166 protein-coding genes, 2 tRNA genes and 1 pseudogene are annotated in these 179,837 nt (G+C 66.1%); 113 read left to right on the top strand and 56 right to left on the bottom strand.

The genetic code is table 11. The annotated features are described in order from the left end of the window. Positions 1 to 432: 432 nt before the first annotated feature. The 5 genes from E3T40_RS07855 to E3T40_RS07835 form a co-directional block, all read right to left on the bottom strand. A complete protein-coding gene (locus E3T40_RS07855; RefSeq protein ID WP_134400869.1) occupies positions 433 to 1,503 on the bottom strand; it encodes a glycosidase in 1,071 nt (356 codons plus the stop codon). 2 nt (positions 1,504 to 1,505) lie between these two features. Beyond that, a complete protein-coding gene (locus E3T40_RS07850; protein WP_104099316.1) occupies positions 1,506 to 2,339 on the bottom strand; it encodes a carbohydrate ABC transporter permease in 834 nt (277 codons plus the stop codon). Beyond that, a complete protein-coding gene (locus tag E3T40_RS07845; RefSeq protein WP_134543071.1) occupies positions 2,336 to 3,292 on the bottom strand; it encodes a carbohydrate ABC transporter permease in 957 nt (318 codons plus the stop codon). Before E3T40_RS07845 ends, E3T40_RS07850 begins: the two co-directional genes overlap by 4 nt. Positions 3,293 to 3,295: 3 nt before the next feature. After that, complete coding sequence (locus tag E3T40_RS07840; RefSeq protein ID WP_104171345.1) at positions 3,296 to 4,582, bottom strand: extracellular solute-binding protein; 1,287 nt, start codon at positions 4,580 to 4,582, stop codon at positions 3,296 to 3,298. An 80-nt stretch (positions 4,583 to 4,662) separates the two neighbouring features. After that, on the bottom strand, positions 4,663 to 5,751 hold the full coding sequence (locus E3T40_RS07835) for a LacI family DNA-binding transcriptional regulator (RefSeq protein ID WP_241981708.1): 1,089 nt from the start codon (positions 5,749 to 5,751) through the stop codon (positions 4,663 to 4,665). A 146-nt stretch (positions 5,752 to 5,897) separates the two neighbouring features. Here E3T40_RS07835 and E3T40_RS07830 point away from each other — a divergent pair, with 146 nt between their 5' ends. Beyond that, positions 5,898 to 7,337: a lipase maturation factor family protein gene (locus E3T40_RS07830; protein WP_134543069.1), complete on the top strand. Its 1,440-nt coding sequence runs from the start codon at positions 5,898 to 5,900 to the stop codon at positions 7,335 to 7,337. Next, positions 7,330 to 7,677: an NAD(P)-binding protein gene (locus tag E3T40_RS17310; protein ID WP_104171290.1), complete on the top strand. Its 348-nt coding sequence runs from the start codon at positions 7,330 to 7,332 to the stop codon at positions 7,675 to 7,677. Before E3T40_RS07830 ends, E3T40_RS17310 begins: the two co-directional genes overlap by 8 nt. A gap of 63 nt (positions 7,678 to 7,740) precedes the next feature. On the opposite strand, the gene E3T40_RS07820 is transcribed toward E3T40_RS17310, so the two are convergent. From E3T40_RS07820 to idi, 8 genes are read right to left on the bottom strand one after another with little or no spacing between them, the layout of a single operon-like run. Next, positions 7,741 to 8,142 carry an RNA-binding S4 domain-containing protein gene (locus tag E3T40_RS07820; RefSeq protein WP_134543068.1) on the bottom strand — a complete coding sequence of 134 codons (402 nt, stop codon included), beginning with the start codon at positions 8,140 to 8,142 and terminating at the stop codon, positions 7,741 to 7,743. A gap of 40 nt (positions 8,143 to 8,182) precedes the next feature. After that, positions 8,183 to 9,085 (bottom strand): prenyltransferase, encoded by a 903-nt coding sequence (locus tag E3T40_RS07815; protein ID WP_134543067.1) that lies wholly within the window; start codon positions 9,083 to 9,085, stop codon positions 8,183 to 8,185. Further along, positions 9,078 to 9,386 (bottom strand): lycopene cyclase domain-containing protein, encoded by a 309-nt coding sequence (locus E3T40_RS07810; protein WP_134543066.1) that lies wholly within the window; start codon positions 9,384 to 9,386, stop codon positions 9,078 to 9,080. The genes E3T40_RS07815 and E3T40_RS07810 overlap by 8 nt, the downstream gene beginning before the upstream one ends. Continuing rightward, entirely contained in the window at positions 9,383 to 9,733 is a 351-nt protein-coding gene (locus E3T40_RS07805; RefSeq protein WP_134543065.1) for a lycopene cyclase domain-containing protein, read from the bottom strand. Before E3T40_RS07805 ends, E3T40_RS07810 begins: the two co-directional genes overlap by 4 nt. Before the next feature lie 30 nt (positions 9,734 to 9,763). Next, positions 9,764 to 11,368: a phytoene desaturase family protein gene (crtI, locus tag E3T40_RS07800; RefSeq protein WP_134543064.1), complete on the bottom strand. Its 1,605-nt coding sequence runs from the start codon at positions 11,366 to 11,368 to the stop codon at positions 9,764 to 9,766. Next, a complete protein-coding gene (locus tag E3T40_RS07795; RefSeq protein WP_104171286.1) occupies positions 11,365 to 12,258 on the bottom strand; it encodes a squalene/phytoene synthase family protein in 894 nt (297 codons plus the stop codon). Before E3T40_RS07795 ends, crtI begins: the two co-directional genes overlap by 4 nt. After that, a complete protein-coding gene (locus E3T40_RS07790; RefSeq protein ID WP_134543063.1) occupies positions 12,255 to 13,298 on the bottom strand; it encodes a polyprenyl synthetase family protein in 1,044 nt (347 codons plus the stop codon). The genes E3T40_RS07795 and E3T40_RS07790 overlap by 4 nt, the downstream gene beginning before the upstream one ends. After that, positions 13,291 to 13,830, bottom strand: coding sequence for an isopentenyl-diphosphate Delta-isomerase (gene idi / locus E3T40_RS07785; protein ID WP_134543062.1), 540 nt, complete (start codon positions 13,828 to 13,830; stop codon positions 13,291 to 13,293). Before idi ends, E3T40_RS07790 begins: the two co-directional genes overlap by 8 nt. Positions 13,831 to 13,987: 157 nt before the next feature. Between idi and E3T40_RS07780 the strand changes: the two genes are divergently transcribed. After that, entirely contained in the window at positions 13,988 to 14,515 is a 528-nt protein-coding gene (locus E3T40_RS07780; protein ID WP_104171284.1) for an adenine phosphoribosyltransferase, read from the top strand. 158 nt (positions 14,516 to 14,673) lie between these two features. Then, positions 14,674 to 15,120: an NUDIX hydrolase gene (locus E3T40_RS07775; protein WP_104194808.1), complete on the top strand. Its 447-nt coding sequence runs from the start codon at positions 14,674 to 14,676 to the stop codon at positions 15,118 to 15,120. A gap of 13 nt (positions 15,121 to 15,133) precedes the next feature. Here the strand turns inward: E3T40_RS07775 and E3T40_RS07770 are convergent, their stop codons facing one another. Continuing rightward, positions 15,134 to 17,632 carry an ATP-dependent DNA ligase gene (locus tag E3T40_RS07770; RefSeq protein ID WP_134543061.1) on the bottom strand — a complete coding sequence of 833 codons (2,499 nt, stop codon included), beginning with the start codon at positions 17,630 to 17,632 and terminating at the stop codon, positions 15,134 to 15,136. Positions 17,633 to 17,700: 68 nt separating this feature from the next. Here E3T40_RS07770 and E3T40_RS07765 point away from each other — a divergent pair, with 68 nt between their 5' ends. The 5 genes from E3T40_RS07765 (at position 17,701) to E3T40_RS07745 (ending at position 21,093) form a co-directional block, all read left to right on the top strand. After that, on the top strand, positions 17,701 to 18,564 hold the full coding sequence (locus E3T40_RS07765) for a Ku protein (RefSeq protein WP_104171281.1): 864 nt from the start codon (positions 17,701 to 17,703) through the stop codon (positions 18,562 to 18,564). 47 nt (positions 18,565 to 18,611) lie between these two features. Then, positions 18,612 to 19,265 carry a CDP-alcohol phosphatidyltransferase family protein gene (locus E3T40_RS07760; RefSeq protein WP_255408694.1) on the top strand — a complete coding sequence of 218 codons (654 nt, stop codon included), beginning with the start codon at positions 18,612 to 18,614 and terminating at the stop codon, positions 19,263 to 19,265. 49 nt (positions 19,266 to 19,314) lie between these two features. Beyond that, positions 19,315 to 19,728, top strand: a complete 414-nt coding sequence (locus tag E3T40_RS07755; protein WP_104099541.1) for an FHA domain-containing protein — start codon at positions 19,315 to 19,317, stop codon at positions 19,726 to 19,728. Then, a complete protein-coding gene (locus E3T40_RS07750; RefSeq protein ID WP_104171280.1) occupies positions 19,728 to 20,426 on the top strand; it encodes a MerR family transcriptional regulator in 699 nt (232 codons plus the stop codon). The genes E3T40_RS07755 and E3T40_RS07750 overlap by 1 nt, the downstream gene beginning before the upstream one ends. A gap of 115 nt (positions 20,427 to 20,541) precedes the next feature. Beyond that, positions 20,542 to 21,093 (top strand): MerR family transcriptional regulator, encoded by a 552-nt coding sequence (locus E3T40_RS07745; RefSeq protein WP_104099539.1) that lies wholly within the window; start codon positions 20,542 to 20,544, stop codon positions 21,091 to 21,093. An 87-nt stretch (positions 21,094 to 21,180) separates the two neighbouring features. Here the strand turns inward: E3T40_RS07745 and E3T40_RS07740 are convergent, their stop codons facing one another. Next, a complete protein-coding gene (locus tag E3T40_RS07740; RefSeq protein ID WP_104099538.1) occupies positions 21,181 to 21,987 on the bottom strand; it encodes a ParA family protein in 807 nt (268 codons plus the stop codon). A 77-nt stretch (positions 21,988 to 22,064) separates the two neighbouring features. Here E3T40_RS07740 and E3T40_RS07735 point away from each other — a divergent pair, with 77 nt between their 5' ends. The 3 genes from E3T40_RS07735 to def (E3T40_RS07725) are packed head-to-tail and all read left to right on the top strand — an operon-like array spanning position 22,065 to position 27,299. Further along, entirely contained in the window at positions 22,065 to 25,469 is a 3,405-nt protein-coding gene (locus E3T40_RS07735) for a pyruvate carboxylase (RefSeq protein ID WP_134543060.1), read from the top strand. A gap of 36 nt (positions 25,470 to 25,505) precedes the next feature. Further along, on the top strand, positions 25,506 to 26,759 hold the full coding sequence (locus tag E3T40_RS07730) for a MinD/ParA family protein (RefSeq protein WP_241981707.1): 1,254 nt from the start codon (positions 25,506 to 25,508) through the stop codon (positions 26,757 to 26,759). 48 nt (positions 26,760 to 26,807) lie between these two features. Next, complete coding sequence (def, locus tag E3T40_RS07725) at positions 26,808 to 27,299, top strand: peptide deformylase (RefSeq protein WP_104171278.1); 492 nt, start codon at positions 26,808 to 26,810, stop codon at positions 27,297 to 27,299. A 251-nt stretch (positions 27,300 to 27,550) separates the two neighbouring features. On the opposite strand, the gene E3T40_RS07720 is transcribed toward def (E3T40_RS07725), so the two are convergent. Continuing rightward, positions 27,551 to 29,383 (bottom strand): long-chain fatty acid--CoA ligase, encoded by a 1,833-nt coding sequence (locus E3T40_RS07720; RefSeq protein ID WP_104171277.1) that lies wholly within the window; start codon positions 29,381 to 29,383, stop codon positions 27,551 to 27,553. Between the two features lie 175 nt (positions 29,384 to 29,558). On the opposite strand from E3T40_RS07720, the gene E3T40_RS07715 reads away from it, so the two are divergent. From E3T40_RS07715 to E3T40_RS07705, 3 genes are all read left to right on the top strand, one after another. Beyond that, a complete protein-coding gene (locus E3T40_RS07715) occupies positions 29,559 to 30,506 on the top strand; it encodes an ROK family glucokinase (protein WP_134543059.1) in 948 nt (315 codons plus the stop codon). Between the two features lie 27 nt (positions 30,507 to 30,533). Continuing rightward, the gene (locus tag E3T40_RS07710; RefSeq protein ID WP_104099533.1) at positions 30,534 to 31,223 is read left to right on the top strand and encodes a 1-acyl-sn-glycerol-3-phosphate acyltransferase; all 690 of its coding nucleotides are present in this window, start codon (positions 30,534 to 30,536) and stop codon (positions 31,221 to 31,223) included. A 94-nt stretch (positions 31,224 to 31,317) separates the two neighbouring features. Then, the gene (locus E3T40_RS07705; RefSeq protein WP_369828376.1) at positions 31,318 to 32,688 is read left to right on the top strand and encodes a class II 3-deoxy-7-phosphoheptulonate synthase; all 1,371 of its coding nucleotides are present in this window, start codon (positions 31,318 to 31,320) and stop codon (positions 32,686 to 32,688) included. A gap of 75 nt (positions 32,689 to 32,763) precedes the next feature. On the opposite strand, the gene pknB is transcribed toward E3T40_RS07705, so the two are convergent. Further along, entirely contained in the window at positions 32,764 to 34,689 is a 1,926-nt protein-coding gene (gene pknB / locus E3T40_RS07700; RefSeq protein ID WP_370287895.1) for a Stk1 family PASTA domain-containing Ser/Thr kinase, read from the bottom strand. Positions 34,690 to 34,802: 113 nt separating this feature from the next. Then, a complete protein-coding gene (locus E3T40_RS07695) occupies positions 34,803 to 36,071 on the bottom strand; it encodes a LysM peptidoglycan-binding domain-containing protein (protein WP_241981706.1) in 1,269 nt (422 codons plus the stop codon). Positions 36,072 to 36,261: 190 nt separating this feature from the next. Here E3T40_RS07695 and E3T40_RS07690 point away from each other — a divergent pair, with 190 nt between their 5' ends. Beyond that, positions 36,262 to 36,606 carry an Rv2175c family DNA-binding protein gene (locus E3T40_RS07690; protein ID WP_134543057.1) on the top strand — a complete coding sequence of 115 codons (345 nt, stop codon included), beginning with the start codon at positions 36,262 to 36,264 and terminating at the stop codon, positions 36,604 to 36,606. Positions 36,607 to 36,619: 13 nt separating this feature from the next. On the opposite strand, the gene E3T40_RS07685 is transcribed toward E3T40_RS07690, so the two are convergent. Next, on the bottom strand, positions 36,620 to 37,741 hold the full coding sequence (locus tag E3T40_RS07685) for a polyprenyl synthetase family protein (protein WP_134543056.1): 1,122 nt from the start codon (positions 37,739 to 37,741) through the stop codon (positions 36,620 to 36,622). Between the two features lie 72 nt (positions 37,742 to 37,813). On the opposite strand from E3T40_RS07685, the gene E3T40_RS07680 reads away from it, so the two are divergent. The 21 genes from E3T40_RS07680 to dnaE all read left to right on the top strand — a co-directional run bounded on the left by E3T40_RS07680 (position 37,814) and on the right by dnaE (position 61,628). Further along, the gene (locus E3T40_RS07680) at positions 37,814 to 38,197 is read left to right on the top strand and encodes a DUF3040 domain-containing protein (protein ID WP_104194799.1); all 384 of its coding nucleotides are present in this window, start codon (positions 37,814 to 37,816) and stop codon (positions 38,195 to 38,197) included. Between the two features lie 264 nt (positions 38,198 to 38,461). Continuing rightward, positions 38,462 to 38,893, top strand: a complete 432-nt coding sequence (gene mraZ / locus E3T40_RS07675; RefSeq protein ID WP_134543055.1) for a division/cell wall cluster transcriptional repressor MraZ — start codon at positions 38,462 to 38,464, stop codon at positions 38,891 to 38,893. A 96-nt stretch (positions 38,894 to 38,989) separates the two neighbouring features. Beyond that, positions 38,990 to 39,943 carry a 16S rRNA (cytosine(1402)-N(4))-methyltransferase RsmH gene (rsmH, locus tag E3T40_RS07670; protein WP_134543054.1) on the top strand — a complete coding sequence of 318 codons (954 nt, stop codon included), beginning with the start codon at positions 38,990 to 38,992 and terminating at the stop codon, positions 39,941 to 39,943. Next, positions 39,940 to 40,542: a hypothetical protein gene (locus tag E3T40_RS07665; protein ID WP_134543053.1), complete on the top strand. Its 603-nt coding sequence runs from the start codon at positions 39,940 to 39,942 to the stop codon at positions 40,540 to 40,542. The genes rsmH and E3T40_RS07665 overlap by 4 nt, the downstream gene beginning before the upstream one ends. A 106-nt stretch (positions 40,543 to 40,648) precedes the next feature. After that, the gene (locus E3T40_RS07660) at positions 40,649 to 42,427 is read left to right on the top strand and encodes a penicillin-binding protein 2 (RefSeq protein ID WP_241981704.1); all 1,779 of its coding nucleotides are present in this window, start codon (positions 40,649 to 40,651) and stop codon (positions 42,425 to 42,427) included. A 13-nt stretch (positions 42,428 to 42,440) separates the two neighbouring features. Beyond that, a complete protein-coding gene (locus tag E3T40_RS07655) occupies positions 42,441 to 43,985 on the top strand; it encodes a Mur ligase family protein (protein ID WP_134543052.1) in 1,545 nt (514 codons plus the stop codon). Next, positions 43,986 to 45,398: a UDP-N-acetylmuramoyl-tripeptide--D-alanyl-D-alanine ligase gene (gene murF, locus E3T40_RS07650; RefSeq protein ID WP_134543051.1), complete on the top strand. Its 1,413-nt coding sequence runs from the start codon at positions 43,986 to 43,988 to the stop codon at positions 45,396 to 45,398. It abuts the gene before it with no gap. Further along, positions 45,395 to 46,486 (top strand): phospho-N-acetylmuramoyl-pentapeptide-transferase, encoded by a 1,092-nt coding sequence (mraY, locus tag E3T40_RS07645; RefSeq protein ID WP_104194853.1) that lies wholly within the window; start codon positions 45,395 to 45,397, stop codon positions 46,484 to 46,486. The genes murF and mraY overlap by 4 nt, the downstream gene beginning before the upstream one ends. Beyond that, positions 46,486 to 48,042, top strand: coding sequence for a UDP-N-acetylmuramoyl-L-alanine--D-glutamate ligase (gene murD, locus E3T40_RS07640; protein ID WP_370287893.1), 1,557 nt, complete (start codon positions 46,486 to 46,488; stop codon positions 48,040 to 48,042). The genes mraY and murD overlap by 1 nt, the downstream gene beginning before the upstream one ends. Further along, positions 48,011 to 49,252, top strand: a complete 1,242-nt coding sequence (gene ftsW, locus E3T40_RS07635) for a putative lipid II flippase FtsW (protein ID WP_134543049.1) — start codon at positions 48,011 to 48,013, stop codon at positions 49,250 to 49,252. Before murD ends, ftsW begins: the two co-directional genes overlap by 32 nt. Further along, the gene (locus E3T40_RS07630) at positions 49,249 to 50,319 is read left to right on the top strand and encodes a glycosyltransferase (RefSeq protein WP_104194792.1); all 1,071 of its coding nucleotides are present in this window, start codon (positions 49,249 to 49,251) and stop codon (positions 50,317 to 50,319) included. The genes ftsW and E3T40_RS07630 overlap by 4 nt, the downstream gene beginning before the upstream one ends. An 87-nt stretch (positions 50,320 to 50,406) precedes the next feature. Next, complete coding sequence (murC, locus tag E3T40_RS07625) at positions 50,407 to 51,804, top strand: UDP-N-acetylmuramate--L-alanine ligase (protein WP_134543048.1); 1,398 nt, start codon at positions 50,407 to 50,409, stop codon at positions 51,802 to 51,804. A 13-nt stretch (positions 51,805 to 51,817) separates the two neighbouring features. Further along, positions 51,818 to 52,867, top strand: a complete 1,050-nt coding sequence (locus E3T40_RS07620) for an FtsQ-type POTRA domain-containing protein (RefSeq protein ID WP_134543047.1) — start codon at positions 51,818 to 51,820, stop codon at positions 52,865 to 52,867. Between the two features lie 141 nt (positions 52,868 to 53,008). Further along, the gene (ftsZ, locus tag E3T40_RS07615; protein ID WP_104171261.1) at positions 53,009 to 54,193 is read left to right on the top strand and encodes a cell division protein FtsZ; all 1,185 of its coding nucleotides are present in this window, start codon (positions 53,009 to 53,011) and stop codon (positions 54,191 to 54,193) included. Positions 54,194 to 54,227: 34 nt separating this feature from the next. Then, entirely contained in the window at positions 54,228 to 54,923 is a 696-nt protein-coding gene (locus E3T40_RS07610) for a YggS family pyridoxal phosphate-dependent enzyme (RefSeq protein ID WP_104194790.1), read from the top strand. Between the two features lie 35 nt (positions 54,924 to 54,958). Next, positions 54,959 to 55,525 carry a cell division protein SepF gene (locus tag E3T40_RS07605; RefSeq protein ID WP_104194789.1) on the top strand — a complete coding sequence of 189 codons (567 nt, stop codon included), beginning with the start codon at positions 54,959 to 54,961 and terminating at the stop codon, positions 55,523 to 55,525. A gap of 8 nt (positions 55,526 to 55,533) precedes the next feature. Next, entirely contained in the window at positions 55,534 to 55,830 is a 297-nt protein-coding gene (locus E3T40_RS07600) for a YggT family protein (protein WP_104194788.1), read from the top strand. A 144-nt stretch (positions 55,831 to 55,974) separates the two neighbouring features. After that, the gene (locus E3T40_RS07595; RefSeq protein WP_104099513.1) at positions 55,975 to 56,577 is read left to right on the top strand and encodes a DivIVA domain-containing protein; all 603 of its coding nucleotides are present in this window, start codon (positions 55,975 to 55,977) and stop codon (positions 56,575 to 56,577) included. Further along, a complete protein-coding gene (gene lspA / locus E3T40_RS07590) occupies positions 56,567 to 57,124 on the top strand; it encodes a signal peptidase II (protein WP_369828375.1) in 558 nt (185 codons plus the stop codon). Before E3T40_RS07595 ends, lspA begins: the two co-directional genes overlap by 11 nt. Positions 57,125 to 57,132: 8 nt before the next feature. Beyond that, a complete protein-coding gene (locus tag E3T40_RS07585; RefSeq protein WP_104099511.1) occupies positions 57,133 to 58,053 on the top strand; it encodes an RluA family pseudouridine synthase in 921 nt (306 codons plus the stop codon). A gap of 107 nt (positions 58,054 to 58,160) precedes the next feature. Then, positions 58,161 to 61,628 carry a DNA polymerase III subunit alpha gene (dnaE, locus tag E3T40_RS07580; RefSeq protein WP_104194852.1) on the top strand — a complete coding sequence of 1,156 codons (3,468 nt, stop codon included), beginning with the start codon at positions 58,161 to 58,163 and terminating at the stop codon, positions 61,626 to 61,628. Positions 61,629 to 61,859: 231 nt separating this feature from the next. Here dnaE and E3T40_RS07575 read toward each other — a convergent pair whose 3' ends face one another. Further along, on the bottom strand, positions 61,860 to 64,259 hold the full coding sequence (locus E3T40_RS07575) for an excinuclease ABC subunit UvrA (RefSeq protein ID WP_134543046.1): 2,400 nt from the start codon (positions 64,257 to 64,259) through the stop codon (positions 61,860 to 61,862). Positions 64,260 to 64,569: 310 nt separating this feature from the next. Between E3T40_RS07575 and E3T40_RS07570 the strand changes: the two genes are divergently transcribed. After that, positions 64,570 to 65,352: a 1-acyl-sn-glycerol-3-phosphate acyltransferase gene (locus tag E3T40_RS07570; RefSeq protein WP_104171256.1), complete on the top strand. Its 783-nt coding sequence runs from the start codon at positions 64,570 to 64,572 to the stop codon at positions 65,350 to 65,352. Here E3T40_RS07570 and E3T40_RS07565 read toward each other — a convergent pair. Further along, positions 65,349 to 65,891 carry a flavin reductase family protein gene (locus tag E3T40_RS07565; RefSeq protein ID WP_104194784.1) on the bottom strand — a complete coding sequence of 181 codons (543 nt, stop codon included), beginning with the start codon at positions 65,889 to 65,891 and terminating at the stop codon, positions 65,349 to 65,351. The genes E3T40_RS07570 and E3T40_RS07565 overlap by 4 nt on opposite strands. A 72-nt stretch (positions 65,892 to 65,963) precedes the next feature. Here E3T40_RS07565 and hisD point away from each other — a divergent pair, with 72 nt between their 5' ends. The 3 genes from hisD to E3T40_RS07550 are packed head-to-tail and all read left to right on the top strand — an operon-like array spanning position 65,964 to position 68,854. Next, positions 65,964 to 67,277 carry a histidinol dehydrogenase gene (hisD, locus tag E3T40_RS07560; protein ID WP_104194783.1) on the top strand — a complete coding sequence of 438 codons (1,314 nt, stop codon included), beginning with the start codon at positions 65,964 to 65,966 and terminating at the stop codon, positions 67,275 to 67,277. A gap of 12 nt (positions 67,278 to 67,289) precedes the next feature. Beyond that, positions 67,290 to 67,808 carry a transcriptional regulator NrdR gene (gene nrdR, locus E3T40_RS07555; protein ID WP_104171253.1) on the top strand — a complete coding sequence of 173 codons (519 nt, stop codon included), beginning with the start codon at positions 67,290 to 67,292 and terminating at the stop codon, positions 67,806 to 67,808. Positions 67,809 to 67,816: 8 nt separating this feature from the next. Beyond that, entirely contained in the window at positions 67,817 to 68,854 is a 1,038-nt protein-coding gene (locus tag E3T40_RS07550; protein WP_104171252.1) for a quinone-dependent dihydroorotate dehydrogenase, read from the top strand. Between the two features lie 42 nt (positions 68,855 to 68,896). On the opposite strand, the gene E3T40_RS07545 is transcribed toward E3T40_RS07550, so the two are convergent. Further along, positions 68,897 to 69,925, bottom strand: coding sequence for an App1 family protein (locus E3T40_RS07545; RefSeq protein ID WP_233194124.1), 1,029 nt, complete (start codon positions 69,923 to 69,925; stop codon positions 68,897 to 68,899). 204 nt (positions 69,926 to 70,129) lie between these two features. Here E3T40_RS07545 and E3T40_RS07540 point away from each other — a divergent pair, with 204 nt between their 5' ends. The 5 genes from E3T40_RS07540 to E3T40_RS07520 all read left to right on the top strand — a co-directional run bounded on the left by E3T40_RS07540 (position 70,130) and on the right by E3T40_RS07520 (position 74,084). Further along, a complete protein-coding gene (locus E3T40_RS07540; RefSeq protein ID WP_104171251.1) occupies positions 70,130 to 70,783 on the top strand; it encodes a TetR/AcrR family transcriptional regulator in 654 nt (217 codons plus the stop codon). Between the two features lie 100 nt (positions 70,784 to 70,883). Further along, positions 70,884 to 71,738, top strand: coding sequence for an ABC transporter ATP-binding protein (locus tag E3T40_RS07535; RefSeq protein WP_104171250.1), 855 nt, complete (start codon positions 70,884 to 70,886; stop codon positions 71,736 to 71,738). After that, positions 71,735 to 72,421 carry an ABC transporter permease gene (locus E3T40_RS07530; RefSeq protein ID WP_104171249.1) on the top strand — a complete coding sequence of 229 codons (687 nt, stop codon included), beginning with the start codon at positions 71,735 to 71,737 and terminating at the stop codon, positions 72,419 to 72,421. The genes E3T40_RS07535 and E3T40_RS07530 overlap by 4 nt, the downstream gene beginning before the upstream one ends. Continuing rightward, positions 72,418 to 73,158, top strand: a complete 741-nt coding sequence (locus E3T40_RS07525; RefSeq protein ID WP_104171248.1) for an ABC transporter permease — start codon at positions 72,418 to 72,420, stop codon at positions 73,156 to 73,158. The genes E3T40_RS07530 and E3T40_RS07525 overlap by 4 nt, the downstream gene beginning before the upstream one ends. Further along, complete coding sequence (locus E3T40_RS07520) at positions 73,158 to 74,084, top strand: ABC transporter substrate-binding protein (RefSeq protein WP_104171247.1); 927 nt, start codon at positions 73,158 to 73,160, stop codon at positions 74,082 to 74,084. The genes E3T40_RS07525 and E3T40_RS07520 overlap by 1 nt, the downstream gene beginning before the upstream one ends. Before the next feature lie 250 nt (positions 74,085 to 74,334). Here the strand turns inward: E3T40_RS07520 and E3T40_RS07510 are convergent, their stop codons facing one another. Both E3T40_RS07510 and E3T40_RS07505 read right to left on the bottom strand, forming a co-directional pair. Next, positions 74,335 to 75,273 carry a M56 family metallopeptidase gene (locus tag E3T40_RS07510; protein ID WP_158252097.1) on the bottom strand — a complete coding sequence of 313 codons (939 nt, stop codon included), beginning with the start codon at positions 75,271 to 75,273 and terminating at the stop codon, positions 74,335 to 74,337. A 61-nt stretch (positions 75,274 to 75,334) separates the two neighbouring features. Then, positions 75,335 to 75,721 (bottom strand): BlaI/MecI/CopY family transcriptional regulator, encoded by a 387-nt coding sequence (locus tag E3T40_RS07505; protein ID WP_104169207.1) that lies wholly within the window; start codon positions 75,719 to 75,721, stop codon positions 75,335 to 75,337. A 96-nt stretch (positions 75,722 to 75,817) separates the two neighbouring features. On the opposite strand from E3T40_RS07505, the gene E3T40_RS07500 reads away from it, so the two are divergent. The 4 genes from E3T40_RS07500 to cydC are packed head-to-tail and all read left to right on the top strand — an operon-like array spanning position 75,818 to position 81,676. Further along, on the top strand, positions 75,818 to 77,230 hold the full coding sequence (locus E3T40_RS07500; protein ID WP_104169208.1) for a cytochrome ubiquinol oxidase subunit I: 1,413 nt from the start codon (positions 75,818 to 75,820) through the stop codon (positions 77,228 to 77,230). Between the two features lie 9 nt (positions 77,231 to 77,239). Continuing rightward, on the top strand, positions 77,240 to 78,256 hold the full coding sequence (gene cydB, locus E3T40_RS07495; protein WP_104169213.1) for a cytochrome d ubiquinol oxidase subunit II: 1,017 nt from the start codon (positions 77,240 to 77,242) through the stop codon (positions 78,254 to 78,256). Positions 78,257 to 78,261: 5 nt separating this feature from the next. Then, on the top strand, positions 78,262 to 79,926 hold the full coding sequence (gene cydD / locus E3T40_RS07490; protein ID WP_104169209.1) for a thiol reductant ABC exporter subunit CydD: 1,665 nt from the start codon (positions 78,262 to 78,264) through the stop codon (positions 79,924 to 79,926). After that, on the top strand, positions 79,919 to 81,676 hold the full coding sequence (gene cydC, locus E3T40_RS07485) for a thiol reductant ABC exporter subunit CydC (RefSeq protein WP_134543045.1): 1,758 nt from the start codon (positions 79,919 to 79,921) through the stop codon (positions 81,674 to 81,676). Before cydD ends, cydC begins: the two co-directional genes overlap by 8 nt. Before the next feature lie 41 nt (positions 81,677 to 81,717). Here cydC and E3T40_RS07480 read toward each other — a convergent pair whose 3' ends face one another. After that, on the bottom strand, positions 81,718 to 82,374 hold the full coding sequence (locus E3T40_RS07480; protein WP_134543044.1) for a DedA family protein: 657 nt from the start codon (positions 82,372 to 82,374) through the stop codon (positions 81,718 to 81,720). 136 nt (positions 82,375 to 82,510) lie between these two features. Between E3T40_RS07480 and E3T40_RS07475 the strand changes: the two genes are divergently transcribed. The 6 genes from E3T40_RS07475 to holA all read left to right on the top strand — a co-directional run bounded on the left by E3T40_RS07475 (position 82,511) and on the right by holA (position 93,179). Continuing rightward, positions 82,511 to 84,022: a M20/M25/M40 family metallo-hydrolase gene (locus tag E3T40_RS07475; RefSeq protein ID WP_104169212.1), complete on the top strand. Its 1,512-nt coding sequence runs from the start codon at positions 82,511 to 82,513 to the stop codon at positions 84,020 to 84,022. Positions 84,023 to 84,308: 286 nt separating this feature from the next. Continuing rightward, on the top strand, positions 84,309 to 85,805 hold the full coding sequence (locus tag E3T40_RS07470) for an anthranilate synthase component I family protein (protein WP_134543043.1): 1,497 nt from the start codon (positions 84,309 to 84,311) through the stop codon (positions 85,803 to 85,805). A 78-nt stretch (positions 85,806 to 85,883) separates the two neighbouring features. After that, positions 85,884 to 88,466, top strand: coding sequence for a leucine--tRNA ligase (gene leuS, locus E3T40_RS07465; protein ID WP_104194774.1), 2,583 nt, complete (start codon positions 85,884 to 85,886; stop codon positions 88,464 to 88,466). Between the two features lie 100 nt (positions 88,467 to 88,566). After that, positions 88,567 to 89,286 carry a helix-hairpin-helix domain-containing protein gene (locus E3T40_RS07460; RefSeq protein ID WP_104194773.1) on the top strand — a complete coding sequence of 240 codons (720 nt, stop codon included), beginning with the start codon at positions 88,567 to 88,569 and terminating at the stop codon, positions 89,284 to 89,286. A gap of 351 nt (positions 89,287 to 89,637) precedes the next feature. Further along, positions 89,638 to 92,094, top strand: a complete 2,457-nt coding sequence (locus E3T40_RS07455) for a ComEC/Rec2 family competence protein (RefSeq protein WP_134543042.1) — start codon at positions 89,638 to 89,640, stop codon at positions 92,092 to 92,094. Positions 92,095 to 92,135: 41 nt separating this feature from the next. Next, positions 92,136 to 93,179: a DNA polymerase III subunit delta gene (gene holA, locus E3T40_RS07450; protein WP_241981703.1), complete on the top strand. Its 1,044-nt coding sequence runs from the start codon at positions 92,136 to 92,138 to the stop codon at positions 93,177 to 93,179. A 356-nt stretch (positions 93,180 to 93,535) separates the two neighbouring features. On the opposite strand, the gene rpsT is transcribed toward holA, so the two are convergent. After that, complete coding sequence (rpsT, locus tag E3T40_RS07445) at positions 93,536 to 93,799, bottom strand: 30S ribosomal protein S20 (protein WP_104100003.1); 264 nt, start codon at positions 93,797 to 93,799, stop codon at positions 93,536 to 93,538. Positions 93,800 to 93,917: 118 nt separating this feature from the next. After that, entirely contained in the window at positions 93,918 to 94,664 is a 747-nt protein-coding gene (locus tag E3T40_RS07440) for an alpha/beta fold hydrolase (RefSeq protein ID WP_134543040.1), read from the bottom strand. Between the two features lie 582 nt (positions 94,665 to 95,246). Between E3T40_RS07440 and lepA the strand changes: the two genes are divergently transcribed. The 3 genes from lepA to hemW are packed head-to-tail and all read left to right on the top strand — an operon-like array spanning position 95,247 to position 98,977. Further along, positions 95,247 to 97,094: a translation elongation factor 4 gene (gene lepA / locus E3T40_RS07435; RefSeq protein WP_134543039.1), complete on the top strand. Its 1,848-nt coding sequence runs from the start codon at positions 95,247 to 95,249 to the stop codon at positions 97,092 to 97,094. 4 nt (positions 97,095 to 97,098) lie between these two features. Next, complete coding sequence (locus E3T40_RS07430; protein ID WP_104169678.1) at positions 97,099 to 97,746, top strand: DUF1990 family protein; 648 nt, start codon at positions 97,099 to 97,101, stop codon at positions 97,744 to 97,746. A gap of 4 nt (positions 97,747 to 97,750) precedes the next feature. Then, positions 97,751 to 98,977, top strand: coding sequence for a radical SAM family heme chaperone HemW (gene hemW / locus E3T40_RS07425; protein ID WP_134543038.1), 1,227 nt, complete (start codon positions 97,751 to 97,753; stop codon positions 98,975 to 98,977). 2 nt (positions 98,978 to 98,979) lie between these two features. Here hemW and E3T40_RS07420 read toward each other — a convergent pair whose 3' ends face one another. Both E3T40_RS07420 and E3T40_RS07415 read right to left on the bottom strand, forming a co-directional pair. After that, complete coding sequence (locus E3T40_RS07420; RefSeq protein ID WP_233194123.1) at positions 98,980 to 99,357, bottom strand: DUF4870 domain-containing protein; 378 nt, start codon at positions 99,355 to 99,357, stop codon at positions 98,980 to 98,982. Between the two features lie 36 nt (positions 99,358 to 99,393). After that, positions 99,394 to 99,840, bottom strand: a complete 447-nt coding sequence (locus E3T40_RS07415; protein WP_104169704.1) for a DUF4870 domain-containing protein — start codon at positions 99,838 to 99,840, stop codon at positions 99,394 to 99,396. A 167-nt stretch (positions 99,841 to 100,007) separates the two neighbouring features. On the opposite strand from E3T40_RS07415, the gene hrcA reads away from it, so the two are divergent. The 9 genes from hrcA to leuA all read left to right on the top strand — a co-directional run bounded on the left by hrcA (position 100,008) and on the right by leuA (position 109,196). Beyond that, positions 100,008 to 101,045: a heat-inducible transcriptional repressor HrcA gene (hrcA, locus tag E3T40_RS07410; RefSeq protein ID WP_104169705.1), complete on the top strand. Its 1,038-nt coding sequence runs from the start codon at positions 100,008 to 100,010 to the stop codon at positions 101,043 to 101,045. A 66-nt stretch (positions 101,046 to 101,111) separates the two neighbouring features. Continuing rightward, on the top strand, positions 101,112 to 102,230 hold the full coding sequence (gene dnaJ / locus E3T40_RS07405; RefSeq protein ID WP_104169680.1) for a molecular chaperone DnaJ: 1,119 nt from the start codon (positions 101,112 to 101,114) through the stop codon (positions 102,228 to 102,230). A 6-nt stretch (positions 102,231 to 102,236) separates the two neighbouring features. Next, positions 102,237 to 102,977 carry a 16S rRNA (uracil(1498)-N(3))-methyltransferase gene (locus E3T40_RS07400; protein WP_104169681.1) on the top strand — a complete coding sequence of 247 codons (741 nt, stop codon included), beginning with the start codon at positions 102,237 to 102,239 and terminating at the stop codon, positions 102,975 to 102,977. 22 nt (positions 102,978 to 102,999) lie between these two features. Then, positions 103,000 to 103,377 (top strand): HIT domain-containing protein, encoded by a 378-nt coding sequence (locus E3T40_RS07395; protein ID WP_104169682.1) that lies wholly within the window; start codon positions 103,000 to 103,002, stop codon positions 103,375 to 103,377. Positions 103,378 to 103,426: 49 nt separating this feature from the next. Further along, the gene (locus E3T40_RS07390; RefSeq protein WP_104194851.1) at positions 103,427 to 104,443 is read left to right on the top strand and encodes a PhoH family protein; all 1,017 of its coding nucleotides are present in this window, start codon (positions 103,427 to 103,429) and stop codon (positions 104,441 to 104,443) included. Beyond that, positions 104,440 to 104,907: an rRNA maturation RNase YbeY gene (gene ybeY / locus E3T40_RS07385; protein WP_104169683.1), complete on the top strand. Its 468-nt coding sequence runs from the start codon at positions 104,440 to 104,442 to the stop codon at positions 104,905 to 104,907. The genes E3T40_RS07390 and ybeY overlap by 4 nt, the downstream gene beginning before the upstream one ends. Further along, the gene (locus tag E3T40_RS07380; RefSeq protein ID WP_104169684.1) at positions 104,904 to 106,220 is read left to right on the top strand and encodes a hemolysin family protein; all 1,317 of its coding nucleotides are present in this window, start codon (positions 104,904 to 104,906) and stop codon (positions 106,218 to 106,220) included. The genes ybeY and E3T40_RS07380 overlap by 4 nt, the downstream gene beginning before the upstream one ends. Then, positions 106,213 to 107,115 (top strand): GTPase Era, encoded by a 903-nt coding sequence (gene era / locus E3T40_RS07375; RefSeq protein ID WP_104099992.1) that lies wholly within the window; start codon positions 106,213 to 106,215, stop codon positions 107,113 to 107,115. Before E3T40_RS07380 ends, era begins: the two co-directional genes overlap by 8 nt. 308 nt (positions 107,116 to 107,423) lie before the next feature. Continuing rightward, positions 107,424 to 109,196 (top strand): 2-isopropylmalate synthase, encoded by a 1,773-nt coding sequence (gene leuA, locus E3T40_RS07370; RefSeq protein WP_134543037.1) that lies wholly within the window; start codon positions 107,424 to 107,426, stop codon positions 109,194 to 109,196. A gap of 134 nt (positions 109,197 to 109,330) precedes the next feature. Here the strand turns inward: leuA and E3T40_RS07365 are convergent, their stop codons facing one another. Beyond that, complete coding sequence (locus tag E3T40_RS07365; protein ID WP_174843655.1) at positions 109,331 to 110,071, bottom strand: hypothetical protein; 741 nt, start codon at positions 110,069 to 110,071, stop codon at positions 109,331 to 109,333. Positions 110,072 to 110,181: 110 nt separating this feature from the next. Then, positions 110,182 to 110,880 (bottom strand): trimeric intracellular cation channel family protein, encoded by a 699-nt coding sequence (locus E3T40_RS07360; RefSeq protein ID WP_233194007.1) that lies wholly within the window; start codon positions 110,878 to 110,880, stop codon positions 110,182 to 110,184. A gap of 78 nt (positions 110,881 to 110,958) precedes the next feature. Here E3T40_RS07360 and recO point away from each other — a divergent pair, with 78 nt between their 5' ends. From recO to E3T40_RS07290, 15 genes are all read left to right on the top strand, one after another. Continuing rightward, a complete protein-coding gene (gene recO / locus E3T40_RS07355; RefSeq protein ID WP_104099989.1) occupies positions 110,959 to 111,681 on the top strand; it encodes a DNA repair protein RecO in 723 nt (240 codons plus the stop codon). Beyond that, a complete protein-coding gene (locus E3T40_RS07350; RefSeq protein ID WP_104194227.1) occupies positions 111,678 to 112,508 on the top strand; it encodes an isoprenyl transferase in 831 nt (276 codons plus the stop codon). Before recO ends, E3T40_RS07350 begins: the two co-directional genes overlap by 4 nt. 40 nt (positions 112,509 to 112,548) lie before the next feature. Continuing rightward, entirely contained in the window at positions 112,549 to 113,208 is a 660-nt protein-coding gene (locus E3T40_RS07345; protein WP_104169687.1) for a DsbA family protein, read from the top strand. Further along, entirely contained in the window at positions 113,205 to 113,330 is a 126-nt protein-coding gene (locus E3T40_RS17305) for a hypothetical protein (protein WP_255408566.1), read from the top strand. The genes E3T40_RS07345 and E3T40_RS17305 overlap by 4 nt, the downstream gene beginning before the upstream one ends. A gap of 45 nt (positions 113,331 to 113,375) precedes the next feature. After that, positions 113,376 to 114,548: a tRNA dihydrouridine synthase DusB gene (dusB, locus tag E3T40_RS07340; protein ID WP_104169688.1), complete on the top strand. Its 1,173-nt coding sequence runs from the start codon at positions 113,376 to 113,378 to the stop codon at positions 114,546 to 114,548. Beyond that, positions 114,541 to 115,791 (top strand): deoxyguanosinetriphosphate triphosphohydrolase, encoded by a 1,251-nt coding sequence (locus tag E3T40_RS07335; protein WP_174843654.1) that lies wholly within the window; start codon positions 114,541 to 114,543, stop codon positions 115,789 to 115,791. The genes dusB and E3T40_RS07335 overlap by 8 nt, the downstream gene beginning before the upstream one ends. A 94-nt stretch (positions 115,792 to 115,885) precedes the next feature. Then, complete coding sequence (gene dnaG / locus E3T40_RS07330; protein ID WP_104169690.1) at positions 115,886 to 117,748, top strand: DNA primase; 1,863 nt, start codon at positions 115,886 to 115,888, stop codon at positions 117,746 to 117,748. Between the two features lie 166 nt (positions 117,749 to 117,914). Further along, complete coding sequence (locus tag E3T40_RS07325; RefSeq protein WP_104169691.1) at positions 117,915 to 119,552, top strand: ABC transporter substrate-binding protein; 1,638 nt, start codon at positions 117,915 to 117,917, stop codon at positions 119,550 to 119,552. A gap of 110 nt (positions 119,553 to 119,662) precedes the next feature. Further along, the gene (locus E3T40_RS07320; protein WP_134543036.1) at positions 119,663 to 120,751 is read left to right on the top strand and encodes an ABC transporter permease; all 1,089 of its coding nucleotides are present in this window, start codon (positions 119,663 to 119,665) and stop codon (positions 120,749 to 120,751) included. A gap of 1 nt (position 120,752) precedes the next feature. Beyond that, positions 120,753 to 121,829: an ABC transporter permease gene (locus E3T40_RS07315; protein WP_104169692.1), complete on the top strand. Its 1,077-nt coding sequence runs from the start codon at positions 120,753 to 120,755 to the stop codon at positions 121,827 to 121,829. Further along, entirely contained in the window at positions 121,826 to 123,514 is a 1,689-nt protein-coding gene (locus tag E3T40_RS07310) for an ABC transporter ATP-binding protein (RefSeq protein ID WP_104169693.1), read from the top strand. The genes E3T40_RS07315 and E3T40_RS07310 overlap by 4 nt, the downstream gene beginning before the upstream one ends. 4 nt (positions 123,515 to 123,518) lie before the next feature. Further along, positions 123,519 to 124,430, top strand: a complete 912-nt coding sequence (locus E3T40_RS07305; RefSeq protein WP_104194229.1) for an ATP-binding cassette domain-containing protein — start codon at positions 123,519 to 123,521, stop codon at positions 124,428 to 124,430. After that, positions 124,414 to 125,421 (top strand): D-isomer specific 2-hydroxyacid dehydrogenase family protein, encoded by a 1,008-nt coding sequence (locus E3T40_RS07300; RefSeq protein ID WP_104169695.1) that lies wholly within the window; start codon positions 124,414 to 124,416, stop codon positions 125,419 to 125,421. The genes E3T40_RS07305 and E3T40_RS07300 overlap by 17 nt, the downstream gene beginning before the upstream one ends. Before the next feature lie 64 nt (positions 125,422 to 125,485). Next, positions 125,486 to 125,558: transfer RNA gene (locus E3T40_RS07295), tRNA-Asn, on the top strand. A gap of 88 nt (positions 125,559 to 125,646) precedes the next feature. After that, positions 125,647 to 126,525 carry a sensor histidine kinase gene (locus tag E3T40_RS07290; RefSeq protein ID WP_134543035.1) on the top strand — a complete coding sequence of 293 codons (879 nt, stop codon included), beginning with the start codon at positions 125,647 to 125,649 and terminating at the stop codon, positions 126,523 to 126,525. 40 nt (positions 126,526 to 126,565) lie between these two features. Here the strand turns inward: E3T40_RS07290 and def (E3T40_RS07285) are convergent, their stop codons facing one another. Beyond that, entirely contained in the window at positions 126,566 to 127,132 is a 567-nt protein-coding gene (def, locus tag E3T40_RS07285) for a peptide deformylase (RefSeq protein ID WP_104169697.1), read from the bottom strand. Positions 127,133 to 127,173: 41 nt separating this feature from the next. Between def (E3T40_RS07285) and E3T40_RS07280 the strand changes: the two genes are divergently transcribed. From E3T40_RS07280 to E3T40_RS07265, 4 genes are all read left to right on the top strand, one after another. Further along, complete coding sequence (locus E3T40_RS07280) at positions 127,174 to 128,088, top strand: DMT family transporter (protein ID WP_104169698.1); 915 nt, start codon at positions 127,174 to 127,176, stop codon at positions 128,086 to 128,088. Positions 128,089 to 128,271: 183 nt separating this feature from the next. Next, entirely contained in the window at positions 128,272 to 129,516 is a 1,245-nt protein-coding gene (locus E3T40_RS07275; protein WP_370287891.1) for a glycosyltransferase, read from the top strand. A 99-nt stretch (positions 129,517 to 129,615) separates the two neighbouring features. Then, positions 129,616 to 129,689: transfer RNA gene (locus E3T40_RS07270), tRNA-Ile, on the top strand. Between the two features lie 629 nt (positions 129,690 to 130,318). Next, on the top strand, positions 130,319 to 133,591 hold the full coding sequence (locus E3T40_RS07265; protein ID WP_134543033.1) for a hypothetical protein: 3,273 nt from the start codon (positions 130,319 to 130,321) through the stop codon (positions 133,589 to 133,591). Between the two features lie 216 nt (positions 133,592 to 133,807). Here E3T40_RS07265 and E3T40_RS07260 read toward each other — a convergent pair whose 3' ends face one another. Next, positions 133,808 to 134,308, bottom strand: a complete 501-nt coding sequence (locus E3T40_RS07260) for a hypothetical protein (RefSeq protein ID WP_134543032.1) — start codon at positions 134,306 to 134,308, stop codon at positions 133,808 to 133,810. Positions 134,309 to 134,367: 59 nt separating this feature from the next. Between E3T40_RS07260 and E3T40_RS07255 the strand changes: the two genes are divergently transcribed. From E3T40_RS07255 to E3T40_RS07240, 4 genes are all read left to right on the top strand, one after another. Continuing rightward, positions 134,368 to 135,162, top strand: a complete 795-nt coding sequence (locus E3T40_RS07255) for a hypothetical protein (RefSeq protein ID WP_134543031.1) — start codon at positions 134,368 to 134,370, stop codon at positions 135,160 to 135,162. Between the two features lie 67 nt (positions 135,163 to 135,229). Beyond that, positions 135,230 to 135,562, top strand: a complete 333-nt coding sequence (locus tag E3T40_RS07250; RefSeq protein WP_134543030.1) for a hypothetical protein — start codon at positions 135,230 to 135,232, stop codon at positions 135,560 to 135,562. Positions 135,563 to 135,858: 296 nt separating this feature from the next. Beyond that, positions 135,859 to 136,119: a hypothetical protein gene (locus tag E3T40_RS07245; protein WP_134543029.1), complete on the top strand. Its 261-nt coding sequence runs from the start codon at positions 135,859 to 135,861 to the stop codon at positions 136,117 to 136,119. A 780-nt stretch (positions 136,120 to 136,899) separates the two neighbouring features. Continuing rightward, the gene (locus E3T40_RS07240; RefSeq protein ID WP_134543028.1) at positions 136,900 to 137,241 is read left to right on the top strand and encodes a hypothetical protein; all 342 of its coding nucleotides are present in this window, start codon (positions 136,900 to 136,902) and stop codon (positions 137,239 to 137,241) included. A 41-nt stretch (positions 137,242 to 137,282) separates the two neighbouring features. Here E3T40_RS07240 and E3T40_RS07235 read toward each other — a convergent pair whose 3' ends face one another. Both E3T40_RS07235 and E3T40_RS07230 read right to left on the bottom strand, forming a co-directional pair. Next, positions 137,283 to 137,771 carry a GNAT family N-acetyltransferase gene (locus E3T40_RS07235; protein ID WP_134543027.1) on the bottom strand — a complete coding sequence of 163 codons (489 nt, stop codon included), beginning with the start codon at positions 137,769 to 137,771 and terminating at the stop codon, positions 137,283 to 137,285. 224 nt (positions 137,772 to 137,995) lie between these two features. Continuing rightward, positions 137,996 to 139,417 carry a HEPN domain-containing protein gene (locus tag E3T40_RS07230; protein ID WP_134543026.1) on the bottom strand — a complete coding sequence of 474 codons (1,422 nt, stop codon included), beginning with the start codon at positions 139,415 to 139,417 and terminating at the stop codon, positions 137,996 to 137,998. Positions 139,418 to 139,546: 129 nt separating this feature from the next. On the opposite strand from E3T40_RS07230, the gene E3T40_RS07225 reads away from it, so the two are divergent. Then, on the top strand, positions 139,547 to 140,122 hold the full coding sequence (locus tag E3T40_RS07225) for a hypothetical protein (RefSeq protein WP_134543025.1): 576 nt from the start codon (positions 139,547 to 139,549) through the stop codon (positions 140,120 to 140,122). Between the two features lie 257 nt (positions 140,123 to 140,379). Here the strand turns inward: E3T40_RS07225 and E3T40_RS07220 are convergent, their stop codons facing one another. From E3T40_RS07220 to E3T40_RS07195, 6 genes are all read right to left on the bottom strand, one after another. After that, positions 140,380 to 141,354, bottom strand: coding sequence for an NAD-dependent epimerase/dehydratase family protein (locus tag E3T40_RS07220; protein WP_134543024.1), 975 nt, complete (start codon positions 141,352 to 141,354; stop codon positions 140,380 to 140,382). 249 nt (positions 141,355 to 141,603) lie between these two features. Next, complete coding sequence (locus tag E3T40_RS07215; RefSeq protein WP_134543023.1) at positions 141,604 to 142,617, bottom strand: CoA transferase; 1,014 nt, start codon at positions 142,615 to 142,617, stop codon at positions 141,604 to 141,606. Between the two features lie 2 nt (positions 142,618 to 142,619). Continuing rightward, positions 142,620 to 143,009, bottom strand: a complete 390-nt coding sequence (locus tag E3T40_RS07210; protein ID WP_134543022.1) for a hypothetical protein — start codon at positions 143,007 to 143,009, stop codon at positions 142,620 to 142,622. Positions 143,010 to 143,269: 260 nt separating this feature from the next. Beyond that, complete coding sequence (locus E3T40_RS07205) at positions 143,270 to 143,620, bottom strand: GntR family transcriptional regulator (RefSeq protein ID WP_134543021.1); 351 nt, start codon at positions 143,618 to 143,620, stop codon at positions 143,270 to 143,272. Between the two features lies 1 nt (position 143,621). Then, complete coding sequence (locus E3T40_RS07200; RefSeq protein WP_134543020.1) at positions 143,622 to 144,425, bottom strand: hypothetical protein; 804 nt, start codon at positions 144,423 to 144,425, stop codon at positions 143,622 to 143,624. Positions 144,426 to 144,611: 186 nt separating this feature from the next. Beyond that, positions 144,612 to 145,139, bottom strand: coding sequence for a hypothetical protein (locus E3T40_RS07195; RefSeq protein WP_134543019.1), 528 nt, complete (start codon positions 145,137 to 145,139; stop codon positions 144,612 to 144,614). Positions 145,140 to 145,310: 171 nt separating this feature from the next. Between E3T40_RS07195 and E3T40_RS07190 the strand changes: the two genes are divergently transcribed. The 14 genes and pseudogenes from E3T40_RS07190 (at position 145,311) to E3T40_RS07125 (ending at position 155,947) form a co-directional block, all read left to right on the top strand. Then, positions 145,311 to 145,643: a hypothetical protein gene (locus E3T40_RS07190; protein ID WP_134543018.1), complete on the top strand. Its 333-nt coding sequence runs from the start codon at positions 145,311 to 145,313 to the stop codon at positions 145,641 to 145,643. Positions 145,644 to 145,827: 184 nt separating this feature from the next. Beyond that, positions 145,828 to 146,196 carry a PadR family transcriptional regulator gene (locus tag E3T40_RS07185; RefSeq protein ID WP_134543017.1) on the top strand — a complete coding sequence of 123 codons (369 nt, stop codon included), beginning with the start codon at positions 145,828 to 145,830 and terminating at the stop codon, positions 146,194 to 146,196. Then, a complete protein-coding gene (locus tag E3T40_RS07180) occupies positions 146,193 to 146,939 on the top strand; it encodes a hypothetical protein (RefSeq protein WP_134543016.1) in 747 nt (248 codons plus the stop codon). Before E3T40_RS07185 ends, E3T40_RS07180 begins: the two co-directional genes overlap by 4 nt. Then, on the top strand, positions 146,936 to 147,490 hold the full coding sequence (locus tag E3T40_RS07175) for a hypothetical protein (RefSeq protein WP_134543015.1): 555 nt from the start codon (positions 146,936 to 146,938) through the stop codon (positions 147,488 to 147,490). Before E3T40_RS07180 ends, E3T40_RS07175 begins: the two co-directional genes overlap by 4 nt. Before the next feature lie 462 nt (positions 147,491 to 147,952). Next, positions 147,953 to 149,017 carry an LCP family protein gene (locus E3T40_RS07170; protein WP_241981701.1) on the top strand — a complete coding sequence of 355 codons (1,065 nt, stop codon included), beginning with the start codon at positions 147,953 to 147,955 and terminating at the stop codon, positions 149,015 to 149,017. 451 nt (positions 149,018 to 149,468) lie between these two features. Continuing rightward, positions 149,469 to 149,855 (top strand): ATP-binding protein, encoded by a 387-nt coding sequence (locus E3T40_RS07165; RefSeq protein WP_166786601.1) that lies wholly within the window; start codon positions 149,469 to 149,471, stop codon positions 149,853 to 149,855. Next, the gene (locus tag E3T40_RS07160) at positions 149,792 to 150,610 is read left to right on the top strand and encodes an ATP-binding protein (protein ID WP_206750356.1); all 819 of its coding nucleotides are present in this window, start codon (positions 149,792 to 149,794) and stop codon (positions 150,608 to 150,610) included. The genes E3T40_RS07165 and E3T40_RS07160 overlap by 64 nt, the downstream gene beginning before the upstream one ends. Before the next feature lie 408 nt (positions 150,611 to 151,018). Next, positions 151,019 to 151,537: a hypothetical protein gene (locus tag E3T40_RS07155; RefSeq protein WP_134543011.1), complete on the top strand. Its 519-nt coding sequence runs from the start codon at positions 151,019 to 151,021 to the stop codon at positions 151,535 to 151,537. 134 nt (positions 151,538 to 151,671) lie between these two features. Then, on the top strand, positions 151,672 to 152,508 hold the full coding sequence (locus E3T40_RS07150) for a type IV secretory system conjugative DNA transfer family protein (RefSeq protein ID WP_134543010.1): 837 nt from the start codon (positions 151,672 to 151,674) through the stop codon (positions 152,506 to 152,508). Between the two features lie 18 nt (positions 152,509 to 152,526). Then, positions 152,527 to 153,312, top strand: a pseudogene (locus tag E3T40_RS07145) (type IV secretory system conjugative DNA transfer family protein); the annotation flags it as partial. Beyond that, positions 153,305 to 153,712 (top strand): DUF4913 domain-containing protein, encoded by a 408-nt coding sequence (locus E3T40_RS07140; RefSeq protein ID WP_134543008.1) that lies wholly within the window; start codon positions 153,305 to 153,307, stop codon positions 153,710 to 153,712. The pseudogene E3T40_RS07145 and the gene E3T40_RS07140, both read left to right, overlap by 8 nt. 187 nt (positions 153,713 to 153,899) lie before the next feature. After that, complete coding sequence (locus E3T40_RS07135; protein WP_134543007.1) at positions 153,900 to 154,370, top strand: hypothetical protein; 471 nt, start codon at positions 153,900 to 153,902, stop codon at positions 154,368 to 154,370. Next, the gene (locus E3T40_RS07130; protein WP_134543006.1) at positions 154,360 to 154,689 is read left to right on the top strand and encodes a transcriptional regulator; all 330 of its coding nucleotides are present in this window, start codon (positions 154,360 to 154,362) and stop codon (positions 154,687 to 154,689) included. The genes E3T40_RS07135 and E3T40_RS07130 overlap by 11 nt, the downstream gene beginning before the upstream one ends. Before the next feature lie 475 nt (positions 154,690 to 155,164). Further along, positions 155,165 to 155,947 carry an SDR family NAD(P)-dependent oxidoreductase gene (locus E3T40_RS07125; RefSeq protein ID WP_134543005.1) on the top strand — a complete coding sequence of 261 codons (783 nt, stop codon included), beginning with the start codon at positions 155,165 to 155,167 and terminating at the stop codon, positions 155,945 to 155,947. A 654-nt stretch (positions 155,948 to 156,601) separates the two neighbouring features. On the opposite strand, the gene E3T40_RS07120 is transcribed toward E3T40_RS07125, so the two are convergent. After that, the gene (locus E3T40_RS07120; RefSeq protein ID WP_134543004.1) at positions 156,602 to 156,883 is read right to left on the bottom strand and encodes a PHP domain-containing protein; all 282 of its coding nucleotides are present in this window, start codon (positions 156,881 to 156,883) and stop codon (positions 156,602 to 156,604) included. Positions 156,884 to 157,217: 334 nt separating this feature from the next. Further along, entirely contained in the window at positions 157,218 to 157,796 is a 579-nt protein-coding gene (locus E3T40_RS07115; protein WP_134543003.1) for a TetR/AcrR family transcriptional regulator, read from the bottom strand. A 725-nt stretch (positions 157,797 to 158,521) separates the two neighbouring features. Here E3T40_RS07115 and E3T40_RS07110 point away from each other — a divergent pair. Beyond that, complete coding sequence (locus tag E3T40_RS07110; protein WP_134543002.1) at positions 158,522 to 159,208, top strand: ASCH domain-containing protein; 687 nt, start codon at positions 158,522 to 158,524, stop codon at positions 159,206 to 159,208. Positions 159,209 to 159,519: 311 nt separating this feature from the next. Continuing rightward, complete coding sequence (locus E3T40_RS07105; RefSeq protein ID WP_134543001.1) at positions 159,520 to 162,009, top strand: AAA family ATPase; 2,490 nt, start codon at positions 159,520 to 159,522, stop codon at positions 162,007 to 162,009. Here E3T40_RS07105 and E3T40_RS07100 read toward each other — a convergent pair. From E3T40_RS07100 to E3T40_RS07075, 6 genes are all read right to left on the bottom strand, one after another. Beyond that, a complete protein-coding gene (locus tag E3T40_RS07100; RefSeq protein ID WP_134543000.1) occupies positions 161,987 to 162,589 on the bottom strand; it encodes a class I SAM-dependent methyltransferase in 603 nt (200 codons plus the stop codon). The genes E3T40_RS07105 and E3T40_RS07100 overlap by 23 nt on opposite strands. Positions 162,590 to 162,674: 85 nt before the next feature. Further along, on the bottom strand, positions 162,675 to 163,196 hold the full coding sequence (locus E3T40_RS07095; RefSeq protein WP_134542999.1) for a GNAT family N-acetyltransferase: 522 nt from the start codon (positions 163,194 to 163,196) through the stop codon (positions 162,675 to 162,677). Positions 163,197 to 163,398: 202 nt separating this feature from the next. After that, entirely contained in the window at positions 163,399 to 164,169 is a 771-nt protein-coding gene (locus E3T40_RS16990) for a GNAT family N-acetyltransferase (protein WP_134542998.1), read from the bottom strand. Positions 164,170 to 164,289: 120 nt separating this feature from the next. Next, entirely contained in the window at positions 164,290 to 164,949 is a 660-nt protein-coding gene (locus E3T40_RS07085; protein ID WP_134542997.1) for a GNAT family N-acetyltransferase, read from the bottom strand. A 1,372-nt stretch (positions 164,950 to 166,321) separates the two neighbouring features. Further along, positions 166,322 to 166,813: a GNAT family N-acetyltransferase gene (locus tag E3T40_RS07080; RefSeq protein ID WP_134542996.1), complete on the bottom strand. Its 492-nt coding sequence runs from the start codon at positions 166,811 to 166,813 to the stop codon at positions 166,322 to 166,324. Positions 166,814 to 166,887: 74 nt separating this feature from the next. Continuing rightward, entirely contained in the window at positions 166,888 to 167,415 is a 528-nt protein-coding gene (locus E3T40_RS07075; RefSeq protein ID WP_198411953.1) for a VOC family protein, read from the bottom strand. A gap of 120 nt (positions 167,416 to 167,535) precedes the next feature. Between E3T40_RS07075 and E3T40_RS07070 the strand changes: the two genes are divergently transcribed. Next, a complete protein-coding gene (locus E3T40_RS07070; protein WP_134542995.1) occupies positions 167,536 to 168,141 on the top strand; it encodes a GNAT family N-acetyltransferase in 606 nt (201 codons plus the stop codon). Positions 168,142 to 168,317: 176 nt separating this feature from the next. Here the strand turns inward: E3T40_RS07070 and E3T40_RS07065 are convergent, their stop codons facing one another. From E3T40_RS07065 to E3T40_RS07050, 4 genes are all read right to left on the bottom strand, one after another. Next, positions 168,318 to 169,535 (bottom strand): MFS transporter, encoded by a 1,218-nt coding sequence (locus E3T40_RS07065; RefSeq protein ID WP_134542994.1) that lies wholly within the window; start codon positions 169,533 to 169,535, stop codon positions 168,318 to 168,320. Continuing rightward, complete coding sequence (locus tag E3T40_RS07060; protein WP_134542993.1) at positions 169,532 to 170,077, bottom strand: helix-turn-helix domain-containing protein; 546 nt, start codon at positions 170,075 to 170,077, stop codon at positions 169,532 to 169,534. The genes E3T40_RS07065 and E3T40_RS07060 overlap by 4 nt, the downstream gene beginning before the upstream one ends. Before the next feature lie 497 nt (positions 170,078 to 170,574). Then, complete coding sequence (gene katG, locus E3T40_RS07055; RefSeq protein WP_134542992.1) at positions 170,575 to 172,887, bottom strand: catalase/peroxidase HPI; 2,313 nt, start codon at positions 172,885 to 172,887, stop codon at positions 170,575 to 170,577. 422 nt (positions 172,888 to 173,309) lie between these two features. Beyond that, complete coding sequence (locus tag E3T40_RS07050; protein ID WP_134542991.1) at positions 173,310 to 173,906, bottom strand: hypothetical protein; 597 nt, start codon at positions 173,904 to 173,906, stop codon at positions 173,310 to 173,312. A 182-nt stretch (positions 173,907 to 174,088) separates the two neighbouring features. Between E3T40_RS07050 and E3T40_RS07045 the strand changes: the two genes are divergently transcribed. From E3T40_RS07045 to E3T40_RS07030, 4 genes are all read left to right on the top strand, one after another. Further along, positions 174,089 to 174,517: a GNAT family N-acetyltransferase gene (locus E3T40_RS07045; protein WP_134542990.1), complete on the top strand. Its 429-nt coding sequence runs from the start codon at positions 174,089 to 174,091 to the stop codon at positions 174,515 to 174,517. A 133-nt stretch (positions 174,518 to 174,650) separates the two neighbouring features. After that, positions 174,651 to 175,154, top strand: coding sequence for a GNAT family N-acetyltransferase (locus tag E3T40_RS07040; protein WP_134542989.1), 504 nt, complete (start codon positions 174,651 to 174,653; stop codon positions 175,152 to 175,154). A 404-nt stretch (positions 175,155 to 175,558) separates the two neighbouring features. Beyond that, entirely contained in the window at positions 175,559 to 175,867 is a 309-nt protein-coding gene (locus E3T40_RS07035) for a hypothetical protein (RefSeq protein WP_134542988.1), read from the top strand. Positions 175,868 to 176,203: 336 nt separating this feature from the next. Then, positions 176,204 to 176,671: a hypothetical protein gene (locus tag E3T40_RS07030; protein WP_134542987.1), complete on the top strand. Its 468-nt coding sequence runs from the start codon at positions 176,204 to 176,206 to the stop codon at positions 176,669 to 176,671. A gap of 224 nt (positions 176,672 to 176,895) precedes the next feature. Here the strand turns inward: E3T40_RS07030 and E3T40_RS07025 are convergent, their stop codons facing one another. The 3 genes from E3T40_RS07025 to E3T40_RS07015 all read right to left on the bottom strand — a co-directional run bounded on the left by E3T40_RS07025 (position 176,896) and on the right by E3T40_RS07015 (position 179,583). Then, on the bottom strand, positions 176,896 to 177,444 hold the full coding sequence (locus tag E3T40_RS07025; RefSeq protein WP_166786599.1) for a suppressor of fused domain protein: 549 nt from the start codon (positions 177,442 to 177,444) through the stop codon (positions 176,896 to 176,898). A gap of 379 nt (positions 177,445 to 177,823) precedes the next feature. Further along, positions 177,824 to 179,041 (bottom strand): MFS transporter, encoded by a 1,218-nt coding sequence (locus E3T40_RS07020; RefSeq protein ID WP_134542985.1) that lies wholly within the window; start codon positions 179,039 to 179,041, stop codon positions 177,824 to 177,826. Continuing rightward, a complete protein-coding gene (locus E3T40_RS07015) occupies positions 179,038 to 179,583 on the bottom strand; it encodes a helix-turn-helix domain-containing protein (RefSeq protein WP_134542984.1) in 546 nt (181 codons plus the stop codon). The genes E3T40_RS07020 and E3T40_RS07015 overlap by 4 nt, the downstream gene beginning before the upstream one ends. Positions 179,584 to 179,837 lie beyond the last annotated feature (254 nt).

The following is a 179,837-nucleotide window of genomic DNA, read 5'->3' as shown; positions in this document are numbered from 1 at the left end:
GCGCAGGCGATCCGCTTCTGGCCGGCCAAAGCCTCGGCGTCGGGAAGAGCCGCGAGGTCGGCGCTCGAGGAGCCCAGCAGGGCGACAGCGTCGGCCGCCCGCCTGAGGTCATCCGCGAGGTTCGTCATGTTATGAGGATACCTTAAGGAGCACACGTAGTCGAGTGTCACTCACCTTCTGTAAATGCGAGTTTCGTATCTTTGTTCAGGCGCGCGGCTGTTTGGCCGCGCGGCGCCACCGATGATCGTTTGCAGCGTCAGCGGTGAGCCTGCTTCCAGACCCTGCGCCACGAAAGCCGAAGGCGGCCTCCCGGGGATGAGCCCCGGCGAGACCGCCACCAACCGACAAGCGCTCAAGCGCTCAAGCGCTCAAGCGCTCAAGCGCTCAAGCGCTCAAGCGCTCAAGCGCTCAAGCGCACCAGCACCTGAGCCCCTACGAGCCCACGCGATCCAGGCGCGCCACGCCGATCTTCGAGTCGGCCATGCCGTAGAACACGAACAGCTGCCCCGCGATCTCCTCGATCGCGGTCGGAAACACCACGTTCGGCACGATGCCGCTGATCTCATCGGGCGTCTCCGCCTTGAGCAGCGGCTCCGACGTGCGCTTCAGCACGATGGTCGGGTCGTCCGCGTCGAGAATCATCGCTCCGGCCGAGTAGTTCACCTTCTGCTGCTGCGAGAACGCGCCGTCGATGGTTCCGGTGACGCCGTGGTGCATCAGCAGCCAGCCCTCCGGCACCCGCAACGGGGCAGGGCCGCCGCCGATCTTCAGCTCTTCGAACGCGAACTCCGGCCCGGCCAGGAAACGGTGGCCGCTCCAGAAGGTGAGCTTCGTGATGTCGGCGAGCACATCCGCGACCGGCAGATAGCTGATCCAGATGCTCTGCCGGGTGTCGGTGACGCCGGCGGGAACACGGATGCCCTCACCCGGCTTGACCTCGCCCAGATCCCACATCGGGCGGTGCAGCACGGCGAAGCACTCGACTCCATTCGGGCCGGCGACCGGCTCCGGGAAGAACACGGTGTCCTTGTTGTGGAACAGGTTCAGGTCCATGTCCAGCGTGTCGTCGAAGGCGAACAGCGCCGGACCGAGCCGGCGCCACTCGCGCAGGTCCGAGGACACGGCCACGGCCGTGCGCGGGCCGAGGGGGCCGTAGGCGACGTAGGTCATCACGTGTAGGCCGAGCCGGGGAACGAAGGTGATCCTGGGATCTTCCACTCCGGCGTTGTTCGCGCCGCGCTCCCAGCCGCGGTCCGGTGCAAGAACGACACCCTCGCGTTCGACGCCCGTGGGTACGCCGTCGGTGATGATGACCTTTGCGAGTCCGACGCGGGAGACGTTTCCGGTGGCGACCAGTCGGGGGAGCAGATACAGAGTTCCGTCGGCAGAGTGCCCCGTGCCGGGGTTCAGCACCCCCTCGGCCTCGAGGTCGTTGCCCGCTTCGGGCGTCATGATGACGCCCATTCGGGTCAGGGTGTAGGGGAATTCAGTGGGGTTGGGCATTTCTAACCTTTCACGCCGGAGCCGATATTGTTCGACACGAAGTGCCGTTGGAAGAGGAGGAACAGGATCACAGCAGGGGCGGCCAGGACGCAGGCCCCGGCGAGAACCGCCCCGAACGGGTTCGCCGCTGTGGCGGCGATATTGCTCAGGTAGTTGGCGAGTGACACGGCGAGAGGCTGGAGGGACGCTTCCTTGGTGATCAGGAACGGCCAGAGGAATTCGTTCCACGGTCCGATGAAGGTCAGCAGCACGACGGTCAGCAGGGCCGGCCGCACCAGAGGCAGGGCGATCCGCCGCAGGATCCGCAGTTCGCCGGCGCCGTCGATGCGGGCGGCATCGAACAGATCCTTCGGAATCTGCAGGAAGTACTGCCGGAAGATGATCACGGCAGTCGAGTTGATGGCGAACGGCAGGATCATGCCCAGATAGTTGTCGGCCAGTCCGTAGTCCCGGGCGATCATCACGTAGAGCGGGATCATCAGCAGCTGGAACGGCACGACCTGCACGAGCAGTGCGAGAGCGAAGGTGACACCGCGTCCGCGCCACTGCAGCTGGGCGAGGGCATAGCCCACTAGAACACCGAAAACCACGGTGAAGAGAATGACGCCACCCGTGAAGATCCCCGAGTTGAGCAGCCCCTGCAGCAGGTTGATCCGGCTGTTGATGTCACCGTAGTTGTCGAGCGTCAGGTTGGCGGGGTTCGGGAACGCGCCGGCGACAGTCGGGTCCGGTTCCTTCTGGAGCGAGCCGATGACCATGTAGTAGAAGGGGAACAGGAACACAAGCGCCCCGACCGTGAGCACCACACCCCGCAGGATGTTCTGCCCGCGGCTCATGATTCGTCACCGCCTGCAAGCTTGCGCTGGATGAACGCGAGGATGAGAACTCCGATCACGAGGATGACGCCGATCGCGGCCGCCGTGTCGGGCGACCCCTGTTCGATCCCGCGCTGGTACATCATCAGCACGGGTGACGAGGATGCCCCGTTCGGGCCGCCGCCGCCGGTGAGCAGGTACGGCTCCGTGAAGAGGTTGGCGCCGGTGACCGTCGAGAGCAGCAGCACGAGCACAGTCGCCGGGCGTACGCCCGGCACGGTGACCGAGAAGAAACTTCGGATCCTGCCCGCGCCATCCGTTGAAGCAGCCTCGTACAGTTCCTCCGACACGTTCTGCAGGGCGGCCAGGTAGAGCAGAATGAAGAATCCGAGGCCCTTCCAGGTCACGAAGATCGCGATGGTGGGCATGGCCCAGTCCTCGTTGATCAGCCACGCCGGATCGGGCGCGAGCGGCCCGAGAATCTGGTTCACGAGGCCGTTGCCGCTGAACAGGAAGATCCAGACGCCGACGACGGCGACGCTCGCGGTCACATAGGGCACGTAGTAGGCAACGCGCAGGAAGGTGCGGAACCGCACGGCCTTGTTCAGGGCGGTGGCGAGCATGAGCGAGAGGATGACCGTCAACGGCACGTTGATCAGCAGGAAGACTCCCACGTTGCCGAAGGAACGGATGATGGCCGGGTCGGCCAGCACTTCCCGAAAATTGTCCAGGCCGACGAATGGCCGGTCCACATCGGCGCCGGGTGCTGCGAAGAAGTAGTCGTGAAACGACATCCAGAAGGCGAAGACCAGCGGGTAGGCGAAGACGGCCAGAACGAAGATGAGGTAGGGGGCGCTGAGCAGGAGCCCGAATGGGTTCTTGCCCAGAAGGGGGTGTTTGCGCCGGCGGGGGCCCCCGCCGGGAGGAGTTGCGCTCCTCCCGGCGACGGTCCGACTCGCGGTTGACTGGGACATCCGTTACGGCTTGGAGATCAGGGTTTTGATCTTCTCGGCGGCGGAGTCGAGGGCGGCGGGGATCTCACCCTCGCCGGTGATGACCGACTTCGTGTACGCGTCGCGGAAGGCCTGCCAGGCGGCGACCGAGCTGGAGACGTTGGGAACCTCGACCATGCGGGATGCCTGGTCGCCGAACTGCTCGTAGGCCGGGTTGGCCGCGAAGTACTCCGGATACACCGTTGGGAGGTCCTCGCGGAGCGGCATCTGGCCGGTCAGCTCGAGAAGCTGTCCGTCCTGGTCCTCGCTGGTGGCGAATTTCAGCACATCCCAGGCGGTGGCCTGGTTCTCGCAGGCCGTGAACATTCCGACGTTCTTCGCGTCACTGAACGTGTAGGTTTCCTCGGCCGGAGTGCCCTCGCTGGTGGGAACGGGAACCGCACCCCAGTTCACGGCGTCCTTGTACACCGACACGGCCCACGGGCCGACGATGGACATCGCGGCCTGGCCATCGGCGAACGAGTCGCCCTGGTACTGCTCTTTGCCGGCGAGACCCTCGGCGTACAGGGTCTTCCAGAACTCCGCGACCTTCGCGCCGTCCTCGTCGTTGAAGGTGGCCTCACCGTCTTCGATCAACTGCGTGCCACCGGTTTCGGCGGCGTAGAGCGGGTAGAAGTCGAACCAGCTCTGGAAGAACTGGCTGGTCGGGGCCGGGTAGATGGCGTTCGGCGCGGCGCCGCTCTCGACGAGGGTGCGCGAGGTGGCGAGGAATTCGTCGTAAGTGGCCAACTGGGGGTTCTCGGCGTCGAGTCCGGCGGCGGTGAACATGTCCTTGTTGTAGAAGATCATGACGGGGTTGGACTTCCACGGCATCTGGAAGTACTTCGCGTCGGCGCCCTGGTACTGCTCGGCCGTGTCGCCGCTGCGTGCCTCGATGTAGGCGGCGCCGTCCTCGAAGCTGGAGAGGTCGACGAGACCACCCTGCTTCTCGAACTGCGGCACCGCGACCGGGGCCGTGTTGAATACGAGGCAGGGGGCGTTGCCGGCCGTGATGGCGGCACCGATGACCTCCTCGCTGCTCTTACCGGCCGGGATTTCCTGCGCCTTCACCTTTTCGTCCGGGTTCTCGGCGTTCCAGGCCTCCACCATCTGCTTGCCCCAGGCGATCTCGGTTTCGTTGTTCGAGTACCAGATCGTGATCGGCCCGCGGTTGGTGGCCGCGTCACCCGTCGTCCCCCCGGACGCGCAAGCGCTTAGTGCCAAGGCCACTGTGGCGGATGCCGCCGTAACGGTGAGAATCCGCCTGGCCATTCCATTGCTGTGCATGTGGTGCTCCATTTCTCAAAACCCGCAGCAGCCTTGCTGCGGTAAACATGTGTCAGCGCTGTGGGTCAGCCGTGGGGCGGGGCGGTCGACCCGCGCACCACGAGCCGGGCCGCCGGGAGGTCCACGTCGTCCGCCGAGCCGTTCTCCATCAGGGCCAAAAGCGTGCTCGCCGCCGCGCGGCCCCACGCCATCGGTGCTGCGCTGACGGTGGTCAGGGGCGGGTACACGTAACGGCAGAAGTCGATGTCGTCGTAGCCCGTGATCGAGAGGTCGTCGGGGACCCGCACGCCCAGCTCGTGCGCCATGCCGAGACCGGCGATGGCCATCGGGTCGTTGGCATAGACGATCGCAGTCGGGGGCGTGTCCTGGGTCAGGAGGCGCCGAGTGGCATCTGACCCGGCGCCCACGGAGAAATCGGTCTCGACGGTCTGCCCCTCCGGCAGGCCCGCCTCGCGCAGGGCGGCGGCGAAGGCCGCGCGCCGGCGGCTGCCGTGCAGCAGCGTCGAGCTGCCCGCGACGTGCGCGATGCGGCGGTGGCCGAGGGTGGCGAGGTGAGCGACGGATGCCATCACACCAGGTGTGTCGTCCACGGTCACCGCAGGGAAGGGGCTGGGCCCGTCGGGGCGTCCGAGCGTGACCGCCGGCAGACCAAGCTCGGCGAGGAGCGGGATGCGCGGGTCGCCGTGGCGGAGGTCGCTGAGAAAGACCCCGTCGACGCGCCCGTCGGCCACGAGTGAGCGGTAGGTCTTCAACTCGGTCTCCTCGTCGGGAACGACGCTGAGCACGAGGGCGCGACCCTCCGGGGCAAGGATGCTCTCGACGCCCGCGATGAAGGAGGGGAAGAACGGGTCGGAGGCAAGCACGTCCGGGTTGCGGGCGATCACGAGGCCGAGCGCGTAGGACCGCTGCGTGGAGAGCGACCGGGCGCGGAGGGACGGCTTCCAGCCCAGCTCCTTGGCGACGTGAAGGATGCGCACCCGGGTCTCGGGGGCGACGCCGGGCCGGTTGTTGAGGGCGAAGGAGACGAGGCCCTTGCTGACGCCGGCCCGCTTGGCGACCACCTCGATGGTGACCTTTGGGGGGTTCGCGACCGACTTCGCGGCGGACTGAGCGGTGGGCTTCACGGTGGTGGTGGCACGAATATTCGCAGGCACGTTTCTGGGCCTCCTCATTGACAGCCGACCCAACCTGAACCGGTTTAGAAAGGCTATAGCGGTTTAGTTCCCCCCGTCAAGGGGGCGGCTCCGATTACAGCCGGTCCGATTGAACCCAGGCCGGGGAAGGCCTAGATTGTGCTCAAATGGACTGGTTCGGGGCCGGAGAATACGAGATCGCGCGGCAGGTGCTGCAGCGCGGGGTGGCTGCCTGCTACCTGATCGCCTTCGTTTCGGCCGTCAACCAATTCCCCGCGCTGCTCGGCGACCATGGCCTGCTCCCGGTGGCCCGTTTTGTGGCCCGCGTGAGGTTCAGCGAGTCGCCGAGTATTTTCCACTGGCATTACTCCGACCGGATGCTGCGTTCCCTCGCCTGGTCCGGCGCCGCCGTGGCGGCCACGCTCGTGGCCGGCCTGCCGCAGCTCGGGCCGCCCTGGCTGCCGATGGTCGCTTTCCTCCTGCTCTTCGTGGGCTACCTGTCGATCGTCAACGTCGGCCAATCCTTCTACTCGTTCGGCTGGGAGAGTCTGCTGCTGGAGGGCGGTTTCGTGGTGGCCTTCCTCGGCTCCGAGCAGGTGGCCCCTCCGCTCTTCGTGATCCTGTTCTGCCGCTGGCTGCTCTTCCGGCTGGAATTCGGCGCCGGCCTGATTAAGATCCGCGGCGGCCGGGAGTGGCGAGACCTGACCGCCCTCTATTACCACCATGAAACGCAGCCGATGCCGAACCCGCTCAGTTGGTTCGCACACCACCTGCCCCCGTGGTTCCACCGCGGGGAGGTGATCGGCAACCACTTCGCGCAGTTGGTCGTGCCGTTCTTCCTCTTTGCGCCCCAGCCCGTCGCATCCGTCGCGGCCCTGATCGTGATCCTGAGCCAGTTCTGGCTGGTGCTCACCGGCAACTTCGCCTGGCTGAACTGGATCACCATCGTGCTGGCCTTCTCTGCCGTCGACGACGCCACGCTGCGTGCGGTGCTGCCGTGGCTGCCGGCCGGGGAGGCCGCACCGGATGGCCCGCTCTGGTTCGTGATCGTGGTCAGCCTGGCCACCGCCCTGCTCCTGGTGCTCAGCTACTGGCCGCTTCGCAACCTGGTCGCCCGCCGGCAACTGATGAATGCGAGCTTCAACCGGTACCACCTGGTGAACGCCTACGGTGCGTTCGGCACGGTCACCCGGCAGCGCCACGAGGTGGTCGTCGAGGGCAGCGACGCCGCCGACCCGACCGACGAGACGGGCTGGCGCGCTTACGAGTTCCGCGGCAAGCCCGGCGACCCCGAGCACCGGCCCCGCCAGTTCGCGCCGTACCACCTGCGCCTGGACTGGCTGATGTGGTTCCTGGCGCTCGGCGACCCGGGCACCCGCTGGTTCGAGATGTTCCTGGCCCGCCTCCTCGAGGGCGACCGACCCACGCTGCGGATGGTGCGGGTCAACCCGTTCCCGCAGGCCCCGCCCCGCTACGTGCGCGCCCGGGTCTACCGCTACCGCTACTCCACTCCGGACGAACGCCGAGAGACCCGAGACTGGTGGGTGCGCTCGGAGGTCGGCCTGCTCGTGGCCCCCATCACCCTGGCCTGGAGGTCCCGTGCCTGACGTCGACGTGGTTGGAGCCGGGCCCAACGGGCCGGAGGCGGCGCTCGTCCTGGCCCGGACCGGGCTGAGCGTGCACGTCACCGAGCGGGAGAGCCGGCCCGGCGGCGCCCAGCGCACGGAGAAGCTGAGCATCGTCGACGGCATCCGGGAAGACGCCGGTTCCTTGGCTCTACCTCTGCTTGGCCTCCACCCCGCCGGGCCCGGCCGTGCGCGGCATGAACGGCAGGTAGGCCGCCACCCTGGCCGCGCCCGTCTGGCTGCGATTCCACCGTCGTTTCGGCGGAGAGCCAGAACGAGGGGTGAATGTCCGAACCGCACCGCCCGGCTGCACGGGCGGTGATGTGGCACATCCTGCGACACGCGAGCTCGGCCGGGCCTGACCCACGACTGAGCCGGGACGCTGCTACTCGTCGTCGGGGCCCGGCGGCAGCACCTCGGGCGCCCGAAGCTTGTCGATCTCGCGGCGTTCGCGCTTGGTGGGACGGCCGGCGCCGCGGTCCCGCATCGGGAGGAGCGCCACCTCCTCGCGCGGGGGCGGCGGGGGAGTCTGGTCGACGAAGCACTCCGCCGCGACTGGCGCGCTGACCCGTTTGACCATGATCTTCGACACGACCAGGATGCGGTCGAAACCGCTGATGCGCACCCGCACCTCGTCGCCGATCCGCACGGTCTGCGCGGACTTGGCCCGCTCGCCGTTCACCTTGACGTGACCGGCTCGGCAGGCGGCCGTGGCCTGGGAACGGGTCTTGAACATCCGCACGGCCCAGGCCCAGCTGTCGACACGGGCGGTGGTCAGAGGCTCCATCCCTCGACTCTACGGCCCGCAGGCCCGAACCGCCCGCACCCTAGAAGGGCCCGAGCTTCACCCAGGCGATCAGCAGCATGGTCACCAGGAATCCGGTCAGGAAGTTGAGCCAGAGAAAACGCGTCCAGCCGGCGTTCGCGGTCTCGGACCGCTCGTCCGACACCGACCGGAACGGCCAGGCCGCCAGAATGTAGGGCACCGCGAGCACCGAGGCCAGCAGCCCGGGCCAGCCGGTCACAAGCATGAGCAGCCCGGCCAGGGCCCAGAATGCGATCGCGAGGCGCACGGTCCGCGCGGCGCCGAGCGCGGTCGCGACCGAGGCGATGCCGCCTTCCCGGTCGGGCACGACGTCCTGTACGGCGCCGAAAGCGTGGCTGGCCATGCCCCAGAGGAAGAACGCGGCGAGCAGGGCAACCAGGCCGGGCGTCGCGACGGCGCCGGCCACCACGAGACCGTAGACGGCGGGGCTGACGAAGTGGGTGCTCGAGGTGATCGAGTCCACGATCGGGCGCTCCTTGAACCGTAGTCCCGGAACGGAGTACGCGGCCACCGCGAACAGGCTCACGGCCAGAATGAACCATGACCACGGATGCTCCGCGCCGGCCAAGACGAGCATCGCCACCAGCATGGGCACAGCCGTCACGATCCCGGAGACGAGCACCGTGCGGTGAAGGACCGGGTCCAGCATGGCTCCCTCGACGCCGCCCTTGCGCGGGTTGCGCAGGTCGGACTCGTAGTCGAAGACGTCGTTGATTCCGTACATCAGCAGGTTGTACGGAATGAGGAAGAAGAGGGTGCCCACCAGCAGCAGGGCGTCCACCCGGCCGGTCGTCACCACATACGCGGCGGCAAACGGGAACGCCGTGTTGATCCAGCTCAGCGGACGCGACGAGAGCAGCACCTGCCGGGTCTTCCAGAGCGGCGGGGTGCGAGTCTCAGTCATTCGGTTTTCTTTCCAGCAGGGCCCAGAGCGCGGGCAGCAGGAGCGCTGCCGCAACGGGATAGGCGAAGTCTTCGATCGGGGCCAGGCCGATCCGCAATCCGAAGATGCGGCTGGGATCGTAGTCGACCAGTCCGACCCCGATCATAATGCTGTCGAAAACGGCCGTGAGCACGAGCACGGTGGCCACGGCGATCCCGGCGGCACGGATCCTGTGCCGGGAGAGCCGGCCGCGGCGCACGGCCGCGAGGAACACAGCCGTGGCGAGCAGAAGGAAGACGGTGTTCAGGAGCAGGTAGGTCACCCGTCGCTCCCCTCGTCGACGCCGGCCCGTTCGGCCCGGGAGGCGAGCAGCAGGCGCGCCCCCTGCACGGCGTTCATGGTGAGGTAGCAGAGGAAGGTGAGGAAGAAGAACTCCTCCACGGGCAGCTCCGGGGCCAGCTGCAGACCGGTCATCAGGGTCGTCTCGCCCCGGTAGAAGATGCCCAGGCCGATTCCGAAGAGGTCCCAGACGAGGAAGTACACCAGCCCGGCGCCGAGCACGATGGCCGCTCGCACCGGGTTCCGCCAGAAGAACAGCCGGAAGCGACGGTCGAACAGCACCATTGCCCCCAGGCTGAGAAGCAGGGTCAGCAGATACGCGAACGTCACAGCACTACCGGATTCACTGTGCTGCCGAAGTCACTGGGCTTCCGGCAGCGGCGCCCGCACGGAGTTCGGCAGCGGTTCCGGGAGCGGTCCCGTGCTCGTGTCCGAGTTGATCCGCTTGAGGAGAATTTCAGCGCTGATCAAGCACATCGGAAGTCCGATGCCCGGGATGGTGGTGCCGCCGGCGTAGAACAGACCGTCGACCTTCGCGGAGGCGTTGGAGCCGCGCAGGAATGCGCTCTGCCGCAGGGTGTGCGCCGGGCCGAGGGCCCCGCCGCGCCAGGAGTTGAGGTCGTCGGCGAAGTCGCCAGGTCCCACCGTGCGGCGCACCACGATCCGCTCCGCCAGGTCGGGAATGCCGGCCCAGTCGCTGAGCTGTCTGACGGTGTCATCCGCGATCTTCTCGATCGCGGCCGAGCCTTGGCCGTTGATCCCGCCGTGGCCGAGGCCCGGGTCGGCGGGGATCGGCACCAGCAGGAACATGTTCGTGTAGCCCTCAGGGGCGACTCCCGGGTCGGTGGCACTGGGCATACAGGCGTAGAAGGAGGCCGGCGAGGGCACGCTGGTCTTCTTGCCGAAGATACGGCCGAAGTTCTCGGCCCAGTCCCTGGTGAAGAACAGACTGTGATGTTTCAGCTCGGGCAGGTCTCCCTTGATGCCGAGCATCACGAGCACGGCGCCCGGACCGGAGACGCGCTTCTGCCACCAGCGCTCGGGGTAGGTCTGCGCGGATGCCGGCAGCAGCTCGGTCTCCGTGTGGTGCAGGTCGGCGGCCGAGACGACCGTGTCGGCGTCGAGGGTGACACTGGTGCCGTCGCCCGTGCGATAGCTGACCCCGGCGACGGCGGTCGCGGCGCCCGGGGTGGTGTGGATCGCCGTCACGGTCGCCTCGGTGATCACGGTCACGCCCTGCGCTCTCGCGATGTCGGCGATGCTGTCGATCAGCCGAGTGAACCCACCCTGCGGATAGAGCACGCCGTCGGCCATGTCGAGGTGGCTCATCAGGTGGTACATCGACGGGGTCTGGTCGGGCGAGGAGCCGAGAAACACGGCCGGGTAGCCGAGGATCTGGCGCAAACGGTGGTCCTTCACATAGCCGGCCACGAATTTGTCCAGCGGCTGCAGCAGCAGTCGGGCCAACCGACCGAGCCGCTTCAGGACATCCGGAACCAGCAGGGGTGTGAAGGAGGCGAAGCTTGTATACAGGAACCGTTTGACTGCCATGTCATATGTCTCTTTGGCCGAGACGAGGTAGCGGTCGAGGGCCGCGCCCGCACCGGGTTCGAGGCTTTCGAACAGACGGATGTTGTCGGCCCGCTCGGCCGCGATGTCCACCGGCTCCGTCGTGCCCTCGAAGAAGACCCGGTAGCCCGGGTCGAGGCGGGTCAGGTCGAGCTGTTCCGCGGAGGATGTGCCGAACAGCCGGTAGAAGTGGTCGAACACCTGCGGCATCAGGTACCAGGACGGCCCGGTCTCGAACCGGAAGCCGTCGACGTCCCAGAAGCCGGCCCGGCCGCCGAGGGTGGCCTGCGCCTCGAGCAGGGTGACCTGGTGGCCGTCCCGGGCCAGCAGCGCGGCGCTGGCCAGTCCGGCGATGCCGCCGCCGATGACAACGGTGTGCCTGATCGGTGCGCTCATCGCTTCCACGCTCCCGGTCCGAACGACGCGGTGAGTGCAATCATGATTTTCTCCGGATCCGGCACCCGTACCCGGGCGCTCATCAGTTCTCGCGCGGGGGTGACTCGCAGCTTCGCCGACAAGCGGGCGAAAAGGTGGTGTGCAGCGGTGACCGCGCGGCGGCTCCCCACCGGGAGCATGGGCAACACGCGGGCCGCCGCGTCGAGGTCGGCGTCCATGTCGTCGAGGAGTTCGTTCTTCTGTGTTTCGGTCATGGTCAGCAGGTTCACACCGGGAAAGTAGTTGCGGCCGAGGGCGTCCCGGTCGGCGGCGAGGTCGCGCAGGAAGTTGACCTTCTGGAAGGCCGCGCCGAGGCTCCGGGCACCGGCCTCGAGAACCTGGAGCTCATCGGTCGTGCACCGCGTGTCCTGCACGAAGCAGCGCAGACACATCAGCCCGATCACCTCGGCCGAACCGTAGATGTACTCGGCCACTCCGGCCGCGTCGAACGGCAACGGGTCGAGGTCCCGGCGCATCGAGGCGAAGAAGGGTGTGGTCAGGCTGGTGTCGATTCCGGCTTCCCGGGCGGTCGCCGCGAAGGCGTGCACGACCAGATTGGTGCTGAAGCCCGACCCCATCGCCTGGCTGGTCTCCCGTTCGAGCGCGTCCAGCAGGTCGCGCTGGCCGTCCACGTTCACGCCGGCCTGGCTTGCGGCGCCGTCCACGATCTCATCGGCGACCCGGACCAGGGCGTAGATGGTGCGCACCTGGCTGCGCACGCGCGGCTCGAGGAGACGGGCCGCGAGGCCGAACGAGGTGGAATAGTGGCCGATGACCGTGGCGGAGCTGGCCCGGGCCGCGGCGTTGTACTTCGCGATGCCGGTGTGGTCGTCGGGGCTGTCACGTTTCATCGGCTGCGATTCACGGCGGTGCCTGCCAGGGTGGTGAGCAGCTCGCGCAGGGGCGCCGGTACGGCGGCCGTATCGAGCGCGGCCACGGCGCGGGTGCAGTGGTCGGTGGCCAGCTCATCCGTTGCCTGCAGGGCGCCGCAGTCACGAAGCAGGCCGCGCACGGTGTCCGCTTCCGCCTCGGTGAGGTCGGCCTTGCCGATGAAGGGGGCGATCTCTGGCCAGCCGTGGGTGGTGCCCGCGTGGGCGATCAGGGTCGTCTGCTTGCCTTCCCGCAGGTCGGTGAGCACGCTTTTGCCGGTCTTCTCCGGGTTGCCGAAGACCCCGAGGACGTCGTCGGTCAGCTGGAAGGCCACGCCGATCAGGCGGCCGTAGGCGCCGAGCACGTCGATCGCCTCGGCCGAGCCGCCGGCCAGGATGGCGCCGGCCTGCAGGGGAGCCTCGAACGAGTAGACCGCCGTCTTCTGCTCCAGGGTGGAGATGACCTGGGCCACCGTGAGCGGATGCTTCGACGCGGCGTTGGTGACGTCCGCCAGTTCCCCGGCAGCGGAGACGAACACCGCTCGATCGAGCAGGTCGAGCAGGCGGCCGCGCAGTTCGAGCTCGACCGGCAGCATCGCGAGGGCGCGGTGGGCCTCGCTCAGCGCCAGGTCGCCGGCTAGGATCGCGGCCGTCGCGGCCCACGCCCCGGCCTGGTCGCCGGCTCCGTGGGCGAGGGCGCGCTCGGTGAACTGCCCGGCGATGTTGGCCACGCCGCGGCGGGCGAGGTCGTGGTCGATCACGTCGTCGTGGATCACGAAGGCCGTGTGCAACAGTTCGAAGCTGACCGCGACCGGAGTGGCCAGGGTGAGGTCGGTGCCGCCGAGGCCGGTGAACGCGGCCAGCACCAGTGCGGGGCGCACACGCTTGCCGCCGCTGCTGGCCTGCTCAAGAGAGTCCCAGAGCGCGACATAGTGTTCGCCGTAGTCGCTGGCGCGCAGGCGGGCGGCAGCGAAAAAACGCTGCAACTCCGTCCCTACCCCGAGCGTCTGGATTTCATGCATCGAAACTGGTCAATTCCTGGAGCTGCAGCCCCAACCAGGGGCTGAACGCCCACGGGGCGTCCCGCACCGAGCGCTGCAGGGCGGCCGGCTCCACCCAGGCAAATTCCATGACCTCGTCCGGGTTGGGTACGGGTTCGCCGGTGGCGCGGGCCAGGTAGACGGGGCAGATCTCGTTCTCGACGATGCCGCTGCTGTCGACGGCGCGGTAGCGGAAGTCAGGCAGGGTGACCGTCAGGTTCGCAATCGAGAGTCCGAGCTCGAACAGCGCGCGCCGCTCGATGGCAGCGGGAAATTCCTCGCCCGGGAGCGGATGGCCGCAAAAGGAGTTGGTCCAGACGCCCGGCCAGGTCCTCTTCGACAGGGCGCGTCGGGTAACGAGAACCTCGCCGGTCGGATTGAGCACATGGCAGGAGAAAGCGAGGTGGAGCGCGGTGTCCGTGTCGTGCACACTGAGCTTCGGGGCCGTGCCGATTTCGCGGCCGGACTCGTCCAGCAGGACCACGAGTTCTTCGAGCACTTCGACCGGCCGCATTAGCCATCCCTTCGGGTGATTCAGTCAAGATACCGGAAAAAATACCTAATCTGATTAGCTAAATTCGAGGCTAGCACGGGGCCCTGTCCGAACCGTCCATTGCGGGGCGTCGGGAGGCCCGCACGGCATCCGTCGGCCGCACGCTTAAACTCGTGGGGTGCCCACCCCCGCTGCAGACCATGTCAACGCCCTTCTCGCCTCGTACCAGGATTTCCCGCAAGTGGGCATCCTCTTCCGCGACCTCAACCCGGTGTTCGCCGACGCCGCCGCTTTTCGAGCGCTGATCGACGAGCTCGCCGGCCGGTTCCAGGGTGAATTCGACGCGGTGGCCGGCATTGAGGCCCGCGGCTTCCTGCTGGCCGCGGCGATCGGCTACGCGGCGGATGTCGCCGTGCTCGTCGTGCGCAAAGGCGGCAAGCTCCCCGGATCGGTGCTGAGCGAGGAGTACGACCTCGAGTACGGCTCGGCCTGCCTCGAGCTCGAGATCGGCCAGCTCGCGCCGGGTGCCCGCGTGCTGGTCGTCGACGACGTGCTGGCCACCGGCGGCACGATCGCCGCGACCGCCCGGCTCATCGAGCGCGCCGGCTACCGCCTGACCGGCGTCGGCGTCGTGCTGGAGCTGACCGAACTGGTCGGCCGAACGCGCCTCGGCGACGCTCCTGTGCACGCCATCGTCGCCCTCTAGCCCGCTCAGGTACCCACCCGGCGCGGCTCGCTCGTCGTGGCGCACCCTCTGGAAGCGGGCGCACGTTCTACCGTGCGCCACCATCCATAGCCTGCGCCGCGAGTCGAACGCGACTCAACACGGTGCGTATTCACGGGACCGTGGCGCATGCTTGACCCATGAGCACAAACGGTGACGGGTGGGTGTACGGGCCCGACGGCCGCAAGTTTTGGGGTCTTTTCGGGGCGGCCGGCCTGCTCGTGCACCACGAGGAGCTGGGGGTGCTGCTGCAGCACCGCGCGCTTTGGAGCCACCAGGGTGACACCTGGGGGCTGCCCGGCGGGGCGCGCCACGAACACGAGAGTGCGCTCGAGGCGGCTCTGCGGGAGGCCCGCGAAGAGGCTGGCGTGCCCCCGGAGCTGGTCTCCGTGCAGTTCAGCTCCGTGCTCGACCTCGGTTTCTGGTCGTACACGACGGTCGTGGTGCGAGCCACGGAGCGCTTCGAACCCGTGATCAGCGACCAGGAGAGCATCGCGCTGCGCTGGGTACCGCGCCACCAGGTCGACGCGCTGCCGCTGCATCCGGGCTTCGCCACCAGCTGGCCGGCCCTGCTCGCCCGCCTCTGAACCCGCACCGCCATTAAACCCGCACCACCTCGCCCGGTGACTTGTCCGGCCGCCAGCCGCGCCAGACCGGGTGGCGCAGTCGCCCCGTGCCGGTCCATTCGGAGAATTCCACCTCGCCCACCAGCACCGGGCGCACCCACCGCGCATCGCGGGCGCCGGCGGGCGGGATGCCGGTGAAGGGGTTGTCCACCGCAGCGATGGCATCCAGTCGCGCCCGCAGGTCCTCGAGGTCTGCGTCCCGGAACCCGGTGCCGACCCGGCCGATATAGGTCAGCGTGTCTCCGTCCGGAATCCCCAGCAAGAGGGAACCCACGGTGTCGGCTCGGCGCCCGTTGCCCGGTCGCCACCCGCCGATCACCGCCTCCTGGGTGCGATGGTGCTTGATCTTGATCCACGATCGGGACCGCCGACCGGCCTCGTAGCTCCCGTCCCGGGTCTTGGCGACGATCCCCTCGAAGCCGAGCTCGCTGCTGGTCGCCACGGCCTGGGCGGAGTCGCCCGTGAAGACCGGCGGCACCTGCACCGCACCGGACCCGGTGACAATCTCCTCGAGCACGCGGCGCCGGGCCGTGTACGTCAGGTTGAGCAGCGGCTCCCCGTCACGTTCGAGCACGTCGAAAGCCAGAAACCGCACCGGGGTGGATGCCTCGGCCGCTTCGATCTGTCGGCGACCGGTCAGGCCCAGCCGCGTCTGCAGCAGCCCGAAGTTCGGCCGCCCGCCCGCGTCCATCGCGACGATCTCCCCGTCGAGCACCGCAAAGTCGGCCGAAACCGCTCCCGGCAACGCGCGCACCAGCTCGGGATACAGGTGCGTGATGTCGTTGCCGTTCCGGGTGAACAAGCGCACGTCCGGGCCTAGGCCGGCGGCTCCGAGATAGGCGAGCGCACGGATGCCGTCCCACTTCATTTCGTAGGTCCACTCGTCGTCCTCGGACAGGTCGGCGATGGAACCGGGCGTGGCCAGCATGGGCCCGTACCGTGTGCGGCGTGCGGACCGGCCGCCCGTTTTGGCCGTCGCGCCCGCCCCGGTGCCCACGTCCCCGGCTCGCCGGGCCGGCCGTGTCTTCATCAGGTGGATCAGCCAGTTCCGGTCGGCCACGTCCGTGCCCTTCGTGCGGATCAGGGCAAAGCGCCGCGTGCCACCGAGCCTGCCGCCCGGTTCGCCGTGCAGCACGGCGATCACCTCGTCATCCCGCCACTTCTCCAGCTCGTAGCTGCCGTGGTCCCAGATGCTCATGGTGCCGGCCCCGTATTCGCCGGCCGGGATATCACCCTCGAACGTGGCGTATTCGAGCGGATGGTCCTCGGTGCGCACGGCGAGCCGATTCTTCGCCGGATCGGTCGGCACCCCGCGCGGCAACGCCCACGACGTCAGCACCCCGTCGTGCTCGAGCCGAAAGTCGTAGTGCAGGTTGCGGGCGTGGTGCTCCTGAATGACGAATGACCGACCCGCGGATGCGTCCGGCGCACCGGTCGGCATCGGCTCCGAGGTGCGGGAAGCGTCTCGTTTGCCGAGGTAGACGGCCAGCGCACCGGCTCCCGCCCCGGCGCCTTTACCGGTCTCGTCACCGGCACCACCGGCATCCGTGGTGCCCCGGCCGGAATGTGCCTCGAGCAGCGCGGCCAGCGGGTCCCCGCTACGCTGCACCCGGTGCATCGCCTGCTTGTAGTCGATCTGTGCGAGCCCGGGGGAGGCCAGTTCCCGCCAGGTGCGCGGCATGGCCACCATCGGATGCAGCGTTCCGCGCAACGAAAAGGGAGTGATGGTCGTCTTGTGGACGCTGTTCTGGCTCCAGTCCACGAACACCCGCCCCGGTCGAAGAGCCTTCTTCATATCGCTGACGATGAGGTCCGGATGGTCGGCTTCGAGCGCGCGGGCCAGCTCGTGTGCGACCTGGGAGACCTGGTCCGAGGTGTGCGTGAGGTCCAGCGGTGCGTAGAGGTGGATGCCCTTCGACCCGCTGGTGACCGGCAGCGGGTCCAGGCCCATGTCCCGCAGGATGGCCCGGGCCAGACGGGCGACCTCCGCGCACTCGTCGAGGGTGACCCCGTCGCCGGGATCCAGGTCGATCACCAGTCGGTCCGGGTTGCGCGGGCGTCCACCCCGGCCGAACTGCCACTGCGGAACGTGGATCTCCAGCGCCGAGATCTGGGCGAGCCAGGTCAGCGTGGCGAGGTCGTTGACCAGCGGGTACTCGCTCACGTGGTTCGAATGCTGGATCGACCGGCGTTTCACCCAGCTCGGCGTCGCCTGGTCCAGGTTCTTCTGGAAGAACACGTGTCCGGGTGCGTCCCGGGTGCCCACACCGTGTACCCACCTCTTCCGGGTCGCCGGGCGATTCGCGGTGTGCGGGATCATCACGTCGGCGATGAACGCGTAGTAGCCGAGAACGTCGGCCTTCGTGGTCCCCGACTCCGAGTAGAGCACCTTGTCGAGATGCGTGAGTGTGATCCGGTGTCCGCCGACGGTGACGACCTGGCGGGAGTCGGGGGAGGGCGGCCGCTCGTTCATGGCTCCAGCATGCTCTCGCGGCCACAGCGTGCCTAGCCCTCTCGGCGCACCGGGTGTGTACTGAAGTGATGAGATCGATCTGGAAGGGCGCGATCACCTTCGGGCTGGTCAATGTGCCCGTCAAGGTTTACAGCGCCACCGAAGACCACGACGTCGCCCTGCACCAGGTGCACGACGCCGATGGCGGGCGCATCCGTTACCAGCGCCGGTGCGAGCGCTGCGGACGGGTCGTCGACTATGCGCACATCGACAAAGCCTGGGACAGCGGCGACAAGACGGTTGTCATCACCGACGAGGATCTGCGCACGCTGCCGGCCGAGAGAAGCCGCGAGATCGAGGTCGTCGAGTTCGTGCCGAGCGACCAGCTCGACCCGATCATGTTCGAGCGCAGCTATTTTCTCGAACCCTCCGGCTCACCCAAGGCCTACGTTCTACTGCGGCGTGCGCTCGACGCCACCGACCGCACCGCGATCGTGCGGTTCGCGCTGCGGCAGAAGACCCGACTCGGTGCCCTCCGGGTCCGCGGGGACGTGCTGCTGCTGCAGTCGCTGCTGTGGGGCGACGAGGTGCGGGCCGTTGAATTCCCGATGCTCCAGGAGTCGGTGCGCATCTCCGCCCAGGAGCTTGAGCTCTCGGCCGCACTGGTCGACTCCTTCGCCGCCGAGTTCTCGCCGCAGGATTTCCGGGACGACTACCAGGACCAGCTCCGCGAACTGCTCGAGGCGAAGCTCGCCGCGGGCGAAGCCGTCGACACCGAGCTCACCTTCGGCCGCGAACCCCGGGAAGGCGAGGAAGGCGGGGGAGAGGTGCTCGACCTGATGGAGGCCCTTCGCCGCAGCGTGGAGCGCAGCCGCGGCCAGGCGAAGCCGGACGCGTCGGATAAATCCGAGAAACGCGCCGATAAGGGGCGAAAACGGGTGTCGGGAAACTGACGAGGCCGCATTCCGGTTCGGCCGCCGCGTCGGTAGACTCGGTGATTGTGACAGGGGCAGAGGGAACCGGCGTCAGCTCAAAGGTGATCACCCTGCCCAATCTGCTCAGCATGCTGCGCCTTGCGCTGGTGCCGGTCTTTCTGGTCGTGTTGGTACGGGGAGAGGATGCCTGGGCGCTCCTGGTGCTGATGGTCGCCAGCCTCACCGATTTCCTCGACGGCTACCTGGCCCGGAGGTTCGGCCAGATCACGCGGCTCGGCCAGCTGCTCGACCCGGCCGCCGACCGGCTGTACATCTTCGCCGCCCTCCTCGGACTGGCCTGGCGCGACCTGGTGCCCTGGTGGATCGTCCTGGTCATCGTGGGACGGGACGTGTTCCTGCTCGGACTCGGCGTCATCCTCGCGAATTACGGATTCGGGCCTCTGCCCGTTCACCAGCTCGGCAAGGTCGCCACCTTCTGCCTCTTCTACGCCCTGCCGATGATCATGCTGGGAGAGGCCTTCCCCATGGTGTCCTGGTGGTCGCTCCCGGTGGGCTGGGCCTTTGGCATCTGGGGAGCGTTTCTTTACTGGTGGGCAGGCATAATCTACGCCGTCGAGACCGTCCGGGTGATTCGCATTCCGCGGGCAATTCAGCCCGTTCCATCCGATACGCTGGAGGACCAGGAGGTGTACGGTGAACGATTCCAAAAAGACGAATGAGCCCCAGCGCAAGGCCGCGCCCGATAACTATTCCAATACCGACACGACGATGACGTTCGGGCAGGAATTCGCGGCCCAGCTGGCATCGCTCGACGGTGACGTCACGGCCGAAGAACAGGAAGCCATCGCGGCTCTGCCCTCCGGCTCGGCGCTGCTCGTCGTCCGGCGCGGCCCGAACGCCGGCGCTCGTTTTCTGTTGGATGCGGACGTGACCACTGTGGGCCGTCACCCCAATGCGGACATCTTCCTCGACGACGTCACGGTATCTCGTCGGCACGCGGAGTTCCTGCGCCACGAATCCAAGTTCGAGGTGAAAGACCTGGTGTCCCTCAACGGCACGTATTTCGACGGGGTCCGCATCGACACCGCGCTGTTGCACGACGGCGCCGAAGTCCAGGTCGGTAAGTTCCGGCTGACGTTCTACGCCTCGCGGCACGACCTCAAGCTTCAGGCGAGCGAGTAGTGCCCGCGTCCGCAGCCCAGGCCAGAGCGCCGGGCGCGACGTCACTGCTCAGCATCGGACAGGTGCTTGCCCGGCTCACGCCGGAATTTCCGGAACTGACCCCGTCCAAACTTCGGTTTCTGGAGGAACAGAGACTGGTCGCGCCGGCGCGCACGGAGTCTGGCTACCGCAAATTCTGCGCCGGTGACCTGGACCGGCTGCGCCTGGTCCTCTCCATGCAGCGCGATCACTACCTCCCCCTCAAGGTCATCCGGGGCTACCTGGCCGACCTCGACGCGGGCCTCTCGCCTACCCTGCCCGGCGGGGTGACGCCGGGACCGTCGATGCTGTCGACCGCCCGCCGGCTGGACCGCGACGAACTGCTGCGCGAAGCAGGGGCCTCCGCGATGCTGCTGCACGACGCCGTTTCCGCATCGATCATCCTGCCGGCCGACTTCTACGGCGACGACGCGCTCAGCGTGCTGCGGGCCCTGGTCGAACTGCAGCGCAGCGGAATCGAGCCCCGTCACCTGCGCGGATTCCGCGGCGCGGCCGAACGCGAGCTCGGGCTGATCGAGAGTGCCCTCGTGCCGCTCTCCCGCCGTAAAGACGCATCGAGCCGGGCTAAGGCCGCCGAAATGGCGGTCGAGATCGCCGGCCAGCTCGAAGTGATCCGCGGCAGTCTGATCCGTTCTGCCCTGGGGCGCCTGACCAAGTAGTCGAGTCCGACACGCCAATTTACTCGACCGGATGTCGTTGATCAGGACGGTCCCCCTCGGTAGCGTGGATGCAGCGATCATCCGTATCGCAGACCCACCTCCGAGAGGCCATCGTATGAGCGAGCTGAATCAGCGTGACGATGCCTCGCGCTACGGACTCGGCCTTCTCTTCACCGACGGAATGCCCGAGCTCGACGACAACCTCGGCTACCGTGGCGCCGTGGCGGCCCGGGCCGCCGGAATCAGCTACCGTCAGCTCGACTACTGGGCCCGCACCGACCTGGTCCAGCCCACCGTGCGCGGTGCTGCCGGCTCGGGTTCCCAGCGTCTCTACGGCTTCCGGGACATCCTGGTTCTGAAACTGGTCAAGCGGCTCCTCGACACCGGCATCTCCCTGCAGCAGATCCGCACCGCGGTGAACCAACTGCGCGAGTCGGGGGTCAGCGACCTCGCCCAGACCACCTTGATGAGCGACGGCGCCAGCGTCTACCTGTGCACCTCCGACGACGAGGTCATCGACCTCGTCAGCCGCGGTCAGGGCGTGTTCGGCATCGCCGTGGGCAAGGTGCTGCGCGAGGTCGAGACGAGCCTGGTCGAACTGGAGACCCTTCCGATCGACCCGTCGGACGAGCTGTCCCTTCGCCGGGGCAGCCGCAAAGTCTCTTAGCGGAGCGTTCACACGCAGTCGACACGATCGGCTGACGCTGTGCGGCTGACACTATCCGGTCAACGTTGTCCAGTGAACGTTCCCTGGCTAGTGCTGTTCCGCGTACTCGCCGATGCGGGCCGTGCGCAGCACGCGTTCGAGCAACTGATCGAAGTAGCGCGCCATTTCCTGGGCGCTGTCGCCGGGCCAGGTGTGCAGCGGCTTCGCGGCGCCCTGCGCCTGCTGAAGCGAGGTGCGTTCCGGCAGTTGCGGGCTGAGTACGAGCGGGCCGAACATGTCGCGGAGTTCCTTGATCCGGAACTGGTGCTCGAGAGACGCCACGCGGGCACGGTTGACGATGATACCGAGCGGCTGCAGACGAGGGCTGAGTCCGCGGCGGATCTCTTCGATCGCGCGCAGCGCCCGGTCGGCCGCGGCCACGGAGAATAGGCCGGGTTCGGTGACCACGGCAACGCGGTCGCTGGCCGCCCACGCGGTGCGGGTAAGGGCGTTCAGCGACGGAGCACAGTCGATCAGAACCAGGTCGTAGTCCTTTTCGACCGTGGAGAGTGCCTCTTCGAGCTTCCAGATGTCGCGGATGCTCGGGTGCGGCCCGTCGAAATTAATGGCCGACGGGCTGCCGATCATCACGTCGATGGTGCCGGGGCGGCCGCGCGTCCAGCCGCTGGGAACGATGGCGGCGCGAACGATCTTCTCCTTAGGAGAGGCGAGCACATCGGCGATGTTGAGGTGGCCGGTGACCTCGATGTCCATTCCGGTTGACACATCCGACTGCGGATCAATGTCCACCACCAGGGTTCGCACGCCGCGGGCGAAGGCAGCAGACGCCAGACCCAGGGTAACCGTGGTCTTGCCTACTCCTCCCTTGAGGGAGCTAACGCTTAGTACGTGCACAAGTAGATACGTTACCTTCACTAGTCTTGGAGAACCTAACCGTCAGCTGTGCGCGACGTCACGCTTGAAAGGTCTGCATGTTTACGAAAATTCTTGTTGCCAACCGCGGGGAAATCGCGATCCGGGCTTTTCGGGCGGCTTATGAGCTGGGTGCCAAAACCGTGGCGGTGTTCCCCTTCGAGGACCGCAATTCGCTGCACCGCCTGAAGGCCGACGAGGCGTACCAGATCGGCGAACCGGGACACCCGGTGCGCGCCTATCTCACGGTGAGCGAGATCATCCGGGTGGCCAGGGAGAGCGGCGCCGACGCCATCTACCCCGGTTACGGCTTCCTTTCGGAGAACCCCGAGCTGGCCCTCGCGGCCCGCCAGGCCGGCATCACCTTCATCGGCCCGGGCGAGCACGTGCTCGAGATGGCCGGCAACAAGGTTACCGCGAAGGAGCACGCCATCGCGGCGGGCGTTCCGGTGCTGGGGTCCAGCGCGCCCTCACGCGACGTCGACGAGCTGCTCGCCGCGGCCGACGATATCGGGTTCCCGATCTTCGCCAAGGCCGTCGCCGGCGGCGGCGGCCGCGGCATGCGCCGGGTGGCTCAGCTGAGCGATCTCCGCGGCTCCCTTGAGGAAGCCATGCGCGAGGCCAACAGCGCGTTCGGCGACCCGACCATGTTCCTCGAGCAGGCCGTACTGCGGCCTCGTCACATCGAGGTCCAGATCCTGGCCGATGCGTCCGGCGAGACCGTGCACCTGTTCGAACGCGACTGCTCCGTGCAGCGCCGCCATCAGAAAGTCATCGAGATCGCTCCGGCGCCGAACCTCTCCGACGAGATCCGCCAGCGTCTGTACGCCGATGCGGTCGCCTTCGCCCGCTCGATCGGCTACGTGAACGCGGGCACGGTCGAGTTCCTGCTCGACACGGTCGGCGAACGCGCCGGCCAGCACGTGTTCATCGAGATGAATCCGCGCATCCAGGTCGAGCACACCGTGACCGAAGAGGTGACGGATGTCGACCTCGTGCAGTCCCAGATCCGCATCGCCGCGGGCCAGACGCTCCGTGAGCTCGAACTCACGCAGGACAAGATCGTGTTGCGCGGGGCGGCCCTGCAGTGCCGCATCACCACCGAGGACCCGACCATGGGATTCCGCCCGGACACGGGCAAGATCACCACCTATCGCTCGCCCGGCGGCGCCGGCATCCGGCTCGACGGCGGCACAATCAACCCCGGTGCCCAGATCAGCCCGCACTTCGACTCGATGCTCGCCAAGCTCACCTGCCGGGGCCGGGACTTCCCGTCCGCCGTGACCCGATCCAAGCGCGCCCTGGCCGAGTTCCGTATCCGTGGCGTGTCCACGAACATCTCGTTCCTGCAGGCCGTGCTCGACGACCCGGACTTCGCGTCCGGCAACCTGAGCACCTCCTTCATCGACGAGCGCCCGGAGCTGCTGCGCGGCCGCGCCTCCAAGGACCGCGGCACGAAGATCTTGAATTGGCTCGCCGACGTGACCGTCAACAAGCCCAACGGGGTGCCGCTGACCCTGCTGAACCCGGCCGAGAAGCTGCCGAAGCTCGATCTGTCCGAACCGGCTCCGGCCGGCTCCCGCCAACGGCTCCAGCTGCTCGGCCCGGCCGGCTTCGCCGCGGACCTGCGAGCCCAGACCGCCCTGGCCGTGACGGACACCACTTTCCGCGACGCCCACCAATCACTGTTGGCAACCCGGGTGCGCACCCGCGACCTCGTCGCCGTGGCCCCGTATGTGGCCCGGATGACCCCGGAGTTGCTGTCGATCGAGGCCTGGGGCGGCGCCACCTATGACGTGGCGCTGCGCTTCCTCGGCGAAGACCCCTGGGAACGACTGGCGTCGCTGCGAGAGGCCCTGCCGAACATCAACGTGCAGATGCTGCTTCGCGGCCGCAACACGGTCGGCTACACTCCGTACCCGACCGAGGTGACCGATGCGTTCGTGCGCGAGGCCGCCAAGACAGGCGTCGACATCTTCCGCATCTTCGACGCCCTCAACGACGTCTCGCAGATGCGCCCGGCCATCGACGCCGTGCTGGCGACGGGCTCCTCCATTGCCGAGGTCGCGCTCTGTTACACGGGCGATTTGCTCGACCCGGCCGAGACGCTTTACACCCTGGACTACTACCTCCGGCTCGCGGAGCAGATCGTGGAGTCCGGCGCGCACATCCTCGCGATCAAGGACATGGCCGGCCTGCTGCGCCCCGCCGCGGCCGAGAAGCTCGTCACCGCCCTGCGGTCACGCTTCGACCTCCCGGTGCACGTGCACACGCACGACACTCCGGGCGGCCAGCTCGCCACGCTGCTCGCGGCCAGCCGCGCCGGCGCCGACGCGGTCGACGTGGCCAGCGCCCCGATGGCCGGCACCACCAGCCAGCCGTCGGCGTCGTCCCTCGTTGCCGCGCTCGTCCACACCGAACGCGACACCGGCATATCCTTACAGGCCGTCTGCGACCTCGAGCCGTACTGGGAAGATGTACGCCGGGTCTACCATCCCTTCGAATCCGGTCTGCGCGCGCCCACCGGCCGCGTCTACAAGCACGAGATCCCCGGCGGCCAGCTGTCCAACCTGCGTACGCAAGCGGTCGCGCTCGGCCTCGCCGACGACTTCGAACTGATCGAGGATATGTACGCCGCGGCCAACGACATCCTCGGCCGGGTGCCGAAGGTGACGCCGTCCTCCAAGGTGGTCGGCGACCTCGCCCTCTACCTCGCCGCCGTGCGTGCCGACCCGGCCGACTTCGCTGAGAACCCGGGCAATTACGACGTGCCCGACTCCGTGATCGGCTTCATGGCGGGGGAGCTGGGCGACCTGCCCGGCGGCTGGCCCGAGCCCTTCCGTAGCAAGGTTCTCGCCGGGCGCAACGTCCGCGTCGGAATCACCGAGCTCACCCAGGAGGAACGCGCGGCCTTGGGCAGCGACGGCCTCACCTGCCGGGCGATGCTGAACCAGCTGCTCTTCCCGGCGCCCACGCGCCAATTCGAGCAGATCCGGGAACTCTTCGGTGACCTGTCCGTGCTCGACACGGTGGACTACCTCAACGGTCTTCAGCAGGGCGTTGAGCACGCGGTCGAGATCGACAAGGGCGTGCGCCTCTACGTCGGGCTCGAGGCCATCGGCGAGGCCGATGACAAGGGTATGCGCACCGTCATGACCACGCTTAACGGACAGCTCCGACCCGTGTTCGTGCGGGACCGCAACATCACGGTCAGCATCAAGGTCGCCGAAAAAGCGGATGCCAACCGGCCGGGCCAGATCGCCGCGCCGTTCTCCGGGGTGGTCACCCTCCAGGTCGAGGAGGGCGACACCGTCGAGGCCGGGCAGGCCGTCGCCTCGATCGAGGCCATGAAAATGGAGGCCGCGATCACCTCGCCCATCGCGGGAAACATCGAACGGGTGGCCGTGCCGCGAACCCAGCAGGTCGACGCGGGCGATCTGCTGGTGGTGGTGCGTCCACGCTAGGCTTGGTGCGATCTATCGACGAAGGGACTGATCTTTTTGTCAGATAAGCGCACAGGCGCCGAGGCGTCCGGTCCGGACGCCTCCATCGAGCCTCTCGCCGAGCCGGGAGACGAGTACCATAGCGAACTACCGCCGCACACGATCGTGAACCTGGCGGCGGCCCTGCCGGAGAACCTGAAACGCCCGGCTACGCACACGATCGAGGTCAGCACCCCGGCCGTGGCGCGCACCGATCGGTTGTCCGCAGCCGTCGCGGGGGCGGTCCGCGCCCTCTCCGGTCCGGCCGTGAGCGACGCCGTTCCGCACACCCGCCGGGAGAGTCTGCGCCCCGCCGGCGGATCGGCGCCCGAGACCGCCGCCATGCTCACGCCCGATCGGCTGCTGGCCGTCAACCGTCGCACCAAACCGCCGCCCCGCGGAGCCTGGAACAGTTTCGTCTACTCGGCGACCCTGCATCTGGTGAACCTCGGCGACTCGGCCACGGTGCGCGCCTCCAAACAACTCGACGAGCGCATCCGCAAGGATTTCGAGGGCGGCACCCGCTTCGTTCCGATCCTCACCCGCAAGGGCGGGGTCGGCAAGACGACCGTCACCGCACTGATCGGCATGGCGCTGGCCGATGCCCGCGAAGACCGCATCATCGCCGTCGACGCGAACCCCGACCGGGGCACCCTCTCCGAGCGGGTCACGAAACAGACCCGGTCCACCGTGCGCGACCTGGTCACGAAGGCCGCGTCGATCGGCGGCTATACCGATTTCTCGTCGCTGGTCTCCCGCGACGCGACCCGGCTCGACATCCTCGCATCCGACACCGACCCGCTCCTCTCCGAGGCCTTCGACGAGAACGACTACAACGTCGTCGCCGACCTGGCGGCGCGGTACTACTCGATCATGCTCACGGACTGCGGCACCGGAATCGTGCACTCCGTCATGCGTGCCACGCTGCAGCGGGCCGATTCGATCGTCATCGTCTCCGGGGGCAGCATCGACGAGGCCCGGCTGGCGTCCGAAACGTTGACCTGGTTGGAAGCCAACGGCTACGGCGACCTGGTTCGCAACGCGGTCGTCGCGCTCAACACGGCGACACAGGGCACGAATCTGGTGAAGCTGGAAGAGATCGAATCGCATTTCCGCTCTCGGGTGCGGGAGATCGTGCGCATCCCCTGGGACCCGCAGCTCGCCGCGGGCAGCATCATCTCCTTCGACGATCTGAAGCCCATCACCCGGCTCGCGGCCCGCACCCTCGCGGCCGTCGTCGTGGAGGGTCTGCCGGCCGACCGCGGCGTCTAAACCGATCCGGTACCCCCGTACCCCCGCATCCATGACTTGGAGTCACCTTTGCCCGAGCGCCAGATCCGTCTCTTCGGAGATCCCGTCCTCAAAACCGTCTCCGACCCGATCGGCACGATCGACACCCGGGTGCGGAGCCTGATCGAGGACCTGGTCGACAGCGTGCGACTGCCCGGCCGGGCCGGCGTCGCGGCCTCCCAGATCGGCGTGAATCTGCGCGCATTCAGTTTTAACGTCGATGGCGAGATCGGGTACATCCTCAACCCGGTCCTCGTGGAGGTCTCGGGGGAGCCCGAGCTCGTCGACGAGGGCTGCCTGTCGGTGCCGGGCCTCTGGTATCCCACGAAGCGGTACCCGTTCGCCCGGGTGACCGGCATCGACCTCGACGGCACGGCGGTCGAACTCTCCGGATCCGGGATCATGGCCCAGGCCCTGCAGCACGAGACCGACCACCTCGACGGTTTGCTCTACCTGGACCGCCTCGACAAGGAGAACCGGCGGGCCGCCATGAAAGAGGTCCGCGAGTCGAGCTGGTTCTGACCCCAGTCGTTCGGGTCCGAGGCCCTAAAGGGCCTCCGCCCCACAGGAATTCGACGGAGATTTTGCCGGAAACGCCCCCAAACGTGCAGAAACGGCAGTTCTATGGCAGAATCTCCGTCGAATTGGTTCGACGCCGGGCACGGCGCTGGGGCTCCCTTATCTACTGGTTCCGACCCAGGCGGCCGGACGACGCGAAACAGGTCCCGTCGCCACTGTGACGACGGGACCTGTTTCGGTCGTCGCGGGGAGTGCTAGCTGCTGACCGGGTTCGTCCCGGTCACCGGGGCGCCCAGGTACATCGCCTCGATCTGATCGGCGTAGTCCCGCAGGATGATGTCCCGTTTGATGCTCAGCTTCGGGGTCAGGTACCCGGCGGCTTCGGTCAGTTCGGTCGTCAGCACCGTGAACTTGCGGATCGACTCCGCCCGTGACACGTGGTCGTTGGCGTGGTCGATGGCGCGCTGCACCTCGGCGAGAACCTTCGCGTTGACGGATGCCTCGGCCAGCGTCATTCCCGCGTCCTCGCCGTTGTTGTTCAACCAGACCGCGAGCATGTCGGGGTCGAGCGTGACCAGGGCGGCGATGAACGGCTTGCGATCGCCGACGACGACCACCTGGCCGATCAGCGGGTTGGACCGGATCGGGTCTTCCAGCGCCGCCGGGGCGACGTTCTTGCCGCCGGCCGTGACGATGATCTCCTTCTTGCGCCCGGTGATGGTGAGGAAGCCGTCGCTGTCCATGGCGCCGATGTCACCGGTGCGGAGCCATCCGTCGTGGAAGGTGGCCGCGGTGGCCACGGGATTCTTCCAGTACTCCGTGAAGACGTTGACGCCTTTGACCTCGATTTCGCCGTCGTCCAGGACGCGCACCGAGACGCCGGGAAGCGGTGGGCCTACGGTGCCGATCTTGAACTTGGTGGCCAGACCCACAGTGGTCGGCGCGGTTGTCTCGGTGAGGCCGTAGCCCTCCAGGATCTTGATGCCGAGGCTGTGGTAGAAGTGACCCAGGTGCATGCCGAGTGGAGCCGAACCGGAGACGGCGTACTTCACGTTGCCACCCATGGCCGCGCGCAGCTTGCTGTAGACCAGACGGTCGAAGAGCGTGAACTTGAGCTTGAGCATCAGCGGAACGCTCTTGCCCTGATCGACCAGCATCGAGTGGTCGACGGCAACCTGGGCGGCCGTCTCGAAGATCTTGCCTCGGCCGGCGGTCAGCGCCTTCTGCTCGGCGGAGTTGTAGACCTTCTCGAACACCCGCGGCACTGCGAGCAGGAAAGTGGGCTTGAAGGTGCCGAGCGATTCGAGCAGCTTCCGGGTATCGGGCTGGTGACCGACGCGCACACCGGCGTGCACGCAGAGAACCGAGATGAACCGGGCGAAAACGTGCGCGGTGGTGATGAACAGCAGCGTGGAAGCGCCGTTCGCGTCGGTGAGCACCTCTTTCAGCGCCACCGCCGAGTTGCGCGACGTCTCGACGAAGTTGGAGTGGGTGAGCACGCAGCCCTTGGGACGGCCGGTGGAACCCGAGGTGTAGATCAGGGTGGCGATGTCCGAACCCACGGCCAGCGAGCGACGCCGCTCGATTTCGGCATCCGGCACGTCGACCCCGGAGGCCGCGAGCTTGTCGAGGTCACCGAGGTCGATCTGCCAGACCTTCTGCACGCTGCCGAGCTCGGGGTGCACCTCGTCGAAGCGGGAAAAGTGCTCGGCGGTCTCGACGATCACCGCCGCGGCGTCGGAGTCGCCCAGGATCCACTGGATCTGGATGGGGGAGCTGGTCTCGTAAACGGGGACCAGCACGGCACCGGCGAACCAGGTGGCGAAGTCGATCAGCGTCCACTCATACCGGGTCTTGCACATCAAGCCGATTTTGTCTCCGGGCTGGATTCCTGCCGTGACGAGCCCCTTGGCCAGCGCGACGACCTGGGCATGAAACTCCGTGGTGGTGACGGGGGACCAGGCTCCGTTTCTCGGCAGTGAGAACAACACGGAGTCGGGCGTCCCCTTGAGGCGTTCGACCAGGAGATCGGTGACATTGGCTTGTGGGTCTGCGGGAACGATGGCGGGCAGATCGTACTGTTTCACGGTAACTCCTCTGGTACCGGGCGGGCGATTTGCCCCACTCTATCCACGTCACTTCGTGGAAGCAGCCGTTTCGCCTGGCCGTGTCTTGGTTCACTACACTCTAGGGGGACGCACCGGCTTCGTTGTCTCGCCTCGCAGAGCGCCCCACTTTATCCATCGACGAAAGAAGTCCGCTGTGCACGCCATTGGTATCGACATCGGCGGCACCAAAATCGCCGCGGCCCTGGTCGACGAATCCGGAACGATCATCCGCTCGGATCGACGCCCGACCACCGCGAGCGATCCTCGCGGGATCGAAGACGCCGTCGTCGACATGATCACGGAGCTCTCGGAGAGCGAGGAGGTCGTCGCCGCCGGGATCGCCGCGGCCGGCTTCATCGACGCCGCCCAGTCCACCGTTTACTACGGGCCCAACGTCAACTGGCGCCACGAGCCGCTTCGGGCCACTCTCGAGGCGCGGCTCGACCTGCCCATCCTGATCGAGAACGACGCGAACGCCGCGGGCTGGGCGGAATTCACCTTCGGCGCCGGCCGGGGCTACACCGACATGGTCACCCTCACCATCGGCACCGGCGTGGGCGGAGCTATCGTCGCCGACAACCGTCTCTTCCGCGGTGGCTTCGGCTGTGCCGCCGAGCTCGGGCATCTGCGCGTGGTGCCCGGCGGTCGCCTCTGCGGCTGCGGCGCCCACGGCTGCATCGAACAGTACGGTTCGGGTCGCGCCCTGCTTCGAATTGCCACCGAGCTGGCGGATGCCGGCGGAATCGGCCTCGGCCTCGCGACCGCCCGTGAGCGCAAGGGCAAGCTGACCGGCAAAGAGGTCGGCCGGCTGATCCAGGACGGTGACAACGGCGCCCTGGCCGCCCTGAGGCAGTTGGGCGGCTCGCTCGGGCAGGCCTGCGCAAGTCTGGCGGCCGTACTTGACCCGCAGATCTTCGTCTTCGGCGGGGGCGTCGCCGCTGCCGGTGAACTGCTGCTCGAGCCCATCCGCGCCGCCTACCTCGAAAATCTGCCGGCCAGGGGCTTCCACCCGGAGGCCGAATTCGCCATCGCGCAGCTCGTCAACGACGCCGGTGTCGTCGGTGCGGCCGACCTGGCGCGGAAACACGTTTTCGCGCAGTAGGATTTCCGCGTTACCGAGGGAGCAACGATGTTCTACTGGCTCATGAAAAACATTGTCATCGGCCCTCTGCTGCTGGCTATCTTCCGGCCCTGGGTGGTCGGGCTCGAAAACATCCCCAAAGAGGGCGGTGTGATCCTGGCGAGCAATCACCTGTCCTTCATCGACTCGGTGTTCCTGCCGCTGGTCGTGCCGCGTCGCGTCGTCTTCCTCGCCAAGAGCGAGTACTTCACGGGCAAGGGGCTCAAGGGCTGGGCGACACGCCAGTTCTTCAAGGCCACCGGCCAGCTGCCGATCGACCGGTCGGGTGGCAAGGCATCCGAGGATTCCCTCAACACCGGCCTGCGCGTCCTGGGTGCCGGCGGCGTGCTCGGCATCTACCCTGAGGGCACCCGCAGTCCCGACGCGAAGATGTACCGGGGCCGCACCGGCGTGGCGCGGATGGTGCTCGAGGCCGAGGTCCCGGTCATCCCCGTGGCCATGATCGACACTGAGAAGGCCATGCCGACGGGCACCCGTATCCCGAAGGTGCGCCGGATCGGCATCGTGATCGGCGAACCCCTCGACTTCAGCCGCTTCGATGGCATGGAGGGCGACCGGTTTGTGCTCCGGTCCGTGACCGACGAGCTGATGTACGAGCTGCAGGCCCTCAGCCGGCAGGAGTATGTGGACGTCTACGCGACCAGCGTGAAAGAAAAGCGGGCCAGCCTGACCCGATAGAATCAGACGGTTGCCCAGGGGCCGACAGACCCCGACCCGATAGCCCGGCCCGCAATATTATTCTTGCCGGACCAGACAAAAAAGGAATAGTCCCGTGGTAGACCCCACCGAACCAGTCGTGCTCGCAGATCGATCTGTGGTTGCCGGCCTGGACTATTGGCGCACCCTCCCGATCAAGCAGCAGCCGACCTGGCCCGACGCGGATGCGGTTGCCGCGGCATCTGCCGAACTGTCCACGCAGCCGCCGCTCGTCTTCGCCGGCGAGGTCGACATTCTACGGAACCGGCTCGCCGAGGCCGCCAGCGGCCATGCCTTCCTGCTGCAGGGCGGGGACTGCGCCGAGACCTTCAGCGGCGCCACCGCGGAGCAGATCCGCAACCGGGTCAAGACCGTGCTGCAGATGGCCGTCGTGTTGACGTACGGCGCGTCGATGCCCGTGATCAAGATGGGCCGGATGGCCGGCCAGTTCGCCAAGCCACGCTCCAGCGATTTCGAGACCCGGGGTGGCGTCACCCTGCCGGCTTACCGCGGCGATATCGTCAATGGCTACGATTTCACACCCGAATCGCGCGAGGCCGACCCGGCCCGCCTGGTCAAGGGCTACCACACCGCCGCCTCCACCCTCAACCTGATCCGTGCCTTCACGCAGGGCGGTTTCGCCGACCTGCGCCAGGTGCACAGCTGGAACCAGGGCTTCGCCGCCAACCCGGCCAACCAGCGCTACGAGAAGGTGGCCAAGGAGATCGACCGCGCGATCAAGTTCATGATCGCGTGCGGCGCCGACTTTGAAGCCATGCGTCGGACGGAGTTCTACACCAGCCACGAGGGTCTGCTGATGGACTACGAGCGTCCGATGACCCGGATCGATTCCCGCACGGGCACGCCGTACAACACGTCCGCGCACTTCATCTGGATCGGGGAGCGCACCCGTGACCTTGATGGTGCGCACGTCGACTTCCTCTCCCGGGTGCGCAACCCGATCGGGGTCAAGCTTGGCCCGAGCACGTCAACCGACGACATGCTGCGCCTGGTCGACAAGCTCGACCCGAACCGCGAACCCGGTCGTCTCACGTTCATCACCCGGATGGGTGCGGGCAAGGTGCGCAGCGCCCTGCCGCCGCTGCTGGAGGCGATCAAGGCCAGTGAGGCCAAGCCGCTCTGGGTCACCGACCCGATGCACGGCAACGGTGTGACCACGCCCACCGGGTACAAGACCCGTCGTTTCGACGACGTCGTCGACGAGGTGCGCGGCTTCTTCGAGGCGCACCGCAGCGTCGGCACACACCCGGGCGGCGTTCACGTCGAACTTACCGGCGACGACGTCACGGAGTGCCTGGGTGGTTCCGAGCACATCGACGAGGCCGCGCTGGCGACCCGCTACGAGTCGCTCTGCGACCCGCGCCTGAATCACATGCAGTCGCTCGAGCTCGCCTTCCTGGTTGCCGAGGAGCTTGCCGCTCGCTAACCCGTCCCCGCGGCCCCGGGTGCCCGCTCCGGCATGGGAACCGCCGGGTACGGCCGGCCCGGCCGTGACGGCTGTCTAGCCGAATGGGTTCGTCGGCTTGAGGGTGATGGTGCTGTTCTTGGGCGCGTCGGCGCCGGCTTCGGGATTCGTCGATGCGACGCTCAGGAGCGGTGCGATGGCATCCGCGCCGAGATTGTAGCTCAGCTTGAATCCCAGGTCGGTGAGCACCTGCTTGCCCTCGTTCCACGGGAGGCCGACGATGTTGGGCACCGTGACGGGTGCCGGGCCGAGGGAGGTGGTGAGAGCATAGGTGTCGCCGGTGCGCACGGAACCCTCGTTCACGGGGGCCGCGCTCACGACGTCTCCCTCGGCGATCGACTCACTGTAGACCTCGTCGCCGGGGGTGACGAGCAGCCCCTTCTCCGCCAGGATCGCGGTGGCGTCCTTGACGGATTCGCCGGACACGTCCGGTACGGGGCCGAGTGAGAGAACCAGATTGACGTTCATGCCCACGAAGTAGTCCCCACCCTGGGAGACGTCCCCGGCGTCGGTTTCGCGGCTCGCGGAGATGACCAGGCCCGATTCCACCGTGTCGTCGAAGAGGGAATCGGTCGCCCCGATGCCTGCCTTCAGCTCCGTGACGGCGGAGGTCGCAGCATCGGCCGTCAATCCCGCCAGCACGGGCAGAACGATCGGCTGCGGGCCCTGGGATACACGCAGCGTCACCGTGCTGCCCTTCGCCACGCGGGTGCCTGAATCCGGGTTGGTGCTGGAGACGAGGCCGGCGGGGATGGTGCCGCTGAACTCGGTGCCGAGCGCCGCCTCCAGCCCGAGCCCGGTGAGCTGGGCGGTCGCGTCGTCGGGGGACACCGAGACGAGGGCGGGAATCGGGACCTCCGAGCCGGGGCCGTTGCCGAAGAACCAGCCGGTTCCGCCGGCAAGGGCTGCCAGCATGAGCACCAGCGCGAAGAGCCAGAAGCCGCGGAACTTGCGTGTGCGGGCCTTGTCGGCCAGGAGAATGGTGGTGGCGGGTGCCGAGGCAGAAGCCGCCGTGGCCACGCCGGCCACCGCCGGGGCGAGCGGGGCACCGCCGAGGATCTGGGTGTCCGCGTCGGCCACCGCTGCGGTCACGCCGCCGGGCAGCACCATGGTCGCGGATTGTCCGGTCGCCGGGGGAGCCGGGCGCACGAGCTTGTCGAGGTCGAGCAGCTGATCGAGCATGACACGTGCGTCCCGGGGGCGCTGCTCCGGGTCGCGGGCGGTGGCCCAGAGCACCAGTTCGTCGAGCTCGTGCGGAATCGCGGGTATCCGCGCGCTTGGCATGGGCACGGTGTCGTTCGCGTGCTGGTAGGCGATCTGCATGGGCGCTTCGCCGACATAGGGCTGCTCGCCGGTAAGCATCTCGTAGGTCATGATGCCGAGCGCGTAGATGTCGCTGCGGGCATCCGCGATGCCCCGCGTGACGAGTTCGGGGGAGAGGTAGGCGATCGTGCCGAGCAGGGCCTGCCCGGTGGCCGTGTTGTTGTTGACGGCCCGGGCGAGTCCGAAGTCGCCGATCTTGATGCGGCCGTCGTCGGCCAGGAGAACATTCTCCGGCTTGAGATCGCGATGCACGATTCCCGCTTTGTGCGCGGCGGCGAGGCCCGAGAGCACCGCCTCGAGGATGTCCATCGTCTGCTCACTGGTGAGCCGGCCGTAGTCCTTGAGCAGGTCGCGCAGAGTGATGCCGGGCAGGTATTCCATGACCAGATAGGCCATATCGGCATCCTGGCCCTGGTCGTAGACGTTGACCACGTTCGGGTGCGCGAGCCGGGCGGCCGAGCGGGCCTCCTGCACGAACCGGGCCTTGAACGTGTTGTCGTCGGCGAGGTGCCCGTGCATGATCTTGATGGCGACCCGGCGTTCGAGGCGCAGGTCGGTCGCGAGGTACACGGTGGCCATGCCACCGCGGGCGATCCGGGAGCGCACCTGATAGCGGCCGTCTATCAGACGGCCGACCATGGGATCGGCAGGGGTATCGCTCACTAGTCGAGTCTAGGGATTGCGAAGCCGTTCCTTGTGCCGGAACACTCGCAAGTCAGGGTTTTCAAGCCTGAGCGGATGCGAGCTGCAGGTCAGCCGAGATCGGCCAGCCAGGCCCGGGCCGATGTTTCCCACTTCGCGTAGTGGTTCGGGTGAGCCGAGATCTGCACGGTCTGCGCGGCCTCGGTCACGGTCATCGACTCCCAGCCGGGGATGTCGAGCAGTCCGCGCGTGATGCCGGGGTTGGGGTTCACGGGGCCGCCGAAGAAGGCGAGGCTGGCCCGCTCCGGGTCGAGCACCTGCTCGGGGGTTCCCCAGCCGAAACTGGGGCGTTGCTGGAAGAGGCCGAGGGAGTCGCGGTCGCCGTACTGCACGTTGCGCAGCCCGGATTCCTGGGCCGCGGCGGCCAGGGCGATCACGATTGCGGAGTCGCCGGCACCCGCGCGGCGACCGCTCGCGATAATGATTTCGGCGTGCCGGCGCATGTCCTCGCTGAGCGGCGTGACCTCGCCTGGCGCTGCAGACGGCGCAGGGGCGGCCTCCTCGATGAGGATCGCCGATTCCATCGCCGGCGCCGCGGGAACGGAGCCGGACGGGATCGACAGAACCTGGCCGGGGTAGATGATGCTGGACCAGCCGAGGCCGTTGGCGTCGAGCACGGATTGCACCGAGACACCCGCCGCGGCCGCGAGGGCTCCGATGGTCTCGCCGGCGGCGATCGTGTGCGTGCCGGAAGCATTCAGCGGGGCGACGGCTGCGGCCGGCGCGGCCGAGACCGGCGCGGCACCGTCGCCCGGCGGCAGCACCACGGCCTGCCCGGGGAAGATGATGCTGCTCGCGTCGAGCCCGTTCACGCGGAGCAGGGCCTCGAGGGAGAGCCCGTGCGCGGCGGCAACGCCGGAAAGCGTGTCCCCGCTCTGGATCAGGTACCGCGAGATCTCGGCGGCGACGGGCGCCGGAGCCGGAGCGGACGGCTGCGCCAGGCCGGCCAGGGTCAGCATCTGGCCCGGAAAGATCACCGCGGACCAGCCAAGGCCGTTGAGGGCGAGCACGGATGCGGTGGAGAGACCGAATCGTCCGGCCACGTTGCTCACGGTGTCGCCTTCGACGACCTGGTACTGGGTCGGCGCCGCGACGGCGGCGATACTCTGCCGACCTGCGTCGGCGGGCACCGCGGTCGGCAGGATGCTCTTGCTCTTGAGCGGCTTCTTCGCGATGGTGGCGGCATCCGCCGGCGACGCCAGGTTCAGGCTGATCGCGATCGTGCTGATCAGCACGAGCGGGACGGTGACCAGGACGCCCAGACCCCGTCGTTCGGTGGCGTGCCGGTGGCGGCCCTCGCCGGGCGTCGAAGAATTCACGTTGCTGGTGCTGCTGGCTGGACTGTTCCTGCTGGCTGGTGCCGACATTCCGCTCCCGTCGATTGCGTGCGACAGCGGTGCTGGCACAGTATTGCCCAGTCAATCAGGTTGGCCCCCATTCTGGGCATCAACACGCGCGTTTGCGCCATGAGAGTTTGTCCGCCCCGTCGAATCATGGGAGGCTTGATGAGTGACCGAATCGTTCTCAGATCAAGAGTGGCTGTCCATCGCCGACCTCATCCGGGTGCTCGGCGTCAGCCAGAGCCGCGTGCGTCAGCTGATCGACGACAAGCAGCTGCTCGCCATGCGCCGTGACAACGGCCCCTTGCAGGTTCCCGCCGCGTTCATCAGGGACGGCGCCCCGCTGCCTGAGCTGCGCGGCACGCTGATCGTGCTCTCCGACGACGGCTTCAGTGACGAGCAGGCGATGCGCTGGCTCCTTGAGGTCGACGGCAGCCTCGGCGTTCCCCCGGTCCAGGCACTGCTTGCCGGCCGTAAGGCCGAAGTGCGCCGGGTCGCCCAGGCGCTCGCCTGACTTTTCAGCGCTCCTAAAACGCGCGGCGGGTCACTGTCTCGGCCAGCTCCATCAGCCGCGTCGTGACCGCGCCGCTGATCGGTGATCCCTTGAGCGCTGCGAGGGCCTCGGCGACGTTCGAGTCGATGAGCGCCTCGATCCGCTCGACGGCGCCGCTGTCGACGATGGCGCGCTGCAACATCCCGATCTGTGCTTCCGTCAGCAGCGGGTCGCCGAGGAGCTCGTCCAGGTTCTCGCGGGCCGTGTCCGTCAGGTTCTCGCGCGCCAGAGCGACCAGTACAGTGCGTTTGCCCTCGCGGAGGTCGTCGCCGCTCGGTTTGCCGGTGACGGAGGCGTCGCCGAACACCCCGAGCAGGTCGTCCCGAAGTTGGAATGCGATGCCGAGCGGCAGTCCGAAGGCACGCAGGGCGTCGAGGTGGTCCGGGCCGGCGCCGGCCAGGGCTGCGCCGATCACGAGCGGCGCCTGCACGCTGTACTTGGCCGACTTGAAGACGATGACCCGCAGCGCCCGGTCGAAGAGTTCCGATTCGGGCTGGGTGAACCAGGCGCGTTCTTCGAGGATGTCGAGGTACTGGCCCACGGTGACCTCCGTGCGCATCCGGTTGAATTCTATCCGTGCCCGGACCGCGACCGACGCGTCGGTGGCTGCCGCGAGCCCCTCGTCGAGCAGCTCATCGCTCCAGCCCAGCAGGAGGTCGCCGAGAAGGATTCCGGCGGCCCGGCCGAACGCGACCTGGCTGCCTGCCCATCCGCTTTGGCCGTGCATGCCCTCGAAGAGTTTGTGGGCGGAGGCCGCGCCGCGCCGGGTATCCGAATTATCGATGATGTCGTCGTGGACGAGTGCTGCCGCATGGAAGATTTCCAGGGCCGCCGCCGCGGAGATGACCGGCACCAGCGCGGTCAGGGCGTGGTCGGAATCCCTGTTCGCACCAGTGGATCCGCCTGTGCCGACGCTCTGCCAGCCCCAGTAGCAGAACAGCGCCCGGAAGCGTTTGCCACCGCTGAGAAACTGCCGTGAGAACTCCACCAGCGGCGTGAGATCGGGGCTGATGGTTGTCACAATTGGTAAACGAGTTTCGAGGAATTCGTCGATGCGAGAATGAACCAGATCGATCAGATGATTGCTTTGCGCCACTTGCCTAGCCTAGCCATCACGGCGGGGTTAGACTCGGTGAGGCACAGCGCGATCCTAAATAGGAGGAATGAGATGCCGCTTTCGGAACAAGAGCAGCGACTCCTCGAAGAGATGGAGCGCGGCCTTTACCACAATGACGCCGACTTCGTGGCGACCGTCGGTGGCAGCAGCCTCCGGCCCGACTACCGCTCGATTTCCATCGGGGTTCTGGCCGCGGTTGCCGGCATCGGTGCTCTCATCGCCGGCGTGGCCATCCAGCAGCTCTGGCTCGGCGTCCTCGGCTTCATCATCATGTTTGCCGGGGTGTTGTTCGCGACCACGCCCAGCAAGTCCGCCCGGCGGATGTCCGCAGCCGCTCCGCGCTCCCGTCCGAACCAGCAGCAGCGGTCGTCTCAGCGCGGTTTCATGGATCGCATGAACGAACGCTGGGATCGTCGCCAGGACGGCCAGCAGTAACCTCCTCACCACCGCTCGACTGCACTTCCGCTCCACCGCACCTCGCAGACAGGGCCGATCATCCGATCGGCCCTTTTTTTGTGCCCGAAAACGGCGCGAAATGAATCCCGGCGTTGGATTTCCCTCCACTCTGCTTTTCCCCGTGTTCATGCGGATCAGTAGGGAAAATGTCTCCAATATTTGCGCGTTTATTCTGTTTGGTGGATCGAAGTGGAGTAAAGTGGAGCAAGATCTGGACCGTGACCGGATGAGAGGGGGAGATGAATGTTCTTTGGCACGTACGCCCCCAAGCTCGACGAAAAAGGCCGCATCATCCTTCCCGCAAAATTCCGGGACGAGCTGTCTCCCGGGATCGTCATGACCCGAGGCCAGGAGAACTGCCTCTACGTGTTCACGAGCCGGGAGTTCGAGGCGTACTACGCGAAGATCTCCCAGGCGCCGCTCACGGACCAGAGCGGGCGCTCCTTCAGTCGCATGATGTTCTCCGGCGCGAGCGCAGAGCAGCCCGACAAACAGAACCGGGTGACCATCCCCGCGAACCTGCGCGCCTGGGCCGGGCTCGACCGGGACCTCACCGTGATCGGCGCCGGCAACCGGGTCGAGATCTGGGACACCGCCGCCTGGGACGCGTACCTCTCCGAACAGGAAGAACCATTCGCCAACATCACGGAGGAGGTGATTCCGGGACTCATCTAGCTCCTGACGCCTGACTCCCAGCCGTTCTGCCTGACACACTTCCCCGGTGGCAGAGACGAATGGATGGGGATCAGGAATCAGGAACCACCCGGGACTATGGCCATCAACGACATCCACACCCCAGTTCTGCTCGACCGCTGCGTCGAGCTGCTCGCACCGGCACTGGAACGACCCGGCGCCGTGCTCGTCGACGCCACTCTCGGCATGGGCGGGCACGCCGAGGCGTTCCTGCAGCGATTCCCCGGGCTCGTCCTGGTCGGACTCGACCGGGATCTCGACGCCCTCGCGATCGCCGAGGAGCGGCTGAAGCCGTTCCGCGACCGGGTTCACCTCGTGCACACCGTCTACGACGGTATTCAGGACGCGCTGGCCGGCCTCGGCATCCGCGAGGTGTCCGGCGTGCTCTTCGACCTCGGCGTGTCCTCGCTCCAGCTCGACCGGGTCGAGCGTGGTTTCTCCTATTCCAAGGACGCGCCGCTGGACATGCGCATGGACAACACCAGCGACCTGACGGCCGAGCGCATCGTGGCCACGTACAGCGAGCAGGAGCTGCGCCGGATCTTCCACGAGTACGGCGAGGAGAGGCTGGCGGCACGCTACGCCAAGGCCATCGTCGAGGCCAGGGAGACCACCCCGTTCGTGCGGTCGGCCCAGCTGGTCTCCGTGATCACCGCCGTCACACCGGTCGTCGTTCAGCGCGCCGGACACCCCGCGAAGCGGGTCTTCCAGGCGCTGCGCATCGAGGTCAACCAGGAACTCGCCGTGCTCGAGCGCGCCATTCCCGCAGCGCTCGATTCGGTCGCGGTCGGTGGGCGCATCGTCGTCATGGCCTACCAGTCCCTCGAGGACCGGATCGTGAAGAAGACCCTGGCGAAGGCATCCGGCTCCACCGCCCCTGCCGGATTGCCGATCGAACTTCCCGAACACAAACCACTGTTCAAGCTTGTGATCCGAGGGGCCGAATTGGCCTCGGACGAAGAAAAGGCGAGAAACCCGCGCGCAACGCCGGTTCGCCTTCGCGCCGCCGAGCGACTGAGGAGAGCCGCATGAGTGACAACCTCGCACGCGCACCACGACCCAACTGGGAGAGCACCGCCGACACCGTTTCGGTGCCGGAGCCTCGCCACATCGAGATCGTCTCGCCGCGCAGCCAGCGTCACGCGCGTCCGAAGATCGTCTACGCCCTCTCGGCCGTCACCGGCGTGGCCGCCATCGTGCTCGCCCAGCTGCTGCTGAGCGTCGGGATCTCCCAGTCCGCCTACGAGGTGTCCCGGCTGCAGGCCAGCCAGGTCGAACTCGGGCGCACGGCGGAGAGCGTCACCGAGGACCTCGTGCGGGTCTCGTCCCCGCAGAGCCTGGCCGCGAACGCGGAAGCACTCGGCATGGTCAGCAACTCCAACCCGGTGTACCTCCGCCTGTCCGACGCCGCCGTTCTCGGCGCGCCCGCCTCCGCCAGCGGAAGCTCGCCCGGTACGGCGAGTCTGGTGCCCAACTCGCTCCTCGCCGGCGTACCTTTGGTCACGGAACTGCCGCAGAACACCGGTCAGGGAGCCAGCCTCGGCGGTTCACCGGCCGAGGTCCCCGCGGCGGTCGCCCCGGTTGCCCCGGCAGCCGAACCCAACGCTCTGCCGACGCCCACGACCCGCTAGCCCGCCCCGGTTCGCCCGTCTCGCGAGGGACGTCCCGCCCGCCTCCCGTTAGTTTCGTTCCCAGAACGCGCCCAACCCGCGGCTCCGGCCGCAGTCAGGAATCGCAGTGGCGAGCAGCTCCCGGTCCAGCAGGCGGCGCAGTGCCGCGACGATCCTGATCCTGTTCGTGTTCGTGGCCGTATTCGTGGTCAGGCTCGTCGACATCCAGGTCGTGCGCGCCGAGACGCTCAGCGCCGACTCGCTGGGCAACCGGTCGGTCGAGCAGCCCGTCTACGGAGCCCGCGGAGACATCGTCGACACGAACGGGGTCGTCCTGGCCGGCACGGTCATGCGGTATGACATCACCCTGTCTCCGCGGAACGCCGCGGAATTCGACCGCACCACCGACGATGGGGCCGTGACCGTGACGGTCGCGCAGGCGGCCGCGGAGGTGGGCGCCCTCACCGGGCAGACCGGCGACGAGATCCTCCAGATCATCTCCGGCTCCCTGGCCGCCGACAAGGACTCCGACTACGCCGTCGTCGTGCGGGCCGTGGACGTCTCGGTGTTCCGGGCTATCGACCAGCTCGACATCCCGTGGATGTACGCCGAGAAGAACCCGGGCCGGGTCTACCCGGACGGCGCCGTGGCCGGCAACCTGGTCGGATTCGTCTCCTCCGGGGGAGAGGCTCAGGCCGGCATCGAGCTCGGGCAGGACGCCTGCCTCGCGAGCACCAACGGCACGGAGACCTATGAGAAGGGAGCGGATGGCGTGCGCCTGCCCCAGAGCACCGTCACCACGGTCCGGGCCAAGGACGGCGGCGACGTCGTCACGACCATCGACTCCGACCTGCAGTGGTTCGTGCAGCAGGCGCTGGCCGAACAGGCCGTCGCCACAGGCGCGGCCTGGGGCAACGTGGTGGTGCAGGAGGTGAAGACCGGGAAGCTCGTCGCGGTCGCCGACTACCCGTCGGTCGACCCCAACAACGTCAACGGCACCCCCGACGCCGAGGACCGCGGCTCCCGGGCCTTCACCGCCCCCTTCGAGCCCGGTTCTACGTACAAGGCGCTGACCACGGCATCCGTTCTCGACGCGGGGGCCGCCACCCCGCTGAGCCGGGTCGTCGCGCCCTACCGGTACCTGCCTCCCAACGGTGCCAACGTGAACGATAGCTCCAACCACGCCGACCTGAACCTCACCCTCACGGGCGTGATGATCGAGTCTTCGAACACGGGCATGTCGAAGTTCGGCGAGTTGATCAGTGACCAGCAGCGCTACGAATATATGAGTAAGTTCGGTGTGGGCTCGGCCTCGGAGTCCGGTTTCCTCGCCGAGGAATCCGGCACCCTGCGCCCCTTCGAAGATTGGGACAACCAGACCAAGTACGCGACCATGTTCGGTCAGGGGCTCACCACCACGGCCATCCAGGTCTCCAGCATCTACCAGACCCTGGCCAACAACGGCGTGCGGATGCCCGTGCAGCTGGTCGCAGGCTGCCGCCACGCTGACGGCAGCATGACCGACGTGCCCGAAGCGGTCGGCACCCCGGTCGTGTCGGCCGCCGCCGCCCGGGAGACCGCAGACATCCTCGAGATGGTCTACCAGAAGGCCTGGCTGGCCAAGACGTGGGAGATTCCGGGCTACCGGGTGGGCGCGAAGACCGGGACGGCGCAGATGCCCGATGGTCGGGGTGGGTACACCAAGGGGTACCTGGTGTCGGTCTCCGGCTTCGCTCCGGGCGACGATCCGCAGTATGTCGTTTCGGTCAGCCTCGCCGACCCTGTTAAACTGAACTCTTCCGCGGCATCTGCTCCGATCTTTCAAGAGGTCATGAGTCAGGTGCTGAAGAAGTACCGGGCAGTCCCCTCGGGCGCCACCGCGCCTGCCCTTCCCGGTACCTGGTAAGAAAGCGAGCCCCGTGACCGAATTGGCACCCTCGGCTCTCCGTCCTCAGCATCCGGTCCCCAGATCGTTGTCGGGACTGGTCGATGAATTCGAACTGTATGTGCACGGCGATGTCGATGGCCTCGAGGTCACCGGCGTGAGCCTGAGCTCCCGAACCGTTCAGCCCGGAGACCTCTATGTCGGCGTTCCCGGGCGCGCGAGTCATGGCGCGACCTACGCCGCCGGCGCCCGCGAGTCCGGTGCGGTCGCGATTTTGACCGATGAGGCCGGGGCGGTGCTGGCCGCCGACAGCGGCCTGCCGATCCTGGTGACCCCGGACGCGCGCGCCGCGCTCGGTGCCGTCGCCGCCTGGATCTACCGCACCGACGCCAATCCGGCCACGCTCTTCTCCGTCACCGGCACCAACGGCAAGACCAGCGTGGTCTACCTCCTCTTCGCCCTGCTCAACCAGCTGGGCGTCGTGGCCGGCCTCACTTCGACGGCCGAGCGCCGCATCGGCGACCTCGCCGTGGTGAGCTCGCTGACGACCCCGGAGGCAACCGAGCTGCACGCCCTCCTCTCCCGCATGCGAGAGGCCGAGGTGCGCGCCGTTGCGATCGAGGTGTCCGCCCAGGCGCTGACCCGCCACCGCGTGGACGGGCTCGTCTTCGACGTCGCCGGGTTCACGAATCTGAGTCACGACCACCTCGACGACTACGCGGGCCTCGACGAGTACTTCCAGGCCAAACTCGAGCTGTTCCAGCCCGACCGCTCCCGGCGGGGCGTCATCACGGTCGACTCCGACTGGGGCCGCCGCATCGTCGACGAGTGCCGCATCCCCGCCACCACCCTGAGCAGCAACCCGGACGTCGCCGCCGACTGGCACATGTCCATCGTCTCCGAGAGCGCGCTGTACACCGAGTTCCTGCTCGAGGGCCCCGAAGGGCGCCGCCTGCAGACCCGGGTTCCCCTGGTCGGCTGGTTCATGGCCGCCAACGCCGCCCTGGCCATCCTGATGCTGGTCGAATCCGGCTACGACCTCGAGGCGATCGCCCATTCCCTCGATCGTGACGGCGGAATCGACGTCTACATCCCCGGGCGCGCCGAGCGCATCTCCGGGGACACGGGACCGCTCGTCTACATCGACTACGGGCACAGCCCGGACGCGTTCCTGAACACCCTCGCCGCCATCCGTAAGTTCACTCCCGGCCGACTGATCATGGTCTTCGGCGCCGACGGCGACCGCGACACCACGAAACGGGCGGACATGGGGGCGATCGCTGCCCGCGGGGCGGATGTCGTCGTGATCACCGACTTCCACCCTCGGTTCGAGGACCCCGCGGCCATTCGTGCCACTCTGCTCGCTGCCGCACGGGAGGCCGTGCCCGGCGGAGAGTTCCATGAGGTGCCCGACCCTCGGACGGCGTTCCGGACGGCGCTGTCCCTAGCGAAAGAAGGCGACGCGATCTTGTATGCGGGACCCGGCCATGAAAATTACCACGAGGTTGCCGGCGTGAAGATTCCGTACTCCGCCCGGGACGATTCCCGCCAGGCGCTGCGCGATGCGGGGTGGCTGTAGATGATCGCCCTGACCCTGGGCCAGATCGCCTTGGCCGTCGACGGCACGCTCCACCTGGACGGAACCTCTCGGAGCATCGACTCCGTGACCGACGGAATGGTGCACACCGACTCGCGCGACACCGTTCCCGGCTCCATCTTCGTGGCCAAGCCCGGTGCGGTGACTGACGGCCACCTCTTCGCCCCGGCCGCCGTCGAACGCGGCGCCACCCTGCTGATCGTCGAACGACACCTTGATCTCCCCGTGGCGCAGATCGTCGTGCCGGACGCCGTGCTCGCCCTCGGCGCCCTCGCCACCGACGTCGTGGCCCGCGTGCGGGAAGCCGGCAACCTCAAGATCGTCGCCGTCACCGGATCCAACGGCAAGACCACGACGAAGAACCTGCTCCGCGCCGTGCTCGAGCGCGTCGGCCCGACCGTCGCGGCCCGCGCATCTTTCAACAACGAGGTCGGCGCGCCGCTGACCATGCTCGAACTGACCCGTGACACCCGTTTCCTGGTGGCGGAGATGGGCGCGAGCGGCGTCGGAGAGATCGCCCGGCTCATCCGGATGGCCCGTCCCGACATCGGGATCGTGCTCAAGGTCGGCCTCGCCCACGCCGGCGAATTCGGAGGCATCGAAGCCACGGTCCGCGCGAAGACCGAAATGGTCACCGAGCTGCTGGCGACGGATGTCGCCGTGCTGAATACCGACGACCCGCGCGTCGCCGGTATGGCCGCCTCCACCCGGGCCCGGATCGTCTGGTTCGGCCAGTACGGCGACGAGGGAGTGCGCGCGACCGCGGTGCACGCCTCCGCGTCCGGAACGACGTTCACGCTGCACCTGGCCTCGGGCCAGTCCCGCCCGGTGGCGTTCCAGGTGCTCGGCGAACACCATGTCATGAACGCTCTGGCCGCCGCCGCCGCCGCCGAGATCCTGGGGGTCCCGATCGACGACATCGTCTCCGCCCTCGAATCCGTTCAGACCGCCGAACGTTGGCGCATGCAGGTCATGGGCGGCCGGGACGGGGTGACCGTCATCAACGACGCCTACAACGCCAGCCCGGACTCCATGACGGCGGCGCTCAAGACCCTCGCCCAGATCGGTGTTCCCGGCCGGCGCACCATCGCGGTTCTCGGCGAGATGAGCGAGCTGGGCGAACTGGCTGGTGAGGAGCACGACCGCGTCGGGCTGCTCGCCGTGCGCCTCAACATCTCCCAGCTCATCGTGGTCGGGCGCGGCGCGCGGCGCATGCACATCAGCACCATCAACGAGGGATCCTGGGACGGGGAGTCGGCCTTCGTCGAGAATGCCGACGAGGCCTTCGACCTGCTCTGCGCCACGGTGCAACCGGGGGACACCGTGCTGGTGAAATCCTCCAATTCCGCCGGCCTGAGATTTTTGGGCGACCGTCTGGGAGAGTGGTTCTCGTGAGAGCACTTTTGATGGCCGGAGCCTTCTCCCTCGTCTTCACCCTGTCGCTGACGCCGCTGTTCATCCGGCTGTTCAAGAAGCTGGGCTGGGGACAGTTCATCCGCGACGACGGCCCGCAGAGCCACCACGCCAAGCGCGGCACGGCCACCATGGGTGGCATCATCATCATCCTCGGCGCCGTGGTCAGCTATTTCTCGGCGATGTGGCTGACCGGGTCCCCGGTCACGGCGTCGCCGCTGCTGGTGCTGTTCATGATGGTGGGCCTCGGCATGGTCGGCTTCGTCGACGACTTCCTGAAAACGCGCAACCAGCGCAGCCTCGGGCTCGGCGGCTGGGCCAAGATCACCGGCCAGGTTCTCGTGGCCGGCACGTTCGCCATCCTGGCCATCCAGTTTCCGAACGCCAACGGTGTCACGCCGGCGTCGACTAAGATCTCGTTCCTGCGAGATCTGCCGCTGGACTTCATGCAATTGGGCAGCATCATCGGCATCTCCCTGTTCGTGCTGTGGATCTGTCTGATCGTGACGGCCACGTCCAACGGCGTCAACGTCACCGACGGCCTCGACGGGCTCGCCACCGGGTCGTCGATCCTGTCGATCGGCGCGTTCATCGTGATCGGCTTCTGGCAGTCCAACCAGGCCCGCTTCGGGGGAGCGGACATCGCCGACCTCTACCGCGCCTACGACGTTCGGGACCCGCTCGACCTGGCCATCGTCTCCGCGGCCATCGTCGGCGGCCTGATCGGCTTCCTCTGGTGGAACACCTCGCCGGCCAAGATCTTCCTGGGCGACACCGGTTCGCTCGGCATCGGCGGCGCCCTCGCCGCCCTGGCCATCCTGAGCCGCACCGAACTGCTGCTCGTGCTGATCGGCGGCCTGTTCGTGATCGAGGCCGGATCGGTGATCGTGCAGCGCGCCTACTTCAAGGTGACCCGCGGCCAGCGCATCTTCCTGATGAGCCCCATCCATCACCACTTCGAGCTCAAGGGCTGGGCCGAGGTCACCGTGGTGGTGCGTTTCTGGATCATCGGCGGGCTGTTCGTGGCCGCCGGCGTCGGCACCTTCTACCTCGAATGGCTGGCCAGCTAGTGGCTGGTCGCCACGCCGATGAGGCCGGGTCCGCTGGGGCTGACGCCCCGCGCCTCGACGGGTTGACCAGCTGGCACTCCGACTGGTCCGGCCTCCGTGTCGCCGTGCTCGGTCTGGGCGTCACCGGCTTCGCAGCCGCCGACACCCTCGTTGAACTGGGCGCGGATGTGCTCGTCGTGGCGGGGGACGCCCCTGCCGACACCATCCGCCTGCTCGACGTGATCGGGGCGGGACTGGTGCGGGCCGCGCCGGGCGTCGTTCCGCATGAACTGACCCGGCACCGGCCGGAGGTTCTGATCGCCTCGCCCGGCTACCACCCCGACCACGTTCTGCTGCTCTGGGCCGCTCGGGCCCGGGTACCGGTCTGGGGAGACATCGAGCTGGCCTGGCGCCTGCGGGACAAGGTCGGGCCCGCGGCCGAGTGGATCCTCGTCACCGGCACCAACGGCAAGACCACCACCGTGCAGCTGACGGCCACCATGCTCGCCGCCGCCGGCCTGCGCGTCGCACCCTGCGGCAACATCGGTGTGCCCGTCCTCGACGCCGTGCGCGACCCGCAGGGCTGGGACGTGCTCGTGGTCGAACTCTCCAGCTACCAGCTTCACCACCTGCCCCGCACCGGTCCCGGCGCCCTCGTGCCGTTCTCCAGCGTCTGCCTCAACATCGCCGACGACCACCTCGACTGGCACGGTTCGGCCGAAGCGTACCGCGATGCGAAAGCCACTGTCTACGCCAATACCCAGGTGGCCTGCGTCTACAACAAGGCGGATGCCGCGACCATCCGCATGGTCGAGGACGCCGACGTGCAGGAGGGTGCCCGGGCCATCGGCTTCGGCCTCGGCGCCCCCGGGCCCAGCGACTTCGGCATCGTCGAGGGCATCCTCTGCGACCGCGCGTTCCACGAGGACCGGTTCGAGACCGCCATCGAGATCACCACCGCGCCGGAACTCCGGGCCCGCGGGCTCAGCGCGCCGCACCTGCTCGCTGACATCCTCGCTGCCAGCGCTCTGGCCCGGTCCTTCGGCGTCGCGCCCGGCGTCATCCACGACGCCCTGGAGGGTTTCCGCCTCGACGCGCACCGGATCGAGATCGTTGCCGAGTTTGCCGGCATCCGCTGGATCGACGACTCGAAGGCCACCAACCCGCATGCGGCGGATGCTTCGCTCACCGCTTTCGAGACCGTCGTCTGGCTGGTCGGCGGCCTGCTCAAGGACGTCGACGTCGATGACCTGGTAGCCCGGCACGTCGGCCGCCTGCGCGGGGCCGTGATCATCGGAGCCGACCGCTCCGTGTTACGGGACGCATTCGCGCGACACGCGCCGGAGCTGCCGGTGTTCGAGATCGACGCCGACGACACTGGTCAGGTGATGCCCGGGGCGGTCCGCCTCGCGGCCGGTCTCGCAGAAACCGGCGACGTCGTGCTGCTGGCCCCGGCCGCGGCGTCTATGGACCAGTTCACCGACTACGCCCAGCGGGGCCGGTTGTTCGCAGAAGCCGTGCGGGAGCACCTGGGAGGTGAGGCGGATGAAGACTCCGCCTCGAACCCCGGCGCCTAGGCAGGCCGCGCCCGTCGCCTCCACCCGAATTCATTTCGGCCGGGTGTTCAAGGCCGAGTCCGCGAGCTATTTCCTGCTGCTCGGCACGACCCTGTTCCTCGTCGTGTTCGGCCTGGTCATGGTGCTGTCGTCTTCCTCGGTCGACTCCTACCTGGAGAACACCGGCTTCTTCGGCACCGTCCTGCGCCAGGGGGGATTCGCGCTGATCGGCGTTCCGGTGATGCTGATGATCAGCCACCTGCCGCTGAAGTTCTGGCGGCGTGTGGCCTGGCCGATGCTCATCGTCGCCTGTCTCCTGCAATGCCTGGTCGTGTTCACGCCGCTGGGCGTCGAGGTGGCCGGCAACACCAACTGGCTGTCGGTCGGCGGAGTCCAGTTCCAGCCCTCCGAGGCGATCAAACTCGCCCTCGTCGTCTGGCTGGGCATGATCCTGTCGCAGAAGGAGAAACGGCTCGACGACTGGCGCCACGTGTACATTCCGGTCTTCGGCGTGGGCGGCGGCGCCGTGCTGCTCGTGCTCATCGGCGGTGACCTCGGAACCGTCCTGATCATGGCCGGTATCCTCTTCGGAGCCCTGTTCTTCGCCGGCGTGCGACTGCGCCTCCTGGCAGTGCCTCTCGGCGCCGGGGTCGTGCTCGCGGTTCTGATGGCGTTGACGAGCACGAACCGGATGACCCGCATCCTGAGCTTCATGGGAGCCGGCTGCGAAGAGCTCGACGGCCCCATCTCGGCACCCTGCTGGCAGCCGCTGCACGGCACCTGGGCACTCGCTAACGGCGGGATCTTCGGCGTCGGGCTCGGCAATTCCAAGGCCAAGTGGTCCTGGCTGCCCGCGGCCGACAACGACTACATCTTCGCCATCGTCGGCGAGGAACTCGGACTGATCGGGGCCATCGTCGTCCTATTCATGTTCATCCTGCTGGCCTTCGCGTTCCTGCGCATCATGCGCACCGGCACGAGCCTGCAGGCCCGCGTGTCGACGGCCGCCGTGCTCGTCTGGCTGATCGGCCAGGCCTTCGTCAACATCGGCGTGGTCCTGGGCGTGTTCCCGGTGCTGGGTGTTCCGCTCCCGCTGGTGTCCGCCGGCGGCACCGCCCTGCTCACGACCCTCGGCGCGATCGGCATCGTGCTCTCATTCACCCGGGGCGACCACGCGGAGCCGCCACGACGCGCCGCCATGTCAACCGACACGTCAGGAGCCCGACAGTGACCACCTATCTGCTGGCCGGGGGCGGAACCGCCGGCCACGTGAACCCGTTGCTGGCCGTCGCCGACACCATCATGAGCCGGGAACCGGATGCGACAGTCATCGTTCTCGGCACCAGGGAGGGCCTCGAGGCCCGCCTGGTGCCGGCCCGCGGCTACGAGCTCGTCTTCGTTCCCCGACTGCCTTTCCCACGCCGGCCGAACCGACAGGCCCTCTCTTTTTTGCCACGGCTGAACCGGGCCATTGGCGACGTGGCCGATCTGATCCGGTTCCGCACGGTCGACGTCGTCGTCGGGTTCGGCGGCTACGTATCGACCCCGGCCTACTTCGCGGCACGCCGGGCGGGGGTGCCGATCGTCATCCACGAGGCCAATTTTCGGGCCGGGCTGGCCAACCGGCTCGGCGCCTGCTTCACCCGCCACGTCGCGGTGGCCTTTCCCGGCACCCGGATCCGCCACCCGCACGTCGTCGGGATGCCGCTGCGACCCGAGATCGCCGAGCTTGACCGGGCTCAGGCGCGCCCGGAGGCCTTGGCGCTCTTCGTCCTCGACGCCGACCGCCCCACCCTGCTGGTCACCGGCGGATCCCTGGGCGCTCGGCGCCTGAACAACACCATCGCTTCCTCGGCTCCCGGTCTGATCAAGGCCGGCTGGCAGGTGCTGCACATCACCGGTGAGAAGTCGGAGGTGACAGACCCAGGTCTGCACCACTACCGCCTGATCTCCTACTGCGACCGGATGGACCTGGCGCTGTCCGCGGCGGACTTCGCGGTGTCCCGGGCCGGCGCCGGAACCGTGTGCGAACTCAGCGCTCTCGGCATCCCGGCCGTCTACGTGCCGTACCCCGTCGGCAACGGCGAGCAGCGCTTCAACGCGGCGGACGTCGTGCGCGCCGGCGGCGGGATCCTCGTCGACGATGCGGACTTCGTGCCGAACTGGGTGCAGCACGAGCTCGTTCCCGTGCTCACCGACCGGGAGCGCGTGCGCCGGATGGGCGTCGCGGCGGCATCCGTCGGGGGACTCGACGGCTCGGCGCGAATGACCGACTTCATCCACGCCGCCCTCGCCTGATCACAGCGGCTAACGTTGTTCAAGCACCAGAACACCAGCACCGAACGCACACCAGCATTCGTCTCCGACTGAGAAGAGCCAGCAACCGTGATCAAGCCCGACCTGAACCTCACCATTCCCCGTGACCTCGGCACGGTGCATTTTGTGGGCATCGGCGGCTCCGGGATGAGCGGGATCGCACGGCTGTTCCTCGCCGCCGGGCATACCGTGACCGGCTCGGATGTGCGCGAGTCCGACAACGTGCTCGCCCTGCGCGAGCTGGGAGCCCACATCGCGATCGGCCACGCCGCTCAGAATGTCGGCGAAGCCGACAGCCTCGTCGTCACGGGGGCACTCTGGCAGGACAACCCGGAATACGTGCTGGCGAACGAACGCGGTCTCCCCGTGCTGCACCGCTCCCAGGCGCTTGCCTGGCTGATCGAGAAGCACCGCCTCGTCGCCGTCGCGGGCGCCCACGGCAAGACCACCTCGACCGGCATGATCGTGACCGGCCTGCTCGGCCTGGGCACGCATCCCAGCTTCGTCAATGGCGGTGTGATCGAATCGCTCGGCGTGTCGGCCGGCGCGGGCACCGACGACCTCTTCGTGGTCGAAGCCGACGAGTCGGACGGCTCGTTCCTGCTCTACAACACGGCCGTCGCCCTGGTCACCAACGTCGACCCTGACCACCTCGACCACTACGGTTCGCTCGAGGCCTTCGAGGCCGCGTTCGTCGAATTCGCACAGAACGCGACCGAGTTCGTGGTCATCTCCTCCGACGACGCCGGCGCGGTCAGCGTGACGGGCAAGCTCGCCGGCAAACGGGTCATCACCTTCGGCGAGGACGCCGCGGCCGACGTGCGCGTGCACTCGGTCGTCACCGACGGACCGGTGCGTTTCGGCGTGGCCTGGGCCGGAAGCGATTACTTCGCCACCCTCCGAATCCCAGGTCGGCACAACGCCATCAACGCCGCCGGCGCCTTCGCGGTGCTCGTCGGCCTCGGTTTCGCCCCGGAGGCGTCCCTGGCCGCCATCTCGGATTTTGGCGGCACCGAGCGCCGCTTCGAATTGCACGGCACCGTGGGTGGGGTCAGCGTCTACGACGACTACGCCCACCACCCCACCGAGGTGGCCGCGGCGCTGTCCGCCGCCCGCACGGTGGTCGGCGGCGGCCGGATCATCGCCGTGCATCAGCCGCACCTCTACAGCCGCACTCGGCTGTTCGCCCAGGAATTCGCCCAGACGCTTGAGGAGAAGGCGGACCAGACCGTCGTCCTCGGCGTGTACGGCGCCCGGGAAGACCCGGAGCCCGGCGTGACCGGCGCCCTCGTTTCCGAACGGTTCACGGATGCCGGCAAGGTCGTCTACGTGCCCGACTGGCAGGAGGCCGCCGACTACGTCGCCTCGATCGCCCGGGACGGCGACTTCGTCGTCACCCTCGGCTGCGGCGACGTCTACCGGATCGTTCCCCAGCTGCTCGCCTCGCTCACGCAGGCGCGCGGATGACCCGCCGACGATCATGAAGCGGCCCGAGGGCTACGACCGCCCGCCGGCAGGCGCTGAGCGGGCCGCCGGGCCGAAGACGACCGCCGCGAAGAGCGCCGGGGCGAAGCCTGCCGCAGCGAAGACAGCCCGTCCCAAGCCGGGAGGACGCCAGTCGAGCGGTCACAGCGACTACACGAACACCGAGCCGATCACGCTTCCCGCCGCCGACCCGATCGCACCCGTGTCCCGGCTGCTGGCGCCGGACTCTTCCCCTTCGTCCGCGCCCGCACCCACGGAGCCCCGCGACTCTGCGCTGACTCCGGCCGGGGCCAGACGCAAGCTCCGGGCCGCCCGTCGTGCCCGCAAACTCTATGAACGGGAGGAGGTGCGCCGCTTCACCTGGCGCTCCCGTCGGCGGCGCAACGTCTGGCTGGCGGCGCTCGGCACCCTGGCCGCGCTCGTCGCCTTCGTGCTCGTCGGCACCTTCTCGCCTCTGATGGCGCTTCACACCATTGAGGTCGTCGGGGCGAACCGGGTGCCCGCCGAGAAGATCCGATCGGCCCTCGACGACCAGTTGGGCACGCCGTTGCCGCTCGTGGACTTCGACGCGGTGAAAAAGGAGCTGTCCGCCTTCACCCTGATCCAGAGCTACGTCACCGAGAGCCGTCCGCCGAACACCCTTGTCGTGCGCGTCGTCGAGCGGGAGCCCGTCGGCGCCCTCGTGACCGAGTCCGGGTTCGACCTGGTCGACGCGGCCGGGGTAGTGATCCAGAGCAGCGCGGAGCGCCCCGCCGGGTACGCCACGATCGATGCGCGGGCCGGGGTCGGCAGTGCCGGCTTCCGGGCGGCGGCTGCCGTGATCGCGGCCCTGCCGGCAGACATCCGTTCCACCCTCGACACCGTCACCGCCGCCACCACGGACGACGTCACCCTCACGCTCGTGGGCGGCGCGCGCGTTGTGTGGGGGAGTGCGGAGAAGTCGGACTTCAAGGCGGTCGTGCTCGCGGCCCTGATCGTGAGCCACCCGGTCGGCAGCGTCGGCGAGTACGACGTGTCCTCCCCGGATAGCGCCGTTCTCCGCTGAGATGTTGGTTGGATCTTCGCGACACGCGGGCGCGCCTCCCCGAGCCTGTTCGGCTGGCGCATAACTTTCTAAGCAGGAATTGCATACTCAGCATAACTTTAAACTTCGACAAGAGGTTTAGGGTTCCACCGGAGGCCGGACGTGTCAACAACAAATCAGAACTACCTCGCAGTCATCAAGGTTGTTGGAATCGGTGGCGGCGGTGTCAACGCCGTCAACCGCATGATCGAGCTTGGCCTCCGCGGAGTCGAGTTCATCGCCATCAACACGGATGCCCAGGCGCTGCTGATGAGCGACGCCGACGTCAAACTCGACGTGGGCCGCGATCTCACCCGCGGCCTGGGCGCCGGCGCCGACCCTGAGGTCGGCCGCCGCGCCGCCGAGGATCACGCCGAAGAAATCGAAGAGGCTCTGGCCGGCGCGGACATGGTCTTCGTCACGGCCGGCGAGGGTGGTGGAACGGGCACCGGCGGTGCGCCGGTCGTCGCCCGCATCGCCAAGTCCATCGGCGCGCTCACCATCGGTGTCGTCACCAAACCCTTCGGCTTCGAGGGCAAGCGCCGCCAGGCTCAGGCCGAGGCCGGCGTCGCCTCCCTCAAGAACGAGGTCGACACCCTCATCGTCGTGCCGAACGACCGCCTGCTGGAGATCAGCGACCGCGGAATCAGCATGCTCGAGGCCTTCGCCACGGCTGACCAGGTGCTCCTGGCCGGCGTGCAGGGCATCACCGACCTGATCACCACCCCCGGTCTGATCAACCTCGACTTCGCCGACGTCAAGTCGGTCATGCAGGGTGCCGGCTCCGCGCTGATGGGTATCGGCTCGTCCCGCGGCGCGGACCGAGCCATCAAGGCGGCCGAACTCGCCGTTGCGTCCCCGCTGCTCGAGGCCTCGATCGACGGCGCCCATGGCGTGCTGCTCTCGATCCAGGGTGGCTCCAACCTCGGAATTTTCGAGATCAACGACGCCGCTCGCCTCGTGCAGGAAGCCGTGCACCCGGAAGCCAACATCATCTTCGGTGCCGTCATCGACGACACCCTGGGTGACGAGGTGCGGGTCACCGTCATCGCTGCCGGATTCGACGGCGGTGAGCCCGGTGCCAAGGCGGTCGAGGTGCGCCGCGCAGACCTGGTCGCCGCCGGTGTCGCGGTCGGCGCGGGTGTGGGCACGGCGGGCGCTGCGGCGGCCGGCGCGACCGACTCGGCTCCCTACACGGATGCCGCGGCCTCGTCGGTCTGGTCCGGCGTCGAGCCCGGTGCGGCAGTGGCCGACCCGGCCTTCGAGGAAGACCCGGACGACCTGGACATCCCGGACTTCCTCAAGTAGTGCCGCAGGCAGCGAGAGTGCCGATGGCAACCAGATGAGTGAGTCGGTCAGGCCCGGGGCCGGTGGCCTCGCGGAACGGTTGACCGCCGTTCAGGGTGGGATCGTCGCCGCGGCTGCCGCCGCCGGGCGCGACCCGGCGGAGCTCACGACGATCGTCGTGACCAAGTTCCAGCCTGTCTCGCTCCTCCAGGAACTTGCCGCCCTCGGCGTGCGCAACTTCGGGGAAAGCCGCCACCAGGAAGCCCAGGCCAAGGCCGCCGAGCTCCTCCAGCTCGACCTCACCTGGCATTTCGTGGGCCAAGTGCAGGGGAAGAAGGCCCGGCAGGTGCGGGCCTACGCCGACGTCATCCACTCCGTGGATCGAGCATCACTGGTCGATGCATTGGCGTCGGAGGATTCGGTCGTCGACTGCTTCGTGCAGGTGAACCTCACGGATGACCCGTCTCGCGGAGGAGTCGCTCCGGGGGAGCTGCCCAAGCTCGTAGAGCACGTGCTCTCCACGGCCGGGCTGCGGCTGATCGGGCTGATGGCGGTGGCCCCGCTCGGTGCCGAACCGCGCCCATCCTTCGCCCGGGTTCGCGAACTGGGCGAGCAGATTCAGCAGTTCGCGCCGAACGCGAAATCCTTGTCCATGGGCATGTCCCAGGACTACGCGGAGGCGATCATCGAAGGGGCGACACACCTTCGAATTGGCACAGCAATCACCGGGAATCGCCCGGTATCCGGTTAATCTGGACAAGAAGAATCACCAACACGGAGGTCGAGATGTCCAACCCGCTCAAGAAAACCATGGTTTACCTGGGTCTGGCAGACGAGGAACTCGAGTACGAGGCGCCCGCTGCTGCGCCCGCATCGACGGCCACTCACTCGACGGCGACCGGCGCTGCGGCATCGAAGTCCGCTGCTCCCCACTCCGCCCCGAATACCTCGCACGCCGCGTCGTCCGCGTCGTCGTCACACACCGCCGGCGCATCCGCCTCGGCCGGTCGCGCATCGGTGACACCGCTGCGCAAGACCTCCGCTCCGAAGAATGTGGCTGCCTCAGACATGAATGAAATCCTCACCGTCCACCCGCGTCAGTATAAGGACGCTCAGGTGATCGCGGAGTCCTTCCGCGATGGAATCCCGGTCATCATCAACCTGTCTCAGATGAGCGACGCCGATGCGCGCCGCCTGATCGACTTTGCCAGCGGACTGTCCCAGGGTCTGTACGGGAAGATCGAGCGCGTCACGGCGAAGGTCTTCCTGCTTTCCCCGTCCCACGTTGTCGTGTCCGGCGACAATGCCGCGGAGGACTCCGATGCCGAGACGTCCTTCTTCGCGCAGTCGTAGTTACCGCCGTGTTTGTCGTCAGCCTGATCGGTGCGATCGCCTACTACGCCCTCTTGCTCTACTTCTTCGTGATGTGGGGTCGGTTCATCATCGACCTCGTACGCAGTGTCAACCGGTCCTGGCGGCCGCAAGGCCCCCTGCTCGTCGTGATCGAGTTGGCCTATTCCCTGACCGACCCGCCGATCAAGTTCTTCCGCCGGCTCCTGCCGCCGCTTCGGGTCGGCCCGATCGCCTTCGACTTCGGCTGGAGCATCACCATGCTCTGCGTCATCGTCGGCATGTCGATCACCGGGCTCATGCGCTGACCGATACCTCGCGCCCCGGACTGGGCATGTATTCTTGTCCGACGGCGTGCCGGGCTGACGCGGTCCGACTACGCGTCGGACCTTGATAGCGTTGGTTGAACGCAAACACAATGTTCGCAACTCTAGTTTTAAGGGTGGAAAGCCATGGCGCTAACTCCGGAAGATGTAGTCAACAAGCGGTTCCAGTCGACTAAGTTCCGCGAAGGATACGATCAAGACGAGGTCGATGACTTCCTCGACGAGGTCGTCGTTGAACTTCGCCGACTGACTGCGGAGAACGAGGAGCTCAAGGCTCGCGTCAGCTCTGGCGGCGCAGCGGAGGTCGCACCGGCGCCCGAGGCCGTCGCTGAGCCCGTCGTGGCTCCCGCCGTCGTGGCCGCACCGGTTGTCGCCGGGCCCATCGACGAGACCGCCGGCACGACCAACCTTCTCCAGCTGGCTCGTCGCCTGCACGAGGAGCATGTCAAGGAGGGTGCCGAGAAGCGCGATGCACTTATCGCCGAAGGCCACGCCACCGCAGCCCGTCTCGTTGCCGAGGCCGAAGCCAAGCAGCGCGCGCAACTCAGCATCCTCGACCAGGAGCGCTCCGTCCTCGAGACCAAGATCGACGATCTGCGCACCTTCGAGCGCGAGTACCGCCAGAAGCTGAAGAGCTACATCGAGACCCAGCTGCGCGACCTCGACGCCACGTCGCCGGTCGAGTCGAGCAACGCTTCGAAGTCGAGCTTCCAGAGCTTTGGCGCCTAAGGTTCGAACGAAGAAGCGCCCCGGTGCGTTGATCCTCCTGGCCGTCGTAGCCCTGGGGATTTACGCTCTGGATCAGATCAGTAAGTACCTCATCGTCAGCAGACTGACCGAGGGTGACATCGTCCGGGTTCTAGGAGACGTGCTGCAAATGCACTTCGTCCGGAACCCGGGCGCTGCCTTTTCCCTGGCAGCCGGCATGACGTGGATCTTCTCGATCATCGCCGTGGCCGTGGTGGTGCTCATCGTCTGGTTCGCCGGGCGCATCCGCTCTTTGGCCTGGTCTGTCGTCTTCGGGCTCCTGCTCGGCGGCGTGCTCGGCAACCTGACCGACCGGCTGCTGAGGGAGCCGTCCTTCGGCCTCGGTCACGTGATCGACTTCATTTCCACGCCCTGGCTGATCCCCGCCATCTACAACGTGGCGGACATGGCGATCGTGTCGAGCATGATCATCTTCATGTACCTGACCATTCGCGGAATCGGCGTCGACGGTCGCCGCACCGGCGCCTCGGACCCGTCCGAATCCACCCCCACCCAGATAGCATCCTGATTCTCGCCATGGAAACACGCTCCCTTCCTCTTCCGGACGGACTCGCCGGAGTCCGCGTCGACGCCGGCATCGCCAAGCTCTTTGGCTTCTCGCGCAGCTTCGCGGCCGAAGTCTGCGAGGCCGGCGGAGTCACGTTGGACGGGGTCGTGGCCGGTAAATCCGACCGGTTGCACGGCGGTGCGTGGCTGGAGGTGTCCTGGCAGCCCAAGGAGGCCCTGGCGATCGTGCCCATCCCAGTGCCGGATCTCACGATCGTGCATGACGACGAGAGCATCGTGGTCATCAACAAGCCGTCCGGGGTTGCCGCGCATCCGAGTGTGGGCTGGACCGGTCCCACCGTGGTCGGCGCGCTCTCCGCGGCCGGCTACCGCATCGCCACCTCCGGGGCCAGCGAGCGGGCAGGGATCGTGCACCGCCTCGACGTGGGTACCAGCGGTCTGATGGTCGTCGCCAAGTCGGAGACCGCGTACACGGCGCTCAAGCGCGCCTTCCACGACCGCGAGGTCGAGAAGATCTACCACTCCGTCGTTCAGGGCCACCCCGATCCGAGCACGGGCACGATCGACGCGCCGATCGGGCGCCACCCGCGGTCGGACTGGAAGTTCGCGGTCATCGCCGGCGGCAAGGATTCCGTCACGCACTACGAGACGCTCGAGGCCTTCCCCTCGGCGTCACTGGTGGAGGTGCACCTGGAGACGGGGCGCACACATCAGATCCGGGTGCACATGGCCGCCCAGCGACATCCGTGCGTGGGTGACGCCATGTACGGCGCGGATCCCTCGATCACGGCGCGCCTCGGCCTGACCCGCCAGTGGCTGCACGCCAAGCAGCTGGCGTTCCACCACCCGGACACTCGGGAGTGGGTCACCTTCACCACCGACTACCCGGCCGACCTCGCGCACGCCCTCGACGTGCTGCGCGACGCCTGACGCGTAGCGCCCAATCCCAACACCTCGGAGCCGTTTTGTCCTCTCAGAATAAGCCGGGTGGATCGACAGATTCCTTCGTGCACCTGCACGTGCATAGCGAGTACTCGATGCTCGACGGCGCGGCGCGGGTCAAACCGCTGATCAACGCGGCCGTCGAGCAGGGAATGCCGGCGGTCGCCATCACCGACCACGGCAACGTGTTCGGTGCGTTCGATTTCTGGCGAACCGCGACCGAGGCCGGCATCAAGCCGATCATCGGCACCGAGGCGTACATCACCCCCGGAACCAACCGGCGGGACAAGACCCGGGTGCGCTGGGGCACCAGCGGTCAGAACCGTGACGACGTCGGTGGCGCCGGTTCGTACACGCACATGACGCTGCTCTCGGAGACTACGGCCGGTATGCACAATCTGTTCCGGCTGTCGTCCAAGGCCAGCCTGGAGGGGTACTACTTCAAGCCCCGGATGGACCGGGAACTGCTCGCCGAGTTCTCGGACGGGCTGATCGGCACGACCGGGTGCGTGGGCGGCGAAGTGCAGACCCGCCTGCGCCTCGGCCAGTACGACGAGGCGAAGAAGGCGGCCGGGGAATTCCAGGACATCTTCGGCAAGGAGAACTTCTTCTGCGAGATCATGGACCACGGCATCGACATCGAGCGCCGCACCATGACCGACCTGCTTAAACTCGCCGGCGAACTCAAACTGCCGCTCGTGGCCAGCAACGACCTGCACTACACCCACGCCCACGACGCGACCGCCCATGCGGCCCTGCTCTGCGTGCAGTCGGCCTCGACCCTCGACGACCCGAACCGCTTCAAGTTCGACTCGAACGAGTTCTACCTGAAGACCGCCGCGCAGATGCGGCATCTCTTCCGCGAGCACCCGGAATCCTGCGACAACACGCTGCTGATCGCCGAACGCTGCCAGGTGGAGTTCAACACTAAGGCCAACTACATGCCCCGGTTCCCCTGCCCGGAGGGGGAGAACGAGGAGAGCTGGTTCGTCAAGGAGAACGAGATCGGGCTGGCCAAGCGCTACCCGAACGGCATCCCGGACGATGTGCGCAAACGAGCCGACTACGAGATCGGCATCATCATCCAGATGGGCTTCCCCGGCTACTTCCTCGTCGTGGCCGACTTCATCATGTGGGCCAGACAGCAGGGCATCCGGGTAGGTCCCGGCCGTGGGTCGGGCGCCGGTTCGATGGTCGCCTACGCCATGGGCATCACCGACCTGGACCCGCTCGTGCACGGGCTGATCTTCGAGCGGTTCCTGAACCCTGACCGCGTCTCCATGCCCGACTTCGACGTGGACTTCGACGAGCGCCGCCGCGGCGAGGTCATCCACTACGTGACCGAGAAGTACGGCGAGGAGCGCGTCGCCCAGATCGTCACCTACGGCACGATCAAGGCCAAGCAGGCCCTCAAGGATGCGTCCCGGGTGCTCGGCTTCCCCTTCGGTATGGGAGACAAGCTCACCAAGGCCATGCCGCCGGCGATCATGGGCAAGGACGTGCCCCTGACCGGCATGTTCGACAAGGACCACGCGCGCTACCGCGAGGCCGCCGATTTCCGCGCCGTGATCGAGTCCGACCCCGAGGCCCGCACCGTCTTCGACACCGCCCTCGGCCTGGAGAACCTCAAGCGTCAGTGGGGCGTGCACGCCGCCGGGGTGATCATGAGCTCCGACCCGCTGATCGACATCATCCCGATCATGAAGCGTGAAGCGGATGGCCAGGTCGTCACCCAATTCGACTACCCGGCCTCTGAGGCCCTCGGCCTGATCAAGATGGACTTCCTGGGATTGCGCAACCTCACCATCATCGACGACACCCTCGACAACATCGCCGTGAACCGCGGGCACCGGCCCGTACTCGAAGAGTTGGGGCTCGAAGATCCGGCCGCCTACGAACTGCTCGCCCGTGGCGATACCCTCGGGGTGTTCCAACTCGACGGCGGGCCCATGCGGTCGCTGCTGCGCCTGATGAAACCCGACAATTTCGAAGACATCTCGGCCGTCATCGCGCTGTACCGGCCCGGCCCCATGGGTGCCAACTCACACACCAACTACGCGCTGCGGAAGACCGGCCAGCAGGAGATCATCCCGATCCACCCGGAGCTCGAGGAGGCGCTGGCCGACGTCATCGGCACCACCTACGGCCTGATCGTGTACCAGGAGCAGGTCATGTCGATCGCGCAGAAGCTGGCCGGGTTCTCCCTCGGCCAGGCCGATCTGCTGCGCCGCGCGATGGGCAAGAAGAAGAAGTCGGAGCTGGACAAGCAGTTCGAGGGCTTCTCCGGCGGCATGGTCGCCAACGGCTACTCCATGGAGGCGGTGAAAACCGTCTGGGACATTTTGCTGCCGTTCTCCGATTACGCATTCAACAAGGCGCACTCGGCCGCCTACGGGGTGCTCTCGTACTGGACCGCGTACCTCAAGGCGAAGTACCCGGCCGAGTACATGGCCGCGCTGCTGACCAGCGTCGGCGACTCCCGCGACAAGCTCGCGCTGTACCTGAACGAGTGCCGCCGGATGGGCATCCAGGTTCTGCCGCCCGACGTGAATGAATCGATCGGGTACTTCGCGGCCGTGGGCACGGACATCCGTTTCGGGCTCGGCGCGGTGCGCAACGTGGGATTCAACGTGGTCGACGCGATCCGCGCCGCCCGCACCGAGAAGGGCGCGTTCGAATCGTTCCACGACTTCCTGCGCAAGGTGCCGATCCCGGTGGCGAACAAGCGCACGGTCGAGTCCTTGATCAAGGCCGGCGCATTCGACTCGCTCGGCGCGACCCGCCGGGCCATGTTCGAGATCCACGAAGCCGCGGTCGAATCCGCCGTCAAGATCAAGCGCGACGAGCAGCACGGCATGGTCGGCTTCGACTTCGACAGCCTCTTCGACGACCCGCAAGAGAGCGAGCAGGTTCCCGACCGTCCCGAATGGAGCAAGAAGGAGAAGCTCGCGCTCGAACGCGACATGCTCGGGCTCTACGTCTCCGACCATCCGCTGGCCGGGCTCGAGCTCCCGCTGGCCAAGCACGCCAGCACGACCATCGTGGACCTGGTGGGATCGGAGCAGACGCAGGATGCCGACACCGTCACCATCGCCGGGCTGATCACCAGTGTGCAGCACCGGATCGCGAAGAAGTCGGGCAACCAATACGGCATCATCCAGGTCGAGGATTTCGGTGGGGAGATCGCCGTGATGTTCATGGGCAAGGCCTATCAGGAGTTCTCGTCCGACCTGGTCAGCGACTCCGTCGTGGTCGTGCGGGGCCGGGTGAGCCTGCGCGACGATGGCATGAACTTGCACGCGTACAGCATTTTCGCGCCCGAACTCGGCTTGGCCTCGGACACCGGCACGCTGACCGTCACGCTGGCGGAATCCCGGGCCACGACCGACACCGTGACGGCGCTGGGCGAAGTCATCACCCGCCACATCGGCAGCTCCGAGGTGCGGATCAAGCTGGTGAAGGGCCATACGGCGCGAGTGTTCGAGCTGCCCCATCATGTGAAGATCAGCGCCGACCTGTTCGGGGAGCTCAAGAGCCTGCTCGGGCCGAACTGCCTGACCTAAAAGAGCGAGACCTAGCCGACCGCTGGTGTCGCCCTCGGCAAGTCAGAGCTGACGGCACGCCGTGGACGCTGTTCCTCACCGGTGACGCGAAGTGCCCGGTGTTGAACCAATTCGACGGAGATTCTCGTGTGAAACCGCTTTCGCGGGGTGGAATGGGGCCGATTCGGCCAGAATCTCCGTCGAATTCGTCCGGGACAGACCTGACTGGCAGCACCGTGAGGTGCGCTGCCGTCAGGCTCTGCCGACGTAGGCCGCGAGGTGCTGGCCGGTGAGGGTGGAGCGGTCGGCGACCAGGTCGGCCGGTGAGCCCTCGAAGACGATCCGGCCGCCGTCGTGACCGGCGCCGGGTCCGAGGTCGATGATCCAGTCGGCATGAGCCATCACGGCCTGGTGATGCTCGACGACGATGACCGACTTGCCGGAGTCCACGATTCGGTCGAGCAGGCCGAGCAGCTGCTCGACGTCGGCGAGGTGGAGTCCGGTGGTCGGCTCGTCGAGCACGTAGACGCCGCCCTGCTCAGCCAGGTGGGTGGCCAGCTTGAGCCGCTGGCGCTCGCCCCCCGAGAGCGTCGTGAGCGGCTGGCCGAGGCTGAGATAGCCGAGCCCAACGTCGGCAAGCCCGCCCAGGATGGCGTGGGCGGCCGGCGTGCGCGCCGCACCGGCGCCGAAGAACTCCCGGGCCGCGGTCACCGACATCGCGAGCACCTCACTGATATCGCGGCCGCCGAGGCGGTACTCCAGCACGGATGCCTCGAACCGCTTCCCCGCGCAGACCTCGCAGGTGGTGGCGACGCCCGCCATCATGGCCAGGTCGGTGTAGACGACGCCGGCACCGTTGCAGTTGGGGCAGGCACCCTCGGAGTTGGAGCTGAACAGCGCGGGCTTCACGCCGTTGGCCTTCGCGAAGGCCTTTCGGATCGGGTCGAGCATTCCCGTGTACGTCGCCGGATTGCTTCTGCGGGAACCGCGGATGCCGCCCTGATCGATGGACACCACGCCGGCGCCGGCGGGGATCGACCCGTGCACGAGCGAGCTCTTTCCGGAGCCCGCGACCCCCGTCAGCACGACGAGCACGCCGAGGGGGATATCCACGTCCACATCCTTCAGGTTGTTCTTCGTCGCGCCGCGAATCTCCAGCGTGCCCGTGGGGGTGCGCACCGCGGGCTTGAGTGCCGCGCGATAGTCGAAGTGGCGGCCGGTGAGGGTGCCGCTGGTGCGGAGACCCTCCACGGTGCCCTCGAAGCAGACGGTGCCGCCCGCCGCACCGGCGCCTGGTCCGAGATCGACGACGTGGTCGGCGATCACGATCGTCTCCGGCTTATGCTCCACGACGAGCACCGTGTTGCCCTTGTCCCGCAGCTGCAGCAGCAGTGTGTTCATGCGCTCGATGTCATGGGGATGGAGCCCGATGGTGGGCTCGTCGAAGACGTAGGTGACGTCGGTGAGTGACGAGCCCAGGTGCCGGATCATCTTGGTGCGCTGGGCCTCCCCGCCTGACAAAGTACCGGCCGGCCGGTCGAGCGACAGGTAACCCAACCCGATCTCCACGAACGAGTCGAGGATCTGGCGCAACGCCTGCGTGAGCGGGGCCACCGACGGCTCACTCTGGCCGCGAACCCACCCGGCCAGGTCGCTGATCTGCCAGGAACAAGCGTCGGCGACGCTCACTCCGGAGATCTTCGACGAGCGAGCCGCCTCGCTGAGGCGGGTGCCGCCGCACTCGGGGCAGGTGGCGAACGTGACCGCACGCTCCACGAACGCGCGGATATGCGGCTGCAAAGCGGCGACATCCTTGGTCAGGAACGACTTCTGAATCTGCGGGATGAGGCCCTGATACGTCAGGTTGATCCCGTCGACCTTGATCTTGGTCGGCTCCTTGTAGAGCAGGTCGTCCAGTTCCTTCGTGCTGTACCGATGAATTGGCTTGTCCGGGTCGAACCAGCCGCAGCCGCGGAAGATGCGGCCGTACCAGCCGTCCATGGTGTAGCCCGGGATCGTGAGCGCGCCCTCGTTGAGCGACTTGGAATCGACGTATAGCGCGGAACGATCGATGTCGTTGACGGTGCCCATGCCCTCGCAGCGCGGGCACATGCCGCCGGTGATGCTGAAGCTGCGCCGCTCCTTCACGGTCTTCCCGCCGCGCTCGAGCGTGACCGCCCCGGCCCCACTGATCGAGGCGACGTTGAACGAGAACGCCTGGGGCGATCCGATGTGGGGCTGACCGAGCCGGCTGAAGAGGATGCGCAGCAGCGCGTTGGCGTCGGTGGCGGTCCCGACCGTGGAACGGGAGTTGGCCCTCATTCGCTCCTGGTCGACGATGATGGCCGTGGTCAGACCATCCAACACGTCCACCTCGGGGCGCGCCAGGTCCGGCATGAATCCCTGCACAAACGCACTGTAGGTCTCGTTGATCAGCCGCTGCGACTCGGCGGCGATCGTGCCGAACACCAGTGAGCTCTTGCCCGAGCCGGAAACGCCGGTGAACACCGTCAGCCGCCGCTTCGGGATGTCGAGGCTGACATCCCTGAGGTTGTTCACGCGCGCGCCCCGCACCCGGATCCGGTCGTGGCTGTCGGCCACGTGCGGCGCGGGCATGCTCGTGCTCGCGGCGCTGCTCAGGTCAGTGCTCATCGTGTCTCCCTCTGGTGGCCGGGCCGCCCACGTGGTCTCGGTGGTCGTCGCCTGGTCGAGTCAACCAGCTTCAAGGCCGGTTGCTGCGGTTCCGCCGTGGATGATTCCAGTGTCAGTGCGGTCGAGGCTGTGTGCAAGCTCCATAACCGACGACACAGACGGGGGTGGAAGTTCGCGGCGCAGGTTCTGGAGCCGGGCGAGCGTTAGAACGTGCGCCCACGTCCACGGGGTGCGCCGCGAGTGCGAGCCGGGTCCCGAAAGGCTCGTGGGACGGACGCGGAAACCCGCACGCAGGTCGTAGCCTTGAGGTATGAGCACAGGCACTCGGGAACCTCTGTACACCACGGCGATTCTGGCCGGGCGGGCCGTGTTCGGCCTGCTGCGGCTCAAGCCATCCGTGACCGGTCTGAAGAATCTTCCGGACACCGGGGGGGCGGTGCTGGCGATCACCCACTTCGGCTACATGGACTTCGCCCTGGTCGAGTGGATGCTGTGGCACAAGAACCGACGTCACATCCGTTTCATGGCCAAGAAGGGCGCGTTCGACCAGAAGCTCGTGGGCGTGCTGCTGCGCGGCATGCGTCATATCTCGGTCGACATGAAGGCAGGGGCGGAGGCTTACGGCCAAGCCGTGACCGCGCTGCGGGCGGGCGAACTGCTCGGCGTGTTCCCGGAAGGCGGCGTGAACGCCTCCTTCACCGTACGCGAGTTGAAGTCGGGTGCCATCCGGATGGCCGCCGAGGCCGGGGTCCCCGTGATCCCGATCGCGGTCTGGGGCGGGCACCGCGTGCTCACGAAGAACCACAAGCCGGCCCTGCGCGAGGTGTTCGACGTGCCCATCCGCTTCGCCGTCGGCGAGCCGTTCACGGTCGCGGCGGGGGAGGGCACGCAGCCGATGACGCTGGCACTCCACGACACACTGCAGGGTCTCGTCGACAAACTGCAGAAAGCCTATCCGGTGGACGGCGCCGGCCAGTGGTGGCAGCCGCGGCACCTGGGTGGCACCGCGCCCACACCGGAGGAGGCCGCCGTTGCCGAGGCCGAGCGGCGCCGGCGTCGCGACGAGGCCGGCGCAGCCCCGTCCAGAGGCTAGGCAGGGGCGCCGGGCACGCGGTAGGTGCGCTCGTAGTACAGCAGGGCCTCGTCGTTCTCGCCCATGCCGCCTTCCTCGATCTTCACGACCACGACGGCGCTGTTGTGCACCAGTGTGCGTTCGATGATTCGCCCGACCATCCACGAGGTGACGCCCTTCAGCACGGGCAGGCCGTGGGGTCCGGGCTGCCAGTGGTCGCCGACGAAGCGCTGGTTCGCGGGACCCGACATCACCTCGGCGACGGCACGATTGTGCGCCCCGAGGATGTGGATGACGACCCGGTCGCTCTCGGCGATCGCCGGCCAGGTGCTGGCTGACCGGGCCATGTTGAAGGTGGCCAGCGGCGGAACCGACGACAGCGACGCCAGCGAGGTGGCGGTGAATCCCACCGGGGCGCCGTCCGGGTGCAGCGCGGTGATCACCGCGACACCGGCGGCGTGACGCCGGAAGGAATGTTTGAAGGCGGCCAGGTCCAGCGGTGCATTGGGATCTTCGGCCAGCGGTACGGTGGCGGGCTGGGGTACTTCGGTGTCGCTCATGTGACTGAATCAATCTCCTCGCCATTGAGCCTATTCCCGGTGCACGGGAGTTGATGGCTAGGCTGGAACGCGATGATCCAGACTATTGACCTCCGAGGGACCCGGCCCACTCCGGCGGAATTGCTTGCAGCCGTCCCGCGTGCGCTCACCGACGTGACCGCGGCCAGCGACGTCGCAGCCGAATTAATCGACGATGTGCGGGCCAGAGGCGAGGATGCCCTCCGCGACCAGGCGGAACGCCTCGACCGGGTGCGTCCGTCCCATGTGCGGGTTCCCGCGTCCCACGTCACCGAGGCACTGGCCGGGCTCGACCCGACGGTGCGCACGGCCATCGAGGAGACCATCCGTCGCGTGCGCATCGCCAGCGCGGCCCAAGTGCCGCCGCAGGTGACCACCACGATCGCCGACGGCGCCACCATCACGCAGCGCTGGCAGCCGATCAACCGGGTCGGCCTGTACGTTCCCGGCGGCAAGGCCGTCTACCCGTCGAGCGTCGTGATGAACGTGGTTCCGGCTCAGATCGCCGGCGTCTCCTCGATCGCGCTGGCGTCGCCGCCGCAGAGCGACTTCGACGGACGCGTGCACCCCACCATCCTCGCCGTGGCGAGCCTGCTCGGCATCGACGAAATCTACGCCATGGGCGGGGCCGGCGCGGTCGGCGCCTTCGCCTACGGCGTTCCGGGGCTCGGCCTGGACCCGGTGCAGCTCGTCACCGGCCCCGGCAACGTCTATGTGGCCGCCGCCAAGCGGCTCGTGCGCGGGGTGACCGGCATCGACTCCGAGGCCGGCCCTACCGACATTCTGGTCATCGCGGATGAGACCGCCGACCCCCGCATCGTCGCGGCCGACCTGGTCAGCCAGGCCGAGCACGACGAGCTGGCCGCCGCCATGCTGGTCACCGATTCGGCTGAGCTCGCCGACGCCGTCGCTCTGCACCTGGTCGACCTGATGCAGAGCACGACCCACAGCATCCGTGTCACCGCGTCCCTGAACGGGCGCCAGTCGGGGATCGTGCTCGTGGACGACCTCAACGCCGCGGCCGCGTTCAGCAACGCGTTCGGTCCCGAGCACCTCGAGATCCAGACGAGCGACCCGGATACCGTGCTCGCGCTGATCGAGAACGCCGGCGCCATCTTCCTCGGCCCTCATTCGCCCGTGAGCCTCGGCGACTACGTGGCCGGCTCGAACCACGTGCTGCCGACGGGAGGCCAGGCCCGGTTCTCCTCCGGACTCGGCGCATACACCTTCCTGAGGCCCCAGCAGGTCGTCACGTACAGCCGGGAGGCACTGCGCGAGGTCGCGGACCACATCGCGGCCCTGTCCACGGCGGAGGCGCTGCCCGCGCACGGCGACGCCGTCACGGCCCGTTTCACGACGGCGCTGTAAGCTGGCCGCACGATGTTCTGCCCGTTCTGCCGCCACCCGGACTCCCGAGTCATCGACTCGCGCACGAGCGACGACGGACTTTCCATTCGCCGACGTCGACAATGCCCCGAATGCGGCCGGAGGTTCAGCACCACCGAGACCGCCAGCCTGAACATCGTCAAGCGCAGCGGGGTCGTCGAGCCGTTCAGCCGCGACAAGATCGTGGCCGGCGTGCGCAAGGCCTGCCAAGGTCGTCCGGTAACGGATTCCGACCTGGCCATGCTTGCCCAGCGGGTGGAGGAGACCATCCGGCAGACCGGCGCGTCGCAGGTGAAGGCGAACGAGGTCGGCCTCGCGATCCTGCCGCCGCTGCGCGAACTTGATGAGGTGGCCTATCTCCGCTTCGCGAGTGTCTACCAGGCATTCGATTCGCTCGAGGATTTCGAGACCGCGATCGCCCGGCTGCGCACCGAACACGGCTCCCGCACCGAACACGGCTCCCGCCCCGAGCAGGGCAGCGCCGCGGGCGCCGCACACCCGTCCGAGTCGTAGGCGGCACCGTGTACCCGCTGATCTTCTCGCTGTTCCTGACCCGCCTCGACCCCGAACGAGCCCACCACCTCGCCTTCACCGTGATCCGGGCGCTGCCCGCGTTCGGTGTCGGCCGGGTCGTGCACCGCTTCACGCGCCCGCGTACCGACCTCGGTGTCCAAACCCTGGGTCTGCGATTCCAGTCGCCGTTCGGCGTGGCCGCCGGCTTCGACAAAGACGGTGAAGCCGTGCTCGGGCTCGGCCAGCTCGGGTTCGGGCACGTGGAGGTCGGCACCATCACCGCCGTTCCTCAGCCCGGCAACCCGAAACCGCGCCTGTTCCGCCTGATCCCCGACCGCGCGGTCGTCAACCGGATGGGCTTCAACAACGCCGGTGCCCGCGCCGCCCGGGTGCGCCTCGCGCACGTTCGCTCCGCTGCCGGTCGCCCGGTCCTCGGCATCAACATCGGCAAGAGCCGCGTCACCGCGGTCGAGGACGCCACCGCCGACTACCTGGTCAGCGCCGCGCTGCTCGCGCCCCTGGCCGACTATCTCGTCGTGAACGTCAGCTCGCCCAACACGCCCGGGCTACGCGGACTGCAGGAACTCGACCGGCTCGCCCCGCTGCTTCGGGCGGTCAAGACCGAGGCCGGCGCCACGCCCCTGCTGGTAAAAATCGCCCCCGACCTCGCCGATGCTGAAGTGACCCGAATCTCCGAACTCGTGGTGGAGCTGGGTCTCGACGGCATCATCGCCACGAACACCACGACTTCCCGCGCCGGACTGAAAACGGATGCCGCGACCGTCGAGGCTGCCGGCGCCGGCGGTCTCTCCGGTGCCCCGCTCCAGGCGCGGTCCCTGGCCGTGCTGCGCGTGATCCGGGCCGCTGTGCCCCGCGAGCTGTGCGTGATCTCGGTCGGCGGCGTGGAGACCGCGGAACACGTGGCCGAGCGCCTCGCCGCGGGCGCGACGCTCGTTCAGGGCTACACCGGGTTCCTCTATCGAGGGCCGCTCTGGGCTCGCCAGATCAACCGTGGCCTCGACCGCATCCTCGCCGCAGAACTGTAGAGAACTGAGACAGGCCGTCGAGCCCGCAACACGCCGTCGCGCCTAGATCAGACCGCGGTCCGCGAGCTGCCGGGCCACGGCCGAGCCGTCCGGCCCGTACACCCAGCGGGGATCGCGGGGCGCGGGCGCGGCATCCTTCGCCCGGCGACCGGCCAGAACTGCCTGGCTGGGGGAGAGCTGGCGGATCGCGACGGCCTCGACATTGTCGGGGAAGTCTCGCTGGAACTCGCTGTAGATGGCCTCATCGTGCTGGCCGTCGTCGCCGAACAGGATCCAGCGGATCTCCGGGAATTCCTGGGCCAGACGGCGCAGGTTGGCCCTCTTGTGGTCCTGACCGCTCCGGAACCAGCGGTCGTGGGTCGGACCCCAGTCGGTGAGCAGGAGAGCCCCCGACGGGTACAGGTTGCGGTTCAGGAACCGGGTCAGGGTCGGGGCGACGTTCCAGGCCCCGGTCGACAGGTAGATCATCGGGGCACCCTCGTTGACCGCGGCGAGGCGGTCGAGGAGGACCGCCATGCCCGGCGTGGGAACTCGGGCGTGCTCGTCGAGCACGAAGGTGTTCCAGGCGGCGAGCAGCGGGCGGGGAAGGGTGGTCACCATGACCGTGTCATCGACGTCGGACAGGATCCCGCGGCGTACCGTCGGGGCCACGATGAAGAGCGGGGCCTCGACCGGCGCGGCCGTGTCGTCGGTGTGCAGCCGGGCCATCTGCCAGCCCGGGGTGAGCGTGACCGGAATGACGGTGTCGACCACGCCCCCGCGGTCGGCCTGCACCCGGTGGGAGAAACCGTTGATCTCGATGGTCACCGTCACATCGTTGACCGGAACGCTCGTGAAGCTGTGCCAGCCGCGAATTCCGGCCTCGCGGCGGTCGGCGTGCCAGTGGCGGTGTGCCAGCTTGGAGCCGGGCTTGGCCGGTTTGGCCAGAAGCACCCGGCACAGGATGCGCACCCACTCGGTCGAGCCGTAGCCGGCATAGGGGATGACCGTGGGCAGGTAGCCGCGTTTGCGGGCGTGGCGTTCGCGCTTGAAGTGCAGCCAGTCCTCGATGCGGGCTGCGCGATGCATCATCTTCGCTGGCGTGCCCGTGGGCGGGATTCGAGGATATGTCGGCACGTCCCTAGTCTGGCATGCGCACGACGCTACCCGGCATCGAAGTCGGGTCGCCCGGAGAGCCGAGGGTTATTCCTGCCCAATCGGGCGAGACACGCTGTCACGTCACAACGAGGGGGACATTGCCGCCTAGTATTAGTGACTTAGTCTCAAGGAGGACAAGTGTCACTCAGTGACCTTTTTGGTGGGGATCCTTTTGTGCCGGCCCAGCAGGCCCGCACCGAGCCGATCCAACAGCGCAGCACGGCACGACTGTCCGGTCTGCTCGACGCCGCCGCCGTCGTCGTGGACGAGGTCGGCTTCGACCGAATCACGACCGCGATGGTGGCCGAGCGCGCGGGCGCGTCGATCGGGACCGTGTACCGGTACTACCCCGATCGCGTCGCGGTGCTGCAGGCTCTGCGAGAGCGCGCGGTGCTGCGATTCCGGAGCCGAGTTGCGGAGCAGCTGAAGACGAACGCTCCCCAGGGCTGGTGGCAGGCCGTCGACGTGGCCATCACGGCCTTCGTCGACCTGTACCGCTCTGAGCCGGGGTTTCGCATCATGCATTTCGACGACCGGCAGGGTGTGCCTGTCGTCGAAGACCCCGACACGGGTTACTTCGCCCGCCGGGTGGCCGGCATGCTGGTCGAGGAGTTCGGCCTCGAGGGCGGCGACGAACTGATCTTCCGGCTTGAGGTCGCCGTTGAGATGGGCGACTCGATTCTGTCGCGGGCGTTCCGCTCCGACCCGCAGGGCGATGAGCGGTTCATCGAAGAGTGCCGCGTGGTCACGCATGACTACCTCGCCGGATACTACGGGCCGAGCGTTCGCTAGGAATTCCGCGATCCGGTTGGCTCGCGGCGCCGTGCGATGGTTGGGTGGTGTACGTGCCTCCCGTGTTGTGTCGACTTCGGTCGAGAAATGAGCCATTTCCATGATCGAGTTCCGCTCGGTGAGCAAGCAGTTCCCGGACGGCACACTCGCCGTCGACGATTTTAGCCTGACCCTCCCGTCGCGCCAGACGACGGTGCTCGTCGGCTCCTCCGGCTCGGGCAAGACCACCCTGCTGCGCATGATCAACCGGATGGTCGACCCGAGCAGCGGCACGATCGAGATCGACGGGGCCGACATCGCCCAGCTCGAGCCGGTGCCGCTGCGGCGCGGCATCGGCTATGTGATGCAGAACTCCGGCCTGCTCCCGCACCGCACGGTGATCGACAACGTCGCGACTGTTCCGCTGCTGCGCGGGGTGCCGAGAAAGAAGGCCCGCGCCGAGGCCCTCACCCTGCTCGACACGGTGGGCCTGGACCAGACCCTGGCGGACCGGTACCCCAGCCAGCTCTCCGGCGGGCAGCAGCAGCGGGTCGGGGTGGCGCGCGGGCTCGCGGTCAACCCAAACATTCTGCTGATGGACGAGCCGTTCGGCGCCGTCGACCCGATCGTGAGGGCCGAGCTACAGCAAGAACTGATCCGGCTGCAGAGCGAGCTCGGCAAAACGGTCGTGTTCGTCACCCACGATATCGAGGAGGCGTTCCTCCTCGGTGACCAGGTCGTCATCCTGCGTGACGGCGGACGGATCGCCCAGGTGGGGGCGCCGACCGAGATCCTGGCGAACCCGGCCGACGACTTCGTGGCCAGCTTCGTCGGAGCGGATCGCGGCAAGCGTGCCCTGCATCTGGAACGCCGCGGCGACTCCGACCTGCTGCTCGACAGTGAGGGCCGCCTGGCCGGTGTGCTCGTGGAGCCGGGGCAGACCGCGCACTCCCCGCATCCCCAGGCTCCGCGGTGACCTGGATCTGGTCGAATCTCGACCTGCTGTGGGATCGCACCCTGGACCACCTGATTCTCAGCGTGCCGCCGATCCTTCTCAGCTTTCTGATCGCCGTGCCGCTGGGCTGGCTCGCGAACCGGTACCGTGCCGGCCGCGGCGTGATCCTGACGGCCAGTGGGCTGCTCTACGCCATCCCGTCGCTGCCGCTGTTCTTCGTGATCCCGGCCATCGTCGGCACCAGCCTTCGCTCGCCGCTCAACCTGGTCATCGCCCTGACGATCTACGGCGTCGCGCTGATGGTACGCGTGGTGGCCGACGGGCTGGCATCCGTGGACAAGGATGTACGCCAGTCCGCTGTCGCCGTGGGGTATTCCGGCTGGAGCATCTTCTGGCAGGTTGAGCTGCCGCTGGCCGGGCCGGTGCTCCTGGCCGGCCTGCGGGTCGTGGCCGTCAGCACGGTCAGCCTCGCCACGGTGGGGGCCGTGATCGGCTCGCAGAGCCTCGGCAGCCTGTTCACGGATGGCTTCCAGCGCGGTATCCAGGCCGAAATCATCGCCGGGATCGTGCTGACCGTGGCGCTGGCGCTGCTGCTGGACGGCGCCCTCGTGCTGCTCGGGCGGGTTCTGCTGCCCTGGACCCGCCTGGCGGCGACCGACCGGAGGGCCGTCCGGGTCGCCCGGATCACGGAGGCATCCGCATGAACCTGTTCGTTGACGCGGTGAACTGGATCCTCGACCCGGCCAATTTCGCCGGGCCGGGCGGCATTCCGGCGCGGACGATCGAACACTTGGTGTTCACCCTCGTGACGGTCCTGATGGCCTCCGTGATCGCGATTCCGGTCGGTTTCCTGATCGGGCATACGGGTCGGGGACGCAGCCTCGCTGTAGCCACCGCCGGCGGGCTGCGGGCCATTCCGACCCTCGGCCTGTTGACACTGGTCGCGCTGTGGGTCGGGATTGGGCTCGGTGCGCCGTACGTCGCGCTCACGGTCCTGGCGATCCCGCCGATCCTCGCGGGCGCCTACGCCGGGTTCGAGGCCATTGACCGGTCCGTCATCGACTCCGCCCGGTCGGTCGGGATGTCGGAGAGCCAGATCGTGGGCACGGTCGAGATCCCGTTGGGGTTGCCGCTGCTGATCGCGGGCATCCGTTCGGCCACCCTGCAGGTCGTCGCCACGGCGACCCTGGCTGCCTACGTGGCAGATGTCGGCCTCGGCCGGTTCCTGTTCGCCGGGTTGAAAACCCGCGACTACGCGGAGATGCTGGGCGGGTCACTGCTCGTGATCCTGCTCGCCCTCGTCCTCGAGGGAATATTCACTGCTGTTCAGCGACTTGTCGTTCCCAGAGGCGTCGCGTCCGGACGTCCCCCAGTCGACCGTGCCAGGTCAGCCCGACCTGTCCCGGGGATGGATCCCGCCATCACGAAAGGAACCCACTAATGTTTACAGCTCACAGAGGCCGGCTCGCGGCGGTCGCCGCGGTCGCGGTTGGGGCCGTCGTAGCCCTTGCAGGGTGTGCGTCCGGTGACCCGCTGGACAGCGGAACTAAAGCCGACGAGGGGTCCACCACCCTGGTCGTCGGTTCGCAGGATTACTACTCGAACGAGATCATCGCCGAAATCTACGCCCTGGCGTTGGAGGGGAACGGCTTCACGGTCGACCGCCAGTTCAAGATCGGCCAGCGCGAGGTCTACCTGCCCGAGATCGAATCCGGTGCCATCGACGTCTTCCCCGAGTACAGCGGCAGCCTGCTGCAGGCCCTGAATGCAGATGCCGCCGGCGGCACCGCCGACGAGACCTACGCGCAGCTGCAGGACGAGCTGCCCGAGGGGCTGAGCGTGCTCGACATGGCCTCGGCCACGGACCAGAACTCCTGGACCGTCACGCAGGCCTTCGCCGACAAGTACAGCCTGACCGACATCGCGTCGCTCGCCGATGTCACCGAGCCGATCACCGTCGGCGGACCGTCCGAACTCCAGACCCGCCCCTACGGACCGACGACCCTGACGGAGAAGTACGGCATTCCCATCGCCGGCTTCACGCCCATTGAGGATGGTGGTGGCCCGCTCACGATCAAGGCTCTCGTCGACAACGACATTCAGATCACGAACGTCTACACGGCCAGCCCGAACATCAAGTCGGACAGCCTCGTCCCCCTCGACGACCCGGACGGCCTGTTCTTCGCGGACAACGTCGTGCCCGTCGTGTCCGACAAGGTCGGCGGGAAGGCCGCCGACGTGCTCAACGCCGTCAGTGCCGCTCTGACCGCCGAGGACCTGGTGGGCCTCAACTCCGAGAGCGTGAACGACCAGCTCTCGGCCGAGAAGATCGCGGCCGCTTGGCTCGAACAGGCGAACCTCTTCTAGGCACCAGCTGACTCAGGCGCTGCCTGACCAATTCGACGGAGATTCTGAGCCTACGGGCCGGTTTTGGAGCAAAACAGGCTCTGGGGCCGAGAATCTCCGTCGAATTCGTTAGGGGCGGGGGCAGGGGCAGAGGTAGGCCCGGGCAGAGGTAGGCCCGGGCTGGGGCTGGGGCTGGGGCTGGGGCTGGGGCTGGGGCAGGGGCTGGGGCAGGCGCGTGCTCAGGCAGGCGCGTGCTCAGGTAGGCCCGGGCTCAGGCGAGGGACAGGAGCAGCGTCGGCAGCAGCAGGAGTGCGGCGGCGCCGGCTGCAACGAAAAGCACGGCGGAGGGCGTCAGCGGCGCCGGCGGGGTGATCAGGCGGCGAACGCGGGGTGTCACCAGGTCGAACGGATGGTCCGGGCCGTCGGCGAGTTCGACATCCGTTCCCAGCGGGTCCACCTGGTGTGCCGACCCGACCAGTGCGATCGCGGTGGCCAACGTGCGGTCGTCGACCACCCGCCGGGCCTGGTCGTCGGCGAGCATCTCGACCAGCAGGGCGACCGCGTTCTCGGCGCGGTTCGCGATCGGGAACCACGGCAATGCGCTGTGCCAGGACTTGAAGGCGAGCAGCACGAGGTGGTGCTGCTGCAACAGGTGGGCGCGCTCGTGTGCGATCACCGCGCGCAATTGGTCGGCATTCAGCAATTGCAGAAGGCCGCGGGAAAGCACGGTCGCCGACCGGGTCGCGCCAGGCAGGCAGTACGCGACCGGCGCGTCGTGTTCGATCACACGGGTGCCGGAATGGCTCGGCAGAGGGTCGCTGAGCAGTCCGATCAGGTGCCGGTGCCTGCGGTGCTGGCGCCCCGCGCGGGAGAAGGTCGCGGCGAGGTTGAGCAGCAGATGGCTGCCGAGGATCAGCGCCGCGCACAGCAGGAGTACCGAGCCGAACGACGTGCCGGCCGGCAATGTGCCGGTGACGAGATGGCCCGCCAGCGAGCGGATGCCCTCGAACAGGTTCTCGCCGAACGGGATCAACCCGAAGCTGAGCAGCGAGCCGATCATCGAGAGCCCGCCGGCCAGGGCGATGGCCTGCCACAACACCAGGGCGACCGCGGGGGAACGGGCCGGCCAGCCGGCGGTGGCAAGCCAGATCGGGACCGGACCGGCGAGCAGCACGGCCACGATCATGAGCGCTACGGCCGTGACGAACACGACTCGGCCGCTCTGACGCGTGCTGACTGGAGCAGGGACTGGAGCGGGGACTGGATGCCGGTCACTCGCGAACGAGAGGTACGGTGCCGAGGAGCAGGCGCAAAACGTCGGCCTCCTGCGGGGTGACATCCCCGATGAACCGGGCGAGGGCCGCCTGCCGGTCGGGAGCAGAGCCGAGCACCTCGTGCATCAGCTCCGCGGTATGTTCCGCCCGGGTCGCCACGGCCCGGTAGCGGTGCGGCCGGGTGTCTCGGTCGCGGGTGACGAAGCCCTTGGTCTCGAGGCGGGAGAGCACCGTGAGCACGGTCGTGGTGGCGAGTGGTTTGCGCCTAGCGGTGGCGGTCGTCGGGGTGAGTAGTCGATCCCGGAGATCGTTGGCAGGCAGAGACTCCTCGGCTTCCCACAAAACATCCATCAGCAGTCGTTCCAGCTCTCCCAAACTCCCCATATTGGGGAGTCTAGCGGGCGGCAATCAACTCTTCTACGTCTCGTAGAATAGTAATGTTCTACGCAGTGTAGAAAACCCGAAGCCGCTGGAGGGCGCATGAACGAGTGGCTGGACCCGTTACTCCTGTCGAGATGGCAATTCGGTCTTACCACCGTCTATCACTTCCTCTTCGTACCGCTCACAATCGGGTTGGCGTTCACAGTCGCGCTCTTCCAGACCGCCTGGGTGCGCACCGACAAGGCCAAGTACCTCGAGCTGACCCACTTCTTCGGCAAGATCTTCCTGATCAACTTCGCCATGGGCGTCGTTACCGGAATCGTGCAGGAGTTCCAGTTCGGAATGAACTGGTCGGACTACTCCCGCTTCGTCGGTGACGTCTTCGGCGCCCCACTCGCCTTCGAGGGCATCACCGCATTCTTCCTGGAGGCCACGTTCATCGGACTGTGGATCTTTGGCTGGGACAAGCTGCCCCGCGGCCTGCACCTCGCCACCATCTGGCTGACCACGGCCGGTTCGATCGCCTCGGCCTACTTCATCCTCGCGGCGAACGCGTTCATGCAGAACCCGATCGCGTTCCGCATCAACGAGGAGCGCGGCCGGGCCGAGCTCACCAGTATTGGCGAGCTTTTGACCAACCCGATCGCCCTGGCCTCCTTCCCGCACACGATCTTCGCCTGCTTCATGGTCTCGTCAGGCCTCGTCATCTCGGTGGCCGCCTGGCACCTGCTGCGCAAGCAGCACGAGGAATCCATGCGTCCCGCACTCAAGTTGGGCATGTGGATGATGGTTGTCTCCGGTGCGGTCACCACCTTCTTCGGCGACTCGCTGAGCCTCGCCATGACGGCCGCCCAGCCCATGAAGATGGCCGCCGCCGAGGCGATGTACAAGACGTCGACGGGCGCCGACGCATCCTTCTCGATCTTCACCCTCGGTACTCCCGACGGCGTGAGCGAACTGTTCTCGATCCGCATCCCGTACCTGCTGTCGTTCCTGTCGACCCACACCCTCAACGGCACGGTTGAAGGCATCGACAACCTGCAGGCGCAGTATGTGAGCCTGTACGGCCCCGGCGACTACACCCCGACCATCTGGATCACCTACTGGGCCTTCCGCTGGATGATCGGTCTCGGCATCGCCCATATCCTGGTTGCTGTCGTCGGCCTCTGGCTCACCCGCGGCGGGCGCAGCCCGCAGGCCACCTGGGTCTGGAAGATCGCCATTTGGAGCTTCCCCTTCTCGCTGCTCGCCATGAGCGTCGGCTGGATCTTCACCGAGATGGGGCGGCAGCCCTGGCTCGTGTTCGGGCTCCTGCGCACCCAGGACGGCGTATCACCCAACGTCAGCGGCCTCGAGATCCTGATCTCGCTGATCGCCTTCACGCTGATCTACGGTGCCCTCGCGGTCGTCGAATTCAAACTGATCCTGCAGGCCGTGCGGAAGGGACCTGCCCCGCCGGCGGAACCCGACCCGGTTTCCGGCAAGGTCAAGCCACAGGTCACGGTCTACTAGGAGCGCATGATGGATCTCAACATTCTCTGGTTCTGGATCATCGCCGCGCTCTTCATCGGCTACTTCGTGCTCGACGGCTTCGACTTCGGCGTCGGCATGTCGCTGCCCTTCCTGGGCACGGACGATCTCGACCGCCGGGTCATCATCAACACCATCGGGCCGGTCTGGGACCTCAACGAAACCTGGCTGATCGTGGCCGGCGCAGCACTCTTCGCCGCCTTCCCGGAGTGGTACGCCACCCTGTTCAGCGGGTTCTACCTGGCCCTGCTGGTGATCCTTCTCGCCCTCATCCTGCGCGGGGTGTCATTCGAGTACCGGCACCAACGCCCGGAAGCAACCTGGAAGAAACGCTTCGACCTCATGATCGTGATCGGGTCTGCCGTTCCCGCCCTGCTCTGGGGCGTCGCCTTCTCCAACATCGTGCGGGGCGTGGCACTGGACGCCAACCACAACTACATCGGCTCCTTCTTCGACCTGCTCAATCCCTACGCCCTCCTCGGCGGGCTCACCACGCTGCTCCTGTTCTTCACCCACGGCGTGGTCTTCATCTCCCTGAAGACCGAGGGGGACATCCGTCAGCGCGCTCAGAGGCTAGCCGTCAAGGCCGGGGTGGCCACCATCGTGGTGGCCGCCTCGTTCCTGGTCTGGACCACCCTCGCCTTCGGCAGCCTGGCCACCGGTGCCTTCGCCGCCCTCGCCGCGGTTGCCCTGATCGGGGCGTTCCTGGCGAACCTGCGGGGCGCCGAAGGCTGGGCCTTCACGCTGATGGCCGCGACGATCGCCCTCGCGGTGCTGACGCTCTTCGCGTCCCTGTTCCCCGACGTGATGCCGGCGAGCAACGATGCAGCCAACAGCCTGACCATCGAGAACGCCTCCTCGACGCCGTACACACTGCAGGTGATGAGCTGGACCGCCCTGTTCGCCATGCCCGTCATCTTCTTGTACCAGGGCTGGACCTACTGGGTTCTGCGCAAGCGGGTCAGCCGCACGACCGTCTCGGCCCACGTAGAGTCCGCCGTACACTAAACGGAATGCGCCCCTTCGATCCTCGGCTCCTCCGCTACGCGTCCGCCGCCCGGTGGTTCCTGTCGGTGGGTGCCCTGCTCGGACTGGCGCAGACTGTCACGGTGATCGCGTTCTCCTGGCTGCTGAGCCAGAGCATCACCCTCGCGTTGACGGGGGCCTCTCAGGATTCGCTGGCCTTCACCACGGCCGCCCTTGCGGGCGTGATCGTGGTGCGGGCCGCGCTGGTGTGGCTCCTCGAGGTGGCCGCCACCCGCGGAGCAGCCCAAGTCAAGAGCCAGCTGCGCCGCCAGGTTCTCGACCGCGTCGCCGAGCGCGGCCCGGATTGGCTCAGCGGCCGGGCCAGTGTGGGCGTCTCCACCCTGGCCACCCAGGGGCTGGACGCGCTGGACAACTACTTCGCCCGCTACCTGCCCCAGCTCTTGCTGGCGGCGATCAGCACACCCCTGCTGATCTTGGTGATGCTCTGGCAGGACCTGCCCAGCGGCATCACAGTCATCGCAGTGCTGCCATTCATCCCCGTCTTCATGGTGCTGATCGGCCAGGCCACCCAGTCCGTGCAGCGGCAGCAGTGGGAGTCCCTGCAGCGGCTGTCGACGGGGTTCCTCGACCTCGTCGGCGGGCTCGGCACGCTCAAAATCTACGGTCGGGAGCGACGCCAGTTCGCCCGGGTGCGCACCATCACCGAGGACTACCGCGGCCGCACCATGAAGGTGCTGCGGGTCTCCTTCCTCAGCGGGTTCGTGCTCGAACTGGCGGCCAGCCTGTCGGTGGCCCTTGTTGCCGTCTCCATCGGGCTGCGCCTGGTTGACGGAAGCCTCGCACTCGGCGTCGGCCTGTTCGTGCTGCTGCTGGCCCCGGAGGCTTTTCTCCCCGTGCGGCAGGTCGGCGCCCAGTTCCACGCCGCGGCCGACGGTCTGGCGGCGGCCGAGGAGGTCTTCGCCATTCTCGACGACGATGCCGGGCCCCGGGCCGCGGCGACCCCGGCTGCCTCGACTGCCCCGTCTGGCGCGCGCACCGGAGCAGGCCCCGCGGATACCGGCATGCTCCGGTTCGAGCACGTCACGATCCGGCGGGGCACGAATGCCCCCGTGCGCGATTTCAACGCCGTGTTCCGACCCGGCGAACTCACCGTGGTCGTGGGTCCGAGCGGCGCCGGAAAGTCCACGCTGGTGGCCGCCCTGCAGGGATTCGTCCCCTTCGACGGGCGGATCCTGCTGAACGGTGCGGAGCAGACCCCGGGCACACCGCGCCCGTGGCTGGCGTGGGCCGGGCAACGGCCGGGACTGTTCCAGGGAACGATCGCCGACAATCTCGCGCTCGGTGACGCGTCCGTAGATCGGGACACCGTGGCCCGGTCGCTGGAGTGCGCCGGAGCGGGCGATCTGGAGCCGGCCACCATGCTCGGCATCGCCGGCGAGGGACTCTCCGGCGGACAGGCCCAGCGGGTCGCAGCGGCCCGCGCCATCTACCGCGCCGAGAGCCACGACTGCGCCGTGGTCGTTCTCGACGAGCCCAGTTCCGCGCTGGACGAGGCGGCGGAGGCTTCCCTCGTCGCCGGCCTGCGCCGGCTCACGACCGAGGGGCGGATCGTGATCGTGGTCAGCCACCGGCCTGCCCTGCGGGACGCCGCCGACCAGATCGTTGCCCTGAACGAGGTGGCCCATGTCTGATTCCCGACCCAGCGCGAGCGGGAGCGCGAGCAGAATCGCCGGCCCCCGGCCGACCGGCCGGGCCGAGGTGCGCGCCGTGCTGCGCCTGGCCCAGCCGCCTGCCCGCCGGTTCGCCCCCGGCCTGGCCGCGGGCGTGCTGAGCGCGGTCTTCGCGGTGGCCCTCCTGGCGTCGTCGGCGTGGCTGATCACCCGAGCCGCCGAGCAACCGCCGGTCATGTTCCTCTCGATGGCGGTCGTCGGGGTGCGTGCGTTCGCCCTCGGCCGGTCTGCGTTCCGCTACCTCGAGCGTCTGGCCAGCCACGACGCCGCATTCCGCCAGCTGGCTGACCTGCGCGTGGGCATCTTCTCCCGGATCCTGCCGCTCTCCCCGGCCGGCCTCGGAGGCACGAGCCGCGGCGACCTGCTCAGTCGCCTCGTGCGCGACGTCGACGACCTGCAGGACTTCCCGCTCCGGGTGGTGCAGCCTCTGGCCACGGCGGGGATCCTCTTGAGCGTGAGCGTGGTCGGGGTCTGGCTGGTTCTCCCCGCCGCCGGTGTCACGCTGGCGCTGACGCTCCTCGTTGCCGGTCTGCTCGCCACCGTCACCTCCAGCGCGCTGTCCGCCCGGTCGGAGCGCCAGCTTGCACCCCTCCGCGGAGCCCTCGCCGGCGAGGTGCTCGAGATGGTGGAGAACCTCGACGTGCTGAGCGCCTTCGGGGCCCTCGATGCCCGCCTGGCCACCCTTGCGGCGGCCGACGACCGGCTGCGCCGGGCCTCCCTGCGCCGGTCGCTGGGCGTGGGCGTGCAGGGAGCCGTGCTGTCACTGTTCGCGGGTCTGGCGACGGTCGCCGCGCTCCGGGTCGGCATTCCGGCCCTCTCCGGGGCGGCTGGCCTCAGCGGACCGGGCTTCGTCGTGGTCGTGCTCGTGCCCATGGCGGTGTTCGAGGTGTTCGGAATGATCCCGCTCGCGCTCGGCGTCTGGCGCCAGGTGCGCTCCAGCGCCGCGCGGGTGGCGACGGCGGTGCCGACCAGCGTCCCCGCGGAGATCCCGGCGGAGTCGGTAACCGAGCCGACGGATGCGCCGGCGGATGCGATGTCCACCACGAGCGTCAGCGCCCACCCGGTGCTCGAACTCACCGACGTGGGTGCCCGCTGGCCCGGTTCCGTTACCCCGGCGGTCACGGGCATCACCCTGCGCCTGGCGCCGGGGGACCGCGTGCACCTGGCAGGGCCGAGCGGCGCCGGCAAGACCACCCTGGCCCAGACCCTGGTGCGCTTCCTCGACTACACGGGCTCGTACCGGCTCGACGGCGTCGAGGCGCGCACGCTGGCCCCGGCCGAGGTGCGCCGTCGGGTGGGACTGTGCGAACAGCGTCCCTGGCTCTTCGACGACAGCATCCGTCAGAACCTGCTCTTCGCCCGCACGACGGCCACCGACGACGACCTCGAGGCCGTGCTCGCCCGGGTCGGACTGGGGGAGTGGGCCGCCCAGCGTGGGGGGCTCGACGCCCGGGTCGGCGAGCGGGGTGCCCTGGTCTCCGGCGGTCAGGCCCAGCGCATCGCGCTGGCGCGGGCGTTGCTGGCGGATTTCCCGGTGCTCATCGTCGACGAACCCACTGCCAACGTCGATGAGGCGCAGGGCGACGTGCTCGTGCGGGACATCCTGGTCACGGCGGCGGAGGACGGCCGTGCGGTGCTGCTCATCTCACACACGCAGGTGCCGGACGACCTGATCACCGCGAGGGTCGTCGTGCCCGGACCTGTCCGCTGAACCCGACAGCCGAACGAGGGGTCGCCCGACCGAGCGTGCGGTCAGACGACCGGAGGCTCCGGCTGTTCCATGTGTCGCTCCTCGCGGCGGTGCAGCCAGCGTTTGACCAGGAACACGAGCAGCACGAAGACCGCGATCGCGCCGACGAAGAGGTATCCGGCGAAGTGGAGCCGGTCGGAGAGCTCGCGGTAGCCTTCGGCGGCGGCCGAACCGATCGACACGTAGGCCACCGCCCAGATCACGCAGGCCGGCACGGTCCACTTCATGAAGGTGCGATAGGGCATCGGGCTCATCCCCACGGTCAGCGGGATCAGCGAGTGCAGCACGGGCAGGAACCGCGATAGGAACACGGCGATGCCGCCGCGCCGTGCCAGGTAGATCTCGGCCCGGGCCCAGTTGCGTTCCCCGAGCCGGCGCCCGAGGCGGCTCATCCGGATCCACGGCCCGAAGTGGCGGCCGAGCGCGAAGCCGATGCTCTCGCCGATCAGGGCTCCGACGATCACCGCGGCGACGAGCCCCAGGAACTCGGCCGTGTTGCTCACCGCGGTGCTCGCCACGATCACCATGGAATCGCCCGGCACGACCAGGCCGACAAGAACGGATGTCTCCAGCAGCATGCCGAGTCCGGCTAGGAGGGTGCGCAGCACCGGATCCACGCTGGAAACCGTATCCAGGATCCAGCTGAGGATATCGTTCACGACCCACAGCCTAAGCCGTGCACCCGCAGCGGGGCTGGGGACCTGCCCTTGCCCCGCGACTGGGGGATACGCTAGCGTCGCTGCAGGGCCGCTCAAGGACGACCGGCCCACGTTCGATCCAGTCTGAGGGACCCTCATGAAACAGAATCGGAATATTCGTCTCGCCGCCATCGGCACGGCCGTGGCCCTGTCGGTCAGCGTCGGGCTACCCGCCTACGCCGATAACGGAACGGACACCGGCGCGCTGCGCGAAGCCGTTACGGCAGCCGGAATCATCGACCACCTGGAGAAGCTCCAGGAGATCGCGGACGCCAACGGCGGCACGCGTGCGTCCGGCACGCCGGGGTACGAGGCATCCGCCGTCTACGTCGAAGAGCGGCTCAAGGCCGCGGGCTACACGCCGATCCGTCAGGCCTACTCCTATGAGCAGTTCGTGCTGAACGCGGAGTCGTTCGCGCAGTTCACGCCCACCCCCACCACCTACGCCGGCGGCACCGACTTTGCCACGATGAGCTACTCCGGCTCCGGCACGGTCTCGGCGGCGGTACAGGCGGTCGACATCAACCTGGTCGGCGACCGGGCCTCGACCAGCGGCTGTGAAGCCGCGGACTTCGCGGGCTTCACGGCCGGGAACGTCGCCCTGATCCAACGCGGCACCTGCACCTTCCGGGTCAAGGCCGACAATGCGATCGCGGCCGGCGCCGCCGGCGTGATCATCTTCAACCAGGGCAACGCCGATGACCGCCTCGGTATCGTCAACGGCACTCTGGACGCCCCGCAGACCGCCGTTCCGGTCATCGGAACGACCTTCGCGCTCGGCGCGGCTCTGGCCGGGCAGCCTGCCCCGACCGTGCGGCTGGCCGTGGATGCTGAGGTCACCGTCACTGAATCCTTCAACATCCTGGCCGATTCGGCCGGTCGCGCGGATCGCACGGTCGTGGCCGGAGCGCACCTCGACTCCGTCGCCGAGGGCGCGGGAATCAACGACAACGGCAGCGGCAGCGCCGCCATCCTGGAAACCGCCATCCAGCTCGCCGCCTCCGGCAACGCACCCACCAACCGGGTGCGGTTCGCGTTTTGGGGCAGCGAGGAGGATGGACTGGTCGGTTCCGAGTACTACGTGTCGCAGCTGACGAAACGCCAGATCAAGGCGCATGCCGTCAACCTGAACTTCGACATGGTCGCGTCGCCGAACTTTGTGCGCTTCGTCTACGACGGTGACGGCTCGTCCTTCGGCACCACCGGCCCGAACGGGTCGGCGCTGGTCGAGAAGGTCTTCCTGGACTACTTCGCCTCGCAGGGGCTGGCCGTAGAACCCACCGAGTTCGACGGTCGGTCCGACTACTTCGGGTTCATCGAGAACGGCATTCCCGCCGGCGGGCTCTTCACCGGTGCTGAAGACCTGATGACGGAGGCCGAGGCGGTCACCTACGGCGGCGTCGCCGGCGCACCGTACGATGCCTGCTACCACGCCGCGTGCGACGACATCACGAACATCAATGCGGAGGTGCTGGAGCAGATGGCCGATGCCATCGCCCACACGACGATGACGTTCGGCGAGACCACCTCCGCGGTCAACGGCACGACCAGGGGCGGCGGCTCCGGCTCGACGGGGCTCCAGTTCAAGGGCAGCCTCGCTGTGAAGTAGCCACGCTGCAGCATCTGACGGAGAAAGGTGGGGACGCCGCCCGCGGGCGGCGTCCCCACTGCGTCCCCGGTGGGGTCGTTGGTGCGGTCCCGGCACCCAGATGAGTGGGTCCGAACGAATTCGACGGAGATTTTGCACGGATCGGGCGCAGACACACTGGGAAAGCCGTTTTTCCGGAGAATCTCCGTCGAATTCGTTCGAGACACGGCACCGAGTTCGGCAAGCGTGCGGCCGGGGTAGCAGATCGATGCACTCCGGGGAGAATCAGGGCACCTAGGCTGGGGGTGTGACCGGGCCGACTCAGAGCATCCTCCTGCCCGAGTGGTGGGATCCGGTTCGCGTCTTCGACACCCTCTACCGCAACAGCCCGTACGCGTTCTGGTTGGATGCGGGCAACGGCGCCGAAACCGGCCTCAGCTATCTTGGGTCTGCGTCGCGCGGGTCCCGGTTCGTCACCGCCTCGGTGCCGGAGGGGACCGTGACGGTCTCGGTCGCCGGCGATCCGTCCGTGCCGGGCCACCTCTCACCCGGGACGATCTTCGAGTTCCTGCGCGCGGAGCCGCCCGGCTTCCACGACGATGCCACCGACGATACCGGCACCGACGATACCGGCGGCTTTCGGCTGGGCTGGGTGGGCTGGCTCGGATACGAACTCGGCGCCCAGACCCTCGGCACGCCCGTGCACGACTCCCACTACCCGGATGCCGCCCTGCTCGAGGTGCACCAAGTGCTGGTGTTCGATCACGCGGCACGCACGGTCAGGGCGCTCGCTCGCCGCGCTTCCGGCGACGCGACGGATGCCCCGCAGGTGTGGGCCGATGCCGTGCTCAAGGCTCTCGCCGCGTCGGAGCCGCCGCCCGCAGTATCCGCGACCCGGCCGGTCACGTGGCCTGTCGGCCCCGCTGCCGGCCCCGTTGCCGCTGCCGGCGCAGCCCGGTGGCGGCACGACGTGCACCGCTACGCCGAGCTGATCGAGGAATGCCAGGCGTTCATCCGGGCCGGTGACGCCTACCAGCTCTGCCTCACCAACGAGATCCTGGTCGACGTGCGGCCGCATCCGGTCGACGCCTACCTGGCGTTGCGCGCCGGCAGCCCCAGCCACCACGGCGGGCTGCTGCGTTTCGGGGACACTGCCCTGCTCAGCGCCTCCCCGGAACAGTTCCTGACCGTGACCCCGGGCGGCCTGATCACCACGAAGCCGATCAAGGGCACCCGGGCACGCTCCCGGATGGCCGACCGGGACCGCGAGCTCCGCGACGAGCTCGAGGGCAGCGACAAAGAGCGCGCCGAGAACCTGATGATCGTCGACCTGATGCGCAACGACCTCGGCCGGATCGCCGAGCTCGGCAGCGTGCAGGTCACGAACTTGCTCGCCGTGGAGAGTTACGCGCACGTGCACCAGCTGGTCAGCACGGTCGAGGCGCGCCTGGCCGCGGGGCTGACCGGGGTGGATGCCGTTGCGTCCTGCTTCCCCGCCGGGTCCATGACCGGGGCACCCAAGATCAGTGCAATGACCATCCTCGACGCCCTCGAGTGCGGACCGCGCGGGCTCTACGCCGGGGCCTTCGGCTATCTGGGACGAAACGGCGCGGTCGACCTGGCCATGGTCATCCGCAGCATCGTGCTCAGCCCGGACGGGGCCTCCATCGGCACGGGCGGCGGCATCACGGCGCTGTCCGATCCGCTGGAGGAGATCGAGGAAACCCGGCTGAAAGCGGCGGCGCTCCTGGCCGTCCTCGGCGTTCCTCGATCCGGCGCCGCCACGGGCCAGGGCCAGGTTTAGTAACCTAAGAGCTTGGACGCCGCCTCCGCGCGGCCCTGTGCCTGCTGGCGCAATCCCCACTGCAACGAAGAGAGTCACGTGGCACACGAGTACGACCACACCCGCACCGGCCAGGACAGCGAAGAAAAAGTTTACGATTTCGCCGCCATCCAGGCGAAGTGGCAGCCGATCTGGGAAGAGCTCGACCCCTTCCGCACGAACGATCCCGACGACGTTCGTCCGCGCAAGTACGTGCTCGACATGTTCCCGTATCCCTCCGGCGACCTGCACATGGGCCACGCCGAGGTCTACGCGCTCGGCGACATCGTCGCCCGGTACTGGCGTCAGCAGGGCTTCAACGTGCTACACCCCATCGGCTGGGACTCCTTCGGGCTGCCCGCGGAGAACGCCGCGATCAAGCGCGGCATCGACCCGCGCGGCTGGACCTACGACAACATTGCGCAGCAGAAGAAGAGCATGAAGCTCTACGCGGCATCCTTCGACTGGTCCCGCGAGCTGCACACCAGCGACCCCGAATACTACAAGTGGAACCAGTGGCTGTTCCTGCAGCTGTACAAGAAGGGCCTCGCCTACCGCAAGGACAGCTGGGTGAACTGGGACCCGGTAGACCAAACCGTCCTCGCCAACGAGCAGGTGCTCGCCGACGGCACCTCGGAGCGCAGCGGCGCCGTGGTGGTCAAGAAAAAGCTTACCCAGTGGTACTTCAAGATCACCGACTATGCGGACCGCCTGCTCGACGACCTGAACCAGCTCGAGGGCACCTGGCCGGCGAAGGTGCTGAACATGCAGCGCAACTGGATCGGCCGCTCCATCGGCGCCGACGTGGACTTCGTGATCGAAGGCCGCGAGGAGCGCATCAGCGTCTTCACGACCCGCCCCGACACCCTCTACGGCGCGACCTTCATGGTCGTCGCCCCCGACGCGGACCTCGCCGTCGAGCTGGTCGCGGATGCCTCGCCCACCGTCAAGGAACGGTTCCAGGAATACCTGGTACAGGTTCAGAACAGCACCGAGATCGAGCGTCAGGCCACCGACCGGGAGAAGACCGGCGTGTTCCTCGAGCGCTACGCGGTCAACCCGGCCAACGGCGAACGCCTGCCGATCTGGGCCGCGGACTACGTGCTCGCCGACTACGGCCACGGTGCCGTGATGGCGGTGCCGGCCCACGACCAGCGCGACCTCGACTTCGCCCGCCGTTTCGACCTGCCCGTGGTCGTGGTCGTCGACACGACCGCCGCGGTCACCGGCATGATCCCCGTGATCACGCAGGACATGATCGACGGCACCGAGGAGCTCACCTCCCTCGACCCGGCTCGCACTGGCATCGCTATGACCGGGGAAGGCCGCCTGATCAACTCGGGCGCGCTCAACGGCCTTAGCAAGAACACCGCGATCAAGCGCATGATCGAGCAGTTGGCCGTCGACGGTACCGGCCGCGCCGCCAAGAACTACCGTCTGCGTGACTGGCTCATCTCCCGTCAGCGCTATTGGGGCACGCCGATTCCGATCATCCACGGCCAGGACGGCGCCGAGATCCCCGTGCCGGAAGACCAGCTTCCCGTGTTGCTGCCGCCCACCGACGGCCTCGACCTCAAGCCCAAGGGCACGTCGCCGCTGGGCGGCGCGGCCGACTGGGTCAACGTGCCCAACCCGATCGACGGCACCCCCGCACGCCGCGACGCGGACACCATGGACACCTTCGTCGACAGCTCCTGGTACTTCCTGCGCTTCCTGAACCCCACCGACGACACGAAGGCGTTCGACCCGAAGGAAGCCGAGAAGTGGGCGCCCGTCGACCAGTATGTCGGTGGCGTCGAGCACGCCATCCTGCACCTGCTCTACGCGCGCTTCATGACCAAGGTGCTTTTCGACCTCGGCTATGTCAGCTTCACCGAGCCGTTCACGGCTCTGCTGAACCAGGGCATGGTCATCCTTGACGGGGCCAAGATGTCCAAGAGCAAGGGCAACCTGGTCTACTTCACCGAGGAGGTCGACCAGTTCGGTGTCGACGCGGTACGGCTCACCATGGCTTTCGCCGGACCGCCGGAAGACGATATCGACTGGGCGGATGTCTCGCCGGTCGGCTCCGCCAAGTTTCTGGCCCGCGCCTGGCGCGTCGCCCGCGACGTCACGAGTACGCCCGACATCGATTGGAGGTCCGGCGACGCCGGTCTCCGCCGGGTCACCCACCGCTTCCTGGCCGATGCGCCCGGCCTGGTCGAATCGTTCAAGTTCAACGTGGTCGTCGCCCGACTGATGGAACTCGTCAACGCCACCCGCAAGGTGATCGACACCGGCGTCGGCCCCGCGGATGCCGCGGTACGCGAGGCCGCGGAGGTCACCGCCATGGTGCTCAACCTGTTTGCTCCGTACGCGGCCGAGGACATGTGGCAGCTCCTCGGCCATGAGCCGTGTGTCGCCCTCGTGCAGTGGCGCAAGGCCGACCGAACCCTGCTCGTGGAGGAGTCGGTCACGGCCGTCGTACAGGTCGACGGCAAGGTGCGCGACCGCATCGAGGTGTCCCCGAAGATCGCCGGCGACGAGCTGGAACGCCTCGCACGTACCTCGGCCGAGGTCATCCGCCGGATCGGTGACCGCGAGATCAAGAACGTGATCGTGCGCGCGCCGAAACTCGTCAGCATCGTCACCCGCGGCCAGTAGCACCGCCTGCCTCGCCTCCCCAGGGCGGCACCTCGCGGCGCCGCCCACAGGGTGCGGCCGTCCGCTGGGGGACCGGCACCCGTCGGCCTAGCCTGCCGGGATGGAGCCTGACCCGGTAATCAAGGCACTCGACCGCCTGGCCCCGAGCGCGCAGGGGCGCGCCCCGGCGCGCGTGCGCATCGGAGTGGGCGCAGCCGTCGTGCTGTTGATATTGGCGTTGGCCACCGCGGTAATCGTGTCCGCGCTCGGTCAGCAGGCCGGGCACCAGGTGGTGTCCCCGGCGCAGCCGACCGCGGGTTCGGGTTCCGGTGGAGCCGACAGCGGCCCGGCCCCGAGTTCCTCGGGGGCAGCCTCGGCATCCGGTGCCCTCATCTTCGTTCATGTGCTCGGCGCCGTGCGGCGTCCCGGACTCTTCGAACTCTCCACCGGCGCCCGGGTGATGGATGCCGTGGCCGCCGCCGGCGGGCTGACCGAGACCGCCGATCCGGCCGGCACCAATCTCGCTCGCAAGCTCAGCGACGGCGAGCAGCTCTACCTGCCCCAGCTCGGCGAAGTCCCCGCGGGACCGCCGCCGGGCAGCGGTGCATCCCTCGGCGGCGCATCCGACCCAGGTGGCGGCGGCCCGGCGGTCCTGGTCAACCTCAATACGGCCAGCCTGGCCCACCTCGACACCCTGCCGCGCATCGGCCCGGCCATGGCCCAGCGCATTCTGGATTTCCGCGACGCCAACGGGCCGTTCGCGGCCGTCGAGGACCTGCGCAATGTCACCGGTATCGGTGAGAAGACGTTCGAGGGGCTCAGAGCCCTGATCACCGTGTGAGAGTGGCCGTGAACGGAGGGTGCCTGAAGTCCTGACGCATCGATGCGGCGAGCGTATCCGGTGCTTGACGGAGGGTGCTCGGATCGAGCCGGTGACCGCACCTGGCCTGCACTCGATGGCGTGCACGGTCTTCTCCGACCCATGACGGCTAGGAACTGACCGACTGGCGGCAATGGGCGCTGTCGGCGGCCTGCTCGCGGGCTGAAGCGTGTCGTTTTTGACGAGCCGCTCCGTCGCCGCGGACCGGTGGCGAGGTCACCGGGCACGCCTCCACACCCCCGGTCCCGCGTCAACCGGGCACAGATTCCGGTAGCCACCGGGGGGAGCCGCGGGCGCACCTAGCCTCCCGGTATGGATTTTACGCGCGACATCGTAGCTCGCCGCCCGGATCACGGCATGACCGGGCTCGACCTGCGCCTGGTTTTCCCCGCGGCGACCGCCTGGCTGGCGGCCTGGTTGCTCATCGCCTTCCCCGGGTGGGCACCCGGCGCTCAGGCCGCGTTGTGGGCCACCGCCCTGGGCGTGGGTCTGGTTGTGGCGCGTCGGCTGGTCCGCGCCCGGGGGGCGCCGGCCTGGGGTGTCGGCCTGGTCTGTTGCGCTGCGGCCGCGCTGATGGCATCCGCGGTCACGGTCGCTGCGCCCGGGCGGCTGCCGGAAACCGTGCGGGAGAGCGCCGCCCGGCAGGAGTCAGTGACCGTGCTCCTCACGGTGGCGTCGATCCCGGTGCAGACCCAGTCGTTCGGTGCTCCCGCACTCTTCGGCCCGGCTGGCTCTGACTCCGGAGCGTCCGCCCGGGTGCGCTTCCGCGGCACCCTGACCGGGATCGAGCAGGGCGAGGTCGCCCGAAAGGGTGCTGGGCGGGGTCTGTCGGTTCCGGTGGTCGTGTTTGCGGAGACTGCGAGCGGACAGGCGACCGCGCTTCAGATCGGCAGTGGCGTGCGGCTGGACGCCACCCTCCGGCTCACGGCGGCCGGGGACGCGGCATCCGCCCTGGTGTTTGGGCGTGGTCCGCCCGAGCTCCTCGTGACACCGCCCTGGTGGCTCGGCTGGGCCGGGGAACTGCGCACCCTGTTCACGGCCGCCGCGGGCGATCTGCCCGGCGACGGCGGTGACCTGCTGCCCGGCCTGGCCATTGGTGACACGAGCTCGGTCGAGGCAGACCTCGACGCGGCCATGAAGACGAGTTCGCTCAGCCACCTCACGGCCGTGTCTGGAGCGAACTGCGCCGTGGTGATCGCGGGCGTCATGCTGCTGACCGGGTTTCTGGGACTGCGCCGCGGCATCCGGATCGCGATCTCGCTCCTCACCCTGCTCGGGTTCGTGGTGCTCGTGACGCCCGAACCCAGTGTGCTGCGTGCCGCTCTGATGGCGACGATCCTGCTGCTCGGGATTGCCTCCGGTCGGCCGGGCCGAGGTGTGCCGTTGCTCGCACTCGTCGTGATCCTATTGCTGGCGGCCGACCCATGGCTGGCCCGCAGTTACGGGTTCGCCCTGTCGGTTCTGGCCACGGCCGGCCTACTCGTGCTGGCCGGGCCGCTGACCCGAATGCTGCATCGGTGGCTGCCCACCTGGCTCGCCGCCGTGATCGCCATCCCGCTGGCCGCGCAGCTGGCCTGTCAGCCGGTGCTCGTGCTGCTCACTCCCACCCTCCCGCTCTACGGGGTGCCCGCGAATCTGCTGGCCGGTCCGGCAGCCCCGGCCGCCACCGTCATCGGTCTGATCGCGTGCCTGCTCTTGCCCTGGCTGCCCGGTGTCGCCGGGGGAGTGCTCTACCTGGCCTGGCTGCCGGCCGCCTGGATCGCGGCGATCGCCCGAACATCCGCAGAGCTGCCCGGCAGCCGCCTACCCTGGCTGGGCGGCCCGCTCGGTGTTCTCGTGACCGTTCTACTGACGGTGGCCGCGGTGGCGCTGGTGATGCGGGGCCGGGGGCAGGTTCGGGCGCGCTGGCCGATCGCGGCGATCGCGGTGCTGGTTCTCGCCGCCGGAAGCTACGCGGGCAGCCTGATCGGGGCAGGCGTCGGCCGGGCCGTGGCCTTCCCCGCGGACTGGCAGATCGCGGCCTGCGACATCGGGCAGGGTGATGCGGTCGTCGTGCGCGACCGCGACCGGTACGCGCTCGTCGACGTGGGGCCCGACCCGGCCCTGCTCGCCGACTGCCTCGACACGCTGGGGATCGACCGAATCGACATCCTCGTGCTGACCCACTACGACCTGGACCACATCGGCGGGGTCGCCGCCGTGATCGGCCGCGTCGACACGGCGCTGGTCGGCATCCCGGAGAACGCCGACGATGAGCGACTGCACGATGCCCTCGCCGCGGGCGGTGCCGAACTGCGGGGCGCCGCCCGCGGCGACACGGGCACCCTCGGGGAGCTGCGCTGGGAGATCCTCTGGCCGGTGCGGGGCTCAGCGGTGATGCAGACCGGAAACGAGGGGAGCGTGACGATCGGATTCGACGGTCGCGGCATCCGTTCCCTGTTCCTCGGGGATCTCGGCGAGGAATCCCAGGACGCGCTCCGGCGCAGCTCCAGCCCGGGCGAGGTGGATGTCGTCAAGGTCGCCCACCACGGGTCGGGAGATCAAAGCCCGGAGCTCTATGCCGATCTCCGGGCAACGGTGGGGCTGATCTCGGTAGGCAGGGAGAACGGCTACGGCCATCCCACCGACACGGTCCTGGACATTCTTGCGGCCGCGGGCACACTGGCCCTCCGCACCGACCAGCAGGGACTGCTGGTGATCGCTCCGGGGCCAGGTGGTGGTGCGCTGACGGTCTGGAGCGAGACCGTGGCGGACACCGACCCCGGATAGTCTTAATGGATTCCGCACAGCCTCAATCGAAGGAACCCCGAGTGGCCGCACGCACAGCTTCATCCGGCAGGACCGCGCCCCGCGCTGTGCCGAAGTCGGCCGCCATCCCGCAGCTGGCCTGGCACCAGGTGCGGCCGGCGCCGATCATCCTGGTCTCCGGAACCGAAGTGTTCCTGGCCGAACGCGCGATCCGCCAGCTGCGGGACTTCCTCAAACTCGAAGACCCCAGCCTGGAGATCAGCGACGTGCAGGCCGACAGCTATGCGCCCGGCGAACTGCTCACCATGGCCAGCCCGTCCCTCTTCGGCGAACCGCGGCTGATCCGCGTCAGCTCCGTCGAGAAGTGCAGCGACACGTTCCTCGCGGAGGCCCTGGACTACCTGCAGAACCCGGCCGAGGACACCTACGTCGTGCTCCGGCACGGCGGCGGCGTGCGCGGCAAGAAGCTGCTCGACACCATCCGTTCGGGCGTCGGCGGCGCCATCGAGGTCGTCTGCACCGAGCTGAAGAAAGACTCCGACCGGCACGACTTCGCCTCGGCGGAATTCAAGACGGCCGGCAAGCGGGTCACTTCCAGCGCGCTGCGGTCCCTGGTCGCAGCGTTCTCCGGCGATCTGGCCGAACTCTCCGCGGCCTGCCAGCAGCTCATCGCCGATGTCGGCACCGAAGTGACCGAGACGACCGTGGACCGCTACTACGGCGGTAGGGTCGAGGCCAACGCGTTCAAGGTAGCCGATGCCGCCATCGCCGGGCATCAGGGGGAGGCGCTCGTCATCCTGCGCCACGCCCTGTCCTCCGGCGCCGACCCGGTCCCGGTGGTGGCCGCGTTCGCCATGAAGATCCGCACCATGGCGAAGCTCTGCGGGGTGCGCGGCGGCTCGGCCCAGCTTGCCTCCCAGTTCGGCCTCGCCCCCTGGCAGGTCGAGCGGGCCCAACGCGACCTGCGCAGCTGGTCCGACGAGGGTCTCGCCCGCTGCGTCGTGGCGCTGGCCGAAACGGATGCCGCAGTGAAGGGTGCCGAGCGCGACCCCGTCTTCGCTCTCGAGCGGCTCATCGGTGTGATCGCCCGCCGCGGTGAGAGCTGACCAGACCCGGCTTTCGCGCGCCTCCTTACCCTCGACGGTGAGCTCCGCGCCAGGGAGGGGTCGCTCACCGTGGTGCGCGCCAGCTGATGCCCGAACTGAGAGGTGTGGGCCTGGGCGGACTCGGCGCGCACGACACGATCAGCTTGGCGAGCGGCAGATAGACGACGGCTGCCAGGACCGCCGTTAGGGCGATGTTGCGGCGCCTGACCGGGCCCGGCCGTGATGAATTTCAGGTGACCGGTCCCCGACGGTTCGAGCCTCTGCCCGGACACACGAAAGCCCCCACCGAGATGGCAGGGGCTGTTGTGTACGCCGGTCAAGGCCGGTGAACGATCCTGATCCCGGTCAGGCGCAGACTAGACGAGGGCGTTGACCGACTTGGCGATCGCGGACTTCTTGTTCGCGGCCTGGTTCTGGTGGATGACGCCCTTGCTGACGGCCTTGTCGAGCTTTTTCGAAGCAACGGCGAGGCTGGCAACAGCCTTGTCCTTGTCGCCCGAGGCGATCGCCAGGCGCGTCGCGCGGACAGCGCGCTTGAACTCGCTCTTGACCGACTTGTTGCGCTCCTGGGCCTTTTTGTTGGTGCCGATACGCTTGATCTGCGACTTGATGTTTGCCACGTTTATACGCTTTCGTTAGATTCTTTTTCGGATGGGCCGCTTGGCGGTAGAGGGCGCCGTACGACAATAATCGTGTGGGGTGGGACCCAACACGCAAGCCAACAGGCAACGATACCAGTTATTCGTTCAGGTCGACAATCGGCCCGGGCCGGTCGATCGCAACCTCCGTGAGGATGCCGCTCAGCACCGCGGCGAAGCGTTCCGGTTGGGCCAGGCTGACGAGGTGCGACGCCCGGGAGACGATCACGAGGCGCCCGTCCTGGCAGGCGGCGAGGAAGCGGCGCTCATGCAGCCGGAACTGATCCAGAGAACCGTTGACCAGCCACACCGGGCCGGGATAGCGAGCCAGGCTGTCCAGCGGGCGGAGGCTGCCGGTGGCGCCGAGCCCGGCATCCATCACCGTCAGCGGCACACCGCCGGCGAGCGTGTCGGCGGCCCCTCCCGATGGAAGGAGCACGCGCACGAGTGTGGTGTGGAGCCACAGTCCCTGGTCTGGCAGTCGGCGGATCAGCCGGGCCAGGCCCCGGTAGGCGTCCAGCAGCCAGCCGGCCGGAAGCGCGCAGCTTCCCGCGGCGACCAGCCCGGCCACCTTCTGCGGGTGGCGCGCGGCGTACTCGATGGCGTAGTAGCCGCCGAGGGAGAGGCCGACCAGCAGCACCCGGCCGCCCAGAGCAGCGACGCCCTCGTCGATGGCGGCCAGGGCGCCCGCCACGGTGAACGTTTCGTCCATGCGGGCGCCGTGCCCCGGCAGATCGATCGCGAGTGCCGGATGCCCGGCCTCGCCCAGTATGGACAGCTGTCGTCGCCACATGGTGCCCGACGTGCGGATCCCGTGCACGAAAAGAACCGGGACGGCGGGTGTCATTCATTCCTCCTGGTGAGCAGCCGCACTAGAGGGTGACGGCGATACCGATGATAGACACCAGGGAGTAGCCGCACCAGATCAGCAGTGACAGCACCCGGTTCGCGGCAATCACTTCTGGCTCTTCCGTGGGTGAGCGCTCGGCCGGGCGCTGCGTCTGTGGCCAACTCAGGACATCCGTCGCACGGGTGGCCGGGCCACCGCGGACCAGTGCGGAACCGGTGCGGATGTCCGGCCTCGCCCGGTCGGATCTCCTGAGTTGGCCACACTACCCGCCGAAGAGCCACGGCACACCGCCGCCTCTCCAGCAGCGCCTCTGCGGGTCGGGCATCCACTACGCGCCCCGCCCCCGAGCCCGAACGAATTCGACGGAGATTTTGGCCGAAACGCTCCCCAACTGGTCGAAAAAGCTCGCTTTCGGGAGAATCTCCGTCGAATTGGTTCACGGCAGTGGTTCACGGCAGTGGTTCACGGCAGTGGTTCGCTGCGAGCCGCCGGGCGCGGCCGTTCCCGCGCGCAAGCCTGGAACGATGCGCGGCAACGGCGAAACCGGGACCCAGCCACCTATGGGAGAATTGCCAGACCATGTCACCGAGACCCCTCACGGCGCTTGAACCGGCCGCCACCCTGCCCGAGTTCATCCGCAATTTCTGCATCATCGCCCACATCGACCACGGCAAGTCCACGTTGGCCGACCGGATGCTGCAGATCACCGGCGTCGTCGACGACCGTTCGATGCGCGCCCAATATCTTGACCGGATGGACATCGAGCGCGAGCGCGGCATCACCATCAAAAGCCAGGCCGTGCGTATGCCGTGGGAACTCGACGGGCAGACCTACGCCCTGAACATGATCGACACCCCCGGCCACGTGGACTTCACCTACGAGGTGTCTCGCAGCCTGGCCGCGTGCGAGGGAGCAATCCTCCTCGTCGACGCCGCCCAGGGGATCGAGGCGCAGACCCTCGCCAACCTCTACCTGGCGCTGGAGAACGACCTCACCATCATCCCGGTGCTGAACAAGATCGACCTGCCGGCTGCCGACCCCGACAAGTACGCGAAGGAGCTCGCCAGCCTGATCGGTGGCAGTCCCGACGACGTGCTCCGGGTCTCCGGCAAGACCGGCGTCGGCGTCGCCGAACTCCTCGACCGCGCCACCCGCCTCATCCCGGCCCCGGTCGGCGACCCGGCCGCCCCGGCCCGCGCGATGATCTTCGACTCGGTCTACGACAGCTACCGTGGCGTCGTCACCTATGTGCGCATGATCGACGGCAAGCTGGGCCCGCGCGAGAAGATCCAGATGATGTCGACCCGTGCCACGCACGAGATCCTCGAGATCGGCGTCACCTCGCCTGAGCCCACCACCAGCAAGGGCCTCGGCGTCGGCGAGGTCGGCTACCTGATCACGGGCGTGAAGGATGTGCGCCAGTCGAAGGTCGGCGACACGGTGACCACCGCGCTCCGCCCCGCCACCGTCGCCCTGCCGGGCTACACCGAGCCGAAGCCCATGGTCTTCTCGGGCCTCTACCCGATCGACGGCAGCGACTACCCGGCCCTCCGCGAGGCCCTCGACAAGCTCAAGCTCTCCGACGCGTCCCTCGTGTACGAGCCCGAGACATCCGTCGCCCTCGGTTTCGGTTTCCGCTGTGGTTTCCTCGGGCTGCTGCACCTGGAAATCATCACCGAGCGGCTCGACCGGGAGTTCGGCCTCGACCTGATCACCACGGCGCCCAGCGTGATCTACGAGGTCACCACCGACGACAAGAAGTCCGTCACGGTCACCAACCCGAGCGAGTTCCCGAACGGGAAGATCGCCAAGGTCGAGGAGCCGATCGTGAAGGCGGCCATCCTCGCACCCAAGGACTACGTCGGCGTGATCATGGAACTCTGCCAGAGCCGCCGCGGCACCCTGCTCGGCATGGACTACCTCGGCGAGGACCGGGTCGAGATCCGCTACACGATGCCGCTCGGTGAGATCGTGTTCGACTTCTTCGACAATCTCAAGAGCCGCACCGCCGGCTACGGCTCGCTCGACTACGAACCCATCGGCTCTCAGGAGGCCGACCTGGTCAAGGTCGACATCCTGCTGCAGGGCGAACAGGTCGACGCGTTCAGCGCGATTGTGCACCGCGACAAGGCCTACGACTACGGCGTGCTGATGACGGGAAGGCTGCGCAAGCTCATCCCGCGCCAGCAGTTCGACGTGCCCATCCAGGCCGCGATCGGCGCCCGCATCATCGCCCGCGAGTCAATCAGTGCCATCCGCAAGGATGTTCTCGCCAAGTGCTACGGCGGTGACATCTCCCGCAAGCGCAAGCTGCTGGAGAAGCAGAAGGAGGGCAAGAAGCGCATGAAGATGGTCGGCCGGGTCGAGGTTCCCCAGGAGGCGTTCATCGCCGCCCTGTCCGGTGACGAGCCCCCGAAGAAGAAGTAGACGGATGCGCCGCGCCACCTTCACCGATACCGCCGTCACCTACGCGTCCATCGGCGGCACCCTCGCCCCGGACCTGCTCCGGTTCCCACCCAAGGGCTACCGGCCCCTCGAGCGCACCGTGCGCCTCGGCAGCGGTGAGGAGCGCTTCCAGCTGGCCTCGAAGTCGCTGATGACCTGGGGCGTGCAGCGGGGGAGCGGAATGACCGTCACCGACCTGCTGGACGGCACCGGCCAGCAGTACACGGGACTCGTCTTCGACGCCGACGGCCAGGCCGCCCGCGACCAGAAGCCCGAGCCGGACGAGGCCGTCTTCGCCGAGGACGGCACGCCCTACATCGTCAACGGCATGTCCGCGCACCTCACGACCAAGTTAGGCCCCTTCACCATCGACGCCCCCGTGCGCGTGGTCTACGTGATCGACGAACCCGACCGCCTCGGCTTCGCGTACGGCACCATGGCCGGGCACCCGGCCAGCGGCGAGGAATCGTTCATCGTCGACAGACGCGAGGACGACTCGGTCTGGCTGACCATCCGCGCCTTCTCCCGCCCCGGCACCTGGTTCTACCGGCTGGGCTGGCCGTTCGTGCGGCGGCAACAGGCCAAAATCACCGCACGGTACCTACGCGCGCTGCATCCGATCGGCGCGGTCTAACCGCATGGGCAGTGCCCTTCCCCTCGGCGACCCCGCACCCAGCGACGGACTGCTGCCGGCCTCGGCCGCCGTGGGAGCTGCCCAGCGCGATTTCGGCGTCTACCTGCACGTGCCGTTCTGCCGGGTCCGCTGCGGCTACTGCGACTTCAACACCTATACCGCCACCGAGTTGCGCGGCGCAAGCCAGCATGACTATGCCGGCCAGGCGATCACCGAGGTCCAGTCGGCCGGCCGGATCCTGACTCAGTCGGGCGTGCCCGCCCGCCAGGCGGCGACCGTCTTCTTCGGCGGCGGCACCCCCACCCTGCTCCCGGCCGACGACCTGGTGCGGATGCTGGAGGCCGTGCGCTCCACCTGGGGGATCGCACCCGGCGCCGAGGTGACCACCGAGGCGAACCCCGACTCCGTCGACGCCGCCTACCTCGGCCGCCTCGCCGAGTCCGGCTTCACCCGGGTATCCTTCGGCATGCAGTCCGCGGTACCGAGCGTGCTGGCCACCCTCGAGCGCACCCACGACCCCGAGCGGGTGCCGCTTAAGGTGCAGTGGGCGCGCGAGGCCGGCCTCGACGTGTCCCTCGACCTGATCTACGGCACACCGGGGGAGACCCTCGTCGATTGGCGCACCAGCCTCGAGCACGCCATCCGGCAGGCTCCCACCCACGTCAGCGCCTACTCGCTTATCGTCGAGGAGGGCACCAAGCTGGCCCGCCAGATCAAGCGCGGCGAACTGGCCCCTGTCGATGACGACGTTCAGGCCGAGTTCTATGAGCTGGCCGACGACCTACTGTCCTCGGCAGGCTACGGCTGGTATGAGGTCAGCAACTGGGCGACGGATGACGCGCACCGCTCGCGCCACAACCTCGCCTACTGGCGCAGCCAGGACTGGTGGGGTGTGGGGCCCGGAGCCCACAGCCACATCGGTGGGGTGCGCTGGTGGAACGTCAAGCATCCGTCGGCCTACGGCGATCGGATTCGCGCCGGCGACTCACCGGCCGCCGGGCGGGAGACCCTCGATGCGGCCACTCAGGAGGTGGAGCGGGTGCTCTTGCTCACCCGAATCCGCGAGGGTATCCCCATCGACTCGCTCAGCCCGCTCAGGCGCCACGAGGTGGCGGGACTCATCGCCGACGAACTCATCGACGCGAAAGCAGCCCTCTTCGGCTCGATCGAACTGACCCTCAGAGGACGCCTCCTGGCGGATGCCGTCGTGCGCCGCCTGCTTGCCGACTGAACTCAGTTCACGAACTTGATCGACAGCGGATACGTGTAGTACTCGCCCCGGTTTGCGGCCAAAGCGGCCAAGATGCCGAACACGACCATCAGAACGGAGGCAGCCAGGAGAACGAGGTAGCCGACGAGGATGATCGTCAGGACGCCGCCGACCGCGTAGGCGATCAGGAGCGTGAGCTGGAAGTTCAGTGCGGTCGCGGTGTGCGCCCGGATGAACGGGCCGCGGTCCTTGAGCACGATGTAGCCGATCAGGGCCGGCACGAAATAGAACAGAATGCCGCCGACGTGCACGAGGGTGGCCCACAGTTTTTCGTCGGCCGGGTTCATCGGGGTGGGAGCCTGGTTCGGGTTGGCGGGCGGCGGTGGGGTGGAATTGGTCATTGGTGCTCCTTCTGAAGAAAAACCGAGTGCGCCGGGCTACTTGATCAGGCGCAGGGCGAACGGGTACCGGTAGTGGTTGCCGTCCTTCGCCTGGAGGTAGCCGAGCACCGAGAAGACAACACCGAGGATGTACAGCACCCAGGCGAGACCGCCGATGACGCCGCCGATGCCGAATGTGAGGAAGCCGATGACCGTCGCAAAAAAGTTGATCGCGAAGTAGCCGATCAGAAGCGTGATCTGAAAGTTGAGCGCTTCCTTCGCCTCGACGCTGGTCAGAGGTCCGCGGTCCTTGAAGAGCAGCCACAGCACCAGGGACGGCACGAACATGAGGATCCCGCCCAGATGTGCGAGGGACGCCCATTGGCGGTCATCCGCCTCCGTCAGGGGTGCCGACGGTCCCGGGGCGGCAGGCTGGTAGGGCGGTTGCGGCGGCCGTTGGCCCTGGTACGGATCATCGGGTCCGGGACCAGTGAAATTACTCATGATCATGCCTTTCAGTGCACCGGGGAAGAGGTGCTACATGCCTAAGTTACTGCGCCCCAACATTGGGGAGCAATGGGTAAGCCCAGCCGGTCGCGGTATGATTGGCAGTCACATACCGCGAGTGCCAATCGATGCTGCACTCGCGACGCTGGGAGGAGGCGAGCGCCATGGTGTCCGATCGCAGTCTCGAAGTCCTGCGTGTGATCGTTCAGGACTATGTAGCCTCCCGCGAACCCGTCGGTTCCAAATCTATCGTCGACCGGCATTCCTTCGGGGTCTCGGCGGCCACGATCCGCAACGACATGGCCCTGCTCGAAGAGGAAGAGTTGATCGCGGCTCCGCACACCTCGTCGGGCCGCATCCCCACCGATAAGGGCTACCGTCTGTTCGTCGACCACCTCGCCGATCTGCGCCCGCTCTCGGCGGCGCAGCGCCAAGCCATCGAGACGTTCCTCGGTCAGTCGGCCGACCTCGACGAGGTGCTGGCCCGCAGCGTGCGGCTGCTCTCGCAGCTCACCCATCAGGTCGCCCTGGTGCAGTATCCGTCGCTGTCCCGCGCGAAGGTGCGCCACATCGAACTGGTGCCCCTGTCCGAGACTCGCCTCCTGTCGGTTCTGATCACGGATGCCGGACGGGTCGAGCAACGCGTCGTCGACCTGCCCCGGCCTCTGGCTGAACCCGTTCTGATCGAACTGCGCACCCGGTTGAATTCTGCCCTGGTCGGGCTCGGCATGAGCGAGGCCGCCAGCACCCTTACCGGCAGCTCTCTCACCGCCGGCTCCGGCCTCGGCCCGATTGAGCAGCAGGAGGCGGTGGATCTGATCACCGGCACCCTGCGGGACCAGGTCGGCGCGAACAGGCAGGACCGGCTCGTGATGGCCGGCGCCGCCAACCTCGTGCGCACCGAGGAAGACTTCACCGGCAGCATTTTCCCGGTGCTCGAGGCCATCGAGGAACAGGTCGTGCTTCTGCGGCTGTTCGGCGAGATGGCCTCTGACCAGCACGGCGTGTCCGTCAGTATCGGCCGGGAGAATGCTTCGTTCGGTCTGGCCGAGACATCCGTGCTCACCAGCGGCTACTCCTCGCAGGGCGGCAACCTGGCGCGCCTCGGCGTGCTCGGCCCCACTCGGATGGATTACTCGAACAACATGGCGGCCGTCCGTGCGGTCGCCCGCTACCTTTCACGCCTTCTCGGCGAGAATTGACCAGTTCCCCTCGGCCCAGAAGCCGGCGGAACACCACATTTCAGAACAGACCTAGGAGAGCCAGCTTTGGCTGACCATTACGAAGTACTCGGCGTTGCCCGCGACGCCTCGACCGACGAGATCAAGAAGGCCTACCGCAGGCTGGCCCGGCAGCTGCACCCCGACGTGAACCCGGGCGCGGATGCATCCGAGCGCTTCAAATCCGTCACGCACGCCTACGACGTGCTCAGCGACGTCAAGCAACGCGACAACTACGACCGTGGCGGCAACGGCCGCTCGGGCGGCGGCGGAGGCGCCGGTTTCGACGGCAACTTCGGCAACTTCGGCGACATTTTCGAGACCTTCTTCGGCGGCGGGGGATCCAGCCGCGGGCCTCGGTCGCGCCGAGAGCGCGGCCAGGACGCCCTGATCCGGGTCGACCTCGACCTCGATGAGATCATCTTCGGCACGCACCGGGAGCTCGAGGTCGACACGGCCATCATGTGCGCGACCTGCAGCGGCACGTGCTGCCAGCCGGGCACCGCGCCCGTCACCTGCGACATCTGCCACGGCACCGGCACCATCCAGCGCGCCGTGCGGTCGCTGCTCGGCAATGTCATGACGAGCAGCCCCTGCGGTTCCTGCCGCGGCTACGGAACGATCATCGCCACTCCCTGCGTCACCTGCCAGGGCCAGGGCCGCGTGCGAGCGCGTCGCACGGTCCCCGTCGACATCCCGGCGGGGGTCGACACGGGCCTGCGCCTGCAGATGCCTGGCAGCGGCGAGGCAGGTCCGGCCGGCGGTCCCAACGGCGACCTCTACCTTGAGATGAAGGTGCGCCACCACGACGTGTTCAGCCGTGACGGCGACGACCTGCTCTGCACCCTCGAGGTGCCGATGACGGATGCCATCCTCGGCAGGTCCGCGACCGTCAAGGCGCTCGACGGCGACATCGAGGTCGAGCTCAGGCCGGGCACGCAGAGCGCCGAGATCATCACGGTCAAGGACCGCGGCGTCACCCGCCTGCGCGGGAACGGACGCGGCGACCTGAAGGTCGGCGTGCACGTGGTCACGCCGACCCGTCTCGACCACAAGGAGCGGGAGCTGATCGAGGCCTTTGCGGCCCGCCACAAGGCGCCGGCTCCTGCCCTCAGCGCCTTCCAGCAGGGACTTTTCGCCAAGCTGCGCGATCGGTTTCGCGGCTAGGCGTCGATGGCACACTTCTTCATCGATGAGGCGCTCCACGCCGCCGATTGCGTGCCGGGGGCGGTCGTCGGCATCGGCGGCGCCGAGGCCCGGCACGCGGTCACCGTCAGCCGGGTGCGCCCGGGCGAGCGCCTGCGGATCGGGAATGGGGCCGGGCTCATGCTCGCCGCCACCGTCGTTGACGCAGATGCGAGGCTGCTGACCCTGCGCGTCGAGACGGTGACCGTGACCGCGCTGCTGACGCCGCGCATCCGTCTGGTCCAGGCTCTCGCCAAGGGAGACCGGGACGAACTGGCTGTGCAGGCGGCCACGGAGCTCGGCATCGACGGGGTGATCCCGTGGGCCGCATCCCGCTCCGTGACGCGCTGGGAGGGAGCCAAAATCAAGAAGGGCCGGGATCGCTGGTCCAGCATCGTGCGCGAGGCCTCGAAACAGTCGATTCGCGCGTGGCTGCCCACGGTCGGGGAACCGGCGAGCACCAAAATGCTGGCCGAGCTGGCCGGCACTACCCGGATGCTGCTGCTGGAGCCCACCGCGAGCGAACGGCTGACCTCGCAGGCGGCGCCGACCGACGACCGGGATATCCTGCTCGTCGTCGGACCCGAGGGCGGCATCTCCCCGGCCGAGCTGACCCTGCTCGAGCAGGCAGGCGCCACCCGGGTGCGCCTGGGCGACAATGTGCTGCGCACCTCCACCGCCGGCCCGGCCGCCCTCTCCATCCTGAACGTGACGCTCGGCCGCTGGTAGCGCGTGAGCTTAAGATAGAGATATGTCTTCCACCGGCCAAGAACCGTCCATCTTCACTCGCATCGCCGCGCGCGAGGTCCCGGCGACCATCGTCGCCGAAACCGAACGGATCATCGCCTTCACCGACATCGCCCCGCAGGCGCCCGTGCATGTCGTCATCACGCCGAAAACATCCGAGTACAGCAACGTGGTCGAGCTCGCGGCCGGAGACCCCGGGCTGCTGACCGAACTCATCGAGGTGGCGCATGCTGTGGCGGCCCGGCTGTCCAACGGCCAGTTCCGGCTCGTGTTCAACACCGGCGCCAGCGTCGGGCAGACCGTTTTCCACGTCCACGCTCACCTGCTCGCCCCGCAGGCCGCCGGCGGAACCCTCGGGGAGGGAACGCTTGGTTTCCGGTGAGCCCGGGCCGGGCCAGGCCGAGGTGCACATCACGGTCGACGGCATTGCCATGGTGCGCCTGCTCGGCACCGACGACCGTCTGCTCGCCGCCGTCGAGAAGGAAAACCCCGGCGTCAGCGTGCACGTGCGCGGCAACGAGGTCACCCTCATCGGTGAGACCGAGCACGTCGAGGCGGCGCGTCGCCTGATCGAGGAGCTCCTGCTCATGGTGCGCGGCGGGCGTTACCTCGCCGAGTCCGAGGTGAGCACCTCCTCACGGATGCTCGACAAGGACAGCTCCACGAGCCCTTCCGAACGTCTGGGCCCGGCCATCCTCAGCTCCCGCGGCAAGAGCATCCGCCCCAAGACCATCGGGCAGAAGGAATACGTGGACGCCATCGACACCGACACCATCGTGTTCGGGATCGGGCCGGCCGGAACCGGCAAGACCTACCTCGCAATGGCCAAGGCTGTGCAGGCGCTGCAGCGCAAGGAGGTCGAACGGATCATCCTCACCCGCCCGGCCGTCGAGGCCGGGGAACGACTCGGCTTCCTGCCGGGCAGCCTCACCGAGAAGATCGACCCGTACCTGCGCCCCCTGTACGACGCCCTGAACGAGATGATGGACCCGGAACTCGTGCCCAAACTGCTCGCAGCCGGAACCATCGAGGTGGCCCCGCTCGCCTATATGCGCGGACGCACGCTCAACTCCTCCTTTGTCGTGCTCGATGAGGCGCAGAACACCACTGCCGAACAGATGAAGATGTTCCTCACCCGGTTGGGGTTCGGCTCGAAAATGGTCGTGACCGGGGACATCACCCAGATTGACCTTCCGGCGGGCTCGAGCGGGCTGCGCTTGGTGAGCCGGGTGCTCGACGGGGTCGACGACATCCGTTTCGTGCGTCTGACCAGTGCCGACGTCGTGCGGCACTCCCTGGTCGGCCGGATCGTCGACGCCTGGACCGCATACGACGCGCAGAAGCAGGCCGAGCGCTACGAAAGCGATCAGGCGCGGGAATTCGCAGGTCGCGGACCCGGCCGCCCCAACACTCCCCGCGACCGCCTTCCGAAACGGAGATCCTCTTGAGCATCGAACTCAACAACGAATCGACTATCCCGGTCGATGAGGCCGCCATCCTGCGTCTGGCCGCCTACGCTCTGGACTCCATGCACGTGCACTCTGACGCCGAACTGGCGATCGTCCTCGTCGACGAGGGTGCGATGGAGCAGCTGCACGTGCAATGGATGGATGAGCCGGGCCCCACCGACGTGCTCAGCTTCCCGATGGACGAATTGCGCCCGGGCACCGAAGACGCCGAGACCCCGCCGGGGCTGCTCGGCGACATCGTGCTCTGCCCGCAGGTGGCCCAGGGCCAGGCCGAGACAGCCGGGCACAGCGCCCTCGAGGAACTCCTGCTGCTCACCACGCACGGCGTGCTGCACCTGCTCGGATTCGACCACGTGGAACCCGCCGAGGAGAAGGAAATGTTCGGCATCCAGCGAGACATCCTGATCGGCTTCGCCCTGCAGGAACGCCTCCGCGACCGATGATCGGGTGGTTTCTCACGGCGGCCATCCTGTTGGTCGCCTTCGGCGGCCTGATGGCCGCGGTGGACTCCGCCGTCACGAGCCAATCCCGGGCCGACATTCTTGACCTGGCCGAGAAGTCCCGTGCCAAGCGCTCCCTGACGGCGATCGCCGCCGACACCGGGGCGCACCTGAACACGATCAGTTTTGTACGGATCATCGCCGAGACCACGGCGGCCGTGCTGGTGACCCTCGTCTTCGCGACCACGATCGAGGAGCTGTGGCTGGCACTGCTACTGTCCTCCCTGCTGATGACCGCGGTCTCCTTCGTGCTCGTCGGCGCCAGCCCGCGCAGCGTGGGCCGAGCCCACCCCGTGGAGTTGCTCTCCGCGACCGCCCCGTTGGTGCACTTCCTCCGGGTGCTCCTCGGCCCCATCGCCAACGCGCTTGTCGCCCTCGGCAACCGGGTCACCCCCGGGCGCACCCGGCTGGCCACGTTCACGTCGGAGGTCCAGCTGCTTAGCATGGTCGACGAGGCCACCGAGCTCGACGTCCTCGAGGAGGACGACCGGGAACTGATCCACTCGATCTTCGAGTTCAACGAGACCGTCGTGCGCGAGGTGATGATTCCGCGCACCGACATGGTCACCATCGAAGCGGACTCATCGATCGGCGCGGCGATGGGCCTGTTCCTGAGTAAGGGCTTCTCCCGGGTGCCGGTCATCGACGGCGAAGTGGATGACGTCACGGGCATCCTGTACCTGCGCGATGTGGCCCGGCTCGTCTACGAGCGGCCGCCGAACGCGGAGAGCCTCACGGTGCGGGAGCTCGAGCGACCGGCCGTCTTCGTGCCCGAGTCGAAGAAAGCCGACGCGCTGCTCCGCCAGATGCAGCTCGAGTCAAACCACCTCGCGATGGTGGTCGACGAGTATGGTGGCATCGCCGGACTGGTCACCCTTGAAAACCTGATCGAGGAACTCGTGGGAGACATTTCCGACGAGTACGACCGCGACGTTGTGGAGGTCGAGGGACTCGGCGACGGTCGCTTCCGGGTGAGCGCGCGGCTTCCGGTCGACGAGCTCGGTGAACTGTTCGACCTGGAACTGGACGACGACGAGGTTGATTCGGTGGGTGGCCTGCTGGCCAAGGCCCTCGGGCGCTTGCCGGTGGCGGGTTCGGTCGCCAGGGCGAGCGGGTTGGTCCTCACCGCCGAACGCACCGAAGGCCGCCGCAAACGAATCAGCACCGTGCTGGTTGAACGAGACCAAGCGCTGATAGACGCGCAGAACGCATTCCTCGGAGTGTCGGACGATGAGAGAGTGGATGGTCATGACTGAAGTAGAAGGATTCCGAGCGGGGTTCGTGTCGTTCGTGGGACGCCCCAACGTGGGCAAATCCACGCTGACGAACGCGCTGGTCGGGGAGAAGGTCGCGATCACGTCGTCGAAGCCGCAGACCACCCGGCGCGCCATCCGCGGCATCGTGCACCAGAAGAACGGTCAGCTGATTCTGGTCGACACCCCGGGTATCCACAAGCCGCGCACCCTGCTGGGCGAACGACTGAACAGCCTCGTGCAGTCGACGCTGTCCGGCGTGGACGTGGTGGGCCTCTGCATTCCGGCCAACGAGCCGATCGGCCCGGGCGACCGGTTCATCAACGAGCAGCTGGACAACTTTCCGCGGGCCCGCAAGGTGGCCATCGTGACCAAGATCGACATGTCCTCCAAAACCAGTGTCGCCAACCAGCTCCTCGCCGTGTCACAGCTGCGTGACTGGGAGGCGATCGTGCCGATCTCGGCGACCAGCCGCATCCAGCTCGATATCCTCAGCGCGGAGCTGCTGCGCCTGCTGCCCTTGTCGGATGCCCCGCTCTACCCGGCCGACGCGGTCACCGACGAGAGCCTCGAGTCGCGCATCTCGGAGTACATCCGGGAGGCGGCGCTCGAGGGCGTCACCGACGAGCTGCCGCACTCGATCGCCGTGACCATTGACGACATCATCGAACGCGACGACCAGGAACTGGTCGAGATCTACGCGAACCTGTTCGTCGAGCGCGACAGCCAGAAGGGCATCATCATCGGCAAATCCGGCAGCCGGTTGAAGGATGTTGGTGTGCGCGCCCGCAAACAGATCGAACCGCTGGTGGGAAAGCGGGTCTTCCTCTCGCTCCGGGTCAAGGTCGCCAAGGAGTGGCAGCGCGACCCGAAACAGCTGGGCCGCCTCGGTTTCTAGCCGGCACTCCGCCTGCACCCCGAACCGCCAGCACCCCGAACGAATTCGACGGAGATTTTGCCTGTATCGGCCCCGGACAGCCGGAAAACCGGCCATTTCCCGAAATTCTCCGTCGAATTCGTTCAACGCCGGATGCGATCGGGTGGCGTGACCCGATCCGCTGCCGAGGGTGCTGCCGAGGGTGGTAGCCTGCACTTATGTTTTTCGGTGAGCTGCTTCTTCGCTGCCGCGTCGAGTCCTAATCTGAGGCCTCCCTCGTCGCGGAGTTCGTCGTTGGCTACCCACCATTCGCGAGGAGATCCCAGATCATGAAAAACAATCAGACCGCATCCCAGATGCCGATTCACAAGTACCGCCCGTATCAGGAGCAGTTCACGATCGAGCTGCCCGACCGTACCTGGCCGGACAAGCACATCACCGCGGCCCCGCGCTGGTGCGCCGTCGACCTGCGGGATGGCAACCAGGCGCTGATCGATCCGATGAGTCCCGAGCGCAAGCGCATCATGTTCGACATGCTCGTTCGGATGGGCTACAAGGAGATCGAGGTCGGCTTCCCGTCGGCCAGCCAGACCGACTTCGACTTCGTGCGCAGCCTGATCGACGGAAATGCCATTCCAGACGACGTGACCATCCAGGTGCTCACCCAGGCGCGTGAGCACCTGATCCGGCGCACCTACGAGTCGATCGCGGGCGCCAGGCAGGCCATCGTCCACCTCTACAACTCCACCAGCGTGCTGCAGCGCAAGGTCGTGTTCCGCGAAGACAAGCAGGGCATCATCGACATCGCGTTGGCCGGCGCGCGTCTCTGCCGCGCCGCCGAGGCATCCGTCCCCGGCACCACGGTCTACTACGAGTACTCCCCGGAGAGCTACACCGGTACCGAGCTGGGATTCGCCGTCGACGTCTGCAACCAGGTGCTGGAGGTCCTCGAGCCCACGCCGGAGCGCAAGGTCATCATCAACCTGCCCGCGACCGTCGAGATGGCCACACCCAACGTCTACGCCGACTCCATCGAGTGGATGTCCCGCCACCTCGCCCACCGCGAGAACGTGCTCATCTCCCTGCACCCGCACAACGACCGCGGCACAGCCATCGCGGCCGCGGAACTGGGCTACCTGGCCGGGGCCGACCGCATCGAAGGCTGTCTGTTCGGCAACGGGGAGCGCACGGGCAACGTCGACCTGGTGGCGTTGGGCGTCAACCTGTTCACCCAGGGCATCGACCCGCAGATCGACTTCAGCAACATCGACGAGGTCAAGCGCACCGCGGAGTACTGCAACCAGCTGCCTGTGCCCGAGCGCAGCCCCTGGGCCGGCGACCTGGTCTTCACCGCGTTCAGCGGCTCGCACCAGGACGCCATCAAGAAGGGCTTCGAGGCCATGGCAGTGGATGCCGCCACGCAGGACTGCGGCGTCGACGACCTGCTCTGGGCGGTCCCGTACCTGCCGATCGACCCGAAGGACCTTGGACGCAGCTACGAAGCCGTGATCCGGGTCAACTCCCAGTCCGGCAAGGGCGGCGTGGCCTACCTGCTCAAGACCGACCACGCCCTGGACCTGCCGCGCAAGCTGCAGATCGAATTCTCCGGCGTCGTGCAGTCCAAGACCGACCAGGAGGGCGGCGAGGTCACCAGTGAGCAGATCTGGGAGATCTTCAACGACGAGTACCTGCCGGCCAGCCACACCACGCCCGACGCGAAGTGGGGTCGGTTCGAGCTGCACGCCACGCGCACCTCGAGCGACCTCTCCGGTTCGGTCGAACTGTCCGTTGACCTGCGCGACGACACGATCGTGTCCAGCGCGGTCGGCGCGGGCAACGGCCCGATCGCGGCGTTCCTCGGCGTGATGGCCGAACGCGGCATCGCCATCACCCTCTACGACTTCGTCGAGCACGCCATGTCGGCCGGCGGCGACGCCCTCGCCGCGGCCTACGTCGAACTCGACGTCAACGGCACGCGGTTCTGGGGCGTCGGCATCGACGCGGACATCTCGACCGCCTCGCTCAAGTCGGTGGTGTCGGCGGTCAACCGCGGCATCCGCGCCGAGGCTGGCGAGCGGTCTCTGGCGGACGCGACCGCCTGACCCCGGGTAGCCTCAGCCGGCACGTGAACTCAGTCGGCGCGTGAGCAGAAAATCGCCAGCCCGGCCGAGTGCCTTCCCCGGGGGAGGCGCTCGGCCGGAGCGATGGTTCTCGGCTGCGTGCTGTCAGTCCGGCTCTAGACCCGCGCCGTGTCCTTCGTCTTCGCCCGGTGCGTCGGAGTGACGTGAGTCGGGTCGGCAGTCGCCCTGGCCGGTCGTGCCTTGGGCGCAGGGGTCAGCACCATCGTGCAGTCGTCGATCGCGCCGGCGAGCAGGTCGTAGAGCTGGCCGTCCGGGTCGGGAACGCACGCTTCCGCGATGCCCTGCACGGACACCCGGATGATGGTCTCCGCCGTGCGGTCCGTGAACTTGCTCCGAGACCAGGACCCCATCGAGGCGATGAATTCTCGCGCCCACCGTTCGGTCGCCGGTGCCGCGTCAAACGAATTGCGGATGCGCAGGGCGACGTCGTCGGGAATGGTGCCGTTGGCCTCGGTCAGGTACCGTTCGCAGTTGAGGATCCCCACGGCGAGGGCCCGTTGGTGGTCTGCACTCGTGACCGGGAGGGCGGATGTGGCCGCCCGCAGAGCGATCAGCAGGCGCACCCGTGCGTTGTCCCCGCGCAAACCGATCACCGACGGGATCAGCGGGACCAGCCGGGCCCGGGCGGTGTCCGACGTGCAGTCGTTCACCATCCGAGCGACGGAGGCGAGTAACGGATGAGTGCAGGCAGGGTGGTCACTCCAGGCCACTCCGGCGAGATAGGAGGCGAACTCCATGAAACAGGCGCCGGAACGCGGGTTTCTGTGCTTGCCTCGGGACAGGACCGGCATCAAATCCGGCATCGAATCGGGCACGTTGCCCTTCATCATGTTCATGAGGTTCCTCCAAACGACGTGAGATCTTCTTACCAGTCTGACCCGGGACGCAATGAAAGGCGAGAGCGGAATCCGTCGTTTGTGGACCAGTTTCGGGCCCAGTCGGGGCCTCAGGCCCCGCGGTTCCTGCGCCGCCGGAAGGCGACGATATTGTCGCGCCGCCACCGGGGCCAACTGCCGATCGCGCGCTGCTGCGGCAGGCTCCAGCCGTACCGCGCGGCGAGGATCCGGATGAGCGTCGTCACCACGACGCAGGCGATCCCGGCGATGGTGACGGGCACCTGCAGCATGAAGAGCACCACGAGCAGGCCGCTGCCGACCCCGGCCGCGACGGCGTAGAACGAGCCGACGTGCATCACGGCGATCGGCACGTTCAGCATCATGTCCCGCAGGGCCGACCCACCCACCGCCGTGACGACCCCGACGAACAGGGCCGGGACCTCCGGCAGGCCGACGGCGAGTGCCTTGCTCGTGCCGAGGGCGCCGAACAGCCCGATGGTCACGGCGTCGAGGGCGATGATGAACGGGCCGAGCCGGTTGAACAGGCTCTGCAGCAGCATGCCGAGCAGAGCCGCCCCCGCGCACACCGGCAGGTACCAGTTACTCTGCAGCGCGGCCGGCACGCCGCCCAGCAGGATATCGCGGAGCAAACCGCCGCCGAGCCCCACGGTGACGCCGATCAGCGCGATGCCGAGCAGGTCGAAGCGGCGGTCGGTGAAGCGGCCGGCGAACATGGCGCCCTGCACGGCTCCGATGGCCACGGCCGTGAGGTCGAGCCAGAGCGGGATGAAGAATGAGGTGGAGGGCACCCCTAATGAAACCACTGAAACGGTGGGTATCGGCGCGCTTGACGACCCCGCGCTCCCGCCAGGTGGGAGAATTCAAGGGTGCCTGTCTACCGTGATGATGTCGTCGTGCTGCGCACCCAGAAACTGGGCGAAGCCGACCGCATCGTCACCATGCTCACGCGCCAGCACGGGAAGGTGCGCGCGGTCGCCAAGGGTGTGCGCCGCACCGCGTCGAAATTCGGGGCCCGGCTCGAACCGTTCATGGTCGCCGACGTGCAGCTTTGGGAGGGGCGGAGCCTCGACGTCATCACGCAGGCGGAGTCCATCGCTTCTTACGGAGCCCTGATCACGGCCGACTACCCGAGCTACACGGCGGCCAGCGCCATGGTCGAAACCGCCGACAAACTCACCGAGGCGGAGGGTTCGCTGCAGCAATACCTGCTGCTCGTGGGTGCCCTCCGGTCGCTCTCCCGCCGTGAGCACGGCGCCGGCCTCACCCTCGACTCCTATCTGCTCCGAGCACTGTCGATGGCCGGCTGGGCACCCAGTTTCCAGGACTGCGCACGGTGCGGAGCCCGGGGAGCCCACTCCGCGATGGTTGTGCAGGCTGGCGGGATCGTCTGCGACGATTGCGCAGCCCCTGGTTCGCCGAGGCTCGATCCGGCCACCATCACCCTGCTCGGCTCCCTCCTGACCGGCGACTGGGAGCACACCAAATCCACCCCGCCCCAGACCAGAGCCCAGGCCACCGGGGTTGTCGCCGCCTACACGCAGTGGCACCTCGGACGCGGCCTTCGATCGTTGGAACACGTGAGTCGATGACCCCTGCGCCCTTCCTCAATCCCTTCGGCCAGAAGCCCCTGACCCACAAGGATGCGGTGCCGTTCAAACCCTTGGACTGGACGGGCCTGTACCCGCCCGCCCTGCCGAAGCAGGCCGTTCCCGAGCACGTGGCGGTTGTGATGGACGGCAACGGCCGGTGGGCGAACGCGCGCGGGCTGCCTCGGGTGGAAGGCCACAAGGCGGGGGAGGCCGCGCTTCTCGACGTCGTCGCCGGGGCCATCCAGATCGGCGTCAAACACCTGAGCGTCTACGCGTTCTCCACCGAGAACTGGAAGCGGTCACCCGACGAGGTTCGCTTCCTGATGGGATTCAACCGGGACGTTCTGCACCGCCGGCGCGATCAGCTCAACGAATGGGGGGTGCGCGTGCGGTGGGCCGGACGCAAGCCCCGGCTGTGGGCATCCGTCATCAAGGAACTGCAGTTCGCCGAACGGCTGACCACCGGAAACGACGTGCTCACCCTCACCATGTGCGTGAACTATGGCGGGCGCACCGAGATCGCGGATGCCGTGCGCGCCTTGGCTGAGGACGTGGCCGCAGGCAGGTTGAAGCCCGCCGGGATCACCGAGAAGTCGATCCAGCGGTACCTGTACACCGCGGACCTCCCCGACGTGGACTTGTTCGTGCGCAGTTCGGGGGAGCAGCGCACCAGCAACTTTCTGCTCTGGCAGAGCGCCTACGCGGAGATGGTGTTTTTGGACACCCTCTGGCCGGACTTCGGCCGTGGGGACCTGTGGCGGGCGATCGAGCTCTACGCGGCCCGTAACCGCCGCTACGGCGGCGCCGTGGACGCGCCGACCGTCTAGGCCGGGAATACAACGTGGGGCTCCATCGGTTGACCTCACAGTGAGTGAAGCCATCAAAGTAGACATCTGGTCCGACGTTCAGTGCCCCTGGTGCTACATCGGAAAGCGCAAGTTCGAGGCCGGGGCGGCCCTGTTCGACGGGAACGTCGAGGTTGAATATCACAGCTTTGAACTCGCCCCGGATACCCCGGTCGACTTCGATGGCAGCCCCGTCGACTACCTCAGTCAGCGTAAGGGCCTGCCGGTCGCCGAGGTCGAGCAGATGCTCGAGCGCGTCACCGGCATTGCCGAGAGCGTCGGGCTGCACTACGACTACGACTCCGTGCATCAGACCAACACTGTCATCTCGCACGAGCTGCTGCACTACGCGAAGGCGCACGGCCGCCAGCTCGACATGAAAGAACGACTGCTCAAGGCCTACTTCGTCGACGGCCGCCACGTCGGCCGGATCGCCGACCTCGCAGACCTCGCCGCCGAAATCGGCCTGGACCGTGACGACGTCATCCGCGCCCTGACCGCCCACGACTTCCTCTCGGATGTCAAGGCCGACGTCGCTCAGGCCAACGCCTACGGCATCCAGGGGGTGCCCTTCTTTGTCATCGACGGCAAATACGGGATCTCCGGCGCCCAGGACCCCGACACCTTCGCCCAGGCCCTCCGCCAGGCGCACACCGAAAAATCCGAGGACAAGAACAAATGAGCGACGCACCCGACACCACCACCCCGGTCGCCCCCGCCGAGGCCGCGTCCGTTCCCACGATCGAACTTCTCGGCCAAGCCGCGGCCGGCGGATGCTGCGGCGGCGGCTCCTGCGGCGTCTAGCCGGGTCGTCAGGTAGGCGTCCCGGCGTGGGGGAGAATTGAACGGATGACTTCCGTAACCCAGACCAGCCCGGCGAACCTCACGATCGGCCCGCTCACGCTCGACGTGCCCGTCGTTCTCGCGCCCATGGCAGGGATTACCAACACGGCGTTCCGTCGTCTGTGCCGTGAATACGGCGCAGGCCTCTATGTCAGCGAGATGATAACCTCCCGTGCGCTGGTCGAACGCACGCCGGAGTCGATGCGACTGATCAACCATCACGAGAGCGAAAAGACCCGCTCAATCCAGCTGTACGGCGTGGACCCGAAGACCGTTGCCGAGGCGGTCACCCTGCTTGTGGCCGAGGACCGGGCCGACCACATCGACCTCAACTTCGGCTGCCCGGTTCCCAAGGTCACCCGCAAGGGCGGCGGCGCCGCCCTGCCCTGGAAGCTCGGGCTCTTCCGTCAGATCGTCGAGGGTGCCGTCACCGCGGCCGGTGACGTGCCGGTTACCGTCAAGATGCGCAAGGGCATCGACTCCGACCATCTGACCTATCTGGAGGCCGGCAAGGCGGCGGAGGGCGCCGGTGTCGCGGCCATCGCCCTGCATGCCCGCACGGCCGCCGAGTACTACTCCGGCCAGGCCGATTGGTCCGCCATCGCGACCCTCAAGAAAACCGTCACGAGCGTGCCCGTGCTCGGCAACGGCGACATCTGGTCCGCCGAGGACGCCCTGCGCATGGTCGCGGAGACCGGCTGTGACGGCGTCGTCGTCGGGCGCGGCTGCCTGGGCCGCCCCTGGCTGTTTGGTGACCTCGCCGCGGCCTTCCGCGGCGGCGAGTCCGGCGCGGCGGCTGCCAGGATCCAGCCCAACCTGGGCCAGGTCGCCGACGCCTTCCGCCGCCACGCGGTGCTCTTGACCGAGTTCTTCGAGAGCGAGGAGCGAGCCTGCCGGGACATCCGCAAGCATGTGGCCTGGTATTTCAAGGGCTACCCGGTCGGCGGCGACCTGCGGGCGAGCCTGGCCTCGGTCGTCTCGCTCGCGCAGCTCGACGATCTGCTGGGCACCCTCGACGGCGATCAGGACTACCCCGGCGAGGGCGCTGAGGGGCCCCGGGGTCGGGCCGGCAGCCCGAAGAAAACCTCACTTCCTGAACACTGGCTCGACTCCCAGGAGCTGGTGTCGGCGGAGCGCGCCAATCTGACCGAAGGTGAAGGGGACACAAGCGGTGGCTAATGAGACCGGATACAGCAGGCACGACGAGGAACGCTGGCTGCCTGAGGAGCACGGCTCCAGGCGCAGCGATTTCGCTCGCGACCGGGCCCGGCTTTTGCACTCGAGCGCTCTGCGCCGGTTGGCCGCGAAGACCCAGGTGTTGAGCCCGGCCGCCGGTCTCGATTTCGCGCGCAACCGACTCACCCATTCTCTCGAGGTCGCCCAGGTCGGGCGCGAACTCGCTCTGCGGCTGGGCCTCGACCCGGACATCGTCGACACCGCCTGCCTGGCGCACGACATCGGCCATCCGCCCTTCGGCCACAACGGCGAGAAGGCCCTCAACACCTGGTCTGCAGACATCGGCGGCTTCGAGGGCAACGCGCAGACGCTCCGCCTGCTCACCCGACTCGAACCCAAGGTCTTCGGCCGCCACGGCCGCAGCTATGGGCTCAATCTCACCCGGGCGAGCCTCGACGCGAGCTGCAAATACCCCTGGCCGGCCGACTCGTCGGTTGCCGATCCGAGCGGCCGCGCCAAGTACGGCTTCTACCCGGACGACAGGGAGGCCTTCGAGTGGATGCGCACCGGCGCCGCGGAGCGCCGGCGCTGCATCGAGGCGCAGGTGATGGACCTCTCCGACGACATCGCGTATTCCGTGCACGACTTCGAGGACGCCGTCTTCAACGGCTACATCGACGTCGGCCAGCTCGGCAGCCGGACCAACCACGAGTCGCTTCTGGCCACGATGACCGAGTGGACCGGCGATGGTCTCTCCGAGGAGGACCTGGCCGACGCCTTCGACCGGCTGGACTCGCTCAACGCCTGGCTTGAGACCTGGTCGGGCAGCCGCCGCGAGCAAGGCCTGCTGAAGAACCTGACCAGCCAGCTGATCGGCCGCTTCAGCGGTGCCGCCGTGCGCGCCACCCGCGACGCCAACCCGGGGGGCGACCTGATTCGGTTCGGCGCCCACGTGGTCGTGCCGCGGGAGGTCGAGGCGGAGATCGCCGTGCTCAAGGGCATCGTGGCGACCTTCGTGATGACGCGACAGACCCGCAAGCCCATCTACGTGGAGCAGAGGCAGGTGCTCACCCTGCTGGCGCGCACGCTGCACGCGACGGGGGACGAACACCTCGACGCGGGATACCGGGAGGACTGGCACGCAGCCGCCGACGCCGCAGCCCGCAAACGCGTCGTCGTCGACCAGGTCGCCAGCCTTACCGACCAGTCCGCGCTGGCCTGGTACGAACGCCTGGTAAAGCACTGACCCGCGCGAACAACAGCACGGACAGCACGGGCAGCACCGCACAGAACGACGACACCACACCGAACACCGACACGGGCAGGACTAACATTCAACTATGGCAGGCCTGATTCGACAAAACGACATCGAAGAGGTCAAGGCCCGAACCAACATCGCCGACATCGTCGGCGACTACGTGAGTCTCAAGTCCGCCGGCGTGGGATCGATGAAGGGACTGTGCCCCTTTCACGACGAGCGCAGCCCAAGCTTCCACGTGCGCCCACAGGTCGGTTTCTACCACTGCTTCGGTTGCGGCGAGAGCGGCGACGTCTACTCCTTTCTGCAGAAGATGGACCACGTCAGTTTCAGTGAGGCCGTCGAACGGCTCGCCGGCCGGGTCGGTATCGAGTTGCACTACGAGGGCGGCGCCGGCGAGGCTCCCGACCACACCAATCGGGCCCGCCTGTACGCCGCCAACCAGGCCGCGGCCGACTTCTTCGTGGAACGCCTCGGCAGCCCCGGCGCCCTGGTCGGGCGTACTTTCCTCGGTGAACGCGGCTTCGACTCCCTCGCGGCCGCCCGGTTTGGGGTCGGCTTCGCCCCGAAAAGCTGGGACGAGCTCACCAACCACCTGCGCGCCAGGGGGTTCTCCACCGAGGAACTCACGCTGTCCGGTCTCGTTTCCAGCGGCGACCGCGGCGTGTACGACCGGTTCCGCGGCCGCCTGGTCTGGCCGATCCGGGACATCACCGGGCAGACCATCGGCTTCGGGGCGCGTCGGCTCCTCGAAGACGACAAGGGACCCAAATATCTGAATACCCCCGAAACGCCGATCTACCACAAGTCCCAGGTGCTCTACGGGCTTGACCTCGCCAAACGCGACATCTCCCGAGGCCACCAGGTCGTCGTCGTGGAGGGCTACACCGACGTCATGGCCTGCCACCTTGCCGGGGTGACGACCGCGGTCGCCACCTGCGGCACATCCTTCGGGGTCGACCACATCAAGGTGCTGCGTCGCGTGCTCGGCGACGACAGCGGGGTCGGCGAGGTCGTGTTCACGTTCGATCCGGATGCCGCCGGCCAGAAGGCCGCCGTGCGCGCATTCAGCGAGGAGCAGCGTTTCTCCGCCCAGACGTACGTGGCCGTCGCGCCCGAGGGACTGGACCCCTGCGACCTGCGACTGCAGCGCGGCGATGACGCCGTGCGCCGGCTGATCGACTCGAAAAAGCCCATGTTCGAATTCATGATCCGGCAGTTGCTCGGCCAATACAACCTCGACACGGTGGAGGGTCGCGTCGCCGCGCTTCGCGCCGCGGCGCCGATCGTCGGCGACATCCGTGACCCGACCCTGCGACCCGGTTACACGCACGAGCTGGCGCGCATGCTCGGCATGGAGCTCGGCGAGGTCGGCAAGGCCGTCTCCGCCGCCCTGTCGCGCTCCCGGAGCACCGGTACGGCCACTCCGGGAGCTCGGTCGGGGGAGAACGAGCCGGCGCCCCGGGAGCAGCCGTTCTCCATGATCGACCTGGCGACCGACCCCGTCACCCGGCTGGAACGCGACGGCCTGATGGCCATGCTGCAGCGCCCTACCGTCGTCGGGGTGGATCTGATCCAGCGCGCCGCGGCGACGAACTTCGTGAACACCTCCCTGGCGGTGGTGCGCGACGCCATCGCGGCCACCGCGCCCCACCACGACGCCGTCGACTGGCTCGACCGCATCGTCGCCGAGGTTCCGGCCACGCTGGAAAACCTGGTCAAGGAGTTGGCGATGGCTTCCCTGCCCGAACGGTCCGAACGCGAAATCGGCCGCTACGTGCGCGACATCACCGTGGCCCTGATCGACCGGGACCTGCTTCGCCAGAAGGCCGAACTCCTCGGTCGGCTCCAGCGCGCGGATGCGACCAATCGCGACGTCTATGTGGCACTCCAGCGGGAGCTGGTGCGAGTCGAGTCCGAGCGCCGCAACCTCCGGGAGGAGTAGACCGGGCTCGTCTCGCCCGGCTCCTCCTTGGTTGCAGCTCGATAAAGATGCATCGTATTGCGCTGGGACACCGCGCATTCTGTGCTACTTCTTTTCCTACAGCAATGCTGGCCGCGCACGATTCCTGCGCCCGGCATCGGTTTTCTAGAGGAAGAGGCTCACGGCTATGGCATTCTCATCCACTTCACGCGCGAGAGGGCTCAGCGCCGCCGCGGTTGTCGCGGTCGCCGCGTTGACCCTGGCGGGCTGCTCCGCCGGCGGAACCGACGACGAGACCAGCTCGGGTGGCGAAGCCATCACGATCGGCACGACCGACAAGATCACGTCGCTCGACCCGGCCGGTTCCTACGACAACGGCTCGTTCGCGGTTCAGAACCAGGTCTTCCCATTCTTGATGAACACGCCCTACGGCAGTCCGGACGTCGAGCCCGACATCGCCACGGCCGCCGCGTTCACCAGCCCCAACGAGTACACGGTCACCCTCAAGCCCGGTCTGAAGTGGGCCAACGGCAACGAGCTCACCTCCTCCGACGTCAAGTTCACCTTCGACCGCCAGCTAGCGATCGCGGACGACAACGGCCCCTCCTCGCTGCTCTATAACCTGGACAGCGTCGCGGCCCCCGATGACACCACGGTTGTCTTCACCCTCAAGCAGGCGGACGACCAGATCTTCCCGCAGATCCTGTCCAGCCCGGCCGGCCCCATCGTCGACGAGGACACCTTCTCGGCCACGAAACTCACGCCGGACCAGGACATCGTCGACGCCAACGCGTTCGCCGGCCAGTACGTCATCACCAGCTACGACTTCAACAACCTGCTCGGCTACAAGGCCAACCCGGACTACGAGGGTCTCCTGGGCGCGGCCAAGACCGACGTCGTCAACGTGAAGTACTACGCCGACGCCTCCAATCTGAAGCTCGAAGTGCAGCAGGGTGATATCGACGTGGCGTTCCGTAGCCTGTCGGCCACCGACATCGAGGACCTGCGCGGCAACGACAAGGTCAAGGTCGTCGACGGACCCGGCGGCGAACTCCGCTACATCGTCTTCAACTTCGACACCCAGCCGTTCGGCGCCAAGACCGCCGAGGCCGACCCGGCCAAGGCCCTTGCCGTGCGCCAGGCCGTGGCCGACCTGGTCGACCGCGACGAAATCGCCGAGCAGGTCTACAAGGGCACGTACACCCCGGTGTACTCCTACGTTCCCGCCGGACTGACCGGTGCCACCGAGTCCCTCAAGGGCCTCTACGGCGACGGTGAGGGTGCCCCCGACGTCGACAAGGCCGCGGCAACCCTCAAGGCCGCCGGCGTGACCGGTCCGGTAAAGCTCAACCTCCAGTACAGTAACGACCACTACGGCCCGTCGTCCGGCGACGAGTACGCCCTGGTCAAGGACCAGCTGGAAGCCTCGGGCCTCTTCACCGTCAACCTGCAGACCACCGAGTGGGTTCAGTACTCGAAGGACCGCACGACGGATGTCTACCCCATCTACCAGCTCGGTTGGTTCCCGGACTACTCCGACGCCGACAACTACCTGACCCCGTTCTTTCTCGAAGGCGGCTTCCTCAAGAACCACTACAGCGACACGGTGGTCGACGCCCTGATCCTGAAGCAGGCCGTCACCGCCGATCCCGCCGAGCGCACCAAGCTCATCGAGGAGATCCAGGACAAGGTCGCCGCGCAGCTGTCGACCGTGCCGCTGCTCCAGGGCGCCCAGGTTGCCGTCACCGGCCCCGATGTGACCGGAACCAGCGACACGCTCGACGCGTCGTTCAAGTTCCGTTACGCGGCACTGGTCAAAGGTTAGTTCGTCAACCGGTTAGAGTTTCTCTAATTTGAATCCCGGGGGCATCCAGCCGCTTGCGCGCTGGGTGCCCCCGTCACGTTCTAATCGCACAGTCCTATCGTTAGGCAGGAATGACCACTGTGACCACGCGCCCCCCGTCGCCCCGCGCGACGGGACGCAAGAAACGTCCCGCAACTGACGGCGGGATCGGCCGGTACATCCTGATCCGCTTTCTGCTGATCTTTCCCACCATCTTCATCCTTGTGTCCATGGTCTTCTGGCTGATGCGCACGACCGGTGACCCGATCACGGCCGCTCTCGGCGGGCGTCTCGGGCCCGAGCAGCTGGCCGAGCGCATCCAGGCCGCCGGCTACGAACGGCCCATCTTCGTGCAGTACATCGAGTACCTGGGCCAGGTGTTCACCGGCAACTTCGGCACGACCATCAGCACCAACCGTCCCGTCTCCGAGATTCTGGTCACCTATGGGCTGGCCACGTTCGAGCTCGTCTTCTACGCCCTCGTCGTCGCGTTCATCGTCGGGATTCCCCTGGGCATGGTCGCCGCCTATTGGCGGGACAAATCCGCGGACGCCTTCCTCCGGGTTTTCGCGATCCTCTGCTACGCCACGCCGGTGTTCTTCTCCGGGCTGTTGTTTAAACTCGTCTTCGCCGTCTACCTCGACGTGCTTCCCGTCTCCGGGCGGGCCTCGACCGGTTCCGAGCTGCAGATGCAGCTGTTGCCGAACCAGACCGGCCTGTACACGATCGACGCCATCCTGACCGGGGACCCGACCGTGCTCGGGGACGTTCTCGAGCATGCCGTGCTCCCCGCGCTGACGCTCGGGCTGCTCACTGCGGGGGTCTTCCTCCGCCTCGTGCGCACCAACGTGATCGGAACCCTCGGCACCGATTACGTCGACGCCGCTCGCTCGCGTGGGGTGAGCGAGTTCCGCCTGGTGCGGAAGCACGCCTACCGGCCGGCCCTGATCCCGATCATCACCGTGATCGGCCTCCAGATCGCCCTGCTGCTCGGCGGCGCCGTGCTGACCGAGACCACCTTCGAATGGAAGGGCCTGGGCTTCATGCTCTCCGAGTTCCTCAAGGCCCGGGACTTCGTGGCCGTGCAGGGGATCGTCGCCCTGCTCGCCGTGATCGTCGCCCTCTCCAACTTTGTCGTCGATATCATCGCCGCACTGATCGACCCGAGAGTGAGGTACTGAGATGAGTGACGCCACCGTGATCTCCGCCCGGCAGAAGCGCAGCGTCTGGTCCCGCCTCCCCGTCGTGCACCAGCTCAGGCAGAGCATCGGACTCCAGCGCGGGATGCTGATCGCCGGCCTGGTGATCACCACTCTCTTCGTGCTGACCGCCATTTTCGCCCCCGTGCTCGCGCCCTACGGCTTCAGCCAACTGCGCGACGCCAACGGCGCCTTCGGAGCCCAGCAGCCGCCCGGGGGCGCGCATCCGCTGGGCACCACCGTCAGCGGCTACGACGTGCTCTCCCGGGTGCTGTGGGGTGCCCAGACCGCCCTGTTCGTGATCATTGTGGCCGTCCTGCTGTCGATCTTCGCCGGGGTGTTCCTCGGGCTGGTGTCGGGCTATTTCGGCGGCTGGCTCGACCGGATCCTGGTGGTCGTCTCCGACGCCGTCTACGCGTTCCCGTCGCTGCTTCTCGCCATCGTGATGTCGATCGTCATCTCCGGGGGCAAGTCCAACCTGATCGGCGGTGTGCTGGCGGCGGCGATCTCGATCACCGTGGTCTTCATCCCGCAGTACTTCCGGGTGATCCGCGCCGAAACGGTGCGGATCAAGGCGGAGGCCTACGTGGAATCCGCACGCGTGCTGGGTGCCGGCAGCGGCCGGATCATGTTCCGGCACGTGTTCCGCAATGCCACCCGCACCCTTCCGCTGATCTTCACCCTGAACTCGTCGGAGGCCATCCTGACCCTCGCGGGCCTCGGCTTCCTCGGGTTCGGCATTGAACCGACGGCCGCCTCCGAGTGGGGCTACGACCTCAACAAGGCCCTCTCGGACGTCACCAGCGGCATCTGGTGGACGTCACTGTTCCCCGGCCTGGCCATCGTGCTCGTCGTGCTCGGCATTACGCTGGTCGGCGAAAGCCTCAACGACCTGGCCGATCCCCGCCTGCGCGGACGCCGCGCAGTCGGCCAGTCGGCCGGGATCGTCGCGCAGACCTCGGTCGTTCCCGGTGGCACCCTCGTCGCCGGCTCCGGCGGGCTCGACGGACTGGAAGGCGCCGCAACCCATCCCACCGAAGGACTCGAGGAGCGACCATGACCGACGTGCTCACCATCACCGATCTGGGCATTTCGTTCGCGACCGACGCCGGAGCCGTTCGGGCCGTTGACGGCGTCACCCTGCGGGTCGCTCCCGGCGAGGTCCTGGCCATCGTCGGCGAGAGCGGGAGCGGCAAGACCGTCACCGCCAAGACCATCCTCGGGCTGCTGCCGGAGACGGCGACCGCCTCCGGGGCCGTCATCCTCAGCAGCAAGGATGGCTCGAGCGAGAGCAACGTCATCGCGCTCAGCACAGCCCAGCTGCGGCAGGTTCGCGGCACCGACGTCTCCATGGTGTTCCAAGAACCCTCGACCGCGCTGAACCCCGTCTTCACGGTGGGTTGGCAAATCATGGAGGGCATCCGCGCGCACGGCCAGTTCAGTCGCAAGGAAGCCCGCAAGAAGGCCATCGAGATCCTCGGGCGGGTCGGTATCCCCGACGCGGAAACCCGCGTCGACTACTACCCGCACCAGTTCTCCGGCGGCCAGAAGCAGCGCGTCGTGATCGCCATGGCCCTGGTGCTCGACCCCGGCCTGATCGTCGCCGACGAGCCGACCACGGCGCTCGACGTGACCGTGCAGGCCGAGATCCTGGACTTACTGCGCCGCTGCCGCGACGAATTCGGCACGGCGATCGTGCTCATCACCCACAACATGGGCGTGGTCGCAGACCTCGCCGACCGGGTTGCGGTGATGTACCAGGGCAAGGTCGTCGAAGAGGCGGATGCCCAAACCCTCTTCCGCTCGCCGCAGAACGACTACACGAAGAAGCTGCTCGCCGCCGTGCCTCACGTGGGCCAGGGGGTCGTGCACGCCGCCGCCCGTGCCACGGCCCGCGCGGCCGACTGGGAGCAGCAGGCGCCGGTCGTCGTCGCCGACCAGCTCCGAATCGAATACCCCGGCCGGCTCGGCCGGTCCGGTTTCACCGCCGTCGACGGCGTGAGCTTCCTGATCCGGCCCGGTGAGGTTCTCGGTCTGGTGGGGGAAAGCGGTTCCGGCAAGACTACGATCGGGCGGGCCATCGCCGGCCTGACCCGGGTGACCGGTGGCTCCCTGACCGTGATGGGCCACGAGATGAACGGGTTCAAGGAGCGTGCGTTCCGGAAGTTCCGCAGCGACATCGGGTTCGTCTTCCAAGACCCGGCGTCGAGTTTCAACCCGCTGCTGACCATCGCCGACTGCGTCGCTGAACCGCTGGTGGTGCACGGTCGGGCGAAGAACGCCGCCCACGCTCGCCCGCGGGTCAACGAGCTCCTCGAGGCCGTGCAGCTGCCGCGTGCCTACGGCGACCGTTACCCGCACGAGCTGAGCGGCGGCCAGCGCCAGCGCGCGAGCCTGGCGCGGGCGCTCGCCCTGGAGCCGCCACTGCTGATCGCCGACGAGCCCACCAGCGCTCTCGACGTCTCCGTGCAGGCGCGGGTGCTGGAGCTGTTCGCCGAACTCCAGCGGGAGTTCGGCTTTGCCGCGCTGTTCATCAGTCATGACCTGGCTGTCGTCGACCTCGTCGCGGACCGGATCGCGGTGCTGTACCGAGGAAAACTGGTCGAGGAGGGCACCAGCGCCGAGGTTCTCGGTGCACCCAAGGATCCCTACACCCAGCGGCTCCTGGCCTCCCTGCCCGTGCCGGACCCGGCCGAGCAGGCCCTGCGCCGGGAGGGACTGCGCCGGCTGCGTGAGGCAGGATAGACACATGATCCGCGGCGCCGCACCGACAAGTCCGACCAGTCCGATCTCCACCAGTGACCTGACGGTCGAGTACCCGCCCCACGGTGCCAGCGGCGCATTCACGGCCGTGCGTGGCCTTACCCTGCAGATCGGGGCCGGCGAGGTGCTCGGACTGCTCGGGCAGAGCGGTTCGGGCAAGAGCACGCTGGCCCGGGTTCTGTCGGGCGCCGCGTTCAGCCACGGCGGCGGAGGCACCGGCGACGTTCGACCAGAGATCACCGGGGGAGAGGCGACGGTGCTCGGGTACCGGCTCCGCGGCATCCGTCGGCGCAAGCTGGCCCGGCTCACCTTCGGGGTAGGGCACCTCGCCCAGGATGCCGCCGACACGCTGCCCTCGACTCTGACGGTGGCGGAGATCGTGTCCGAGCCCGTGCTCGACCGAGACCGGCGCTACGACCGGCACATCCTCGACGAGCAAGTGGCGACCATGGTCGACGCGGTGCGGCTTCCGTTGTCGGTGCTCACCAAATTCCCCTACGAGCTGAGCAATGGTCAGCGTCAGCGGGTGGCGCTGGCCCGGGCGCTGGTATTCGGGCCGTCGGTCCTGATCGCGGACGAGCCGACGGCCGGCGTCGATGCCACCGTCCGGGACGCCGTGGTCGACCTGATCGGCGAGCTGCAGCGCGAGCGGGCCTTCTCGGCGCTGGTGATCAGTTCCGACCTCAGCGTGCTTCGCCGGGTCGCGGACCGAATCGCCGTGCTGCACCAGGGCGTGCTGGTGGGGCTGGGCACGATTGACGAGGTGTTCGACGACCCGTGGCATCCGTATGTCGCCGGCCTGGCTGCGGCTCTGATGGGGGAGGCGCCGGACGAGGAGAACGACGACGACAACTACGACTACGAGAGTGAATCCGACGAACATGTCATCGAAAACTGAATCCGTGCAACACCAGGCCGTTCTCACCGACGAGGTCACGCCCCTTCCGGCGCACCGACGACCGGCCCCCGGTCCGATCACCATCCTGCCGCGGCCGGAACCGGCCTTCTCCCGGGCGGTCGAGGCTGCCGGGGGAACCGTGACGGAGCTCTCCGACGAGACCCGCGGACTGATCTGGCTGGACTACGGCCGGGCCGACGAGCTGCGCGCCACCCTGCACGCGCATCCCGGCATCGGGTGGGTGCAGCTCCCCTGGGCGGGCGTCGACGCCTTCAGCGGGGTGCTGGCCGGCCTGGACCGCCCGGACCTTCTCTGGACCAGCGCGAAGGGCGCGTACGCGCAGCCCGTCGCCGAACACGCCCTGGCTCTCACCCTGGCGCTGTTGCGGGTGCTGCCGAAGCGCGCTCGGGCCGAGGGCTGGAGCAATCTGTCCGAGGGGCGCTCGCTCTACGGCCTCAACGTGACCATCATCGGCGCTGGTGGGATCGCCCGTGAGCTGATCCGCCTGCTCGCGCCGTTCGGCACCCACGTCACAGTGGTGCGCCGCAGCACCGAGCCGGTGCCCGGTGCGGCTCAGACGGTGGTGACGGACGCCCTCTCCGGCGTTCTCCAGACCAGCGACGTCGTCGTCGTGGCGGCTGCGCTCACGGGCGGCACGCGCCACCTGATCGGCCGGGCCGAACTCGAGCTGATGCGGCCCGAGACCGTGCTCGTCAACATCGCCCGCGGCCCGCTCGTCGACACGGACGCTCTGGTGGCAGCTCTGGCCGCAGGAACCATCGCCGGCGCGGCCCTCGACGTGACGGATCCGGAGCCGCTGCCGCAGGGGCATCCGCTCTGGGCCGAGGCGCGGTGCTTGATCACGCCGCATTCGGCCGACACGCCCGAGATGACCGCCCCGCTCCTGGCCGAGCGGATTCGCCTGAATGTGGGTGCCTTCCTTGCGGATGGGCGGTACGTCGGGGTCGTTGACCCTCGAATCGGCTACTGACGGTTCACGCCGATTTGGCAGATCACCAACTTTTGATAAAGTGGCAGAGCTGTTCAAGCGACATTCCTCGATAGCTCAATTGGCAGAGCAGCGCACTGTTAATGCGCAGGTTCTTGGTTCGAGTCCAAGTCGGGGAGCGAAAGGCCACCAAGGGCTCCACCCCTGGTGGCCTTTTTTGTATCCCGTTCACTTCCGTGCGACGCGGTCGCAGAAAAGGCGGCATCCGTGGAGTCCTGGCTTACCGTGAGCACCGTTCTGGCCGTGCTCGTCGTCGGGCTGCTCGCCCTCTGGCTGGTCACCCTTGTCCGGGCCCGGCGCGTGGTCTTCGACCGCACGGCGGCCGAACGGCTGCGCATTGACCTGCAACTGTCTCTTGCCGAACAACAGGGCCGGCTCGGCATCATCCGGGATCTGCAGGACGTGGCCGTGCTGTCCGTCGCGCGGCTGATCACCCGTGCCGAAGGTGCCCGCTACACGGCCGAGAGCGACCCGTCCAGCGCCGTGCGGGTGGCGACGGCATTGGTCGACGACGGCCGGGTGGCGCTGGCCGACATGCGCCGCGTACTGACGATCGTGCGCGAGGGTGAATCTGTCGCCGCCGCCCAGCCGGGCCTGCAATCGGCGAACGACCTGTTCCGGGTCATGCGTGACGCGGGCGTCACCGTGGTCTTCACCGAGTCAGGCGAGCGGTTCCCGCTCAAGCCGGGCGCCGAACTGGCCGTCTTCCGTATCCTGCAGAGCGCGCTGGCCAACACTCTCACCCATGGCGGACGAGGCACGGAGGCTCGGGTCACGATCACGTGGACTCAGGACGGGCTGCAGCTGCTGGTCGCGGATGACGGCATCCGTGCGGTGGCTCGCCGGGACAGTGCCGACGCCGCCGACTTCGCCGCGCGCACGAAGTACACGATCGACGACGACCTCAAGGCACTGAGTGCGAACGTAGCCGGGGCAGGCATCACCCAGATGCGCGAGCGCACCGCGATGTTCGGTGGCATTTTCAACGCCGGGACCGTGCCCGGCGTCGGGTTCACGGTCACGGCCATCTTCCCGTCATTGCGCTTCCACAACGGCATCCACGGAGTGGACCTCGACTGCAGCTGACTCTTTCGCCGGGCCAGCGGATCAGGCCGGGCCTACCTGGTCAATCTTCAAGGTTGTCGACGCCGGGCATCCAGCTGAGCCCGGGCGTGCCCCAGCCACGCTTGCGGGTCACCTTGAAGGCGATCTTGGCGTAGAAGTGCTCGAGGCGATCCACGTACAGGGTGCCATCGAGGTGGTCGTACTCGTGCTGGAAGATGCGGGCCAGCCAGTCTTCGGCGTGAATCTCGAAGGGCTTCTGCTCAAGGTCCACCGCGCGCAGGATGGCAGAGGGGGAGCGTAGCAGCGGGAAGCGTTCGCCCGGATAAGACAGGCAGCCCTCGACGTCCTCGTCCTCGTCGGCCTCGCCCGAGGGAACCGGGGTGATCCACAGTTCCGGGTTGATGGCCGCGCCACGCCACAGGTGGTCGTCGTCATCGAGGTAGTTGTAGGTGAAGAGCCGGAGCGGCACTCCCACCTGCGGCGCCGCCAGACCGACGCCGGGCGCGGCATCCATTGTCTCGAACATGTCCCGCACGAGTTCATGCAGATCGTCGTCGAAATCAGTGACGGGGAGGGCGGAGAAGTGGAGAACGGGATCTCCTGAAATTACTATCGCACGAACGGCCATTCTTCAAGGATAACGGGCCGGTTCTCGATAGGCTCGTTCGAGTGAACCCCGACCTGACCGACCTGGCTGCGGAAATCGCAATCAATCCGCGTCAGGCCATCGGGATTCCGCTCGCCCTGGTGGGTGCCGTGTTCCTGTCGCTGGGAGCTCAATTCCAGCATCGCGGCGTCACGAAGGTCGAGGCCAAAACGGCTGTGGTCACCGGCGGACTCAACCCGCGCCAGTTGATGCTGCTGCTCGGTCGGCCTTCCTGGGTCTTCGGCACGATAATGCTCGGGCTGGCGATCGTTTTCCAGCTCTCCAGTCTGGCCTTCGCCCCCATCATCATGGTTCAGCCGCTCGGCGCCGTCGCCCTCGTGATCACGTCCATCCTGAACTCCCGCATCACCCGGGTCCCCGTCAACCGCGCGTCGAAGATCGCGATCGCGATGTGCGTCGGCGGCGTGGCCCTTTTCGTCACCGTGGCCGCGTTCACCGCCGTGGACAAACCAGTCACCGACGGCAACCTGATCACGATCCTGATCGTGCTCGGCGTCGTGTTGTCCCTCTTCGGCGTCGCGTTCCTCAAGCTGCGTACCCGGTTCAAGGCGATGTTCTACATTGTCGGCGCCGGGGTGCTCTACGGGTTCGTCGCGACGCTGGCCAAGGTCGTCATCAACCGAACCCAGAACGGCAACTTCGAGTGGCTGACCCTGACCTGCGTCATCGGGCTTTTGCTGGCGTCGGTGCTCGGCGCCTACTTCGTGCAAAACGCTTACGCGTCCGGCCCGCCGGACCTGGTCATCGCCGGACTCACCGTGATCGATCCGCTGATCGCCGTCGGCATCGGCATCGTCGTTCTGGGCGAGATCGAACAGGCTCCGCCGTGGGCGGCTGTCGCCTTCCTCGTCGCGGGTGTCGTCGCCATCGTCGGGGTCTTCCTGTTGGCCCGGTATCACCCTCTCGCCGACGACTGACGGCGCTCCAAGCACTCCGTTCGGCGTCCGCGTGGGCGCGCCGCCCCCGGTATGGCTGTTGCAGCACCGGTTTAGAATAGGGTTCTAGAAGACCTCGTCAGCGTGCGCGCCGTCGAAAACATGATTTCTCGCCGGATGACGAACTCCGGCTCACTTACGTTGGGACAGTGTCTTTTGTCAGATTTGACCGATTTGCCGAGCGAGTCGTCCCCCCGCGAGCCGGCGAAGAAGCCTCTCCGCATCCTGATCGCGGCGGACACCTTTGCCCCCGACGTGAACGGCGCGGCCCGGTTCGCCGAGCGTCTTGCCGCCGGGATGGTGGCCCGCGGGCACGAAGTGCACATCATGGCTCCAGCCGCGTCACGCAAGTTCGGCACTTGGACCGAGGTGCATGAAGGCCAGCCGATGGTCGTGCACCGTCTGCAGAGCTGGCGCTGGTACCCGCACGATTGGCTGCGGTACGCCCTGCCGTGGTTCATTCCGCGAGAGACCCGGAAAATCCTTGATACGGTCAAGCCGGATGTCGTCCACTTCCAGTCCCACATCAACGTGGGTCGTGCCGTCACGATCGAGGCAGCGAAGCGGGGCATCCGCATTATCGGCACGAACCACTTCATGCCCGAGAACATGCTGGAATTCACCCTGGTCCCAAAGGGCCTGCACGATCGCCTCATCAAGGCCGCTTGGCGGGCTGCGAGGCGTACCTACGGCCGGGCGGAAGCGGTCACCACCCCGACCCTGCGAGCCGCCCAGTTCCTGGAGCGCTACACCGGCCTCGAGGGCGTGCTGGCAATTTCATGCGGCATCGACGCCCACAACTACTCGCCGACTTTCGCGCCACGCACCGAGAACCGCATCCTTTTCGTTGGCCGCGTGACCGGCGAGAAACAGATCGACGTGCTGCTGCGGGCCGTGGTCCTGCTCTCGCCCGACCTCGATGTGAAGGTGGAGATCGTCGGTGGCGGCGACCAGAAGCGCAACCTCGAACATCTGTCGCAGACGCTCGGACTCAGTGGTCGGGTCACGTTCACGGGTTATGTGACGGATGCCGAACTGGCGACCGCCTACACCCGCGCGACGGTGTTCGCGATGCCGTCGATCGCGGAGTTGCAGAGCATCGCGACTATGGAGGCGATGGCGTCTGGATTGCCGATCGTGGCCGCCAACGCCATGGCGCTCCCACACCTCGTGCACGATGGCCAGAACGGCTACCTGTTCGAGCCCGGAAACGCTCAGGACCTCGCCGACAAGCTCACGACAGTTCTGACGGCCGCACCCGACGACCTGAACGCGCTCAAAAACAGCTCCCTCCGGCTCATCGGTGTGCACGACATCAACCGCACCCTGAACACGTTTGAGTGCCTGTATCGCGGGGAACCGGTTATCGACGCGGTCACCTCCGACGCGGCCGCCCGCGGCGCGGAGTAGGCGGGCGAGCCCGCCTTTCGAGCCTGTATCGTTGAATCCAGTGATCCACCCGATCACCACAGAATCGGTCGCACACTCGTCAGAGCAGTCGCGTCGATTGGGGCGGTAGCTCAGCTGGTCAGAGCAGCGGACTCATAATCCGTCGGTCCTGGGTTCAAGTCCCAGCCGCCCTACTTCAAAATAGCCGCTGATCAGTATTTTATTGATATTGCAAAGGTCTTTCGCCTTGTCGAGTTACACCCGCCTCCGCTCTAGACTCCGGTCTAGGTTTGAGCTCCGCGCAAAACTCGGTTGCGCGTCCCGTCGTTTAGGATACGCAATGGACGTCCAGTGTCTCCGAGGCTTAGGGTCGGCCAATAAGACTGCCGACGAAGCTATGGATCAGTGATACCGATTGACCACAGGGTCATCGGCCAGTGGAGGCTGATCAAGTTGGTGGAGATGGTCCAGCAGTCTTCACGGGCGAGCTATCCGGCGACTGCTGCCCACCGCAGGTCCCTGATGTCGGCACCGTAAGTGACTCGCAGTTGCCTGGAGAGCTCAATCGAGGGGGGGGGGGGGCTGCGTTGGTGCTCCAAGCCTGCTGGAGGTCGGTTCTTTCAACACGGCCGGGCACCCGGCAAGTGCGTTGTAGTACTACCGATACCTACGCACTTTCTGGTCACTCGCGGACTGGGCGGCGGCTCGACGCACCGCCGGCGCCGAACATGTTTTAGGGATGCGGACGATAGCGTTGGCACATGCTGGTAGCGCCGATGACCCAGGACCTGCGCCTATCGTGGCGTCGACTGAGCGTTCCCGAGTGGCGGCCGTTCTCGCGGGAACACTCGTGAGCCTCACGGAGCACCTGGGGGATTCCGGCTCGCCCGTCCGCGCGTACATCGACGGGATCTCGCCGATCCTGTTAGCTCTCAAGAGCGGGACTGACGGGGCGCGTACAGTGGCCGACGTGTTGGGCCTAATCGAGCTCGCGGCGAGCAGCGCGATCGTGCCACCCCTTCCGGGAGTGGATGTCGCACGGGCGGGAACGGCCGTCGACTTCCGTGTGCGAATCGCGCTCGGTGGATTTGATGCTCATGACTCAGCTGCAGCCCTTGGCGTCGCTCAGTTGTCCCTGCATCAGGGTGAAGTCGAGAACGGCTCTCACCGGGCCCAGATCCTCACTGAGGCGTTCGACGTGGCAGTGCAGATCCTCGAGAGCGTCGCGGGCGAAGCCGACCTCGACCGAGCGGCTCTTCTGCTCGCCCACTGTGAGCAGATATATCGAGGCGGAGTCGAGGTGCTGAATGGAGCTGTCGGGAAGGCCTGCGATCTGGCTGCCGACGGCCAGGAGTTCGCGGACTGCCTCGATACGGCCTCTCTGGCAGACCTTCGTTCGATGATGGAGTCCAATAGCTCCCAGATCGATCTATGGCGTGAGCAGATAGCCCACGGTGACCGTTTCGAGCCGAACCCTGCGTTCGTGGGCTCAGTGCTCGTCGGCGGCGCGGATGCCGACTGGCTCGTCGGGGACGTACTCATCGATAGCAAGGCGTACGCGGAACTAACTGTTCGGAAGCTGCGCGACTTTCTCCGGCAGCTCCTCGGCTACGTCATGCTCGACCTCGACGACTCCCTGCGCATCCGGTCCGTAGGTGTGTGGCTCCCGAGGCAGGGCCTAACGAGGACGTGGGAGCTCGAGACGCTGCTCGGCGGCGACCCTGAGGAGCGACTGCCTGTGCTGCGGCTGGGGTTTGAGGAAGCTGCAGGCGGTCAGCAGATCGGGATCCGCGTCCCGGTCACTGAGCTACGCAAGCTTCAGATCCTCGCCGACAACAAGCACACACCGCCCCAAATGCTCATCGACTTGGCTCGGAATATAGACGCTGGCATCCGCTTCCGCATCGGGCGCAACGCGATGACCCCTGAGGAAACGATGCGGGAACTAGCGCGGGACAGGTACGCCAAGGTCCGCGAAGGCGTAGCGATGAACGAAAGCGCACCAACGGATGTGCTCGAGGTACTCTCCCGAGACAGCAGCGCAGTCGTTCGACGGGCGGTCGAAGTGAACCCACGCACTCCGGCGGTCGCACTAATGGCGTTGGGGAAGACTCCAGTCGATGGTCGTTCCAAAGAGACGCAGCTTGCCATCGTGGCCCTGAGCGCCGATGAGGCCGCTGTGCCCCTGTCCGCGGAGCGTGCAAGCGTGCGGATCTCGCAGGACCGCGATGACTCGGCCCTCGAATCGCGGTGGTTTGGGGATTTCTTGATCCTCACGAGGGGCGCCTTCCCGACTGGCACCGCCTCCCGCATTCCTCTACCTACCGCCAGTGAGTTCTGGGCCCGGAACACGGGGCGGTCGACAGACGTCCCCGACTGGCTGATTGGGGGCCTCCCCGACACGGTGAAGGACGACCTCATGCGCAAGGACCGCCCGGCGTGGGTGCGACTGACCGTCGCCCGGGACTTGCCAGTCGCGGACCCCGCAGTTCGGGACACGCTTCTCGCGGATGCCGATCCCGAGATCCGCTGGTCGGCGCTTCAGCGCACAGTCGACGCACCGGACGATGTCCTCGGCGTTCTGCTCGGCGAGCTTGCCGCTTCTCGAAAGGAGCGCATCCGCTTCCGGACGGAGGGAGACAACCGGCCGACCTGGGCGCGCAACCGCACCCCGGCCGAGCACGACAAAGAAGTCATGAAACTCGTCGCAACCCACCCTTCGACGCCTCTCTTGGCGCTCCGCGAGCTTACGGGCACGAAATCGGTCGACGTCCTCGTGGGACTCGTCGAGAACCCCTCTCTAACCACCGAGGACCTCGCTCTTCTCTTGCCGCGGCTGCGCTCGACAAGGTCCTTCGAGCCCCGCGAGCGACTGGCCGCCTCGAGCAGAATCCCCTCCGTAGCCGCGAGGTTGCTCGTCGATGACCGAGATGCCCGAGTGCGCATAGCGCTCGCGGGGAACGAAGCAGCGCCCTCTGAGGCGCTGGTCAGTCTGGCAGAGGACCAGGAACCATCCGTCCGTCTGGCCGTCGTAACGAACCCGAGCGCACCCGCCGCACTCGCCGCCTCCATCGCTGTGCCCCTCCTCAAGACGAGCACGGACGAGCAGCTGCTCGATGTGCTTGATGCGGTCGCTACACGGGACGACATTGTTGAGTTGACGGAGGAACTGCTTGAGGACGCGCTCGATAGGCTGTCCCGGAGCCGTGTACGCGACCCGGACATGCGCCGAATTGCAGCCGACGACGAACGCGCGGGCGCTCGGACCCTAGAGCGGCTCGCCAAGAGCGCCGACGAGTCCGTGCGTAGCGCCGTCGCGGGCAATTCCCGCACGCCGTCTGCGACGGCGTCCATGCTCGCTGCCGACCCGGTTTGCGAGGTACGTGCGGCCGCAGCCGGTAACGAGGCGCTGGACATCGCCCTTCTCGTCACGCTCGCATACGATGACGAACCCCGTGTGCGCGCGAGCGCCGCGAGACGCCCCCGGCTCGGCACCGCTTTGCTGGGCGAATTACTCTTGGACGACGATAGATCCGTCCGGTCAGCCGCGTTTAGGAACCCATCGACGGGCTCTGAGGATCGCGATCGCGCCAAGGCCGCCTGGGAACGTGCGTACCAGGCGTCAGCTCCGATCAGAGCCGACCTCGAGGAGATGGTCGCGAGCAGGCGCGCGGAAGTACGGATGCTGGTCGCATTCGACTCACGGACGCCCCCGGACATCCTCAGACTCCTCGGCGGGGAGCGGCGAAGCGCCCAAGTTAGGCGGGCCGTCGCGGCCAACCCGAACACGCCTGCTGACGTCCTAGCATCCCTCGCCGACGACGCTGACCCCGAGGTGCGTCAGGCGGTTGCGTTCAACGGCGCGACGCCGCAGGATGTCCTGGCCGAGCTCGCCGGCAGAAGTATCGATCTCGCTCTCTTGGTTGCGATGAATCCGGACGCGCCAATTGGGATCATCGACGCTCTCGTCGGGGACGGCGAGCCGCTCGTGGGCTACGTCGCCGCCGGAGTAATGGCGACACGCGCAGCTTTGACTGGAGGTGGATCAGAGGGTGCGTTTGCGTGTGACACAGCCACCCCGATGATCCTGCCTTGACGCTCACCTTTCCCCGTCGACCCCATCGAGCGAGTGATCCTCGAAGACTCCACAGTCTTTGACGGCTGAGCCACTCACCTGCACTCGATCTGTGGGCGACCTCGCGTCCAAGTGGAGTTGGTGGGACGTATGCGGTCAGTGTGAACGCAGACGCTTGGCGAACACGAGTACCGGCTTGCTCGTCGTCTTCCCTAGGATTTTGACCGGTCGCTCAGCTCATCCTTCCGGGGTCCCCCGAAGGAGAGCTCTCCCAGCCGCAATCGTCGAGTGGATCATCGCTGCAGTTGTGGGGATCGAGACGTCGTCGCGTCGTCGAACGATACTGATGAAGGCTCCCTCGCCATGGCCGTCGACAAGGGCCCCATGCACGAGGAAAGGCTTAAGTTCCTCCGGCTGAGGAGGAATATCAATCAACAGGAGGTCCCCATCCGGGTATTGAGTCACCTCGAGTCGGATGGCGTCGGGAGGCGGGTATAGGTGGTTGTGGAGCGCCTGCTGGTACTGACGATTCACCCTAGGGTTGGTGGGCATTGGGCATATCCGGACGATATTGTCGCCAGATCCTCGGTCTTTCGTTTCGGCTCCGACTATTACAAGGCCGCCTTCTTCGCTATTGCAGAACCGCGCAACAGCCTGGGCGAGACTCACTTTGCCGCGAAACGGGGAATCGCCTGGCGCTCGGATCCGGGTGCCGCCGAGGAACGTGAAGTGGGACATCGAGGCGTCCGATACCGATCGTGTCTGGCATCTTGGATTCCGGATGACAGGATGCAGTCATGACTGCCGCCCCCAAACTGTTCGCGCCCCCTTCGAAATACCAAGACCCAGCTTTTGTGCGCAGCATCATTACTTCTCTTTGCGAGTTGTGGGAAAAGGACGATGGCGCCGGGGGCGACTTCCGCGGGCAGCTAGATCCCGCTCGAGCTGTTGCCATTCACACCCATGCCCATCACGCGGTGAAAATGGCTCGGGCGCTCCTCGTACTCGATGACGCCACCACAGGTGCCGAAACTGTTCCCATCGTTCGCCTGATCCTCGAATGCGGGGTGACCGCCGCTTATCTACTACTGAGAGACGGGTCGGGGGGCTCGATGATCCGGAAGGGATCGGACCAGCGCAGATTGGCGCTTCGAGACATTGCTGGCCTTGGCATGGACGTCGAAGATGGCCTCCGAGAGGCAGCGGCCAAGATCGCTGAGCTGGATAGGGCCGGCGTGTCGACGGGGTGGATTTTTCAGCAACACTGCGAGTCCCTTCACGAGGGCAAGCAGCTTTACGCTCTCTACCGGGTGTTAACCTCTGAGTCCCACGCTGGGATGCGCATTGCCGATTTGTACGTCGTCAATGACGACCAGAGCCCGGTCGGGGTGGCGTTCGTGGCAGACCTTCCATACGAGGCGAAGGTTGCGTCGTTGGGGATTGCTGCTTCTATGTTGTTCCTCGCCATCAATGCGGACGAGATCGCCCGCGCCAAGCCCCGCAGGACGACGCAGCTGGGCAAGATCGCGGGACGGCTTGGGGTCAGTACTCGCATCTTGCGCGCGGATGGATCCGAGCATCCTTCTCGCTGATTATGCCTTTGCGGATCGCTGGAGCGATTCCGTCGTCTGCAGCGGCGAGACCTGCGAGACTCACCGCATGACAACCCAGACGAGTACTCAGAAACGACGGGCTGTGTCTCCGATACTCATCGGATTCGTGGGAATGATCATCGTTCCGTTCTCTGTCGTGCTCGCGACCAACTCCTGGGATGCGCCAGACGCAGCAGACTTCGTCCGGATGGCGTTTAGTACCGTAATCGCCTCCACCTTGGCGTCCGTGGCGGCTTGGTGGCTGGCGTTAAACCGGATGAAAGCGGGTCGGAGTGACCGTTACTGGTTCTGGGGCGTTGCTGGCATCGTCACTCTTTCCGCAATTGGCAGCATCTCCAGTGCTGCTGAGACTCTGTTGGTGCAATTGACCAATTCATAGATCGCCAATCCGCGGCCGGACCAAAGTTGGGCGCGGTAGCTCTGCCGGTCCTCAGCTCCCGCGTCGGAGGAAGGTTATTCATGGCTTCTCGAACATCCAGGCTCTCTCTGGTCGTACTTGTCGTGTTGGTCCTCAGCGGGTGTTCGGCTGGAGTTGGCACCGGTGATTCAGCGTCGGCTGCCGGGGGAGCGATCGAGTTGGCGGTATCGCAGACTTGCGCTGGTGGGGCGGACCCGCAATGTGTTCAGGTCAATGGCGAGAATGTTGTTTTCCCATCCTCGCTTGAGCGAGCTGGAGTGAAGGATGCCTCCATCGCCGAAGGTGAGGGGTCGGACGCGGTTGAGGTGACGTTCACCGAAGACGGGGCGGTCGTCTTTAACGCCCTCACGGTGAAGGCCGTCCAAGCCGGGGATTCGGCGCGCCTGATTATCAAGATCGGCGGGGAGATTCAGGCTGCCGTCGTGGTGATGGAGGCCATGGAGGGTGATCATGTGCAGATCAGCGTCTCTCCAGAAGACAACGCCCAGAAAATCGTAGACCTGATTCATAAAGGCTGAGAAGCGTCGGTGCATCCGGACAAATTCGGGAGAGCGTGGAGGATGAGCGGTGCTTAGCCCAGGTCGTAGGGGTGCCCAAGGGGAAAGTAAATTGAGGTCAAACGTCGATGGATAAGAAGCGAATGCAGCAATCCAACGGGGTCTTGAAGGTAGGGCCGCCAGCTTCCGGGCAACTGGCTAGGCCAGCGGCGGTGACTTACGCCTTTCTTTCGATCACGGCAGGCGCTGGTCTGGTCTTCATCGTCACGACAGGGGGACTCGTCAATGCGCCGTGGGCTACAGCGCAGGCCGTAACCATAATCTTGGTGGCCGTGAGCTTCGCCGTGGCTAGTGCGTGGTTTGTTGTGCTGCCCGTTGTAGCCGGGCTTCTTGCGACTAGGGGGCGTCGCTGGCCAGTGATCTATCTGACCGTGTTCGCAGCGACTCAGGTACTTACGCTCGGGTTGTCGCCCGTGTTGGGAGTGCTATCGTCGCTCCTCACTGTGCTCGGTTGTGTGCTGCTCTGGTTGCCAGAATCACTCGCCTATTCAAAGTCGATTTCATCTCATCGACGTGAGTTGCGCCGCTCATGACGGCTGCCAGGTCCGTTTCCTGGCCGGGCTGGGTGGACTTGTTGAGGCAGGCAACCGTGCGCGGGACGAGGACTGCCTCGGCCTGATGCAACCTGCCGGTCAAGCGATGCCAATCCGTGATCGCCACCGCGAGAGCAAACCCGGTAATTGCTAACCCTCTGTGCGCTCTGTCACATCGTGGAACCGGTGTGTCATCTAGCATGGCCACATGGGCGAGATACAGGCTGGGCAAGGCGGAGTTTTCAGCTCAAACCGCTGGCGTCGGGTGAGCGTTTCCATGGTCGTCCTCGGCGCCGTGGCTGCCGTCATCGGACTCGTGCTCCTTCTCGTGCCGAGTGACCAAGCGAGCTTCGGCTGGTTCGCCTACGCGCCGCTCAGCAACACGACGTTCTTTCCAATAGGCCTACAACTTTCGCCACGGAGTCAGATCGGGATCGCGCTGTTCATTGTCGGGCTGGCAGTGCTCGCATTCGGTGCCGGCTGGATGCTCGGTCAACGTCAAGCTGCCAGCCAGCAACGATTGCCCGATCCGGGCAGTTCAGGCAACTGAAAGGGCCCCCTCCTTCGCCCGCGAGCCCAACCTTCAGCGGGTCAAAACCTTAAGACCATCGTGTCCGAATTGCCGGCTCGTCCCGCGACCACGAATCCGTTGCTCACATATAGAGCGCGGGCTCGCTCGTTTTCATCCTCGACACTCAAGCTCAGTCCCCGGAGGCCACGATCCGCTGAGGCCCGTATGGTCCGCTCAAGAAGAACGCGGCCCACGCCCTGGCCTCGATGAGTGCTCACTACGCCCATGCCCAGCTCGGGGATGTCCTCGTCAACGAATCCATACCCAGGATCTTCGGCGGTCATGAACCTCGCCCACGCGGCACCGACCGGCTTGTCCGCCTCGTGTGCAAGGAAACCGAAATCTGAGCTCCGTTTCCAATCGGAGAGGTAGTGCCACAGGTCGGGGGTATTCATGATCGATTGCAGAGTCGCAGTCTGCCGGTCCTGGCGCCAGTTCACTGCTTCTAACAGCATCGCAGCGAGAAAATCGATGTCCTCAGTTGAAGCATCGCGGATATGCAAGGTCATGACAGTGTTCCTCAATTCAGACAAGTGGCTAGGTCGATTTGTCGACATGGATTTGCGCGCTTATCGAAGGAACATGTCTCGAGTGTTGCAGTCATTGCGCGTGACGTCCAGCCTCAAACACTCGGGTCCTACCTAGGCAATGGACGAACGCGCTGCGGGCAGGCTCGCACTCCGGTTCGGTTCTCTCCTCATAGAACGACTCCAGCGCTGCGCGAGACTAGGCGTCAGGACAACGGCTTGAAGTGGCGGATCTCGGAGGCGAGCACGCGAGCAGCGTCATCCAGCGCCTCGGCCGAAACGGGCAACTGTTCAAGGATGAGCATCACAATAATGGCGCGCGTCTCCGCGTTTACCCGATCGAGTTTGTCACTAGCGTCCCGGTGTCGTCGGTCGACGTGCGATGCCGTGTGGGCGAGCTTGTCTCGCATGTCCTTCACGCCCTCGATCCATCGCAGCCCGTCGATTCCAATGAGCTTCAGCCGATCCACTGTGACCTGGCCGACCACCTCGTTGAGGCGAGTCGTAAGCGTTGGTCTGTCGTTGCGGAGCGACTCGTGTAAAAACGCCCTGAACTCGGCGTTCTCTGGTCCGGGATAGAACTTTTTCAGTTCCTTGTCTTTTGCCGCAAGGAAGCCCTCGGGGAAGCGGGTCTGCGTTTTCCCCACCAGCCCGTGGAGATGCTCGACGACTGCGATCGCTGACGATACCGAACCTTCGAGCACGCCCCGCGAACCGTGATGGTAAGCCGTGACCACTTGTGGCGCAGGAAAGAGGTTGTCGACAATGCGCCACCATGCAGGAAAAAGGAGTTCGGTTCCAATCGTAGAAGCTGTCAGCACCATCTGACTCGGGTGCAGCCTTCGCGTCTCAGTACCGTTGAATGAGTCTCGGTGGAGCAGCGACAGCCATCGGCCTGTCATGTCAGTCGCGAGCCACTCCGCCTCGACGGGGGCACCCGTCTGGAAGGAGAATGTCAGGAGCGCTTGAAGATCGAACAGAAGAAGCTCATGGAACCGAGCGGGCGCAGCTGGGTTGCACTCGAACACGACTCGGACGTCTTCGCCGGTGTGGTCGAAGATGGCGCCCTTTGGGAATTGTTCGTCCGTCTCGACCCGATACGGGTTCTCGATTCGTACTTCCACGGTGTAGTCCGCGTCGTACTCATCCCTGTGGACACCGACAAGAGTGGCCTTCGCGAGCTGGACTTGCTGATCAGCTGGAAGGTCCCGTCGAGCAAAATCAGGAATACGTGCCCATTCCTTGAGACCGTGCAGTCGGAAGGCCGACCGTGAGAACCGGGCGCTTTGGAAGTCTTCAAGGTGAGCACCCAGGACAGCGTCGTTGAAGGTTCTACGGTGCCTCGACTGACGGTCACGTCCCACTTCAGACAGATGTTCAAAAAAGTGGTGCTGGTAGTCCCACAACGTCACCTGCTCGCCCGAATCGAGAAGGCCGTGAAGCACCTCCACCACACCGAGGCGATACACCGCTTGCCCGATCGGCGGCGACAGAAGGGTGAGCTGTGGGCTGCGATCTTTGAACCGCAGGATCCCGTAGAACGTAAGCGTTGGCTCGTCAGCTGGCCACCAAGTACCCCGATATTTCGCGGTCGGATCCCACATAGGCTGAGTGCTGTCAACGATCACATTTTGATTCTTGCAGTTCCGCGAGATGCAAGTGCTCAGGCTGGTTTGGCGCTGCCTCATATCAGCCCGGGCGTGCTTTGGACAGCCAGGTGGCGGACAGGCGTTCGACCATGGTGGTTATGTTGGATCATGACCAACGCCACGGATTCGAAGGTTCCACCTGGACCTGAAGCTCGCCTCCAAATGTTCCTGTTCTCGGTCGCGGACTACGAATCTATGAACGACCAGTTCCCTCTGCCAGAGAGTATGAACATCGGCGGCGAAAATCACGACCCCCATCGATATTGGACTCACGTACTCCATGCGTCGCTGCTCAGGAAGTTCTATTTCGGGCACGACGAGCTCAGCCTAGGGAAAATCTATGACGCGATCGATATGTGCACAGTCGACCTCATGCCCGGAATGCGTGACACTTTAGATGAGCTGCGAGTCGCCTGCGTGAATCATCGCCGGAGTACCACGGTGAGTCACGTCATCGGTAATCGCGCGCCGTCGGGCGAGGGCGCTCTAACTATCGACGACCTATACGGGCGCCATCTTCATGGGGACTATGGTCGCTGGGAACGTGTCCGTGCCAATCCGGGCGTGTTCAAGGAGAGCGCATTGCTCACGTGGAATGTCAGGGCTCGCCAATTCCTGCGGTGGACAAGCCAGGTCCTGGACATGGGGATTCGTGAAGGTTCGATATCCATTGATTGGACGTGAGTTGTTCGTGGCCACAAGAACCTGATTCACCCGAGCCAAGCGGCAGTATGTAGGCCGTCGTTCTTCGAAAGCAACGATTCACGCTGATAATCGAGGTAATGCGAGAGCATGCCAAATTCTGCACAGTTGGGTTCAGGATGCGATTCGCATTCCCTCATCCTGCCAGGGCGCGGAGAGGTGTCGCCAGGCGAACCCTCAGCGGGCCGGTGTCCAGTGCCGTGGCGGCTTGGGGCGCCAGCGGAATAGCTCTGCGCTACCTACCCTCTGAGTTCGTCGAGGAGAAGGACCTCTTCGTCTCGAGTGAGGCCTGCTCGGCGCTCCCTGCCGAGCCCTCGTGTTCGTTCGTCCGCGAGCACGTCCTCCAACGTCTCTTTCAGGTTTCTCTCGCTGCCGCCGGCGGCGAGGAAACGGCTGCGACTACGTCGGGCAAAGGCAGTGTCGCTAGTCGGAAGCCACAATGGCAAGGAGCGTGGACCAGCCCAATAGTTCACGTCGTGTGCGGTCAGCCAGTCGTCGTCGGCGGAGATGAGTTCGCCTTTGTGGCCTGCGACCTGTGCGGCACTCAGTAGGACGGTTGAGAGTTCGCGTTCGCTTCCAACGGCATTGTAAATGCCGGTGAGGTGTCGGTGTCCGGCACTGATCAACCATTCCGTTAGGTCCCGAACGTCGATGACCTGTGCGGAACGACCATGGAGATCGGGCACGAGAACGGATTCATCCGAAGCCAGGGCCAGTCGCGATACCCAATAGCTGAACCGGTCGCTCGTATCTCCTGGCCCAACGATAAGACCAGGTCTCACGATGAGAAGGCGATCGCCTACTGCCTCGGTCGTGGCACGTTCGGCGGCGACCTTTGCGTGCGCGTAGTCGTCCAGGTCGGATGGCTCGACGAGGACGGCATCTTCATCGGCTCCAGGTTCGGCGTTGCTTGCGTACACGGAGACGGAGGAGACGAGTGTCCAATGCTGAGTGCTGCCGGCCAAAGCCTTGAGCGCCCCGGCGACGAGGTCAGCATCGCAGGAAAGCTCAATGATTTCGTCCCAAGCATTACCTACGACCAGGTCGTAGGCCCCGGATGCGCGCCGATCAGAGCGGATGAACGTCACGCCCCTCGGAACTTCTCCGGATTCGCCGCGAGCAAGGCAAGTCACCTCCTCGCCCTTCGCTACTAACTGTTCGGCTAGATCTCGACCGAGCCAGGCCGTCCCGCCAAGGATGAGTGTGCGCGTCATAGCGCTCAGCTAATCGCAGTAGCCACGCGGGAAGCGCAGGGTTCGCCCTGAGCACAAAGCGTGTCGGCGACTGTCGCGGAGTGCGGCGGCGCTACCTCTGCGATCCGGACAAGTGTGAGGGCTCCTGGCACGCACTTTGCGTGAGGGGGAGTGGTTGATGCTCTCCTGCCATTTTCCGAGGAGGAACCTCCTGCGGGCGGCTTTCGCCATGCTGCACTTGCCGTTGGCGTACCTTCCGGGTGGGACTTATCACTCGCTGCTGGTGGATCGTGGTTCGGCCCATTCTGGCTGGTCTGCTCCCCACGGGCGGCCGATACACCGGTAGCGATTCGGACCGCCGCTAATGCTGATCGCCGGTGCGACACAGGTGACGGTTCCTTCTGGCGTTTCTGCGTTCACGGTGTGGATTTCGTATGGGCCGGCTTCGGTTGGCGGGGAATGAGGCTGGGCGAGCAGTTCTTGTGCGACCCGGGCCAGTGAAATGTCGACGGTCCACCCGTGCCCGTCGAGGTGCCGACGTCGAAGTGCTGACATGATCCCGGCGGCAAGTAGGTACCCGGCGGAGTGATCCAGAGCTTGGGCTGGCAGAGCACCTGGCCTGCCGGTGGCGTCTGCGTGGATCTGGGCGATGCCGCTGGCTGCCTGGACGATACTGTCGAATCCACGACGCTCGGCCCAGGGTCCGTTTTGCCCCCACGCGCTCACCCGGCCGATGACCAGCCCCGGATGGCGGTTGTGGAGTTCGACCGGCGAGAGGCCGAACTGGTCGAGGCTGTTCGGCCTGTATCCCGTGACAATAACGTCGGCATCCGTCAGTAGCTGTTCGAGGCGGTCTCGATCGGGTTTATAGCCGAGGTCAAGGAGCGCGGAACGCTTCCCTTGCCCGGTGTCGAGGTATTGCCAGGGGAGTTCCGGCATGCCAGGGCTGTCTATGCGCAGGATATCTGCCCCGAAGAAAGCGAGGCTGCGAGTGGCCACCGGCCCGGCTATGACCCGGGTCAAGTCGAGCACCCGAACGCCCTCCAGGGGCGCGTAGCTGTCGGCCGACCCCAGGCTGTGGAGGGCTAACTCTCCGCCCTGCTGCACCAGGTTGATGAAGGGTTCCGTTTCGAGGGTTTGCGCTTGAGGATGCCCTCTCCAACTACTCGGGCTGCGAACCGCGCTGATGACCGCGCCAGAGTCTGCGGCTTCATCCTCCAAATCGAGGGCGCTGCGGCGCGAAATCGCGTGAGCGACAGTCTCGGCGGTGGCGGAACCGTCCATTCTCAGAAGTGAGCGTAAAGCCGCTTCGTGGTGGGGGTAGTTGGCGTGAGTGCGAACCCAGCCGTCGCTCGAGGCAAAGAATCCGGACAGGGGAGCCCACGCCGGCGCAGGGTTCCCGTTCCACCGGAACTGTTGGTCGCTCCGGTAGGCCCCGCGACGAGTTGCGGCGCAATGTTCACCTGCGGAACATCGCTCGCTTTCGGATCGCGCATTCCCGTGCGGACAAGGTGCAGCAGCGAGGCCATGAGCTTGGTCGCTGCGATGCTGTCCGCGGCAAGATCCCCGACAGGCAATGGCGACGAAAGAGGCACCGGCCCGGACGAACGAACACGATCGGCTAGCTCCGGAAGTTCCGCCGAATCGGCGAGAAACGTGCTGAGGAAGGTGCCCATCGGTTGCCTCCCACAAGCCCTCGACCGTTCACACGTGGGCGTGAAACCAGGCGATCATCGGTGGCCCCCACTTTATCCCCACGTCACGGATTGCAATTGATGTCCTGAGGGGCCGAGCAATCACGGGAAGGAATCAAAACGGGGGGAGAGCCGGCGATAGGCCGGGCAACCAACCCTACGGGGGAGATGGTTTGCATCAGTGCGTCCAGTGTGAGGAATGCGTTGTCGGTCGTCTTTGGGATTGAACGCCGCTGGAGTTGCTAGTTTGGCCAGACCACCCGCAGCAGGCGAATGGCTTCATCCAGGGAAACACCCTCAGACGTGCTGATGACTGATAGGTGACGAGCCGCTTCGATTACGGCTCGAGGAGTGGGGCTGGCCTTCGCGCTGACGCGTGTGCTGCCACCCGCACGTGCTTCAACGTAACCATCCGTTTCCAGCGCCCGATATGCCTTGGCAACGGTCCCTGGTGCGACGCCGAGGTCACGGGCGAGTTGCCGCACGGAAGGAAGCTTTTCGCTGGCGCCCATTCGCCCTGCCGCGATCAATCCACTGATCTGTTCGCGGATCTGATCAGCGGGTGGCGTCGACCCCCGGAGTTCGATCTCCATGTCAGGGGACGCTCACTCGTCGACGCGCGGGACGCCGCACACTGCTGAGCGCGATCTCGAACCAGCAAGCGAAGCCGAGCACAGATGCCGCCCCGCCTAGAATCCAGAGCAGCGGGCCAAAAGCAGCAAACGGCGCGATGATCGGGATGATGTCCTCGCCCTGAAATACTCCGACATTGCTTGTCCCGGTATAGGCAAGGAAGGTCAGCACAGCGCCAAGATGCACGAGAAGACCCCCTGCAAAGACACCCATCACGTTCCGCGTTCGTTCCCTCCGAATTGCGGTGTCGTGGAGCGTGTCGGCAGCCAGCGGAGGATGAGCGATCACACTGAGCGTGAATGCCGCGGCTCCAGCAAACAGCGCAATGGCAATAAGGCTCGGGAGTGAGTAGTACCAGCCATAAATCAGGATGCGAATCTCAGCCGCACCAGAATCCATCGCGAACATGCGGTAACGGCCGACATCGTCCGGGCTAGATGCAAATCCGGCCGCAACACTGAGTATGACGACTATCCCCATGAGTGCGCCGGCGAAGACGGGCCACCTGCCTCCCGCGAAGCTGAAGGCAGTCCGCCGCGCGAGCTGCGCAGACCCTCTCGACCGGCGGCCGAGCAACGGCAGCATCAACACGAGAACGCCCGCGAGACCGGAGATGAGCGGAACCACGTACCGCCAATCGCCTGGCACCCAAGTCAGCGGCAAAGGAGAAGTCACTGCTGAGTAAGCGTTATTCCCGCTCAACTCGACGATCAGAGCACCAAAAAGTGCGATGCCGACGCCGACCAGAGTGAAACCGCGTACCATCCGTGGCGAGCCAGCCGCGCCTCTCGGGGGGCGAAGGCCGACCCACAACACGGCAAGGACAAGCCCGCCAATTGGAGCTATCGTCACTGCGAGCATTTCCACTCCTCGGGCCGTATCATTCGATTGATACAGCTGACTGTACCACTCACCTGCTACGGCGCGTCAAGGGTGACGCATGAGGAACCTCTACCGGACGGTCACGGTTGTGTCGTCATGCAGCTCGTCGGACAGTCCGTCTTCCCGCCACGTCACGCGAAACCTCGGTCGTGGTGCGCCGAACGCAGAGCAGACCATGAACTCGAGGCTGTCTCCAGGTGCGATGTCACGTCTGACCTCTTCGTCCGGGCGAATGAAGCCGGTGGGTTCCCCAATATCGGTTAGAAGTGAATTTTGAGCGACGACTGTACCGACGTTCTGCAGGACGTACCGAGCGCCACTCACGTGTTCGTAGAGCCAGCGCACCTCATCCTTTGGCAAGGCAGCTTTGGCGAGGACATTCGCCTCTTCCTGCGCCGCCGCCTGTCGCTCGAACGCCTCGTTGGCCTTTCTCGCGAGGGCGATCGCTTCTCGTTCTGCATGCTCGGCACCCAACTGCGCGGTCTTCGCTTCTCTCCGCGCTTGGACGGCGACCCGCGCCTGAATCACCGCGACGATTGCCGCGGCAATGCCCGTTGCAGCCAAAACAATGTTGATGACAAGTCCGGCGGTATCCATGGACTGAGGCTATCTACAAGCCGCTGACTTGGCTCGAGGGCGTCGATGTGACGTTTGCGCCGGAGGATCCGCTCGCTAGCGAAGTGAGCCACGGCTTGTTCGTAGGAACCACTTACGGATCGCTGGAGCGATTTTGTCGTCTGCAGGGGCGAGACCTGCGAGACTCACCGCATGTCAACTCAAACGGGTACTCAGAAACGAAGTGCTGTGTCTCCGGTGTTCATCGGATTCCTGGGGATGATCATCGTTCCGTTCTGTATCGTGCTCTCGACCACCTCCTGGGATGCACCAGACGGAGCAGATTTTGTGTGGATGGCCTTCGGTACCATAATCGCCTCCACCTTGGCGACGGTCGCGGCGTGGTGGCTGGCGTTCAACCGGATGAAAGCGGGTCGGCGTGACCGCTACTGGTTCTGGGGCGTTGCTGGCATCGTTACTCTCTCCTCGATCGGCAGTATCTTCAGCGTGGCTGAAACTCTGCTGGCGCAACTGATCAATTTATAGAGCGCCAATCCACCGCTCAGCAACCAGCACCATTAGCAGCCGCGGCCGCCCCCGGGTCGGCGAGGCTACGAGGGCAACTCGGCGCACCGCCTCATCATGACTCTTAGCCAGGACCGGGCATAAGCTTCGTGGCCCCTCAACGGGGGTTTTGCTTATAAGAAGCTATCTTCCTATAGTTAGCGTTATGGCACGCAGACGACCAGGTACTTTGTTTCCGATCGAGGTGGACATCCTTCAGAGTGGGCTCGCACTCCAGGCGAGCGAGGGCAGCTTCTATGGCTTCGCCTTGGCCAGGCAGCTCGCGTCCCGTGACGAATCTGCACTCACCGGTCACGGCACGCTCTACAAAGCGCTGTCGCGGATGGCGGAATCGGGCATCCTCGATGCCAGCTGGGAAGACCCGGCACGGGCCGAGTCCGAAGGGCGCCCCAGACGCCGGCTGTACACCGTGACGGCGGAAGGTTCACGAGCCCTCGTAAAGGCGCAGGCGGAAACGAACCGCGATGAGGCGATCGCGCCTCGGATCGCACAGGCAGGGGCGACTTTCGCATGAGCGTTCTGACATCGATGCCTTACCACCATGCCGTTGACCGGGTCTCTCGCTGGTGCTCGTGGTACACCCGCGAAGTTGATGTCCAGGCGGCCGACTGCCGGCGCGACGAACTCGCCTCGGACCTGTATGAGCACGCGATCTGGGCCGATGAATCGGGAACCACGCCGCGCGCCCTGGCTCGCGCAATACTCAGCCGTGCCGTGAGGGGCGCTCCCGCTGACCTGAGTTGGCGTCACGCGCAGCGAAGGCAAGTCGCCCTGGCGGACCCGACCGGCTTTCGTAAGCTTCGGGTCGAGGGCGCCGTATCGGCGCTCGTTCTGGTCGTGGCTTCCGCCGTGCTGGGCTGGGGTCTCTTCGTGCTCACCCGGATTGCGCTCAGCGTGATCGGGGAACAGATCCGGCCGGGCTCCGCAACCGCACTGACCATCGCCTCGTCTACTGTCCTCGCTGTCGGCGGACTAGTGCTGCTGTCTCGGCGCCGGACACGTGTCCTGGGTGTTCTCGTCATGGTGCTCGCGAGCTTTGGGCTTGTTCACTTCGGCCTTTTTCAGCTTTACTCCCTCAGCGCCACGGTGGGTGCCCTGACCTTCACGATGCCAGGGTGGGGACTCGCCAGCAAGAGCCTCATCGCCGGGCTTGGCTTGTTCTTCACTGCGGCAGCGATCTGGTGGTGGCCGGAGCATGTCACGGCCCTTGCCGACACCGGCACCCGGTTTAAGACAATTGGAGAGATGGCTCGATGAAGAAGAAACTCGCACTCGGAATCGGTTTGGTCGGAGCTGGGCTTCTGGCCCTCTCGCTGACGGTCTTCGGGATGGGCGCGGCGGCCACGCTCAATCCTGCAGCCACGGACTCGCCATCCTTACGCGCGGGCGAAACCGCCGTCGTCCCCGCCGAGGCTGTTACCCCCACACCAACCGGCACCCTGGGCACGTCGGTGACGTCGGAAGCGGGCGCGATCGAACCTGCCGACAACGCTGATCCGATGGCATCCGAGGCATTCAAGGCGATGACCCCCGATGAACAGGCCAACGGCAGGGAATGGATGGAGACTCAGACCATCACGGCCGCCTGCATGAAAGACAAGGGATACGAGTACACCTTCGAACCGTTCTGGAAAAGAGACAGCGCTGTGCTTCCAGTGATGTGGGAGGACACTCTTCCAACCTTCGAGCGGGCAGCCGCCCGCCTCGCACTCGACGGTGACACCGGAGGCGGCGCCGACTACCACTGGGACGACGCTGGATGCTGGGGCTACGCCGTCCACGTTATGGGCAACGACAACAACCACTGACGAGCCGCTGTTCCGGGGGAAACAGGCGTGCCCAAGCGGCCGACACCGCCGCCCGCAAGCCACACCCCTCACGCCTGATCTCAGAAGCCGGACATTTCCTGGCAGCGATTTTCGCGAAACGGGGGAATGGCATGTTGCTCACCCCAGGGTGCCGCAGAGGAGTTGTGCCAAATCGATTCCAAGGGGGGCCGGTTCATTGGCCGGTCGGTAGGTTAGTTCGTGAGAAACAGTGAGTCCGCGAGACGGCGTGGCAGGCAGTTGGATCAGCCAATCCGGCATGGACAGTTGACGCGTCGGGGGCCGTGGCGGACGGTAGCGAAAACGCTTGTGTTCACCTTAGGTGTCCTTCTGGTCAGTGGGGGCTCCGTTGCCGCGGTTGCCACCTGGGACCTTGCGAGCAGTGTCAAGCCAGGCGTTCACCTGGCCCTGACGCCCGGAGACAAGGCCGCTCCCGGCGCGGAGGTGAGCGCGATCGCCGGCGGGGTGAACCTGCTATTGACTGGCACTGACACCCGCACCGGCCAGGGCACGGCCTTCGAGAATAGCGCCGGGTTGGAGGGTAGCTCCGGCGCGGGAAACAACGACGTCACAATTTTGCTGCACATTGCACAGAACCATCAGAGCGTGAGCGTAGTCAGTTTTCCCCGCGACCTGATGCTGGCCGTGCCAGCGTGCCCGCAGCCGTCCGGCGGAACCACACCGGCATCCAGCCGGGTGATGCTCAACACAACTCTGTCCCGTGGCGGCCTGTCCTGCGTAGTGCTGACGATCGAGAAGCTGATTGGTATCCAGATTCCCTACGCCGCTCAGGTCAGCTTCGACGGTGTAACCGCCATGTCCGACGCCGTCGGAGGGGTCACTGTCTGCCTGGCAACACCGGTCAACGACCTGTATACGAATCCGCCGCTGCACTTGGCGGCCGGCCAGCAGACTCTCGTTGGTGCGGACGCCCTCTCGTTTCTGCGCAGCAGAAAGGGTGTGGGCGATGGCAGCGACCTGGGTCGGATCAGCAACCAGCAGGTCTTCATGGCCGCCTTGGCCCGGAAAGTCGTAAGCGGCGGCGTCCTCGGTAACCCGATCGCGCTGTTCTCCCTGGCCAAGGCCGTGACCAACAACATGGTCCTCTCTGACACGTTGACGAATCCGACGACCCTGGTCCAGATCGCTGTCGCGCTCAAAGACACCGGTCTTTCGAACATGGTCTTCCTGCAGTATCCCACCGTGTCTGACCCAACCGAGTGGGGACGGGTCATCGCCGAGTCCAGCGCCGCCGAAGTTCTGAACATGGCGTTAGTCGCGGATCAACCATTGCAGCTCACCGGCGACCCGGGACCAGGGGCGGTACGCGCGAGCAGCGCACCGGTCGTCCCCGGTCCCGTGACAAGCGCGACCCCACAAGCCACCTCGACGTCGCCACCCGTGTCAACGCCTGCGGCGGCCCCTGCTCCCGCTCCGACTGATGCGGTGCTGCCGACCAGCGTCACCGGACAAACCGCAGCCGAGCAAACTTGCACGAAGGGCAACTAGTGTCCAGCGCAGTTAGTCCGTCGTGGTGGTCGTTTGAGGGAGTCGAGAATTTGTTCTGCTTCGTCCAGATGAACGAGTTCGGGTTTTCGTTCCGCTCTTTGACCTAGCTGCGGATGTCAGCTTCGAGCGCTTGAACGCTGCGATGATCTGGGCACTGAAGGTGGTCGGCGGTTGCGTAGGCGAAGAAGCATGCCCGTAAGCCGGGCCCTGAGCGCACACATCCACGCGATGACAGCGCNCGCTGCACTGGGTGACCGATAGCCCGACCGAAACAGCTTCGCGATCTGGTGCGCGAATTGCGACAGCGCGGGCCGCGCATTCGTGAAGCAAAGCGATATCACCGCTCTTTTATAAGGGCTTATACGATCGAGTAAACAATCTGTTTACTCGGGGCTATATTGTTCTATTTATGGAGCTTTAGACGAATCCTTTCAAGCCAGGCGCAGGGCGGGTGCCACCGGTTCTGGCAGGCCGCTCCGACCTGCTCAGTGAATTCCGCACACGGCTGTACCAGGCGCGGGAAACGGGGGAGGGGGAGAGGCCTTGGATCATTTCCGGGCTCCGCGGCGTAGGGAAGACCGTGTTGCTCAATCAGCTCGGACGCGACGCGGCCGAGCTGAAGTTGATCTTCATCAAAGTCGAGGCCTCGACCAGCAAGCCCCTGGCCGTCGCGCTGGCCAAGGAGTCCACCTCGCACTTCGACGAGTCCTCTCAAGCTCTGACCGTGCCAAAGCGCTCTGGTCCAAGGCCGCCCGCGTACTTCGTTCATTCCAAGTGCGTGTCGACCCGTCAGGGACCTACTCCTTCACTGTCGACGTTGAACCGGAGCGCGGCGTAGCCGACAGCGGCGATCTCGCCGTCGATCTCCAGGAGCTATTGGAGACCATCGGGCTTGCAGCGCGTGAGGCCAATACGGTTATCGTGCTGGCCGTCGATGAACTCCAAGAAGCCTCATCCGAGGATCTCGCGGCTCTCAACGTCGCCCTGCATAACCTCGGTCAAGACGTCTTCCCCGTCCCGGTCATGTTCGTCGGCGCGGGGTTGCCGTCCCTGACTGCCGTGCTCGCTGACGCGACCAGCTACGCGGAGCCCCTCTACGACTATCGTCAGATCGGTTTGCTCGACACCGCCGCGACATCTGACGCCCTGACTGTCCCGGCCCGTGCCCACGGAGTCGACTGGGAGCCTGACGCCCTGGATGCAGCGGTGACAGCGACGGGGGGATACCCATGCTTCATTCAAGCCTGTGGCAGTCATGTCTGGGCCGTCAGGGCCACGGACACCATTTCTCTGCAGGATGCCCAACTCGGGATCGAGTCAGCGCGAAGTGAAGTGGAACAAGGCCTGTATCAATCGAGGTGGGAGCGGGCTACCCCGACTCAGCGGGCCTTCATGTCCGCAATGGCCATCGACGACGATGCCCCCTCTTCAATGGCCGAACTCGTGACCCGGTTGCGGAAGAAACGCACCACGGACCTCTCCGTCAATCGTCGAGACTTGATCCGGAGCGGTCACATCTACACGCCAGAACGCGGTTTCGTCGCGTTCACCGTGCCCGGCATGGCGGACTACATCGGCCAACAAGGAGAGTAACCCCCGAATCATCCGCGCCGACGTCGGCACCTGCTCATTCCTGCGCGGACGTCAACACCGTCTACTTGAATCCAGACTCCCGCGTCTGTAAGTGGTAACGGCCAGGGGGATCCCGAGCGACCAAGCGCGTAGCTGACGTCAAGACCGAAATAGCGCCTATTGTTGCCGAATAAGCCCGCCGATCAAGACCAGCCATCCGATATGGGATCCTGCGGCGGGAACCTATTGACGATGCGGAGCGAGGATTACTCCCCTTCCCGGCTCATCAAACAGGATGAAGAATGCTGAACATCAATTTGGCAGGCCGAGGAACCTCTGAACGAAGCATGGAAAATGCTTGTTTGAGTCGCGCCGGATATCTGGCTCGACTAGGCTCTCCTTCGCAGTTCAGCGGGCTGCGACACAAGAATGGTGGTTGCGGTGAAGGCTTCGGGACTCGACCTTAATTCTCGGTTGAGGCGCTACCCGTGGGTATCGCGGGCGCTGAACGCGGAAGCTGTTTATGGCACCGTTCTGACCGCTGGTCTGATTTCCGCGTTCTCCCTCTACAACCCGGGGCTACCTGTCCTGATTGCCCGCACTGTCGGCACCGTGTTGGTGTTTTGGGGCGCACACGTGTACGCGGAAATCGTCGGGAATCGGGAGATGAGCTGGCGGGAAGCGGTCCGCGAAGCCCTGCAACGCTCCGCTGGATTGCTTTGGGCCCTTATCGTCCCGGTGGTCTGCCTGGCCGCAGCCGCTGTCCTTAGACTGTCGATGGCTGCCGGAGTCGACATCTCGCTGTGGGGAGCTGTGGTCACCCTCGCCGTGTTGGGATGGTGGGCAGCCCGACAACGCCGTGCCACCCTCCCGGCGAAGCTCGCCACCGCCGCCGGCACCGCCGGCATGGGCTTCGCCCTGATCGCCCTCAAAGCGCTCGTACACTGACCGTTCCTGGGTAGCCGCTAAGCCGCCCGAATTGAGCCGGTCTAGTAGATCTCCAGCAACACGCGGATCAGTTCGTTCACGGTGTGCGCGGCGTTCGCCTGGTTCCGTAGCGGACGGTTCGGAAGCACCACGTAGTGGTTACGGCGCCCGCGTTTCTCCCGCTCCAGGTAATCGGCGTCCTCAAGATCGTTGAGGAGCGCGACAGCCGAGCGACCTGGACGAGCGTGGTCGCCTTGGTCCTGGCCGTGGCCTTGTTCGCGTTCATCCTGGCCAAGCAAGCCCAATGGGCGTCCAAGAAGCGCAACAACGTGGCGCTGCGGCACATGGCCACGACCCGGCAGTCCGCGGTGCTGCGCGCGAAACTGCGGGCGAAGGAAGCTGCGCAGCTGCACCCGGCCGCGGTGAACCTGCCGGCGGGGGAGCGGGTCGGCCGCCTCGTCGGACGGAGGAACCGGTGGGTGTATCAGGGGTGGCGGGACCTGGGCGTGTGCGTGTTCGGCACCGGCCGCGGGAAAACGTCCGCCCTCGTGATCCGGCACATGCTCGAAGCCCCCGGCGCCGCCATCATGACGTCCAACAAAGTCGACGGCGTCCGCGAAACCCTCGCCGGCCGGGCCAGCCACGGCCAGGCATTCAACTTCGACCCCAACCGCATCTACCGCCAGGGCCTACAACCCGACTTCGTGTTCAACCCGCTCGACTACATTCGCAGCGCCGCGGATGCCCGCGAGCTGGCCGCGATCTTCGAGGCATCCACCCGGAAGGCGTCTGACCGGGGCGGGGATTCCCAGTTCGATACGGCGGGGCGGGACATGCTCGCGTACTTCTTCTACGCCGCCGCCCTCGAGCACGAACCCCTCTCCCAGGTGTTCGCGTGGATCACCCGGGCTGAGGGGTATGACGTGCAGCAGATCCTCGCCCGCCAGGGGAAGACCGGGCCCTCTTCTACGATCGAGGGCATCCTGAGCTGACCAGACAAAACCAAGGGCAGCGTCTACGCCACCGCGCAGCGCATGGCATCCGCCCTCGCCGACGACGACCTCCTCGCCTGGACCGACACGTCCGGCATCCGCCGGTTCGACCCGGCCGCGTTCATCACCAGCACCGACACCCTCGTGCTCCTCTCCAAAGACGGTGAAGGATCCGGCGGCGCCATCCTCACCGCCCTCATCCGCGCCATCTGCACAACGGCCGAAACGGCCGCGCAGCGAAACGGCGGCCGGCTCCCGGTCCCGCTGGTGATGGAGCTCGACGAGTGCGCGAACATTGTCCGCTGGCCCGAACTACCCTCGGTGTATTCCTTCTACAGGTCGATGGGCATCATCCTCAACTCCTACTTCCAATCCCGCGCCCAAGCAATCGACGCGTTCGGGAAAGACGGCTGGCAGACCCTCTGGGACGCCGCCGCAACCCACGTCTTCGGCGGAGGATCCGGCGACGACGACTTCCTCCGCTCCCTGGCCGCCCTCATCGGCGAACACGACGAAATCACCTACGGCAGCTCCACCGGCAAAGACGGCCACCAATCCACCTCCACCAACACCCGCAAGGTCAACACCCTCGACATCGCCGCCCTCGGCTCCCTCCCCGAATGGCGCGCCATCGTCTTCAGCTCCAAATGCCGACCCGTCATGGTCAACACCGTCCCCTGGTTCCGCGACAAAACCCTCACCACCACCATCAACCGCACCCCAACCAAGACACCGAACCCCACGCCGGCACCGGTCACAGTGCCCGACGACACCACTGCAGCGGAGGTAGCAGCGCATGGCTGAGTACGACGACTTCGAATCGACCATCACCGAGGAGGACCCGGTCGACGTTCGCCAAATGTTCCTCGACTGGCTGACCGGCCACCTCGCCACCGTCGGGGTCGTCGGCACCAAACCCACACCGTGGTGCACCCAATGGTGGCTACACCCCGAGGTCGTCGCCAGGTTCAAGGCCCTCTGGCAGGCCAGCATGCAAGCTGACGCCAGCGTCATGGACGGTGACGCCGGCGCTGTGTCGTCCTGGTGGATCAACCACTGGGACCGCCACGCCGCCGTGATCTTCGACAAAGGAAACGCGCCCTTCCGCGACTGCGACCCTGACCAGGGTCATCTCTACCGTCGCAGGGACACCACCGCCAGGATCGTGCCTGCGTCGATGCCTCCTGACGACGTGGAGCTCTAAAAGAAGGGGTACGCCACGTCATTCTTAGAGCGTGCCCCGATAGAAATTAATCATTAATCGACGAATTATCGACGCGAACGGAGCTGTTCGACGGGGGATCAGCCCGCGCACGCGTATTGCTGGGTAGTGGCCATGTCCAGCCCGAGTTACTTGCAGTTGCGGAAAACGACTTGATAGACTTACCGCTATGGAAAACAACTTGACGCCGAGCGGGCCGGATGACGCCCGAGTCGTATCCGGGCTCCTTGAGGAACTCCAAGCTGACCGGGCCCGTCTTGTTGAGAAGGTCCGGGCCCCGAAATGGCTTGCACCTGGATTCGGACTCATCGCAGCCAGCTACGTGATGACACCCGCCTTCCCCGGCGAGGGCGCCGGGGGCTTCGTGCTGAGCACGGCTCTTGTTGCCGGAATTCTGTTGGTGGCCCTGTCATACCGGGTCACAGGCATCAAATTCACGCGGTTTGGGGTGCAGGCGTGGGCGGCATTCGCCGCCGCAGTGGTCGGCACGCTCGCCCTCTTCAGCGTCTCCCTGGGGCTGGCTGCCAGCGGCTTATTGTGGTGGATTGCGGTTCCAGCAGTCGTGGCCTCTGTATGGGTCTTCTGGCTCGCGAGCCTGATCTTCTCGACGATGCGAGAGCGTCTTCGCCATGTCCGCTGATGGTATTTTCAACGAGATCATTCATGCACCCCTGCGATTGCGGATATGCGGACTCCTCCGCTCGGTCGATGAGCTGGACTTTGCCGTACTCCGCGATACGCTCGGCGTCAGCGACGCCACGCTCTCGAAGCAATCGAAGGCACTCATTGACGCCGGCTTCGTCAGCGTCACCAAAAAAACATCAGAATCGCGCGACGACTCCCGCCGCATCACCTGGCTTCGCCTCACCGCAACGGGGAGAAACGCATTCGACGACCACATTCGTGCGCTGAGGAAGATTGCAGTTGGCCTCGATCACCTCGACAACGCGGATGCGTGATCCTGAGGCGTCCTACTGAAGGCCTTAGACCACTAATCCTTTGCGGAACCCCAAACGGGAACGGCATCACGGCGTGCTGGTTGAGAACTCGCGTAATTGTCCAACAGGCCGCTGAACAACTGTCCTACAAGCTGTGGGACATTCAGCAGCGAGCACCTCGAGAGTGTTACGCGCAGCCATTTGTCCAAGCTCTTTGCCACCTCAAGGACACCGATCACTGAATCTCGGCGAATCGATGCAAGAGCATGACTAAGCGTCTTCCAAAAGAGTATCTACTCCATCGGCCGCCCCATGTTTAATGCTGTGAATCAATGGTCTAAATTTCCGGACGGTCGACTGGTCTCAAGCTCAAGGTAATACTGTAAGCCAGTGCAAAATATGCATAATATGTGGCCAACGGCCGCGGAACTTACTTGTGGCAATAAGTGTGTGCCACCTCTGGTCCTGGCTGCGTCTCACGGAACAGGAGTTCGGCATGAACACTTCGCAGAAGGTCGCTATCGTCACCGGTGCGTTCGGGGGGATCGGTCAGGCCACCGCCCTCAAACTTGCCACGGATGGCGTCGCCGTGGTCTGTGCCGACCTGCTCGGCGCCGTGGAGACAGTGACCACGATCACCGCTGCGGGTGGCAAAGCTGTCAGTAAATCCATCGATGTCAGCAAGGCCGCGGACTGGGAGCGTCTCATCGCTGAGGTCACGGCCGAGCTCGGGGGCGTCGACTACCTGGCCGCCGCCGCTGGGGTCGTCAATAGGATGAGCCCGGACACCGCCGTCGACCTGACCGAGGCGGCCTGGGATCACGTCTTGGGGGTCGACGCCAAGGGCGTCTGGCTCGGCATGCGCGCGGTCATCCCAGTGATGATCCAGCGCGGTGGTGGCCGGATCGTCAACATCTCGTCACTCGCGGCCCACCGGGGCCTGCAGGGCCTTGCGTCTTACTCCGCAGCCAAAGGGGCGGTCGAGGCGCTGACCCGTCAGACCGCCGTCGAATATGGCCGTCAGGGAATCCTCGTCAACGTGGTGGCACCAGGAACAATCGAAACCTCAATAAACGCGGCAACGTTGGCGACGCCCGCAGGGGCAGCATCAAGTTCAGGCACGACGGCTTTGGGCCGGTGGGGTCAGCCCGCCGAACTGGCGGCTGCGGTCGCATTCCTGCTGCGTGAGGGGTCGTTTATCACTGGACAGGTGTACTTGGTCGACGGCGGCTGGTCGATTACCGGCGGCGTGGAGTACGGCGACTCGCGCACCATGTAGTACTGGCGACGGGAAGGCGCGCACATGTCGCCCTCCCGTCGCTGTGCCTGAGTTGCGGTGGTCTGCCCGCCCCACCGGAGCGGGCAGAACCTTCTGCCGACAGATGTTTGAGTCCTTGTCGCTCGGACCTCAACCGGGACCGGCTCGCAGATCAGCCAGCGTCTACCTTCGAGGCCGCGAGGAGGACGTCGAATCTGATCAGCTTGAGGTCTGACGCCACTCAGTTGATTTCGCCGAGCGGAGCGTCGATTTCGGCCCAGGGGCCGGCTCGACCTCGGGCAGCGCCGACCTTACGTGCAGCTCTCCGATCGACGCGGGCAGCGCCGACCTTACGTGCAGCTCTCCGATCGACGCGGGCAGCGTCTCCCCGGCCTCGCTGGATGTACCCGACCCCAGCCCGCGACGTGTCGCCGCAAGCAAGGGCGCTATCCAGTCCCGAACGAGCTGGGCACGATCTGCACGAGGCCGCACGCCGGGCATGTTGGCTCGTCCGACGGGATACCGTCGTCTTCCATTGGGTCGAGCGTGCCTTCATCGTCCAACGACCCACGGTGGTTTTCTACAGGGGCGAACAGGCTTCACTTTTCGGAGGGAGCCCACAGGAGCCATGGGTGCCCTTGGCCTGCTCGGGCCACTCGTTCCACGCCGCCTCTCCTAACTCGTGGGGTACGTCGGGTCTGCGAGCAGGGTCACCCGGCCGAGCGGCCGGTGCTCATCATCGTGGACGGCCAAGTCCGCGCCGAGTCCCGCCCGGATCCCGGCTGCCGCGCATGCCCGTACGTGCTTCACCGCCCCGTACAGCCCGTCCCGGTCGGTGAGGGCGAGGAAGTCAGCGCCGGCGGCGGCCGCCTGGTCGACGAGGGCCTCGGGCATGGTCACGCCGTAGTGCGGCGAGTACGCGGAGGCAACGTGGAGGTGCGGGAAGCTCTGTCGCATCCGTACCTCCAACCCCTACTGTCGAACGTTTATTCGATATGGGGAGTGTAGGTCCGGGCTCTGACACTGGCAAGGTCTACCTACGACAGGCGGAGGCCGCTAACGGATTAAATGAGTGGAGTTGGCCTATCCACCGGGGTCAGGGCGGATGGTCGTTCACGCGTGGCCGGGTCGACGGGGGGCGCTTCGCGGCGAGTGGTCATTGGCTCGTGGTAAATGAGGGCCCCCGGAATGAGTGCAGGTATCTAACATCTTCACCAGTCACGGAGGCCCTCATGTGGCACGTCAACGTGATTGTGTCCTTTCGTGGGGAATTGCTCGGCACCTGACGCGGTCAGAGAAACCGGTTGGGATGCGTTACGCCGAGCGTTTTGAGGGCGCGTGTGAGCATTTCTTCGATTCGTTCGGGGAGGTCGGCGCGTTCCGTGAGCCGATTGGATATTTCCTGCACGCCGAAGAAGTACGCGACCAGGAGCCACGCCTCCCGATCGTGGTCCAGGCCGGCAGGCATCTCTCCGGCGTCCTCGGCCTCGCGGAGTAGCAGCCCGATTCGCGCTACCCAGCCGACATACGGTGTTGGCAGGGTGGCTGGGATCAGTTGATACTCCCGCATCAGTCGCACTGCGGCCCGCACGCGGACGTCGTTTTGGAAGGCGTCGGCCACGCCCCGGATCGAGGCGACGATCGCTTCCATGCCGTGAAGCGGCGGGGCGTCGTCGAGCACGTTGGCGAATGGTGCGCGGGAGAACGCGGAGCGTATAAGTTCCAGGGCGATATCCGACTTGGCGCTGAAGTGGTACTGAACCTGGCCCTTTCCGGTCGCTGCGGTCTCGGCGATGAGGCCAATCGAAGCACCCGCGTAGCCACGCTCGGCGAATTCAACCGCAGCGGCGGCCAGAATGCGTTCGCGCATCTCCGCCGACCGAGAATCGTGGCGTGCCAATCGTGCCTCCCGAGATTAACCAAAGTCCGAACCTGACCCGCTGTGGTGTTGACTCCGTGAACGAGGCCACATCCGGACGGACATCCGCGAGCAGTGCTGTTCAAGCGTAACCATCACCCCCCGAAAGCCCGTGCCCCAGAGTACTGTACGATCGTACAAGTCCCGGCGAGATTAACGTCTCGATGCAATGTGGGGATACCGGGGGGTCCGGGACGATGGCTTCCCCAGTCAGATTGATCTCTGACTGGGGCCGCCAATCCGACTGCGTCACGGGTGAAAGCGAAGAAGACGTTGGGTGTCTGCATCGCTGCAGTTGCGCCGCCGCTTCGAGCCGAACGGCTGCGCGCCTGCGCGACTGGGAGTTACCGAGTCGTAGCCGCGAAAAAGCCCCGGCGTCGCTGCACCTGGGGGAGGTGAGGAATCTGCCGGGGCCAATCCTTGTGGAGTGGGGGGACTCCGTTAATAAGGGTACGAAGGATCGTCTAAATACCGGCTGGGTGGACCCGCGTGTCGATGAATATCTATGAGACCGACTAGCCACCAAAAGAGACCACCTGGAGGTGTCGCCCGAACGTGGTTGCTGTAGACGGGACCAGAAGGGGTATCCGGACTCTCTGCGGGACGTCGGCCGCCTCGATCGAGAGGGGAACGCCTTACGGCTCAGGGTCGCGAGCCTCGGGACCTAAAATCGCCTCATGGCTAACCACGGCGAATTCCAGATTGCTGAGTTCGGTTTTCCAGGCCCGCTTCGGGATCGGCTGGTCGGCGCCATCCTGGCCGGCACGAAGACCTCCACCAGCTCGACACTCGTGGAGTACTCGATAGAGGACGAACCGCTGCCGATCATCGGGAACATGCAAACGGTCGTGGATTCAAACGTGGCCGCGGTGGCGACTATCCAGACGGTTTCGGTCGAGATTGTCCGACTTGCTGACGTCGGCCTCGAGCATGCGCGCGAAGAGGGCGAAGGATTCGACTCCGTAGCCGCCTGGCGGCGCGGTCACGAAGCCTTCTGGCACAGCGCGGAGATGCGTGACTTCCTCAACAACCCAGACTTCACAGTCGATGACGAAACGCTCGTCGTGCTGGAGCGGTTCCAATTGATTGAGGTGCTCAGCCAGGCAGACCGATGGCCCTCATGCCGGCAGCCGAACCCTGTGCGGGCTCGTTTCGCAGAGCCTTCAGCGATCTGCGGACCGGTGCAGGCGGCGCGGCGTCACAGCTCTCTTTCGTGCGGGCGCGGCACGGCACCACTCTGGTCACCCAGGTATCCCCGGACGATCGCGATAACGTCCGCTACCGACAACGCTGGTAACGACGAAACTGCCGCGATTCCGGCATTCGACTGGGGCGACGATCGCGGCCATGGAACCCACCGCTGACCGGGACGTGACCTTTGCATGCGCTTCCCCCGAAGGGGGTGCACGACAAGATGCATCTCCAGCCGTGAATCCCGACAGACTGAAGGTGATTGATCTTCCAGGGGGCGAACGATGGCTGTGCCGAATCAAGTTGGGTCCATGCGTCAACCGACGATGACTGTGGCTGACTCAATAATCCAACAGTTCATCGATGAACTTGGGCGGCAGGAGGGAATGGGGGTAGTCGCCCATAAGTTGGGGCTGATATTCCTCGATGACCGCTTCCCTGCAGAAGCAAGCGTCCGCACTGTGCTCTCCGCCGGAGTCAACCAATGATCAAGGTCCAACGACTTCACGTCCGGAACTTCCGAGGGATCCGAACGTTTGATTTCGATCTTGCAGGTCGCAATTTCGCCGTGGCTGGTCGGAACGGAACAGGCAAGAGCGGGGTCATTGACGCAATCGAATTCGCTCTAACCGGCACCGTTTCACGTCTTTCCGGCCACGGAACGCGCAGCGTTTCAGTAAAAGCTCATGCGCCCCACGTCGACTTCGCGAACGAACCTCAAAGTTCCTTCGTAACGATGGTTTTCACCATTCCGGGATTGGAAGGCGACATCTCCGTGACTAGAAGCGTCAAGGATGCAACGAAGCCGGTGCTCACCCCGAACAGCGCGGAAGCCAAAGCTGCTCTCGAATGGGCCGGAATTCATCCCGAGTTCGCCCTCACACGTCGCGAGATCGTAAGTTTCATTTTGGCTGAAGGGAAGGGCCGAGCAGACGTTGTTCAAGCCCTTCTGAGGCTCGAGAAGATCACGAAGACGCGCACTCTTCTTCAAAAGATCGCGAATGCCGACGCCAAAGATGCTAAAGCGCAAGAGACTCAACTGAGCGTTGAACGCGTGGCTCTTCAATCGGTGGCCGGCTCTCCGATGGCTTCGGAGGATGAGCTTCGCGTCGAGGTGGACATCCTTCGCACGGAACTGGATCTACCTCCACTTTCGGGTCAGATGACTCGCTTGAACATCGTCCAAGGCGTCGAGAAACGCGACAGCCAAACCGGTCCATCCGCCTATCGTGCACAGTGGCTGAAGGACCTCGACGGCTTGAGCAGTCAGCTGATGTCGGCCGGGCCCGGAACACTGGTCACTGACATTGACACGGTCATCGCAACCGCAAGCACAATGAGTTCCGACACGAAGTTGATTCTCAATATTCAGGCTGATTCTTTTTTGCGCGACGCGCTCGACATGTTTGACGGCGAGCATTGCCCCGCTTGCGGCACGGAGTGGGATGCTTCCGATTTTCGGGAGAATGTTCTCTCGAAAAGGGGTGAAAGCGAGACAGCGGCGGCAAGCGTGAGAGCACTCGGCACGCGCGCCGTGTCGCTACTGCCCCCCTTGCGCCAGATTTACGCGGTATTGGCTGTCGTTGATCGATTCAAGGCAATGCTTCCAGGTGCTGCGGATCTGTCTCGCTTCGCCGCCCTTGAGCCGGACGTCAAGAACCTCGGCGTAGCACTGGCGGGGGTGAGGGGCCCTGAGGAACTGGGGCGTTTGGCGGTAAGCGCGCCATTGAGTCTGAACCTCATCTCGGACTTTGAGATCGAAGTTCGCAAACTTGTGGAAGCGCTCCCGGTGCAATCGGATCAAGACGCACTGCGTGTGCGGCTTCACCTGATAGCGGATCGGAAGGAGTCCTACGACAAGGCATTCGGTAGGTTCAAGACTGCGCAAAGTCTCTCGACCCAGTCGGGAAATGTCTTCAAGCTCTTCGACGACTCAGCTCGCGATGGTCTCTCAGCGATCTACAAGAAAGTACAACAGCTATTCGCTCGGCTCTATGCAATCGTCAATCACGACGACGAGGGGGATTTCTCAGCGGCGTTGACCCCGAATGGCCCCGCCCTCGACATGCAAGTCGCCTTCTACGACAAAGGAATGCACCCACCGGGCGCGTACCACAGCGAAGGCCATCAAGATGCCATGGGATTATGTCTCTACCTGGCATTGATGAAGCACACTCTGGGCGCGAGCTTCACATTTGCTGCTCTCGATGACGTTCTAATGTCAATCGATTCCGGCCACCGTGGAAGCGTTGGGAAGATGCTCCTTGAGGAGTTCCCGGAGACGCAATTCATAATTACCACTCATGATGAACAATGGATGCGGCAAATGAAGTCACAGGGATTGGTGACGAAGAAGAACCTCATCCACTTTCGAGATTGGAATGTGGACAACGGCCCAGTAAATTGGGCTAGTTACGATCCTTGGACAGAGGTTGAAGCGTATGTGGCGACAGGGGATGTTCGAGGGGCAGCTGCGTCATTGCGGTCATACCTAGAGTATGTTTCCAGAGAATTGTGCGAGAACCTCGACGCCAGCGTGAGGTATCGATCGGACGGACACAACACCCTCGGCGAGTTGCTCCCCAAAACAGTCTCGGCACTCCGAGAGACACTGCGAAAGGGAAAAGCCTCGGCGAACTCGTGGAACAAGAGCGACGAGATTGCGAAACTCGACGCATGGGACACGAGCATTCTTGACGCTTACCAACGCTCGCAAGTTGAGGAGTGGCCGATCAACGCAGCGCTTCACTTTAACGCCTGGGCCAGCTTTGAGCGCGTTGACTTCGTAACTGTCGTCGAAGCCATGCGGAGCTTGGTCGAGCAATTTCGCTGCGTCGACTGTCTTGGGTTTGTTTCGTTGACGGGCAACGAGAGCGGGCGGACTGGACTCACGTGCCCCTGCTCCACGAAGCACATCAACCTGACCACGAAGCCAACCCTCACCGGGCAAGCTAATTGCGGCGGCGGGCGATAATCGCCGCATGCGGCCGCTGGCGGGGATCGGCTCTTGTGTGCGTTTCTACTATGTCGAAGCCAGCAGCAGCGAGCTCATCATGCATCACCCAAACCGGCCAGTAGTAGGCCGTGACGATTGCATGATCGAACGCTTCGATCTGTTCACCTTCGAAGAATCCGAGAAGCAGTGTTCCGTCAGGCCGGATGCAGCGGGCGAACTCGTTGAGGACCGCCGACACATCATGGGGCGGGGTGTGGATGATCGAGTACCAAGAGAGCACCGCGGCGAGTGTGCCGTCGTCGGCTGGTAGAGCTTCGAGCGTTGCCACTCGAAATGAAACCTCAGGGAATCGGGCAGAGGCGCTTTCGATGAACTCATTCACCATGTCAATACCTTCGACGGCCACACCGTGATCGTGCAGAAGCTTTGTCCAATGGCCGGGGCCGCATCCGGCGTCGATCATTGGGCCGCCGATATGGCGAGCCCAGACAGAGATCAGTTTCCGATCTTCTGGCGGCATCGCAGTGAGCGTTCCGAGTGCTTCCGTGTACTCGCCAGCTCTTGCCCCGTATGCGCGTCGCACTGAATCAGTCAACATGCAACCAACCTATCTGTGGGGTCTGTCTGAGACCGATGGGCCCTCGATCTCGGTGCGAAACGAATCGTCTCTCCCCGGGAAACGGTTATCGGGGTAACTCATCAGTCAGGTCGAAGTTCATTTGAACACGCCGGCCGTATCCGAGTCCTCGCTGTTGCTCTGTCACTAGCAGATCTCGAAGAAAACCAGAATCGGGATCACGCTCGATGAAGCCACAGCTCAAGTAGAAGGGAGCGTTCCACGGAACGTCCGCGAACGTTCGCAGGGTGACCCGTTTGCATCCGCGCAGTCTTGATTCGCTCTTGACTGCTTCGACGAGCGCACGCCCATGCCCGCGGTGCGCCGCTGACGGCCTGACCGATAGCTGCTCCAGATGACCGCTGCCACGGACTTCGAGGACGTGGGCAAACCCGATCGCATCCGATCCTGGCCTGTCGCTGGCTACGAGGATGAAGCCATTCTGCTGTGATGGCTTCGAATAAGACGGAGCAGGCCGCCAGCCTTCTATCGAGAACACGGTCGCGAACAGCGTGTCAGCTTCATTCTCGATCGCTTCAAGAAGTTCCAGATCGTCGGCCCTCGCTTGTCGAACAAATGTCTTCAACATGACTCCGAGAGTAGCTTGACGAAGGGTGGCGCGAAGTCGACGTTTAGGGGCGCACATCCGGCGCAAATTCGCCGAAGTTCCGAAGTCTCGGGGGAGTGACGTTTGGGAACCTTGAGTGACGCGCTCGGAGCGTGAATTGCGGAGGCAGAAGCTTGCCCACCTGGGGTGTTACGGATGGATAGCTGTCGGAACGGGCGAGCGGCTAGAGTCCGATCACGGAGTAGCGGCGTTCGATTCCCGCGGTGGCGTGACCCCACTCACTGCTGGCGACACGTTCCTGGTGGGCTTCAAAGGCGGATGCGTGCTCGAAGTGCTCTTCGACCTGCCACATCAGGGGATTGCTCGTCCGGGTGACATTAAACGAACGGCATCCCGGTTCGGCCCGGGTGAGGGCAAGGTGCAGTTGTAGGTGTTCCCGGACAGTTCCCGCTTGGTCCTGGGTGAGACAAATAAGCTGTCCGCTCAGGGACACCTCGCCGCTGACTAGCTTCTTTTTCATCTTGAAATTGGTCAGCTGCACGCCGGCCGTCACTGGGTGTTGTTCTGCCTCGACGGTGAATCCCGAGCGCTCAAAGAAGGGGCGGGCTGTAATGCTGACGTCAGCTGTCAGTTCAGTCAGCTGCTCCTGGCGCGCGCGGGCCTCCACGTGGCCGATCAGTTGACGTGCCACCCCGCGTCGCAGGTAGCGAGGGGCGACGAACATCATGTCGATGTATCCCTCAGAGTCCACGTCAGAGAAGCCTGCCGGCGCACCATCCATGGTTGCCACGTAACCGTTCCGCGCCTGCATCGCCGCATGCCAAGCGGATAGCTCGCGCACTTCTGGCCGAGCCCACGCCTGAATCTGCTCCGGCGAATAGTCGGCGGCAGCGGTCTCGGTCACTGCGGCAAGGAAGATCGCCAACGTGTCTGCGGCATCCGCGTGGCCATACGGTCGAATGGCAACGACCGGCCTATCGGCGCTTGTGTTCAATTCCACAGAATCAGCATCCCACGGCGACTGTTCATGACCGTGCGGCACTCACTGTGTCCGGTCGTCGAAGGTCTTTTGGAACGACGGTAGCACCTCGCCGTCACTGTCGTGACGGAGTATCTAGGTTCGTTGGCCCGGTTTCAAACCGAAGAACGGCAGGCAGGGCGAGAGGCCAGCCATCGTCACCTTGAGACGCGGCCTCCCGTCCCACGCCTCACGTGTCAGACGCAGTCGGTCCGAGGTGACTACTCGGCCATCGAGTGCATCCCTGGAGATGCCATCGTGTGTGTAGCCAAGCTTTCGCGAGACACCTTGTGACGCTGGATTGTCCTGGAAAACCTCGGACAAGGCAGCGTCGGCTTCGAGTCCGACGAAGGCGAGGTGCAAGAGAGCGGTCCGAGCTTCGGTCCCCAGGCCTTTCCCGTGAAATTCGAGGCCGAGCCAGGATTCTGTCTTGACTTCGCGAAGGATTGGGAACTCACGCCCTCTGAGAGCAACCATGCCGATGGGTCGCTGTTTGAGGAAAACAGCGAGTTCCAGCGTCCACGCGTCTGTGCTCCAATCGCCTCGGCGGCTCCAGTGCTGCTTCATGACGTGCACTGTGCGTTCGGGCGGCGAAAGGTCTGTCCACGGTGTTAGGTAGGGTCGCTCATCGCGCTGATGCACGCCCGCGGCGGCGACCAACGCGACTTCGGTCAACTCCTCATCGGTGGGTAGGCGAAGCTCGAGTTGATCCGTGTTCAGGCGCAAGCCGACGAAGGGCCAGTGATCAATGAGCATGACAACAGTCTGGCTGCTGCGCTTACAGTCGCCGGCGCGGCTCGCTGGGCCCGACGCACGGTGCCAGCGGGGAAGGCTGGCGGACGAACGCCGCAGTTCGTAGCCAGGCAGCGAGTTGCCACCGCAGGGCGGTAGCTCACGCACTAGCCGGCTGGAACGATGACCTCGATCCTGTTGCCGAATGGGCCAGTTCTTGGGCGCCGGCTTGTCCTCCCGTTTCCTCCGTCTCGCGCATCGTGGCAGGACCGCGGGTGCTTATGGCCGTCCGTGACCGCGCGCGGAGTGTAGCGATCAAGCCTCCGTGCTCAACTTCATCTAGGCTCCTTCAAGGACGGCGGCAGGCAGGGGACCTGGCGACGAGCTGTGCCTCACACGTGAATGCCTCCAGACGGCCAACTTGATCGAAACAGGAAAAGGAACAGGGGACTCCATCGCCATGTTGAGCAGAACGAGCGCTGCACTTTCTCTGATCCTGATAGCAACGACTCTGACTGCTTGCCCTGATACTTCCGAAAAAGCCGGGCCAGCGATGGGAGACGAGAGCCGCCCGGCGGCCATCGCCACAGCCGTAGCAGCGACGAGTCTGACTGCCGGTACGGGTGGAGTTGCTCCCGTCGCTACCCGCACCCTGGATGCGTGCTCAGTCGAACCCCTCGGCTCGATAAGCAACCCGGACGCCCCCCGGCGCTACTCCTGCTCTGTCTCCCGGGACGCCCTTCTTACTTTCCCACCGGCAGTGCGGGCCTCAGAAGCCGCGTCGCTCATCGACGAAAGCTTCGCAGTACGATCGTGCACGTCGCTGTGGCCACTGGTGACGCCGGCAGCGCAATCCGCCTTAGAAGCACTCGACGCGGGGAGCACGGCGCCGCCCGTTCAGGGCGGTTACGACTGCAACGGGCAGCACGTGACGGCGACGTTCGGACGGGCCGACAGCGCAACTATCAGAAAACAGGCGCAAACCCCTTCCAGCCCCCTTCCGGGCACAGTCGTCTCTGAAGAGCCCCCAATAGGACTGCCCCCCTTGGACAAAGTCCTCGAATCGGGGGAGATATTCGTAGCCTTCATCGAAACCAGAGTGAGATACGTCGACATCACTGTATGCGGCCACCTACGCCTCTGCTAGAAGTGCAGGTACGTAGAGTCGCAGCCGCCACTCGTCATCCAGGGAGGGCGCTATTGGTTAGTGTCCCAGCGTGCCAAACTCATGCAGATATCAGCACGGACAGCGATTCTGGGAGCGCCCATACGAGTGATGTTGAGCGACAGGGGTTGAGCACGCATCGTCGGGTGGGCCGCGCAAAGCTCCACAGGGGAACCCTGACCGGGCACTATAAACCGACCAAGCCCTTCGCCGGCCTTCAAGAATCGAAATTCACGCCAAGTCTTTCCGGAACCAGTGGTTAGCGTATGGGTCGGTATTGTGCGCTTCCCCTTCGATGTAGCCAAGGGACGCGTACAGGCTTCGCGCTTCGACGAGGTCCGTTCGTGTGTCCAACCGCAACGCATGGAGTCCGAATTCGAGGGATTTGCGTTCCAGTTCCTTCATGAGAAGGCGTCCCACGCCCCTACCCCGTGCCGCAGGTTCCACGAAGACTCTGGTCACCTCGCCGATGTCGCCGGGCCGTACCCGCATTCCTGCACAGCCGAGAACGGTGGCTCCTTGGCGGGCCAGCAGAAGGATGCCCAGTGGTGCGACCAGGTCATCACTGGGGTATCCGGCCTGGGCGTCCAGGGTCTCCTGTCGAGCGGCGGGTCGCCCGTGGTAGCGACTCACAAGCTCCTCATAGTACCGACGTGACACGTCCTGGGCTTCAGCAGACGTCGGTGATGTCGCGGAGACAAGGATCGGCATCGTTGGAGTCATGCGATCCACAGTAGTTCTCGAGACACCCGACCAAGCGTGAGCTTGCTCCTACAGAGCGGCGTCCGGCTGCAGGGTTAAAGGGTGCCGGCCCCGGTCGGCCTGCGGCCCAGAGATGCTTGGAATCGGATCAAGTATCCATCCGGGTCCTGCACCAGGAACTGGGCTACGCCGGCCTCGGTCGTGCCGGTCCGGTACCACTTCGTCTCCGGCTCCATGAAGAGGGTCCAGCTCGCGGCGTCGAGAGCACTCAGCAGCGGTTGTATCGACGCCACAGTGATCTGGAAGTTGATCCCGCGGCCGAGAGGCGGCTCAAGCGGGGCAGGTATCCAGTTCCGTCCCGATCCTCTTTGTTCGAGCATGATGTGCGCCGTGCCGCTGGTGATGTAGGCAAACCCCTCGTCGGGGCGGTCGTAGAGCACCTCGAATCCGCAAAGGCGGCACCAGAAATCCAGGCTCGCCTCGAGAGAGGTAACCAGAAGCTCCGGGACCAGGCCGGGACCCGGCGTGCTGTCCGCGTCTGGCACGACTTCGGTTTGAAGCGAGACCTCTACCTCAGCGGACGTGGTCGATGCCGCAGGGACCAGGATCGGCGTTGGCATCATTCCGTCCACCTTACGCTCCGACCCACTGAGCGGATGTGTCGCGGCTTGATCCTCAGAACCGCCCGTGATCAGCGCCTCATTCAAGCTCAAAAAGTTTCCGAGGTGCCATAGTGTCAAAACATGGATCTCTCGGTATCGTGCACGCTCACAGGTTCGCTCGTGACCCTTGAACCGCTCTCGCTGGATCATGTGGGTGATTTGTGTGTGGCCGCGGACGAGGGTGAACTTTGGCGCGCTTGGTACACCGCGGTACCGCACCCCGAGTCGATGGCGGGAGAGGTTGCCCGCCGGCTCCGTCCTCACGCACAAGGACTTGTCCCGCCCTGGGCCACCCGGCTTACATCAACAGGACGGATAGTCGGCATGACGACCTTCATGAATCCGAACGTCGATGCCCCGCGAGTGGAGATTGGATCGACCTGGCTGGCCAGAAGCGCTCAGGGCACCGGGGCGAATCGCGAGGCCAAGCTTTTGCAGCTGGGCTACGCCTTCGACGACTTGCACTGCATCGCGGTGGAATTTCGCACTCACTGGCACAACCGCCAATCGAGAAAGGCGATAGCAGCATTGGGCGCGAAACAGGACGGAGTGCTACGCAGCCACTCCGTCGGACCAGACGGCGCGCTTCGGGACACCGTCGTATTCTCAATTATTCAGAGTGAGTGGCCGGCCGTTCGGGTTGGTCTCCGACACTCCCTGGCAACGGGCGGATTCTCCGCAGAATAGTTGCGCGATGGCAGAGACAGCCTCACGGGCTCAGATTCGTCTCCATCCCCGGACGTTCCCCGGCACTCATTCTGCGAGAAGGGGGGGAGCGGCTGCTGATGGCGTCCAGGGTTCGCAAGGGAACGGCTTACGGACGGTCGTTGTCGCGGGCGCCCAATCGGGGCTTCTCGTTCGTCCTACGCGGACCGCAGCTGATCTTCGACGGGCACGGCCGTAGTACTTCTGAGCAGAGGCACGGATGCGGCTAACACGAGGGTGAGCGCCATGCCAGCGCCGACGAGAAAACCAAGTCGAGGGTCGCCGGCGTCCACGGTGAACCCCACGATTACCGCGGCGACTGCTGCGCCCGCGTTGACTGCCGTGTTGATCCAACTGGATGCCTCGGTTCGTACTTCGACGGCGGTGATGTCGTCGGCGAGTAAGTAGCCGGTGACAAGCGAAGGGGCCAGGAAGAAGCCCACCGCGACGAGCCCGAACCCGAGAACCACGACAGACCCAAGAGTGGCTAGAAGTGCGCACAGCACGGTCATGAGAGTGCTCGAGATGAGTAGTCGCTGCACGAGCGAACTCCTCCACGTCCGCTGGCCGTAGAGCAGGCCTCCGACTGCGCTTCCGGCCGCGAAAGCTGCGAGAAGTATCCCGGCCAGGCCCACCGATCCCTGACTGTCGGCGACTGCGGGTGCGACCACCTCCACGGTTCCGAGCACGACTCCCACGCCGAGCAGCGCGATCAGGATTGCGACGAACCCGCTCTGGCGTAGCGGCCGTGAGCTGTTGCGCGGGGATGTGGTGACGGCGCCGTGCCCTCGCGAGAGCGGGCTGCTTGTCATGCCGAGCGTTCCGACAAGCGCCACCAGGGCGGTCGCGAGCAGTCCGACCGGCGGCGATGCCGCACCCACAACCGCAGCTGCGATCAACGGTCCCGTCGTGAAGAGTAATTCCTCACAGACTGCGTCGACGCTGTACGCCTTGGTTCGCAATGCTCCCGGCTCTGTGATCGAACCCCAGAGCACACGCATCGAGGCGCCGAGCGGTGGCGGAAACAACCCCACCACGGCCGCGAGGCCAACCAGCACCCCTGCTGGCGGCTCGGACTGGGCTGTCAGCGCAGCCATAGCGCCGAGGCCGGCGGCGAAAGCGATGGCGAGTGAGTTGAGGGCGAACCGCTGCCCGCGGCGGTCCACGAACCGTGCGCGGTAGGGGGATGCGATCACGTTCGCGAGTCCGAACGCCCCGGTTGCCGCGCCAGCGACCGCGAACGAGTCGGTGCTTTGCTGCACAGCGAAGAGCAGCACCAGGGTTACCATGGCGAACGAGAGGCGTCCGACAAGGGCGGGAACAAAGACCCTGAGTGCGCCGGCTGTGCGTAGTACTTCTAGGTAGCCTCCACTCATGTGTGCGGGGCCGGGTCATGGTTCGAGACTTCGAACAAGGCAAGAGTCGCACTGATCCGGATGCCCTCTGGCGTGGCCGAGGGCATCGCCTCATCGTGGATTAGTTTTCCGACCTCGCGGGACATCTCGCGGATGCGTTTCCACGCCTCGGGGGAGACCGTGACCTCGGCCTCGGTGAACACGAAGTCGGATTCCGATACGTAGCGAGCGCTTCGGGCAATCAGTTCTGCCGCGAGAGAGCTCATCAGAGCCTGGTGCTCGTCGGCATGCCCCGAGCCGAGCACTTCGCCGCTGGCTGGGTCATGCCGGTAGCGTTTGGCGGTCCCGCCGCGGATGCTCATCTCCTCGACAAGCTGCACGAGTCCGGCCTGAGCTAGACGACGTAGGTGGTAGCTCACGTTCGCCTGGCTCTCACCCAGAATTCGCGCTGCCTCAGTAGCGCTGAGAGCCTCCGCAGTCAGAATCGAAAGCAAGCGCAGGCGCAGCGGGTGAGCCACGACCCGCAGGCCATCGAGATCGTAGGGTGTGGTGGCATCCGGCATGCTCACACGATATGCCGAACCGGACCCGACCCCCAAATTGTTCTTTTGCGGTTTCATATTCGGGAGATGGGCCTTGCTGAATCACGCCATCCGCTTGGGCTCGATTGTCCGCAAGCCGCACCTCTACCGGTCACGCGCATTCCTCAGCGGGACATGACCCCGGAAGGCTCAGGCCTTACGAGCCGCCACAGAGAACATCAGCGGTACCCTCTCGCGACCCGAGGCCAAAGCAAATCTGGCCGGCGTCTCTACGAGTGGGGGCAACGGCTTCCAGGGCATAGCGGCCCGTCCACCCTCGCAGGCCGTCGAGGTGCGAGTGTGGTCGACCACGTGCTGCCCGCGGAGGTTCCTTGGCCGTCCCCAGCCTGATCAATCCGTGCAACGTTCGGCTCGCGGCCTCAAGCGTCGTTCGGTCAAGGCCTCGACGGCTTGGAGGCTCAGCGCTCGATCGCGCCGTGCCCCCACGCCGTCAGCTCGCCAGGACGCGACCTCCGGGGTCAGGCGGCCATCGCCCCGTAACGCTTGTGGCCCTTGACGTCGTAGCGGTCGAGCATCATGACCTTCGACCAGACGCGGATGAATTCGCGGACGAACCGCTCTTGCCCGTCGCTGCCCGCGTAGGCGTCGGCGATCGACCGCAGTTGCGCGTTAGAGCCGAATACCAGGTCATTCCGGGAGGCCCTCCAGCGAGCCTCGCCGGTCGCCTGAACCCGACCAGTGAAGGTCATCGCGGTCTCGTCGTCCTTCGTCCAGATGAGGTCGGTGTCGGTCAGATTCACGAGGAAGTCGGTCGTCAGGGCTCCGACGTGATCCGTGAGCACACCCACGTCGGACCCGTCCCAGTTGCTGCCGAGCACGCGGAGCCCGGCGTGCAGGACGGTCCACTCCGGTGCGGTGAGAGTGAACAAGTTCGCCTTGTCGAGGAATGCCGCCTCGGGCGCGACGCCCGGAGCAAACTCTTCGAAGCGCTCGGACACGAAGTTGCGGAACCCGTCCGCAATGGGTCGCAGCCACTCGAACATCTCGATGTCGGTCAGCTCCTGCGTCGTGTCGACACGGCCTGGCGTAAACGGCACGCTGGCGTCAGATCCTGCCGCCCGTGCCGCCTGCTCCACGGCGGCGCTGCCGGCGAGGACGATGAGGTCGGCAAGAGATAACTTCCGTCCGCCCGACGTCGCCGTGAAAGCCGCCTGCACGTTCCGCAGCGCGTCGATGACTGGGACGGTGCGTCGGTTGACCGCCCAGTCTTTCTGCGGCGACAAGGCCAGGCGGGCACCGTTCGCCCCTCCGCGCTTGTCGCTGTCGCGGTAGGTCGAGGCGGCGGAGAACGCCGTGTAGACGAGGTCGGACACGGTCAGCCCGGTCGCGAGGACGGCTTCCTTGAGCGCTGCCACGTCGGCCTCGTCGAGTGAGGATCCTGCTGCGTCCGGGAGCGGGTCCTGCCAGAGCAGGTCGTCGGCGATGGTGACCTCCGGGCCGAGGTACCGGTGCTTCGGCCCCATGTCGCGGTGCGTGAGCTTGTACCAGGCCTTCGAGAACGCGAGGGTGAACAGATCGAAGTCGGCCAGGAAACGCTCGCATATGGCCCGATACTCCGGGTCGACCTTGAGTGCGATGTCCGAGGTCATCATCATGAGCGGGTTCATCTGACCGGGTACGTGGGCGTCCGGAGTCTTCGGCGCCTCCGGGTCAGTCGGTGTCCACTGCAGCGCGCCGGCCGGGCTTTTCGTCTGCTCGTAGTCGTACGCGAACAGGTTCTCGAGGTAGGTGTTGTCCCACTGTGTCGGGTTCGGAGTCCAGCTGCCCTCGATGCCGTTGGTCGAAGTGTGCTCGGCACTGCCGGTACCCACCGGGTTGTGCCAACCGAGCCCCATCGACTCGATCGGGGCTTTCTCGGGTGATGGTCCGATGTCGGATGCGGGTACCTGGCCGTGGCTCTTACCGAACGCGTGGCCACCGGCGATCAATGCCACCGTTTCCTCGTCGTTCATCGCCATCCGCGTGAACGTGATGCGAATGTCGCGTGCTGAGCCCAGCGGGTCGCCGTTCGAATAAGGCCCCTCAGGGTTGACGTAGATGAGCGCCTGGTGCGACGCGGCCAGGGGGCTCTGCAGGTCGTAGTCCGCGTCGCCGTTCTGACCATGCCAGCGTTCGTCGCGGCTCACCATCTCGTCGGGGCTCGCGACCGCGTGCGGGTTCCAGACCTCCGGGCCCCACCAGGTGCCGTCGTCCGGTTCCCACGCATCGAGTCGTCCACCACCGAAGCCGTACGTCGGCAGGCCCATCAACTCGAGGGAGCAGTTGCCGGTCAAGACCATCAGGTCGGCCCACGACAGAGCGTTGCCGTACTGGTGCTTGATCGGCTGTAGGAGTCGTCGTGATTTGTCGGTGTTGCCGTTGTCCCACCAGCTTCCGATTGGTGCGAACCGCTGCATCGCGGTGCCCGCTCCGCCACGGCCGTCGGCAATTCGGTACGTGCCGGCGGCATGCCACGCCATTCGGATCATCTGTGGACCGTAGTTGCCGTAGTCCGCCGGCCACCAGTCGACCGATGTGGTGAGCAGTCGCTTGATGTCCGACTTGAGCGTCGTGAGGTCGATCGTGGCGAAAGCCGCCGCGTAGTCGAAGTCCGCGCCGAGCGGGTCGGCGTCTACGCCGTTCCGGTGGAGAAGCTCAACCCGGAGACGCTGCGGGTACCAACTGTCCAGGGTCGGCGACTGACCGAAGGTGCCGCCGAGGTGGTCGCCACCTGCTGGCAGCGCACCGCTCATGTGGAAACTGCATGTGTTGGTCTGGTCGTCAGTGCCCATTGATGCTCCCTGTGTGCTTCAGCTGGATGAGAAACGGTGTCGTCGAGGTCACAATTTAACGATCAACCGCCGCATCGCAGCAGCGTCAATCTGTGGTGCAGCGATGCTTCGACGCTGCTGTGAGGCGGTGCGTCGCGGGCTGCCGACGTGACGGGAAGCCCGATAGAAAGATCGTATTCCCGCAAGGTGCGCGTGGCATGCCAAGAAAGTGACTGACTTCTAGACGGCGGTGGTGCGGTGGCCGAGCGCACGATGGCCAAACCAAATAAAGCCCTGCGCCGATTGCTGCGGTGCGGGCGATGCGAAGCCCGGTAAAACCGACGCCGGAGGATGGGGGCTGTCGAGAGCTTGATTTCCGCGAATCGTGTTCCGCTCGCGGTGACCTGGGAGCACCCCCGCCAGAGGCTCCTAGTGGGGAACCTTCACCGGAACTGTTTGAGGGCGTCGCTGTAGCGTCGGGGGTCACCGCGGGTTTCATCTGTCACGAGCAGTGCGTGGCGTCCAATTACTCGCGTGTATGAGCCCTGGCACGGGATGCTGACGATCTTGCTCAGCCCGGCGCGCCATGCGGGGATGAGGGCAGTGAGCGACACGCGCTCCGGTTCTTCGTCCAGGGGGATGTGGAAATGACCGAACTGAGTCTCGGCCTTGTTCTGATTCCAAACTTCGTATTGGTCCGTGAAGGCCTCATCACCGAACTCGTCGCGCCATGATGGCCCTATGAGCGACTTCAGGAGTTCGGCGCGCTCAATCGACCCGTCGCCGGTTCCCCGGAGCTGGTCGAAGATGTTTTCATCGTGAAGTATTCCGGCATGGTGCACGCACGCGTCCCAGATGGAGGACCATGCGTTCTGCCAGGTCTGGGTTCTGTCTGACAATTCCGTTCGAGCATGCGTCCTGACGGATTCGTCCGAGAGCAGAGGGGGGAGATCGTTCGCGGCTGGCTGCAGATTCCAGGCCTCCCGGATCCAGAGCAGGTCGATAAGAGCGTGCGGATTGTCCTCGACGGTGATCAACATGTCGTGCGGCCAGGGGTTCCCTAGGATCGGAACAGATGAACGCATCGCACCCTCCATCGAGCATCAGCTGCCGACAGTCTCCCACCGCGCAATGCTCGATGGAGGGAACGACGTGCGGGCAGACTCCTTGCAACACGGCGATTGGTCGGGCGCAGTCCGCCCAAGACCGATTGGATGGATAAATGGATTCGAACTATCGGTTCTCAGCCGACGTTGCCGATATAGACCGTGACCAAGTGCACCGCTGGATCAGCGAACAGTCTTATTGGGCGCCCGGGAGATCACGTGCCCGGCAGGATGCAGCCATAGACGGCTCACGGAACTTCGGCGTCTATGACACCGAATCGAACAAGCAAGTCGCGTACGCGCGGGTCGTCACGGATGGAGTGACTTTTGCATGGCTTTGCGATGTGTTCGTTGACCCCCAGGTTCGAGGCCGCGGCATTGGCTCTGTCCTCATCGCGGGAGTTTTGGAAGAGTTCGAGCCGCTTGGTCTGCGGCGCATCGCTCTCTCGACCAACGATGCGCACGGCTTGTATTCCAAATCAGGGTTCACCGCTTTGGGTATCCCCGAGACGTGGAGGGAACGAATTGGCAACCCAAGCGCTTAGCACCAGCAGTCTTCGGGTCAAGAACACACCTATTCCCGCCCTTCAGGTTGGGTGTCACGAGGGAACCCTGGACGCGGCAGGTTCGTCCCGCAGCCTGTCCGTATGGAAGCGCAGCGTTTGGAATACTCGAAGCATGGTCGACGTCACCCTCACTCTGTCCTCTGGTTCGGCAATTCTCCGGCGCGCCAGGCGAGAAGACTTGCCGGCAGTCCTTGGACTGCTCGCGCATGACTCGATCAGCGCTTCCCGGGGCGACACTGGTCGATCGGAGGACCTTCCCGCCTACGAGCGTGCGTTCGCCGCCATCGATGCAGATCCGGCGCAGCAACTGCTCGTCGCGACTTCGATTCAGGGTGAGGTGATTGCCACTATGCAACTCACCGTTATTCCGGGACTCGCTCGAGTCGGGTCCTCGCGTTTGCAGATCGAGGCCGTCCGGGTTCGTTCTGATCAGAGGAGCCGCGGAATTGGTGGAGCAATGATTCGTTGGGCTGTGGACAATGCACCGATATTCGGTGCCCAGCTCGTTCAGCTCGCCTCTGACGCCGCACGCGTGGATGCGCACCGATTCTATGAACGGCTTGGCTTTGCGGCATCGCATGTCGGGTTCAAGTACGCCGTGCCGGAGATGCGCTGACACACGGGCTCAGCCCGAGTGACCAACCCGGCGTCGTCCACTACGTTCGGCGCCGAGTCAGGCGGTTGAATTATCTAAGTTCGAGGGGGACTCTGTGCCAGAACATGAACCGTGGTTTTGACCGAAGAGGATAGGTCTCGGCCGGGGGCCGCGCACCTCGGTTCGCGCTGGGGAACCTGCCGGCGAATTTCCTCGATTCGCCACTACTCTTATCAGCGTGAAGTGATGGACCCAAAAGTGGACGCTCGTTCTCGATTCAGCGTCATCGCCGGAATCCTCGTTGGTGTCGCGTTTGTATCTGCTCTAGTCGCCTGCTGGGGATTGCTTTCGCCTGCTTCGCGGGCGGCAAGTGCTGGGTGCAGAGTGAGGATGTTCCGACTTCAGAGTTAGTCGTTCTGGGAGTCATGGGGCTCTTGCTCTGGATTGTTGCCCGGATCGTCGCTCGTGGCCGGGCGGCTGCCCGTGGAGTATCGATCGCCACCTTCTTCACCGTGCCGGTACTCGTGGTCTGTCTGCTGCCATTCGTCGTCTTGGGCGCGTATCCGCTCAGCGCTGACCTTGGAAGCGATTGTGACACGGGCCAACCCTCTGGAATCATCATTTCGTCTGCTGCGTTGCTGCCTCTGATTGGTATTTTGATCATCGCGATCGTGTTCCGCCCAGCCACAAAACCGACGTCGCGTGTCGACGCGGACCCAGGACAGGATCAATAGTGCCGATCTAAGCCGGAGGCATGTTTCTACGATGCCGCATCAAAGGCGGACTGCTGGTGAGGTGCCATTGAGACCATCGTGCGAATCGCTTCGCCGGCGCACTTGAAGGGCATTGCAACATGGAACGTGTTCCAAACACGCGTAGGCTCGCTCGCTGTCCCGCAAGGCGGAGGGTCAGCGGGCGGTGCTGCCCTGCCCCTACCTGAGCGGTGAGCCGTGCACGTCCGCGTCGGCTGTGCCTCCCGCCCGAGAGCTTGGGCCCGCGAAGCAGTGACAACGGCGTATCCTGCGCGCTACGCTGCAGGCACGGCGGGGCCGAGTGCATTGGGGGATGGTGTGAAGGTTCTGGGTGCCGTCGCGGCCGGGCTGATGGCCTTGGGTGTCGCCGCGCTTCTCGTCGTGTTCGCCCTGGAAAACCGGGTCATCGAAGCCCTCGAGGCGCAGGCCACGCAGCTGGCTGTCCCCGCCGACTGGGAGCAGGTGAACGACGCGGTTCGCCGCGAACAGTTCCTGTGTATGAGCACGAACCCGTGCCCGAGCATCTCCCGGCGGTGGATGACGGACACCCCCGTTAGCGTCCACGACTTGGAGCGCATGGCGACGGGCGCGGGCCTCAGATTCTCGGTGGAGGGCACCTGCCAGCGGCCGCCGACGGCGTTCTCCGAAACGGGGGTTTGCACCTTGTACGGTGTCCGCAGTGAGAACCACTACCAGGTCTGGGTGAGCGACCGTCCGCAGGAGCCCCAGCAGGTGTCACTGGAAGTGCGTCCGAACCGCCCCTACCTCACTCAACCTCAGGGGTGAGGGCGTCCACCTTGTCCCGGAGGGTGGCGACTTCGGTGCGGAGCTGGTGCAGCTCGTAGGCCCTGTCGTCGAACCCTCTACCGGAACGCCGGTGAGGTCGCTTCTACGACGCCACCGACGGAACCTCCTAGAAGCTGTCAGACGCAGCGCCTGGCACGGGCCGCCGCCACCTTGATGAACCTTCGGCAAATCGTGCTGTGCAAGCGCAGCACTGGCCTCTGGACTCAGATCACCGAGGGTCGCATCAGGTTAAAGACATCTGGCTGGGCCTTGAGGAGCCGGGCGTTCAAGGCCTGGACCCCATTCAGCTCGGCAAACAGAAATTCTTGATCGGAAACGGGGACCATCATGAGCCACGTGATGACCAGGTCGTCCGACTCCAGGTCCTCAATGTCGTTCCAGAGAAAAGGCGATACAAACAGTGCGTGTGGCACTGAAACGGCTTGATCAAATCCCGACATCACGTCAGGGAAGATCGTGTCTGGCCAAATTGAATGCTTGCCGGAGGCGATATTAAGTGCGCTTCCGATCAAACCGCTTTGGATCACTTTCCAATTGCTTCCAGCCGCAGCCAGGAGTTCTACCCCGAGGTTTTTCCCGCCACCGGTTGAGAGGTTCGTGTACTGACTCGTTCCGATAGTGGCGTAGGAGGTCACGCCGACCTGGGGGATGTTATCGCATTCGATCAGGTTGAGCGATGGCAGGCCTTCCTCCCCTCCCGGAGAGTGCAGGATCTTGGGCTCGACAGAAGGCGCAACGCCGAAAGCGGTCATGGTGTGACGCGTGATTTGTCTGGCTGTGAACATGGCTCTCAGAACTCCGCGAGGTTCGTGCGCGGCGCGGCGAGGCGAGGCGCGGTTCGTCTTCTTGGTGTCCGCCGCGACACCGTGCGGTTGAGGTCCAAGAAGATTCCCGGACGGAGCCCACTTAGGCACCTCGACCGGCTGCGGCCAAACGTGGTTGCACCATATCCTCGATTGGCGTCATCGTTTGTGACCACTTCGAGCCAGTTGGCTCACGCCGAACAGAATTTCGCATCGACGAGACCACTCGGAGTTCGAGCAAACGGTGTGTGAGGCCGGATGCTCAGCGAGGATCTAAGGGAACGTCCTACGGGCACTCGCCATCGCGGTGCTGGGGTTCTCGTTTCATCTACGCCGATTGCAATTGATCCGCGACGGCCGCGGCTTTGGAGTTTCTGAGCAGCGGCACGGAGGCGGCCATCACGAGGATGAGGGCCATTCCGCCGCCGATGATGAATCCAAGACGGGGCTCTACGGCGTCCATGGCTAACCCCACCATGACGGCGGCAACGGCGGCACCAGCGTTGACTGCCGTGTTGATCCAGCTAGATGCCTCGGTGCGCACCTCTGCAGCGGTGAGGCCGTCCGCGAGTAAGTAGCCGGTCACGAGCGACGGGGCCAGGAAGAAGCCCACCGCAGCGAGTCCGAAGCCGAGGACCACGACAAACTCAATTGTCGTGAGGAGTGCGCACAGCGCGGTCATGACTGTGACCGAGATGAGTAGTCGTTTTACGAGCGAGCTCCTCCAGATTCGCTGGCCGTAGAGCAGGCCTCCGACTGCGCTTCCGGCGGCGAAAGAGGCGAGAAGGATGCCGGCCACGCCGACCGATCCCTGTCTGTCGGCGATTGCGGGTGCGACCACCTCCACGGTCCCGAGTACGACTCCCACGCCGAGTAGCGCGATCAACACTACGACGAACCCGCTCTGTCGTAACGGCCGTGAACTCTTCCGGGGGGAAGCGGTGACGGCAACGTGCTGTCGCGACAGCGAGCTGCTCGTCATGCCGAGGGTTCCGGCCAGCGCCACCGTGGCTGTAGCGAGAAGTCCGACCGTCGGCGATGCCGCACTGAGAATGGCCGCCGCGATCAATGGCCCAGTCGTGAACAGTAATTCCTCACAGACAGCATCGATGCTGTACGCCTTCGTCCGCGGCGCTCCCGGCGCTGTTAGCGAACCCCAGAGCACACGCATCGCGGCACCGAGCGGTGGAGGGAACAATCCGACAATGGCCGCGAGCCCAACGAGCGCCCCTGACGAAGGGTCGGGCTGGGCTGTCAGCGCAGCAATGCCGCCGAGACCGGCAGCGAAGGCCATGGCTAGCGAGTTGAGTGCGAACCGCTGTCCGCGTCGGTCGACGAATCGTGCGCGGTACGGGGAAGCGATCACGTTCGCGAGCCCGAAAGCGCCCGTAGCCGCGCCGGCGGCCGCGAAAGAATCCGTGCTTCGCTGCACCGCGAAGAGCAGCACTAAGGTCACCATGGCGAACGAGAGTCGCCCGACGAGCGCGGGGACAAAGACCCTCAGTGCGCCGGTCGTGCGCAGTACCTCGAGGTAGCCGCTACTCATGTTCGCGGGGCCGCGTCGTGGTTCACGACCTCGAACAATGCGAGGGTGGCACTCATGCGGATGCCTTCTGGTGTGGCGGAGGGTATCGCTTCATCGTGGATAAGTTTCCCGATCTCGCGTGACATGTCGCGGATACGTTCCCATGCCTCGCGGGAGACGGTGACCTCCGCCTCGGTGAACACGAATTCGGATCCCGACAGGTAACGCGCGCTGCGGGCGATCAGCTCTGCGGCGAGGGAACTCATCAGAGCCTGGTGCTCGTCGACGCGGCCCGAACAGAGCGCTTCGCCGCTCGCGGGGTCATGTCGGTAGCGTTTGGCGGTCCCGCCACGAATATTCGTCTCCTCGACAAGCTGCACAAGTCCCGCCTGAGCCAAACGACGCAGGTGGTAGCTCACGTTCGCTTGACTTTCATCCAAGACACGCGCCGCCTCCGTAGCGCTGAGAGCCTCTGCAGTCAGAAGAGAAAGCAAACGCATGCGCAACGGGTGAGCTACCGCCCGGAGGCCATCGAGATCGTAGGGATTGGTGGCATCCGGCATGCCCAAACGATATGCCAAACAACACCACACCCCCAAATCGTTCTTTTGCGGTCATCTGTCCGGGGCACATGCCCAGGCAACTCACGGCACCGTCCGAGCTGGAGTGCCCTGAAACCTGACGATGATCGGGCTCACGTTTGAATGAAACGGCCTGTCTGGCGAGTAGCCCGAGTTGGTAGCGCTAGTCCAGGCACCTGGTAGCGCAGTACTGACGAGGTGGTAGCGGCCCGGGCTTTGTGCCCGGGCCGCCTCCG

Source organism: Cryobacterium sp. TMT1-19 (assembly GCF_004403055.1).
In the GTDB taxonomy this organism is placed as follows: Bacteria; Actinomycetota; Actinomycetes; order Actinomycetales; family Microbacteriaceae; genus Cryobacterium; species Cryobacterium sandaracinum.
Note: the sequence above shows the minus strand (reverse complement) of the source record. Positions and strands in the feature narration are given on the sequence as shown.

Bases quoted from the DNA above. Each gene is read 5' to 3' on its own strand.
- E3T40_RS07855 (WP_134400869.1), bottom strand. From the start codon at position 1,503: ATGCCCAACCCCACTGAATTCCCCTACACCCTGACCCGAATGGGCGTC.
- E3T40_RS07850 (WP_104099316.1), bottom strand. From the start codon at position 2,339: ATGAGCCGCGGGCAGAACATCCTGCGGGGTGTGGTGCTCACGGTCGGG.
- E3T40_RS07845 (WP_134543071.1), bottom strand. From the start codon at position 3,292: ATGTCCCAGTCAACCGCGAGTCGGACCGTCGCCGGGAGGAGCGCAACT.
- E3T40_RS07840 (WP_104171345.1), bottom strand. From the start codon at position 4,582: ATGGCCAGGCGGATTCTCACCGTTACGGCGGCATCCGCCACAGTGGCC.
- E3T40_RS07830 (WP_134543069.1), top strand. From the start codon at position 5,898: ATGGACTGGTTCGGGGCCGGAGAATACGAGATCGCGCGGCAGGTGCTG.
- E3T40_RS07820 (WP_134543068.1), bottom strand. From the start codon at position 8,142: ATGGAGCCTCTGACCACCGCCCGTGTCGACAGCTGGGCCTGGGCCGTG.
- E3T40_RS07815 (WP_134543067.1), bottom strand. From the start codon at position 9,085: ATGACTGAGACTCGCACCCCGCCGCTCTGGAAGACCCGGCAGGTGCTG.
- crtI (WP_134543064.1), bottom strand. From the start codon at position 11,368: ATGAGCGCACCGATCAGGCACACCGTTGTCATCGGCGGCGGCATCGCC.
- E3T40_RS07795 (WP_104171286.1), bottom strand. From the start codon at position 12,258: ATGAAACGTGACAGCCCCGACGACCACACCGGCATCGCGAAGTACAAC.
- E3T40_RS07790 (WP_134543063.1), bottom strand. From the start codon at position 13,298: ATGCATGAAATCCAGACGCTCGGGGTAGGGACGGAGTTGCAGCGTTTT.
- idi (WP_134543062.1), bottom strand. From the start codon at position 13,830: ATGCGGCCGGTCGAAGTGCTCGAAGAACTCGTGGTCCTGCTGGACGAG.
- E3T40_RS07775 (WP_104194808.1), top strand. From the start codon at position 14,674: ATGAGCACAAACGGTGACGGGTGGGTGTACGGGCCCGACGGCCGCAAG.
- E3T40_RS07770 (WP_134543061.1), bottom strand. From the start codon at position 17,632: ATGAACGAGCGGCCGCCCTCCCCCGACTCCCGCCAGGTCGTCACCGTC.
- E3T40_RS07765 (WP_104171281.1), top strand. From the start codon at position 17,701: ATGAGATCGATCTGGAAGGGCGCGATCACCTTCGGGCTGGTCAATGTG.
- E3T40_RS07755 (WP_104099541.1), top strand. From the start codon at position 19,315: ATGACGTTCGGGCAGGAATTCGCGGCCCAGCTGGCATCGCTCGACGGT.
- E3T40_RS07745 (WP_104099539.1), top strand. From the start codon at position 20,542: ATGAGCGAGCTGAATCAGCGTGACGATGCCTCGCGCTACGGACTCGGC.
- E3T40_RS07735 (WP_134543060.1), top strand. From the start codon at position 22,065: ATGTTTACGAAAATTCTTGTTGCCAACCGCGGGGAAATCGCGATCCGG.
- E3T40_RS07710 (WP_104099533.1), top strand. From the start codon at position 30,534: ATGTTCTACTGGCTCATGAAAAACATTGTCATCGGCCCTCTGCTGCTG.
- pknB (WP_370287895.1), bottom strand. From the start codon at position 34,689: ATGGTCGGCCGTCTGATAGACGGCCGCTATCAGGTGCGCTCCCGGATC.
- E3T40_RS07680 (WP_104194799.1), top strand. From the start codon at position 37,814: ATGCCGCTTTCGGAACAAGAGCAGCGACTCCTCGAAGAGATGGAGCGC.
- mraZ (WP_134543055.1), top strand. From the start codon at position 38,462: ATGTTCTTTGGCACGTACGCCCCCAAGCTCGACGAAAAAGGCCGCATC.
- rsmH (WP_134543054.1), top strand. From the start codon at position 38,990: ATGGCCATCAACGACATCCACACCCCAGTTCTGCTCGACCGCTGCGTC.
- E3T40_RS07665 (WP_134543053.1), top strand. From the start codon at position 39,940: ATGAGTGACAACCTCGCACGCGCACCACGACCCAACTGGGAGAGCACC.
- murF (WP_134543051.1), top strand. From the start codon at position 43,986: ATGATCGCCCTGACCCTGGGCCAGATCGCCTTGGCCGTCGACGGCACG.
- ftsW (WP_134543049.1), top strand. From the start codon at position 48,011: ATGAAGACTCCGCCTCGAACCCCGGCGCCTAGGCAGGCCGCGCCCGTC.
- E3T40_RS07620 (WP_134543047.1), top strand. From the start codon at position 51,818: ATGAAGCGGCCCGAGGGCTACGACCGCCCGCCGGCAGGCGCTGAGCGG.
- E3T40_RS07610 (WP_104194790.1), top strand. From the start codon at position 54,228: ATGAGTGAGTCGGTCAGGCCCGGGGCCGGTGGCCTCGCGGAACGGTTG.
- E3T40_RS07605 (WP_104194789.1), top strand. From the start codon at position 54,959: ATGTCCAACCCGCTCAAGAAAACCATGGTTTACCTGGGTCTGGCAGAC.
- E3T40_RS07595 (WP_104099513.1), top strand. From the start codon at position 55,975: ATGGCGCTAACTCCGGAAGATGTAGTCAACAAGCGGTTCCAGTCGACT.
- E3T40_RS07585 (WP_104099511.1), top strand. From the start codon at position 57,133: ATGGAAACACGCTCCCTTCCTCTTCCGGACGGACTCGCCGGAGTCCGC.
- dnaE (WP_104194852.1), top strand. From the start codon at position 58,161: ATGCTCGACGGCGCGGCGCGGGTCAAACCGCTGATCAACGCGGCCGTC.
- E3T40_RS07575 (WP_134543046.1), bottom strand. From the start codon at position 64,259: ATGAGCACTGACCTGAGCAGCGCCGCGAGCACGAGCATGCCCGCGCCG.
- E3T40_RS07570 (WP_104171256.1), top strand. From the start codon at position 64,570: ATGAGCACAGGCACTCGGGAACCTCTGTACACCACGGCGATTCTGGCC.
- E3T40_RS07565 (WP_104194784.1), bottom strand. From the start codon at position 65,891: ATGAGCGACACCGAAGTACCCCAGCCCGCCACCGTACCGCTGGCCGAA.
- hisD (WP_104194783.1), top strand. From the start codon at position 65,964: ATGATCCAGACTATTGACCTCCGAGGGACCCGGCCCACTCCGGCGGAA.
- nrdR (WP_104171253.1), top strand. From the start codon at position 67,290: ATGTTCTGCCCGTTCTGCCGCCACCCGGACTCCCGAGTCATCGACTCG.
- E3T40_RS07545 (WP_233194124.1), bottom strand. From the start codon at position 69,925: ATGATGCATCGCGCAGCCCGCATCGAGGACTGGCTGCACTTCAAGCGC.
- E3T40_RS07535 (WP_104171250.1), top strand. From the start codon at position 70,884: ATGATCGAGTTCCGCTCGGTGAGCAAGCAGTTCCCGGACGGCACACTC.
- E3T40_RS07525 (WP_104171248.1), top strand. From the start codon at position 72,418: ATGAACCTGTTCGTTGACGCGGTGAACTGGATCCTCGACCCGGCCAAT.
- E3T40_RS07520 (WP_104171247.1), top strand. From the start codon at position 73,158: ATGTTTACAGCTCACAGAGGCCGGCTCGCGGCGGTCGCCGCGGTCGCG.
- E3T40_RS07505 (WP_104169207.1), bottom strand. From the start codon at position 75,721: ATGGGGAGTTTGGGAGAGCTGGAACGACTGCTGATGGATGTTTTGTGG.
- E3T40_RS07500 (WP_104169208.1), top strand. From the start codon at position 75,818: ATGAACGAGTGGCTGGACCCGTTACTCCTGTCGAGATGGCAATTCGGT.
- cydB (WP_104169213.1), top strand. From the start codon at position 77,240: ATGGATCTCAACATTCTCTGGTTCTGGATCATCGCCGCGCTCTTCATC.
- cydD (WP_104169209.1), top strand. From the start codon at position 78,262: ATGCGCCCCTTCGATCCTCGGCTCCTCCGCTACGCGTCCGCCGCCCGG.
- cydC (WP_134543045.1), top strand. From the start codon at position 79,919: ATGTCTGATTCCCGACCCAGCGCGAGCGGGAGCGCGAGCAGAATCGCC.
- E3T40_RS07475 (WP_104169212.1), top strand. From the start codon at position 82,511: ATGAAACAGAATCGGAATATTCGTCTCGCCGCCATCGGCACGGCCGTG.
- E3T40_RS07460 (WP_104194773.1), top strand. From the start codon at position 88,567: ATGGAGCCTGACCCGGTAATCAAGGCACTCGACCGCCTGGCCCCGAGC.
- E3T40_RS07455 (WP_134543042.1), top strand. From the start codon at position 89,638: ATGGATTTTACGCGCGACATCGTAGCTCGCCGCCCGGATCACGGCATG.
- E3T40_RS07440 (WP_134543040.1), bottom strand. From the start codon at position 94,664: ATGACACCCGCCGTCCCGGTTCTTTTCGTGCACGGGATCCGCACGTCG.
- lepA (WP_134543039.1), top strand. From the start codon at position 95,247: ATGTCACCGAGACCCCTCACGGCGCTTGAACCGGCCGCCACCCTGCCC.
- E3T40_RS07430 (WP_104169678.1), top strand. From the start codon at position 97,099: ATGCGCCGCGCCACCTTCACCGATACCGCCGTCACCTACGCGTCCATC.
- hemW (WP_134543038.1), top strand. From the start codon at position 97,751: ATGGGCAGTGCCCTTCCCCTCGGCGACCCCGCACCCAGCGACGGACTG.
- E3T40_RS07420 (WP_233194123.1), bottom strand. From the start codon at position 99,357: ATGACCAATTCCACCCCACCGCCGCCCGCCAACCCGAACCAGGCTCCC.
- E3T40_RS07415 (WP_104169704.1), bottom strand. From the start codon at position 99,840: ATGAGTAATTTCACTGGTCCCGGACCCGATGATCCGTACCAGGGCCAA.
- hrcA (WP_104169705.1), top strand. From the start codon at position 100,008: ATGGTGTCCGATCGCAGTCTCGAAGTCCTGCGTGTGATCGTTCAGGAC.
- E3T40_RS07400 (WP_104169681.1), top strand. From the start codon at position 102,237: ATGGCACACTTCTTCATCGATGAGGCGCTCCACGCCGCCGATTGCGTG.
- E3T40_RS07395 (WP_104169682.1), top strand. From the start codon at position 103,000: ATGTCTTCCACCGGCCAAGAACCGTCCATCTTCACTCGCATCGCCGCG.
- E3T40_RS07390 (WP_104194851.1), top strand. From the start codon at position 103,427: ATGGTGCGCCTGCTCGGCACCGACGACCGTCTGCTCGCCGCCGTCGAG.
- E3T40_RS07380 (WP_104169684.1), top strand. From the start codon at position 104,904: ATGATCGGGTGGTTTCTCACGGCGGCCATCCTGTTGGTCGCCTTCGGC.
- era (WP_104099992.1), top strand. From the start codon at position 106,213: ATGACTGAAGTAGAAGGATTCCGAGCGGGGTTCGTGTCGTTCGTGGGA.
- leuA (WP_134543037.1), top strand. From the start codon at position 107,424: ATGAAAAACAATCAGACCGCATCCCAGATGCCGATTCACAAGTACCGC.
- E3T40_RS07365 (WP_174843655.1), bottom strand. From the start codon at position 110,071: ATGAACATGATGAAGGGCAACGTGCCCGATTCGATGCCGGATTTGATG.
- E3T40_RS07350 (WP_104194227.1), top strand. From the start codon at position 111,678: ATGACCCCTGCGCCCTTCCTCAATCCCTTCGGCCAGAAGCCCCTGACC.
- E3T40_RS17305 (WP_255408566.1), top strand. From the start codon at position 113,205: ATGAGCGACGCACCCGACACCACCACCCCGGTCGCCCCCGCCGAGGCC.
- dusB (WP_104169688.1), top strand. From the start codon at position 113,376: ATGACTTCCGTAACCCAGACCAGCCCGGCGAACCTCACGATCGGCCCG.
- dnaG (WP_104169690.1), top strand. From the start codon at position 115,886: ATGGCAGGCCTGATTCGACAAAACGACATCGAAGAGGTCAAGGCCCGA.
- E3T40_RS07325 (WP_104169691.1), top strand. From the start codon at position 117,915: ATGGCATTCTCATCCACTTCACGCGCGAGAGGGCTCAGCGCCGCCGCG.
- E3T40_RS07320 (WP_134543036.1), top strand. From the start codon at position 119,663: ATGACCACTGTGACCACGCGCCCCCCGTCGCCCCGCGCGACGGGACGC.
- E3T40_RS07315 (WP_104169692.1), top strand. From the start codon at position 120,753: ATGAGTGACGCCACCGTGATCTCCGCCCGGCAGAAGCGCAGCGTCTGG.
- E3T40_RS07310 (WP_104169693.1), top strand. From the start codon at position 121,826: ATGACCGACGTGCTCACCATCACCGATCTGGGCATTTCGTTCGCGACC.
- E3T40_RS07305 (WP_104194229.1), top strand. From the start codon at position 123,519: ATGATCCGCGGCGCCGCACCGACAAGTCCGACCAGTCCGATCTCCACC.
- E3T40_RS07300 (WP_104169695.1), top strand. From the start codon at position 124,414: ATGTCATCGAAAACTGAATCCGTGCAACACCAGGCCGTTCTCACCGAC.
- def (WP_104169697.1), bottom strand. From the start codon at position 127,132: ATGGCCGTTCGTGCGATAGTAATTTCAGGAGATCCCGTTCTCCACTTC.
- E3T40_RS07260 (WP_134543032.1), bottom strand. From the start codon at position 134,308: ATGTCCCACTTCACGTTCCTCGGCGGCACCCGGATCCGAGCGCCAGGC.
- E3T40_RS07255 (WP_134543031.1), top strand. From the start codon at position 134,368: ATGACTGCCGCCCCCAAACTGTTCGCGCCCCCTTCGAAATACCAAGAC.
- E3T40_RS07250 (WP_134543030.1), top strand. From the start codon at position 135,230: ATGACAACCCAGACGAGTACTCAGAAACGACGGGCTGTGTCTCCGATA.
- E3T40_RS07240 (WP_134543028.1), top strand. From the start codon at position 136,900: ATGGGCGAGATACAGGCTGGGCAAGGCGGAGTTTTCAGCTCAAACCGC.
- E3T40_RS07235 (WP_134543027.1), bottom strand. From the start codon at position 137,771: ATGACCTTGCATATCCGCGATGCTTCAACTGAGGACATCGATTTTCTC.
- E3T40_RS07225 (WP_134543025.1), top strand. From the start codon at position 139,547: ATGACCAACGCCACGGATTCGAAGGTTCCACCTGGACCTGAAGCTCGC.
- E3T40_RS07220 (WP_134543024.1), bottom strand. From the start codon at position 141,354: ATGACGCGCACACTCATCCTTGGCGGGACGGCCTGGCTCGGTCGAGAT.
- E3T40_RS07215 (WP_134543023.1), bottom strand. From the start codon at position 142,617: ATGGACGGTTCCGCCACCGCCGAGACTGTCGCTCACGCGATTTCGCGC.
- E3T40_RS07210 (WP_134543022.1), bottom strand. From the start codon at position 143,009: ATGGGCACCTTCCTCAGCACGTTTCTCGCCGATTCGGCGGAACTTCCG.
- E3T40_RS07205 (WP_134543021.1), bottom strand. From the start codon at position 143,620: ATGGAGATCGAACTCCGGGGGTCGACGCCACCCGCTGATCAGATCCGC.
- E3T40_RS07200 (WP_134543020.1), bottom strand. From the start codon at position 144,425: ATGGTACGCGGTTTCACTCTGGTCGGCGTCGGCATCGCACTTTTTGGT.
- E3T40_RS07195 (WP_134543019.1), bottom strand. From the start codon at position 145,139: ATGGATACCGCCGGACTTGTCATCAACATTGTTTTGGCTGCAACGGGC.
- E3T40_RS07190 (WP_134543018.1), top strand. From the start codon at position 145,311: ATGTCAACTCAAACGGGTACTCAGAAACGAAGTGCTGTGTCTCCGGTG.
- E3T40_RS07185 (WP_134543017.1), top strand. From the start codon at position 145,828: ATGGCACGCAGACGACCAGGTACTTTGTTTCCGATCGAGGTGGACATC.
- E3T40_RS07180 (WP_134543016.1), top strand. From the start codon at position 146,193: ATGAGCGTTCTGACATCGATGCCTTACCACCATGCCGTTGACCGGGTC.
- E3T40_RS07175 (WP_134543015.1), top strand. From the start codon at position 146,936: ATGAAGAAGAAACTCGCACTCGGAATCGGTTTGGTCGGAGCTGGGCTT.
- E3T40_RS07155 (WP_134543011.1), top strand. From the start codon at position 151,019: ATGGTGGTTGCGGTGAAGGCTTCGGGACTCGACCTTAATTCTCGGTTG.
- E3T40_RS07140 (WP_134543008.1), top strand. From the start codon at position 153,305: ATGGCTGAGTACGACGACTTCGAATCGACCATCACCGAGGAGGACCCG.
- E3T40_RS07135 (WP_134543007.1), top strand. From the start codon at position 153,900: ATGGAAAACAACTTGACGCCGAGCGGGCCGGATGACGCCCGAGTCGTA.
- E3T40_RS07130 (WP_134543006.1), top strand. From the start codon at position 154,360: ATGTCCGCTGATGGTATTTTCAACGAGATCATTCATGCACCCCTGCGA.
- E3T40_RS07125 (WP_134543005.1), top strand. From the start codon at position 155,165: ATGAACACTTCGCAGAAGGTCGCTATCGTCACCGGTGCGTTCGGGGGG.
- E3T40_RS07120 (WP_134543004.1), bottom strand. From the start codon at position 156,883: ATGCGACAGAGCTTCCCGCACCTCCACGTTGCCTCCGCGTACTCGCCG.
- E3T40_RS07115 (WP_134543003.1), bottom strand. From the start codon at position 157,796: ATGCGCGAACGCATTCTGGCCGCCGCTGCGGTTGAATTCGCCGAGCGT.
- E3T40_RS07110 (WP_134543002.1), top strand. From the start codon at position 158,522: ATGGCTAACCACGGCGAATTCCAGATTGCTGAGTTCGGTTTTCCAGGC.
- E3T40_RS07105 (WP_134543001.1), top strand. From the start codon at position 159,520: ATGATCAAGGTCCAACGACTTCACGTCCGGAACTTCCGAGGGATCCGA.
- E3T40_RS07100 (WP_134543000.1), bottom strand. From the start codon at position 162,589: ATGTTGACTGATTCAGTGCGACGCGCATACGGGGCAAGAGCTGGCGAG.
- E3T40_RS07095 (WP_134542999.1), bottom strand. From the start codon at position 163,196: ATGTTGAAGACATTTGTTCGACAAGCGAGGGCCGACGATCTGGAACTT.
- E3T40_RS07085 (WP_134542997.1), bottom strand. From the start codon at position 164,949: ATGCTCATTGATCACTGGCCCTTCGTCGGCTTGCGCCTGAACACGGAT.
- E3T40_RS07080 (WP_134542996.1), bottom strand. From the start codon at position 166,813: ATGACTCCAACGATGCCGATCCTTGTCTCCGCGACATCACCGACGTCT.
- E3T40_RS07075 (WP_198411953.1), bottom strand. From the start codon at position 167,415: ATGATGCCAACGCCGATCCTGGTCCCTGCGGCATCGACCACGTCCGCT.
- E3T40_RS07070 (WP_134542995.1), top strand. From the start codon at position 167,536: ATGGATCTCTCGGTATCGTGCACGCTCACAGGTTCGCTCGTGACCCTT.
- E3T40_RS07065 (WP_134542994.1), bottom strand. From the start codon at position 169,535: ATGAGTGGAGGCTACCTAGAAGTACTACGCACAGCCGGCGCACTCAGG.
- E3T40_RS07060 (WP_134542993.1), bottom strand. From the start codon at position 170,077: ATGCCGGATGCCACCACACCCTACGATCTCGATGGCCTGCGGGTCGTG.
- katG (WP_134542992.1), bottom strand. From the start codon at position 172,887: ATGGGCACTGACGACCAGACCAACACATGCAGTTTCCACATGAGCGGT.
- E3T40_RS07050 (WP_134542991.1), bottom strand. From the start codon at position 173,906: ATGTTGATCACCGTCGAGGACAATCCGCACGCTCTTATCGACCTGCTC.
- E3T40_RS07045 (WP_134542990.1), top strand. From the start codon at position 174,089: ATGGATTCGAACTATCGGTTCTCAGCCGACGTTGCCGATATAGACCGT.
- E3T40_RS07040 (WP_134542989.1), top strand. From the start codon at position 174,651: ATGGTCGACGTCACCCTCACTCTGTCCTCTGGTTCGGCAATTCTCCGG.
- E3T40_RS07035 (WP_134542988.1), top strand. From the start codon at position 175,559: ATGGGGCTCTTGCTCTGGATTGTTGCCCGGATCGTCGCTCGTGGCCGG.
- E3T40_RS07025 (WP_166786599.1), bottom strand. From the start codon at position 177,444: ATGACCGCTTTCGGCGTTGCGCCTTCTGTCGAGCCCAAGATCCTGCAC.
- E3T40_RS07020 (WP_134542985.1), bottom strand. From the start codon at position 179,041: ATGAGTAGCGGCTACCTCGAGGTACTGCGCACGACCGGCGCACTGAGG.
- E3T40_RS07015 (WP_134542984.1), bottom strand. From the start codon at position 179,583: ATGCCGGATGCCACCAATCCCTACGATCTCGATGGCCTCCGGGCGGTA.